Genomic DNA, 226860 nt, shown 5'->3' with positions numbered 1-226860 from the left:
GGCGCCGGCTCTGCTCGCCGGGTGGCTCTTCCAGGTCACCGGTGACCGTGGGCTCACATCCGTCAGATCGCCAGAAGGTTCACCATGACCAATAGTCATCCCCGTTCAACCGTCCTATCCTCGTCGCAGCGGCGCCCCGCCCTCGTCGCGGCAGGCGCCGCCACCTTGGCAGGCAGCCTCGTCGCCCTCGGCATCTCGTTCGCCAGCTTGGCCCATGCCGCGGCCCCGACGATCAACCTCGGCGCAGCCGAGCAGTTCGCCGTGCTGGGTGCCAGCACCGTCACCAACAGCGGCGGCACCACCACCATCCGCACTGACGACGCCGACGTGCTCGGCGATGTCGGCGTCTTCTCAGGCACCGAGATCACCGGTATCGCCGACTTCGTATGGGAGCCGCCGGCCGGCGGCTCCATCGCCACGACCCAGGAGTCGCAGGCCGCGCAGACCGCCAACCTGGCGGCCTACCTCCAAGCTGCGGCGCAGACACCTTCGGGCAGCAACCTGACCCAGCTCGACGGGGTCGACCTGTTGCCGGGCGTGTACCGGGCGTCGTCGACGCTCAACCTCGCCGGCAACGGGACCGTGACCCTGGATGCCCAGGGGGATCCCGACGCAGAGTTCGTCATCCAGGTCGGTTCGTCGCTCACGATGGAGGTTGGCAGCACTGTCGAGCTCGTCGGGGGCGCGCAGGCCTGTCACGTGTTCTGGCAGGTGGAGGAGGACGCTGACATCAAGGCGGGCTCGACGTTCGTCGGCACCGTGCTGGCCGAGAACTCCATCAGCGCCGGCACTGGTGCGACGTTTGAGGGACGGCTGCTCGCCCAAGTCGGTGCCGTGACGCTCCTCAACAACACGTTCACGATGCCGGGCTGCTCGCCGCCGGTGGTTGCCGATGATGCTGCCGACGACGACGGTACTGTCGCGGACGCGGACGCCGATGCCGACGGCTCTGACGCCGACGCGGACAGCTCTGACGCGGATGCCGGCGCGGACGCCGATGCCGACGGCGGCTCTGATGCAGACACCGACGCCGACGCCGACAGCGACGGCGACACTGTCGCGGACGGAACGGATACCGACACCGACGCTGATACAGATGGTGGCACGGTCACGAACGCCGATACGGACTCCGGCACTGACGCTGATGCGACGAGCACGTCGCAGGATCTCCCCGGTGCGGGAGGCCCGGCGGGCTTCTGGGCTCCGCTGGGTGCACTGATGGCGATGATCGGTGTCACGCTGCTCGTCATGAGCCGACGTCCGAGAGGTCTGCACCGCAGCTGATCACGCTCAGCGAGCGCAGCGCACAGAAAACTGAAGTTGACAGGAATAGACTCAACTTTTTGTACGCTGTCCTATGTAAGAGGTTTTACAAAGGAGAGCATTCATGGATCTTGCGAAGTTCACGACCCGTAGCCAGCAGGCGCTCGGTGCGGCGATGTCGGCGGCCGCTGCCGCAGGCAATCCTGCGGTGGAGCCTGCCCATGTGCTTCGTGCGCTTCTGGAGCAGGACGGCGGCACGGCCGCGCCGTTGATCCAGGCGGCCGGCGTCGATCCACAGGCGATCGACGCCGGGCTGAAGTCGGCCATTGCGGGGATCCCGAGCGCATCGGGTGCCAGTGTTCAGAACCCGGCATTCAGTCGGTCGAGCCATGAGGTGCTGCAACGGGCGCAGGATCTCGCCGACAAGCTCGGCGACGATTTTGTCTCGACCGAGCACCTCGTCGTGGGTGTGGCCACCGTGACCTCGCCGGCGCAGGCCGTGCTGGTCGAGGCCGGCGCCACCGCAGATGCGCTCGAAGCGGCTTTCGCGGCGGTGCGTGGCACCTCACGGGTCACGAGCGCGAACGCCGAAGACACCTATCAGTCACTGGAGAAGTTCGGCGTCGACCTCACGGAAGTCGCCCGAGAGGGAAAGCTCGACCCGGTCATCGGTCGCGACAGCGAGATCCGCCGGGTCGTGCAGGTGCTGAGCCGTCGAACCAAGAACAATCCGGTCCTGATCGGTGAACCCGGCGTCGGCAAGACCGCCGTGGTCGAAGGGCTCGCGCAGCGCATCGTCGCCGGCGACGTCCCGGAGTCCTTGAAGGGGCGCCGACTCATCTCGCTCGACCTCGCAGCGATGGTCGCGGGCGCGAAGTATCGCGGCGAGTTCGAGGAGCGTCTGAAGGCCGTCCTGACCGAGATCAAGGAATCGGACGGTCAGATCATCACGTTCATCGATGAGCTGCACACCGTGGTCGGCGCAGGTGCCGGCGGTGACAGTGCGATGGATGCCGGAAATATGCTCAAGCCGATGTTGGCCCGCGGCGAGCTGCGCATGATCGGCGCCACGACGCTCGACGAGTACCGCGAGCGGATTGAGAAGGATCCAGCCCTGGAGCGCCGCTTCCAGCAGGTCTTCGTGGGCGAGCCCTCGCCCGAGGACACCATCGCGATCCTGCGTGGTTTGAAGGAGCGCTACTCCGCGCACCACGGGGTCCGCATCTCAGACGCGGCGCTGGTCGCTGCTGCGACACTGTCGGACCGCTACATTCCGGGCCGCCAGCTGCCCGACAAGGCGATCGACCTGATCGACGAAGCTGGCAGTCGACTGCGCATGGAGATCGACTCCAGTCCCATCGAGATCGATGAACTGCGCCGCGCGGTCGACCGGTTGTTGATGGAGGAACTGCACCTCAGCAAGGAATCCGACGAGGCCAGCATCGAGCGGCTCGCCAAGTTGCGCGTCGAGCTGGCCGACAAGCAGGAGACCCTGCGGGCGCTCGAGACTCGGTGGGAGCGCGAGAAGGAATCGCTCAACGCGGTCGGTGAGATCACCAAGCGCATCGACGAGGTCCGTAGCGCCGCCGAGCGCGCGCAACGCGAAGGCGACATGGAACAGGCCAGTCGCCTGCTGTACTCCGAGATCCCGGCCATGGAGCGCCAGCTCGCTGACGCCCAAGCGGCAGAGGCCGACCGGCCCGAGGACGCCATGGTGCACGAGGAGGTCGGCGCCGACGACATCGCCGAGGTCGTCGCGGCCTGGACGGGCATCCCCACGGGACGTCTGCTCGAAGGTGAGACCGGCAAGTTGCTGCGTATGGAGGACGAGCTGGGCAAGCGGCTGATCGGACAGAAGGCCGCCGTCACGGCGGTGTCCGATGCGGTGCGCCGCTCGCGGGCCGGCATCTCCGACCCCGATCGACCGACCGGATCGTTCCTGTTCCTCGGTCCGACGGGCGTCGGAAAGACCGAGCTGGCCAAGACTCTGGCGGAATTCCTGTTCGACGACGAGCGGGCCATCATCCGCATCGATATGAGCGAATACTCCGAGAAGCATTCGGTCAGTCGTCTCGTGGGCGCGCCTCCCGGATATGTCGGATACGACGAGGGCGGTCAGCTGACCGAGGCGGTCCGCCGCCGTCCCTACTCGGTCGTTCTGCTCGACGAGGTCGAGAAGGCGCACCCCGAGGTCTTCGACATCTTGCTGCAAGTGCTCGATGACGGACGTCTGACCGATGGTCAGGGACGGACGGTCGACTTCCGCAATGTCATCTTGGTGTTGACGTCCAACCTGGGTTCGAGGTTCCTGACCGACGACTCGCTCGACGATGCTGCCAAGAAGGCCGCGGTCATGGATGTCGTGAAGATGTCGTTCAAGCCCGAGTTCCTCAACCGTCTTGACGAGATCGTCACCTTCGACGCCCTCGGCACCGAGGAACTCGCGCACATCGTGGACCTGCAGATCCAGGCTCTCGGCAAGCGGCTTGCATCTCGTCGCATCACGCTCGAGGTCACGCCGGCCGCTAGGGAGTGGCTCGCCTTGACCGGCTGGGACCCGGCCTACGGTGCACGTCCACTGCGCCGACTGGTGCAGCAGGCCATCGGCGATCGCCTGGCGCGGTCGCTGCTGGCCGGGGAAGTCCGTGACGGCCAGACCGTCGTGGTCGACAAGGCGGCAGACGCCGACGAGCTCTCGGTCGTCCCAGTGTGACCTGATCGGCGTCTCGCCTTTTAAGACAGAACGTCATCAAATCGTTTTCCTGAGGGCAGCCTAACTATGGTTAGGCTGCCCTCAGTCGTGGGCATTGCCTGAATGTGTGAAAGGTCCCCTGATGAGTTCTGTCCACACCGCGCCCGACGCGCGGCGGTCCTGGAGGAGGCGGGCGTCCGCACTGCTTGCCTCCTCGTCCTTGTTGCTGACCGGATTGGTCGTGGGTTCTTCCACGTCGCCGGCGTCTGCCGAGGAGGTGACGATCAGCGACGGCACAGTCACCTGGGGGGTGCGGACCAGCTGGCGGAACTACGCCGGGCCGGGTGAGTTGTCCGACGGCCTGACCGTCAACGCCAAAGGTGAGTTCCAGTGGAAGGTCGAGTCGGGCACGTACGACAACGAGACCCGACGACTCGAGTTGCAGACATCCGGCTCGGTCCACTGGAGCCTGCACGAAGGCGCGCTCGACCTCACGCTGAGCGATCTACTCCTCGTGGTCGACGGCGACGAGCCGCAGATCCTCGCCGACGTCCAGTCCAAGTCAGAGTCGACCGGCGAGATGATCGACTACGGAGTCGTCGCGCTGACAGACATCGACCTGGCCAGCGGTGACGTCGAGGTCGCCGACGGTACGTCCACGTGGTCGCCGCTCGACACGCGACTGACCCAAGAAGGCGTACGGATCTTCTCCGGCAACTACGGCAGCGGTGCGCTGTTCGACCCGGTCTCGGCGGTCTATGCCGGTCCCGGCGGGAAGCCGGAGACGACCGCAGAGTCGTTCGCGCCGCCCGGCTCACTCGGCCTCAGCCCGGACAAGGCCGTCACGAACGTCTTGGCGAGCGTGGTCACCAACGTTCCTGACGTGGCGCGTGGTGTCGTCCACCTCGGGACCAACTCGCAACTGCAGGCGTACGACGCCGAAACCCTGGCACCGATCGGATCGCCCAGCTCCCCGGCCTTCTACGGCTCGTGGAACTCCTACCCGGCCCCGGTGCTGCACGCGGGTTCAGGCGCGATCGTCGGCAACTCCGGCAACCGGGTCATCGCCCGCACCTGGAATCCCGAGGCCAAAACCTATGAGACGGATGAGCTGCTGACCGGTCTTGTCGGGCAGGTCGCGTACGACCGGTTCGCCGATCGGGTCATCGCGCTCACCGCGAACCAGCTGCACGTTTTCACGGTCGCCGACGGCGAGTGGAGCACGACCTCGTACCCGTTGTCGACGAACCTGCAGATCAGTCGTCCCGGCATCGCCGTCGACGAGCTCGGCACTGTCGTCGTTGCCGAAGCCGGACGTGCACCCAAGCTCATCAAGGTCACGGGCAGCAACGCCGTCGTCAGCGATCTGCCTGGCGACTACACCAACCCGCAGGCGCAGCAAGAGGCATTCCAGTACCCGACTGAGGCCGTCGCGGTCGCAGACGGAGGATTCCGGCTCACCAACTACCAGGGCCGGATCTATGACGTGGCCGTGAGCGACGGCGCCTACAACCGGGTCGGGCCGATTCAGGACACGGGTCTCAGCCAGGTCCTGCGTTCGTCGTACGACATCTCGACCGACACCTGGTATCTCTCGGACTGGGGCTCGTTCAAGATCGTCGCGGTGCGCGGAGCGCATCAGGGAGAGCTGACCGTCAAGGCGCTCGCGTACTCGGTGCTCGAGGCGTTGCCGGTGGCCGGTGACGGCGGCAAGCTGTACGCCGTGGCGCAGCGCATGGGCGCCGACGAGGCCGACTTCGGCTTCCTGTCATGGGACCAGAGCGGCATCTCGCCGACCATCACGAAGCAGCCGGCGACGCCCAAGGTCAGCCTCGGCGTCGGCGACGTGTCGAAGACGGCGGTCCTCACGGCAGCGGCGACAGCCGACCCGAGTCCCACGGTCCAGTGGCAGTCCCGGCCCGTCGGCAGCACATCGGCGAAGGCCTGGACCGAGATCGCGGGGGAGACCTCGCCCAGTGTGACTGTCACGCTGAGCGAGGCTGACAACGGCCGGCAGTACCGCGCGCTGTTCAGTAACGCCGCTGGCCAGATCGCCACAGAGGCAGTCGTCGCCGAAGTCCAGACAGCACCAGCGATCGTCTTCCAGCCCGAGAGCGCCGATGTGACTGAGGGCGACGATGCGCAGTTCCTGGTCATGCCCAAGGGCAATCCCTATCCGAGCATCACGTGGCAGCGGCGAGTCGGCGGCTACTGGCAGGATCTCAGCGACGATGACGACAACTTCGTGATCGACGGCGGCACGCTGACCGTCAAGGACAGCAACGCCGACCAGAGTGGCTCGGTGTTCCGGGCCCGGCTGCGCAACGACACTGCCACGATCTACTCCCGCACCGTCACGTTGTCGGTCGCCGAACCGTCCGACGCCAAGCGTGACGTAGCCTCCGGCGATCTGGCCTGGGGTGTCAAGGAGTCGTTCCGCAAGTACATCGGCGGACCGATCGCGCACGGGACGACGACTGTGGCCGGCGGTGCGAGCGTCGCCGACGACGGCACGTTCAGGTTCCCGGTCGACTCCGGCTCGTACGATCCGAAGACCGGATCCCTTGAGGTCGAGTACGACGGATCGGTCCACTTCACGGGTCACGCGGGTGCTCTCGACCTGAAGATCTCCGATCCGCGGCTCGAGATCACCGGAGACAGCGGCGTGCTCGTGGCCGATGTCGTCTCCAAGAGCCTCGACTCGACCGAGCTGACGACGTACGACGACGTCGAGCTCGCCGCGCTTGACGCGAAGGATGCGCTGACAGCTGGCACAGACACGCTGCGACTGGCGGGAGTCGGTGCGAAGCTCACCGAGGCGGGCGCCCCGGCCTTTGCCGGCTTCTATCCGGCCGGCTCCGAGCTCGACGAACTGGGCGCTCAATTGGCCCTGGGTCAGGAGAACGGCGACCCGGTTGCCTCGAAGACCCAGGTCACGATGGGGCGGTCGAGCTACACGTACGGGCGTCTGTCGTCCGCGACCGTGCAGGTCGCGGCTCCGGGTGCCCAGGTGGCCGGCAAGGTCAAGGTCGCCGTCGGTGGCAAGACCGCGTCGGGGACGCTGAGCAACGGTCGGACCACCGTGAAGCTGCCCTCGGGCCTGCGTCCCGGCACCTATGTGGTGTCCGCGACGTACCCGGGTTCTGCAGGTGTGGCGGCGTCCAGTGCGAAGGGGAGCCTGCGGGTCGTCAAGGCGTCCGCGAGGATCACGGTCCGTGCCAAGGATGCGACGATAACCCGCAAGACCCGTCCCAGGCTGATCGTGAAGGGGTCGCTGACCTCGGCGACCTCGGCGTACCGGCCGGCAGGGCAGCTCGTGATCCGTGACGGCGGGCGCATCCTCAAGACGGCGACGCTCAAGGTCGGACACCGGGGCAAGCTGACGATCAAGCTGCCCAAGCTCATGAAGGGCACGCACTATCTGCGGGTGAGCCTGGCGTCGGGTGCGCTGCACGGCTCGGCGACGAGTCCGTACATCAAGGTCAAGGTGCGGTAGCGGTTCTGTACTGAGAGGGCAGGAGGCGGCGGCGAGGCCGTCTCCTGCCCGCCCGGGTGCCGACTTGCCCTCGCATGATGGGATGGGCGCATGACTGCGACGACGCCCAAGCGTCCGCCGATGCTCACTGCGACCTGCCTGTACCTGGGTCTGTTCGCTTTGATCCAGGCGATCAGCGCGGTCGATCTGGTGACCACCTGGAACGGTGAGAACGGGGCCGACCGGGTCTCGGCGATCCTCAAAGCACTGCGTGAGAGTGGCGCGAGCGCCAGCGGCGCGGAGTCTGGATACAAGGTCTTCCTGACAGTCCTCGCGGTGCTTGCCGCGGCCGGTGTGGTCTTCGCGATCTACACCGCGCGCGGCGACCGCGCCAGCCGGATCGGCCTCACGGTCGTGATGATCCTGGTCGGTCTGAGCTTCTTCTTCGGTGCCACGGGTGGCTCGTTCTTCGACATCCTGCTCGGAGCGATGTCCGTCGCATTCACGACCCGGTTGTGGCGCGGCGAGGCCAAGACCTGGTTCCGCAGACTCAACGGCGAGGAGATCGAGCCCGAGCGCGCAGCGGTGCCCGTCGCGGCGGCGTCGAGTCCGCCGATGCCGGCGGCTCAGCAGTCGGCTGCGCCCCAGCCGCCATTTCAGCCTCAGCCGCCCTATCAACCCCAGCCACCGAGTCTCGTCGGTGGCCGTGAAGTGCTGCCCAAGCCGGTCCGCATCGCCACCTGGACGACGTTCATCGGCTCGGTCGCCGTGGCCGCGATGTCTGCGCTGGCCCTGTTGGTGCTCGGCCTGGTCGGTGCTGACGACTACCAACGTCTCCTGCGCGAGAGCTCTCTTGGTCGAAGCCTGCTCGATGACATGTCGACCGACTTCGAACAGCTGTACCGCACATCGATGGTGATCTTCGGGATGTGTCTGGCGCTGTCCCTGGGCGGTCTGACCGCCTCGACCCTGGTGCTGGTCAGGCGGCGTTCTGGCGATGTCTTCCTGTTCGTGATGGCAGCCGTCACGGTCGTGGCGTCGATCCTGTTGGTCCCGATGGGGATTCCGTTCACGGCTGCCGCGATCGTCGTTTTGATCCAGCTGCGCAAGCCTGAGGCGCGACGCTGGTTTGTCAAGACATAGATGTCCGCTGGAGGGGGGAGCGAAGTGCGCCCACTGCACGCCGCCCTCTATCATGGAGGCATGTCTGACAGTGCTGCTTCAGCCCAGAAACGCCCCCACGTCGTCGTGGTGGGAGGCGGCTTCGGAGGCATCGCCGCCGTGCGGAAACTCAAGCGCGCAGACGTCGATGTCACGTTGATCGATCGTCACAACTACAACACGTTCAATCCGCTGCTCTATCAGGTCGCGACCGCGAGCCTCAATCCCGGCGACATCACCTGGTTCCTGCGGGCGATCCGTGCCAAGCAGAAGAATGTGCGCTTCCTCAAGGGCACCGTCACCTCGATGGATCATGAGTCCAAGACGCTGCAGCTCGACGGCGGAGTCGAAGTCAAGTACGACCAGCTGATCATCGCGGTGGGCGTCACGGCCAACTTCTTCGGGATCCCGGGCGCGGAGAAGTACTCGATGCCGCTCTACCGACGTTCTCAGGCCCTGGCCGTTCGCGACCGGATGTTCGCGAACCTCGAGGATGCCGCGATCAACGGTCAGGACCGCGATCTGCGCATCGTCGTGGTCGGCGGCGGTGCGACCGGCGTCGAGACCGCGGGGGCGTTCGCCGAACTGCGCAATAACGACATGCCGACGACGTACCCCGAGCTCGACAAGAAGCGGATCCACATCACGCTGATCGAGATGCAGCCCTTCGTTCTAGCGCCGTTCCACACCAAGCTGCGCGACTACGCCAAGAAGTCCCTCGAGAAGCGCCACGTCGACCTGCGCCTGGAGACGGCGGTCAAGGAAGTCCGCGAGGACGGTGTGCTGATCGAGCGCGCCGGGGAGCAGGAGTTCCTGCCTGCCGGCATCGTCGTGTGGGCCTCCGGAATCACTGCACACGACACCGTCAAGGAATGGTCGGTGCCGCAGGGTCGCGGCGGACGTATCGAGACCGACGAGCACCTGCGGGTCAAGGGTATGACCGACGTCTACGCGATCGGCGATGTCTCGGTCAGTCCTGACAATCCGCTCCCGCAGCTCGCCCAGCCGGCGCTGCAGGGTGGAAAGCATGCCGCCAAGGTCATCGCTGCCGAGCTCAAGAACAAGAAGGCCCCCAAGCCGTTCAAGTACAAGGACAAAGGCACGATGGCGACGATCGGCCGTTCGTCGGCGGTCGCCGAGATCAAGTTCATGCCGCGGCTCAAGGGCTTTCCGGCCTGGGTCATCTGGGTCGGCCTGCACATCGCGACGTTGCTGGGCAACCGCAACCGCTTCGCCACTTTGATCAACCTGACGGCCAAATACTTCGCAGGCGGCAGTCACAATGCCATCGTGGGCGAGACCCCTCCGGTTGTCGCGCTCAAACCGGTGACTGTCGAGGCGCGATCGCCTCGTAAGGTCGCCGTCAAGAAGGCTGCCGTCAAGAAGGCCGCGGCGAAGAGCGTCCCGGCCAAGAAGGCGCCGGCGAAAAAGGCCGCCAAGGACACGCCGGCCAAGAAGTCCCCGTCCGACTGATCAGCCGATATCGCCCCCCAGCACGACGAAGGTAGGCCTCGCATGCCCGCAGTGACCCACGAGATCGTCGACGGCGTCGGCCGACTCGTCCTGAACCGTCCCGAGCAGTCCAATTCATTCGATCTCCCAGCCGCCAACGACCTGGTGCTCGCGGTCGATGCGGTATCCGGAGACGATGTCCGAGCCATCACCTTGACCGCCAACGGCAAGCGATTCTGCGCGGGCGGCGACGTCAAGTCGTTCGTCGAGGCCGACGACGCTCCGGCATATCTGCTTGAGCTCGCCAACGTGCTCGAAGGCGGATTGCGCGATCTGGCCGATCTGCCCAAGCCCGTCGTGGCCGGGGTGCGTGGAGCCGTCGCCGGAGCGGGTCTCGCAGTCATGTTGAGCTGTGATGTCATCGTGGCGTCCGCATCGACCAAGTTCGTCATGGCCTATCCGGGTATCGGGTTGACGCCCGATTGTGGCGCTTCTTATCTCGTGCCGCGCGCGATCGGGCAGCAGCGTGCGCTCGACTTCGCACTCAGCGGACGCGTCCTCAGCGCGGCCGAAGCGCTCGACTGGGGACTGGTCTCGTACGTCGTCGCCGATGATGAGGTCGAAGCCAAGGTCGAGGCCATGGCGCGTTCTTGGGCCGACACTGCACCCATGGCCTTGGGTCAGGCCAAACGCCTGATCCGCGGCTCGTGGGACACGACCGGTCCAGAGGCCGGAGCCGATGAGTCCGCGACAATCGCCTCCGCCGTGGCCGGTGACGAGGCTCAGCGCCTGGTCGAGGCATTCATCTCGCGCTGATCAGCTGTTCCAGCTCCGCGCGGGCCGTCACGAGCGAGGGGCCGTACCAGGTCAGCGCTCGGCCCGAGACGAGCACAGTGGACGTGCCCTCGAAAGCCTCCGGGCCGTCGTCTGCTGTGAAGACATATGGCTCGTCGGGCAGCAGGACGATATCGGCCTCGATATCGTCGACCTCGACATGGGGATAGCGGTCTTGGCCAGGATTCAGCACGGTGTCGCCGAATGCGTTGACGAGACCGAGGCGGGTGACCAGATCGCCCGTGAACGTCCGGGAACCGACGACCATCCACGGATCACGCCAGATCGGAATCGCGACCCGGCGGCCGTCCGCGACCGGCGGCTGCGCCCACACCGTCTCCGCCGCGATGAGCCACTCCGGCACGTCCCAGCCCAGCGCGTCGGTGAACAGGCGACGCATCGAGGTGAACGCCTCGTCGAGTGTCTCGATCACCGTGACCCACACTGGGATGCCGGCGTCGCGCAGGCGGGCGATGTCGAGTTCGCGGTTCTCCTCCCGGTTCGCGATGACCAGATCGGGTGCGAGTGCCGCAACGGCGCGACGATCGGGATTCTTGGTGCCGCGCACTCGGGCGACGTCGAGGTCCGCCGGGTGGGTGCACCAGTCAGTCGCGCCGACGAGCGCCTCGGGGCGCGTGGCGGCGATCGCCTCGGTCAGCGATGGAACCAGGGAGACGATTCGCTGGACGGGCGTGTCCAGGTTGACGGGGTGACCGAGATCATCGTTCATACCTTGCGTCGCACGCCCATCGATCCGCTGAGCGGTGCCGGCCAGGCCAGGTTGTCGGTTGTCAAAGCGATGTCGAGCAGCTCGACGACGTCAGACGGGAACGGTGTCGGGCGCCGCGGGCCCATATCGATGTGGATCAACATGGCTTCCACAACACATGCGAGGCGCTGCTGGGACTGGTTCACGATCAGGGAGACGGCGTGCAGCGCCTTATCGGTGCGTTCGATGAGCCGGACATGCACGCTGACCCGTTCGCCTTCGAGCATCTCGGAGAGATACGTCAGGTGATGTTCGGCAGTGAACGTCGAAAGTCCACGCTCCCTGAGGTGCTTGACGCCCATGCCGAGGTCCGTATGGCAGCGGCGCCAAAGCGCAGCGCCACCGAGTTCGAGATAGCGGCCGATGTTCATATGACCGTTCTCGTCGATGAACTCCGGTGGTACATCATGGTCGATCTGCGCCGGGAGCTCGGTGACCTGGTCGTAGTTGGGAATCGAAATGCTCACGATCCGACGATAGGTGACCGGGGCCGGGGCAAGGACCCCGGCCGTGGCCACTGTTCGTCCGGTCAGATCTGATCGTCTCGTCGCACGTGCGAGCCGTCGGTCACATCGGGATCGATCCGGTCCGCCTCCGCGAGCTGTTCGTCGACGGTTTCGCGCTGTCTCGTGGCGTCCCTGTCGAGGTCGGAGGCCTGACGCTGGAGCTCCTCGGCCTGGATCCGGGCGTCCTGGGCATCTGCCCGGGCGGTGGCGGCGTCGGCTTCACGGCGTTGCACCGCTGCGGCAGCCGCATCGGCTTCACGCCGCATTCTGTCTGCCTCACCACGACTGAGCTCATCCTTCTCGTGCTGCTTGACCAGACGACGCGTTGCGACCTGGCGACTCGCTACGACGAGTCCCAGGATGATCGCGATCACGATGATCGCGATGACGACCCATACCCACCAGTCGATGTCGGACATGTCATTGCCTCCCGGAGGTGCAGGACCTGACCGGACGGCCAGGCCCTGTACCACGGGAGGTACCCAGATTCCGGGAAATAACACCCTCAGACGTTGCGCCTGTACTGGCCGCCGACCTCGAAGAAGGCTTCGGTGATCTGTTGCAGTGAGCACACCCGCGCTGCGGACATCAGCACAGCGAAGACGTTTTCGTGATTGATCGCCGCGGCGCGCAGCTTTTCCAGGGCATCGGCCGCCTCGCTGGAGTGGGTCTCCTGCCACGTGCGGACTCGAGTCAGCTGAGACTCCTTCTCCGACTCGGTCGCACGCGCCAGTTCGACCGTGGCCGGTTCCTCACCCTCGACATGGGGCTTGCGGAATGTGTTGACGCCGATGATCGGCAGCGATCCGTCATGCTTCTTGTGCTCGTAGAGCATCGACTCGTCCTGGATCCGGCCGCGCTGATAGCCAGTCTCCATCGCCCCGAGCACGCCGCCGCGTTCGTTGATCGCGTCGAACTCGGCGAGCACCGCCTTTTCGACCAGATCGGTCAGCTCATCGGTGATGAACGCACCCTGGGTCGGGTTCTCGTTCATCGCCAGGCCCCACTCTTTGTTGATGATCATCTGGATCGCGAGGGCCCGGCGTACCGACTCCTGTGACGGAGTCGTGACGGCCTCGTCATAGGCGTTCGTGTGCAGGCTGCTGGCATTGTCGTAGATCGCGATGAGCGCCTGCAGCGTCGTGCGGATGTCGTTGAAGTCCATCTCCTGGGCGTGCAGCGATCGGCCCGATGTCTGCACGTGGTACTTCATCTTCTGCGAGCGTTCGTTGGCGCCGTACTTCTCCTTCATCGCGATGGCCCAGATCCGGCGGGCCACCCGACCGAGGACGGAGTACTCCGGATCCATGCCATTGCTGAAGAAGAACGACAGATTGGGCGCGAAATCGTCGATGTCCATGCCCCGGGCGAGGTACGACTCGACGTAGGTGAAGCCATTGGACAGGGTGAATGCCAGTTGGCTGATGGGGTTCGCGCCGGCCTCGGCGATGTGATAGCCCGAGATGCTGACGGAGTAGAAGTTCCGGACGCCCTCGTCGATGAAGTACTGCTGGATATCGCCCATCATGCGCAGCGAGAACTCGGTCGAGAACAGGCAGGTGTTCTGGCCCTGGTCCTCCTTGAGGATGTCGGCCTGCACCGTGCCGCGAACATTCTGCAAGGCGAAAGAGCGCAGGTCGGCGTATTCGGCCTCTGACGGCTCGCGGCCTTCTGCCTCACGGAACTTGTCGACCTGCTGTTCGATCACGGTGTTGAGGAAGAAGGCGAGCACGGTCGGCGCCGGTCCGTTGATCGTCATCGACACCGACGTCGAGGGCGCGACCAGGTCGAAGCCGTCGTAGAGCGCTTTCATGTCTTCGAGTGTTGCGATCGAGACGCCAGAGGTGCCGACCTTGCCGTACACGTCGGGGCGGGGATCGGGGTCGCGGCCGTAGAGGGTGACCGAGTCGAAGGCCGTAGACAAGCGGGTCGCTTCGCCGTCTGCCGACAACAGCTTGAAGCGCCGGTTGGTGCGGAAGGGATCGCCCTCGCCGGCGAACATGCGGGCCGGGTCTTCGCCGTCGCGCTTGAACGGGAACACTCCGGCCGTGAATGGGAAGTAGCCGGGCAGGTTCTCCTTGCGCCAGTAGCGCACCAGATCACCGTGGCTCGTGAACTTCGGCAGCGAGACGCGGGGGATCTTGTTGCCCGACAGCGACTCCCGGGTCAATTGGGTGTGGATCTCCCGATCGCGGATCTTGGTCACCATCTCGTCGCCGGAGTACGACTCGACGACCGTCGGCCAGGCCTCGATCTGATCGATGATCGCCGCAGGCAAGTCCTTGCGGGCGGTGGTCAGCAGCTGGTTCAGCTCTTCCCTAGAGCTTGTCGAGAGGTCCTCGCCCGTCACCAGCTCGAGACGCTGGGCTCGGCTCGCCGCGTCGGCCAGGGTCTCGGTCTCCGCGTGGAATCCGCGGATCGTCTCGGTGATCTCGGCGAGATAGCGGACCCGCTCGGACGGGACGACCTGGCGGATTCCGCTGGAGTAGCGAACGTCGACGTGCGGAAGGATCCCGTCCTCCACCGGCAAGCCCCGCTCGCCCAGGGTGTCTCGCAGGTGCTGGTAGAGCGCCGTGACGCCGTCATCGTTGAACGTTGCGGCAGATGTGCCGAAGATCGGCATGTCTTCGGGCCGCTTGCCGAAAGCTTCGCGGTTGCGGACCATCTGGCGTCCGACATCGCGCAGTGCGTCCTTGGCGCCACGGCGCTCGAACTTGTTGATCGCGACGGTGTCGGCGAAGTCGAGCATGTCGATCTTCTCCAGCTGCGAGGCCGCGCCGAACTCCGGTGTCATGACATACATCGACGAGTCGACGAATGGGACGATCGCCGCATCGCCTTGGCCGATACCCGGTGTCTCGACGATCACGAGGTCGAAGCCGGCGGCCTTGACGACGTCGATGACGTCGGCGAGCGATTCGGGCAGCTCATGCGAACCGCGCGTCGCGAGCGAGCGGAAGTAGGCGCGTTCGCCGTCGAGGGAGTTCATCCGGATGCGGTCACCCAGCAGCGCTCCACCACCGCGCCGGCGGGTCGGGTCGACGGCGATGACCGCGATACGCAACTTGTCCTGCTGATCGACGCGGAAACGTCGTACGAGCTCATCGGTCAGCGATGACTTGCCCGAGCCGCCCGTGCCCGTGATGCCGAGAACGGGGGAGGTGTGAGCGGCGGCAGCGATGCGGATGCGCTCTTGCTGTTCGACTGGGAGGGTTCCGCTTTCGGCCAGGGTGATGGCGCGCGCGATGCTTGCCCGGTCGCCCGCGATGAGCGCGTCGAGGTCGAGCTCACCGAGCGCCGTGAGGTCGAAATCGCAGTCGGCGACAACCGAGTTGATCATGCCGACGAGGCCGAGACGCTGGCCGTCCTCGGGGGAGAAGATCGTGACACCGCTCTCGCGCAGACGCGCGATCTCCTCGGGCACGATGACGCCGCCTCCGCCGCCGACAACGTGGATATGTCCTGCGCCCTGTTCGCGCAGGGATTCGACGAGGTACTCGAAGTATTCGACGTGTCCGCCCTGATAGGACGAGACGGCGATTCCTTGTACGTCTTCCTCGATCGCGGCGTCGACGACTTCTTTGACGGAACGGTTGTGACCGAGGTGGACGACTTCGGCGCCCTGCGCCTGGAAGATGCGGCGCATGATGTTGATCGACGCATCGTGCCCGTCGAACAGTGCCGATGCGGTGACGAAGCGCACCGGGTTCTTCGGTACGTGGAGTGCGGGGCTGGTCATGGTTCCTCTTCCGGGCAGATGCGACGGGCTCGAGCAAGTACTTGGATCTAAAATAGTTGCATGTCCAAGTAATTACCAGTCGTGGGGGTCACTCTGCGGATTGGTCCCCTACGATGGGGCGCATGCCTGCCGAGCCGAAGTTGCCCTTCGACCCCATTGAACGCGCTTCCGAGCTGTGGCTCAAGCATGTCGGTGAACCGCGGTCCATGCGTCTGGCCACCTCGATCATGCGGGTGCAACAGCTTATCGGCGCCGAGCTCGATGCTGCCGTCAAACCGTTCGGCATCACTTTCGCCCGTTACGAAGTGCTGCAGCTCATCTCGTTCAGCGCCACGGGGCGGTTGCCGCTCAGCAAGATCGGCGAGCGTCTCATGGTGCACCCGACATCGGTGACCAATGCGATGGATCGGCTCGAGACGCAAGGTCTGGTCCGTCGGGTGGCCGATCAGTCGGATCGTCGCCGCACCTTCGCCGAACTGACCGAGGAAGGTAAACGGGTTCTGGTCGATTCCACGGGGGCGATCATGGCGATCGACTTCGCGATCGTGGGGCTCGACGACGCGCAACAGGATCAGGCCTTCGATCTGCTGCGTCAGCTGCGTTCTGCGGCTGGCGACTTCGCCTGACCTGAACGGCTGGCCTGGAACAGCAGCTCCGGAACGACGAACGCCCCCGACCCGATGGGCCGGAGGCGTTCGTGAGACGTGCTGGTGTCAGATCTTCTTGCTTTGGCGGGTCTGGAAGCCGCTTGAGGTCGACGTCTTACCCGAGTAGATGCGGTAGCGGTACTTCTTGCCGGTCTTGAACTTGTACTTGCCGTTGCCGGCAGAGTTGAGCTTGATCGTCTTCTTGGTCTTCCACTTGCTGCCCTTCTTGTACTGCAGCTTGATGGACTTGAGCGTCTTGTACTGACCCGTGCTCGGGACGAAGATCTTGACGCCCTTGACCTTGACCGTGTGCGACTTGCCGCGTGCGGTGATGTGCAGCGGGTACGTGTGCTTCGAAGTGATCACGCGACGGGCGTAGAAGAAGTTGCTGACCGTCGGGCTGGCCTCGGAGGTGCCGTCGAAGTAGTGGATCACGACGCCGGTGAGACGCAGCTTGCCTGCGCCGACAGTGTTCGGGAGCTCAGCACCATTCAGGTACAGGGCGGCGGTGCCCTTGACCCGGTTGGACGAGTCGACGACATTGGCGGTGACGTTCTTGATGTTGCCGCCGGCTGCCACCAGAGTGCCGGGGAAGAAGTTGACACCCTTGCGGTGCAGGTAGCCGTCCTTGATCTTGATCGACGTGATCGCCGCATCGCCGATGGCCTGCGGCGTGACGCGCGCGGACCAGGAGGATGTTGCCGGCGAGCTGGAGGCAGGCGCGGTGGCAGTGCTGGAAGTCGTGTTCGCGGTGGCGGCAGTCGCGCCTCCTGCGATGAGCGCGGTTGACGCGACGGTGATCGTCGCGAATCGCAGCAGTGTCTTCATTCGGTGGTTCCCCCCGGATAAGAGATGGATAAGGATGAAAAGAGTGGCTTCATTCAATCAGACGCACTGTCCGACAACTAATCCAGTAGCATCTCGGCGCCGAGTGTCTCTTCCGGCACTCCGAATCCTTCGATCAGAGTCAGCGTGTGGGGACGCAGTTTGTCGAGCAGGTCGTTGACCAGCGAGGTGACGGTTTTGGCCCTTTGGTCCGACAACCTGTTGTGGCCCATGAACCAAGCGAGGTCGTCCTCAATGATCGACAAGGCGTACAGCGAACAGACATCGCGCAGCAGATCCTGAGCCTCGGGGTCATCGCATCGTGCAATGCCTGCGGTGAACGCTTCGAGAACGACCCGATCGATATGCACCCGACCACATCGGATGACGTGATCCTGGGCGGCGTTGAAGACCGCGAAGGCCTCGGCGGGATCGTCCTTTCCGGCACGACGCAGCCGCCGCGCGGCCGTCTCGATGACATGCTCTTCACGATCCTCGAACAGATTGAGCTGGGTGCCGCGGTCGAGCAGATCGTGGTCGTCGTCGCTGGACCGGGCGTCGATTAGGCGCTGGATGAGCTGGGATGCGGCCGTGCGCTCCTTGACGACATCCGCGACAGTGCTGGCCGCGAACCGGACGAGCCCAGCCGGGTCGAGGCCGCCGACCTCCTGGGCGTAGGACGTCAGCAGTTCCTTGGCGACAAGCTGGAACAGCACATGGTTGTCGCCTTCGAACGTCGTGAAGACGTCGGTATCGCCTTTGAGTGTCGTGAGCCGGTTCTCGGCGAGGTAGCCCGCGCCACCGCATGCCTCTCGGGCTTCCTGGATCGCGCGGGTCGCGTGCCAGGTCTGCGCCGCCTTGAGGCCGGCGGCGCGTCCCTCGAGTTCTCGCGACTGTTGTGGGTCGGGGGAGTCCTCGCGTTGGAGGCGGTCCATGCGCGAGACGAGTTGGTTCTGCGCGAACCGGTAGGCGTACGACCTGGCGATCAGCGGCAGCAACCGCCGCTGGTGCATGCGGTAGTCCATCAACAGCACCTCCTGGCCGGGACCCTGGGCGAATTGGCGCCGCTTGAGGGCGTATCGACCCGCGATGCTGAGCGCGACCTCTGTCGCCGCGCTCGCCGAACCGCCGACGCTGACCCGGCCACGGATCAGCGTTCCGAGCATCGTGAAGAAGCGCTTGTTGACGTTCTCGATCGGCGAGGAGTAGGTGCCTGACGCGTCGACGTCCCCGTACTTGTTGAGCAGGTTGTCCCGTGGGATGCGGACGTTGTCGAACATGATGCGACCGTTGTCGACGGCTCCGAGTCCGCCCTTGTGACCGTCGTCCGAGGTCGTAACTCCTGGCAGATCGTTGCCACTCTTGTCGCGTAGCGGCACGACGAAGCAGTGCACCCCGTGGCTCTCGCCGTTCGTGACGAGCTGGGCGAAGACCGTCGCAACTTCGGCGTGCAGCGCCGCGCCGCCGATGTAGTCCTTACGCGCTGATGGCGTCGGCGAGTGGACCACGAACTCCTGAGTGCTGGGATCGTACGTTGCGGTCGTCTCGAGACTCTGGACGTCGCTGCCGTGGCCCGTCTCGGTCATCGCGAAGCAGCCGAGCAGTTCGAGGTTGATCAGGTCGGGGATGTACTTGCGGTGGTGCTTTTCGGTGCCGAGGTTTTCGATCGCCCCTCCGAACAGTCCCCACTGCACGCCGGCCTTGACCATGAGAGACAGGTCGAACTGGGCCAGCATCTCGATGCCCGTCACGGCCATACCCGGATCACCGGTGCCGCCACTGGATTCACGGAAGCCGGCCGCTGGTATGCCGGTGGGGATCAGCTTCTTCATCTGGCCGAGGACGCGTTCGCGGGCCTCGTCGAGAGTCAGGTCGTGGTCGTACGCGAGGTCCAGGCCGGCCAGTTCGGTGCGGGACTGCTCCCGTACGTGGCGCCACTTACCGTCAAGGGCGATGCGGAGTTCGTCGCTGAGGGTCATGCTCAAACGGTACTGGTGTGGGCTTTGAGGTGCTTGTCGATCCGCGTGGGTCAGCAAGGTTGTCAGGATCTTGCGATCTGCGACATTACGAGGGTGTGGAGAACAGCGAAGTGACGGCAGCGTTCGAGGACGCCCGGTCGTTCGAGGACGTCTACGACCGCTACGCGCCAACCGTGGCCCGCTTCGCGTGGTCGGTCTCGCCAACGGGGGAGGCTGCGCAGGAACTGCTGCAGGAGACGTTCCTGACGGCATGGGCCAAACGTCGTTCGATCAGGCTCGTGGATGGATCGGCGCTGCCGTGGCTTCTGACGACCTGCCGAAACCACGCCCGGAACCACGCCCGCCGGGAGCGGCGATGGCGCGATCTGCTGGAGCTGCGCGAGGAGTCAATTGTGGCGGACCCGATAGGCGGGGAGGCCGCAGCCGACCTGCGCTGGGCATTGGACGCCGTTGCTGAGCTGCCAGACGGTGAGCGTGCGGTGACCGAGCTGTGCCTGCTTCAAGGAGCCTCCTACCGGGAGGCCGCGCAGCACCTTGGTCTGTCAGAGGCGGCGGTCGGCAAGCGACTCCAACGGGCAAGAAGCCGACTCAAAGAGGGGATGGAAGGATGACCGATCTGCGGGAGCGGCCCTCTGAGGCCCAGGTTGACGCGTGGGTGGCTGCGGCACGGCCCGTCGTGCTGGAGAATGCCGCGCGACGGCATTGGTGGCGGCGGTTGTCCCGGCCAACGGTGGTGCTCAGTGTCGTCGGAGCCGTGGCGGCAGGCGGCATTGCCTATTCAGCGGTGGAGCGGACGAGGACAGGCGCGGCGCCGGAGTTGTTCACGGGTGACTCGGTGCTCGAGATCGGCGCGCCCGGACCAGATGACAAATGGCTCAACATCTCTGTCAGGTTCCGATGCGAGAAGGGCGAGCGGATCTCGATTCGCGCCGGAGCCCGAGAACTCATGGAGAGCGGTTGTCCAAAGAACGGGACTGACTCGTACGGTTCGCGTGGGATGAGCGGCAGCGAGCCACGCGCCGACATCCACGTGACGAAGCTGATCGTGAAATCGACCATCTCGCACGACTATCGGATCACGGCTGAATGGGGGCCGAGGGCTGTCTCGCAGCGCATGATGGCGCTCCCGCCTGTGGGTGCCGATGGTCAACCGCAATGGAAGATTCCGACGTACCGAGTCAACGAGTACGGGCTCACGGTGGGCGATCACTTCTATATGGATCAGCCGGAGGAGACCTACCCGGACTTGTTGCCTACTCGCTTCAAGGGACGAGTCGCGTACTTTCGCATGAAGGACTCCCTGCAGGATGCCAACACGCTCGAGGAGATCGAGCGTCAGGCGCGAGAGCGGCGAGAACAAGGGCTGGACGTCGGTGGCAAGCGCTATCGATGGGTCTACGCCGCCGACGGGGAGACCAGGCTCGGCAAGGTGCGGGTGGACTGAGATTCGACGCGGTATTGCGAGTGTTAGATTGCTGGAGCCGTTTGGCACAACTCAATCCGCCCGCATGTCAGGGGAAGCCGGTCAAATTCCGGCGCTGACCCGCAACCGTAGGCCACCTCAAGTGGCGAGCCGGAACACCTACTGAGGGCATGACCGATCCACGCTGTCGAGGCATACACGTGACGGGCTTCGAGCCTTTCCGTGAAGCAGCGGGAAGGACCCACATGCTGAACAGAATCAACTTCCGCCGCGCTGGCGTGGCTCTTGTCGCCCCGGCCCTCGCTGCCGGCATTGTCGTGGCAGCGCCTTCCGCGCAAGCCGCACCCAACTCGTACGCCTACTCGGCTGCCCGGTGGCTGAGCGATCAGCCCGAAAACGGAATCGTCAGCACTGTCTACGACGGCACGGCGTACCCCGACTATGGCTTGTCGCTCGACGTGTTCTTCGCACTGAACGAGCTCGACACGCGCGCTGGCGACCAGGCGGAGATCATCTCCGCGTTCGAGGCCGATCCGTCGGTTTACATCGGCGGTGGCTCGGCCGGCGCTGCGGGCAAGCTTGCGACTGCGGTCGAGGCATCCGGACCTGACGCTGATGCAACGGCGTTCGGTGGACAGAACCTCATCGCCACCGTCGAGTCCCGCATCGTGGCCAGCGGCGACGAAACCGGTCGCGCGGTGGACGCGGGCGTCACCGACTACTCCAACTCGATCGGCCAGTCGTGGGTCGTCCGCTCGCTCGCCACGAGCCCGACCAGCACCGCGAAGCTCACCTCGGCGACGGACTACCTGCTCAAGCAGCAGTGCGCCACCGGCGCCTTTCGCACCAACATGTTCGCGCTGGCCGTCGCAGACGACCCGACCACGACGGAAGAGTGGGAGGACGAGACTGTCCTTCCCGTTGACCGCGCGTGCGGCGACGCCACCACCGCGGACGACGACCAGATCACGATCGACGCCACCGCATTCGGCATCCAGGCATTGCTTTCGGCCAAGGACGCCGGTGTCGCCAACCTGCAGGACGATATCGACGCCGCCGTCAGCTGGCTGCTTAAGCAGCAGGCCGCCAACGGATCGTTCGTCAATGACGACAACGCCAACACCAACACGACAGGTCTTGCCGCGGCGACCTTGAAGTCGGTGGGTCAGACCGGTGCTGCCGGAAGCGCCGCTTCCTGGATCGTGGCGCACCAGGTGACTGACGCGATCGCCGAGGACACCGCACTTGCCAGTGAGCTCGGCGCGATCGCCTTCGACCAGGACGCACTCGCCGCCGGCAAGACGGCCGGCATCCCGGACGACAAGCGTGACCAGTGGGTCCGCGCCTCTGCTCAGGCCGCGATCGGCGTCGATGCGCAGCTTCCGGCCAAGAAGCTCCTCGCCAAGGCTCCGGCCGGCTACGTTGCCAGCGGTACCTCGATCTCGGTGTCGGCAACCGGACTCGCAGCAGGCGAGAAGTTCACAGCTTCGGTCGCCGGTGGAACCACCGTTGCAGGAACCGCCACTGCAGCAGGTGTGGCTTTGGCCAAGGTCAAGACGGGCGCCAGTACGGGGACACGTACTGTCACGATCAAGGGCTCGCGTTCGAACCGCGTCGGTACCGCGTCGGTCAAGGTACTCGCCGCCAAGAAGCTGGCGCTCAAGCTCAGCAGCACGGTCAAGAAGAACAAGAAGCAGACTGTGAAGGCCTCAGGCCTGGCCTCGGGGGAGACCGTCAAGATCTACTTCGCCGGCAAGCTGGTCAAGACGTCCAAGGCCAACTCGAGCGGTAAGTACAACTACTCGTTCAAGGTCGGCAAGAAGGCGGGCAAGAAGACCGTCAAGGTCGTCGGTGCGTTCAAGAACCGCAACGGTTCGAAGAGCTTCAAGGTCAAGTGATGCGCCGTCTGACGTCCTTGTTCGCCGCGCTGCTCCTGGGCAGCGCGGCGGGCGTCGTGCTCGCCACCGGTCCGGCAACGGCCGCAGCATGTGCCAAGGGCGTCGGCGTCACAGTCGTCGTCGGCGGAAGTGTCTCGTGCGACAGCAACGGCGGCGGAGACGCGGCCGGCAACTTCGTCGACGCAGGTCATTCGTTGACGTACGTCGAAACTCAGCCGGGCATGGTGTGCCAGGTCAACAGGGCGCCCAGCACGAGCTGCGCCAAGGCACCGGGAGCCAGTAGCTATTGGGGTCTGTTCTGGTCGAATGGCACGTCGGGGGCCTGGAAGTACTCCAGCCTTGGCGTCAGATCGCTCAACGTTCCCCAGGGTGGCTGGGTCGCGTTCGTGTTTCAGACCAGCAACCGCAAGACCTACCCGAGCATGACACCTTTGGCCGCAACTGCGCCGAAGCCGACGACTCCGACCACGAAACCCAAGCCCAAGCCCAAACCAACGAGCAAACCTTCGGGTGGAGCGAGCAAGCCGTCAACCACGTCGAGCACGCCGACTCCCACTGCTTCGACGGCCACGCCGACTCCGACGCCCTCGGCGAAGTCGACCAAGACTGCCAAGCCGACGGCGACTCCGACGGCTGAGGAGCTCGATGCACTGCCGGTCACACCGGAGGAAGCCGAGCTGGCCAAGGCTTCTGCTGCCGACGACGACAGCGGGTCCGGCGGACTCGTCTGGGTCACTGTCGGCATCGGTGCCCTGTTGGTCGCCGGAATGGGCGTGACGCTGTGGCGGCGCAAGGCAGCGGGCGGTCAGTCATAGCCAAGGTCCTCCCGCGCGACCTGCACCCGGGGGCCTGGTGGATCTGGTCCCTGGGTCTGGCGGCTGCGGTCTCGCTCATGACCAACCCGATTCTGATCGTGTTGGTGGTTCTGGTGGTCTGCTTCGTCGTGGTGTCGCGTCGCACCGCTGCACCGTGGGCGTTGTCATTTCGGTTCTATCTGTATCTGGCACTGCTGATCGTCACGATCCGGGTGGTGTTCCGCATCCTGGTCGGCGGTGCGGGCAGCGGACCTGTGTTGTTCACGCTGCCGCAGATCCCGCTGCCCGATGTGGCTCGCGGGATCACGCTGCTGGGTCCGGTGCATGCGCATTCGTTGCTGGGCGGTCTCTACGACGGGATGCGGCTTGCGGCGATCGTCATATGCGTCGGCGGTGCCAACACCTTGGCGAACCCCAAGCGGTTGCTCAAGTCGATGCCGCCGGCGCTGTACGAGGTCGGCACCGCGATCGTCGTCGCATTGTCAGTGTTCCCGCAACTCGCCGAAAGCGTCCAGCGGGTACGCCGTGCCAGACGGCTGCGGGGCGATCCGGGCAAGGGGATCGGCGCCTTGCGTCGCATCATCGTGCCGGTACTCGAGGATGCTCTCGAACGGTCGATGACGCTGGCCGCCGGAATGGACGCGCGCGGATACGGGCGGTCTGGACAGGCGAGCCGCCGAGCCCGCTGGTTGACCGGGACGTTGATGTTGTCAGGGCTCACCGGCGTCTGCGTCGGCACTTACGGTTACCTCGATGCCACCGCGCCACGTTGGCTGGCCTGGCCCATGCTCCTGACGGGCATTGCCTTGGCCGCCATCGGATTCGTCGTGGCAGGACGCCGGGTGGAACGGACTCGATACCGTCCCGACCGGTGGAGGGCAGGTGAGCTGGTCGCGGTGTTCTCCGGACTGGCTGCCGCGGTAGTGACTTTCGTGATCGCCGACCGCGATGTCACGGCCATCACGCCGCCTGTGGCCGAGGTTCCGGGTGTCACCCTCGCAGCGTTGCTGGCTGTCATGGTCGGCGTCGTGCCGGCCTTCCTCACCCCTCCGCCGGTGCTCGATGTCATGTCCGAGGGACAGCTGGCTGTCGGGGCGGCGCGATGATCGAACTGCGCGGACTGTCATTCCGCTACGAAGGATCCGAGAGCCACACGCTCCGCGGCGTCGATCTGAACCTCGAGGAGGGGGAACTCGTGCTGGTCGCGGGCCGCACCGGCTCGGGCAAGTCGACGTTGTTGGGAACGTTCAACGGACTGGTCCCGCACTTCAGCGGCGGTGAGCTGAGCGGTGACGTGCTGCTGGCCGGGGAGTCGATCGTCGGCCGAGCGCCCCGAGAGCTCGCCGACCAGATCGGGTACGTCGGTCAGGATCCGCTTGCCGGTTTCGTCAGCGACACAGTGGAAGAAGAACTCGCTTACGGCATGGAACAGCTGGGGCTCGATGCGCAGACGATGCGCCGGCGGGTCGAGGAGACGCTCGACCTGCTGGGTCTCGCGGCGTTACGGTCGCGTCCGCTGCGGACGCTGTCGGGCGGCCAGCAGCAACGCGTCGCGATCGGCGCGGTGCTGACGATGCATCCGCGAATCCTGGTGCTGGACGAGCCGACGTCGGCACTCGATCCGACCGCCGCCGAAGACGTTCTGGCCACGTTGGCACGCCTCGTCGACGATCTGGGCCTCACCGTCGTGCTGGCCGAGCATCGGATGGAGCGGGTGATCCCGTTCACCGACCGGCTCGTTCTGGTCGAGGACGGTCGAGTGCGTGACGGGCCTCCGGCCGAGTTGCTGGTCGATTCCATCGTCGCGCCGCCCGTTATCGAACTGGGCCGGTTAGCCGGCTGGTCGCCATTGCCGCTCTCGGTGCGCGAAGCCCGACGTGCCAAGGCCTCGCTGGGTGTCCTGCCTACGCCCGAACCAGTCGAGCTGGACCCCGGTTCGCCTGCGCTGAAGGCCACAGGCGTCACGGTGACGTACGGCTCGCTGGTCGCGGTGCGCGATGTCGATCTGGTGGTGACGGCCGGACGGGTCGTGGCGCTGATGGGCCGCAACGGTTCGGGCAAATCGTCCTTGCTGTGGGCGCTGCAAGGCACCGGCAGGCGACACGCGGGCTCGGTATTGGTCGAAGGTCTGGACCCCAAGGAGCTTTCGAGCAGCCGTGCGCGTGAGCTGGTCGGGCTCGTTCCGCAGACCGCGACTGATCTGCTGTACCTGGAGACTGTCGATCAGGAATGCGACGCCGCTGACATGCAGGCCGGCGCCGTCGTCGGAACATGCCGCGGGATCCTCGACAGACTTGCGCCGGGCATCGGCGGGTCGGTGCATCCGCGCGATCTGTCGGAGGGGCAACGGCTCTCACTCGTCCTCGCGATCGTGCTGACCGCTCAACCTCGCGTCATCGCGCTCGATGAGCCGACTCGCGGACTCGACTACGGAGCCAAGGTCGAGTTGGGGGCGATTTTGCGTGAGATCACGGCCCAGGGCAGGGCGGTCGTGGTGGCCAGCCACGATGTGGAGTTCATCGCGCAGGTCGCGGACGAGTGTGTTGTGCTCGCCGACGGGGAGGTTGTCTCGGCCGGGCCCAAGGCCAGGGTGCTCGCCGAATCGCCCGCATTCGCCCCGCAGGTGTCCAAGATCCTCGGGTCCGGCTGGCTCACGGTCGCTCAGGTCGAGGCGGCGCGCACCAGGCAGGCGCTGGGCTGATGCGGTCGGCGATCCAGTTGCGTCCCCGATCGATTGCGGTACTCACCGTGGCGTCAGTTGCCGGGCTCATCATGTTCGTGTGGCCTCTGCTGCTCGTTCCGGCGCAGGATGCGACACGGGTCGACCAGCCGTTCCTGTTCATGCTCCTGCTGCCCCTGGTCGTCCTGGTGGTCGTGGCCGAGATCACCGAAGGAGGCATGGACTCCAAGGCGTTGGCGATGCTGGGAGTCTTGACGGCGATCAATGCGGCGATGCGCGCGCTGGGCGCCGGAACGGCCGGGCTGGAGCTGGTGTTCTTCCTGTTGATCCTGGCTGGCCGGGTCTTCGGTGCGGGATTCGGATATGTGTTGGGCTGCACCTCGCTGTTCGCCTCGGCGCTGCTGACATCGGGCGTCGGCCCGTGGCTGCCGTTCCAGATGTTGGCATCGGCGTGGATCGGGCTCGGAGCAGGACTGCTGCCCCGGAGGGTGACCGGCAAGGCCGAGATCGCGATGCTGGTGGTCTACGGGATCGTCTGTGCGTACGTCTACGGTCTGCTGATGAACCTGTCGTCGTGGCCGTTCACGCTCGGCATCGAGGTGCCTGGACACACCGGCGGTCTGTCGTACGTACCGGGAGCAGAGCTGCTCGACAACCTGCATCGGTTCGTGATCTACACGCTTTTGACGTCCACAGCGGGCTGGGACACGGGGCGCGCGATCGCCAACACAGTCGCGATCATCGTGCTGGGGCCTGCGATTCTGGCGACGTTGCGGCGAGCCTCGCGCCGTGCTCGTTACACGCCGGCGATCGTCGAAAAAGTTAAATGAGCCATTGTCGGCAAAAACCCGGTAGGGTAGTCAGTAGTTGCACGACGTTGGGCTGTACGAACGAATGATGTTCCATTACTGGTCTTGATTTCTTCTCGGTTAAATGTGTGTCGCGACGGCCATCCGCGAAAAGCGCGGAGGGCAATTCGCAAGAAGGAGCAAGACAATGGCTACAGGAACAGTCAAGTGGTTCAACGCTGACAAGGGCTTTGGATTCATCGCCCCCGACGACGGCAGCGAAGACGTTTTCGCGCACTTCTCGGCCATCGCGACGAGCGGCTACCGCTCGCTGGACGAGAACCAGAAGGTTGAGTTTGACGTCGAGCAGGGCCAGAAGGGCCTGCAGGCGACGAACATCCGTCCCCTCTGATCTACCGGATCTTCTGATCTAACAGATCTACGAAACCCCCGGCGCCTCGGCGTTCGGGGGTTTCGTGCATCCTGCCCCCTTGCCCCCGGGGGCCGGTGCGCTGGCGTCCAAGAATCTGTGCCGGGTGGACGCCAACGCACCGCCCCAAGGATGCGGTGGACGCCAGCGCACCGCCCCGGGATTAGGTGGCGGTGAGCAGGAGGACGGCGAGGCTGAGCTCGATGCTGGCGCCGAAGATATCGCCCGTCACTCCTCCTAGGCGCTTGGTGGCGCGTCGGATGACCACGGTTGTCACCGCCAGCGCCGCGCCTGCGCAGATCAGGCCGCGCCACCAGGCTTCGTCCACCAGCACGAAACCTGCGCACATCAGCGCGGTCAGGCCGATCCAGACCATGACGGCCGAGATCTGCGAGACGCTGCCGACGTACGTCTCGCCGAGCCCGTCGCGGCGAGCGGCGTGAATGCCGCGCACGCAGGTGATCGCGAGAGCCCCACGTGAGACGCAGACCAGCAGCGCGGCAAGCCAGGGTCCCTGGGGAAGGCACATGACGGACGCCAGTGCAGCGGCCTGGATCCCGAGCACCACGACCAGCGCAGCCGCCCCGGCAGGACCCGTGTCACCGGTCTTCATGACGGCAAGCGAGCGTTCCCGGTCGTACGAGGATGTCAACCCGTCAGCCGTGTCGGCCAGACCGTCGAGGTGGAACGCCCTGCTGCTGGCGGCCAGCAGCCCCACAGTCGTGACGGCCACCGCCAGCGGCGCGAGCTCGAGTTCACGACCGAGCCACAGCGTCGCGGCGACGAGCAGCGCGAGGGGGACGACGGCGAGTGGCGCGATCAGCATCGCTGTGCCGGCGATCCTGCGGTTGACGGTGCGTGGCGGCCTCACTCGGATCGCGGTCAGCGTGCCGACCGCGAGTCGCCAGGCGTCCAACATCTAGCCGAGGTCTGACAACAGTGCGACATCGGCGAGCAGCAGCGCCGCCGATCGCACGAGGGGCACGGCCGCGACGGCACCGCTGCCCTCGCCGAGACGCATTCCGAGATCGAGGATCGGTTCGAGTCCCAGCTTCTCCAGCGCGAACGCTTGCGCGGGCTCGGTCGAACGGTGCCCGGCGGCGAACCAGGCGGCTGCGCCCGGCGCCAACCGGTTAGCCATGATGGCCGCTGCCACCGAGATGACACCGTCGAGAAGCACCGGGACGCCAGCGCGGGCGGCGGCCACCATGAAGCCGGCGGTCGCGGCGATGTCGGCGCTGCCGAGTGCGGTCAGGGTGTCGATCGGGTCGTCAGTGCGGGCGCCGGCCCGGTCGAGCGCCTGCTGCACGATCTGTGTCTTGTGAGCCAGTCCGGCCTCGTCGATGCCGGTTCCGTGGCCGGTGACGTCGGCCGCCGGAAGTCCCAGCGAGGTGGCGATGAGCGCTGCGGTGGGCGTCGTGTTGCCGATACCCATGTCGCCGGAGATCAGTAGCTGGGCTCCGGCAGCGATCTCTTCGGCTGCGATCGTCTCGCCGACAGCTATCGAACGGGCCGTCTCGTCGGCGGTCAGCGCATCTTCGAGGTGGATTGCGCCGCTGCTGCGACGGACCTTGTGGGCCGTGACGGCCGGGTCGACTCCGTCGAGGTCGTCGTCGACCGCGATGTCGAGCACCCTGACGTTGACTCCGTGCTGGGCAGCCAGCACCGAGACACCTGCCTTACCTGCCAGAAAGGTACGGACCATGGCCGGGGTGATGGCCTTGGGGAACGCCGAGACGCCGTGATCGGACACCCCGTGATCCCCGGCGAAGATCACGGCGCGAACGTTCTGGAGCGGCGCGGGGGGCACCTGGCCCTGTGTCGCGGCCACCCAGACCGCGAGTTCGCCGAGGCGTCCCAGCGCTCCGGGGGGTGTCGCAAGACCGGCCAGACGTTCGGTTGCTGCGGCACGGGCGTTCTCTGACGGCGGGGTGACAGTGTTCTGCATGGGATTCTCCTCTGGGATGGGTGCGTCCCGTGGGCGGATGAGATGACCATGCCTGACGGTCTGGCTTCGCCGAGGGCGTCACAGTAGCGCTACTGCGCCGGAATCTCACCGGCTTCGTCAGGAGTGGTGCTGCCCATCGTAGGCGAGCAGGTCGCCGGGTTGGCAGTCGAGGACTTCGCAGATGCGTGTCAGCGTCGTGAAACGCATCGCGCGGGCCTTGCCGGTCTTGAGGATCGATAGATTGACCAAAGAGATATCGGTCCGCGCCGCGAGCTCGGTCAAGGTCATACCGCGCAGCTCGAGCATCTCGTCGAGCGTGATCTTGATCTGGTGATCGCTCACACGGTCCCTTCGAGGTCGGCGTGCATGACGGCCGCACGCGACATGACTCGGCCGACGGCGATGATGCCGTATGCGCCGATGATGCCGGCTATGGAGACACTGAAGGATCCACTGTGCCACGACATCGTGGACGCCATGGAGTGCTTCAGCATTCCGTCGGCGAACCATTCGAGCAATGTCGTCGCGGCGAGTCCGATCAGGAGCAGCCAACCGAAGGCCTCGATCCGCTCGGCGAGGGCCGCGGAGAACAGCCCGACTCGTCGGGCGTACTTGATCGTGTGACGGGCAAGCAGAAGAAGGCCGACGAACAGGAGGAAGCTGGGGGCCGCAGTCAGCCCGGTCCATACCTGTTGCATCGCGCTGGGGTCGTTCTGGCACATCTCAGATTGAGAGTCGCGCGATAAGAAGTTGGGAGTGCGGCAGATCGGATCTTCGCCGATGCCGAACCAGTGTCCCTCGCCTGAGGCCAGGGACATGACAGCGAGCGCAGTGAATGTCACCAGCACGCCGACCAGGATGCGGGTAGCCGCGTCGAGGGGGCCGAGTGGATCGATGGCACGGGACTCCTTCGCCACGGTCTATTGCGATCGGCGTCTACTCGCCGATGATCGAGCGGGCGCCGTCGACGAGCGCCGCGGAGATCTGCTCCTGCGCACGGCCCAGGTAACCCGAGACCATTGCGCCGTCGCGCAGCATCATGAGTTGATCTGCCTTGACGGTGGGTTCGGCCACTCGTAGTTGACTGAGCAACTCAGCGAGCTGAGATGTCAACCAGGCGCGGTGCTCGCCGATGGCCTTTCGTCCCGGGTGATCGTCGGCGGGCAACTCGGCGGCGGCGTTGATGAACGGGCAGCCACGGAAACCGGGCGAACAGCTCGCCTCGCCGATGACGTCGGCGTACCAGTGCAGGACGCCCGCTGGATCATCGGTCAGTTCGGCGCGCTTGGCCGAGATCGCGGCGCGTTCGCGTTCGGCATGCACGTGCAGGTAGGCCGCGATCAGATCGCCCTTGGTCGGGAAATGGCGGTAGAAGGTGACCTTGGAGACCCCGGCTGCGGCAAGCAGCTTGTCGGCGCTGACGGCGTGGATCCCCTCGGCGTAGTACCGCTCGACAGCCGCGTCGAGGATGCGCTCGCGCGCCGGCTTCATCTCGATGACGGACATGTGGGGCTCCTGCGGTTGTGGGGATTTGCCTACCGTGCAACCATGTAGACGTACTAGTCAGTCTACATGCCTTAGGGGTTCAGATGCCTGCTCAGATTCTTTACACCGCAGTTGCCACGTCCGACGGCGATGGCCGCAACGGCCATGTCCGTTCGAGCGACGGTCTGATCGACACCGATGTCCGCACACCCAAGGAGATGGGTGGTGCCGGCGGCGCGACCAATCCCGAGCAGCTGTTCGCCGCCGGTTACGCCGCGTGCTTCCACTCCGCTCTCAAAGCTACGAGCAAGCAGCACGGCGTCGAGATCGTCGACTCGGCTGTCACGGCCGAGGTCGGGATCGGCCCCAATGACGCCGGCGGATTCGCTCTGGCGATAACCCTCAACGTCGAACTCGGCGGCGGCGTTTCGCAGGCCGACGCCGAGAAGGCCGTCGAAGTCGCGCATCAGGTGTGCCCGTACTCGAATGCGACCCGCGGCAATATCGACGTCATCCTCAACGTCGAGACTGCCTGATTCTCAGGGTTTCTTGCCGCCGGTCGGGTTCGGGAACGCTACCGCGCCAGTCGCCACGATGGCTCGGGCGATTGCGCGCAGCCGCTCCTCGACCGTGATGCCACGAGCCGTGGCTTCGCGGTCGATCCCGGCGGCGCAGACGCGGTCGGTTGTGTCCTCGATCTGGTCGCGCGCGGCCTGACCTGTCGGGGTGATCGCACCGGATGCGTCGACCCAGCCGCGGGTCACGAGCTGATCGATCGCCGCCTGCCACTCGTCTTCGGTCCACCCGCGAAGCTGCCGCTGATCGGTTTTGACGTAGCCTGCTGCTGCGGCGAGCACATTTGACGAGACGCCGTCGAGACCGGCCGCGGTGAGGATCGCGATATGGCAGTCGCCGCGATACTCCCGGATGACGGTCGCTGCGTGCCACAGACGAGCGACGGGGTCTTCGGGAGCCGGCACGGAGAAGTGCGCCGCGGCCAGGGCTTTGCCGGCGAAGTCGAGTCCCGAAGTCATGAGGCTGAGTTCGCGCGCGAGGGCAGCGACATCCACGTCGGTCGCGTTGACGCCCGGTTCGATCGTCGAACGGGCGAGGTCGAGGCGTGCGTCGAGGATGGCTTCAGGCGTCGCGCGTTCCCACGCGGACGGTAGGGCGCGCTCGATGATCGCCGGAGCGAAGCCGTGGAACAGTGCCGTGACAACAGGAGCCGGCGGGGTGCCGAGGGCAGCGGACCGGGACGCCGTGTAACCCATCCAGTAGCCCTTGAGTCCGATCGCTTCGTACTTCTGCTTGGTGTCGGGTGCGAAGTAGACCGGAACGTGGATGGTCTCGATAGCTCGCCAGAAGGCTCTGCTCAGCGTCATGTGCCCAGTCTCACCCATGGCCTCAGAGCTTGCGCGCCTGCCCGCTACTGTCGTTCCCATGACTGCTGCGACGCTCAACACCCGGATCCTGCTGGCCTCCCGCCCCCACGGCGAGCCGACTGCGGACAATTTCCGTGTCGAGTCCGTGCCGCTGCCTGAGCCCGCCGAGGGCGAAGTGCTGCTGCGCACGATCTACCTGTCACTCGATCCCTATATGCGTGGCCGGATGAACGCCGGTCGTTCGTACGCCGCGCCGGTCGAGGTCGGGGCAGTCATGGAAGGCGGCACGGTGGCCGAGGTCATCGAGTCGCGTGACCCGTCGCTGTCAGTCGGCGACATCGTGCTCGCACATGTGGGCTGGCAGTCGTACGGGGTCGCGGCGGCGAAGCATGTTCGGCGCCTCGATCCGGCCCACGCACCGGTCTCGACGGCAGTGGGTGTGCTCGGCATGCCGGGCTTCACCGCATATGCCGGCCTGCTGGAGATCGGCAAGCCGCAGGCCGGTGAGACGGTTGTCGTGGCTGCCGCAGCGGGCCCGGTCGGCTCGGCCGTGGGACAGATCGCCCGTATCAAGGGTGCTCGGGCGGTCGGTATCGCCGGAGGACCCGAGAAGGTCGCGTACCTGAAGGAGCTGGGCTTCGACGTGGCCCTCGACCACCGTTCGCCGTCGTTCGCAGCCGATCTGAAAGCGGCTGTGCCCGATGGAATCGACGTCTACTTCGAGAACGTGGGCGGTCAGGTGTGGGATGCGGTGATGCCACTGCTCAACGATTTCGCGCGGATCCCGGTCTGCGGCCTGGTCGCGCACTACAACGACACCGAGATGCCGACGGGTCCCGACCGGTTGCCCCGGTTCATGAGCATGATCTTGACCCGTCGCATCACGATGCAGGGATTCATCCAGACCCAGTTCGTCGATTCGCACTACAAGGACTTCCAGCGCGAAGCCGCCGGCTGGATAGCGGACGGCTCGTTGCGTTACACCGAGGACGTTGTCGAGGGGCTGGAGAATGCGCCGGAGGCATTCTTCGGGATGTTGCACGGTGCCAACTTCGGCAAGCTCCTGGTTCGGGTCGGCGACGATCCGACCCTCTAGGCGTCCTGAGTCTGGGCGACCTTCGACAGGATTCGGCTGAACTTGCGGTTCAGCCCACGCATGACGAGCGCATACCCCCACGGCGCGTAGCGCTGCAGATAGTGCCCGGCGCGGATATCGGATGAGGTGAAGACCAGGTACTTGCCCTTCTCCACGCCACGGATCATCGAGGCTGCGGCGCTTTCGGGAGTCACCGCATGCCGCTCGAACTCGCCGATCGTCTTGACGAGTTTGGGGTGTTCGCGGTCGACGCCGACGATCGTGACGGTTCCCACCAACGGCGTCTTGACCGCTCCCGGGCAGACCAGCGTCACGCCGATGTCATGCTGTTCGAGGTCGAATCGCAGCACTTCGCTGACGCCGCGGAGTCCGAACTTCGCCGCGCTGTACGGTGCGTGGACAGGGAGTCCGAACAGTCCGGCCGCGGACGAGACGTTGACGACGTGGCCACCGCGACCGGCCTCGATCATGGCCGGGACGAAGGCCGACATGATGTGGATGGGTCCCATCAGATCGATCTCCACGCAGTCGCGCCAGTGCTGTGAACTGAGGTCCTGGATGCGTCCCCAAGTGGAGATGCCCGCGACATTCATGACGATATCGACGGGGCCGAGCGTCAGCGTGCGATGCGCGAACGCCATGACGGCGTCCTCATCGCTGATGTCGAACGCTTCGTGGTGCACGACGCGGTCGCCGACCTGGGCGACCGTCTCGGCCAGACCGTCAGCATTGACGTCGGTCAGGATGAGTCGGGCGCCTTTCGCGGCGGCCTGGATGGCCGTGGCACGGCCGATGCCGCTGCCAGCACCCGTGATGACGGCGGTACTGCCGGTGAATCGAGTCTTGGTCATGGGGATCCCTTGGTAGAACAACTGGGACAATCGTACCGCTTCTGTATGGGCGTGGGCTCCAGAACCTGTCCGCCGCGACCATTAGCGTTGGCCGCAGGAGGCGAAGATGAGAGTCAACAAGTACGCCGGGGAGTGCGCCGAGTGCGGTGTCGTCGTGATGATCGGGGCGGGTCGACTGATCGGCTTTCCGGGTCGCTGGCGCACGATCTGCTTCAGCTGCTCGCCGACGCCGCCTCCACGCGGTGACCACTCCGGCTGGCATCACCTGCGTCTGGCCTCGCTCGATTTCGAGACGACAGGCATCGATCCGCTGATCGATCGGGTGCTCAGCTTCGCCCTGCTCGACGATCGCGGGCGCGACTTGTCCGGGCTCATCAATCCCGGCGTCGAGATCCCCGCCGCATCAGCCGAGGTCCATGGGCTGACCGCCGAAGCGCTCGTCGGAGCTCCGGAGCCCACCGAGGCGATCACGGCCGTCGTCGCTTGGGTGCAGGATCTCATCGACCGCGGTATCGGCCTGGTCGTGTTCAATGCGGCCTACGACCTGACGATGCTGCGTGCCGAGGCGACCCGCTGGGACGTCGCCCAGCCAGACTGGGACCGGCTGCTCGTGGTCGATCCCTTTGTCATCGATTGGGGTATCGAACGCGGTGGCCTCGGACCGCGCCGATTGACCGATGTCGCCGGCTACTACGGAGTTCTGCTCGACAATGCCCACGATGCCACCGCGGACGCCCGTGCCGCGCGTGAGGTCGCCTATGAGATCGGCAAGCGGCACCCTGGCATCGCCTCAGGCAGTCTTGTCGATCTCATGACCGATCAGCGGTCCTGGTACGCGGCCCGCGCCGAAGACTGGAACTCGTACGCCCGCACGGTCGGTCGGACGCTCGACGATCCAGTTGGCTGGCCGCTGCAGAGTCCGGTATTCGCGGTCTGAACGCTCAAGAGTCAGGTAGTCTCGGCAAGACCTAGCAGGAGGTCGCCGATATGTTGTTCATCATCATCTTCGCGGTGCTGGCGGTCCTGGGTGCGGCCGCGTGGTGGAAATTGAGCGGCCGAGGGCGGAAGACTCCGCGATTCGACGAGTTGTCGCGCGAGGACCAGGTGTCGTACATGCGCAATCAGCAGGGCATCGACGGGCGTCGCGGAACTCGTGACAGCGTCAAGGGGCTGGGCGCCGGCCGAGGCAGCATCAACGGTGGCGGATGGGGCCCCTGAGACGGTTCACGGTGTGACGTGCTCGGCGTAGCCCTCGCGGTAGGTCGCAAATTCCGGTCGCCAGCCGCTGGCTCGTAGCCGGGAGTTCGAGAGCCGCTTGCCCTGACCGAGGGCCGGATCGCCGGACGCCGTGTCGTCGGACGTCAGGTACGCCGCGACGTCACCCAGCAGGGCCGGTTCGTCGTCATTGCCGATGTACACCGGCCCGGGCTGCTTATCGCGCGTCAGCAGGTGAACGGCTGCCGCAGCGGCGTCGGAGCGATGGATGCGGTTGGTCCAGCGGTTCGGATCGCCGATCTGGCCGGTGTGGGCCAATCCCAACAGGCGGGGCTCGCCACGTCCGTAAAGACCTGACAGGCGCAGCACCGTGCCGTCCGGCAGCCGTTCGGAGAAGACTTTCTCGGCCTCCAGGAGCACGCGTGCCGGACCGTCGGCTGGACCGGGCGCTGTGGTCTCGTCGACGATCGGATCGGCAGGCAGGTCGCCGTACACGCCCGTCGACGAGACCAGCACGGCGCGACGAGGTAGCTGTCCGGCCGCTTCCACGGCGTCCAGCGCCCGACACATACCGTCGACGTAGGTCGCCCGGTAGGCCTCCTCGGTGCGCGGGCGTGCGGTCAAGGCGATGACCAACAGGTTCAGGTCCATGGGCGGCAGGACCGGCTGCTCCCTGGTCAGATCGGCGGACACCCCGATGATCGGCGCGGGTACGAGATCTGCCTGTCGCCTGATCGCCACGACACCGTGGCCACGCTGGAGCAGTCGCAGGCCGATATCGGCGCCGAGGTCGCCGCAGCCGACGAGGAGGGTGTCGGGACGGGAGAGCTGTGAATTCATGGGGTCCTCAAAACGGTGGCCAGGGGATGGCCGGCATCTCGCCGTGAGGTGCCGGGAACTGTGCGGTGTCGAGCAGGTGGCGGCAGCGGGAAGCTAACGCCGCTCTTTCGTGGTCGGTGATCAGCTCGGCCAACGAGTCGCCGAGGGCACCGCTCAAAGCGGCCAGGACCACCTCGACCCCGGCCAGCTCGTCGGTGGTCAGCGATTCGCCGAGCCAACCCCACAAGACGGTGCGCAGTTTGTGCTCGACGTGGAATGTGAGTCCATGGTCGATCCCGAAGCGATGGCCCCCGGGCATCGCCAGGACGTGCCCGCCTTTGCGGTCGGCGTTGTTGACGATGACATCGAAGACCGCCATCTGCCGCAGGGCTCGGGTGTCTTCGTGGATCAGTGAGACCCGACGGTCCTGGCCGTCGTATCCGTCGAAGACATGCCGCCATCCGGTCTCGGGCATCTTGCCGGCCGGGACGAGATCGACCGCGTTCTGGTCGGGGTCGACGTCCTGCCACAACTGCATCATGCCGGGGCCCATCGGGCCGTCGCGCAACCACGTGGGCGGCACGACATCCCACCCGAGTGCCTCGGAGACCAGGTAGGCGGCCACTTCGCGGTGGGCGAGATCCCCGTCGGGAAAATCCCAGAGCGGTTGTTCACCGGCGATGGGCTTGTAGACGAGGGTGACGTCGTCGATGTGTCCGAGGAAAGTGGCATTGGACGCCGTCATGATCCGGCCGTCCAGTTCGACGTCACCCCTGACAAGATCGGCTTGCGTCGTCAACGGAATCCGTCGGGCAGTGTGCAGATGTGTTCGTCGGCGTCCATCGGCATGCGGCACAGCGGGCACAGGGGGCGACCCGCCCCGACGACTTCGCGAGTGCGTTTGGCAAAAGCCCGCGCGGTGCCGACGGGGATGCGGATGATCAGGACTTCCTCGGGCTCGACCTCCAGGTCGATCTCCAACTGCTCGATGTCTTCGATCTGCTCCATGCCGTCGACTTCGAGTTCGATCTCGAGGATGGGAAATGCCTCGATCACGAGCTGTGCGGTCGTGGGATCCCAGCCCAGTGTCATCGCGCCGGCACGGAACTGTTCCTCGACAGGTTGGTCGAGCGGCTCATTGTCGACCAGACCCTCAGGGGTGATCGCCGGAACGCTGAAGGGATTGTTGTCCACGGCCATCAGCTCGTCGAGAACCTCCTCGACCCGCTCGGCAAGCGCTGCGCATTGCTGCTTCTCGAGTGAGACGCTGATCAGTCGCGAGCCGTCGCGGGCCTGCACGAAGAATGTGCGATCTCCGGGTTGGCCTACCGTGCCGACGACGAAGCGGTCGGGCCAGTCGAACCCGTGGACGATTTGAGGCATGGGTTCATATTAGGAGCGAGTCGAAGCGGGCGCTCCGTGACCTGCTCCGCCGCCGACTGCCGCGTCGTCCGAGGCGGGTGCGGCAGCGAGCCATGACAGGTCTCCCGCATCCGTGTTGGTCGCCAGCACATGGGGCCGCGCAGCCCCGTATCGCACGATCGAGACCGACGCGGGGTTGACGTTGATGCGCTGGAACAGATCGAGATGCATGCCCAGAGCATCGGCGAGGATCGATTTGATGATGTCGCCGTGGCTGACCGCGACCCAGACGGCGCTGGGCCCGTGCTCGGCTTCGATCGCCGCGTCTTGGCGGCGTATCGACTCGACCGCTCTCGACTGCATGGCCAGCAGCGATTCGCCGCCTGGGAAGGTGGCGGCCGACGGCTGATTCTGCACGACGGCCCACAGATCTTCCTTGGCCAGCACGCTGAGTGTGCGGCCCTGCCACTCGCCATAGTCGCACTCGGTGATGCCGTCGTCGATCGGCGTCTCGGGCGAGCCGCTCTGCTGAGTCACGATGGCGTCGGCGGTCTGGCGGCAGCGCTCGAGCGGACTGGAGACGACGCTGACCGCCGGCACGACCGCGAGGCGTTCGGCGGTGCGCCGGGCCTGTTCGAGACCTACCTCGTCGAGTTCGACTCCGGCGGTGCGGCCGGCGAGCACGCCGCTAGCGTTCGCGGTCGTGCGTCCGTGTCGAACCAGGATGACTGTGGCCATACGTGCGAGCCTAGGCCTTCAGGGCAAGACTGACCGCCGGACGCACGCCAGGCGGGACGTTCGACTTGGGCGGATAGGCCGCGAGGTACTCAAAGCCCAGTTCCTGCACGACCGCCGAGATATTGGCGAAGATGGCATCGACGGACGGGAGATCGCGACCGGTCCGATCGAGCACTGCGGCAGTGGCCGCTCGCCGGTTGGCGGGACGTCCTTCGTGGTCGGCGCGCAGCAGCAGGATGTAGGCGTCGACCGCCACCGCGATCTCCTCTTCGGTCCACCGGCCAGGACGTGAGGTGGGGACCCCGGCGGGCAATGACCATGAGTCTTCGTCGACCACGAGCCGGCCCGCCGCCGACATGGCTTCGGCGGCGATGCGCATCTCGGCCTGCCACCGGTCGAGGAGCTCGTCGACTGTGGCGGCACCGCCCAGTGCGGTCAGGCCGTCGACGATCCAGGTCTGCGTGGCGTTCGGGGAGTTCACGGCACCGTTCTATCCCACTCGGGCGATGATCGCTTCGGCGAGGGCATCTGGTGACTGCTCGGGGATCCAGTGCCCGGCGTCTGCGAGTTCGACGAATCGGTAGTCGGCATCGACGAAGTCGCCGCAGGCCTCGGCGCCCGCGCGTCCGATCGCCTGGTCGAGTGCGCCCCACACGAACGTCGTGGGCACCTGGACGGGTGGTGTCTCGGCCAGCTCCGGGCCCATCGCGCGGTACCAATTGAGGGCGGCCGTGAGGGCACCGGGCTCAGCCAGGTGCGCGACGTAGCGAACGACCAGTCCGATGGGCACCGCGTCGCTGTACATCGCGGTCAGCCGCAGGCCGGCGTCCGCGAGCAGGAGATCCTCGGCCTTGCCTGCTTGCCGGAAGAGTTGGATATACGACGCCCGCTCCTGTTGATCGGGATCATCGCGCAGGGCCGCGTTGTACGCCGCCAGGTGCGGAACCGACACGGCCGTCAAGGTGCGGACGCGCTCGGGGTGCCGGCCCGCCACGACCCATGCGACTGCGCTGCCCCAGTCATGCCCCACCAGGTGGAATGAGTCGATGCCCAGTGCATCGGCGATCCCGATGACATCGCCGGCCAGGAGATCTGTGCGGTACGCCTCGACCTCGAGAGGACGCGCGCGGGGGGAGTAGCCACGTTGGTCCGGGGCGATGACCCGCAGGCCCGCGTGGTCGAGCCGGTGCGCGACGCTCGACCACGAGAGCGAGGTCTGCGGAAAGCCGTGCAGGACAATGACCGGCTCGCCGTCCTCGGGCCCGGTGGTCCGCACGTCGAATGTCAGGTCACCGACGGTGACCGGGTGGCTGGAATCGAAACTCATCGGGATCCTCCGCGCTTGTGGACGGCTCTCATTCGAATGTATCCCCGAGGCGGGCAACGGCCTCGCGGTCGAGGATTGCCGCAGCCCGAGGATCGGGGGCAGATCCGCCGCGATCGTGTGGTTGCCACCACCGGTCAGCGTCGTTGCGCGGCTTCTCGCGGTACGAGTCGATCGCATCGGCGAGTAGCTGTTCCATCACATTATGAAGGCGGGCCGAGAGCTCATCGACGGTCTCGCCGTCAGCGGCCCGCAGGGGGGCGCCGATCCTGATCGAGACCGGAATCCGTCGTCGCAGCGACCGGTGTCCGTCGACGGTGTAGATGCGGTGGCCGCCCCAGACGACCACCGGAATCAGCGGTACCCCACGGTTGACGGCGAGACCTGCGGCGCCGCGCTTGAACGGTTTGAGCAGCCACGAGCGGCTGATCGTGGCTTCGGGGAAAACGCCGACAGCTTCTCCGGCGTCCAACAGTCGGAGGCCTTGGCGGTAAGCCCGTGCCCCCGATCGCCGTTCGACCGGAATATGACGCATCGCGCTCACCAGGCGGCCGACAACGGGGATCTCGAAGACCTGGGACTTGGTCATGAATCGGATCAGCCGTCCTCGCGGACGGGCCGCGTAGCCGATGAACGTGAAGTCGAGGAAGCCGATGTGGTTGCCGGCGATGACCGCCGGTCCATCAGTAGGGATGAACTCCGCGCCGCGAACGTCGAACCGATAGCCCATGACACGGTAGATGGCCCCGAAGAGTCGTACCGCGAGGCGGTATGTCCGATCGTGTCCTGGCACATCGTCCACCCTATGTTGGGCGGGCGATGTGTGCGATTACCGCGGCAGTCGAGGCCAGCAGTCGGTGCGAACGGTCGGATCGAAGCCGGGCCCGGCCGTCACGGTCCGCTTCTCGCGAGCCACGATCGCGGTCGTCAGGAAGAAGATCGCCAGGATGTACAGCGTCATGATCGCAAGCGAGGTGCCCACGCCGTCGTCGATACGGCCGGCTTCGTTCAAGGCGATGATCCCATCGGAGATCAAGAACATCACGCCGCCGACGCCTGCACGCGTGTCAGTCGCCAGGGCGGTGGCGGCGGTGCCGAGCAACAGCAGTGCGTAGATCGGGACGAGCGGCTTGAGACCGGGTTCGAGGCCGCCCCAGGCCCAGGAGATCAGTGCGACCCCGGCGAGGACTCCGACGATGATGATCCACGGCTTGCGTTTGAGTGGCTCAAGCGCCCCGCGCTGCACGAAGAAGGTGATGAAGCAGATGTGCCCGATCGCGAACGCGGCCATGCCGACGGTGAACAGATCGTCGAACTCCAAAAACAGGTCGCCGAAGAAACAACCGACCAGGGCCGCGATGAGCAGCCGAGGGCCGCTCTGCTCGATGACCCAGGCAATCAGCAGCGGAGCCAGTAAACACTTGGAAATGCTCTGGTAAGGCTGAACATCAATGCCAATGAGGAACAGATGAACAACGGCCACGACACCGAATGCGATGAGCCAGGGACTCTTGACGGCGGACATCCGGTTACCGTACCGCTCACCCAAGATCTCGGCGGTTTTATGCCGAAACTGACCTCGGATCGACCCAGGAGCGCCGAGATCTTGACCGAAGCGATTCGAGGGGAAGGGCGGCGTCGGACGCCCCGTTAAGATAAGACAATGATGTTCCGGCTCGCCGCCCTGACCAGCCGATGGACGACAGCGATGCCGATCGGCGCGTTGATCGTTTTTGCACTTGCTTGGCAACGAGAACTCTCGTGGGCCGGGGTCACTCTCGTGGGTGTCTTTTTGTGCGGAGCGGTCCTCGCGGCCGTGCATCACGCGGAGGTCATCGCCCACAAGGTCGGTGAGCCCTACGGATCGCTGATACTCGCAGTCGCGGTCACCGTCATCGAGGTGGCGCTGATCGTCACTTTGGTCACGACCGGCGCGAAGGGCAGTGAGACTCTGGCCCGGGACACAGTGTTCGCGGCGATCATGATCACGTGCAATGGCATCGTCGGTATCTCGTTGATCGCGGCGACCCGCAGGCGTCAGATCGCCCATTTCAGTGCCGAGGGCACCGGCAGCGCTCTCGCCGCGGTGGGAACGATTGCGACGCTCTGCCTGGTCCTGCCGAGTTTCACGCAGGGCAAGCCCGGCCCGGAATTCACCCCCAGCCAATTGGCGTTCGCAGCGGTGGCCTCGCTCGCCCTGTATCTGCTGTTCGTCGGAATGCAGACCGTGCGTCATCGCGACTACTTCCTGCCACGCACGAGCACCGGTGAGATCAAGGAAGAGGAGGAGCACGCCGATCCGCCGACGACCAAACAGGCGTACATCAGCCTCGCCTTCTTGTTCGTCGCGCTCGTCGCGGTGGTCGGCAATGCCAAGAACGTGTCGAAATCGATCGAGCGTGGCGTCGATGCCGCAGGCATGCCGCAGGCCGTCGTCGGTGTCATCATCGCGCTGCTGATCCTCGCGCCGGAGACGATTGCCGCGGTCAACGCCGCCAACCGCAAGCGGGTGCAGATCAGTCTCAATCTGGCCTACGGCTCGGCGATGGCCAGTATCGGCTTGACGATCCCGGTCATCGCGGTCGCGCAGATCTGGCTCGACGGTCCGCTTCTGCTGGGCCTCGGGGAGACCGAGCTCGTGCTACTGGCCCTGACCTTGATCACGAGTGCGCTGACAGTGGTTCCGGGGCGGGCGACCCTGCTGCAAGGCGGCATTCACCTGGCGATACTCGGCGCGTTCCTGTTCCTGGCCGCCAGTCCGTAGGGCCTAGACGCGCTTGCGGGCGTGCTTGCGCTCGTACATCCGGGCATCCGCCTGCGCGAATGCCTTGACGAGATTGGTGTCACCCGGACCGGTCGAAGCGAAGCCCAATGAGGCCTGGACTCCGCTTGCGGCCAAGGAGTCCACGAACCGGCCGAAGTGCTCCGCGAGGTCGGCGACGGCGACGTTATTGGACAGGATCGCGAACTCGTCACCGCCGTATCGCGCGATGCGATCGACGGGCTCCTCGACGGCTGACAGCGCAGCTCCCGCGCGTCTCAGCAGTTCGTCACCCGCCTGGTGTCCCCAAGAGTCGTTGACTGTCTTGAGACCGTCGAGGTCGATCATCGCGACCGCGACCAGATCGCCGTAGGAGTCGACACGCTTCTGGGCGTCGCCGACCAAGAGGTCCCAGCCGCGTCGGTTGACCAGGCCGGTCAGGGCGTCGGTGTGGGCCAGGGCATCGGTGATCTCGACATTGCGGCGGTCACGGTCTGCGGCACGGGCCATCGCCAGTTGGGACGACAGCAGATCGCCCATCAGCTGGACCAGGTCTGCATCGATCGCATCGATCCCGCTGAGCGGTTTGCGACCTACTCCGCACAGGACGCCGAAGGTCGTGCCGTCATCGTCGGAGATCGGCGATCCGGCGTAGGAACGCACCTCGAGGGCGTCGGGCAGATCGGAATAGTCGGGGTCCTGTTGCGAGTCGGCGACAACACGTGCCGCGCCGAGCATCATGCGGTTGCAGAACGTCCGTGGCCACGGCACGCGAGCGCCGACGTGGAGCAGCTCGCCCGGGTGGACGTGCACATGAACCTGTTCGCCGCCGGCCACTCGCGACACCGACCAGTCGGTGATCGGAGTGTGCTGGTTCAGATAGTCGACGATGCGTTGGGCCGACGCCGTGAACAGATCGGCACCGGTGACGGCTTCACGTGTGTCCACGATGCGATGGCAGTTCGCTCAGGCGCACAGCGAGTCGCTGGCGGTGCGTGTTGTGGCCGTGACGGGCTTGGGCGTCGCAGGGGTGATGCCGTCTTGGATGCGGTCGGCGCCGATGATCAGCCAGACACCGGTCATGCCCGTGGGCTGTTCGGCGATCTCGGCCTTGAGGCCGAAGTCTTTGTTGAGCTTCTTGGCGGTCGCGAGCGCCTCAGGTGTCGGGTCGACGAAGATGCGGGTCGTCGCGGACGGCTTCTGCGCATCGGCAAGGCTCGAAACCGTGTAGTCGAGATCGGCCAGGGCCGACTGCGCCGTCGTGGCCAGGCCGGGCGTCCGCGCGGCGTTCAAGATCTTGACCGGCGCGGTCGCCTTGCTCGACGATGTGCTCGCGTCATTGCTCTTGACCGGGACAGCCTTGTCCTTGGCGATGGCTTCGAAGATCGTGTCGGCATCGGCGGTCTTGACGACCCGGTTCGGATCGGTGGGCGCGGCTCCGTTGGGCATCGTGATGAAGCGGATGTCCTTGTCCTCGACGGCCCTGGCCCGCTTGGCCAGACCGGTCAGCTTGGGGATCGAAGAGATGCCGTCATCGACCGTGATCGACGATGTCAGGGCGTTGAGGAACTTGAGCAGCCGGTCGGGCCGGGTCAGCACGTCGGCACTACGGGCGCGGCTGATGATCGACGACATCACGACCTGTTGGTGGCCGAGTCGGCCGATATCGCTGCCGTCGCCCACCGCGTGCCGGGTACGGGCGAGGGCAAGCGCGTCCTTGCCCTTGAGCTTCTGCTTGCCCGGTGGCAGATTGAGCTTCGCGTCGGCATCGACCATGGCCTCATTGAGGCAGACATTGACGCCGCCCAGGGCGTTGACCATCGAGGCGAAGCCCTCGAAATCGAGCTGCACGAAGTGATCGATGCGAACGTTGCTGAGTGCTTCGACGGCGCGCACCGAGCAGGCAGGCCCGCCTGCGAGCGCATTGTTGATCATCTGGTTCGTGCCGCCGGCGAATGAGCCGCTCCCGGTGTCCTTACAGGCGGGGAGATCGGTCAGGGTGTCGCGGGGGATCTGCACGGCGTCGACCCGGGTGTTGCCTTTGCTGAAGTGCACCAGCATGAGTGCATCGCTGCGCTGGGTGCCGGTGCCCTTGCCGTACTCCGAGGTCTTCAGATCGCGGGAGTCCGAGCCGATGAACAAGATGTTCGTGGCACCTTTGGGAGTGTCGTCCTTGACGATCGACTCCGGCAACGGCGCGGAATCGATGTTCGCGTTGAGTTTCATGTAGATCGTGCCGCCGGCGATGGCGATCACCAGCAGGAAGATGCCTGCGCCGATCCCGATGCCGCGCCACATGCGGCGAGGCTTACGACGACGCCGATGCGTGGTCGTGGGGACAGGACTGCTCAAGGTTTCTCCTGCGTCAAGTGGGCCGACGGTAACCGGCAGAACTTACAGAATACGAGTCCGACCTGAGAACGTGATGTGAACGGGACGTGACCTTGCCCGCATTCGCAGGGTATCTGTGGATTCAGACAACCAGTTGCGGACGCGTCGTGCCGAGCCAGGCAGCGAGCCACCGCGCCGTGACGACGGCCGCGACGGTCTGCGCGGCAAGCAACCCGGCCAGGACGAGCAGTTGTACCTGGGCGGCCTCGGCAGGGGACGCACCGCCGAGCAGGAGGCCCACGAATGCGCCCGGGAGTGTCACCAGGCCGGCGCTGCGTGTTTGGTCCAGGCCTGGAATTAGTGCCCGCGACGCTGCGAGGCGTCCGACATCTGCGACCGCCTGCCGCGGGCTCGCCCCGAGGGAAAGCCATGCCTCGATCTGGCCCCAGTCACGGGCGACGTCGTCGCGCATCCGGGAGCCGGTCAGCGATACCGCCGTCATCGTGCCACCGATGATCTGTGCGGTGAACGGCACAACGGTCTCTGCTCGAAGCGGGAGAGCCCCACTTGCAAGAACCGGCCCGATCGCGCATCCGGCTCCCAGCACGATGGCCAGCCCGATCATCGGTGCCAGCCGGGGTCCGCAGCCGATTCGACGTGCTGAGGTCACGGTCGCGGCGGTGACCATGACTCCGAGATACAGCATCAGGTATTCGGGATGTCGGAAGATCCAGGCGATGACCAGAGCAACGACGATCAACTGCAGTGCGGCCCGGACGGTCGCGACGACCGCATCCGCGCGGACGCGCACTCCGGCGAGACTTGCCGTGGTCAGCGTGATCGCCAGTAGCGCGACGATCGCGATACCGGTGGGGAGGGGAGCGACATTGCTCATGTGTGCAGTCTGGGCCCAACAGCTTGCGGGTGGTAATTTGGCGCGGTGAGTTCTCCCGAAGCATCCAGAGTCGGGCTACCGGCCTTCCGGTAGTCCGAGATGCTGATGCGTTGACACCGACCGGTTGAGACGACTCCACAGCAGCGCTGTAGCTGCGTGATGTGCATCCGAAGTACGGAAGTGCCGTTCGAGCGCCCTTTCCCGATTTCTCACTTCGGAGCACATTCTCATGCCCGCTTTGCTGTATCTCCTTGCCGTAGCCGTCTTCGCCCAGGGAACTTCGGAGTTCCTGCTCGCTGGACTTCTGCCAGGCATTTCATCAGACCTTGCCGTGACGATCCCGCAGGCAGGCCTGCTCACGTCGGCGTTCGCCGTCGGCATGGTGGTCGGCGCGCCTCTCATGGCCGCGCTCGGCCGCAACCTCCCACCCCGTTGGACGCTGACCGGTTTCCTGGCGTTGTTCATCGCGATGCACCTCGTCGGCGCGTTGACCGATGACTTCGCCGTATTGCTCGCAACGCGCGTGGTCTCGGCCCTGGCCAACGCCGGATTCCTCGCGGTCACCTTCTCCACTGTCACCTCGATCGTCGCCCCGGAACGGCGGACGCGAGCTCTCGCGGTCGTCCTCGGTGGGACGACCGCTGCCCTGATCGTGGGCGTCCCTGCTGGCGCATTGGTCGGGTCCCTGTGGAGTTGGCGCATCGCGTTGGCTGCCATCGTGGTGATCTCTTTGCCGGCTCTCGTCGCGGTGTCGGTCGCTACTCCCGCCACGATCGGCGAGGGTGAAGGTGCCCGTGCGCTGGGGAGTCTCGGTTCTGAGCTGCGGACTCTGCTGAATCCGCTTCTCCAGCTCGTGCTGCTGTTGGCGGTCCTGATCAATGCAGCGACGTTCTGTACGTTCACGTACCTCGCACCGATCGTGACCGACGATGCGGGACTCGAAGAATGGGCGGTTCCGGTGGTGCTGGCGCTGTTCGGTGTGGGCGCGTTCATCGGCGTGGCCGCCGCCGGACGCCTCGCCGATCGCTATGGCGATCAGCTGTTGGCGGGGGGTGCTGCTGCTCTCTTGATCGGCTGGATCGGATTGGCGTTGATAGCCACGTCTCCGGTTGCCTTGTGTGTTCTCGTGTTCGTCCAAGGTGGGTTGTCATTCGCGGTGGGCAGCACCCTGATCGGCCGAGTCATGACGATCGCCCGGGATGCGCCGACCATGGGAGGTTCCTTCACCACCGTGGCGCTGAATCTCGGTGCGATAGTCGGCCCGGTCCTCGGAGGTATCGCGTTCGGAGCCTATGGCGCGCAGGGCCCGGTCTTCGTCAGCGCGGGACTCGTCCTCGTCGTCCTCGCGATCTGGGCGCTGCACCTGATGTTGCCGCGGTCTGGCCGGATCTCGATCCGGTCAGACCGCGGGTCAACTCAGGATGCTTCGTAGCCGGCGCTGACTATCGCGGCGCGGATGGCGATGTCGTCGAAGTCTCCGGCGACGGTGACCGTCCGCGTCGCGATGTCGACGTCCGTCCCGCTGACCCCGGGGACTAGGTCGATTGCGGCGGTCACTTTTCCTGCACAACCTCCGCAGGTCATTCCCTGGATGGTGTAGCTATCGGTATTGCTCATGATCTGGTTCCTTTCAAAGCGGTGTGGGGCTTGGTCGACTAGTTGTTCGACTGAGTCGAAGAGGGGCTGCGGAGAAGAGCCGCCGCGGCGATGACGCCGATGACTGCGATGATTGCGGCGCCGAGGAACGCGGCCGAGAAGCCGTTGGTCAGGGCCTCCGGATCGCCGAGGCTGTCTGCCCCATGAGCAGCGGCAACAGCCGTCATGATGGCCAGGCCGATAGCCGAACCGATCTGGTAGCTGGTGTTGACGATGCCCGAAGCGAGTCCGCCTTCCTCAGGTCGCGCGGACGAGATCGCGGTGCCGAGCGTCGGAATGAACGCGAGGGACATTCCGAGTGCAGCGAGTAGCGACGCTGGTAGGACGTCGACGGCGAAGGATCCGTCCGGGCGGGCGAACGACAGCCAGAACATGCCGGCGGCGAGCAGAGCGAGTCCGGCGATGGTCATGTTCTTCGGTCCGAACCGGGCCATGGCACGCGGTGCGAGGACGACCATGCCGAGCATCGTGATGACCGTCATCGGTACAAGCGCCGCGCCACTGGGGAATGCCGAGTAGCCGAGGACCTGCTGCAGATACAGGTTGAGGAAGAACCACATCGGGATCCACGCTCCGCCGAGCAGGAGCTGGGCGAGGTTCGCTCCGCCCAGGTTCGGTGTGCGGAAGATGCCGAGTCGCATCAGGGGGTCGCGGCCATTGGCCTGCAAAGCGAGGAATCCGGCGAGGAGGACCGCAGCGCCGGCCAGGACGAGCCAGGTCTGCGCTGATCCCCAGCCGACCTCTGGAGCCTTGACGATCGCGTAGACGAGTGCGGCCAGACCGCCGGTGACCGTGATTGCGCCGAGGAGGTCGATCTTGCCGCGTGCGGCGCTTCGGCCGCCCGGCATCAGCGCTGGGGTGGCAGCCAAGATGATGACGGCGATCGGGACGTTGATGTAGAACACCCACTCCCAGCTGGCGTACTCCGTGATCAGGCCGCCGAAGAAGACTCCGGCAGTGCCGCCCGCAGGCGCGGCCGCGCCGTAGAGGGCAAGAGCCTTGGTGAGCTCGCGCGGATTGTGGCCGAACAGCATCATCAGCAGCGACAGCGCGGCGGGTGCGATCAGGGCCGCTCCTGCGCCCTGCACGGCTCGACCAATGAGTTCGGTCTCGACGTTGGTGGCGACGCCTGCGGCGATCGATCCGGCGATCAGGATGATCCAGCCGGTGGAGAAGATCCTGCGGGCGCCGAACAGATCCGACAGCTTGCCGCCCAGGAGCAGCAGACCGCCGAAGGCGACAACGTAGGCGTTGAAGACCCAGGACAAGTTCTCCTGGGAGAAGCCCAGTTCGGACTGCATGTCGGGCAGGGCGACCCCGATGATCGAGGTGTCCATGATGACCATGAACTGTGCGGCGGCAATGGCCGCGAGGCCGAGCCACCTACGTGAGGTGGGTGGCGAACTGGTGGTGGTCATTGTGCGGTTCTCCTGACAGATTTCGGGTCGACGGGGAATCAATCGACGCCTTGATTAATACCATGGGGGGGTATAGTATGCAAGACACTACCAGATACCCAAGGGGGGTATCTGTCACCGGTACTGCCGGTGCCGAAGTGAGAAGGACCTCATGCTCGTTCGAACTGGCTACACACTTTCCCTGTCCGATCCGGTTGCCCTCGCAGGCCAAGGCGTCCCGGTGGCCTTCACGATCGACGGTCCAGACGGCTTGCCTGTGACGACATTCGATGTTGCCCACGACAAGCAGCTGCACCTGATCGCCGTGCGGCATGACTTCCACGGCTTCCAGCACGTCCATCCCCGACTGGGAAGCGATGGGACGTGGACGATCGACCTCGATCTCGACCCTGGGCAGTGGCGGCTCTTTGCGGACTTCACCGCAACCGGCGCTGAAGCCCAGACGCTCGACGCCGATCTGTCTGTGGCAGGGACGATCACCCCCAACGAGCCGCTGGCGGAGTCGCGCATAGCCAAGATCGACGACTACGCCGTCACTCTGGACGGCGAGCTGGCTCCCGGAACTCACACGATGCTCACTCTGACGGTGTCGCGCGACGGCCAACCGGTCACCGATCTGCAGCCTTACCTGGCGACCTACGGTCACCTCGTTGCACTACGTGCCGGCGACATGGCCTATCTGCACGTCCACCCGGCAGGGGAGCCGGGCGACGGAACGACTCAGCCGGGGCCGGACATCACCTTCCACACGATGATCCCGGAGGCCGGGACGTACCACCTGTACATGGACTTCAAGCATGACGGAGTCGTCAGGACGGCCCAGTTCGCCGTTACTGCGAGGCCAGCTGACGAGTTCGTCGCAGAGTGAACCGGTAGCGACCGGGCCCCGGGAAAAGAAACAGCCCGACGCCGAGGAGAGCTGTAGCGACCATTCCGTCCAGCAGCCAATGGTTCGCGGTGACAACCACGACGAAAACCGTGATCGCCGCGTGCAGTATTCCGATCAACGCAATCGGGCGTGGTGCCGTGCGCGCGAGGACGACGGCGATCAGAATCGCCCAGCCGATGTGCAGGCTCGGCATGGCCGCGTATTGATTGGCGACGGACGCGCTGGCCCCGGCGTATGCATTCGGGCCGAAGACAGCCATCGTGTCGACGAAGCCCCACTGGGGGAACATCCGCGGCGGCGCCAGTGGGAAGGCGATGTGGATCGCGAGTGCCAGACCGGTCTGGACGATGAGCAGACTGCGGGCCCAGATGTACTCGGCGCGCGGGCGCATGAAGAACCCCCACAACAAGAACACCACGATCAGCGGGAAATGGACCGTGACGTAGTAACGGTTGGCGATCTCATAGATGTCCGGGATGTGCGACACCGCGGCCTGGATGGATGCCTCGGACGGAAGGCGCAAGTAGCGTTCGGTCTGGTGAACCAGCTCGGCGTGGGCGTGTGCGACATCCTCGCGGCCCAGACCGATGAGCCTGCCGAAACGGTAGCCGAGGTAGAGCGCCACGATGATCGCGATCTCGACCAAGGCGCGGCCGAGGTGGCGGAATCGACGCAGGTCGGGACCGGCGGGCATCGTCTGCGCCTCGCGGGTCATGCTTCACATCCTTCGCCGGGACATCCGGCACGGCAGTATGAATTTCCTGCTGAAAGTAGGCCTTGTGGGACTGGAACCCACCACCTGCGGATCAAAGTGAGCCTAACCGATCAGGGCAAATAGTGACAGGGTGGGGCATAGGGCCATCTGCGCGGGAAAGACGGGCTTTGTGCCGCCGCTCGGCGCGTCCGTGTCGCGGCTTCGCTGTCCATGTCAGAGCGAGAAGCAGTCATCATCGTCACCATCGCACTGCTCGTGCCCGCCCTCGCGCCAGGGATGCCCGGGATCCTCGGTGAGATCGCAGAAACGTACTGGCCCACCAGCGCCGGACAAACCTCGTACACGACCACAGGAACCGGACCGCTCCACCCCTTGGCCGGGCTCGCCGTGATGGCGATCTTCACACTCTGGACGACACTCGCCGGCCACCTGACCCTTAAGACGCGTGACGTCTGACGACACATCGTCGCCACGGTGGTACCGGGGAAGAACGTGGTTGCGCGGGGTGGGCCCTGTGGGACTCGAACCCACAACCCACGGATTAAAAGTCCGTTGCTCTACCAATTGAGCTAAAGGCCCGCGACACGGGGGAGTGATCCAGAGGTCTCCTCCACGTCCAGGTGTGAGTATTGCAGAAGTGCCGAACCAGCGCGTTCGGTGGCTCGGGTCGAGCCCACCGACGGACCGGGTCGGGACGGTCGTCCTGCCTCACGGCCTGTCCTGTTGACGCCGTCGTGACAAGTTGTTCTACTACTCGGCATGTCTTCCCTCTCGCCCCGGCTGAATCTACGCACCCGCACAATGGCCGCCGGTGCAGGCGTCTTGGTCGTGTTGGGCGCGCTGACAGCCTGCGGTGGGGGCGGTCCCGATCCCCAAGATGCCGCCGATGAGCTGGCCAAGGCGCTGGAGTCCGGCGATGTGTCGAAGGTGCCGACGACAGCCAGCGGCTCGGCGAACCAGGCTGACCTGGTCCGCATCGTCGAAGGGCTCGGCGACGGCGCCCAGAAGATCACGGTCAAGTCCGTCACGACCAAGGACGACACCGCGACAGTGACGTTGTCGACGAAGCGGACGATCGAGGGCGCGAACTGGGCCTACGAGACGACGGCCTCCTTGGTCAAGGACGAAGACCTGTGGAAAGTCGACTGGAAGCCGTCGGTCGTGGCCGATGTGACTGGCACGGAACGTCTCGACGCGCGTACGGAGGCCGCCGAGCGCGGGGACATCCTCGGCGCCGACGATGAGCGACTCGTGACGAAGCGGCCGGTGGTCCGGGTGGGGATCGACAAGACGCGCGTCGTGCCAGAAGCTGCGGAGTCCTCGGCTGCAGCTCTGGCGAAGCTGCTCGACATCGAGGCCGGCGCTTTCGTCAAACGGGTCAAAGCAGCCGGACCGCAGGCATTCGTCGAGGCACTAGTGCTCCGCGACGGTCCGGATGTCCCCGGTAACGAACAGCTCGACGCGATTCCGGGTGCCGTCGGTATCAACGGCGAACTGCCGCTGGCGCCGACGCGGTCATTCGGCCAACCGTTGCTCGGCGTGGTGGGCGAAGCCACGGCCGAGGCCGTCAAGAACTCGAAGGGCACGTTGAAGGCCGGCGACAAAGTCGGTCTCTCGGGTCTGCAGAAGCGTTATGACACGGCTTTGCGTGGCACCCCAGGCGTGGAGGTCAACGCCGTGGTCGATGACAAGAAGGTTGAGCCGCGGCAGCTGTTCGCGAGCAATCCCGTCGCAGGCAAGGCGCTTCGCACCACGATCGACATCAAGGCTCAAGCGGCCGCCGATGACATCCTCGCCGGGGTGAAGCCGGCGAGCGCCATCGTGGCGATTCGCCCGTCCTCCGGCGAGATACTGGCGCTGTCCAGTGGCCCCGGCGGCAAGGGCAGCGACACGGCGGCTGCTGGTCGCTATGCTCCCGGGTCGACGTTCAAAGTCGTCACGGCCCTCGCCCTGCTCCGCTCGGGAGTGACCCCGGCGACCAAGGTGCCCTGCACTCCTACCGTGACGGTCGACGGACGAACGTTCAAGAACTACTCCGACTACCCGTCGTCAGCGATTGGCAAGATCCCGTTGACTGCCGCGATGGCGAACTCTTGCAACACCGCAATGATCGCCTCGCGTGACAAGGCGCCACAGGCTGAGCTGGTCAATGCGGCTGCCGGGCTGGGGCTTGCACGCGACGTCGACCTGGGCTATCCGGCGTTCCTCGGTTCGGTCCCGGCCATGGCTGAAGGCACCGAGCACGCTGCGTCGATGATCGGGCAGGGCAAGATCGAGGCCTCCCCGCTGGCGATGGCGGTCGTGGCCGCCTCGATCCAGAACGGCAGCCTGGTCGCCCCGATGCTGCTGCCCGAAGTGCCTTTCAAGGATGCGGCATCGCTGGCCAAGCCTGTCCTCGGCGAAGAGGCCACGAGTCTGGGCAAGATGATGCGTTCCGTCGTCACCGAAGGCAGCGGGCGGTTCCTTGAGGACGTGCCGGGCGATCCGGTCGGGGCCAAGACGGGCACGGCTGAGTACGGCGACGAAGTGCCGCCCCGGACGCACGCCTGGATGATCGCGACTCAAGGCGACCTGGCCGTCGCGGTCTTCGTCGAGGACGGCGACTCGGGATCGGCGACCGCCGGTCCGTTGTTGGAGAAATTCCTGCGTGCGGTGCGGTGATCCTCTGACTGGCTCGTGATGCCATGACCTTCCCGCCCAAATGGACAACACCATGGGGGCGGAGTAGGACTTGGACATGAGGTTCACGCGGGTTCTGGGCGGGGTGGGCGTCGCTGTCGGCGCCGTGGCGGTGCGCGATCTGATGCAGAAGAAGCATGCGCTGCTGCGCAACTATCCGGTCATCGCGCATGCTCGTTACTTGCTGGAGACCATCGGGCCCGAACTGCGTCAGTACATCGTCACGAGCAATGACGAGGAACGTCCCTTCAGCCGTGACCAGCGTTCGTGGATCTACGCTTCCTCCAAACAGGAGAACAACTACTCGGGCTTCGGCACGGACAACGACATCGAGCATCTGCCTGGCTACGCGATCATCAAGCATCGGACGTTCGCGGATTCGCTGCCGCACGATCACGCCGAGCAGACCGGACTGCCCAGCGCGAAGGTCCTGGGCGGAGCGCGCGGGCGGGCCAAGGCATTCCGGCCGGAGTCGCTGGTCAACATCTCCGGGATGAGCTTCGGTTCGATGTCGGGAAATGCGATCCAGGCGCTCAACTCCGGCGCCAAGATCGCGGGCTGCATGCACAACACCGGCGAAGGCGGGCTCTCCCAGCACCATCGTCAAGGCGGCGATGTGATCCTGCAGATCGGCACGGCGTACTTCGGCTGCCGTAATCCCGATGGCACGTTCTCGCTCGACCGGCTCAAGGAAGTCGTCGACTCGGCGCCTGTCAGGGCGATTGAGATCAAACTCTCGCAGGGAGCCAAGCCCGGTCTCGGCGGCCTGCTTCCGGCGGCCAAAGTGACTCGTGAGATCAGCGAGATCCGCGGAATCCCGATGGGGGAGGACTGTGCGAGTCCTTCGCGGCACACGGCATTCACGGACGTCGACAGCCTGCTCGACTTCGTGGAGCTCATCGCCGCCGAGACAGGGCTGCCTGTCGGCATCAAGAGTGCGGTCGGCGAAATGGGCTTCTGGGACGATCTGGTCGGCCGCATGGCCAAGGAGGACAGGGGAGTCGACTTCGTGACGGTCGACGGCGGTGAGGGCGGCACCGGTGCCTCGCCGCGTATCTTCGCCGACTCGATCGCCTTGCCGTTCAGGATGGGCTTCTCGCGGGTGTACGGCACGTTCGCGGCCGCGGGCCTGACCGACGACGTCACCTTCATCGGATCGGGCAAACTCGGATTGCCCGACAACGCCGTGGTGGCCTTCGCGCTGGGCGCCGACATGATCAACGTCGCGCGAGAGGCGATGATGTCGATCGGTTGCATTCAGTCGCAGAAGTGTCACACCGACAAATGCCCGACAGGCGTTGCGACGCAGGACCCGTGGCTGGCTCACGGCCTCGACCCGACCTCGAAGTCGCTGCGGTGCGCGCAGTACATCCGTACCTTGCGCAAGGAGCTCGTGAAAGTGTCCGAGTCGGTGGGAGTGGCACACCCCGGACTGATCACGGCCGATGACATCGACATCATGTGCGGCGATTACGAGGCTCAATCGCTGCGCGCGGCCTACGGCTATCAACCTGGCTGGGGTGGCCTCGGCGCGGATCTGACTCGGACCATCACCGAACTGATGGCTCCGGGTGGCTCACGTCCCGAGACCCGCTCGATCGAGGAAGGCGAAGGCGAGAAGCCGCTCGGTCACGACACCGAAAGCATCACCTAACCTCCTTACGCTCGCGAGTCACTCAGTTACACGCGGCGAGTCACTGGATTACCTACGACGAGAAGCGCTCCGTGTTCGCACGACTCATCGGTTCTCATCGGTGGTAGCTAGGTGACTCGCGGGCGGTAATCAGGTGACTCGCGGGCGGTAACCAGGTGACTCGCGGGCGGTAACCAGGTGGCTCGCGGGCGTCAGCGGGTCAGGGAGACCTTGCCGAGCAGCTTGTCCCCACCTTTGGTCCCGCGCGAGTTCAGGGCGTAGACGTACGCGACCTTGGGCATCGAGTCGTTCGGGAAGGACTGGGCGGCCCACCAACGACCCAGGACCTTGCGCGATGTCCGTACCTGCACCGTCCCGGCGGTACCGCGCGGGCCACCGAACGAGACGAGTCCGACTGCACCCGACTTGCTGTCCGATTCGGACTGCCAGGCGTGGACGCTGACGAGTCGCCCGGCGGTCTTGGTCGTGGTGACCCGACCCACGGGGGAGCCCGAAGACTTCTTGAATCGCAAGAAGCTGGACGGCCAGAGCTTGTGCCCCTTGTAGTAGCGAGTGAAATAGAACGTGCCCCGGTAGTTGTCCTCGCTGACGAGTACCGATCCGTCCTTGTAGACACGCTCGACATATGCCACGTGGCTCTTGCGAACGCTCTTGCGGTGGTACGACCACCAGGCCACGTCCCCGACCTTCGGTTTGCTGTGACGCTTGGCGATACCAGCCTTCGGCAGGTTGATGCCCCATTCAGAGGCGCTGCCGATCTTGGGGGCCCGGTCCGTCGACCGTCCTTTGTGGGTCAGCCGGTACGCGATGTAGTTGGTGCAGTTGTGTCCGGCCACGGCACCCCAGAACTGCTTCTTGTAGACGGCTCTGTAGCCGCGGGTGGAGCGGCCCGCCTTCTCGCACGAGGAGAATCCCTTGCAGTAGACCTGGGGTGCTTTGCCCTCGGCTGCATCGGCTTTCGACGGAGCGGCCACGAGTAAGGCCGCGACCAGCGCGAGAACTATGAACACGAGTGCGGGGCGGAGCTTGGGAGATGCGAGTCTGGCATCGGAAGCGGTTGAGGGCATGACAGTTTCCTCCGTGACGGCATGGCGGAATCACCGCGGGCATTACGCCTGCGAGACCGACCGGCGGCAACTGACCGAGTGACGTTCGTGCGTCAACTCTCAGAGGTGCGTCGCACATGATCTCGATGCGCGGTCGTACCAGGGAAGACAACTTCACGGTCGAGATCTGACGCTTAGCAGGAGAAAGATTTCACTGTGCTCTCAGGGAAAACTCGAAACTGAGCGTGATCGAGGACGTAGGTCCTGGTGTTTTGATGGCGCTGGTCCTGCGCTGGGCGGGACCGTGTTGAATGGTCGCGATCGGCTGCGACGCGCAGTCGATCTGACATAGCATCGAAGTGCGGAGAACCTCCTGGTGCGAGGCTCGAGAATCCGTAGACCCGATAAGCAGACGATCATGAACGACCTGGGAGCCCCTCGAATGCCGGAGCCACTGGACAGTCGCCTGCGCGATGACGACGTCCTCGACGAGATCGAGCTGACGAGCCGGCTCATCATCGCGGCGTCGGCCCAGGAGGGGCATTTGTCGCAGCGTCAGGTCGACGAAATCCTCGGCATCGTGAAGGCCGGTTGACGCCCAGGTGACACCCGCGATTGGCACGGGTGAACATCGTGCATCTAGCATGGGCTTGCCCTACTCAGCATTGACAGGAGCTAGTCGTGCGTTTTCGCATCCGACCAGTTGAAACATCCTTCTACGAACTGTTCGCCGAGATGGCGAATCACCTGGTAGAAGGGGCGAATCTGTTGGCGCAGATGCTCGACTCGACGACCGACAAGGTCGCGCTGTCCGAGCGGATGCGAGAAGCCGAGCACCAGGCCGATGAGACGACCCACAAGATCATCAAACGGGCCAACTCGACCTTCATCACGCCGTTCGACCGCGAGGACATCTATCGCCTCGCGAGCAGCCTCGACGACGTCATGGACTTCATGGAGGAGACCGTCGATCTGGTGGGTCTCTACGAGCTCGGCGATCTGCCGGCCGACTTCGCACCCCAGGTGGAGGTCTTGCAGCGGGCGACCCAGTTGACCGCCGAGGCCATGCCACGCCTGCGGACCATGAAGGATCTCGACGAATACTGGATCGAGATCAACCGTCTCGAGAATCAGGGCGACCGTACCTACCGCCGCATTGTCGCCAACTTGTTCAGCGGCAGCTACAAGTCACTTGAGGTGCTCAAGCTCAAGGACGTCGTGGACGCCCTCGAGCATGCCATCGATGCGCTGGAGACGGTCGCTAACACGGTGGAACAGATCGCCGTCAAGGAGTCCTGAGTAGTGGACCTTGTACTGGCTTTGGTGATCGCCACTGTCATCATCGCCCTGTTCTTCGACTACACCAACGGCTTTCACGACGCCGCGAATGCGATTGCGACCTCGGTCTCGACGCGGGCTCTGACTCCTCGAGTGGCGTTGATGATGGCGGCGGTGCTGAACTTCGTCGGGGCGCTGCTCGGTGTCGGGGTGGCCAAGACGATCAAGGAGATCTTGGTCGGCTTCGACGATATGACCTCCGAGCACGCCTTGACCGTCGTGATGAGTGCCCTGGTCGGCGCCATCACCTGGAATCTGATCACGTGGTACTTCGGCATCCCGTCGTCCTCCTCTCATGCCTTGATCGGCGGCCTGATCGGCGTGGGTATCGCAGCAGGTGTGACGGTCGACTGGGACAAAGTCGTCGACAAGGTCGTCATCCCGATGATGATGAGCCCTGCGCTCGGCTTCGGCGGCGCGTTCTTGGTGATGCTCTCGATCATGTGGATCTTCCGGCGTGCCAATCCGCACACCGTCAATCGAGGATTCCGGCTGTCCCAGACGGTCTCGGCAGCGGCGTTGTCGCTGGGCCACGGCCTGCAGGACGCACAGAAGACCATGGGTGTCATCGTGCTGGCCCTGGTGGCCGGTGGGTACGGACCGGAGGTTGGCGAACGGGAGATCCCGTACTGGGTTGTCTTCGCCGCCGCCGGCGCCATCTCGTTGGGCACGCTGTCCGGCGGAATGCGGATCATGCGCACGATGGGCCGGCGCATCATCGCGCTCGACCCGCCCCGCGGTTTCGCAGCTGAATCGACGGCCGCAGTCGTGCTCTACGGCATGGCCATCGGACTGCATGCTCCGGTCTCGACGACGCACACCATGACGTCGGCGGTCATGGGCGCCGGGGCCACGAAACGCTTCAGCGCGGTCCGCTGGGGTGTCGCGCGCGGCATCGTCATGGCCTGGATCATCACGATCCCCGCCGCCGCAGCCGTGGGCGCCGTGACGTACTGGACGCTACGACTGTTCATCCCCGGGAATTAACGCTTACGTCGGTTGAGGTGCGAAGGCCGCTTGCGGCCGGAGCCTCGAAACCTCCACGCACGAAGGGCTCGGGTGACCGTTGGTCACCCGAGCCCTTCGTCTTGCGTGGTTTCGACAAGCTGGCGGCTTCGCCGCGCTACGACTCAACCTGTCTTCGCGTGAGCTCGCAGAGCTCGCTCAGCTCAGCCAAACCGGCCCTGGATGTAGGCCTCGGTGGCGGGGTCCTGCGGGTTGGAGAAGATCGCCTCGGTGCGGCCGACTTCAATCAACCGGCCGGGCTTGCCGACGCCGGACAGGTTGAAGAACGCCGTCTCGTCGGAAACCCGTGCTGCCTGCTGCATGTTGTGGGTCACGATCACGATCGTGTACTGCGTCTTGAGCTCGTGGATCAGGTCCTCGATGACGCTGGTGGAGATCGGGTCGAGCGCCGAGCACGGCTCGTCCATCAGCAGGATCTCCGGCTCGACCGAGATCGCACGGGCGATGCACAGACGCTGCTGCTGGCCGCCTGAGAGCCCGGAGCCGGGACGATCGAGCCGGTCCTTGACCTCGGCCCACAGCCCGGCGCTGCGCAGTGAACGCTCGACGATGTCATCGGCGTCGTTCTTCTTCATCCGCTTGCTGTTGAGCTTCTGCCCCGCGAGGACGTTGTCGTAGATCGACATCGTCGGGAACGGATTGGGGCGCTGGAAGACCATGCCGATCATCCGGCGCACATTGACCGGATCCATATCGGGTCCATAGAGGTCCTGCCCGTCGATCAGCACCTTGCCCTCGACACGGGCACCGCGGATGACTTCGTGCATGCGGTTGAGCGAGCGCAGGAACGTCGACTTGCCGCAGCCCGACGGCCCGATGAACGCGGTCACGGACTTGGCCGCGATCGGGATCGTCACGTCTTCGACGGCGAGGAAGTCCCCGTAGTAGATGTTGAGGTCAGAGACATCGATGCTCTTGGCCATGGTGGTGTCCTTCCGGGCTTAACGCTCGCCCTTGGGCGAGAAGAAGTAGGAGACGAGGCGGGCGATGAGGTTGAGCAGCATGACGATCAGCAGCAGCGTGAGCGCTGCGCCCCATGCGCGGTCGAGACTGAACTCGGGCGGGACGCCGGGGCTGCGCACCGAGGAGTACGCGAACACCGGCAAGGTCGCCATGCGTCCGTCGAACAGATTGAAGTTCACCGAATCGGTCGTGCCGGCGATGATCAGCAGCGGAGCCGTCTCGCCGATCACGCGGGCGATCGCGAGCGTGATGCCGGTGACGATGCCCGCCAGTGCCGTGGGCAGTACGACCTTGGCCACGGTGCGCCACTTCGGCACGCCGAGGGCGTAGGAGGCCTCGCGCAGCTCATTGGGCACGAGCTTGAGCATCTCCTCGGTCGACCGTACGAGGACCGGGATCATCAGCACCGACAAAGCGACCGAACCGCCGATGCCCATCCGGACGCCCTCGCCGAAGAACAGCACGAACAGAGCGTAGGCGAACAGACCCGCGACGATTGACGGGATGCCGGTCATGACGTCGACCAGAAACCGGATCCAGCGGGCGAGCCGATTGCCGTCGGCGTACTCGACGAGGTAGATCGCGGCGAAGATGCCGATCGGGATCGATATGACCGCGGCGGCTCCCGTGATCAGCAGCGTGCCGACCAGGGCCTGGTAGATGCCGCCGCCTTCACCGACGACATTGCGCATCGAGTACGTGAAGAACTCCGCCGACAGGACCTTGGTGCCCTTGCTGATGACGGTGTACAGGATGCTCACGAGCGGGAACATCGCCAGAACGAACGACGAGGTGACGAGCACCGTCACAAGACGGTCGGTGGCCTTGCGGCGTCCTTCGACGGCCGTGGACCAGAGCGGCAACGCCAGCGACAGTATGAATACCGCGAGCGCCGACAGGACGAGATTGGTCCCGGCCAGGTAGAGCGCGGCGCCGATGAGGAGTGCGGCGCCGAGGACGATCCGCGGCCCCCAGGTCGGGAGCTGGGCACCGTAGAGCTCCTCGTGGACGTCGACGGGCGCGGGGGCGAGAGTGGTCGTCATCAGTTGGCTCCGGAGAAATCCTTGCGTCGGTCCACGACGGACCGAGCGGCGAAGTTGACGAGGAAGGTGATCACGAACAGCACCAGGCCGGTGGCGATCAGGACGTTGACGGTCTTGCCGCTGGCCTCACCGAAGCTGAGCGCGATATTGGCCGCGATCGTGCTGGGATTGGAGCTGCTGATCAGGTTCGCGGTGACGGCACCCGCGGTCACCGAAAGGACCATCGCGACGGCAAGAGTCTCACCCAGCGCGCGGCCAAGGCCCAGCATCGCGGCGGACACGATGCCCGATCGCGCGTACGGGAAGATCGCCAGTCGGGCCATCTCCCAGCGGGTCGCGCCGAGCGCGAGGGCCGCCTCTTCGTGCAGACGCGGGGTCTGCAGGAAGATCTCGCGGCAGATCGCGGTCATGATCGGCAGGATCATGACCGCCAGGACGATGCACGCGGTCATGATGGTGCGGCCCGTGGCCGAGGCCGGACCGGCGAAGAACGGGATGAAGCCGAGATGCTTCTCGAGCCATTCATAGAACGGCACCAGATTCGGCGCGAGGAACTGGATGCCCCAGAGGCCGTAGACCACGCTGGGTACCGCGGCGAGCAGATCGACCAGGTAGCCGAGGGTCTGACCGAGTTTGCGCGGTGAGTAGTGCGAGATGAACAGGGCCACACCCACCGCGACCGGAGTCGCGATGATGAGTGCGACGGTCGCGGCGATCAGAGTGCCGTAGACGAGCGGCCAGACGTACGGCCAGAAGCTCTGACCGCTCTTGACCTCGTCGGGGCTTGCCAAGACTCCGGGGATGCCCTCGATCGTGAGGAAGGCGGCGACGCCGGCCAGCGTCAGCAGGATCAGGATTCCCGCACTGGTCGACAGACCGGAGAAGATCCGGTCGCCGGCGCGCACGACGGAGGTGCGCTTGCGTCGGGGAGCCAGCGTGCTGGTCACAGGTGCTGCCTTTCAGCTGTGGTGTTCGAGAAGTGGGATGCCTACCGCGTCGGCCCTTGGGCCTGTCGAATCAACGACAGGCCCAAGGGCCAGTGGGTCAGGCGGCGCCGATCGTGTCGATCGCGGCCTGCACCTTGGTGGCGAAGTCGCCCGAGAGCGGAGCGGAGCCGGCGCTGGAGGCGGCGACTTCCTGTCCTTCGGAGCTTGCCACGTAGGTCAGCCACGACTTGACGAGTTCACCAGTCGCCTTGTCCTTGTAGGTCTGGCACGCGACTTGGTACGACACCAGGACGATGGGGTAGACGCCGGCTTCCGTGGTCTTGCGGTCGATGTCGACGGCGATGTCGGTCGCGGAGCGTCCTTCGACCGGTGCTGCGGTGTCGAGCACCTTCGCGGCGGCCTCAGGTGTCGGCGACGTGAACTCGTCGCCGACCTTGACGTTGGCCTTGCCGAGCTCGCCGGCCTGGCTCTCGTCGGCGTAGCCGATCGTGCCCTTGCCGCCCTTGACGGCGGATACGACGCCCGAAGTGCCTTCGGCCGCCTCGCCGCTCTTGATCGGCCAGGTCTCGACGACACCCTGCGTCCAGCCGCCGTCGGAGGCCTGGTCGAGGTAGTCGGTGAAGTTCTTGGTCGTGCCCGAGTCGTCCGAACGGTGGACGGCGGTGATGTTGCTGTCCGGGAGCTTGGCGTCCGGGTTGTCGGCGACGATCGCCGGATCGTTCCACTTGGTGATCTTGCCCTCGAAGATCGCTCCGATGGTCTTCGGCGCGAGGTTCAGCTCGTCGACGCCTTCGAGGTTGTAGATCACGGCGATGGGGCTGACATAGACCGGCACCTGGACGATGTCGCTGCCGCACTTGGCGGCGGCAGCGGTCACTTCTTCGTCCTCGAGGTACGAGTCGGTGCCGGCGAATGACACGCCACCGGCGATGAACTGCTCGCGTCCGCCGCCGGAGCCGACCGGGTCGTAGTTGACCGTGGCATCGGGATTGGCGGTCTGGAAGGCAGCCTTCCAGGCGGCGACGGCCGCTTCCTGGGAGCTGGCGCCGGCGCCGTTGAGCGTTCCGGAGACGGTTTCGCCCGACTTGGGGGCGGTGTCGTCGCCGTCGGAGCTTTCATTCGCTGCACCGCAGGCACCGAGGCCGAGTGTCAGAGCGATCAGGGCCGCGGGTGCGGCGATGCGCAGGTTCTTGCGGTTCACGGGAGGTCCCTCTCTGGGATCAGTTGTTGCTTACACCGTGAACGTAAGGAGGCTAGGTGTATCGATCGCAGGCCGCGGGTGAACGCAGGGTGAACGGTGGCGTAACGGTCGGCGCAAGGCCTCGTCAGGCCAGCAGTTCTGTGGCGTGGACCGTGCCTTTGCGGTGATGGACGACAACACCCTGACCGGGTGCGAGATCGGTCATCTCGACACCGAGGGCTTCGAACACCCACGGCAGGGTCGGACGGTGCGTGCACAGGACCACGGGCTTCTTGCGATCCAGCAGCGAGGTCAGCGAGCGCCGCACCTGGATCGCACGGGTGTCCTCCGAGAGCCGGTCGTCGATCTCCAGGAAGGTGCTGATCGAGTGTGCGAATGGTTCGACCGTCTGAGCGCAGCGGATCGCGGGACTGCTGATGATCCGTCTGATGCCATAGGCGTCGAGAATCGGGACGAGCGCCTTCGCCCGGGTCGCGCCGACCTGTGTGAGTGGACGCTCCAGGTCGTCGATCTGCGCGGTGCGAGAGGCAGCTTTGCCGTGACGCAGAACGATAAGTGTTCGGGTGCGGTGTGCCTGGCGTTCACGCAGCACCTGGAAGGTCTCCAGAAGCGAGCGGTCGTGGTCGTAGGTCAGTAGTTTCCGGGCCTCGCGGATGCCCACCCAGCGGACCTCGTCGACTTCCTTGTTGGGCACGAACGGCGCCAGGTCATCGACGCCGGTCGCGCGGGCGCACCAGTAGCTGACGATCTTGGTGCCGCCGCTGACGGGGTACGACAGGTTCTGCAACGGGTGTCCGAGGCGCACTCGGACCCCGGCTTCTTCGCCGATTTCGCGCACCGCTGCAGTCTGCAACTCCTCGCCGGGATCGGTCTTGCCCTTGGGGAACGTCCAATCGTCGTAGGACGGCCGGTGCACGACCAAGACCTCGACACGTGGCTCCGGGCGGCTCGGGTTGGCGCGACTGCGCCAGACGATTCCACCTGCTGCGGTCGTGATCCGTTCACCTGTCATGGTGCGTATTGTCCTTGTGGGAAGTGACGAACTGATGAAGGAGGGGTGGACATGAGGCATCTGCGCCGCAGTGTCCGCACTGTCATGGTGCCCCTTCTGGTCGTGCTTGTCGCCTTGTGTTCCGGTTGGTGGGCCGGCGAACGGAACGGCATCGACGCGCGCTCATCGCTGGCCTCGGCACTCGACTCGTTGCCGACCTCGGTGAATGTCGCAGGCATCACCGACTGGTCGGCGATCCGCGAGACGGTGGGGGGCGAGGATGCGGGGTTGCGTGATCTGACGACCAGATCCGTGCTCGCCGGTTCGGCCGATGACATGCGCGGAGCGTACGGCTGGTCGGTCGCCGATCTGGACTGGGAGGCCTTCGGCCAGACCTCCACGGGCGGCATCCTGGTGGCTCGCTGGTCGGGTTCGCTGTCGCTCGACCGGATCGAGGAGGGGCTCGGTTCGCTCGGCTACGAACGAGAGGGCGGCGTCTGGACGCTCGATGCGCCCGGCAGGGCTCGGATCGGTCCGGAGCTGGCCGCCGTCCTGGGTGCTGTCGCGATCGTCCCGGGGAAACGTCTGCTTGTCGCCGGTGCCGACGAGGCTGTGGTGCGCCGTGGCCTGGCGCCGATCCTGCATGGTGCACGGTCACTGCTCGACCGACGGGCCGTGGCCGATCTGGCCTCTGCTCTGTCGGGCGCAGAAGCGGTGCTCGTGCAAGCCGGCAGGACGGCCTGCGCGGCCTCAGCGCTGCCAGCAGATGCCGATGTCGCAGCCCAAGCGGCGCAGGCGGTCGAGCGCGTCGGGCCACTGGCCCAGCCGGTGTTTGCGGCGCGGGGGCTGTCGGACGACGGACGGCGTCAGAGCATCGGCTTCGCCGCGGTCTTCGACTCGTCGGGGCAGGCTGTCGACCAGGCCCGCGTACGCGGCGCGCTGGCGACTGGGGCGTTCATCGGTCGCTCCGGGCTGATCGAGGACTCGCTCGAACTCAGGTCGGCGACGGCCCGTGGCGCCGTCAGCTTGCTGCGATTCGATCTCGATCCGGACCGGGGCGCCTACATGTCGGGTGAGGGCCCGCTGCTGTTCGCCGGCTGCCCCTGAGGGATCAGCGCGAACGTCGAGAACGAGCCCGTTCGATCAGCACCGACTGCAGATTCGACGTGCCGACATGGCGGGTCCAGCTCGCATCCGAACCGAGATGCCAGGAGCTGGTCTCCGGATCGACCGACTGGGCGAGCAGATCACCGAGTTGCTGGGTGTGCGCCTCGGACGGAACGCGCACCAGAACTTCGACCCGTCGGTCGAGGTTGCGGTGCATCAGATCGGCCGATCCGATCCAGGCCTGGGGTTCGCCGCCGCCCGCGAACCAGTACACACGGCTGTGTTCGAGGAAGCGGCCGAGGATGCTGTGCACCCGGATGTTCTCGCTGAGACCGGGAACGCCGGGGCGCAGGGTGCAGATGCCGCGGATGATCAGGTCGACCTCGACACCTCGTCGTGACGCCTCATAGAGCTTGTCGATGACGGTCTCGTCGACCAGCGAGTTGACCTTGATGCGGATCCCGGCGGGCCGGCCGGCGGCCTGATGGGCGATCTCGGCATCGATGCGTTCGATGATCCCGTCACGAAGTCCGGCTGGCGCGACGAGGAGTCGTTGATACGAGAACTCCTGGGCGAATCCCGACAGATTGTTGAACAGATCGGTCAGATCGTGCGTGATAGCGGGATCGGCGGTCAACAGACCGAAGTCCTCGTAGATGCGGGCCGTCTTGGGGTTGTAGTTACCGGTGCCGATATGGGCGTAGCGACGCAGCCCGTCGGGTTCATCGCGCACCACGAGCGCGAGTTTGCAATGCGTTTTGAGCCCGACGAGTCCGTAGACAACGTGGCAGCCCGCTCGTTCGAGCTTGCGGGCCCAGCGGATATTGGCCTGCTCATCGAACCGGGCCTTGATCTCGACCAGCACGAGCACCTGCTTGCCGGCCCGAGCCGCGTCGACGAGCGAGTCGATGATGGGGGAGTCGCCCGACGTCCGGTACAACGTCTGCTTGATCGCAAGGACATGCGGATCAGCTGCCGCCTGTTCGATGAAGCGCTGGACGCTCGTGGCGAATGAGTCGTAGGGATGATGCACCAGGACATCGCGCTTGCGCAGTGCGCTGAACAGATCGGCGGGTTCGGAGGTCTCGACTTCGGCCAGATGCAGGTGGGTGCCCGGTACGAACGGGTCGTACTTCAACTCGGGGCGGTCGAGGTCGGCGATCTCGTTGAGGCTGCGGAGGTCGAGCGGGCCGTGAAGGTGGATGACCTCATCGGGTTTGACCCCGAGTTCGGAGACCAACAGGTCGAGGACACCCGGATCGATCGACTCCTCGACCTCCAACCGGACGGGCGGACCGAACTTGCGGCGCAACAGCTCTTGTTCGAGTGCTTTGAGCAGATTCTCCGCATCGTCCTCCTCAACCTCGAGGTCTTCGTTGCGGGTCACCCGGAAGGCATGGTGCGCGATGACCTCCATGCCGGGGAACAGCAGGTCGAGGTGTGCGGAGATGACGTCCTCGAGCGGCACGAATCGTCCGGGTGAGGCTTCCATCCAGCGGTTGACGATCGGGGGGACTTTGACACGGGCGAAGTGGTCCTTGCCGGTGCCGGGATTGCGCATGACCAGGGCCAGATTGAGCGACAGACCCGAGATGTACGGGAACGGGTGCGCGGGGTCGACTGCCAACGGAGTCAGGATCGGGAACACCCGATCGCGGTAGAACCCGCTGAGACGGCTCTGCTCCTCCTCGGTCAGGGCATCCCACCGGACCAGTTCGATGCCTTCTTTGGCCAATGACGGGACGAGATCTTCGTGGTACGTCGCGGCGTGGCTGACCATGAGTTCCTGGCTGGCCGCGAGGCTGCGGGACAGGACATCGCGCGGGTTGAGACCGCTCGCGGCGGGCAGCGCGACACCGGCGGCGATGCGCCGTTTGAGACCGGCGATGCGGACCATGAAGAACTCATCGAGATTGCTGGCGAAGATGGCTGCGAAGCGTACGCGTTCGAGCAGTGGTAGTTCGCTGTCCTGAGCGAGTTCCAGGACGCGGGCGTTGAACGCGATCCATGACAACTCACGGTCGAGGAACCGATCGGCGGGCAGCGCGCTCTGCGCCGGATCGAAAGGTGGATCCACATCGAACTCGTCCGGTGAAGCCGGGCTTTCGAGGTCGGCGACCGCCATGTCATGAGTGTCCACCCGATCAGCGTCGCAGATCAAGATGAACGCAAATTGAACACACGGTTACCCGGCCCCCTGAGGCGATAGCGTGTGCGCATGGCTCCCAACCGTCATCTGACCGGCTCTCAGCTCATCGGTGCCGCGCGAGGCCTCTCGGCCCGTGCCTTGATGCAGCTGCCGCGGCCCGTACTGGCTCGTCTCGCGGGCAACCCGGCTGTGGTCAACGGGCGCAAGCTCGACCCTGAGATGCAGTTGTTGCTGAAGCTGCAGAACTTGGAGGGGCCGGCTGCGGAGACCGTCGCGATCAGCCGGGGACGACGGATCATCGCCTCCTCGTCGCGCCTGGTCGGCGGGAACCAGCCGATCGGAGCTGTGACGGATCGCGCGATCGACGGCCCGGGCGGACCGTTGAAGCTTCGGTTCTACACTCCGCGGGGATTGACCGGACGATCCCCGGCCCTGCTGTTCTTCCACGGCGGTGGCTGGATCTACGGCGATCTGGAGAGCCACGACGCGACGTGCCGCTTCCTGGCCGAGGAAGCGCAGGTTCGCGTCATCGCGGTCGACTACCGACTGGCGCCCGAGGCGCCGTTCCCCGCAGCCGTCGACGACGCCATGGCGGCGTGGAGCTGGATCGTCGAGCATGCGCAGGGATTGGCGATCGATCCGAACCGTATCGCGGTGGGCGGCGACAGTGCAGGCGGCAACTTGGCGGCTGTCGTGGCGCAGCAGACCGTCCTCGTCGGGGGGCCCTCACCGGCCTTTCAGCTGTTGCTCTATCCCGCGACCGATTTCGTCGAGACCCGGCCGAGCCGATTGACGTATGCCGACGGCTTCTTTCTGACCAAGGCATTCATGGACCTGGCGGAGGAGAACTACCTGGTAGGCAACGAGGACCGTTCGGATCCGCGGCTGTCACCGCTGTACGGCGAGGTGGCCGGGCTGGCCCCTGCCTACGTCGTGACGGCGGGGTTCGATCCGCTTCTCGACGAGGGCGATGCCTATGCCGACAAGCTCCGTGCTGCCGGAGTGCCGGTCGAGCACGTGACCGAGGACGGTCTGATCCATGGCTTCATCAATATGGTCGCGCTCGGACGTTCCGCGCCCAAGGCGGCCCGACGAGCCGCGGCCGCACTTCAACGCGGGCTCAGCTGAATTCGGTGTATCGTGTCCGCACGATCTAGACAGGGGACCCTATGTTGAGAACGCGATCTATGACCGGCGCTGTGGCGCTCCTCATCGTCACGCTCGCCATGACCATGCTCGTTTCCAGCCCGGCGGAGGCCAAGAAGAAGGATCCGGACGGCACCTACAAGGGCTCGCTCAGCTACCCGAGGACCATCGACAGCGGTCCGGTGAAGTTCAAGATCAGCAGCAACGGCAAACGGCTCACCAAGTGGCGGGCCACCTTCACCGCGGTCTGCAACTACGACCCTTATGTCGCACTCACGACGGTGACTCTGCCCAAGACCAAGATCAAGAAGAACGGCAAGTTCAGCCGTACCGTCACCACAACGCGCAATGGCAAGAAGCTGAGGCTGAAGGTCTCGGGTCAACTGCGCAACAGGAAAGTGACCAAAGGCAAGATCGACTACGACATCGGCGTCTGCTCCCGCAAGGCCAACTGGAAGGCCAAACGCGTCAGCCGCTAACGCCGATGAGTCACTGAATTACCTACGGCGAGTCACTGAATTGCCTACGGCGAGAGCATGTCATTCATGATCGTGCGAACGAGTGACTCGCGGGCCGTTACTCAGTGACTCATGAGCGTAGAGGGTGTCTTGCTTCCAGTCCTGGAAGCCCAGGTTTCGGTAGACCTTCAGTGCGGGGGCGTTGTCGCCTTCCACATAGAGATCCACGACCGATACACCGCGGTCGTGCATGTGGCGCAGTCCGCGGGCCGTCAGCGCGGTGCCGAGTCCTCCGCCTTGAGCATCGGGGTCGATGCCGACGACGTAGACCTCCCCGATTCCATCTTCGATCTTGGTCCAATGGAAGCCGACGACCTGCCCGTTCCGCTCGGCGATGAACAGACCTTCGGGGTCGAACCACTCCGACGACGTCCGACGGTCGAAATCGGCGCGGTCCATGGCACCCTGCTCGGGGTGATGGGCGAAGGCGCGGGCGTTGACGGCGATCACCGCGTCGGCGTCGGCGGCCGAGTACGACCGCAGGGTGATCCCGTCAATGGGCTTTTCGGACGCTGGCGCACCGTCGAACTCCAGCCGCAGTACAAGGAGCTCGCGGGAGACCGTGAGCCCCGCTGCGGCAGCGAGTGCCTGTGCGCCGGGAAGGTTGCCGTGCGCCCAGAACAGCTCCTCGCCGTCGGCGACGAGCTCGGACAGGATGCGCCTGCCGTGCCCGGCGCGCCGGTGGTCGGGATCGACCACGATCTCGACCGGGGCATCGCCCACCGCGTAGGCCGCCGCGATGAGAGCGCCGTCGGCGGCGGTCTGGATGACCTGCACCCGCGGCCGGACGCCGTCGCGCAGCGCGAAAAGGCTGGCCTCGTTGAACGGGGCGACGCCGTCGGACCGCGCGGCCTTCTCAGCCAGGTCGAGAAGGCTCATGGTGTGCCCGCCTCACGTGTTCGCAGTGCCACGAGTTGTGCTCCGATCTCGGCGGCCATCGCCCGGGCGAACGCCTCGGGGGTGTCGCCTCGGGGTTCAGGGACGATGTGATGCACGGTACCGCTGGCGAAAAGGTCGAGCGCTCCGACGCGTTGCGCCTCGGCCATCTCCTCGGCATGCTCGAGGTCGCCGTAGACGATCGCACTGGCTCCCTCGGGCGGCAAGGGGGAGAGCCAAGCGTTCTCGGCCGCGATCACGACATCGGCCGGCAACAGGGCGAGTGCGCCGCCACCGCAGCCCTGGCCGAGGAGGACCGAGACGGTGGGCACCCGCATCGTCGACATCCAGCTGATGCAGCGGGCGATCTCGCCGGCGATCGCGCCCTGTTCGGCCTCCGGCGACAGCTCGGCGCCGGGGGTGTCGATGAACGACACGAGCGGCAATCTCAGCTCATTGGCCAGACGCATGCCGCGGCGCGCCTCGCGCAGCGCCGCCGGGCCCATAGGCTTGAACCGGGTCTGCGTCGTGCGGTCCTGACCGATCACGATGCACGGCTGCCCGTCGATGCGGGCGAGGGCCACGATCATGGCGCTGTCGCGTTCGCCTTTCTCGGTACCTTGCAGCCGCAGGGTCGCATCGCTGCCGTAGCGCAGCACTTCACGTACCCCTGCGCGGTGTGCCCGGCGGGTGATCTGGATCGACTCCCAGGCCGAGCGCTGACGGTGCACCTCTGCGGTGCGGAGTTCGCGTGTCTGTCGCATGGGTCCGTCGACCAGGATGCTGAGGGCTCGATCGACCAGCAACGGCAGCTCGTCCGGCAGCACGACGGCGTCGATGATGCCGCGGTCGGCGAGGTTCTCGGCGGTCTGTACCCCTGGAGGGAACGGCTTGCCTTCCATGATCTCGTAGACCTTGGGCCCGAGGAAGCCGATCAGAGCACCGGGCTCGGCGATCGTGATGTGCGCCAGCGATCCCCAGGAGGCGAAGACGCCGCCGGTCGTGGGATGTCGCAGATAGATCAGATACGGCAGGCCCGCCGCGCGGTGGTCCATGATCGCCCGGGTGATGTCGACCATGTGGACGAAGGCGGGCGTGCCTTCCTGCATCCGGGTGCCGCCGGACGCCGTGGTCGCGAGAACCGGGATGCCCTCGGCGGTCGCACGTCGCACCGCAGCGACGATCCGCAGCGCCGCGGCCCGTCCGATCGAACCGGCGAGGAAGCGGAACTCGTTGACGACGACGGCAACGGGACGCCCGCGCATCATGCCCCGCCCGGTCAGGACCGACTCGTCGGTTCCGGCGCGTTCGGCTGCGGCTGACAGCTCCTGTCGGTAAGCGTGGTCGAGCCCTGAGAGATCGACCGGCTTGTCCCATGATTCGAACGAGCCGACATCCAGGACGAGATCGAGCAGTCCCTGTGCTGTCAGATGAGCCATGTGGCCCAGTCTGTCAGGCGTCGGCGTCGACGCTCTCGCGTACGGGCTCGGACTTGGTCGCGACGAACCGGTAGCCGACGTTGCGGACTGTGCCGATCAGCGTCTCGTTGTCGGTGCCCAACTTGGCGCGCAGGCGACGGACGTGGACGTCGACGGTGCGGGTACCGCCGAAGTAGTCATATCCCCAGACCTCTTGGAGGAGCTGCTGGCGGGTGAAGACCCGTCCCGGATGCTGCGCGAGGAACTTCAGCAGCTCGAATTCCTTGAATGTCAGGTCAAGGGTGCGGTTCTCCAGCTTGGCGGTGTACGTCGCGTCGTCGACGACCAGACCGCTGGAGGAGATGACGTGGCTTTCGTTGTCGCCGTCGTGCGAGGCGGCAATGCGGCCGATGCCGAGCCGGAGACGGGCTTCGAGCTCGGCTGGTCCCGCGGTCGTGAGGATGACGTCGTCCATGCCCCAGTCGGAGGCGGCGACGGCGAGCCCGCCCTCGGTGAGGATCAGGATCAGCGGACACTCCACGCCCGTCGTGCGGATGACCCGGGTCAGACTGCGCACCTGAGCGAGATCGTGTCGACCGTCGACGAGTACCGCATCACAGGGTGGGGCATCGAGTAGCGCGCTGGCCTCCGCGGGAAGGATCTTGACGTGGTGCGGAAGCAGCGCGAGGGCAGGGAGCACCTCGACCGAGGACTGCGTGCTCTTGGTGAGCAGGAGCAGATGGGACATGGTCGACCTCCGGTGCAGCCGGTTTCGTGCCGGCTCGTTTGTGGGTCCAGATATGACAAAAGGCCATGGTGAATCACCGTGGCCTCATTGCATGAACCAGAATACGACATATGTCCGATCAATTGCCACGAAGTGACGGGAATGAGAACGAAGTCACAGTTCGTTACTGGGCTGCGGCGCGCTCAGCGGCGGGCATCGCTCAGGAGTCGGTGGCAGCCGTGACGCTGGACGAGTTGCTGACCGAGATCAGTCGACGGCACCGTGATCGGGATCGGTTCGACGATGTCATCGATATGTGCTCGATCCTGGTCGGCGAGGTCCCGGTAGGAGCCAGGAACCCGGCCGATGTCGTGCTCCGCGCCGGCGACAGCGTCGAGTTCCTGCCGCCCTTTGCCGGCGGTTGAGATCCCGGGGATGACGATCAACTGGCATCATGCGGGGGTGTCGAGACTCGGTTCCACTCTGCTGTCCGTCGTGCTCGTCGGCGTCATCACGCTGGCGGCATACGCCGATGTCGCACTGGTGGCGGCCGCCGTCGTGCTGGTCCAGGTACTCGTCGCGGTGGCACCGGCTCTGGCGACATCGACCGGCGAGGTCATCTCATCGCCGCGGTTCGTACCGGCGGTCGTCGCGGGAGCCGTCGCGACCGCTTTGACCGTCGAGCCAGACCTGTTGTCAGGGGCAGAAGGCACATCGGAGTCGGTGATCGGTGCGACTGACACCGGATCGTTCGCCGCGATCGTTCCGGCGATCGCCGCGGCGCTCTTCGTCGCCCTGATCGCCCAGATGCTGCGTAAGGACGGTCGGACCCACCTGGTGCAGTCCGTCGGGTACGCCGTCGTGATCGCGGTCATCGCAGCCTTCGCGGCGGGCTGGATCGGCGCGGTGCAATCGCTCGGCGACGCTGAAGCGGTCGCTGTCGGGGCGGCCGGTGTGGCCGGCGGGCTGATCGCCTGGGCGATTCCGATGGATCGCTGGCTGTGTCTGAGCCTCGCGACCGTCGTCGGCGCCGGATCGGGTGCAGCGGTGGCAGCCAGTGTCGATTCGACCATGACGATCTTCTTCGGTGTCGTCGTCGGTGCGGCCGCGGCGATGTTCGCGGTGGTCGGTCAGATCGCGGCCCGCTCGATGATGCGCGGGAGTCATCACACCGGTGCCATCTGGTGGGGGTTCCCGGGCGCGGTGGCGGTCGCGTTCGCCGGTCCGATCGTCTACGTCGGAGGCCAGCTCATCACGGTGCCGAGCCTGTGACGGGTGTTGTCGTCCTCGCTGTGGCGCTCGTGGTGTCGGTGGGCGTCGCGCTCGGCATGCGATGGAAGAACGGCCGGTTCACCCAACCCAGTGGCAGGGACGTGGACGACCGCGAGAGGCTGACGCCCGAGCAGTTGGGCATGTCATTCGGCGAACGGGCGACGATGGTCCAGTTCTCCAGCGCGTTCTGCAGTCCGTGCCGGGCCACGCGGATCTTGCTGGCCGACATCGCGACGAAGCTTGATGGTGTCGTCGCGGTCGATATCGATGCTGAGGAACACCTCGAACTCGTCCGCCGTCTCGACGTCATGAGGACGCCCACGGTGTTGATCCTCGACGCCGAGGGTCTCGTGACGACGCGAGCTTCTGGCCTTCCGCGTCGGGATCAGGTGCTGAGCGCTCTGGATCGAGCGATCAATAATCACTGAAATCCCCATGCTGTAGCCAATATGTGAGACGTACGTCCGCATCATGAGACGCAATGGTGAAATGAACCCCGGGTGTCCCTACTCTGGTCTCATGTTCTTGACGACACACCTGACGCGCCGACGTGCAGTGGACAACTGCCGTACGCGCTCGTCGCTGTGTCGAATGCGCTGACTTTTCTCGTTCGTCAGTTCTCGCGTGCCCTCACCCGCTCGGGTGAGTGCGCCACGTCTTCAGCGCAGGAGCAACATGTCTACACCCACTCGAGTGGACCCACGCGGTCTGCGATTCGTGGCTGCCATCACGGCAGTCGTGCTCGCCGCCGTGCTGCTCGTCGACGTCGAGCCGGTCAGGATCGCCTTGCTGACGATTCAGCTCGCGGTGTTCGCCATCGCTGCTTTGATCGGTCTGGGCACGTCCCCGTACGCGATCTTTTACGCAAAGATCGTCCGTCCCCGGATCGGACCGCCTGCTGAGACCGAGGACGCACGCCCGCCGCGGTTCGCCCAGTTCGTCGGGCTCGCCTTCACGATCGTCGCCCTCACCGCACTGCTCGCCGGTGCCACGACGGTCGCCCTCATCGCCACGGCGTTCGCGCTCGTGGCGGCCCTGCTCAACGCTGCCGTGGGCCTGTGCCTCGGTTGCGAGATGTACCTGGTTCTGCGCCGGTTCGCGCCGGCCGGCGCCTGACGGTCCGTCACCAGCAAGTCAAGTCAAGTCCTTTCACTATCAACGCCCGCTCGGGCACAACGGAGGTAAGCATGAGCCGCGAATCCGCGCTCGTCACAGCAGACTGGGTCGAGGAGCACCTCAACGACCCCAAGGTCGTTCTGGTCGATCTCGACGAGGATGCTGAGGCATACGACAAGGGCCACATCCCCGGCGCCGTCAAGATCAACTGGCGAAAGGATCTCCAGGACGGCGTGCGTCACGACTTCGTGAGCAAGGAGCAGCTCGAAGCGCTCCTGTCGTCCAAGGGCATCGCCAATGACGACACGATCGTCTTCTACGGCGGCAACAACAACTGGTTCGCGGCCTACGGCTATTGGTACCTGGCCTACTACGGCCACGAGAACATCCGCCTGCTCGACGGTGGCCGCAAGAAGTGGGAGCTCGACTCGCGTGAGCTGACCGCTGACGTCGTCGAGCGCCCCGCCACGAATTACGTGGCCAAGGACGCCGACGAGTCGATCCGCGCCTACCGCGACGAGGTCATCTCGGCGATCGGCGTCCAGAACCTGATCGACGTCCGCAGCCCTGACGAGTTCGCGGGCCGCCTGCTGGCTCCCGCGCACCTGCCGCAGGAAGCCGCCCAGATCGGCGGTCACATCCCGACCGCCGGCAACGTCCCGTGGAGCAAGGCCGCCAACGACGACGGAACGTTCCGCAGCGACGACGAGCTCAAGGCGCTCTACGCCGACGCCGGGCTCGACGAGGGCAAGGACACCATCGCCTACTGCCGCATCGGTGAGCGCAGCTCGCACACGTGGTTCGTGCTCAACGAGATCCTGGGCTACAAGAACGTCAAGAACTACGACGGATCGTGGAGCGAGTACGGCTCGCTGCGCGGCGTGCCGGTCGCCCTGGGCGACGAGCCGGGTGTCGCCTGATGTGCGGCGCGGTCAAGGGCGGCCCTTCGCTTGAAGGCGTCGACGTGGCGAACCAGGCTGTCATCCAAGGTGTCGTGACGCGAGACGGCCAGCCGGTCGGCAATGCGTACGTGCGTCTGCTGGATCGTTCGGGCGAGTTCACCGCCGAAGTCCCGACTTCAGCGACCGGACAGTTCCGTTTCTTCGCCGGTCCCGGTGAGTGGACGTTGCGCACGCTGGCGCCGAAGTCGGTTTCGGTCGACAACGCCGTCACCGCCGCGAAGGGCGTCGTGGCAGAGGTCGCCGTAGCGGTCTGACGTACTGAGTTCCACCCCGAGGTGTGTCCTGGCAACGGCCGGGACACACCTCGGTTTCGTTGTGTGCGGCGTGACCGGAAATTCTCTGTGTTCGGTGTGATTTTTTTGCCGGACCGACCCATAACGAATCGCAGGCACCCGTCGTTAGCGATGTCGAAGCCTGGGGTCTGAGTCATATCTGTGCACGGCGAATCCGGCCTGGGCCCTCGGCATCATCACACTCGGAGCCCACTGGAGTCATCGCATGAAGAATCTTCGGCTTGCTGCCGCCGCGTCTGTCGCGGTCGCCGTTTCGGTCCTGTCCGCGCACTCGGCCCAGGCATATCCCGATTCACCCAATGTCACGATCGCGATTCCGAGTTCCGATCTCGTCGGCGGCAACACCTTCACGTTCACGGCTTCCGCGGACGTCGACTGTGACTGGACCGTCACGTATAAGGACGGCCGCGCGGCGGGAGTTCCGGCCGACCAGACCGGCAGCGGTAAGTCTGTGTCGGGTAGCTACGACACCAAGGCCGTCTCCAAGACCTTCCGCTCGCCGATCACGGCGACGTGCGCCTATGACGCGAATGCGTCGGGTTCATCGACCTCGGCGGGCAAGAACGACACCGCCTCCGCATCGGCGACCGTCACGCTGCTGCCCGTTGGATCGACCGGCGACGGAGACTCCGATGCCGGCACCGGCAATGGTGAGGGCGGATCCGAGGATGGCAACGGGATTCTGCCCGACACGGGCGGATCGAACCTGTGGATCCTCGTCGCCGGCGGTGCCCTGGTGCTCGTCGGCGGAGGCGCCGTCATCGCGTCTCGCCGCCGTCAGGTATCTCGCTGACCCCCTTTCTGACCACCACCTAGTCGTGCACCCGGGGGCGTGCAGGGCTTCGCCGACGGGAGTGACCTGATGGCATCGAAGCGCCGTGGTCGGCGCCGCCCCTGGTACAGGCGCCATGTGCGCAGGCGGCTGACGTATGTCCTTGCTGGTCTGGCGGGTGCGTTGGTCCTGCTGTTCGGCTGGCAGGCGTGGCAAGCCAGCCAGTCGCTGCGACTGGCGGCGAACCAGGCCGATCTGCTGCAGTCGCAGATCGTGGCGGGGGACGGTCCGGGCGCGCAGCGCACGCTCGGCAGCCTCCAGGAGTCGACCGATCGAGCTCGTCGGCGTACGGATGGTCCGATGTGGGACATCGGTGCGAAGGTGCCGCTGCTCGGCGATAACTTCGAAGCGGTGCAGAAGGTCGCAGAAGTCGTCGACCAGGTCGCCACCGAGGCACTGCCACCGGTGGTGGCGCTGTCGAAGCAGCTCAATCTTGACACCTTCTCGCCGCGGGACGGGCGGGTCGATATTGCCGCGATAGCCCAGACGGGGCCATCGATCGAAGCCGCGGACAAGGCGCTGGGGCGGGCCAGTGACCGTCTGGCCGGCGTCGATCCAAGTTCGCTGTTCGTTCCGTTGAGGGGGCCGGTCGCCACAGTCAAGAACAAGATCGCCAGTGCGAGGACCGCGGCGGTCAACACCTCGCTGGCTGCCAAACTGTTGCCGTCGATGCTGGGCGGCCAAGGCAGCAGGACGTACCTGTTGATGGTGCAGAACAATGCCGAAGTGCGCTCGACCGGCGGGATCGCAGGATCGATCGCGATCCTCAAAACCAAGAACGGCAAGATCTCGATGGGCTTTCAGGGCTCATTGCAAGATCTCGTGCAGTTCCCCGAGCCGGTCCTCGCGATGACCAAGGAGGAATCGCGGGTCTTCGCGCCGTCGATGGTGACGAATCTGCTCGACACGAACTTCACGCCCGATTTCCCGCGCACGGGTGAGATCGTCCGCGCGATGGTCAAGAAGGGCCTGGGAGTCGACGTCGACGGCGTCATCTCGGTTGATCCGGTCGCCTTGAGTTTCGTGCTGGCCGGCACCGGCCCGGTCGAGCTGAAGGACACTCCGGGTGTCACGCTGGATCAGCTCAACGCCGTGGGCGTGTTGCTCAATTCGACGTACATGCTGTTGCCGGACCGCGAGGCCCAGGACAAGATCTTCAAACAGGCCGCGCGCGCGATCTTCGACGTCTTGGCCAAGGGCGGCGGTGACACGAGCCTGGTCGTCAAGGGCCTGGTCCGCGGAGTGGCCGAGAACCGGGTCATGGTGTGGTCGAGGCATGAGGACGAGCAGACCCGGATCTTGCCGTCCGGGCTGTCGGGGGAGTTGACCGGTGACGATGGTGCGACACCTCACGTGGGCGTGTATCTGGGTGATGCCGCATCGACCAAGATGGAGTACTACCTCGAGCACGTGAGCAGTCTTGCCGCGTCGCGCTGTCTGCCCGGGCAGATCCAGGAACTGACCTCGAAGACCGAGTTGCGGTCGCGGACTCCGGTCAAGGTCGACAAGTTGCCCGAAGCCGTCACCGGGGACGGCAAGTTCACGCCGAAGGGGACCATGCGCCTGATCGTGCGGCTCTATTCGCCGTATCGGGGTGGGTTCACGTCGGTCAGTCTCGACGGCAGGCCGCAGACGGTCTACGCCGACACGCACCAGGGCCGCAATGTCACGAAGGTCGTGTTGACTCTCAAAGCCGGCTCGACGCACACCATCACGACCCGGATGATCACCGGGAAGGGGCAAGGCGGCGACGCGATCTTGTCGACGACACCCGGCGTCCAGCCCGCCCGCAATGACCGGGTGGCGCCGTCGGCCTGCGGTTGACGCAGGTCAGCTGACCTCCTCCTCGAGAACGTCATCGGGGTACTTCTTGAGGTATCCGCGCAGATTGTCCTTGCGATACGCCTCGAACAGTTCGGCGGTCTTGGCCTCGTCGAGACGCACGACACTCCCGTAGGGATCGATGGTCTCGGTGCCCGCAACAGGAGCTGTCAGGAAGATGACGTCCTCGGTGCTGATGCCGCGCAGGCCGAGCGCGAGCCCTCGCATGTCCCCGCTCGACCAGTCGCCGTCGACCGTCAGATTCTCGGTCAGTGCCGAGACCGACTTCACAAGCTTGACCGGATTGCTCATGATGCCTTGCGCGAGAAGCTTCTTCATCAGTGCACGCAGGAAGTTCTGTTGGCGCGCGATCCGGTCGAAGTCGCCCCGCAGCAAGCCGTAGCGGGTGCGGACGTACGACAGCGCCTTTTCGCCCTTCAGCAGTTGCTCTCCGGCCTCCCACTGGATCTTCTGCTGAGGATCGTAGAACGAGCGCGGGATCGTGACCGGGACGCCGCCGACAGCCGTCGACAGATCCTTGAATCCGGCCCAGTCGATGATCGCGAAATGGCGCATCCGGACGCCGGTGAGCTGTTCGACGGTGGCTTGGGCGCCGAGTGGGCCGAATCGGGAGAAGGCGTCATTGATCTTGGCCATGCCCTGCGGCTCGCCCTGCTCGTCGTACAGGGTCGTGAGGGTGTCGCGCGGGATCGACGTCAAAAACGCGTACTTCCGATTCGACGTGATGTGTACGACCATCAACGTGTCGGACCGGTACTTGCCGACCGGCCAGGTCTTGGCCTGGGCGTCTTCGGCGATCGAGGTCTTGGCGGCCTTGCCGGGGGTCTTCTTGCCCTTGTCGGAGCCGATCAGCAAGATGTTGATCGCCTTTCCCTTGTCGGGATCGGGGCGGTCCGTATCCGGAAGCGATTTGTCGACTTTGTCGATATTGCCCAGCTTGCTGTTGAGGATGTAGGCGTAGCTCGCGATTCCGATCGCCGGGATCAGGACCAAGCACGCCAAGGCGATGAGCAGGAGCTTGCGGCGCCGACTCCTCGGCGTCCGGGTCGCCCTGCGCTTGCCGGCGGCACCGTAGGACGCCGAACCGTCGTCGGTCATACGTCGATCACGAGTGTCGTAGGGCCGTCGTTGGTCAGGGTTATCGCCATATCGGCACCGAACACGCCTTCGGCCACAGTCGCGCCGAGATCGCGCAACGCCGTGCAGAACTCGTCGTACAGCGGCTCGGCGACCGGACCGGGCGCTGCGGCGGTCCATGTGGGCCTCCGGCCCTTGCGGGTGTCGCCGTAGAGCGTGAACTGGCTGACCACGAGCATCTCGGCGCCGGTGTCGGCCGCGGACATCTCCTCGCGCAGGATGCGCAGGTTCCAGATCTTGCCGGCGAGGCGTCCGGCCAGTTCGGGGGTGTCGTCGTGCGTCACCCCCAAGAGCACCATGAGTCCGGTCCCGATCTTGCCGACAGTCTCACCGTCCACGTCGACCCGCGCCTGCGTGACTCTCTGCACCACCGCTCTCATGTCATGAGCGTACTTGCGGCCGTGGAAGCAGGTGGTGCCAAGTAGACTGAAATCCATGCCGTTCGAGATTCCTTCAGACCTTCACCCAGACCTCATGCCCGTCGTGTGGCTGCTGGGCAATTGGCATGGCAACGGCCAGGGCGAATATCCCTCGATCGAGCCGTTCACGTACGAGCAGGACGTCGTGTTCGCGCACGACACCCGACCTTTCCTGCACTACTTCAGTCGTACCTGGATCACCGACGAATCCGGCGAACGGGTGCGTCCCGGTGCACTTGAGACCGGCTTCCTGCGTCCGGCCGGCGAGGGGCAGCTCGAGCTCGTGCTCGCACATCCGACCGGATACGCCGAAGTCTGGTACGGCGATGTCGAAGGTGCGCGGGTCAGGCTCGCGACCGATTTGGTCGCCCGCACGTCCACGGCCAAGGAGTACACCGCAGGACAGCGCATGTACGGCTTGGTCGACGGCGATCTGATGTACGCCTACGACATGGCCGCCGAAGGACACGAGATGCAATCCCACCTCTGGGGGCGACTCCAGCGTGTCTGACGTCCCTGTGGGTGGCAGCCCCCTGCTGGCTCTGCCTGGCGCGGTGTTCGGCGATGCTCCCGACAACACCGTCGCCGCGCACTACGGTTCGATCTCGGCCGAGCAGCGACGCCTAGGCGAAGGCGGCACGTTCGTCGACCTGTCGCACCGCGACGTCCTGACGATCTCGGGCCCCGACCGCCTGACATATCTGCATTCGCTCACAACCCAGTTCCTCGAAGGACTCGCGCCCGGCGTGCCGACCGACGTCCTGCTGCTGTCGCCGCAGGGACGTATCGAGCACGGCTTCGCCGGCGTCGATGACGGCGAGACGTTCTGGGCGCACACCGAAGGCGGCGCGGGCGCGGCATTGGTGGAATTCCTCGACCGGATGCGGTTCATGATGCGGGTCGAGGTGGCCGACGTGTCTGCGCACTATGCGGTCATCGGGCTGCCCGGTCTCGCCTGGGAACTGCGGCCGCGGGCCACGCTGGCGGATCTTCCGGCCGAGCTGGGCGATCCGGTCGGCATGTGGGCCTGGGAGGCGCTACGGATCGAGGCCGGGATCGTCCGGGTCGGCGTCGACACCGATGACAAGACGATCCCCAATGAGGTCGGTCTGCTCGGTCGTTCGGTGCATCTCGACAAGGGGTGCTACCGCGGTCAGGAGACCGTCGCCCGCGTGCACACCCTCGGCCGCCCACCACGCCGGCTCGTCTTGCTGCACCTCGACGGCTCGGTCGATCATCTGCCGGCCCACGGCTCCGACGTGACTCTCGACGGCGTGCGCGTCGGCTTCGTCGGTTCTGCGGCCCGGCATCACGAGCTCGGCCCGATCGCGTTGGCCTTGGTCAAACGCAAGATCGACGTCGATGCGACGTTGTTGGCCGATGGTGTGGCTGCGGCTCAGGAGGTGCTGGTGGACCCCGAGGCAGGCCTGCACGTCCGGCCGGTTCTGTCCTGATGACTGGTCACCGGTTCGCTGTCCTCGCGGTGTGCACCGCCAATATCTGCCGTTCTCCCCTCATGGAGATCCTGCTGAAGGCCCAGTTGGACGAGACCCGGTTCGAGGTCGCAAGCGCCGGGGTCCGTGGCTGGGACCGCGAGCCCATGGATTCCATGGCCGCGATGGAGGCGATGCGATTGGGCCATTCGGCCGAGGCGTTCCGCTCGCACGCGATCGACGCCTATCTCGTCGATTCGGCCGATCTGATCCTGACCGCGACCCGGGCCCACCGCTCCGACGTCCTGTCGATGACCCCGCAGGCCTTGCGGCGCAGCTTCACGCTGATCGAGTTCGCGGCGCTCACCAAGCTCGTCGACGGTGCCGATCCGCACGATCTTGTCGCCCAGGCGGCGCTGCGGCGCAGTCTGGCGCCGGCGAAAGCCGATATCGGCGATCCCTTCCGGCGCGGACCCGAAGTGCACCGGGCGACGGCCGATCAGATCGCCGCGGCGGTCGACACCATCGCTGCCAAGCTCAACGCATTGGTCCCGGCCGGTTAAGAGCTTCCAACATGTCGGCGCTTCTGGGTCGTTGGGGTCGATTTTCGACGCAGTACCGCCGAGAACTTGGGTGATGTCCCGGCAGGGGATCAGCCCTTGCGGGCACCGCCGCGACGCTTGTCGCCGGCGGTCTTGGCGAAGTACTCGGGCCCGTAGCCATAGCCGTACCCGTAGCCGTACTTCGACAGCTCTTTGGCCGGTGACATGCTCAGCACTGTGCCGAGGAGGCGGGCGCCCACCGAGTTGAGTCGACCGGTCGCCGAACGGATCGCCTCACGACCGGTCTTGCCGTGGCGGACGACCAGGATCGCGCCGTCGGAGATCGAGGCGAGCAGGGAAGCATCTGTTACCGGCAGCAACGGGGGAGCGTCGATCAACACGACGTCGAACCGTTGCCGCAGCTGGGCTATCAGTGCCTTCATCGCGTCGGTCTGCAGGATCTCTGACGGATTCGGCGGCAGTGCGCCGCTCGCCAGGACGTCGAGTCCGGGGGTGCTGGCCGGCTGCAGTGCTGCGTCGATACTGACCCGGCCCACGAGAACCGTGGTGAGTCCGACGTTCTTCTCGATGCCGAGGTATTCGCTGACCCGGGGTCGGCGCAGATCGCCCTCGACCAGAACGACTTGCGAGCCGGTCTGAGCCAATGCGATGGCCAGATTCGTCGCCGTCGTGGTCTTGCCCTCACCGGCGACCGAACTGGTGATCGTGATGACCTTGTTGTCGCGGTCGATGTCGAGGAACTGCAGATTGGTGCGCAGGATCCGCACCGCCTCGTACCGTGGGTGGTGGGTGCCGAGTGCCGTGATGAGCGGAGTCTGCGTCGCCGTGCGGTCGTAGGCGACGGCACCGAGCACGGGAGCGCCGGAGATCTCCTCCAGCTCCGCGGGTGTGCGAACGCTGGTGTCGGAGACGGCTCGTCGGATCGCGATCAGCACGCCGATCAGCAGGCCGATGAGCCCGCCGAGCACGAGCCAGGGCAGGCGCTGCGGACCGGATGGGTCGGCGGGTGCGCCGGCCTTCGCGACGATCGTGGCTTCGAGTTGGGTGTCGTGCTTGCCGAGCCAGGCCACAAATGATTCAGCGGCCGATTGACTGATGCGCGCTGCCTGATCGGCGGACTCATCGGTGGTCACGACCCGCAGAACCGACGTCCCGTCGAGGACTTCGGCCGAGATACGCCCGTCGAGCGATGCGAGACTGCCGGACAGGCCGAGCTCCTTCGCGACGGCGGCGACCGTCGTGCGTCCACCCAGCACTTGGGCATATGACTCGACGGTGCGCGCAGCAGGTGCGGACGTGCTCTTTTCGACCGGCGGCGAGATCAGGACGTCGGCGTGGGCCTGATATTCGGGTGTCGTCTGGGACACGCCCACGGCGGCCAGACCGATGCCCAGCAGGGTCAGGACGGTGATCGACGGCCAACGCCGCAGCACGACACCAATGGGTAGGGACGCTCGCACGACTACTCCTCTCGAGCACTTCCCCCCGGCCGGAACTCTACGGCACATGGAGCAGGTGCGGATCAACTCTGACGGGGGTGTTACGCGCAATACGTAACTCCAGTCGGTCCGGGTCGTTCTCAAGACAAGAGGGTCCCACTCTCCCGTGGGCCCAGCCTTTGGAGTGAATGTTATGGATTACACACCGATCAGCGCTCACCGGGTGCTGCTGGGGTTCTCCTTCACTGGCGCCCTTGCCCTGTTCCCGCTACTTTACGTGCTACTTCTGACGTGAAGGCGCAGATCGGCGCCCCTGCGGCGCCGGACCGGGTGCCGTTGGCTGAATCCCCGAACGCTGCCCCCGCGCGGTCCTCGCGCTGGGAATGGCGTCGCCGTTACGGACGCCGGCTCATCGTGTCGGATGCTGTGGTGCTGGCGTGGGTCTTCGTGATGAACCATCTCGTCTGGCTGGCCGTCCCACAGTGGCAGCAGGCCGAGTCGGCGACTGCGTGGTTCTGGGTGCTGATCTCAGCACTGCTCGCCGTCCTGTGGCACCTCGTACTGACCTTGGCCGGCACCCGCGATCCCCGGGTTCTGGGTGCCGGGCCGGACGAATACAAGCGGATCATCAACTCCACGATCGTGATCTTCTCGCTGATCGCGTTTGTGGGCTATCTGTTCAACCTCACGGTTCCCCGTAGCTATGTCCTGGTGTCGCTGCCCTTCGGAATAGGCCTGTTGCTGGCGAGCAGGTGGTCCTGGCGGCAGTGGTTGCTGGTGCAGCGCCAGCGCGGTCAGATGACCCAGAAGGCGATCGTGATCGGAAATCTCGATTCGGTCGAGGACCTGACCTCGGTGATCGCTCGCAATCTCTCGTACGGCTATCAGGTCGTGGGCGCCTGCATCACCGGACGGCTCGTGCCCGACCAGGTCGGCGGACTCAAGGTGCTCGGCGGCGCCGATGACCTGATGGCGACAATCCTTGAGTCCGGGGCCGATGCGGTCATCGTGACATCGTCGGATGCGACCCATCCGCAGATGGTCCGGCGCCTGGGCTGGGACCTCGAGGGATATGACATCGAGATCATCGTCGCGCCGTCTCTGGCCAATATTGCCGGCCCGAGGGTCCACATACGTCCCGTTGCCGGACTGCCGCTGTTGCACGTCGAACAGCCGTCGTACCGGGGCGCCTCGCGCTGGGCCAAGGGATTCCTCGATCGCACGGGCGGGAGCCTGTTGTTGATCGCGTCCTTGCCGGTCTTCGTGCTGGTCGCGGTCGCCATCAAACTGACGAGTCCGGGCAAGGTCTTCTTCATCCAGGAACGGGTGGGTCGTGACGGTCAGTCGTTCGGGATGATCAAATTCCGCACGATGGTCGACGGCGCACACCTGATGGTTGGCGATCTGACGGCCGACACCGGCAACTCGTTCATGTTCAAGATGCGTGACGACCCGCGCGTGACCCGCCCGGGACGGTTCCTTCGTCGCTACTCCCTCGACGAGCTGCCGCAGTTGATCAACGTCGTCAAGGGCGATATGAGCCTGGTGGGCCCGCGTCCCCCGCTGGTCGAGGAAGTTTCCGGATACGCCCCCGAGGCCCGGCGCCGGCTTCTCGTCCGTCCGGGAATGACAGGTCCGTGGCAGATCTCGGGGCGTTCGGAACTCGATTGGGAGGAGACGATGCGCCTGGATCTGTACTACGTCGAGAACTGGTCGATCGTCGGTGATCTGCTGATCTTGTGGAAGACGTTCAAGGCCGTGCGGTCCTCGTCCGGGGCGTACTGAAACCAAGGCCACACCGTTTGAGTTTCGCGGTTGGGGGCGTGGACCGATACCGTGGAGTGGCGCGCTCGTTCCTTCACGACCACGACCAGCATGGGGCTGTCGGCAGGTTGCACGGGATTCGGCCACTTTGGTCCCGCGCCAACTCACCAGGAGCACTCATGAATACAGATCTGTCCACCGCGCCCTCGGGCACCGAGACGGTCGCCGCGGAGCCCAACTTCGCCGATCTCGGCCTCGTCGACGTCCTCGTGGAGCGCCTGGCGTCCCTCGGTTACGAGACCCCGACGCCGATCCAGGCCCGCGCGATCCCGACCCTGCTCGAGGGCAAGGACGTCGTCGGCCTCGCGCAGACCGGCACCGGAAAGACTGCCGCCTTCGCGCTGCCGATCCTGCAGAAGATCGATCCCAAGAGCAACAAGACACAAGCCATCGTGCTCGCGCCGACCCGTGAGCTCGCGCTCCAGGTGTGCGAGGCCATCACGACGTACGCCGTCAACATCCCCGGTATCCGGGTGCTGCCGGTCTACGGCGGGCAGAGCTATGGCTTCCAGCTGTCCGGCCTGCAGCGGGGCGCGCACATCGTCGTCGGCACGCCCGGCCGCATGATCGACCATCTCGAGCGGGGTAGCCTCGACCTGAGTTCGCTGGAGTTCCTGGTCCTCGACGAGGCCGACGAGATGCTCAACATGGGCTTCGCCGAAGACGTCGAGCGCATCCTCGCCGACACGCCTGAGTACAAGCAGGTGGCACTGTTCTCGGCCACGATGCCCAAGATGATCCGCAGCCTGGCCAAGAAGTATCTGCACGATCCCGTCGACATCGCGACGCCCAAGGCCACGACCTCGACCGCGACGGTGCGCCAGCGCTGGATCCAGGTCTCGCATCACCACAAACTGGACGCCCTGACGCGCCTGCTCGAGGTCGAGACCGGCGACGGCATGATCGTGTTCGTCCGGACCAAGTCCGCGACCGAAGAGCTCGCCGACAAGCTGCGCGCGCGTGGCTACACCGCAGCTGCCCTCAACGGCGACCTGGCACAGGCCCAGCGCGAGCGCACCGTGTCGCAGCTCAAGTCAGGCGCGATCGACATCATCGTCGCGACGGATGTGGCCGCCCGTGGCCTCGACGTCGAGCGCATCACGCACGTCATCAACTACGACATCCCGCACGACACCGAGGCCTACGTCCACCGCATCGGTCGTACAGGTCGCGCGGGCCGCACGGGCGAGGCGATCTTGTTCGTCACCCCGCGCGAGCGTCGGATGCTCTCGGCGATCGAGAAGGTCTCGGGACGTCCGGTCGAGGAGATGAGCGTCCCGTCGGCCGAAGAGGTCAACGAGCGCCGCACGGGTCGTTTCGCCCAGGCCATCACGTCGAGCATGGGATCGGCGCAGTTCCACGCCTTCCGCACACTCGTCGAGGAGTACGCCGCCGAGAACGATGTCGCGATGACCGATGTCGCGGCAGCCCTGGCGGTCATGAGCCAGGCCGACAAGGAGTTCTTCCTGCGGCCCGATCCGCCGAAGGCGCCGCCGCGTGCACGCGACTTCGAGCCGCGGCCCAAACCGGCCGGTTACGACCGTTCCGACCGGTTGCCGACCGAGGGTGCGGCCGTCTACCGGGTCGCGGTGGGAAAGCGTCACAAGATCGGACCGTCGGCCATCGTGGGTGCGCTGGCCAACGAGGGCAGCCTCAAACGTTCCGACTTCGGCAAGATCACGATCGGTCAGGACCACACGCTCGTCGAGCTGCCGGCCGATCTGCCCGACGCGGTCTTCGAAGCGCTGGCCAACACCCGTATCTCGGGCAAGCTGATCGATCTGCAGCCCGACACCGGACCGCCGATCCGCCGCACCCGTGAGGATCGCAAGGGTAAGCCGTTCGAGAAGAAGAAGTTCGAGAAGCGGCCCTATCCCTCGAAAGCAGCCGACAAGAAGCCGTCGCGCTCGTCGGGACCCAGCGTCAGCACGTGGGAGAAGAAGAGCTCAGACCGTGACGGCGCCCCCACGGGCGGCAATCCGGCCCGAAAGCCGCGTCACAAGTAGTCTCACGCCCTTAGGATGGTCACGAGGGTCTTACAGACGAAGGTTGCAGATGTTCCTGCTCGACAACGCCGCCCGTGACTATGACTGGGGATCGACCTCAGACATCCCGCGATTCCTGGGCCAGACGCCCGACGGCGACCGGATCGCCGAGGTCTGGATGGGGACCCATCCCTTGGGGGAGTCCTCTGTCGAGGTCGGCAGCGAACTCGTCCCACTGTCACAGGTGGCCGGCGAGCTGCCGTTCTTGTTCAAGATCTTGGCCGCGGACCGTCCCCTTTCGTTGCAGGTGCATCCCAACGCCGCGATGGCGCGGGCAGGATTCGAGGCCGAGAACGCGGCCGGGGTGCCGATCGACGCGCCGGAGCGCACATATCGCGATCCATCACACAAGCCGGAGATGGCCTACGCGCTGACCACATTCGACACACTCGTCGGATTTCGGCCGACTGCCGAGATCCTGAGGGTGCTCAACGGCATCGACACGCCGCTGACACATCGCCTGGCCGAAGGGCTGCGCGAGAAGCCGGGCTTCCGGGGCATCGTGCGCATCGTCGAGCACCTGTTGACCAGTGACGTCCCGGTCGACGAGATCGCCCAGGTCGTCGATGCATGCCGGGAGCTGGTCGAGGTCGGAGTCGACATCAAGCGGGCGTACGTCACCGCAGTGGAGATCTCCGAGTTCTATCCCGGTGACATCGGGGTCATCATTTCGTTGACCCTCAACCGATTGACGTTACAGCCGGGTGAGGCGGCTTTCCTCGGAGCGGGAATCATCCATGCGCACCTTAAAGGAATGTGCCTGGAGATCATGGCCGCCTCCGACAACGTTCTCCGGGCGGGGCTGACGTCGAAGCCGGTGAATCCTGCAGGCTTGGTCCAGTGTCTCGAAAAGGGCATGTCTCGGCTCGCACGGGTCACTCCTGAGCCGTTCGGCTTCTCGACCGAGGTGTTCAACCCCAATGTCGAGGAGTTCGCGCTCGCGGTCGGTCAGAGTTCCAGCGCCGAGCCGGAGGGAATGTTGTTGCCGCCGGGGACCCAGCGCATCATCGTGTGCACCGGCGGCGAGGTCGAACTCGTCAACGCCGCCGGCGATCACATCAAGCTGGGCCGTGGACAGTCGGTCTTCGCCGGAGCCTCTGACGGGCAGATCCGGGTCATCGGTACCGGCGAGGTCGCGCAGGCCTACACGCCCGGTCCGGAGGCGCCCGTCGGCGAACTCATCGACCTGGTCTTCCCGCTCAGACTAGATCGGTCCGGCCACGCTCCTTGAGCGTGGCGACGACATCCTTGACCTGTTGGGCGTGAGCCCGGGAGGTGACGAGCAGGGCGTCGCTGGTGCGGATGACGACGACATCCTGCAGACCGACGACTGCGATCGTGGTGCCGTCCTCGGCGATCGCGAGTCCGTTGGCGTCGATCCATATGGTCTCCGGCGATGAAGCAGCGCCGACGTCCTGCAGTGCGGCGTAGTCGCCCACATCGTCCCAGGTGAAAGCGCCGGGCACGACCGCCATACCGCCCTCCAGCGACACCGGCTCGGCAACTGCGTGGTCGATCGCGATCTTGGTCAGCGCCGGCCAGGTCTCGGCGAGCACCTCCTCGCGCCGGTCGGTGGGCCAGGCATCGGCGATCTTGGACAGGCCGGCGTGCAGGCCGGGCTGGAGACGTGCCAGGTGGTTCAGCAGGACGTCGGCCCGGGTCACGAACATCCCGGCATTCCAGCTGTAGTCGCCGCTGGTCACATAATCGTCCGCCGTTGCGGCATCGGGCTTCTCGACGAATTGACAGATCGCGTGCGCCGAGGAAGCGCCGTCGACGTCGAGGCGGGCGCCTGACTGGATATACCCGAACGCCGTCGAAGGTCCGCTCGGGGTGATCCCGATCGTGGTGACTAGCCCCGTTCCGGCCACCGCGATCGCCTGCTCGATGGCCTCGGCGAATGACACCTGGTCATCGATGATGTGATCGGCGGCAAAGGACCCGATGACGGCGTCGGGATCGGTGCTCGCGATGACAGCAGCGGCCAGCCCGATCGCCGGCATCGAGTCACGCGGCGACGGCTCGACCAACAGGTTGGTCAGTTCGGGCAGTTGCCGGCTGATGGCTGCAGCGTGCGCCGGGCCGGTGACGACGTGGATACGCTCTGCAGGAATCAGGTCGTTGAGGCGGTCCCAGGTCTGTTGCAGCAGGGAGCGACCGGACCCGTCGAGATCGAGCAGGAACTTGGGCCGGTCGGCCCGTGACAGCGGCCAGAGCCGGGTCCCGGCACCCCCTGCGGGGATCACCGCGTGGAAGGTGGCCAAGCTCGCTGGCGTTGTCATGGGGTCCTCCCGGGACTGGGCTCTGCCGCCTGTGGGGCGACAACACCGATGCTGGTCGTGGGCGTGGGTTCGCCGAGCGGCTTCTGGGTCGCGTCGAGCGCGACGACGGCTGTCAGCAGGTTGTGGTCCGAGACGACGGGACGCGCATAGCGTCCGCCGGCGAGACGTACCAGCTGGGCCCATGACTCGACGTCGAATTCCTTCGACACCCAGATGTGGTCGACGTGCGCGGTTGAGGCCAAGACATTGGTGCTGAACGTGTGGCTCGTGTTGATCTGACCGTTGAGCGTCTCCTTGGTCATCACGAAGGTGTCGCCGAATCCGGCCGCACGCATCTTGACGCCGGGGGAGTCCGCCCCTCGGTGGACTCCGGAGTTGAAGTCGCCGGCATAGATCATGGGCTTGCCGGTGTCGTTGATCTGCGCCATCTGGCCGAGCATCCGGTCCATCTCGCGCGAACGCATCGCGTCATTGCCCTTGCCGTTCTCCAGGTGCACGCTCACGTAGTAGAAGATGCGCCCGGTCTCCTTGACCTTGAAGCTTGCCCACGTCGTGTCTCGTCCGTCACCGATCGAGAAGCTGCCGCCGTTCAGTTGCTCGAAGATGGCCGGCCGGTAGAAGATATAGCGGGCCCGTGCGCCTCCCGTGGCTCTGACGTACTGCTGGGAATGGCCGCTGAAGATTGCGTTGGTGACCTTCCCGACACGCTCGCCGCCGGATTCCTGCAGCGCGAACATGTCGAGTTTGTTGGCGTTGATGTAGTCGGCCATGATGCGTGCCCGCGAGGCGTAGCCGGAGCACTTCTCGGAACAGACGTTCCAGGTGCCCACCCGAAATGACGTCTCGCGAACGGCGGTCTTCAGCTTCAGAGGCTTGGTGAAGGTGCCGATCTGTTCGCCGTTGATCGGCCTGACCTTGATCCAGTAGTCCGTCGCCGACTTGAGCCCAGCGGTCACGAAAGTGGTGTCCGCAGTGAGGGTGCGTACTGTCGAAGCCTGCCGGGTGAATCCCTTGTCGCGGGCGATCGTGACGTCGAACTGCCGGGCGTTGGCGACTTTCTTCCACGTCGCCTTGAAGCCGCTGGCCGTGGCCCGGCGCACCTTTAACGTGCGGACTTCGCCCGGCTTCAGCGTGAATCGGGTGGTACGCGACGACATGACCAGATCGTCTTTGATCGCGTCGATGCGGTAGAACTGGTCGACGCCGGGCGTCGTGGCCTTGATGTCGGACAGAGAGATCTTGGTGCGCCCGGCCGAGACCTTTGTGACGACCGGCTTCGTGAGGGCGCGATCAGGGCCGACCACCACGTTGTAGGAGTCTGCGTTCTCTGACGCCTTCCAGCGCAGCTCGACGCTGGTGGGACTCAACGGCGTCGCGGCCAGAGCAGTCGGGGGTTCGAGCCGTTGCTGCTCCTGGTAGGTCATGAACAGCCCGACGCCCAAAGCCGCCAGCAACAGCACGCCGAGACCGCCGACCAGGATCCGCCACAGGTTGCGTCGTTTGCGGCGCCCCGTGGTTCGGCCTGCAGCTGTTGATCGCTCCGCGGGGCCAGCGCGCCGACGTGGTGGCGCGATCTTTCTTCGGGTGACTACGGCACAACTCCCAGAGCGGTCGGACAGGGTCTGATGAATTCTACGACGAGATGGCGATCTGTCCGTGCGAGCTGGAGAACCTTCAGTTGATTCTCACGTCGGCAATGATCGGGCTGTGATCGGAAGGTATCGGGGTGACCATCTTCCCGTTCTTGATGAGCGCGCCGTTGTTCCACTTCACGACGCGGCCAAGGTCTGGTCGGATCCAGACCTTGTCGACGTGATCGCCCCATTTATAACTGATTTTGGGAGTGGTCCTGTAGTCGTTGTAGCTGTTGTTGTGCTGCTGACGCAGGCTCATCGCGAGATCGTAGGCGTCGTAGTAGCCGAATTTCTGGAATTCCCTGGCGGGGTAGTCGTTGCTGCGGTTCTTGTGCGAGTTGAAGTCACCCGCGTAGATGACCGGAAGACCTTCGGGGTTCTGAGTCTGGATCTGGGCGAGCAGTTCACGGATCTCGTACTTGCGATACATCGCATCGGTCGAGTTGTCGCCCGATACCGTGTGGACGTCGACGAACATCGTACGAGCGCCGGAGACTGTGTCGGTCAGTTTGGCCCACACCGCATAACGGCAACCGCCGCCGTGATATCCCAAGGAGACCTCGCCATACGTTTCCCAGGTTCGCGTCGGCGTGCATCTGTTCCTGGTGTCCACCGACGGCAGCACCTCGGGTGCCTCTGTACCCGGATCCAGGGTGAAGCGGCCGGACCTGAACAGCAGCCGCTTTCCACTCTTGTAGTGGGCTTGTGAGTATCCCGCCGGGATGGCGAGATTGTCGGCTTCCTGAGCGGCAAGCACATCGGGACGGTAGGCGCGGACGCGCTCCTGTGCGCCGGGTTGACGGCTTTCCCACTTGGAGCAGACCCTGGAGCAGACGTTGTAGCTCATGACCCGGTAGGTGTCACCGCGCGCGAGATCCAGCAACCGGATCGTGGTGTGGCCCACCCGGGTCGAGTAGCTGCCCCGTTTGGAACCATTGACACCGCGGACCCTGACGAAGTAGTCGGCCCCCCTCGTGAGGCCCTTCATGGTCTTGGTCCGATTGCTGGTGGTGTACTTCCTGGGTTTGGACATCGAATAGTGCCGGGAGAGGTAGATCTCGTACTTCTTGGCGCGCGACGCCCTCGGCCAATAGATCGTCAGCGAGGCAGTTTTCGAACTGCGGTCGTATCCCTTGGCCGTGAACGACACCAGGCCGACCTTGCCGGGCTTGGAAGCTGCGGCGGCGGGCTGCAGCCCGGTGCCGATCAGAGCTATGAGGGCAGCGGTGAGCGCGCTGATGCGCACCCATCGAGCGCCGCGTCGCATGCGAGCGCTATCGGTCCGAGAGGTCATGGGTTCAGCCTTGCTGGTGGGAAGTGGCGTGACAGAGACGACCAGCCTTCATGAGGATAGGCGCGAATTGACCAAAAATAAAGGTGAATGTGTGTCGCGGCCTAGGGTGGAGGCGTGGAGATCCTTGCCGAAGTTGTCCGGTCCGGGCTGGTCGAAAGCCGCCACCGAGGGGTCGCGGTGCGTGTCGACCCGACGGGGAATGTCACGTGGTCGATGGGAGATCCCGGCACTGTGGTCTTTCCGAGATCGTCCAATAAGCCGATCCAGGCGCTTGGGATGTTGCGGGCCGGCCTGCCGCTCGACGGCCGGCTCTTGGCGCTGGCCTCGGCAAGTCACTCCGGCGAGCCATTCCACCTCGAGGGGGTGCGGGAGATCCTCACTCTCGCGGGACTCGACGAATCCGCCTTGCAGACTCCCGCCTCCTATCCGCTCGATCCACATGTGCATGCCGATGTGCTACGTGCCGGCGGCAGCCGCGCTCCTATCTATATGGACTGCTCGGGCAAACATGCCGCGATGCTGCTGACGTGTGTTGTCAATGACTGGCCCACCAGTTCGTATCTGGAGCCGTCGCACCCGTTGCAGGAGATCATCACCGCGACGTTCACCGAGCTGACAGATGGGCCACCGTCCGTCGTGGGAGTGGACGGCTGCGGGGCGCCGTTGCTGGCGACCGAGCTCAAGCAACTGGCTCGCGCGGTCGGGCAGATCATGCAGGAGCCGCAGGGGGCGGCCGGCGCGCGACTCGTTGCGGCGATGACGGCGCACCCTGAGTATGTCAGCGGGACACGTCGCGCGGAGCTGGAGCTGATGCGGGCGTTTCCGGGCTTGCTGGCCAAGTCGGGTGCCGAGAGCGTCTATGTCGTCGGCCTGCCGGACGGTTCGGCGTTCGCGCTCAAGATCGAGGACGGCGCGGAACGGCCGCTCTATGCCGTGATGAATCGGGCGCTCGAACTGGCCGGTCTCGATGCGCCGCTGTTGCACGCAAGACCGTCCGTCCTGGGTGGCGGCAAGCAGGTCGGTGAGGTTCGTCCGACGTTCTGACCTGCAGGTTCACCGCTGTTGTGATGCGGATCGCAAACCGCCCTGCTTGCATTTGCTAACTTTTGCAAGCACTATGGGGATATGGCCAAGTTGAGCATGCACAGGACAGTCGAGGGACTCGGCGAGTACTTGCGTGAGCAGCGAGGTCAGGCGCAGATGTCGCTTCGACAGCTGGCCGAGCTGACGGATGTTTCCAATCCGTATCTCAGCCAGATCGAACGCGGATTGCGTCGTCCTTCGGCGGAAGTCCTGCAACAGATCGCGAAAGCGCTCCGGATCTCCGCCGAGTCGCTCTACGTTCGCGCCGGCATCCTCGATGCCGACGAGAGCGGGGCCCGCATGGTCGAGGACGCCATCGCTCTCGACCAGCGACTCACCGAGCGGCAGAAGACAGCGTTGCTCGACATCTATCGCTCCTTCGTCGGAACCGATGAGGTGGCCGATACCGAGCTCGCCGCAACCGTGACTGAAGCCAACCAGGAGAAAATATGACCATCACCGACACCATCACGACTCAGGTCAAGGCCATCGTCGACGACGTCAAGGGCCTGCCCGAGACGTTCAAGAAGATCGACATCGCCGATCTGCAGAAGCAGGCCCAGGGGCTCGCGCAGGTCGCTCTGACGACCGCGACGGCCACCTACGCCGATCTGGCCAAGAAGGGCGAGGGATTCGTCGCCAAGGCCAAGGGCATCAAGGTCGACGACGTCAAGAAGTCGGCTGACGACTTCTTCGACAAGGCCGAGGACAAGGTCGAAGACGTCGCCGAAGACGTCGCCAAGCAGGCCAAGGGCTTCGCCACCGAAGCGCAGAAGGTCGCCGCCGACTACGTCTCGGTCGCCAAGGCGCAGGTCACCAAGGTGACCGGCAAGACCGCCCCGGCCGCTAAGGCCACGCCGGCCGCTAAGACCACGCCGGCTGCCAAGGCCGCTCCTGTCGCCACGACGGCTCCGGCTGCGAAGAAGGCACCCGCTGCGAAGAAGGCTCCCGCTGCGAAGAAGGCTCCCGCTGCGAAGAAGGCTCCCGCGGCAAAGACGGCCAGCACTACGCCGGTCGCCAAGAAGGCACCCGCGAAGACGGCTCCTGCGAAGACGGCTCCGGCCGCCAAGAAGGCGCCGTCCGCCGACGCCTGATCACAGCTGAACAGAGGAAGGCGGGTCCCCACAGGGCCCGCCTTTTTCGCTGTGCCGATAGCCTTCGCACATGTTAGACGTCCAAGGTGGCCTGTTCCTGGTCCTGTCACTCGGCTTGTTCGCGGTCAAGGGCTTCGCGATGGCCGATTGTGTGGGCCGGCGTGCCTCGGATTTCAGCAACTACGAGACGCTGTCCAAGAACGGTTGGCTGGTGATCCTGGGCCTCGCCCTCGGTGCCCACATCCTCCAGTGGGACCCTCTGGCGGTCCTCAATCTGGTCGGTTCTGTCGCCGCGTTGGTCTATTTGGCTCAGGTGCGCGGCTCGTCACACTGAGTGACACTGAGTCGCTTTGGCTCACTGACTCGACTAAGGTCGCACGGTCTGAAGTAGCAACCGATCGACCGGGGAATTAAATCAGTGAGTCAGCAGCAAACGTCGTGGCGTGACCGAATAGATCCTGTCGTCTTCGGTGTCACCGGAGCAATCGCGATCGGCTTCGTCGCCTGGGGCCTGATCAGCACGCCGAGCCTTGGCAAGGCGTCCGACACGGCCCAGGACTGGGTCATCACCAACACAGGCTGGCTGTTCGTCCTGGCGTCGACATTCTTCGTGATCTTCGTGATCTGGCTCGCCGCGAGCAAGTATGGCCGTATTCCGCTCGGCACCGATGACGAGAAGCCCGAGTTCCGCACTGTGTCATGGATCGCCATGATGTTCAGCGCCGGCATGGGCATCGGGCTGATGTTCTGGGGCGTGGCCGAGCCGCTCTCGCACTACGCGAAGCCACCGCCGGGAACGGCCGATCCGCAGACCGACGAGGCCTTCCAGACTGCGATGGCGACCACGATGTTCCACTGGGCGCTACATCCGTGGGCGATCTACGCTGTCGTCGGTATCGCGATCGCCTATGGGACGTTCCGTAAGGGCCGCAGGCAGCTCATCTCTTCCGCGTTCATCCCCTTGATCGGCAAGAAGCGTGCCGAAGGGCCGGCCGGGCGAGTCATCGACATCCTCGCGATCTTCGCGACGCTCTTCGGTTCGGCGGCGTCCCTGGGACTTGGTGCTCTGCAGATCGGCAGCGGATTCAAATTCAACGGCTGGGTCGACTCGGTCGACAAGGCCGTGCTGGTCGTCGTGATCGTGATCCTGACGATCGCCTTCATTGCTTCGGCTGTCTCGGGTATCGCCAAGGGGATCCAGTGGTTGTCGAACATCAACATGGTGCTCGCCCTCGTGCTGGCGGTCTTCGTGTTTGTCGCCGGCCCGACCCTCCTGATCCTCAATCTGCTGCCGACTGCGCTGGGTGACTACGCCTCGCAGATGACGGAAATGGCCTCACGTACCGCGGCCAGCGGCGATGACGCGATGAAGGACTGGCTCGCCGGTTGGACGATCTTCTACTGGGCCTGGTGGGTTTCGTGGACGCCGTTCGTCGGCATGTTCATCGCCCGCATCAGCCGGGGGCGCACGATCCGGCAGTTCGTCACTGGTGTGCTGATCGTTCCCTCACTCGTGAGCCTGGTCTGGTTCGCCGTCTTCGGCGGCGCGGCGATCGATGGACAGCGCAAAACCGGCGACCTCGTCGGCAAGGGTGGAGCGGTCGACACCGACTCGGCGCTGTTCGCGATGCTCGACCAGCTGCCGCTGGCGTCGATCACGACGGTATTGGTCATGGTGCTCGTCGGCATCTTCTTCGTTTCCGGCGCAGATGCCGCCTCGATCGTCATGGGCTCATTGAGCGAGAAGGGCTCCGACGAACCCTCGAAGCGCACGGTCGTGTTCTGGGGATCGGTGACCGGTGCGGTGGCAGCGATCATGCTGGTGATCGGCGGTGACAAGGCTTTGACGGGACTGCAACAGATCACGATCGTGGCGGCGGTGCCGTTTGTCCTGGTCATGGTCGCGCTGTGCGTATCGCTCTATAAGGATCTGCAGACCGATCCGATCGTCGTCAATGAGCGGTTGGGTGTCGTGATGGTCGAGGAGGCCGTAGCGACCGGCGTCGAGGAACACGACGGAGACTTCGTGCTCGTGGTCGAGGCGTCCGAACCCGACAGCGACAAGCCCGCTTAGTTCAGCGGGGCCTGGCCGGGTGGAGCCAGCGGGTCGCGATGACCAGCAACGGTCCTAGATCGTCGTCCTGACCGGCTCGGGCGTGCTGGCGGTGCACCTCGCGGTGCGCGACCGCCAGCCCGCACAGCCAGCGGGCGATGTCCGGTACATGCAGTTCACGGTCGATGGTTCCCTCCGCCATCGCCTGCTCCGCCAATGTCGAGAAGTTCTGCTCGACGTCGGCGGTGATCGGGCGGGCAGGGTCGGAGGCGAGTTGCTCGAGCTGTTCGAGCAGTGAGTCCCAGGCCGGTTGCATGAGTCGGAGCCTACGTCCCTCTCCGCGAGCGGTGCGGATTGGTCTTCCCGAGACGGCGTGTCTGTCCAGACCGCACCGCTCGCGGTCGGGTTTGCACCACTCGGGGCGAAGTAATACTAGAACGTCTGTTCGAATCGGCGTACGCTGATCAGGTGACCGACTACTACCAGGGTTCGCTGCTCGATGTCGGCCTGACCCCAGAGATCAGCCCGCTGGCGATGCGGCGCACCGCGCTCGCCGACGGTGCCTGGGTCGACGTCATGCCCGGTTGGATCACCGGTTCCGACGAAGTGTTCCTGCGCTTGCAGTCAGAGGTCGCGTGGCAGGCCGAAAGACGGCAGATGTACGACCGGGTCGTCGACGTACCGAGGCTGGTCGCCCACTACGGAGTGCGCGATGAGCTCCCCGACCGGTTGCTGCTGGATGCGCGCGAGGCGATTTCGGACCACTACGAGGACGAGCTCGGTGAACGGTTCGCGACGGCCGGGCTGTGCTACTACCGTGACGGCCACGACAGCGTCGCCTGGCACGGCGATCGAATCGGTCGAGGTCGCACCGACGACACGATGGTTGCGATCGTCTCGTTCGGCGCCGCCAGACGGCTGTCACTGCGACCACGCGCAGGAGGTCCGCAGATCGGCTTCGCGCTGGGGCACGGCGACCTGGTCGTGATGGGCGGATCATGCCAGCGCACCTGGGATCACGCAGTCCTCAAGACCGCGCGAGCGGTCGGACCACGCATCAGCGTCCAGTTCCGTCCCCGCGGTGTGCTGTAGCGCCCGATCAGGCGCGGGCCAACCGCCCGGCCACGACAGCACAGGTCATGAGCTGCAGCTGGTGATACAGCATCAGCGGCAGCACGATCAGTGCGACGTCCTTCGGCGCGAACAGCACTGAGGCGATCGGCAGGCCGCTCGCGAGAGACTTGTTGCAGCCGCAGAACAGGATCGCGATGCGGTCTGACCGGTCGAAGTGCAATGCTCGACCGATCGCGACGCACCACCCCATCACGATGCTGAGCAGTGCCGCGCACACCAGCGCGACTGCCAGGACCGACCCGACCGACAGCGATGACCAGATGTCGGCTTGGGCCCCCTCGCTGAACGCGACGAAGACCACCAGGACGATGCTGCTGCGGTCGTACTGCTTGAGCACCGCGTCACTGCGGGTCACGAAGCCGCCGACGAGGGGCCGGAGCAACTGACCCAGCACGAACGGGGCGAGGATCTGCAAGAAGATACGGACGATCGAGCCGCCGTCGACTGCGGCGTCTGACGCCATCAGCAAGGCCACAAGTGCGGGGGTCAGGAAGACTCCGATGAGATTCGACATCGACGCATTCACGACGGCGCCTGCCACATTGCCGCCGGCGATGCGGGTGAACACGACACACGACTGCACGGTCGACGGCACAAGACACAGCAGGAGGACGCCGCTGGCGAGCGAAGAACGCAGCAGGTTGCCGTCGAAGATCTGGATGGCCAGGCCGAGCAGCGGGAAAAGCACGAACGTCGTCGACAAGATCACGATGTGCAGGCGCCAGTGGCGAAGACCGGTCACGGTCTCTGCTGTCGAGAGTCGCGCGCCGTAGAGGAAGAACAGCAGACCGATCGCGACTTTGGACGCGGTCTTCAACACGTCGAGGACATCACCTGTCGCCGGCACGAACGAGGCCACGACCGCAGCCGCGAGCAGGGCCAGGATGAATGGGTCGGGACGCAAGCGCACACCCAGACCCTAGTGTGGACCGCATGACTCAGCGGATTGCCATCCTCGGCGCCGGCGTGATGGGGGAGACCCTGCTGTCGGCCATTCTCAGTTCGGGCCATGGCCCTGATGCCCTCGTGATCAGCGAAAAACGCGAAGAAAGAGCCGCGGAGCTTCGCGCGGAGTACGGCGTCGAGGTCACCGGGAACGCCGAAGCCGTGGCCGGCGCGGACGTCATCTTGCTCGTCGTCAAGCCCCAGGACGTTCCTGGGCTGCTCGACGAGATCAGCGGCGCGGTGGAGCCGGCTGCGATCGTCGTCTCCCTGGCTGCGGGTATCCGTACTGAGCGAATCGAGGCTGCCCTTGCGAGAGGTGTGGCCGTGGTGCGCGCGATGCCCAACACCCCCGCATTGGTCGGCGAGGGGATGTTCGGGATCTCCCCGGGCAGCTCTTGTTCGAACGAGCAGGTCGAGTCCGTCGCCAGACTGTTGGACGCCGGTGGCGAGGTCGTGGTGGTGGATGAGAGCGTCCAGGATGCTGTGACAGCGGTATCCGGTTCGGGACCGGCCTACGTCTTCTATCTCGCCGAGGCGATGATCGCCGGGGGCGTCGCCCAAGGTCTCGACGAGACAACCGCCCGCAAGCTGGCGACGCAGACGATCGTCGGGTCGGCCAAACTCCTGGCCGAGTCCGACGAGACCGCGCAAGAACTGCGCCGTCGGGTCACGTCACCGAACGGCACGACGCACGCTGCGATCACGACCTTCGACGACCGCGGAGTCAAGGACGGGATCGTGGCCGGAGTCGCCGCAGCGGCAGCCAGGTCCGCTGAGCTGTCGGGACCGGCATAGGCTCGAAGCGTGAGTGAGATCCAGCACACGGCCAGTGACCGCGCCTGCGTCGTCTTCGACAAGCAGCTGACCGAGTACAACTTCGGCCAGTCGCACCCCATGGCGCCGGTGCGTATCGAACTCACGATGGACCTCGCGACCGAGCTCGGCATCGTCGACGGACTCGACGTCGTGGGCGCGGTGCCTGCCACCGAGGACGAGCTGCACCTGATCCACACCGAGAACTACATCGAACGGGTCCGCAAGCTCAGCGATCATCCGACCCACGCTGACCTGACGGTCGGACTCGGCAGCGAAGACAATCCGGTCTTCGCCCACATGCACGAGGCCAGCTCGCTGATCGCCGGCGCGAGCGTCGAGGCAGCGCGCCGGGTCTGGACGGGCGCGGCTCCCCGCGCCATCAACATCAGCGGCGGCTTGCATCATGCGATGCCGGGCAATGCGAGCGGCTTCTGCATCTACAACGATGTCGCCCTCGCGATCAGGTGGCTGCTCGACAACGGTGCGAAACGGGTCGCCTACATCGATGTCGATGCCCATCACGGCGACGGTGTGCAGAAGATGTTCTGGAATGACCCCCGCGTCATGACGATCTCGATCCACGAAGGTCCGCAGACGCTGTTCCCGGGCACCGGCTTCTCGACCGAGACCGGCGGTGAAGGAGCAGAGGGAACCGCCGTCAACGTCCCGCTGCCACCTGGGACGTCGGACGCCGGTTGGCTGCGAGCCTTCCACGCCGTGGTGCCCCCGCTGGTGCGCGAGTTCGCCCCCGACATCTTGGTGACGCAGCACGGTTGTGACTCACACATGGACGATCCGCTGACCAATCTGATGCTGAGTGTCGACGGCCAGCGGGCGTCCTACCTGGCAGTCAAGGACCTGGCCGAAGAGGTGTGCGGCGGCAAATGGGTCGCAACCGGCGGTGGCGGCTATGCCGTGCTCGACGTCGTTCCGCGCGCCTGGGCGCATCTGCTGGCCATCGTGTCGGGTGCCCCGCTCGATCCGGCGACCCTGACACCGGACAAATGGCGTGACCGCATCTCGGAGTTGCGCGGTATGTCGGGACCCCAGCGCATGACCGACGGACGCGCGGTGACCTACCGTGCGTGGGAGCAGGGATATGACCCGGCCAGCTGGCTGGATCGCTCGATTCATGCGACCCGGGCAGCGGTTTTCCCGCTCAACGGGATGGACCCGCAGCCCTGATGGCTGTTCGGATCTCTCGGTCCGCCTGAATTTTTCTGCAACTACTGTCGCCGAGGTGCCGCGAGGCACTACGCTCGACCAAGGCACGCGCGCAGTTTCTCTGGTGGGGAAGCCAGAGAGCGCGCGTGCCCCTCAGGAAGCAGGTGGTCAGATGGCAACCGGACCCAAGTTCTTGACTGTTGCCGAAGTGGCCAGTCAGATGCGCGTCTCCAAGATGACGGTCTACCGGCTGGTGCACTCCGGTGAGCTCGAGGCGGTCCGTGTGGGACGCTCATTCCGCGTTCCCGAACCTGCCGTCCAGGAGTTCCTGGGCAAGTCATACTTTCAAGCAGGCTGATCTGCGACCACCGCCGGCCGGGCCCCAAGGACGTACCTCCAGTCGGCCAGAATGCCGACCACTCGGCACGTGTAGGCTGAGGGGCAGTCGTGACCGAGGGTAGAGGCCATTCGTTGCCTCGCTCGAAGTCGCGGCCAAGAGTCTCGAGAGCACACCAGCCACCCATGTGTGGCCAACAAGAATGAGAAGTGACCCGTGGGTTCAGTCATCAAGAAGCGTCGTAAGCGGATGTCGAAGAAGAAGCACCGCAAGATGCTCAAGCGCACTCGAGTGCAGCGTCGTCGTCTGGGCAAGTAGAAAACAACGCGAATGAGCCGAGTCATCCTCGTTACGGGCGTGGCCGGTTCATTCGCGTCGACATTTGCCCGCGCCCTCGCCGATCTAGGTGAGGACGCCGGCATCGACAAGGTCGTCGGGATCGACACGATCTTGCCCAATGTCGACCTCGGTGGCGTCAAGTTCGTCCGTGCCGATATCCGGACCGCTGTCATCGGCAAGGTCATCGCGGTCGACGACGTCGACACTGTCGTGCACCTCGACGTCAATCCGCCCCAGCGTGGACGCGGTGGCGGTGCCAAGGAACTCAACGTCATCGGCACGATGCAGCTCCTTGCTGCCTGCCAGCGTTCGGCGAAGGTCAGCAAGTTCGTCCTGGGCTCGTCGACCGCCGTCTACGGGACGTCGCCTCGTGATCCGGCGATGTTCACCGAATCGCTGTTGCCTCGGGCCGGCGTCCGGACCGGGTTCCCCAAGGACATCGTCGAGGTCGAGTCGTACGTCCGTGGATTCGCCCGCCGCCGTCCCGAGATCATCATCACGACGATCCGCGCGGCGCAGGTGCTGCACCCCTCGATCGACACGCCGTTGAGCAACTATCTGCGTAATCCGGTGCTCCCGGCCGTCCTCGGCTTCGACCCTCGGTTGCAGTTCCTATCACTCCAAGACGCTCTGGAGATCTTGACCCAGGCTGTCGTACACGACCGGCCGGGAACGTTCAACGCGGCCGGTGAGGGTGTCGTGCTGCTGAGCCAGGCCGCCCGCAGACTTGGTCGCCCGGTGATCCCGTTGGTGCCGATCGGCTTCGCGGCGGCCGCCCGACGAGTCATCCGCACGATGGGCTCGGATATCCCGCCCGATCTGCACCGGCTGTTGACGTACGGCCGTGCGGTGGACACTTCGGCGCTGCGTGACATCTTCGGCTACGAGCTCCAGCGGACGTCGGCCGAGACGCTCGACGATTTCGGCCATGCGATCCGACCCGGACTCCTGGCATCGCTGGGAGGCCGCGCATGAACGACGAGCGCAAGACGATCGGTTCGGCAGGCAAGGCCGGCCGAGGCAATCGGTCGACCTCGCCGTCGACGGCCGCGCGCTCATTGGCCGGCGGCTCGGTCAAGCCGAAGGCCGTCGCCAAGGCCAAGTCGGTCGCCGAACCGGCGGCGGCCAAGAAACCGGCCGTCAAGAAGCCGGTCGCAAAGAAGGCGCCGGTCAAGAAGCCCACAGCCAAGAAGGTCTCCGCGCCGGCTCCCGATCCGGTCGAGCCCGTCACACCACCACGCCTACGGGCCGTGACGGATGAGGATGCCGCAGCAGCTGCGGCCGCAGCGGCCGAGGAGGCGGTCAAACGAACCCGCACTGCGGGCGCTGCACCTGTCGCGGCGGGCATCCCACTCGACGACATCGTCGTCGCCCTGATCCAGGGTGCACAACGGGTTCTCGGTTCCGACTGGGAAACGCGCATCGCTGTTCTGCTCGCCACGATGCGCAAGCGCCTGAGCGGGAACTACGAAGTCGACGAGTTCGGCTTCGATCCGCAGATCGCCGAAGTCCTCGCTGCGGCGATCGAGCCGCTGGCCGAGAAGTGGTTCCGGCTCGAGGTCCGCGGTATCGAGAACATCCCTGATGACGGTGGCGCGCTGCTGGTCGCCAATCACTCGGGCACTGTGCCGATCGACGGACTGATGACCGGATACGCGGTCAAGAAGTACGCCGGACGCAATCTACGCCCCCTGGGGGCGGATCTGGTGTTCTCGCTGCCTCTCGTGGGACAGGTGGCCCGCAAGATCGGCGCGACGCTTGCCTGCACGCAGGACGCCGAACGGCTGTTGACCAATGGGGAGCTGGCCGGGGTGTGGCCAGAAGGTTTCAAGGGCATCGGAAAGCCGTTCGCCGAGCGCTACAAACTCCAACGCTTCGGTCGCGGCGGCTTCGTGTCGTCGGCGATGCGTGCCGGTGTCCCCATCGTGCCGGTCTCGATTGTCGGCGCCGAGGAGATCTACCCGCTGGTCGGCAATGTGCCGTCCCTCGCGCGACTGCTCGGATTGCCGTATCTGCCGATCACACCGTTCTTCCCGCTGCTCGGCCCGTTGGGGATGATCCCGTTGCCGAGCAAGTGGATCATCGAATTCGGCGAGCCGGTGCGTACCGATGCGTACGAGCCCGAGGCCGCTGACGATCCGATGCTGCTGTTCAACGTCACCGACCAGGTGCGCGAAACGATCCAGCAGACGCTCTACAAGCTCCTGGTAGACCGAGGCAACGCCTTCTTCTAAGGCAGGCAAGTCATGAGACCTGGCCCTACGTGGTGGCCATAGGGCCGAGCGAAGCGAAGGCCAAGAAGGTCGGGCAAAGCCCGACAGGACGACGTAGTCGTCCAGCGGCGAAGCCGCTTACTTCTTACCGCCGAGCAATCCGTTCAACAGGCCGGGGACCAGGCCTTCTTGATCGTCATCGCCGAGCAGGCCGCCCAGCAGCGGATCGGTGATATCGGTCAAAGACGGTGGTTTCGTGGTTGCGGCCGGCGCAGGCTTGGTCGGAGCAGCGGTTGTCGGCGCCGGCTGGGTCGTCTTGGCGGGAGAGCCGCCCGTCGGATTGGCTGTCGGGGCAGGCGGGGACGCTTTTGCGCCGTTGTCGGTGTTGGAGGCAGGCTCGGCCGACGTCGGCTTGTCGTCCTTCTTGGTCAGGTTCGTCACGGAGTTGACGAGGGCTCGGACGTCGGGCGACACGCAACTGAGGCACAGCGAACTCGCCTCGGAGGCCAGCATGCTGACCGCATCGCTAGCTGCTGCCAATGCGCCCGTTGCCTCATCGGGCAGCCGGTTGGAGAGCATATTCAGATCTGCGCCCGCCGTGGCGGCGAAGTCGTTGACCTTGCGGACCGACTTCTCCTGGCCGCTGGAGCTGAAGTCCTTGAACAGTCGAGAGGATCCCTCGGTGGCCGATTCGGAGAATGAATCGAGAGCCTTGGTGATCAACGCCGGGGATGCGTCCTCGGCGCTGAGCTTGCGAGCCTCGGCAAGACGTTCGGATGCTTGGGCGAGTTGGAATGCGCCTCGGTTGGAGTCGCCGCGATGCAGTGTGAGCTCTACCGACTCGACAGTGCGTTTGACTGGATAGAGCATCTCGCCGGGCAGAGCAGACGCACTGGATGCCACCAGGCTCACGGCTCCGGCAGAGGCGATCAGAGTTGCGGCCAATCCGGCGATCCGGCGGCGTGCCGGACGGGAGCTGCGGGTTACGCGGGGTTCTGTCGTCGGCCGTGACGATCCTGGCATCGGCACCAGCGCGGTCGCAGCCTCTGTCATCAGACGGCCGCGAAGGTCGCTGCGGAACGCGAGAGAAGGCTCGACAGCAGCAGCTTCGCACAGACCTTCGGCGAATTGCACGAGGTCGGCGATGGTCTCGTCCCGGGGTGCGCGTCCGTTCCAGGCGTCCTCGAAGGCCTGGGCGTCGTCGTGCGGGCGACGGCCGCTCATGACACGCTCCTCACTGACGATGTCCTCACTGCTGTGGTGATGTCAGGACGAACAACGAATCGCAGGGCGTATGAGTTACGGGCATGTGATGAGGGACCCATCCAGGTGCGGCCGGTCATCGGACATCTCCCGGCACGGATTTGGCCAGACTTCTGACCGCGCGAAGCTGCAGCTGCTTGATGGCACCCTCGCTGCGTCCGAGGGCCGCGGCTGTCTGGGCGATCGAAAGACCCTGGATGAATCGCATCAAGATGCAGTCGCGCTGTTCATTGGGCAAGGCGTTGACCGCCTCGAACAAGATCTCGTTGGAGATGAGTGCCAGGACTTCCTGCTCGGGGCTGGCCGCGTGCGTCTTGCCTTCCGGGATCGTCTCGGAGACGATCTCGAGACGCGAGCGACTCGACTTGAAGTGATCGGCCACGAGGTTGCGAGCGATCGTGGTCAGCCAGGCACCGAAGTCCTTGCCCTGCCAGTTGAACCGCTGAATCGCGCGCAGTCCCCGTACGAACGTCTCGCTCGTGAGGTCTTCGGCCAACTGCTGAGAACCGACCCGGTAGTAGATGAATCTGAAGACGCCGGTCACGTAGTGGTCGTAGAGCTGTCCGAACGCTTCGGCATCGCCCTCTTTGGCCAGATCGACCAGTGCCCGTAGCCGCGAAGCCTCAGGATCGTTGTCATCGTGTGGGATCGGGCTGCCGTTCGACGGCGCATAGGCCGGGGAGTCCGCGAGTGCCAGGGCGACCTGGAGTGACCGGTCGTCGGGCATCGCGAAGGCCAGCGACAGCGCGATGCGCAGTGCTCGGCTCGATTCCCTCACAGGCCCTCCCTGATCATCGGAGAGTCTAGCCCGAATGCAATTGGGGTGTCAGCGATTTTGTTTATTCCGCCGCCGCAGCAAATGCCAGCTCAATGCGCCGCCCATCGCGGCCACTGCGCCCTTACTTCCTGCCATGGCGACCTTGCGACCTGTGCGGTAGTCACGGATACGCCAGCCCTTGGCCTTGGCGTGTGCGCGGAGTGCCGAATCGGGGTTGACGGCGCAGGGATGACCCACCAGCGAGAGCATCGGCAGGTCGTTGCTCGAATCGGAGTAGGCCGAGCAGTCGCCGAGGCTGAGACCCTCGCGCGCCACGATCTCCAGAATCGCGGCAGCCTTGCCTTCCCCGTGGAGCATGTCGCCGACGAGTCGTCCGGTGTAGACGCCGTCGACGTGCTCGGCGACCGTGCCGAGTGCGCCGGTCAGACCGAGGCGCCGAGCAATGACAGAGGCGATCTCGACGGGGGCCGCCGTGACGAGCCAGACCTGTTGCCCCCGGTCGAGATGCCATTGGGCGATCGCCCGGGTGCCCGGCCAGATCTTGTCGGCCATGTGCTGGTCGAAGATCTCCTCGCCGAGTTCTTCCAGTTCGGTGACGTGGTGCCCGGCAATGAACGCCAGGGCGGCTGAACGGGCTTTCTCGATGTGCTCGGGATCCTCGCTGCCGACGACGCGGAAATACAGTTGCTGCCACGCGGCCGAGACGATGTCACGGGTCGTGAAGAATTTGCGCTGATGCAGTCCGCGGGCGAAATGGAAGATCGAGGCGCCCTGCATGATCGTGTTGTCGACGTCGAAGAACGCCGCAGCGGTGGGGTCGGGGCCGACCGACAGCGCGGTTTCCATCTCAGGGGCGGATGCTGAGGCCTGGCCCGCAAGAACTGAGCGTGACTGCAGGTTGCGCCGCCGGTCCGCATCCTGTGCCATGAGTGCGAGCCTAACGCCCCTGCCTGGCTCCGACCTGTGGTTGACTCGGAGTGTGACGATCAATGTCAGCGAATACCTGCATGCGTCGGCCGTGAAGGATCCCGACGGCGTCGCACTGGTCGAGCATCGAGGCGTTCGTCGCGAGATGTCCTGGCGCGAGTTCGATGCGGCCGCAGACGCGGTGGCCCGTGCGTTGTCTGCACGCGGGCTCGTCGCCGGTCAACGCGTTGCGATCGTCATGGGAAACCGGATCGACCTGCCGATCGCCTACTACGGCATCCTGCGCGGTGGGATGGTCGCGGTGCCGGTCAATCCGCGTTCGACGACCCGCGAGATCAGCCGGACCCTGGCCGACTCGGTGGCTCGCATCGTCCTGTGTGACGAGGCCGGGGTCGCACAGGTTCGCGAGGCTCGAAGCGGGGAGCACGAGTTCAGTGTCGTGGTCAACGGGGCAGAGGCGCTGACCGGCGAGACCTCATTCGAGTCGTTCCTCGCCGACGCCTCGGGTGCCGCCCCGGCCGCACCCGTCGACATCGAGACCTTGGCCGTCATCCTCTACACGTCGGGCACCAGCGGGAAGCCACGAGGAGCGATGCTGACGCATCGGGCGCTGATCGCGAATATCGAGCAGATCGCCCAGCTAGACCCGCCGGTTGTGGCACCCGACGACATATGTCTGGGGCTGCTGCCGATGTTCCACATCTATGGCCTCAACTGCGTCCTCGGACAAGCGGTCCGGCAGGGTGCGGCGGTATTGATGGTCGACGGATTCGACCCGACGGGTCTTCTGGAACAGATTCGCACCGAAGGGGTCACGAATCTTCCGCTGGCGCCGCCTGTCATAGCGGCCTGGGCGGGCCGTGACCGGCTACGCGAACAGTTGGGTGGTGTCTCGCTGGTGTTGTCGGGTGCCGCGGCGCTCGATCCGGAACTTGCCGAGTCATTCCACGAATCGTCCGGCAAATACGTCGAGCAGGGCTACGGCCTGACCGAGACCGCGCCGGTCATCGCGACGACCATGGGTCTGGGACGCGAGCCGGGCACGGCACCCAAGTCCGGTTCGGTCGGACGTCCGCTGCCCGGTATCGACATCCGCATTGTCGAATCCAGCGGCGTCGACGCCGCGCCCGGCGATCCAGCCGAGATCTGGGTCAAGGGCGACAATCTCTTCTCCGGCTACTGGCCAGATGGAGTCGACGGGCCTCGCGATGATGGCTGGTATCCGACCGGCGACGTCGGCTTCCTCGACGAGGATGGCGATCTGACGCTGGTCGACCGGCTTCGCGAACTCGTCATCGTCTCGGGATTCAATGTCTATCCTTTCGAGGTCGAAGAGGCCATCGCCGAGGTGCCGGGTGTCTCGGAGGTCGCCGTCGTGGGGTTGCCCGATGCGGAGACGGGTGAGGCCGTGGTCGCTTTCGTCGTGCCGGATCAGGGCACCGATGAGAGCACTCTGGTCGACGAAGTCGATGCGCACTGCCGCACCCGATTGGCCCGGTTCAAGGTCCCGAGCCGCGCGATCGTCGTGTCCGGCCTGCCGCACTCGGCCACCGGCAAGGTGGCCAAGGGGCGCCTGCGTGCACTCGCCCGGAGCGAGACACTGGGTCTTACGACTCAGTCCGCGGACGAGCGGTGAGACTGCCGGGTCGCCGTAGCGATCCACGACCCGTGCCGCCGGTCGCCCACGCAGACGATGCCCGGGTGGTCGTCTACTCGCGCGCCGGCTGCCATTTGTGCGAGGAAGCCGAAGCGCAGGTGGCCCAGATCTGCGGCGAGTCAGGTGACACCTGGGTCAGAATCGACATCGATACCGATCCTGATCTTCGCCAGCGTTTCACCGAGCAAGTGCCTGTGACATTCGTCGACGGCGCCCAACACGACTTCTGGCGGGTCGACCCCAAACGCCTGCGAACGGCGCTGTCGAGGCCTCGCTGAAGTGTGACGTGGGCCACCGACCAGCGTCTCGATTTTGTTAACGCGTTCACAAACTCTTAAACTGTTGGTGCACCGCGTGCCCGTCCCGCAAGGGATAATCCCCAGCACAGCAGTGCAGGAGCACTGTGACAATACTTCGCAACCCGCGGCTCGCCGACGGAAGCGCCCGTGACATCCCTGATGCCACCGTGGCGCGCTTGCCCATCTACCTGCGCGCACTCAACGCGCTGGGAGAGCAGGGCGTGGCGACCTGTTCGTCCAATGAGCTTGCCGACGCGGCCGGCGTCAATCCGGCCAAGCTCCGCAAAGACCTGTCGTATCTCGGTTCGTACGGAACCCGTGGGGTCGGCTACGACGTGGAGTACCTGCGCTACCAGATAGCTCTTGAGATCGGCCAGACCCAAGATTGGGACGTTGTCATCGTCGGCGTCGGAAATCTCGGCTCGGCCCTCTCGGCCTATCAGGGGTTCAGCACTCGTGGAATCCGTGTCGCCGCATTGGTCGATGCCGACCCCGAGCGCGTGGGCACCGTGATCTCCGACATCGTCGTGAGCCCTATGAGCGACCTCGATGCGATCGTGGCCGAACGGTCGATCTCGATCGGCATCATCGCGACACCGGGTTCGGCGGCCCAAGAAGTCGCGGACCGACTGGTCGCCGCAGGCATCACCAGCATTCTCAACTTCGCGCCGGCCTTGGTCCAGGTCCCCGACGGCGTCGACGTCCGCAAGGTCGATCTGTCGATCGAGCTACAGATCCTCGCCTATCACGAACAGCGCAAGTCAAGTACGGAAACACCGGAGGTGTCGGCATGAGCGTGTTGGTGGTGGGCATGTCCCACAAGTCCGCGCCGATCGATCTGCTCGAGCGCGCCTCGCTCGATGCCGAGGCCGGGGTCAAACTGTCGCGGCTCGTGCTGGAGACACCGTTCGTCACCGAGTCGGTTGTCGTGTCGACCTGCAACCGGGTCGAGATCTACGTTGAGGCGGAGCGCTTCCACGGAGCGGTCGAAGAGGTTTCGCGCATCCTGGCCGAGCACTCGGGTCTTGACCGCGACGAGTTCGTCCGGCACGTGTACGTCCACTTCGACGAGGCAGCCGTGGCCCACCTGTTCGGTGTGGCGGCGGGCATGGACTCGATGATCCTCGGTGAGAGCCAGATCCTGGGCCAGGTCCGCGATGCGCTGCACAGCGCCCAGGCCGAATCGACGGTCGGCTCAGCACTCAACGCGCTGTTCCAGCAGGCACTGCGAATCGGGAAGCGCGGCCATGCCGAGACGGGTATCGACCGCCTCGCACCGTCCGTTGTGACGGCGGGCCTCGACGCTGCCGGTGCGGTCGTCGACGCTCCAGACACCCGATTCCTGGTTGCCGGTGCCGGCACGATGGCGAGCCTCGCGGTACGGACGCTGGTCGAGCGCGGCGTTGCCCCGACGCGGATCATGGTGGCCAACCGCACCTTCCAGCGCGCGTACGCGCTCGTCGAGACCTTCGGCGTCAGCGCGGTGCGCTGGCAGGCCATGGACGTCGAGCTGTCCGGAGCCGATGTCGTGATCAGCTGCACGGGAGCCAGCGGCGTCGTGTTCGACCGCGACCGCGTCAGCAAGGCCAGCGCGGGGCGTCCGATGTCGTTGATCGACCTCGCATTGCCCCGAGACATCGATCCGGCCGTCGGCGAGCTCGATGGCATCACACTGATCGATCTCATCGTGATGTCGGGTATGTCGGCCAATGCCGAGATCGCCGCAGACGTGGCTGAAGTGCGTTCGATCGTCGACAGCGAGGTCCGCACGTTCCTGGCCGCCAAGGCCGCCTCGCACATCACGCCGACCGTCGTAGCGCTCCGCACCATGGCGACCGAGGTTGTCGCTGCGGAGCAGGCCCGTATCGAGGCGCGGCTGCCGGGTCTGACCGATGACCAGCGCGATGACGTTCGCAAGGCGCTGCACCGCGTCGCCGAGAAGCTCATCCACGCCCCCACGGTGCGGGTGCAGCAACTCGTCGACGGTCCGGCGGGGCTCACGTACGCCAATGCGCTGGCAGATCTGTTCGCGCTTGATCCGTCCGCCGTTGAGGCAGTGACTCGAGTGGGGGACCAGGTATGACCGCAGTTGAACAGAAGACTTTGCGACTCGGCACACGTGCCAGCGCTCTGGCCACGACTCAGTCGGGCATCATCGCCGACCGGCTGCGCGCCGAGTGGGGTGTCGAGATCGAGCTGATCGAGATCTCGACCGAGGGCGACCGCAGCAGCGAGCCCTTGGCCCAGATAGGTGGCACGGGAGTTTTCGTCGCGGCCCTGCGCGAAGCCCTGATTCGCGGCGAGATCGACCTCGCAGTCCATTCGCTCAAGGATCTGCCGACGGCAGTCCACTCGGGCCTGGTCGTCGCCGCGATTCCGCCACGCGTCGATCCGCGGGATGTCTTGATCGCCCGCGACGGACTCACCCTCGGCGAACTGCCGCAGGGTGCCAAGATCGGCACGGGTTCGCCGCGTCGCCAGGCTCAGCTCAATGCGCTCGGCCTCGGCGTCGAGATCACCGGGCTGCGTGGCAATGTCGACACCCGGATCGGCAAGGTGACCTCCGGTGACCTGGACGGTGTCCTACTGGCCCGCGCTGGACTGCTGCGACTCGGACGCGCTGATGAGGCCACCGAGATCATTGACCCCCTGCAGATGCTTCCCGCCCCCGGGCAGGGAGCACTTGCCTGCGAATGTCGCGCCGATGATGACGCGACGATTCGTCTGCTCGAGCGGATCGACGACAGCGACACGCGTGCTGCCGTCACCGCCGAGCGAAGCCTCCTCGCCACCCTCGAGGCAGGTTGCAGTGCACCAGTGGGTGCCCTGGCCGAAATCGTCGAAGGCGATGACGGACTGGAGCTATGGCTTCGTGCCGTGGTCGGAGATGTTTCCGGCTCACCCGCAATCCGACTGTCCGCGACCGGTAAACCCTCTGAAGCCGCCGCGGTCGGTGAACGTCTTGCTGTCGAGATGCTCGCCGAAGGTGCGGCCGATCTGATGATCGATCCCACCTCCTGACCCCCTGACAGACCGAGAAAAGGAACACCGTGACAATCACCCCGATGCGAGACGCACCGACCACGCCGGGCCCCGGCGTGCGCAAGGTCATTCGCGGCCATGTGAGCTTCGTGGGCACCGGACCCGGAGACGCGAGTCTTCTGACGGTGCGCGCCGCTGAGCTCCTTGGACAGGCCGACGTCGTCATCACGGAGCTGCCCGAGCAGGCCGAGCTCGTCACGAATGGCGCTGAGATCATCGATGGAGGCGCGGGTGAGGACGGCGAGAAGCTGACCCACGCCGCGCGAGCCCGACTCGTGGTCAAGCACGCCAAGACCGGCGCACACGTCGTACGCCTGATCGCCGGTGACCCGTTCACGTACGCGACGGGTCCTGAAGAAGCCGCTGCCTGCAGCAAGGCCGGAATCGGCTTCGAGATCGTGCCCGGTATCTCGTCGATCACGGCGGTCCCTGCTTACGCGGGTGTGCCGTTGACCAACAAGACGCACCGCGAGTACTCGGTTGTCAGTGTCGGCGACGCTTCGATCAACTGGTCAGAGCACGCCAGCGAGGACACCCTCGTCCTGCTGTCGGCCGTCGCCCGAATCGCCGAAGTCGCCAGCGGACTCATGACAGCCGGACGCAAGCCCGAGACGCCTGTCGCGATGACCCGTGTCGGTACGACGACCGAGCAGACCACGGTTGTCTCGACGCTGGCCGATATCGCTGCCGACGCGAAGGCCGCCGGTATGACCGCGCCGGCCATCACGGTCGTCGGTGAGGTCGTCACGATGCGCGAGGCGTTGTCGTGGTTCGAGACCAAGCCGCTGTACGGCTGGCGCATCCTGGTGCCCCGCACCAAGGAGCAGTCGGCCGGTCTGGCCTCGCGCCTGCGTGGATTCGGCGCGATCTCCGAGGAAGTTCCGACGATCTCGGTTGAGCCGCCGCGCAATCCGCAGCAGATGGACAAGGCCGTGCGCGGTCTTGTCGAGGGCCGCTACGAGTGGATCGCCTTCACCAGCGTCAACGCCGTCAAGGCTGTGCGTGAGAAGTTCGAGGAGTACGGGCTCGACGCTCGTGCGTTCTCCGGCCTGAAGATCGCCGCTGTCGGCGAGAAGACGGCCGAGGCCATTGCGACGTGGGGCATCCGCGCCGATCTCATCCCGTCGGGTGAGCAGTCGGCTCGCGGGCTGCTTGAAGACTGGCCGCCGTACGACGAGCTGCTCGACCCGATCAACCGGGTCTTCTTGCCGCGCGCCGACATCGCGACCGAGACTCTTGTCGCAGGCCTGATCGAGCTGGGTTGGGAAGTCGACGACGTCACGGCTTACCGGACCGTCCGGGCAGCGCCGCCGCCGGCGCCGACCCGCGAGGCGATCAAGACCGGCAAGTTCGATGCGGTGATGTTCACCTCGTCGTCCACGGTCCGCAACCTCGTGGGTATCGCCGGCAAGCCGCACACGTCGACGATCATCGCGTGTATCGGCCCGGCCACGGCCAAGACTGCTGAAGAGCACGGCCTGCGGGTCGACGTGATGGCCGAGTCGCCGTCGGTCGACGTGCTCGCCGATGCGCTGGCTGAGTTCGGCGCGGCCCGTCGTCTGGGCTTCGTCGAGGCGGGCGAGCCGGTGACCAAGCCGTCGCAGAAGCGTCCGTCCTCACGCCGCAAGGCATAAGTCACCCAAGGAAAATCATGAGCTTCCCCGCCGACCGTCCTCGTCGTCTGCGTTCATCGCCTGCGATGAGGCGGTTGGTGGCGGAGACTCATGTGCAACCGTCCCAGCTGATCCTGCCGATGTTCGTGGCAGAGGGACGCACCGAGCCGCGGCCGATCTCGAGCATGCCGGGCGTCGTGCAGCACACCCGCGACAGCGCCCGCAAGGTCTATGCCGAGGCGGCTGAGCTGGGGCTTGGCGGTGTCATGCTTTTCGGGCTGCCTGAGCGCAAGGACGCTCTGGGTTCGGGCGCGCTCGATCCCGATGGCATCCTCAACGTTGCGTTAGCCGACGCGCGCGCGGAAGTTGGCGACGATCTGCTGATCATGGCCGACCTTTGCCTCGACGAGTTCACCGATCATGGCCACTGCGGTGTGCTCGATGACCGTGGTCGGGTCGACAACGACCGAACGGTCGAGATCTACGCCCAGATGGGCATCGTCCAGGCTGAGTCCGGCGCCCATGTGGTGGCTCCGAGCGGGATGATGGACGGTCAGGTGGGCGCCATCCGTTCGGCCCTCGACTCCGCCGGTCATGACGACACCGTGATCCTGGCCTACGCCGCGAAGTACGCTTCGGCGTTCTATGGTCCGTTCCGCGAGGCGGTCGATTCGTCCTTGCAGGGCGATCGCAAGTCGTATCAGCAGGATCCGGCCAATGGCCGCGAGGCGATCCGCGAGACCCTGCTCGACATCGAGGAGGGAGCCGACATCGTCATGGTCAAGCCGGCGCTGTCCTACCTCGACCTGATCGCCGACGTGCGTGCTGCGGTCGACGTGCCCGTCGCTGCCTACAACATCTCCGGTGAACTCGCGATGGTCGAGGCCGCCGCCGCGAACGGTTGGATCGACCGCGAACGGGCGATCGACGAGATCATCATCTCGATCTGCCGCGCCGGCGCCGACATCGTCCTGACCTACTGGGCGCAGGAACTCGCCACCCGCCTCCCACGCTGACCCCTGCCCCGCGCGAGATGTCGGCGGTTTTGGGTCCATAGCGGTACCGCAACGACCTAAAACCGCCGACATCTGGCGCGGGAGTTGACGGACCTGCATACCCGGTATACGGTCATATCCGAACAGTGCATACCGGGTATAGGGAGTGTGGGCATGTCGATCCGTCACAGTCTGATGGCGTTGCTGAAGCAGGGGCCGCGACATGGCTACCAACTTCGCGCGGAGTTCGAGGCGCGCACCGGAGGTACGTGGCCGCTCAATGTCGGACAGGTCTACACGACCCTGCAACGTCTGCAGCGTGATGGTCTGGTCGATGTGGTGGGCGAGGCAGATGCCGATGGCCGCATCGCCTACCAGCTGACTGCGGCCGGACAGCTCGATGTGGATGCTTGGTTCGTCAGTCCGGTCGACAAGTCCGGCGACCCCAGGGACGAACTCTCGATCAAGCTGGCCCTGAGCGTCGGGATGGAAGGCGTCGACGTCCCGGCGATTATTCAGACTCAGCGGGCCGCGACTCTGCGCCAGCTGCAGGACTACACCCGACTCAAGCGTCAAGCCGACGACACGCATGATCTCGCGTGGGAACTGGTGCTCGAACGCCTGATCTTCTCGGCCGAATCGCAGGTCCGCTGGCTGGATCATGTCGAGTCTCGGGTGCGTCGCGCGTTGCCGCGAGCTGCGGCCGACTCGGGCACCGCGAGCTCCGCTCACACCGACCCCACGCAGGTCAACGCATGAGCGAGGTCGTGCTGGAACTGCGCGCAGTCAGCCGCGTCCACGGCGAAGGTGCCGCCGAAGTGCATGCGTTGCGCGACGTTGATCTGCAATTGGTCGAGGGCGAGCTGGTAGCGATCATGGGACCGTCCGGCTCGGGCAAGTCGACTCTCTTGACGTTGGCCGGCGGACTCGACCGGCCAACCCAGGGTGAGGTAGTCGTCGAGGGCAAGAGCCTGGCTCATGCGACGGCCAAGCAGCTCGCGGCGATGCGCCGGCGCAGCGTGGGCTACGTCTTCCAGGACCTCAATCTGATCCCTACCCTCACGGCTGCGGAAAATGTTGCACTGCCGCTCGAGCTCGACGGAATGTCGCGGCGCGCGGCTCGACGAAGCGCGTCGAAGTCGCTTGAGGATGTCGAGATGGACGGTCTCGCCGAACGGTTCCCCGATGAGATGTCCGGTGGCCAGCAGCAGCGCGTGGCGATCGCCCGCGCATTGGTTGGTCCGCGTCGCATGCTGCTTGCCGATGAGCCGACCGGGGCGCTCGATTCGCAGACTGGAGAGTCCGTGCTCAAGGTGTTGCGCAAGCGCATAGACCGAGGAGCAGCGGGATTGATCGTCACCCATGACGCGCGGCATGCAGCCTGGGCCGATCGGATCATCTTCCTGCGGGATGGCCGGATCACCGACACGACCGAAGCCGAGCTGTCTGCCGAGGCGCTGTTGGCCCCCGGGCGGCATGTGTGAGCCAGTTTTCCGCCTCGTGGCGTGTGGCGCTGCGCGCCGGTCGACGCGACGTCCTGCGGTCGAAGGGGCGCAGCGCGCTGGTCATGACGATGGTCGGCACGCCGGTGCTGCTCACCGTGATGCTGACGTCGATCGTCGCGTCCAGTGAGGTCAGCCCAGCAGAAGGCCTCCGCGATGACCTCGGTTTCGCCGAGGCCTCAGCCGCCTATTTCGGCGGGACGGTCGAACAGCTGCCTGACGGCCGGGACACGACGCTGAGTGACGACTCGCCCCAAGATCAGCTCAAGACTCCTGACGAGCAAGCCGACGCGTTGGCGAAATTGGTCGACGGACGTGTGGACGTCGTCGAGCGTGGATGGGGCACGACTGTCGTGATCGACGGCAAGGGATTCAACAGCGAGTCTCTCGGTGTCGATGGTTCGAGCCCTGCTGCCAAGGGACTTTTCCGATTGGCTTCGGGGCGCGTGCCTCGCGCTGAAGACGAAGTTGTCGTATCTCAGCGCCTGGCCGACAAGGGAGCCGTCATCGGTTCGACGGTCCAGGCCGGCCGGAACGATGCCCTGAAAGTTGTGGGCATAGGGCGAATCGGCACGGTGACCCGTGGTGGTGACCCACAGTCAGTCATCGCGCTGCCGGGAGTTCTACCTTCGTCAGACGGTGCCTCCTTCCTGATTGATCGCCCCGCGCCAGTGACGTGGGATGACGTCAAGCAGCTCAATGCCGCCGGTTTCGGTGTCACCTCGAAGTACGTGCTCGCCCACCCGCCTGCCGCGGCCGACCTCTATCCCGGTGCAGAAGAGGTGTTCTCGTCGGGGGACGACTCATCGAGTGCTGTCCTGGCGGTCGTCGTGACCGCGATCGTGCTCGAGGTTGTGCTGCTGGCTGGGCCCGCATTTGCCGTCGGTGTGCGCCGACAACGGCGCGATCTGGCATTGCTGGCCGCCACAGGGGCATCGCCGAAGCAGATTCGCCGGGTCGTCCTGGGCCAGGCGCTCGTCCTCGGGGTGCTGGCGTGTCTCATCGCCGCGGCGCTCGGCACCGCGCTCTCCGCGCTGGTCGTGTGGCTCGGGCCGTCGGTCGTCCCCAAGGTGGAATTCGGCCCGTTCGAAATGCAGTGGTCGTACGTCGTTGCCGCGATCATCCTCGGTTCGCTGGCCGCGATGGGAGCAGCCTTCGTGCCGGCCCGTCAAGCCTCCACACAGGAAGTGGCTGCCGTGCTGGCGGGGCGCCGGGGGACTGTCAGGTCGAGCCGAGGGTGGCCCATCGTCGGAATCGCCCTCGTGTTGGTGGGATTGGCCACGTGCTTCACCCTCGGCACCCGGCAGGGGGGAGAGCTGGCGGTGGCCGCGTCGACCATCGCGATAGTTTTCGGCGCGGTGTTCCTCACGCCGCTCGTCATCGGTGCGGTGGCCCGAGCGGGCGGCTGGCTGCCGCTGTCGTTGCGACTGGCCCTGCGCGACACCGCGCGTCAGCGCGCTCGAAGTGCGCCGGCGATTGCCGCTGTGATGGCGTCGGTGGCGGGCATCACGACACTCGCGATCGGATCGTCGAGCGATTTCGAGCAGAGCCGCCGGGACTATCAGTACCAGCAGCAGCCCGGACGTATGACGGTCAACGCCCAACCGGACGTTCTCGAGTCCGCCATGGCGGCTGCCACACAGGCATCTGGTGGAGTGAGGTTCACCTCGCTCGGTTCGGCCGGTCGCGAATCTTCCTTGCCCGGTGAAGAGACGTGGGTCTATGCCAGGACCGAGGAGATGTATTCAGGTACGACCGAGGTGGTGGTCGCCAATGCGGCCGCGGCGCGCGATTGGGGTGTCCGACTCGATGCCGACAGCGAGGCTGCGCTGGACTCGGGCGTCGCAGTGGTCGGCGACCGGAAGTCGATCAAGGGCGGCAAGGTCGTACTCGAGATCGAATCGGGTGAGAAGTCGAGACGAGTCGACGTCCCTGCTGTACTGGGTGATCTCGGCACTGGTGAGGTCCCCAGCGGCCCCGAGCCGGAACTCGGTCTCGTCCTCATCTCGCCTCAAGCCATGAAGTCCATCGGTGTTCCGTGGGAGTCGCGGCGGGCTATCTCCGTAGTCGGTGCGCCGAGCCAGAGCAAGGCGGTCGAGGCCCGGGTGGAGCAAGCGGTGTCTGGCCTTGATCCACAGGGTGGTGGCGCGTACGTCGAGCGAGGCTTCCAGGAGTCATTCGCCCTGCCGTTCCTCGCGCTGCTCGGCTTCGGCGTAGTCGCGGTTCTGGTCGGGACGATGACCGCAACGGGTCTGGCTCTGAGCGATGCCCGACCAGACTTCTCGACGCTCGCCGCGGTGGGAGCTGCGCCACGCACGAGACGCCTGGTGGCCGGGGCCCAGGCGATCGTGCTGGCGACACTGGGCACGTTGCTCGGCATCGCCGTCGGATTCGCGCCGGGGATCGCGGTGACGTGGCCGTTGACCAGCGAGAGCTATGCCTCGGGTGTGACCGAGCAGGTTGCTCCGATCATTCAGGTGCCGTGGCTATTGCTCGGAGCGATCGTGGTGGTCGTCCCGCTGATCGCGGCGCTGGCGGCCATGATGTTCACCCGAAGCAGGCTGCCCATCGTGCGGAGGCTGGCCCAGTGAGCCGCGGACCGTCGGCCCAGCGACGTCGGCTCATTGCGAAGCGGCGCCTGGCCCGGCTCATAGCAATCCGCCGAACAGCTCAAGTCATGCCGGAACCAGAACAGATGTCGGCGGTTTTGGGTCAATAGCGGGATGCCATCGACGTAAAACCGCCGACATCTTGGGGGTCTGGGGTCAGGACAGCAGGTCCGTAACGCATTTGAGGATGCCGGCCACGTCGAGCGCCGAGATTCCGCTGAGCAGGCACTTGGTCTTGGCCTCGGCCCAGGTCAGTGTCGCCGATCCGGTCGAGCCGCCCTCTTCGCCGGTCGTGGTGCCGGTTCCGTCAGTGACGACTCCGCCGACCAGACCGGACAGGCCGCCGCTGGAACCATGGCCACCGCCGCTGCCGCCCGAGGTGCCACCGCCGGTACCACCACCGGTGCCTCCGCCGCCCGTACCGCCGCCGGTGCCTCCGCCGCCGGTGCCTCCGCCGGTGCCACCGCCAGTCGAGCCGCCGCCGGTCGAGCCGCCGGTGCCCTTGGAAGGTTTGGGCTTGTTGACCTTCTTCTCGGCCTTCGCCGCGGCCTTGCGCTGGGCCGACGTCAGGGTCTGATCATTGGCCGATGCCGTCAGGACCGGCGCCGTCGAGAATCCATTGGGCGACTGGGTGAAGTCACCTTGCGCGTAGGCCGCCGAGATCTTCAGAACCAGGTCGACATAGGAGTCGGAGTGGTTGTAACGCTTGACCGCGGTCGCCGCACCGGTCGGTGTCGAGAGGTCGCCTTCCCCGGCGCACAGGTAGATACCTGCCGAGGTGGCGGCATCGTCGATGTCCTGGGGGTTCTTCTTGTCGTCGTTGTCCGAATCGACGCCGACGGTCTCCCATGTGCCGGGGATGAACTGCATCGGACCGACGGCGCGGTCGAGGACCGAGTTCTTGTCGAGCGTTCCGTTGTCGGTGTCGGTGATCTTGGCGCGACCGTCGCGGCCATCGAGCAGCGGGCCGTAGATGCCGGGCTTCGCGACTCCGTTGGAGTCCAGGGCATTTCCGCCGGTGCGTCCGTGATTGGATTCGACCCGGCCGATCGCCGCAACCAGATTCCAAGGCAGCTTGCACGACTCATCGGCCTTGCCCAGGAGGCTCTCGGCCCGGCGGTAGGCCGACAGCGCCGACGATGGGATGCCGTTGGTCGACAGAGTCGAGACTGTTCCGACGGCGCCGGCACGCTGATCGATGCCCTGGGGGGTCTTCTGCACACTGGCCGGCTGTTCGAAGGCCGTGGCCGGCACGGTCGGGACGTCGGCATCCGACGGTCCCCCGGATGCGGTGGCGAGTTCGGAGTTGGTGAGCAATGCGCCCCACACCCCGACCAACAGCGTCATCGGGATCAGAGCGCTGGCCTTCTGCCAACGCGTGAGCTTGCGAACTCCCATGTGTCGTACCCTCCCAGGCGACGCGATCCCGCGCCACAGTGTTGAATCAGTGCCGGGTAAATCGATGTTACTGCAGCCCGGACGAGATGCCACTCCAACCAATCAACCGACTAACGACACTCAGGTCGCAAAGTTACGCCGCAGATGCGGTGGTCGACAGGTTTTCGGTGCGGGAGACAATGGCTCGGTGACGCCAAACCCCGCATCCCAGGAACTATTCGATCGTGCTCGCGCTGTCTCGCCGGGGGGCGTCAACTCTCCGGTCCGAGCATTTCGCGCTGTCGGCGGTACGCCGATCTTCATGGCCTCAGGTGCCGGCGCGTGGCTGACGGACGTTGACGGTCGCCGCTATGTCGATCTGGTCGGCTCGTGGGGTCCCATGTTGTTGGGTCACGCCCATCCCGAGGTTCTGGCCGCAGTCGCTGAGGCGGTGGGCCGGGGGACGTCATTCGGCACGCCCAGCGCCCCGGAGGTGTTGTTGGCCGAGGAGATCGTCGCACGTACGTCGGCCGAGAGCGTCCGGATGGTCTCGTCCGGAACAGAGGCGACGATGTCGGCGATCCGCCTCGCTCGTGGCTTCACCGGTCGCGACAAGATCATCAAGTTCGCCGGCTGCTATCACGGCCACGTCGATGCTCTGTTGGCCCAGGCCGGCTCGGGCGTCGTGACGCTCGGCCTGCCCGAGACGCCTGGTGTCCCGGCGCACGTCACGGCCGACACGATCGTGCTGCCCTTCAACGACCGGGCGGCGGTGGAGGCCGCCTTCGCCGAATACGGCGACCAGATCGCGTGCCTGATCACGGAGGCGGCGGCCGGCAATATGGGCGTGGTTCCGCCGCTGCCGGGCTTCAACGAGTTCCTGTCGCAGATCTGCGGACGCAATGGTGCATTGTTCATCAGCGATGAGGTCATGACGGGCTTCCGGGTCACCCGCTCGGGTCACTGGGGGCTCGATGGCCAACGCGAGGGTTGGGCGCCGGACCTCGTGACATTCGGCAAGGTCATGGGCGGCGGCTTCCCGGCGGCGGCCTTCGGCGGACGCCGCGAGGTCATGGAGCAGCTCGCACCGGTGGGCCCGGTCTATCAAGCCGGAACATTGGCGGGCAATCCGATCGCGACGACGGCCGGTCTTGCGACGTTGCAACTTGCCGACGCGGATGCGTACACGCGGCTCGACGCGGCTTCTGCGCAGCTGCAATCGCTCGTGCGTGATGCGCTCGACGCGGCAGGTCTCGCGTACACGATGCAGAACGCCGGCAATATGTTCAGCGTCTTCTGGGGCACGACCGGCCCGGTCGACGGCTTCGCCGCTGCGCAGAAGCAGGAGGCATGGCGGTACACGGCGTTCTTCCACGCGATGCTCGACGCCGGGGTGTACCTGCCGCCGAGTGCATTCGAGTGCTGGTTCGTCTCCGCGGCACACGATGAGGAAGCACTCTCTAGAATTGCAGCGGCACTCCCAGGTGCCGCGCTCGCTGCTGCCCAGGCCAAGGAAGTTTCATGACGCGAACAATCATTCACCTGATGAGGCACGGCGAGGTCCACAACCCGCTGGGCGTCCTCTACGGACGGATCGCCGGCTACAACCTCTCCGACCTGGGCCACGAGATGGCCGCCAAGGTGGCCGAGTCGCTCAAGGACAATGACATCACGCACTTGGTGGCGTCACCGCTTGAACGTGCGCAGCAGACGGCTCAGCCGCTCTCCGACATTCTCAAGCTCGATATCCAGACCGATGAGCGGGTCATCGAGGCCGGAAACAAGTTCGAGGGCGTCACGTTCGGCACCGGCGCGGGTTCGCTGTGGCGTCCCAAGAACTGGTGGCTTGTGCGCAATCCTTTGCGTCCCTCCTGGGGAGAGCCTTATGTCGAGATCGCTGCCCGCATGCGATCGGCGATCCGCGATGCGCTCGAGGTCGCGCGCGGTCACGAGGCCGTCATCGTCTCGCACCAACTGCCGGTCTGGACCGCGCGGCGAGCCTACGAGAAGGCGCGATTCGCGCACGACCCCCGCAACCGTCAGTGCTCGCTCGCGAGTCTGACGAGTCTGACGTTCGAAGACGATGTCTTCACTGGGCTCACTTATAGCGAGCCTGCGGGGGATCTGATCCCCGATGCGCTGAAGAAGAAGTTCGTGGGCGGGGCTTGAGTTTCCATGTTGCTCTCCATGCGTGGACGAACGCTGCGCCTTGCCGTCGCGGCGACAGCAGTGGCTCTGCTGGCCGGTTGTAGCGGCGGTACCGGTACAGGTGGTTCGACCGGTGGCTATGTCGAGGCAGTCGGCTCCGGAATCACCAAGGTCGACCAGGCCGATCGCAAGGCCGCGCCTGAGATCAAGGGTGTCGATCTGGAAGGGGACGATCTGACCTCGGCCTCGTACGCAGGCAAGGTGCTGGTCGTCAATGTGTGGGGCTCCTGGTGCCCGCCGTGCCGCAAGGAAGCCCCTGCCCTGCAGGAGGTCGCCGAGCAGTACGCCGACAAGAATGTGCAGTTCTTGGGCGTCAACGTCCGCGACAATTCGTCGGCCGCGCGTGCCTATGAGAAGAAGTTCGGCATCACGTTCCCGAGCCTCGACGACTACAGCCAAAAGAGCCTGTTGGGCTTCAAGGACAGTCTCCCCGCGCAGGGCATCCCGACGACCTGGATCATCGACTCTGACGGCAAGGTCGCCGTTCGCATCTTCGTCGACAATCTGACGGCGTCGACCCTTGCGGGTCTGATCGACGACGTCATCTCAGGAACAGCGTGAATATGAGAACAGTGTGATCGACTGGATGACCGAGACTGTCGGCTCCGGCAGTCTCATCCTGGCAGCGCCCATCGCGGTGCTCGCGGGTCTGGTCTCGTTCTTCTCTCCCTGTGTGCTCCCGCTCCTGCCGGGCTACTTCTCCTACATGACCGGTGTCGGCGTGCAGGATCTGGAGTCGACGGGTCGTGGCCGGATGCTGCTGGGGTCGGGGCTGTTCGTGCTGGGCTTCAGTGTCGTGTTCGTCTCCGGCGGGATGCTGTTCGGCTCGATCGGTCAGGAGCTGTTCCAGTACCAGCGTCAGATCTCGATCGTCATGGGCATCCTGGTGATCCTGATGGGTCTGGCCTTCATGGGTTTCATCCCATTGATGCAGCGTGAGGTCAAAGTGCATGCCGTGCCGGCGGTGGGACTTGGCATGGCCCCGCTGCTCGGCGCGTTGTTCGGTCTCGGCTGGATCCCGTGCGTCAGCCCGACGCTGGGCACGGTCCTGACACTCGCCAACAGCGAGGGCACCGCAGGACGTGGTGCGTTGTTGTCGTTCGTCTACTGCCTCGGGCTCGGTATCCCGTTCATCGTGGCCGCACTGGCGTTCGGACGTTTCATGCGAGCCATGACCTGGGTCAAACAACATCAGCGGGCGATCTCGGTAGGCGGCGGGCTGATGCTCGTCGCGGTAGGACTCCTGCTCGTCACGGGTTTGTACGACTCGATGGTCGACAGCCTGCGCAGTTCTTTCGGCACCGGGTCGGTGGCCATATGAGTGAGGTAGTCAGATGAGCCAGAATGCGGTCAGCGAGCTAGGACGTCGCGAGTTCACCCGGTGGTTCTGGCGCCAGCTGACCTCGATGCGGACCGCGCTGTTCCTGCTCCTGCTGCTGGCGATTGCTGCGGTTCCGGGATCGATCGTCCCGCAGCGTGGCGTCGACGCCCGCGCGGTCGAGGCATATTTCCTGGAGCATCCTGACAGGGCGCCGTTCCTCGACAAGCTCGGCTTCTTCGCGGTCTACAGTTCGCCGTGGTTCAGCGCTGTCTATCTGCTGCTGATGATCTCGTTGATCGGCTGCATCCTGCCGCGGACCTTCGTGTACCTGCGTGCTTTGAGGGCACGGCCGCCCAAGGCGCCCAAGAACCTCCTGCGGATGCCGGCATCATCGTCCTTCGAAACCTCGGCCTCGGCCGAGGAGGTCATGGCTGCGGCCCGGCGCGCGCTACCCCTCGCGCGTGTCGACGTCGTCGACCGCGATGACGCGCAAGAGCTCAGCGCGGAGAAGGGATATCTGCGCGAAGCCGGCAATCTGCTGTTCCACGTCAGCATCGTCGTGGTGCTGATCGGTGTGGCCGTGGGCACGTTGTTCGGCTACCGCGGCTCCGTCATCGTGACGGAGGGAGATGGCTTCTCCAATGCGTTGAGCCAGTACGACGATTTCTCGTCGGGGGCGATGTTCTCGGCCGACGAGCTGCAGCCATTCGCCATGACGCTCGACAACATGACGGCCAAGTTCCAGCCGTTCGGCAGCCAGCAGGCCGGTGCGCCGCGTGAGTTCAGGGCACGAGGAACGTACATCACCGGCCCCGGCGCCGAGGAGAAAAAGTACGACATCACGGTCAATCACCCGCTCAGCGTCGGCAATGCGTCGATGCACCTGCTCGGCCAGGGCTATGCGCCCGTCCTGAAGATCACCGATGCGAAGGGCAATGTCGTCCTCAACGACGCCGTGCCGTTCCTGCCAACTGATTCGACCTATACCTCCAACGGCGTGCTCAAACTGCCCGATGCCCAGCCCGAGCAGTTGGGCCTCCAGGGTTTCTTCCTGCCGACCGCAGCCGAGCAGAACGGGATTTCGATCTCGGTGCATCCGGCCGCCGCCAACCCGGTGGTGTCGTTCAATATCTGGCACGGCGACCTGGGCCTCGATGACGGGCGTTCGCAGTCGGTCTTCATCCTCGACAAGTCGAAGATGAAGCAGTACAAGGACGCCGACGGCAAGAACACCCGGATCAGCTTGAGCCCCGGTCAAGTAGCCGACCTCCCCGGCGGCGGCACGATCGAATATCTGGAGACATCGCAGTTCGCGCGGTTCCAGATCAGCTCCTCGCCCCTGATCTGGGTGCCCCTGGTCGGGATCAGTGCGGGACTCCTCGGTCTGATCTTGTCGCTGTTCATCAATCCCCGTCGAACGTGGGTGCGAGCCCGCAGAGACGGTTCACGTACCGTAGTAGAGGTTGCAGCCCTCAATCGCAACCCGCGTGACGACCTGCCGGCCGAGCTTGATCAATTCCTCGAGCGGCTGCGCGCCACGCTGAACGATCCTAAGGAGACATCATGAGCCTTGCCGATCTTGCGCAGGTCTCCAACTACTCGGTTGCCTCGGCGACGGGCGTCGTCGCTCTCGCGTTCTTGGCGCACCTGGCGGAATGGGGCTTCGCCAAGAAGCCCGTGTTGAACGCGGTCCGCGCGGGTGGTGGCGAATCGGTTCCGCCGCAGGAATCGGACCGTCCCGAACTCAGTGCGGTGTTCTCCTCGATCGCGGTCTCACTCGTCTCGCTTGCGACGATCTTGCTGTTCATCGGTTCCCTGACCCGCGGCCTCGCAGCGGAGCGGGTGCCGTGGAGCAATATGTACGAGTTCGCGCTGACCGGATCGTTCATCGCGCTTGTGGTCTTCCTCGTGCTGGTCAAGGTGTGGGACGCGACCTGGATCGGCGTCTTTGTCACGGGCTTCTCGCTGGTGCTGCTCGGCATCGGTTTCAGCGTCTATGTGCCGGCCGGGCCGGTCGTTCCGGCGCTGCACTCGTACTGGCTCGTGATCCACGTGGCGGCGGTCATGATCGCCGGTTCGCTGTTCCTGGTCGGTGCAGCCGCCTCGGTGCTGTTCCTGCTGAAGCTGCGCGCCGAGGAACGTGGCACCGAAGGTGCCTTCCTGGCCCGCGTGCCCGGATCGGCGATCCTCGACCGGGTGGCCTTCCGGGTCAACGCCGTAGCGTTCCCGATCTGGACGTTCGGTGCACTGATCGCCGGACCGATCTGGGCCTACGACGCCTGGAGCCGGTACTGGGGCTGGGATCCGAAGGAGGTCTGGGCGCTCATCACCTGGGTCGTCTACGCCGGCTATCTGCACGCCCGGGTCACCGCAGGCTGGAAGGGTCGCCGGGTCGCGATCTTGTGCCTGATCGGCTTCGCCACGTTCGTGTTCAGCTTCTACGGCGTCAACCTGCTCTTCGGCAACAGCCAGCACGCGTACGCCAAATAAGGCGCGCTGCTCGTACCTCGCAGCACCACCGGCTCGTACCTCACCGGTGCCGGGCTGCGCCCGGGCGCCTGCCTTCGCTCGTTGCACTCGCTCGGCCCATGGTGAGGACTTCGGTGCGCAGCCGGTGCGACCGCTCGAGGTCGGAACCGACTCGGGCGGCGGTTCGTGTGCCCCGTTTTTTTGCCGTCGATATCGAGCCAACCCCACCGACTCATGCCCAACTGTTGTGACCGCATGGCGTCCTCGCGTCGCTTCTCGTCGTACGCGATCTGTTGGGGCGTGCGTGGCTCGTTCGGAATTCCACCGTATTTGACCTTCCCGTCGAATTCGCCGAGATGGCAGTACTCGAGCGGGTCACATGGATCTTGCCGAGATTGACGCCGTACATCGCGATTCCGTGGAGCGCCAGGCCGGGCGCGTCGCCTGTGGACGCCGCACGCATCAAGCGTCCTCGCCACGTACCCAGCGCTGTGACACGAGGTGCGTGCCAAAGACCCTACGTCTCATGGGAAACCGGCAGGGGAGGTTAGGGTCGGAGCATGGGGGATGCGATCAGGGTCGAAGGGCTCGTGATGACGTACGGGGACGTTCGGGCGGTCGACGGGGTGAGTTTCACGGTTGCGCCGGGGGAGTTCTTCGGGCTTCTTGGGCCCAACGGTGCCGGCAAGACCACGACGTTGGAGATGATCGAAGGGCTGCGCAAACCGATGGCCGGTACCGTCCGGATCGGCGAGCATGAGCCCTGGAAACGGGCACCGGAACTGCAGCGCCGCATGGGCGTCCAACTGCAGTCGTCGTCATTCTTCGAGCGGTTGACGGCGCGTGAACAGCTCGACACATTCGGCGCGCTGTACGGGGTCGCGTCCGGGCGCACCGATGAGATGCTCGAACAGGTCGGTCTCGTCGACAAGGCCGACGTCCGCACCGAGGACCTGTCAGGTGGCCAGAAACAACGGCTCTCGATCGCGTGCGCGTTGATCCACGACCCGGAAGTCGTGTTCTTGGACGAGCCGACGGCCGCACTCGACCCGCAGGCCCGCCGCAATCTCTGGGACGTCCTGCGCACGATCAACGAATCAGGCCGCACCGTCGTGCTGACGACGCACTACATGGACGAGGCCGAGGTGCTGTGCGACCGGGTCGCGATCATGGACTCGGGCAAGATCTTAGAGATCGACACTCCGGCAGCACTCGTGCGCGGACTCGACGCCCCGGTACGGATCAGCCTCGCGCCAGGCACCTTGTCGGTCGAGGATGCGCGCTCGGTGGCTGGCGCCGACGTCGTCGAAGCCGAAGAATCGGCCCTGACGATCACGACCCGCGAACCGTCTCGCGTCCTGACGGAGCTGGCGACCCGCAACGCCCTGGACGGACTCAGCGTCAAAGGCGCATCGCTCGAAGACGTGTTCTTGGAGCTGACCGGCCGGGAGTATCGGGCATGAACGGGGTTCGCGCATGAGAGCGTTCATCAGCCTGGCCCGAGCCATGCTCAAGGGCTTCTTCCGCGACAAGATGGCGTTCTTCTTCGCCGTGATCTTCCCGCTGATGTTCCTGGTGCTGTTCGGCGGGATCTTCACGAACCAGGGGGCGTCCAAGTCCGAGATCATCCAGGTCGGTGCTGTCTCGATCCTCGACGAGGCGCCGAAAGACATGCGCGCCTATCTCGCCAAGAGCCTCGACATCACCAAGTCGAAGGACCAGAAGGCTGCCATCGAGAAGGTCCGCAAGGGTGACGCGGACGCGATGATCTCCCAAGACGGGGATCGGCTGATCGTGCGGTACTCGCAGGCCGATCAGGTCAAGGCCGCGACGGTCCAGGGGACGTTCCAGGCGATAGTCCAGTCAGCCAATATCCAGGTGACGGGTCAGCCGCCGCGGTTCAGCCTGGAAACCGATCAGGTTGAGGACGATTCGCTGTCGGCGATCCAGTACTACACACCGGGTCTGATGGGCTGGGCCATCGCTTCGGGGGCGACATTCGGCGCCGCGACGAACCTGGTTGTGTGGCGGCGCAATGGGCTGTTGCGGCGGCTGCGGTTGGCGCCGATTCCGACCCGCTCGGTGGTCGTGGCGCGGATCGCGGTCTCGATCGCGATCGCGATCGTGCAGGCGGCGATCTTCCTGGGTGTCGGAGTGGCCTTGTTCGACCTCAAGCTCACGGGTTCGTGGCCCATGATCATCCCGCTGTTGGTGTGCGGCACCTTGGCGTTCATGGCGATCGGTCTGCTCGCCGGAGCCGTGGCCAAGAGCGAGGAAGCCGCCGTCGGTATCGCCAACTTCGTCGTCCTGCCGATGGCGTTCTTGTCAGGATCGTTCTTCCCGCTCGACGGGGCACCGGGCTACGTCACGGCGATCAGCAAGGTCCTGCCGCTCAAACACCTGAATGACGGAATGCTCGACACCATGGTCCGCGGGGAGGGCCCGGTCGCGGCCCTTGTGCCGATGGGGATCCTGCTGGGATTCGCCGTCGTCGTGACGGCCATCGCCAGCAAGATGTTCCGCTGGGACGACTGACAGGTCTTACAGGCCCCGGAGGTAGTCGGGGTCGTCGTCGGGACCGCGCGGTCCGGGCGGCGGCGTCCAGCCGGTGTTGCGGGGCTTGGGCGGAATGTCCTTGATGTGGCCCCAGAAGAGCCAGGCCAGCGGGCCCGCGAAGGGGACGAACAGCAGGATCAGCAGCCACACCGGCTTGGGAAGCAGCTTGACCTGCGATTTCGGCGTGCCCACAAGATCGAAGATCGCAAAGATCAGCATCACGACGCCGAGTGCGATCAGAACTGCCTTACCCATGCCACCACCGTATCCGGCCTGGCACAACCGGCAGCACGAACATCGGGGCGCACCGATTAGGCTGGCTGCATGAAGGCTTTTTGGACCTACACGCTGGCCCGCTTCGCGATTTTGCTGGTGTGTCTTGTCGTGGTGTGGTTCGTCGGGCAGATCTGGTTCGAACGGACGGAGATCTTCAACATCTTCGTGTTGCTTGTTTCGCTCGTCATCTCCTCTGTCATCTCGATCTTCGCGCTGGCGGGACTGCGCAACAAGCTCGCACTCAACGTCCATCAGCGGGCCGAGCGGATGACCGCGCGGATCGAGGAGTCCCGCAGTGCCGAAGACATCGACTGAGAGTCGGGCCTGGATCGCCGAGGCGATCAGGCGTGTCGACGCCGACGCCAATCGCAGCGCTGACACGCACTTGCACGTCCTGCCGATCCCGGTCGACGGAATCGATCTGTACCTGAAGGACGAATCGGTCCACCCGACCGGCAGCCTCAAGCACCGACTTGCCAGGTCGTTGTTCCTCTACGCGCTGTGCAATGGCTGGATCGGGCCAGAGTCGACGGTCATCGAGGCTTCCAGCGGTTCGACCGCTGTGAGCGAGGCCTACTTCGCCCGCCTGATCGGGCTGCCGTTCGTCGCGGTGATGCCGGCCTCGACCAGCCCGGAGAAGATCGACTTGATCGAGTTCTACGGCGGCCGCTGTCATCTGGTCGACGATCCGGGGACGGTCTACGACGTGGCCCGCGAGCTCGCGTCGAAATGCGGCGGTCACTACATGGACCAATTCACGTACGCCGAACGGGCCACCGACTGGCGGGGTAATAACAACATCGCGGAGTCGATCTTCGACCAGTTGTCGGCCGAACCCCACCCGTGCCCCACGTGGATCGTGGTCAGCGCAGGCACTGGGGGCACGTCCGCGACGATCGGACGATTCGTGCGTTACCGACGATTCGACACTCGGATCGCGGTCGCCGACCCGGAGAATTCGGCATTCTACGGCGGCTGGGAGTCCGACAGCTCCGACGTCACGACGGACCGGCCGTCCAGGATCGAGGGGATCGGACGTATGCGGGTCGAGCCCTCGTTCGTCGGCGGCGTGGTCGACGAGATGGTCAGGGTTCCGGACGCTGCGTCGATCGCGACGATGCGCTGGGTTTCGGGCATCCTCGGCCGTCCCGTGGGCGGATCGACCGGCACGAATGTGTGGGCCTCGCTCGACATCATCGGCGATATGCGATCCGCGGGCCAAGTGGGCAGCGTCGTCACGTTGCTGTGCGACGGCGGCGAGCGCTATGCCCACACGTACTACGACGATGCCTGGTTGGCCGAGAAGGGAATCGACATCGCCCCGTACGCCGCGGCACTCGAAGAGTTCGCCGTCACCGGCGCCCTGCCGGATGTGCCGGCCTAGGTCACCCGCACGATCTGCACCGACACGATCCGCCCGGCATCGATGACGACCTGCGCCATGGTGCCGTGAGGCTGGCGGCGCTTGTCGGTCGGCGATCCGGGGTTCAGCAGACGTTGACCGTTCTCCTCGGTGTCCCACGGGATGTGCGAGTGGCCGAACACGACCAGATCGGCTTCGGGGAAGCGTCGCCGCATCCGCGCTGCCCGGCCCTGCTTCTGGCCCGAGTCGTGGATCATCGCGACGCGGACTCCGTCCAGCTCGATTTCGAGGGTCTCGGGGGCACCCCATGCCTCGACCTCGGGACCGTCGTTGTTGCCGGCGACGACGTGCACCGGCGCGTACGCCGCGAGCTCGTCGAGGACCGAGGGCAGGCAGACATCTCCGGCGTGCAGGATCACATCGACACCGTCGAGCTGAGAGGCCACCGCCGGGGGCATGGCCTTCCAGAAACGCGGGGCGTGGGTGTCGGAGACAACCGCGACGCGCAGCACGTCAGGCCCCGATCGCCAGCCCGACCGCGAGACCCACGGCGTAGACGAGTTCAGCCAGGCCCGCGTCGCGCAGCACCGGAATCAGCGCCATGCCTCGGGCCCCCGAGGCGATGGCGTTCGCGGCCCGGCCGATCAGAGGCAGAGAAATAAGTGCCAGCAGCGCCCACGGCGTGGAGAACGCCGCCCACACGACCATGGCTATCGCCAGAAGCATCAACAGGCCGAACAGCCGACGGGTTCCGGCGTCGCCGAGGACGACGGCGAGCGTCTTCTTGCCGGTGACCGAATCTGTCGGGATATCGCGCAGATTGTTGGCCACCAGGATCGTGCACGCGATCGCGCCGATGCCGATCGAGGCTGCGACTGACGGTGCCGTGATGCTCCCGATCTGCACATAGGCCGTACCGAGGACGGCGACGAGGCCGAAGAACACGAAAACGCTGACCTCGCCGAGCGCGCGGTAGCCGTACGGCGACGGACCTCCGGTGTACGTCCACGCGGCGCCCAGAGCGGCGACGCCGACCAGCAACAGCCACCAACTGGACGTCGCGGCGAGGGCGAAGCCGAGGACAGCGCCGAGACCCAGGAACAGCACTGCCGCGGCTTTGACCCGTTTCGCGGGCACGAGACCCGAACCGACGAGGCGCAGCGGACCGACCCGGTCGTCGTCGGTGCCCTTGATGCCGTCGGAGTAGTCATTCGCGTAGTTGACGCCGATCTGCAGCGCGAGCGAGACCCCGAGCGCGAGCAATGCCTTCCACCACACGACGGAATCGGCGAATGCCGCAGCGCCGGTCCCGGCCACCACGGGAGCCACGGCAGCCGGGAGGGTGCGTGGTCGAGCGCCGGCAATCCAGAGCTGGGTGGGCGAGAGTGAGGCAGTCATGGCTGTCCAGTCTGCCACCCTGGCCACTGTCAATGAATGGTTGACGCATTTTGGGGTGTCAAGTTAGCCTTGACACCATGACCGTCGATGATGCGCAGTTCGCAGATCTCATCGCCCGCGCGGTCGCTCGCGTCGACCCCACGCTGGAACGCCGCCTGGAGCGCGAACCGGAAGCGCACCTCGAACTGGTGTTGCTGACGCGCCGGGCGCATGAAGTCACAAATCAGTTGCTGCACGACGCCGTCGCGTCCGCCCGCGCCTCGGGATCGAGTTGGGAAGCCATCGGATCCGCCCTCGGCATGTCACGGCAGGCTGCCCAGCAACGTTTCGGCCGTCGTCCGCAGCCGATCCCGGGCACGGCAGAGCACCGCCAACTGGTCGGACTGACCGCCTTCAACGAGATGGATCAGCTCAACGCCTGGGGGCGCCACGGCTGGCACTCGGTTCGCTTCGGACCGTTGTTCCACGACGTCGAACAGTCCGATCAGAGATGGGAGCACGCTCGCGCCGTGATCGGTGGTCGCAAGGCCAAGGAGCTCGAAGGTCAAGGCTGGGAGCGGATCGGTTCGCACTGGTTCCCGTGGGTGTACTTCAAGCGGCCGCTCGACCAGTCGGCCGAGCCGGGAGAGCCGGGGCGGACGCCGTGACGACATCGCTTCGCCCCGTGGCCGGCGAACCACGTGAGGTTTTCGCACTCGTCGAGCATTGGGTGCGTGACGGTGGGGATCCGCTCGTCGTCCGCACGTCGGGCAGCACGGGGTCGCCCAAGGAGGTCGTGCTGTCGCACGGGGCGATGCTCGCGTCCGCACGGGCGACTCTCGACCGGTTGGGTGGTCCCGGCGGTTGGTTGCAGGCGATGCCGGTCACGGGGGTCGGTGGGCTCCAGGTGCTGGTGCGGTCGGCCCTGGCGCGTCTCGAACCTGTCTTCGCGGCCGATCACCTGAGCCTGGCCGATGCGATCGCCGCGATTCCGGGGGAGCGGCGATATGCCTCACTCGTCCCGACCCAGGTCCATCGGGTGCTCGAAAGCGATGGCGTCGAGGTGTTCGAGCAGCTCGACGCGTTGTTGATCGGCGGTGCCGGGACGCCCCCGGATCTGCTCGATCGACTCAGTGGTGTCAACGTCGTGCGTACCTATGGCATGAGCGAGACGTGCGGCGGATGCGTCTACGACGGCCTCCCGCTCGACGGGGTCGAGTTGCGGCTCGACGATCACGGTCAGGTGCTGATCGCGGGGCCGATGCTGTTCGACGGTTACACCGATCCCGATGCCACGTCCGCCGTGATGCATGACGGCTGGTTCATGACCGCCGACCTCGGCGAGATCGTCGACGGTCGGCTACGGATCACCGGACGGTCCGACGATGTGGTGATCAGTGGTGGGGTCAACATCGCTCTCCCTGCGGTGACGGCCGCGCTGCGGCAGCTCGACAGCGTCCGCGATGCGGTGGCGGTGGCAGTCGACGATGAGGAGTGGGGTGCGCGGGTCGTGGCCTATCTCGTTCCGGCCGACGCGGTCTGCCTCGACGGGCTGCGGCTCGATGAGGTCCGCGATGCCGTTGAGGAGTCCGGTCTGCCCCGTACTTGGGCCCCCCGGGAGGTCCGGCTGCTCGATGAGTTGCCGTTGCTGCCCGGCGGGAAGATCGACCGGCAGTCCCTGATCCACTGACCCAGCCCTTCTCCGTCCGAGGGGGCGGTGCACTGGCGTCCAAGAATGTGGCGGACGTGGACGCTGGCGCACCGCCCACGGGGCAGGCGGGGTAGGTGGGATCAGGTCGCGGCGGTGATGGCGTCGGCGATCGGCGTCGGCCCGCTGATGACTTCCCACTGCTTTCGGTGCGTCGCGGTATTCGGGATCACGGCCGCGACGAGCGCGGCGACGTCGGCGCGAGGGATATGCGCCCGTTCGACCTGCTCGGCCAGTGTGATGTGGCCGGTCGGGGGACCGTCGGTGAGTCCGCCGGGACGGATGATGGTCCAGTCGAGATCGCTGTCGCGCAGGGCGATATCGGCGTCGCGCTTGGCCTCGACATAGGCGATCCAGGTGGGATCGGCGCCCTCGTCGATGGGCTTGTCGACGCTGATCGCCGAAATCTGCACGAACCGCCGGACACCTGCGGCAGTCGCACCCGCGATCGACTTGAGAGATCCGCCCAGGTCGACGGTCTTCTTGCGGGCTGCGTTCCCGTCAGGACCGCCGCCAGCGGCGAACACCACGGCATCGGCGCCGGCGAACGCGGCAGCGAACTCCTGCGCCTCGGATGCCTCGATGTCGAGAAGAGTGACGTCGGCGCCGAGGGCTTCCAAGCGCGGCGCTTGATCGGGGTTTCGGATCAGGCAGACCGGGATGTGCCCGTCTGCGACAAGCAATGGGACCAGGAGGCGGGCGATCTTGCCATGGCCTCCGACGATGGCGATACGGCTCATGACACCAACGTACGGACCTCCCGGTAAGTTGCCACTTGTGCAGCCGCGTACCTTCTCCATCCCGATGCCGACGAAGTTCCGTGGCATCACCCGGCGCGAGGGGATGATCTTCGAGGGGCCGGCCGGTTGGGCCGAATTCAGTCCGTTCCTCGACTACGACGCACGAGAGAGCGCGCCGTGGCTGGCTGCGGCGGTCGCCTCGGCGGAGGTGGAGTGGCCGACGGCATTGCGGAGCCGGATCCCGGTCAACTGCACCGTGCCCGCGGTCGGGCCCGAGCAGGCGGCGCAGATCGTCGCGAGCAGCGGCTGCAGCACCGCAAAGGTCAAGGTCGCCGAGAAGGGGCAGACGCTCGCCGACGACGTCGCCCGCGTCGCGTCGGTGCGAGATGCCATCGGCCCCCAGGGCAAGGTGCGGGTCGACGCCAACGGCGGCTGGACGGTCGACGAGGCAGTCGCCGCGATCCGGACGCTCGATACCGCCGCGAACGGTCTGGAGTACGTCGAGCAGCCCTGTGCATCGGTCGAGGATCTCGCGACCGTCCGCCGCCGGGTCGACGTCCCGATCGCCGCCGACGAGTCGATCCGGCGGGCCGATGATCCGTTCCGGGTGGTCGCGCTCGATGCCGCCGACATCGCGGTGCTCAAGGTCGCGCCGCTCGGCGGGGTGCATGCGTGTCTGCGGATCGCGGAACAGATCGGCCTGCCCGTCGTGGTGTCGAGTGCCGTCGACACGTCGATCGGTCTGGCGGCGGGACTCGCGCTGGCCGCCGCGTTGCCGGAGCTGCCCTATGCGTGCGGCCTCGCGACGACATCCTTGCTCGACGGCGACGTCGTCGCGAGGCCACTCGTGCCAATCGACGGTTTCCTCCCGGTCGGACGCCAGTTCTTCGACCTCGCCGCCTATGACGCCGTGGCCGCCGACGGTGAGACCGATGCCCGCTGGCAGGCCCGGTTCTCGGCGGTGCGGGCGGTGCTGGGATGACTCAGCAACGAGCAGTCGGAGTAGCCCGGAGGTTGGTCGGGGCCTTGCTGGGTGCCCATGTCACCGACGTCGTGCTCGCGCCGGGCTCCCGTTCGGGCCCGATCGCGCTGGCGTTCGCCGCAGCTGATGCGCAGGGGCTCTTGCGCCTGCACGTCCGCGTCGACGAGAGGGAGGCCGGCTTCCTGGCGCTCGGCCTCGCAAAGGCTTCGCATCGCCTGGTCCCGGTCGTGACGACGTCGGGCACAGCTGTGGCCAATCTGCACCCGGCCATGCTCGAAGCGATGCACTCGCAGGTGCCTGTTCTGGCAATCACGGCAGACAGGCCGGGACGGCTTCGGGGCACCGGCGCCAATCAGACGACGGATCAGCGCGAGATCTTCCCGGGGGTGCCGTTCATCGAACGGGTCAAACAACTGTCGTGGGGTCCGGCCCACCTGAATCTCGAGCTCGAAGAACCATTGATCGAACAGGTCGAATGGGACTTCCCGACCGGCGGAAGCCTGGGCTGGGCCTGGCACCCGCAGGCTCCGGTGAGGCTGGAGCCCGGCCCTCGCACCGTGGTCGTGGCCGGCGACGATGCTCGACAGGCCGCCCGGATCCTGGCCCGCGACGCAGGCTGGCCGCTGTTGGCCGAACCGTCGTCGGGATCGCGCAATGGTGAGGCGCTGGTGTCGTACCGCCTGGTGCTGGAGCATTCCCCGCTGACCGAGCAGATCGAGCGGGTTGTGAGCTTCGGCCACGCGACGCTGACCCGTCCCGTCAGCCGGCTGTTGTCTCGCACCGACATCGAGATCGTCCACGTCGGCACACAGGCGACGTTCCCGGTTCCGGCGGGCGCGAACGTCCGGTTCATCGACCAGACACATATGTCGACCTTGCAGACCGGAGGATCCCCGGTCGTACTGGGTGGCGTCGATGTCGAAGGCCCGGATGACCCGGCTTGGTTGCAGGCCTGGCACGATGCCGACGCCGCCGTCACGGCTGCGGTCGACGCCGAACTCGACGGCACGACACCGTACGACCTGGCCAAGGCGGTCAGCGCGGCGGTCCCGGCCGGCGGGATGCTGTTCGTCGGCGCGTCGAGCCCGATCCGTGACCTTGATCTGGTCGCCCGGCCGTACCCCGTGGGCGAGAGACGGTTGATCATCGCCAACCGGGGACTGGCAGGCATCGACGGGACGCTGTCGTCCGCGATCGGCGCGGCGCTGGCACGAGAGTCGACCCGGGCGATCGCCTATGTCGGCGACCTGACGTTCCTGCACGGCAGCAACGGTCTGCTGATCGGCCCCGGCGAGCCGCGCCCTGACCTCACGATCGTGATCGCCTCCGATGACGGCGGCAGCATCTTCACGACGCTCGAGCAGGGGGCGCCGGAATACACCGATTCGTTCGAGCGGATCTATGCGACCCCGACGGGCGCCGACATCGGGCAACTGTGCGCCGGCTTCGGGGTGTCGCACCGGCTTGTCGAGGTGGCAGATCTCGCCGACGTGTTGGCGCAGGAGGTCGAAGGCATCCGGGTCATCGAGGTTCCGATCGACCGAACCGGGCGCCGCCAACTGGATGCACGGCTGAGCGCGGCAGCGAGGAGCGAAGTCGGACGGTGACAGCGGTTGTGTCACCGACATACTCCCAGTAGGTTTGTGGTCTGGGTCACGCATGTGCGGCGTGGCTCCGATCATCGGTCGAGAGGATGTCATGGCAGAGATGCGTTTCGACTACATCGTGATCGGGTCAGGCAGTGCCGGCGGCGTCATCGCGACACGCCTGAGTGAAGATCCCCTCGTCAACGTCCTGCTGCTGGAAGCGGGCCCCGCCGATGACGACGACATGATCCACATGCCGCTGGGTTTCTCGACGCTGTTCAAGACCAAATGGGACTGGAACTACGAGACGACCCCGCAGAAACACCTCGCCGGACGACGCGCTTACTGGCCACGGATGAAGGCGCTCGGCGGCTGCTCGTCAATGAACGCCATGATCTACATCCGGGGCAATCACGCCGACTACGACGAATGGCGCGATGCCTACGGCGCGACCGGCTGGGGATTCGACGACGTCCTGCCGTACTTCAAGAAGGCCGAGGGAAACACTCGACTCGGCGATCCCTTCCACGGCCAGGACGGTCCGCTGCACGTGGAGGACCGGGTCTACAACCATGAACTGAGCACGGCGTTCATCGAGGCCGGGGTCGCTGCGGGGCACAAGCGCAATGACGACTTCAACGGTGCCAAGCAGGAAGGCATCGGTCGCTACCAGGTCACGTGCAAGAAGGGGCGACGCTGGTCGGTCGCCGACGGCTACATCCACCCGGCTGCCGATCGGCCGAACCTGACGGTGCTCACCGAGGCGTTCGTGACCAAGATCGTGCTCGACGGCACCCGCGCGACCGGTGTCGCCTACATCCGCGAGGGCCAGTCGCACGTCGTACGCGCCGAGGCCGAGATCATCTTGAGCGGCGGCGCGATCAACAGCCCGCAGTTGCTGATGCTGTCGGGGATCGGACCCGGAGCCCACCTGCGCGAGATCGGCATCGACGTCGCGGTCGAATCGCCGGGAGTCGGTCAGAATCTGCAAGATCATCCGGTCTCCGGCATCTTGAGCTACACCAAGGACACGACTGATATCGCCGAAATGTTGGGTGTGGGCAATCTGCTCAAGTGGAAGGCCACCGGCAAGGGCCCGTTGAGCTCCAACGTCGCCGAGACCGGCGCGTTCTTCGCCTCCCGCGACGATCTCGAACTGCCCGACATCCAACTGCACGTTGCACCGACCGGGTTCTACGACAACGGCATGCACGAACCGGTCCGCCGCGCGCTCACAACCGCAGTCACTTTGGTCAACGTCCAGAGCAAGGGATATGTGAAGCTGCGTTCGACCGATCCGACCTGGCAGCCCGAGATCGATCCGGGCTACTTCGACGACCGGGCCGACCTCGATGCCATGATCGCGGGATTCCGCCGGGCCAATGACGTGCTCCGTCAGGGGCCGATCGCCAGATTCATCGACGAGCCGTGGATTCCGGCGTCCGCCGATCCGACCGACGACGAGATCATCGAAGGAATCGGCAAGCTCGCCCAGACGCTCTACCACCCCGTCGCGACGTGCGCGATGGGCACGGTCGAGGGCAGCGTCGTCGATCCCGAGCTCAAAGTCCACGGCGTCGAAGGCCTGCGGGTCGCCGATGCGTCCGTCATGCCGCGCGTGCCCCGCGGCAACACCAATGCCCCCACCGTCATGATCGGCGAGAAGTGCGCCGACCTCATCAAGGAGTCACGATGACTGCAACGCTGGATCCGACTGCTGCGGCCGAGACCGCCGAGACCTTCGACTCGCTCAATCCCGCCAATGGCGATGTCGTCGGCACGCACCCCGTCCACGGCAAGGCTCACGTCGATGCGGCGGTCGCCCGTGCGCGCGAAGCGGCTGACTGGTGGGGCGACCTGACGTTCGCCGAGCGCGCCGAGTACCTGCTGACCTGGCGCAGCGTCATCACCCGCCGCATCGCCCAGCTCGCCGATCTGTCGCACCGCGAGACCGGCAAGCCGCACGGCGATGCCCAGCTCGAGATCATCTTGGCGATCGACCACATCGCCTGGGCGGCCAAGAACGCCAAGAAGGTACTCGGCCCCCGCAAGGTCAGCTCAGGTCTGCTGATGGCCAACCAGGCATCGAGCGTCGAGTACAAGGCGCTCGGTGTCGTCGGGGTCATCGGCCCCTGGAACTACCCCGTGTTCACGCCGATGGGTTCGCTCGCCTACGCCCTGGCCGCTGGCAACGCCGTCGTGTTCAAGCCCAGCGAGTACACGCCGGGAGTCGGCACCTGGCTCGTCGACACGTTCACCGAGGTCGTGCACGGTCGCGCCGTCCTGCAGGTTGTCACGGGATTCGGACCGACCGGCAACGCGCTGTGCACAGCGGATATCGACAAGCTCGCATTCACCGGGTCGGGTGCGACGGGCAAGAAGGTCATGGCAGCCTGTGCCGAGAACCTCACGCCTGTCGTGATCGAGGCCGGTGGCAAGGACTCCCTGATCGTCGACCAGGACGCCGACATCGCCAAGGCCGCCGAAGCCGCACTGTGGGGTGGCATGTCGAACGCCGGGCAGACGTGCGTCGGCACCGAGCGGGTCTACGTGCATGAGTTGGTCTTCGACTCGTTCATGACCGAGATCCTGGAGCAGGCCAAGGATCTCAAGGCCGAACAGGGCGGCAAGATCGGTCCCATCACGATGCCGTCGCAGCTCAAGGTCATCAAGAGCCATATCGACGATGCGATCGCCAAGGGTGCCAATGTCGCCCTCGGCGGTGCAGATGCCGTGGGGGAGCGGTTCGTCCAGCCGACGATCTTGACCCATGTGCCAGAGAACTCCACCGAGATAACCGATGAGACATTCGGTCCAACGCTCGCGATCAACCCGGTCAGGAGCATGGACGAGGCCGTAGCGCTGACGAATGCGACCGAGTACGGTCTCGCCGGTGCAGTGTTCTCCAAGAAGAACGGCGTCGACATCGCCCGCCGCATCCGTTCGGGTATGACGTCGGTCAACGCCGTCATCGCTTTCGCTGGTGTGCCGAGCCTGCCGTTCGGCGGCGTGGGTCAGTCCGGTTTCGGACGCATCCACGGCCCCGACGGGCTCAAGGAGTTCACGTACGCCAAGTCGATCACCCGGCAGAAGTTCAAGCCGGTCATGATGCTGACGTCGTTCGCGCGTGATGCCAAGACCGACGGCAAGGCGCTGCAGCTCATCACGCTGCTGCATGGAGGTAAGAAGACGCTCAAATAGGGCGCGCTGCTCGTTCCTCGCAGCCACTGTGGCTCCTTCGTCGCCTCAGCCGGGCTTCGCCCGGGCGCCTGCCTTCGGTCGCTAGCGCTCCCTCGGCCCATGGTGACGTTGCTGAGGTAGTGGCTGTTCGAAGTTAGGGATCTTGTCTGATGTGGGCGGCTACCTCAGGCGGCGACGCTGGACTCATGATCATCGACCCGCAGTCCTTCATCGCCCTGGAAATCGATCGGCATCTGGCCCTCGCCCAGGCGGCGCAGCAGGCGCGGCAGCACCGCACGGTCCGGCCGCGCCGGAGCATCCGTCTGCGTCTCGCCGCCTGGGCGACCGGCCGCGCCGTCCACGCTTGAGCGTCGCGACACCGCTGATGTCCGAGGCATCGGCCATGATGGAGACCATGGCGAACGATCGCGTGCCCTCGATGCCGTTGGTCGGCCGTCGGCGCGAGCTCGACCAGTTGTTGGCCGATGCCGGCGTGACCGAACCTGGTGTCCACGACATCGTGCTGCTCGGCGGCGATGCCGGGATCGGCAAGACCCGACTCCTGCGTGAGTTGGGCGTCCGCGCCAGGGAGGCCGGACATCGGGTTTTGGCCGGTCACTGCCTCGACCTCGGCGACAGTGCATTGCCGTATCAGCCGTTTGCCGATGCGTTCTCCCATCTCGACGACGCCGAGCGCGACCTGATCGCCGAGCGTTTTCCGGCCCTCGGCCCCTTGCTGCCGTGGCCCTCGCCAGCGCCCGGCGCCGGAGTCGAGCGGGCCGAATTGTTCGCCTCGGTCGTAGCCGGGCTGGATTCGCTGGCCACCGAGCGGCCGGTATTGCTGGTGCTCGAAGACGTCCACTGGGCAGATGCCTCCACACGTCACCTGATCCGCTATGTCCTGGCGCAGGGATTCCGCGGCCCCGTCCACGTCGTGATCAGTTTCCGGTCCGATGATCTGCACCGCCGTCATCCCTTGCGCCAGGCGATCGCCGAGTGGGTTCGGCTGGCCGGCGTGCGCCGGATGGAACTCGAACCGCTGGGGGACCACGACGTCGTCGATCTCGTGCGGTCCCGCGTGTCCGGGGCACTGGCAGACGTCGAGGTGAGTGCACTGGTGCAACGCGCCGCCGGCAATGCGTTCTATGTCGAAGAGTTGCTCGACGCCGGCTTGGGTGAGCACCGGGCGGCCTTGCCGGAGACGTTGAGCGATCTGTTGCTGGTCAGGCTCGAACACCTCGACGATTCCTCCCGCCGACTCGTCAGGGCAGCATCGGTCACCGACGGTCGCGAGGGTTTCCCGGCGCTCGCGGCGGCTGCCGGACTGACCGATATCGAACTCGACGCGGCACTCGGCGATGCGGTCGATCATAAAGTGCTTCGCCGGACCGACGGCGACAGCTATGTGTTCCGCCATGCGCTCCTCGGCGAGGCGGTACGAGATGACCTGCTGCCGGGGGAGCGGCGCCGCATACATGCCGCTTTCCTGAGCGCCTTGGACAGCACGGCTCCCGCGGCCACTGTCGCGCGTCACGCCTTCGCAGCCGGGGAGCGCGCGGTCGCGTTCGAGGCCACGGTGCGTGCGGCCGAGGATGCGCTCCGAGTGGCCGGATACGACGAGGCCGCCGGACACTATGAGAACGCACTCGAACTGATCGACGTTGCCCCTGAGGGAACCGATGAGGTCGACCTGGTCATCGAGGCAGCCAACGCGCTGGTCGCATCCGGGCGTCTGATGCGCGCGCTCGAGCTCTTACGCGATCGAGACCGCGAACTCGATGCCAAACGCTCCGCGCAGTCCCACGGGCGCTTGCTGGTGGCCATCGGCGACACCGCGTACTTCGCGAGCCTCGACTCCGAAGCCGATGCGGCCAGCAGCGAAGCCGTGCAGGTCGTCGCCGATGAGCCGACTGTGCTGCGTGGACAGGCCGCGGCACTGCGTTCTCGGGTCTTGGCCAATGTCAGACGCGATGAAGAAGCGGTCGGTTGGGGCGAGCGCGCGCTGGCCATCGGCGAACAGATCGGAGCTGAGAATGTCATCGCCGACGCCAAAGCGACGTTGACCCGACTCACGATGCGATCGGGTGCCGACCCGGAAAAAGCCAGAATCGCCTTTCGCGAGGTCATCGCCGACTCGCGTGCGTCCGGACATGTCCTGGGCGAGCTGCGCGGTCTGCACCAGCTCGGATTCGTCCACATCAATGCCGGGGAGCTCGACGACGCGGGGCGGGTCTTCGCCGAGGGGATGCGCCGAGCCGACGAGACCGGCTGGTCATGGGGGCCGTACGGGTTCGACGGGCGGTTCTTCGGTGCGCTCGTCGCGTATATCCGCGGTGACTGGGACCGAACGCTCGAATTGTGCACAGTCGGCCCTACAGCGCCCATGGATGCGCGCGCCGGGCTGGCCGCGATCGCGCTGCTGGTTGCGGCGGCGCGCGGAGAGGCGGAGCAGATCGAGCAGACCTTGCCGATGCGTTCGTTGTGGAGCCATGACGAGGCAGCAGCGGTTCACAGCAGTGCCGGGCTGATCGAGTTGCACGGCTTGCGCGGCGACCTGGCCGAGGCCCGGCGCTCCTACGACACCGTGGCAGGCCTGCACCAGGCGATGTGGGACGACCCCGACTTCCCGGCCCGCATACGCCTCGCTGCGCTGCTGGTCGGCCAGTATGCCGCCGCTGCGGCACGCCTCGAACGGGTCGAGCAGGCTCAACTGCTGGAACAAGTGCCCGCCTTGACGACCGAGCTGGAACGCGCCGTCACTGCCACCGATCCATTCGGTCCCGAGGGCGAGGCCTGGCGGCTTCGGTACCACGCCGAAGTCGCAAGGCTGCGATGGCATTGCGGTGAGGATGTCGGGTCGGCCGACGAGCTGGCGGCAGGCTGGCAGGCGGCCTATGAGGCGTTCAGCGTGCTGGGGGAGCCGTATGAGATCGCCCGGTCGGCGGCCCGGTGGGCAGAAGTGCTGCTCTCGACGGGGCATGAAGCCGACGCGGCGACACTGGTGGAGCAGGCCCGAGCAATCGCACGGCGACTCCAGGCCGAGCCCCTCCTGGCCGAACTCGATCGTCTGACCCCTTCCCCGGCCGTCGTGGCGCTGACACCGCGTGAACATGAGGTGTTGCGCCATGTTGCCGAAGGCTTGTCCAATGGCGAGATCGGTACGCGGCTGTTCATCAGCACCAAGACGGTTTCGGTGCACGTGTCGAACATCTTGGCCAAACTCGACGCATCGAGCCGAACCGAGGCAGCTGCGATTGCTCGGCGTCGGGGCTTGATCGACGGTTGAGGGTGGATCTGACCGGTAATCTGGGCAGGTGACTTTTCAACGCTTCGTCGCCCTCGGCGACTCCTTCACCGAGGGCGTCGGCGATCCCGACGCCGATCTGCCCAATGGCGTCCGTGGTTGGGCCGACCGAGTCGCCGAGGTCATGGCTTCCGACGACTTCACCTATGCGAATCTGGCTATCCGCGGGCGCAAGATGCTGGGAATCCTCGACGAGCAGGTCGGCCCCGCCCTGGAGCTGAAGCCCGACCTGGTCAGCATCTACGGTGGTGCCAACGACATTCTGCGACCGCGCATCGATATCGACGCGCTGATCGCGGAGTACGACGTGGCAATGGGACGCATCGTCGATGCCGGCGCGCACGTGCTGACGTTCACGGCGTTCGATCCAGGTGGCCTGCCGGTCTTCGGCGCGCTGCGCGGCCGGTTCGCGGTCTACAACGAACTCGTGCGCCAGATCGCCGAGAAGCACGGTGCGACCCTGGTCGACTTCTGGCGACTGCGCGACTACCGCGATAACCGTCTCTGGGACATCGATCGCATGCACATGTCGAGTGCAGGTCACCAGCGGATGGCGATCGCGGTGCTCGACGCCTTGGGTGTTGTTCACGATCTCCAACCGGTAGATCTCGGTGAACGGGTCGAATTGTCGTCGAAGGAGCGCCGCTCGGCCAACGCCGACTGGGCCAAGAGCTACGTCGCGCCGTGGATCAAACGCCGGGTCACCGGGAAGTCCTCAGGCGACAGCCTCAGCCCGCGGTGGCCGTCGCTGACCTCGATCGCCATGATCTGACTCTGACGCGGATACCATCACCCCATGGTCGAGAGAGTGCTGCGAGTTCTATCGGGCTTGGAGATCATGGCGATCGCTGCAGTACTTGTGCTCTTCGTGACTGGGCGCTTCGGCCAGTTCTGGTGGCTGTCTACCGTGATGATCGTGTTGCGCCTCGCGCAGCTCGCGATCAGGGCGTGGGGGGAGCGCCCTCCGCGCAAGCGTGAGTTCCAGAAACCGCGATCGGCATATCCGAATGGCGACAACGGCTATAACCGGCACGTTCAGCAGTAGTCACCGCTCAGGTGCTGGGAGTCAGCGCATCCCGCACCGGGATGAGCTTGGCATTGGACTCGGCGAGCTCATCGGCCGGAACCGAGTCGGCGACGATGCCGCAGCCCGCGAAGAGTCGGACCGTCCGGCCATCGTCCTGGATCTGCGCCGAGCGCAGCCCGATGCCCCATTCACCGTCGCCACGGGCATCGATCCAACCCACTGGACCGGCGTAGCGAGCCCGGTCGAGCATCTCGATCTCGGCGATGAGCCGGACCGCGGCGTCGGTCGGCGTGCCACCGACTGCGGCCGACGGATGCAGTGAGGCGGCCAGTGTCAGGGCACTTGCGCCGTTCTTCATGACACCTGTGACATCAGTGGCCAAGTGCATGACATTGGGCAGGTGCAGCACGAACGGGGTCTCGGGCACGAACATGTTGGTGCAGTGTGGCGCCAGGGCGTCGGCGACCGAACGGACGGCGTACTCGTGCTCCTCCAAGTCTTTCGAGGAGCGGGCCAGCGATCCGGCCAGTGCCAGGTCGTGGGTGTCGTCGCCGGTGCGCCGGATCGTTCCGGCCAGGACCCGTGAGGTGACGAGACCGCGTTCGAGCCGCACGAGCATCTCGGGCGTGGAGCCGAAGAAGCCGTCGACGTGGAATGTCCAACAACTGGGGTACTCGGCGGCGAGACGGGTCAACGGGGCCCGGACGTCGAGCGGCTCATCCAACGTGGCCACCAGATCACGGGCCAGGACGACCTTGTCGAGTGCGCCGCCGGCGATTCGACTGACCGCGTCGGCGACCAGGCCCTGCCAAGCGAGGCTGTCGACGGGACCGTCGGCGAACCTCGTCCCTGCCGGATCGGCCGGGGTGCTCGAGGGGCCGACCTCGGGCAGTGCGGTGATCCCGGTACCGATGACCGTGATCCACGTCGTCCCGTCGCGGCGCCCGACGACGACCTCCGGAACGACCAGTGCGCTGCCCTCGGCATCGTCGGTGAACGTGAAGGAGCCGAATGCGACCAGTCCTGATCCGGGGATGTCGACGTCATCGCGCACGACGGCATGGCTTGCCAGTTCGCGCCACCACGTGGCGGCGTCGGCGAAGCGTTCGCTGCCTGCGGTGCGGAACGTCGCGGCGCGACCCCAGCCGACCAGGCCGTCCTCGCCGTGAACCCAGGCGAGCGCGTCACGCTCGGGAAGCAGACTGAGCAATGCGCCGGGATCGTCGATGGGGGCCGACCGCACCAGGAGAGGTTCGACCAGATCGGCTGGAACGGGGTTGCTCACAATCCTTGAGCCTACTCGTGGGATGGTTGAATCGTGAGCCGAGCCGGTCTGGACAAGGAGCCCCGAGACGTCGCGAAGATGTTCGACGGGGTCGCGGAGAAGTACGACCTGACCAATGACGTGCTGTCGATGGGGCAGGATCGTCGCTGGCGCAAACGGGTCGTCGACCTCGTCGCGCCGAAGCCCGGCGAATACATCCTCGACCTGGCGGCCGGTACCGGTACGTCGAGTCAGCCGTTCGCCGATGCCGGGGCCGTCGTGGTTCCGTGCGACTTCTCGATCGGGATGCTTGAGGTCGGCAAGCGCGAACGGCCGGCCCTCGCCTTCACAGCGGGCGATGGCATGAAGCTGCCGTTCGCCGACGAGACGTTCGACGCTGTCACGATCTCGTTCGGTCTGCGCAATATCGTCGACCCCATCCAGGGCCTCCGAGAACTGCTTCGGGTGACCAAACAGGGTGGACGCATTGTGGTGTGCGAGTTCAGCACGCCGACCTGGGGTCCGTTCGAGGCGGTCTACTCCAACTATTTGATGCGGGCGCTGCCGCCGATCGCTCGCAAGGTGTCGTCCAATCCCGAGTCGTACGTCTACCTGGCCGAATCGATCCGTGATTGGCCGGACCAGAAGGGGCTGGCCCTCCGTATGGTCGAGGCCGGTTGGGGCAAGGTCGATTGGCACAACCTGTCGGGTGGCATCGTGGCGTTGCACCACTCCTTCAAGGCCTGACGCAACCCGTCAGGAAGCGTGTTTGCCTGCGGCGCGCCCCTCAGCGGCATCCCAGACCCGGTCGGCGCGAGACCACCACGCTCGCGTGAGGTGCGCGAATCGTCCGGTGTGGGGTGAATGGGGGTGTGGGCGGGTCGGCGAACCCGGCTCCACCTGGGCGAGCTGTGCTGCGAGCCGTTCACCTTCGGTCGGGTCGAGGTGAGCCGTCAGGTCCTCCACGATCGACGTCTCAAGACGCGTGAGCGCATCGATGTCGGCAGTGAGACGATCCCAGATCTGGGACCAGGACCTGCCTCGTGCCTGTGCGGCCCCGTAGAGACGCGCCTTCGCCAGCGCTGCCGTCTGCTCGACACGACGTACTTGATGGACGTACTCTCCGACCCGCGTGTCGCCGGGGCTGAGATGTCGGCGTGCGAGAGGGATCAGTACGTGGCAGATCGCCGACTGGTGCTGACATGTGCTGATGATGGCGGCATCGACCTTGCGGACGATCTCCTGGCGTTCGGCATGTGTGTGCACGGCACCGGCTGCGGCCTCGATCGAGGCGGCAAGAGCAGCGTGCGTCGCAGCGATGCTCTGCTGCAATGAATCCTTCATGATGTTCTCCTTCCCACACGCTCTACCTCCAGTGTGACCCCAGTCACAAAGAATGGGAATGCGGGCAAGCGTCCGCACTCAACGCCGACTTAGTGTGACCTAAGTTACAACCGGATCCTGGCGGGCGTATCGTGAGACCGTGATCACGTTGTGAAGTAATTCACAAGGGAACGATCATGAAGGTCCCACTCTGTCGGTCGAGTCCCGGGAGGTGCCGTGACGGCTTACACGCCGATTCTTGTGCTGGGGGGTATTGCTGCCCTCTTTGCGATAGGCAGCATCGCGATCGCCCCGCTGACCGGGCCCAAGCGCTACAACCGCGCCAAGCTCGACCGCTACGAGTCGGGCATCGAGCCCAGCCCGCTGCCCGAAGGCGGCGGACGCATCCCGGTCAAGTACTTCTTCACCGCGATGATGTTCATCGTCTTCGACATCGAGATCGTGTTCCTCTACCCGTTCGCGGTGGCATTCGATCAGATGTCGTGGTTCGCGCTGTTCGCGATGATGCTGTTCCTCGTCAACGTCACGATCGCCTACGCCTATGAATGGCGCCGCGGCGGAATGGAGTGGACTTAATGGGTATTGAGGAAAAACTTCCCAGCGGAGTTCTGCTCTCGACGGTCGAAGGCCTGGCCGGGTACATGCGCAAGGCCTCGTTCTGGCCGGCGACATTCGGCCTGGCGTGCTGTGCGATCGAGATGATGACGTTCGGCGCGCCGCGCTTCGACTCCTCGCGCTTCGGCATGGAGGTCTTCCGCCCCTCGCCACGTCAGGCGGATCTGATGATCGTCGCCGGCCGGGTCAGCAACAAGATGGCCCCGGTCCTGCGCCAGATCTACGATCAAATGGCCGGCCCCAAATACGTCCTCGCGATGGGCGTCTGTGCGAGCTCGGGCGGCATGTTCAACAACTACGCGATCGTCCAGGGCGTCGACCACGTCGTGCCGGTCGACATGTATCTGCCAGGGTGCCCGCCGCGGCCAGAGATGCTGATCGACGCTGTCCTCAAGCTGCATGATCAGATTCAGCACGCCAAGCTCGGCGCCAATCGCTTAGAGCAGATCAAGGAGCAGGAGAAGGTGGCGTTGCTCGCGACTCCCACCTCCGCGATGAAGGGGCTCATGCGATGAGCGACCCGACCCAGGACGGTTCGCACGAGACCCGCGACGAGCTGGTCAAGGCAGGCGTGACCGAGCTCGAGATCGTCGAAGTCCGTGAAGGCGCCTTCGGTGCTCACGGGACGGGCGACACCAGCGGTTTCGGCGGCCTGACCCGGCCGGTCATCATGCCCGGCGCGAGCCTGCCACCCTATGGCGGATGGTTCGACGAGGTCGCCGAGCGGTTCGCTGCGGGATCCGGGTTGGCCAATGCGATCGAGAAGGTTGTTGTCGACCGCGGCGAGATCACGTTCTACGTCCGCCGACAGTTGCTCCTCGAGGCCGTGACGCACCTGCGCAACGACCCGGTGCTGCGCTTCGAATTCTGCTCCAGCGTCAGCGGCGTGCACTTCCCGCACGAGACGGGCCGCGAACTGCACGTCGTCCTGCACCTGCTGTCGATGACCCACAACCGGCGTATCCGGGTCGAGGTCACCGCCCCCGACGACGATCCGCACGTGCCCAGCGTCGTCTCGATCTACCCGACTGCCGACTGGCAGGAACGGGAGGCCTGGGACATGTTCGGCATCATCTTCGACGGTCACCCCGCGCTGACCCGCATCCTGATGCCCGACGACTGGCCGGGTCACCCGCAGCGAAAAGACTATCCACTCGGCGGAATCCCGGTCGAATACAAGGGCGGAACGATCGCCCCTCCGGATCAGCGCAGGAGCTACTCATGACTCAAACGCACCATGATGGGCACACCGATCCGTACGCCGGCACGACCGAATCGACCGAAGGTCCGGTCTTCACCGTCACAGGTCAAGACTGGGACACGATCGACGCCTCGGCTGTCAAAGGCGACCGGCTCGTCATCAACATGGGTCCGCAGCACCCGTCGACGCACGGCGTGCTGCGTCTGATCCTGGAGATCGACGGCGAGACGGTCCGCGATGCGCGTGCCGGGATCGGCTATCTGCACACCGGTATCGAGAAGAATATGGAATACCGGACCTGGACCCAGGGGGTGACGTTCTGCACCCGCATGGACTACGTCGCCCCGTTCTCCAATGAGGCCGCCTACGTCATGGCGGTCGAGAGCCTGCTCGGCATCGAAGCGCCCGAGAAGGCACAGGCGATCCGGGTTCTGCTGCTGGAGCTCAACCGGATCTCCTCCCACCTGGTCTGCATCGCGACCGGCGGCATGGAGCTCGGTGCCCTGACGGTCATGACCTGCGGCTTCCGCGATCGCGAAGAGATCCTCAACGTCTTCGAGATGATCACGGGCCTGCGGATGAACCACGCCTACTTCCGTCCCGGCGGCGTCGCGCAGGATCTGCCTGAAGGCGTGTTCGAGAAACTGCGCTCGACCGTCGCGCTGCTCAAGAAGCGGCTCCCTGAGTACGCCGCGTTGTGCAATGCCAACCCGATCTTCAAAGGCCGTCTCAAGGGTGTCGGTCACCTCGATCTGGCCGGATGCCTCGCGCTCGGTCTGACCGGTCCGGTGTTGCGTTCGACCGGCTACGACTGGGACCTGCGCAAGAAGCAGCCCTATTGGGGTTATGAGACCTACGACTTCGATGTCGTGACCCGAGACGAGCCAGATGCGTACGGGCGGTTCCGGGTCCGCCTCGACGAGATGTGGGAGTCGCTGAAGATCGTCGAGCAGGCCATCGAGCGACTGGAAGGCATGGACGGGCAGCCCGTCATGGTGGCCGATAAGAAGATCGCCTGGCCTTCGCAGCTGAGTGTCGGTGCGGACGGCCAGGGCAACTCAGCCGAACACATCAAGCACATCATGGGCGAGTCGATGGAAGCGTTGATCCACCACTTCAAGATCGTGACCGAGGGCTTCCGGGTCCCGGCCGGCCAGGCCTACGGAGCAATCGAGGCGCCTCGCGGTGAGATCGGCTGCCATCTCGTCTCCGACGGCGGCACGCGGCCATATCGGGCGCACTTCCGCGATCCGTCGTTCGTCAATCTGCAAGGCACCTCGGTCATGAGCGAGGGCGGCATGATCTCCGACGTCATCGTGGCCGTCGCGAGCATTGATCCCGTAATGGGAGGGGTTGACCGCTAATGACGCTTTCAGATCTCACCAAGGACGAGCTTCGTGAGCTGGCTTCGCGGTATCCGCAGGCTCGCAGTGCTTTGCTGCCGATGCTGCACCTCGTGCAATCTGCCGAGGGCAATGTGACGAATGAGGGCATCGAGGTGTGCGCCGACATCCTCGGCATCTCGGCCGCCGAAGTGTCGGGTGTCGCGACGTTCTACACGATGTACAAGCGCCGCCCTATGGGCGAGCACCATGTCGGTGTCTGCACCAACACGCTGTGCGCCGTCATGGGCGGCGATCTGATCTTCGAACGGCTCAAGGGCCACCTCGACGTCGGCAATGACGAGACGACCGAGGATGGCAAAGTCACGCTCGAGCACATCGAGTGCAATGCCGCGTGCGACTTCGCGCCGGTCATGATGGTCAATTGGGAGTTCTTCGACAACCAGACGCCCGAGTCGGCGGTCGAGGTCGTCGACAAGCTGCGCGCAGGTGAGCCGGTACAGGCGACTCGCGGCGCGACGATCACCTCGTGGCGGGCCGCCGAGCGGGTGCTCGCCGGTTTCGAGGACGGACTCGTCGATGAGGGGCCGGCGGCAGCCGGTGCCTCGTTGGTCGGACTGCAGATAGCGGCCGACAAGGGCTGGACGGCACCCTCGGCGGTTGAGGTGCGGAGCGAAGCGCAGCCTCGAAACCAGGAGGCGAAGCCGGAGTCCAAGGTGGCGGCCGCCGAACAGGCCGATACCTCGCGTGCGGAGTCCGAGACCAAACTCGAGGAGTCACCCGCCGACACGGCGAAGGAGGGTAGCGATGACTGACACTCTGACCCCCGTGCTCAGCGCGGACTGGGGCAATGACCGTGCCTGGACGCTCGAGGCATACGAGAAGACCGGCGGCTATGCGGCGCTGAAGAGCGCGCTCGCGATGGCGCCCGACGATGTCATCACGCTGGTCAAGGATTCGGGCCTGCGCGGTCGCGGCGGTGCGGGATTCCCGACCGGGATGAAGTGGAGCTTCATCCCGCAGGACAACCCCAAGCCCAAGTACCTCGTCGTCAACGCCGATGAGTCGGAGCCGGGAACCTGCAAGGACATCCCGCTCATGATGGCCACGCCGCACACGCTGATCGAGGGCGTCATCATCGCCTCACACGCGATCCGGGCCAACACGGCATTCATCTACGTCCGCGGTGAGGTGCTGCACGTCGTCCGGCGCCTGCGCGCCGCGGTCCGAGAGGCCTATGCAGCCGGCCACCTCGGCAAGAACGTCCACGGATCGGGCTTCGACATCGACCTGGTGATCCATGCCGGTGCCGGTGCCTATATCTGCGGCGAGGAGACCGCGCTGCTCGATTCGCTCGAAGGACGCCGTGGGCAACCGCGTCTGCGTCCGCCGTTCCCGGCCGTCGAGGGTCTCTATGCGAGCCCGACCGTCGTCAACAACGTCGAGTCGATCGCCTCAGTGCCGTCGATCGTCAAGAACGGCGTCGATTGGTTCACCTCGATGGGCACCGAGAAGTCCAAGGGTTACGTCATCTACTCCCTGTCCGGGCACGTCAAGACACCCGGCCAGTACGAGGCTCCGCTCGGTATCACCCTGCGCGAGCTGATCGATCTCGGCGGAGGCATGCGCGAGGGTAGCGAGCTCAAGTTCTGGACGCCCGGTGGTTCGTCGACACCGCTGTTGACCGCCGAGCACCTCGACATGCCGCTCGACTACGAATCGGTCGGCGCTGCCGGATCGATGCTCGGCACCAGGGCACTGCAGATCTTCGACCAGACGACCTCGGTCGTGCGGTGCGTGTTGCGGTGGACCGAGTTCTACAAGCACGAATCATGCGGCAAGTGCACGCCGTGCCGTGAAGGCACCTGGTGGCTCGTGCAGACCCTCCAGCGTCTCGACGAGGGGCTGGGCAAGGACGGCGACATCGAACTGCTCGTCGATCTGTGCGAGAACATCCTCGGACGGTCTTTCTGTGCCCTGGGCGATGGTGCGACGAGCCCCATCACATCGGCGGTCCAGTATTTCCGCAGCGAATTCGAGGCCGGTATGCACACCCCGTCGAGCGAGCTGTTCCCGCCCGCCGCGTCAACGCTGTTCAAGCAGGAGGTCAGCGCATGACCGTCCAAGAGGTTTCGACAGGCTCAACCGGCGAGGCCCCCGTCGAACTCGTCACGCTGACGATCGACGACGTCGAGGTCAGCGTGCCCAAGGGCACGCTCGTGATCCGCGCCGCCGAACTCATCGGCACCGAGATCCCGCGCTTCTGCGATCACCCGCTGCTCGACCCCGTGGGCGCGTGCCGCCAGTGCCTGGTCGACATCACCGACGCCGGCAACGGCCGGGGATTTCCCAAACCGCAGGCCTCCTGCACGATCGAGGTCGCGGCCGGAATGGTCGTCAAGACTCAGGTCACCTCGCCGGTCGCCGAGAAGGCGCAGCGCGGGAACCTGGAGTTCCTGCTGATCAACCACCCGCTCGACTGCCCGGTCTGCGACAAGGGCGGCGAGTGCCCCCTGCAGAACCAGTCGATGACGCACGGTGCGGGGGAGTCGCGGTTCATCGAAACCAAGCGCACATTCCCCAAGCCGGTCAAGGTCTCCGAGCAGGTGCTGCTCGACCGCGAGCGCTGCGTGCTCTGTGCCCGCTGCACCCGGTTCTCCGAGCAGATCGCCGGTGATCCGTTCATTGCGCTGGTCGAACGGGGTGCGAACCAGCAGGTCGGCATCTACGAAGAAGAGCCGTTCAACTCCTACTTCTCGGGTAACACGATCCAGATCTGCCCCGTCGGTGCGCTCACGAGCGCCGACTACCGTTTTCGGTCACGCCCGTTCGATCTTGTCTCGACCCCGTCGATCGCAGAACACGACTCAAGCGGTTCGGCGATCCGAATCGACCACCGCCGTGGCAAGGTCATGCGCCGTCTGGCCGGCGACGATCCCGAGGTCAACGAGGAGTGGATCACCGACAAGGACCGGTTCGCGTTCACTTATGCGACGCAGGGCGACCGGATCACGACTCCGCTCGTGCGCGATCGTGAAAGCGGCGAGCTGGTGCCCGCATCCTGGCCGGCCGCGCTCGCGACCGCGGCACAGGGACTCGCCGCGGCCGACGGCAAGGTCGGGGTTCTGCCCGGCGGCCGCCTGACTGCCGAGGACGCCTTCGCCTACAGCAAGTTCGCTCGCGCGGTACTGCGCACCAATGACATCGACTTCCGCTCACGGGCGCACTCGGCCGAGGAAGCGGCGTTCCTGGCCGCGCATGTGGCCGCGACCCAGCTGACGGTGTCGTTCGCCGACCTGGAACGTGCGTCGACCGTCGTCCTGGTGGGCCTGGAGCCCGAGGACGAGAACGGGGCCGTCTTCCTGAGGCTCCGCAAGGGGGCCAAAGACCATGGGGTCAAGGTCATCGCGATCGCCAGCCACGCGAGCCGCGGACTCGCCAAGATGTCCGGCGAACTCGTCCAGACCATTCCCGGTCATGAGCCGCAGGCGCTGGCCGGACTCGCGCTGCCGGCCGGTTCGGTCATCCTGGCCGGGGAACGCCTCGCCTCGGTGCCTGGCGGATTCACCGCCGCAGCAGCCTTGGCCGAGAAGTCGGGCGCCCGGCTCGCCTGGATCCCGCGTCGGGCCGGCGAACGGGGAGCCGTCGAGACTGGCTGCCTGCCCAATCTGTTGCCCGGTGGTCGTCCGCTCGACGACGCCGAGGCACGTGCCGATCTTGCCGCAGCCTGGGGCCTGCGCACGATTCTGGCCAAAGTCGGTCGCGACACCTCCTCGATCTTCACCGACGCCAAACACGGTGTGGTCAAAGCGTTGCTGATCGGCGGGGTCGAGATCGCCGACCTGCCAGATCCGGCCATCGCCCGGGCTGCTTTGGCCAAAGCAGATTTCGTGGTGAGCCTCGAAGTCCGGCACAGTGAAGTCACGGCGTCCGCCGATGTCGTCCTGCCGGTCGCGCCGACGGTCGAGAAACCCGGCATGTTCGTCAACTGGGAGGGCCGGATCCGTACCTTCGACGCGGTCCTGAACGAGCCCAATTCGCTGACCGACATCCGAGTTCTGGCCGGTATCGCCGAGGAGCTGGGTAAGCCGCTGGGCTTCCGTACTGTCTCCGGTGCGCGCCAGGCCATGACCGAACTCGGTCCGTGGGACGGCAACCGGGCCTCGCTGGGGGAGTTCGGCGAAGACTCGAAGCCCACAGCGGGGAGTTCGACGGGCCATTCGCCGATCGTCCTCGACACCTGGCGGTTGCTGATCGACGACGGCCGGGGCCAGGACGGTCAGCCGCAGTTCAAGGCCACGGCCCGTCCGGCAGTCCTGCGAGCCAGCGGCACGACGCTGAAGGCTTTCGGCATCGAGCCGGGCGAGCTCGCCACGATCTCGACCGAGACCGGCAGCGCGTCGTTCCCGGCCGAAGTCGCCGAGCTGCCCGATGGAGTCGTGTGGGCGCCGAGCAACTCCGGTGTCAGCCTGCGTGATGCTCTCGGTGCAGGCTTCGGGGATCGGGTCACGCTGAAGGGTGGACTCGCATGAGTAACAACTCGGTGGTTGAGGTGCCCTCGGTGGTTGAGGTGCGTAGCGCAGCGGAGCCTCGAAACCACGTTGGTTTCGAGACGCCCTCCTTCGTCGGGCTCCTCAACCAACGATGGGCGGTGGCGTCATGAGTGATCTCTTCGGCAATGAGCCGTTCTGGGTCATCGCGCTCAAATCGCTGCTGATCTTCGTCTTCCTCGTGGTCTACACGCTGTTCAACATCTGGTTCGAGCGCCGCGTCGTCGCCAAGATGCAGCACCGCATCGGTCCGAACGTCCACGGACCGTTCGGCCTGTTGCAGAGCCTGGCCGATGGCGTCAAGCTCGCGCTCAAAGAGGACATCGTCGTCAAGGCAGCCGACAAGTTCGTCTACATCCTGGCGCCGATCCTGGCCACGATCCCGGCCTTCCTGGCTTGGGCGGTCATCCCCTTCGGTCCCGAGGTGCGGATTCCGTTCACCGACCAGGTCACCCCGCTGCAGCTGACCGACATGCCGGTCGCAGTGCTGTACGTCCTCGCAGTGACCTCGATCGGCGTGTACGGCATCGTGCTGGCGGGTTGGGCCTCCGGCTCGATCTACGCCCTGCTCGGCGGTCTGCGTTCCAGCGCCCAGGTCATCTCGTACGAAGTGGCGATGGGCCTGTCATTCGTGTCGGTCTTCATGTACGCCGGGTCGATGTCGACCTCGGAGATCGTCGAAGCGCAGAGCGATCTGTGGTTCTTCCTGCCGCTGTTCCCGTCGTTCATCATCTACTGCATCGCGATGGTCGGCGAGACCAACCGAGCACCGTTCGACCTGCCGGAGGCCGAGGGCGAACTCGTCGGTGGATTCCACACTGAGTACTCCTCGCTGAAGTTCGCGCTGTTCTTCCTGGCCGAATACATCAACATGGTCACGGTGTCGGCGTTGGCTACGACGCTGTTCCTCGGCGGATGGCGTGCGCCGTTCGGCATCGGACAGATCAACGACGGCTACTTCAACACCGGTTACTGGCCGGTGCTGTGGTTCTTTGGCAAGACGCTGTTCTTCATCTTCATCTTCGTCTGGCTGCGCGGAACGCTGCCGCGCATGCGCTACGACCAGTTCATGAACTTCGGCTGGAGGATCCTGATCCCGATCTCTCTGGTCTGGATCATCGCGGTCGCCTTCATCCGCAAGCTCAAGAACGAGGACATGCTCGACCAGGGCGTCATCTTGCCGGTGGCGATCGTGGTTGGCGTCCTGGCGCTCCTGACCTTCTTGATCCCTGAGAAGAAGGAACCCGAGCCCGAGCCGGAGCCCGAAGAGTTCGACGCCTTCGCGGGCGGATACCCGGTGCCGCCCATGCCCGGACAGCAGACGACCGATACACCTGCGAGTGAGAGGACGAAGTCATGAGCTCGCCCATCCGCGAAACTCTGTGGGACCCGATCGCCGGCTTCGGCGTGACGTTCCGGACGATGTTCAAGAAGCCCGTCACAGAGCAGTACCCGTTCACGAAGGTGCCGACGGCGCCGCGTTTCCACGGACGTCATCAGCTCAACCGCTGGCCCGACGGCCTGGAGAAGTGCATCGGTTGCGAGCTGTGTGCCTGGGCGTGCCCGGCTGACGCTATCTACGTCGAGGGTGCTTCGAACGTCGACGGCGACCGGCACAGCCCGGGTGAGCGTTACGGACGCGTCTACCAGATCAACTACCTGCGCTGCATTCTGTGCGGTCTGTGCATCGAGGCGTGCCCCACGCGGGCGTTGACCATGACCAATGAGTACGAGCTGGCCGACAACAACCGCGAGGCGCTGATCTACGAGAAGAACGATCTGCTCGCGCCGTTGCTGCCTGGCATGGTCGAACCGCCGCACGAGATGATGATCAGCGACGACCACCAGGACTACTACCGCGGCAAGCAACTGCCCATCGTGAATGTGACGGGAGGCGAGCAGTGAGCGAGTATTCGGTGGTTGAGGCGCGAGCTTGCGAGCCTCGAAACCACGGAGATTTCGAGGCTGCGCTGCGCTTCGCACCTCAATCACCGTGGCAGCGGGAGGTTCAGGCATGACGACGTTCTGGATCCTCGCGCCGATCATGGTGATTGCCGCGCTCGGTCTGCTGTTCGCGAGGAAGGCCGTGCACGCGGCGCTGTCGCTCGCGGTCGTCATGATCAGCCTCGCGGTGCTGTACGCCGCACAGGGCGCACCATTCCTGTTCGCGGTGCAGATCATCGTCTACACCGGCGCGATCATGATGCTGTTCTTGTTCGTGCTGATGTTGGTCGGCGTGGACAACAAGGAGTCGCTGCGCGAGACCATCAGCGGTCAGCGGCTCGCGGCCACGCTCGTCGGACTGCTGTTCGGCATCGTGGCGGTGACTTTGATCGGTCAGACCGTCGCATCACCGGTCGTCGGGCTCGACAAGGCCAATGCCGGCGGGAACGTCGAGGGCCTGGCGGCCCTGATGTTCGGCCCTTACACCTTGGCCGTCCAGTTCACCGCGGCATTGCTCATCACCGCGGTGCTGGGAGCCATGGTCATGGCCCATCACGAGAACCTGACGCCGCGACGTTCGCAGGCCGATCTGTCGCGCCAGCGGATGCGCGACTACGCCGAGAGTGGAGTGCATCCCGGCAATGCGCCGACACCCGGTGTCTTCGCCCGGCACAATGCCGTCGACACTCCCGCGCTGCTGCCAGACGGCAGCCCGCTCGACGAGTCGCTCTCGCCGAGCATTGCCGAACGCGGCCAGGTCAGGTCGGGCTTCGACTCCGATATCGACAAGGTCGTCGAACAACTCAAGCCCGAGGAAGAGGAGGGCAAGTGAACGAGTACATCACCTTGTCGCTGATCCTCTTCACGATCGGTGCCGTCGGCGTCGTGGTCCGCCGCAACGCGATCATCATCTTCATGTGCATCGAGCTGATGCTCAACGCGACGAACCTCGCCTTCGTGAGCTTCTCGCGGCAGCACGGCAATCTCGACGGTCAGATCGCGGCGTTCTTCGTCATGGTCGTGGCCGCCGCAGAGGTCGTCATCGGCTTGTCGATCATCGTGTCCATCTATCGCACGCGTCAGACGACTTCGGTCGATGACGTGAGCATGCTGAAGTCGTAGGGGGCGCGTGATGTTCGATCTTCAATGGCTGCTGATTGCCATCCCACTGGCAAGCGGTGCTCTGCTGCTGATCTGGGGCAAGGAGGCCGACCGCTTCGGCCACCTGATCGGGACCGCGGCATCGGCCGCCTCCTTCATCTTCGGTGCTGTGCTGTTCGCCTCGCTGCTCGGCAAGGACGGCGGTGACCGCTCGCATGCGGTCAGTCTGTTCACCTGGATCGACACCGGGACGTTCCACGTCGAGATGAACTTCGTCTACGACCAGCTGTCGGCGTTGTTCGTCCTGCTGATCACCGGCGTCGGCACGCTGATCCACATCTACTCGATCGGCTACATGGAGCACGACGCCAACCGTCGGCGCTTCTTCGCCTACCTCAACATCTTCGTCGCCGCGATGCTCACATTGGTGCTGGCCGGTGACTACCTCGTGCTGTTCCTCGGCTGGGAAGGTGTGGGCCTCGCGTCCTATCTGCTGATCGGTTTCTGGCAACACAAGCCGTCGGCGGCCGCAGCGGCCAAGAAGGCGTTCGTCGTCAACCGGGTCGGCGACATCGGCATGGCCCTGGCGATCATGCTGATGTTCGCGCAGTTCGGCACGACCGCGATCGCTGCGGTCAACGCTGCAGCTCCCGGCGCGGGCGACAACGTCACCACGGCACTGGGTCTGCTGCTCCTGCTGGGTGCCTGCGGCAAGTCTGCCCAGGTGCCGCTTCAGAGCTGGCTTCTTGACGCGATGGAGGGCCCGACTCCTGTCTCGGCCCTGATCCACGCCGCGACGATGGTCACCGCCGGCGTCTACCTGGTGGTGCGTTCCAATGCGATCTTCGACGCTTCGGAGGCCGCCCGCACCGCAGTCATCATCGTCGGTCTGGTCACGCTGCTGGCAGGTGCCTGGATCGGTTGCGCCAAGGACGACATCAAGAAGGCACTGGCCGGTTCGACGATGAGCCAGATCGGCTACATGATGCTGGCTGCAGGATTGGGGCCGGCCGGATATGCATTTGCTATTTTCCACCTCATCACGCACGGCTTCTTCAAGGCCAATATGTTCCTCGGCGCCGGATCCGTCATGCACGGTATGGGCGATGACGTCAACATGCGCCACTACGGCGGCCTGTCCAAGCTCATGCCGGTCACGTTCGCGACCTTCGGGCTGGGTTATCTGGCCATCATCGGCGTCCCGCCGTTCGCAGGCTTCTGGTCCAAGGACAAGATCATCGAGGCGGCGTTCGGCCAGAACCTGTGGGTCGGCCTGGCCGCGCTGCTCGGTGCGGGTGTCACGGCGTTCTACATGACCCGGTTGATGATCATGACGTTTGTGTCGGAGAAGAGATGGCGCGAAGAGGTGCATCCACACGAATCGCCCAAGGTCATGACCTGGCCGTTGATCGCCCTGGCTGCGCTCTCGGCCGTCGGCGGTGCGCTGTTGATCGGCGACTGGATCAACGAATGGCTCGAACCTGTCGTCGGCCACACCGAGCACCATGAACTCGCAGTCCCGGCCATCGTGCTCACGCTGATCATCACGGCAGTCGTCGCACTAGGTGTCGCTGGAGCGGTGTGGTTCTACCGTCGCGAGCCGATCGCCGCAGAGACTCCGGCCGACAGTTCGGTGTCGTTCTTCGCCCGCGCCGGACGCCACGAGCTGTACGGCAATGAGCTCAACGACACGGTCGTCGTACGGCCCACCCGTCACCTGACCCGGTTCCTGGTCTGGCTCGACGTCAAGGGCATCGACGGCTTCGTGACCGGACTGGCCGATCGACTCGGTGACACCTCACAGTTCCTGCGCAAACCGCAGACCGGATTCGTCCGTTCCTATGCCCTCACGATGTTCGGTGGCGTCGCCATCGTCGTCCTGTGCCTCCTGGCGGTGACCCTCGCATGATCCTGACGATCCTCACTGCGACTCCGATCGCAGGTGCGCTGATCCTCGCGCTGATGCCGCGCCAGAAGTCCGGACATCTGCCGGCCAAGGTCGTTGCTCTCGCCGTCGCGCTCATCACGCTCGCGCTGTCGCTCGTGGCTTTGGCCAAGTTCGACACCTCGAGCGGCGGCTACCAGCTCACCAAGACCCACGAGTGGATCGCCGCCTTCGGCGCGCATTATGCGGTCGGCGTCAATGGCATCGGCATCGTGCTGATCCTGTTGACCACGATCCTGACGCCGATCGTGATCCTGGCGTCCTTCGAGGACCGGCTGCCGGATCCGCAGGGCACGAATGCGTACTTCGCCTGGATGCTCGCGGTCGAAGGTCTCGCAATCGGTGCTTTCGCAGCTACCGACGCCTTCCTCTTCTACGTCCTGTTCGAAGCGACGCTGATCCCGTTGTACTTCCTGATCGGGACGTTCGGCGGGGCCAACCGCTCGTACGCCGCGGTCAAGTTCTTGATCTACAACCTGGTCGGCGGCCTGCTGATGCTCGCCTCGATTGTGGGTCTGTACGTCGTGAGCTCCCGCCAGGGTGATGCGTCGTACCTGTTGAGCGATCTGCAGAACCTCGACTTCAGTCAGAACACCGAGCGGTTGCTGTTCCTGGGATTCATGGCGGCGTTCGCGATCAAGGCACCGCTGTGGCCGCTGCACACCTGGCTGCCCGATGCGGCGGGTCAGGCGACTCCCGGTACGTCGGTGCTGATGGTCAGTGTGGTCGACAAGATCGGCACCTTCGGCATGATCATCTGGTGTGTCGGGCTGTTTCCCGAGGCAGCCGATTGGGCCAGCCCCGTCATCATCACCCTGGCGGTCATCAGCATCGTCTACGGCGCCTTGCTCGCAATCGGCCAGGACGACATCCGCAGGCTCATCGCGTTCACGTCGGTCTCGCACTTCGGCTTCATCATTTTGGGCATCTTCGCGTTCACGACGACCTCGATGGCCGGCTCGACGCTGTACATGTTCAACCACGGCCTGTCGACCGCGGCGCTGTTCATCGTCACCGGCATCATGATCTCGCGCCGTGGTTCGGCCAAGATCTCCGACTTCGGCGGTGTGCAGAAGATCGCCCCGATCCTTTCGGGTGTGCTGCTGATTGCAGGTCTGTCGAGCCTGTCGCTGCCCGGATTGGCACCATTCATCTCCGAATTCCTTGTACTGGCCGGAACGTTCACCCGCTCGATCCCCGCCGCCGCTGTGGCCACGCTCGGCATCGTCCTGGCGGCGCTCTACATCCTGATCATGTACCAACGCACCATGACCGGACCGCTCAAGGAAGGCAATGAGGGAGTCACCGACCTCGAGCCCCGAGAGATTGCGGCGCTGACGCCGGCGTTGATCCTGATCGTCGCGCTCGGCTTCTTCCCGCAGCCGATGCTCAATGCGATCAACCCGGCGATCGACACCGTCATGAGTCATGTCGGCAAGGGAGACCCGGAGCCGAAGACACCGACCAATATCCAAGCACCGGCCGATGAGTCCGCACACACCGAAGAAGGGGGGCACTGATGAGCTTGTTCACCAAGGCTGATCTGCCGCCCATCCCGGCGCCGGATATCGAGTTCTCGCTGATCGCCCCGATGCTGATCATCTCGGGAGTCGCGATCGTCGGCGTCATCATCGAAGCGTTCTGGCCGCGAGCCAGCCGGTTCCGAGCCCAGGTCGTCCTCGCGGTCGTGGGTATCGTCGCGGCCTTCGCCGACACGGTGTGGGTCTACAACGATCTCGACCGGGTCGACGCCGATCTGGTCGCCCGCGGCAAGGTCGCGGGTGAGGGAGCGCTGTCACTCGACGGACCGGGCGTCTTCACCTGGGGAATCCTGCTGATCTTCGCGCTGCTCAGCATGTTGCTGTTCGCCGAACGCAAACTCGAAGGCGGGCTGAGCCAGTTCACCGGCCGAGCTGCAGATGCGCCGGGATCGCCGGCCGAAGCCGAAGCGGTCAAGGCTCGTTTGGAGCACAGCGAGGTCTTCCCGCTGGCGCTGTTCGCGCTGGTCGGCATGATGCTGTTCGCGACGTCGAATGATCTGCTGACGATGTTCGTCGCCCTGGAAGTCCTGTCGCTGCCGCTGTACATCCTGTGCGGATTGGCCCGTCGACGTCGGCTCCTGAGCCAGGAAGCCTCACTCAAGTACTTCCTGCTCGGCGCATTCTCCTCGGTGTTCTTCCTGTACGGCGTCGCTCTGGCGTACGGCTATGCGGGCAGCTTTGAACTGTCGGCAATCGATCTGGCCGTCACGAACCGCGCCGGCAGCGAGAACATGTTGCTCGCGGCGACTGCACTGATGGCCGTGGGTCTGCTGTTCAAGATCGGTGCCGCGCCGTTCCACACCTGGACGCCGGACGTCTATCAAGGTGCCCCGACGCCTGTCACGGCATTCATGGCCGCAGGCACCAAGGCAGCGGCCTTCTTGGCTCTGTTGCGCGTCTTCTATGTCGGCTTTGGCGGTTCGCAATGGGATTGGCGCCCGACCATCGTCGCGATCGCGATCATCACGATGTTCCTGGGCGCGGTCGTCTCGATCTCGCAGACCGACGTCAAGCGCATGTTGGCCTACTCCTCGATCGCGCACGCGGGCTTCCTGCTGGTCGGCTTCACCGGCGTCTACATCGGTGTCGCCTCGTCCGACCGGGTCACCTCGTTGTCGGGCATCTTGTTCTACCTGACGGTCTACGGGCTCTCGTCGATCGGTGCATTCGCGATCGTGACGCTGGTGCGCGACTCCGGCGGCGAGACGACGCACCTGTCGAAGTGGGCCGGACTCGGCAAGAAGTCGCCGTGGCTCGCAGGCGCGTTCGCGCTGTTCATGCTGTCGTTCGCCGGTATCCCGCTGACAGGTGGATTCGTCGGCAAATGGGCGGTCTTCAGCGCGGCGTATTCAGGCGGTTTCTGGTGGCTTGTGGTCATCGGCGTCCTGATCAGCGCCTTGGCGGCGTACTTCTACGTGCGTGTCATCGTGCTGATGTTCTTCACCGAACCGGTGGGGGATGGGCCGACTGTTGCGGTCCCGAGCGTCCTGACTACCGTGGTGATAGTCGTCGCTGCGGTTGCCACGATCGGACTCGGTATCATTCCGGGACCGGTGCTTGAGCTCGCGCAACATGCGGGTGCCTTCGTGCGCTGATCGTCTTGTTGGACTGTTCTAGGAGCTTTGCGTGTCCACTCTGGGTGTCCCGTTCAACGACGCTGCGCTCGAACAGCGCGTGCAAGACGGCGTCGAAGAGGTGGAGCGTCAGCTAGCGGCCGCTGTCGACAGCCCCGATCAGCTCGTCGCGGAGGCCGCGGCGCACCTGTTGAACGCGGGCGGCAAGCGGTTCCGCCCCCTGCTGACGATGTTGTGTGCCGAGTTCGGTGACGCGACGAGCCCCGATGTCGCGCGCTCGGCGGTCGTCGTCGAGCTGACTCACCTGGCGACGCTGTATCACGATGACGTCATGGACGAGGCCGATGTACGACGCGGGGCTCCGAGCGCCAACTCGCGCTGGGGCAATTCAGTCGCGATCCTGGTCGGCGACTACCTGTTCGCGCAGGCGTCCGACCTGGTCGCCGACCTCGGTACCGACGCGGTACGCATCCAGGCACGCACGTTCTCGCGGCTCGTGCAGGGGCAGATTCGCGAGACGATCGGTCCGGCCGGCGATGAAGACGCGCTGGCGCACTACCTGGCGGTTGTCGCCGACAAGACCGGCTCGCTGATCGCGACCGCCGCGTTGTTCGGAGCCAAGATGGCTGGTGCCACGGCCGAGATCCAGGCGACGTTGACCGAGTTCGGCGAACGGATCGGTGCCGCCTTCCAGCTGGCTGACGACATCATCGACATCGCCAGCGAGACCGGAGATTCGGGCAAGACACCCGGAACTGATCTGCGTGAAGGCGTACCGACGCTGCCGACTCTGATCGCTTTACGCTCGACCCGTCCCGAGGACGAGCGATTGCGTGATCTGTTGTCGCGCCCGCTGACCGACGACGCCGAACATGCCGAAGCCATGGCGCTTCTACGCGTGCATCCCGCTCTCGATGAAGCCCGGTCGTATGTTCAGGCCGAGGCCGACGCCGCGAGCGTCCTGCTGGCCAAGCTGCCGGACTCGCCGGCACGCGAAGCGCTGCAGATGCTCTGCGATACCGTCGCCACCCGCCTCGGCTAAGGGCGCACGGCTCCTTCGTCGCCGCTCCAGCGGCTCGTACCTCACCGCTGCCGGGCTTCGCCCGGGCGCCTGCCTCGCTTCGCTCGGCCCATGGTCACCTTTAGATTGGTGCGGGTTCCAGTGCCGCGTTGCGGCGGTGGTTGCGGAGGGCGTCGACGGTGAAGATCACGAGGGCTGTCCAGACCAGGACGAAGCCGACCCATCGGGCCGATGTCATGGACTCGTCGAAGATCGTCAGACCTGTGATGAACTGGATCACCGGGCCGAGATACTGCAGCACGCCGATCGAGGTGAGCGAAAGCCTCGTCGCCGCGGCGCTGAACAGCAGTAGCGGAATCGCGGTGACGATGCCGGTGCCGATCAGCAAGGTGGCATTGGCCGGTCCGTGATGACCGAACACCAAATCGTCGTGTACCTGCAGGAATATCAGGAACGCCACCGCGAGGGGGAACAGGATCGCGGTCTCCATTCCCAAGCCCTCGAAGGCGCCCAGGTCCGCGGTCTTCTTGAGGAATCCATAGGCCGCGAAGCTGAATGCCACAAGCAGTGCGATCCAGGGCAGCCGGCCGTAGTCGACGGTCAGGACGACGACGGCGACCGTGCCGATCACGACCGCGCTCCACTGGGCCGGTCGGAGCTTCTCCTTGAGCACGAACACCGCGAGCAGGACTGTGACAAGCGGATTGATGAAGTAGCCCAGCGAGGTCTCGATGACATGCCCGGTCGTCACCCCGTAGATGAATCCACCCCAGTTGAGCGCCATCACAACTGACGCTGCGGACAGGATCAGCATGAGCCGGCGATCGACCGCTATCGCAGCCATGGCGCCCCACTTGCCTGCCACGGTGACCAGGACCAGGACCAGGATCATCGACCACACGACCCGGTGGGCCAAGATCTCCAACGGCCCCGCCGGGTCGAGCAGCGGCCAGTACAACGGGAAGAAGCCCCAGCACAGATACGCGCCGATGCCATAGGCAACGCCTCGCCTGGAGTTGTCCATTCGCCGAGCGTACGTCAGCGTGAGGGGCCATGGGGGACGATGGGCGTATGCCCGATCGCCCACGCTGGTTCACCGACACCAAGGACGACCACTCGAACTGGTACGTCGAACGTTTCCGCACCCTCGCTGCCGAGGGCGCCGACCTGGCCGGTGAGGCCCGACTGATCGATGCGATCGCGTCTCCCGCCTCGCGCATCCTCGACGCCGGATGCGGTCCGGGCCGGATCGGTGCGGTCCTGCACCATCGTGGCCACACCGTTGTCGGCGTCGACGTCGACCCGGTGCTGATTGAGGCCGCCGAGGCGGATCATCCCGGACCGCGGTGGGTCGTGAGTGACCTGACTGCGCTGGACCTCGACGCCATCGGCGAGGAGCCCTTCGACCTTGCGGTCATGGCCGGCAACGTGTTGCTGTTCGTCGCGCCCGGCACGGAGCAGGACGTACTCGGCTCGCTGCGACGGGTCGTCAAGCCCGGTGGCCGGATTGTCACGGGATTCGCAACGGATCGCGAGTATGCGCTGGAGGCGTTCGATGCCGACGTCGCCGGGGCCGGGCTGGTGCTGGAACAGCGCTTCGCGACCTGGGACCTGGAGCCGTGGAGCGAGGACGCCGACTTCGCGGTGTCGTTCCTGCGCGTGCCGTAGACGTTGGGTTCAGCGCGCGTACTGAGCGGGTACTTCGTCTTCCCACGGCAGCGCCATTGCCGCGAGTTCCAGCATGTCTTCGTCGGCATCCTCCTCGGCAAGGCGTGCTGCCTTGACCGAGAGTCGCGCAAACCTAATGCGCTCGTCGAGTGACAACAGGTATTTACGTTCTGCCATTCGGTCACCTCGTGTTCTTGGCTGTTCGTCATCGTAGCTCTAGGTGAGAGACGCTGCGAGCAATTTGCCTGACGAATGACCGGTCTTCTCGCTGCAGGATCTCTGACACCAAAAGTGCTTCGAGCACGACCAGTCCGGTCTCTCGTTTGGGGCTGTCTCGGGAATGAGAATGGTCGACTGCCCCCACGCATCATTCGCATCGTCTCCTCGCGTCGACGCCAGCGATCAAGCCGGTCATCTGACTGCCTCGCACGTCGGTGGCCGAGATACGCGCCCGCGAACACCAAGAGCGGCGAGGCAAGCGCGATGGCAAGGATCATGCTTTGACGATAGGGACAAACAAGCCCCAGTTCGAGATCGATCCGCGATCTGTGGACAACACAGACTGTGTGCCGGAAGCCGGTTCATCCGCGAAGCCATTCAGCGCCCTAGAGTGGGTCCATGCGCCCCTACCTGGATGACTACGCCGCTGTCGGCGTCATCATCCTCGTCGGCGGACTTCTCGCGTTCGCGATGCTGGGCGTCAACCGGCTGCTGCGCCCCCGGGTCCCGTCGCGCGAGAAGGGGTTGACCTACGAGTCCGGCGTCGATCCCGTCGGTGAAGGTTGGTCGCAGTCGCATGTGCGCTATTACGTGTACGCGTTCTTGTACGTCATCTTCGCGGTCGACGCGGTGTTCCTGTTCCCGTGGGCCGTGGTGCTTGAGGAGATCGGCCGGGCCGCGGCGGTCGAGATGGGCATCTTCGTCGGTGTGCTGGTCGTCGGGCTCGCCTACGCCTGGCGCAAAGGGGTGCTGTCATGGACGTCGTAGGTACCGGACCGGTCAATCTGCCGATGCCGGCCTTCGCGCCGCCGGAACTGGGCGTGGCCTCGCAGATTGCGCCGAAACCGGCTCGCTATCTGCTCAACTGGGGTCGCAAATACTCGCTGTGGGTCTTCAACTTCGGGCTCGCCTGCTGCGCGATCGAGTTCATCGCGACCTCGATGTCACGCCATGACTTCATCCGCCTGGGCGTCATCCCGTTTGCTCCGGGTCCGCGGCAGGCGGATCTGATGGTCGTTTCGGGCACTGTGACCGACAAGATGGCTCCGGCCATCAAGCGGCTGTACGACCAGATGCCCGAGCCCAAATACGTCATCAGTTTCGGCTCGTGCGCCAACTCCGGCGGTCCCTACTGGGATTCGTACTCGGTCACGAAGGGCGTCGATCAGATCATTCCGGTCGATGTCTACGTGCCGGGCTGCCCACCGCGTCCAGAGGCTCTGCTCAACGGCATCGTGACGCTGCAGGACAAGATCGCCGGTGAGAACCTGGCCGAGCGCTACAACCGTTCGACGACCTCGCTGCTGTCGCCGCGCATCCCGCCTCCGGCGGTCGACGAGTGAGCATCGAGCAGAACCCGTTCGGTCCGCCGCATCGGGTTGTCGATGCTGCCGACTGGCACGATGCCGTTGTAGGGCTGAAGGCCGACGGATACACGTACTTCGATTGGCTCTCGGCCGTCGACGAACACCCTGAAGGATTCCGGCTAGTGCTGCATGTGGCTCGGCTGGCACCGCTGGATCACTTGCTGTTGGTGACGTATGTCGACCGACAGGCGGCGAATGTCGCCTCGATCGCCGACATCTTCGCCGGTGCCGCCTGGCACGAGCGCGAGACGCACGAGATGTTCGGAATCAGCTTCACGGCGGACTCGACTGCGATCGAGCTGGAACCCCTGTTGCTGCCGGACGGATTCGAAGGGCACCCGCTGCGCAAGGAGTTCGTCCTCGCGTCGCGGGTCGCCAAGCCATGGCCGGGCGGTAAGGAACCGGGCGAGAGCGATGCCGATTCGACGCATTCGCCGAGCCGTCGTCGGATCAAGCCGCCCGGGGTACCCGACGACTGGTTGCAGCCGCGCCCTCCGCCGGTTGAGGAGCGAGGTACGAGCGTCTCGAAACCAGCGGATTCCCAGGGTGGTTTCCAGGCTGCGCTTCGCTCCGCACCTCAATCACCGGAGGTGCAGGATGAGTGAGTTCGTGGACGCGCTACTGCGCTGCCTGGTCGTGCTCGTCGCGTTCTTGACCCTGCCCTTGCTGGTCGGGCAGATGGAGCACAAGACCATGGCCCACATGCAGGGACGGGTCGGGCCCATGGCCGCCGGTGGCTTCCACGGCTGGGCCCAGCTCGTCGCCGACGGGGTCAAGTTCATGCAGAAGGAGAGCATCACGCCGGTCGCTGCCGATCGTCGCGTCTTCGAGCTCGCGCCGGCTGTCGCGCTGGTGCCCTATCTCGTGGCGATGCTCGCGATCCCGCTCGGGCCCTTCTTCGGTCAGGGCAATCTGATCGGCCAAGACCTCGACCTCGGTCTGTTCTTCGTCCTCGCTGCGATGAGCGTCGGGGTGCTGGGCACTCTGATGGGCGGTCTCGGAAGCGGCAACAAGTACTCCTATCTCGGCGGTATGCGAGTCGCCGCGCAGCTCATGTCATATGAACTGCCCATGGTGCTCGCCGCCGCCAGTGTCGCGATGGCGGCCGGCACCTTGTCTTTGGTCGGCATCGCCGATGCCTGGGAACCGTGGTGGCTGCTCGTGCAGCTTCCGGGACTCATCGTGTTCTTCGTCGCTGGACTGGCGGAGCTGCAACGTCCGCCATTCGATGCGCCGCTGGCCGATGCCGAGCTGGTGATGGGGCCGTTGACCGAGTACGGCGGGATGCGGTTCGCGATGTTCCTGTTGGCCGAGTACGCCGGGATCGTCGTGCTCGCGGCGCTGACCGCGGTGCTCTTCCTCGGCGGCTGGTCCGGCCCATGGTCGGATCAGTTCGGTTGGGCCTGGACGCTGCTCAAGATCGTGGGAATCTCGTTCCTGGTCATCTGGGCGCGGGTCGCCTACCCGCGACTGCGTGAAGACCAAGTCAACGCACTGGCCTGGAAAGTGCTCGTGCCGATCGGTCTCGCCCAACTCGTCCTGACGACATGTGTGGTTGTGGCATGAACATATTCGGATCCGGCCTCCTCCAAGGTCTTCGCGTCACGTGGAAGAACCTGACGCGCCGCACCGTGACGGCGCACTATCCCGACGTCGAACCGGTGCTGCCGCCGCGCAGCCGGGGAGTCATCGCCTTGCAGGAGGAGAACTGCACCTCGTGCATGCTGTGCGCGCGGGAGTGCCCCTCATGGTGTATCACGATCGATTCGCACAAGGAGATCATCCCCGCGACGACAGAGGGCGGCCGCGACCGCAGTCAGAACGTCCTCGATCGATTCGATATCGACTACTCGATCTGCATGTACTGCTCGATCTGCATCGAGGTGTGCCCGTTCGATGCGCTGCACTGGTCGCCGGAGTTCGCATACGCCGAAGGAGACCTCAAAGACCTCACGCACGATATGAACCGGTTGCGCGAGTGGATGGACACTGTGCCGCCGCCGCAGGCTCTGGATCCGGGAGCTGATCAGGGCAAGGAGCTGGATGCCTTCCGGCAGGCCCAGCAGCTGGAGGACGGCACATGAGCCTCACTGAATTCGTGTTTCTCGTCTTCGCCGTGATCGCGGCCGGTTCGGCATTGCTGTCGATGACGGCAGGCCAGCTCGTGCATTCCGCGCTGTGGCTCGTCGTGACGCTGGGCGCTGTCGCGGGCTGCTTCGTGCTGATGACCGCCGAGTTCGTCGCCTGGGTTCAGGTGCTGGTCTATGTCGGTTCGATCGTCGTGCTCGTGATCTTCGCGCTGATGCTGACCCGACAGCCGTCGAGCGGTAGGTCGGCCGAGGTGACTGGCAATCGCTGGCTCGCTGCGGGGTTGGGCCTCGTCGCAGCGATCGGTCTGGGCGCCACGATGATCGCCGGATTCCGCGGCGAGCGTATCGAAGGCCATCGGTTCGGCACCGCCGGATCGATCGGCGAAGCACTGTTCAACGACTGGGTGCTGCCGTTCGAGATCCTCAGCGGCGTGCTGCTTGCGGCTCTGGTCGGCGCGATCGTCATCTCCCGGTCAGGATCCGACCGCTGATGCCACTGCTCTACCCGCTGTTGCTCGCCGCTGCCCTGTTCGGCATCGGCCTCTATGGAGTGCTGGCTCGACGTAATGCCGTGCTGATGCTGCTGGGCGTCGAATTGATGCTGAACGCGGTCAACCTCAACCTGGTCGCCTTCGATGCGTGGTTCGCCGATGAACTGCATTCGGGGCAGGTGCTGACGCTGTTCACGATCGCGTTGGCCGCTGCCGAGATCGGCCTCGGATTGGCGATCATCCTGGCGTTGTTCCGGGCCTTCCGGACCGTCGACGTCGACGAGGTGGGCGCCGAATGACCAAGCGCTGGATATACGTCGCGTTGACTGCCGCGCTGGCCCTGGCCGCGGCGATCTGGGCGATTCCAACTGCATTCGAAGGTGACGGCTACTCCGGTTCCTATGTGAGTATCGGGCAGCCCGATGCTGCTCCGCCGTTCCCGTCGCTGTCACCAGATCTCTCGCTGCTGCCGTTCTCGGCCCAGATCGTCCTGCTCGCGGTCGGCGTCGGTCTTCTGGTGCAGATCTACTCGACGGCCTACCTCGGCCACCATCCGCGCTATCGCTCGTACGCGCTGATCATCATCGTGTTCCTGGTCGCGATGATCGCGGTCGTCGGCACGACCAATCTGTGGGTTCTCCTGGTCGGCTGGGAGGTCATGGGCCTGTGCTCGTACCTCCTGATCGGCCACGAGTGGGAGACCGGCGAAGCACGAGCCGGGGCCGCGAAGGCGTTCCTGATCACCCGTATCGCCGATCTCGGGCTGCTGCTCGCGATTCTGGTCATCGGCCAGACCTACGGCACGTACGACATCGTGGGCGCCCAGCTCGCGATGCTGGACGATCCTCAGAGCTCGACCGTCATCGGTCTGCTGATCCTGGTCGCGGTGGTGGGCAAGTCCGCGCAGTTCCCGCTGCACACCTGGCTGCCTGACGCGATGCCCGGGCCGACCCCGATCACGGCGCTGATCCACGCTGCCACGATGGTTGCAGCAGGCGTCTACCTGGCCGCACGACTGTTCCAGTTCTACGCCGACTCGGCAGTCGTGATGACCGCGATGGCGGTCATCGCCGCGATCACGATGTTGCTGGGTGCGCTGTTCGCGCTCGTGCAGACCGACCTGAAACGGGCACTGGCCTGGTCGACGGTCAGCCAGCTGGCGTTGATGTTCGCCGCGATCGCGGCCAGCGATCCAGGATCGGGCCTCGACCACCTGATCTCGCACGGCGTCTTCAAGGCGTTGCTGTTCCTGGGCTGTGGCTGTCTGATGCATGCGGTCGGCTCGAGCGCCTTGTCGGCGATGGGCGGGCTGCGCAGTTCGATGCCGGCAACGTTCTGGAGCATGACGATCGGCTTCGCGGCGTTGGCCGGAGTGGTTCCGACCGTCGGCTTCTTCACGAAGGATTCGGTACTCCACGGCATCCATGCCGCGACGGACGGCGAGAGTGTGCTTGCGGCCGGAACAGCCTGGGCGTTGCTGCTCATCGCGCTCGTGACCTCCTTCGTCACGGCGGCATATGCGACCCGATTGTGGCTGAAGGCATTCTTCGGCCAAACTCCTGAGGCGGCTGCAGGACACGAGGCGCCGCGCGCCATGATCGGCCCGGTCGTGCTGCTGGCCGCGGCGACGTTCGCGCTGTCGATCGGCCAGCCCTTCCACCTCGGAATCGGTCTGCTCAGCACCGCGATCGCGCTGGCCGGTGCCGGTCTCGTCGTGGCCGCCTGGCGCAAGGGATCGCAGCTTGACTGGTCCACGCGTCCGTTGGCGGCCGAACTCGAACTCGACCGCCCGTTCAGCAATTGGATGCCGCGGTCGGCCGGGGCTATCGCGCGGCTCGTCGTCGAGCTCGATCGAGATGCCGTAGCGGTCTACCCGCGTTCGTCAGGTGCTGCGGCCGGGCTCGGCTCGCAGGCCCTCGAACTCGTCCAGTCGCGCAATGTGCAGCGGTACGCCACGATCATCGCGGTCGGCGTCATCGTGCTCGTCGGTGCCGGGGTGATCTGGTCATGATCGTCGCGGCTCTCACAGTTCCCTTCGTGGTCGGCGTCTTGTTGATGGCGTTGCGGACCAAGATCCCCGGGCGAAGCGCTGCCTGGATCGGCGCAGCAGCGATGACTGTCTCGTTGGGGTTGTATGCGTTGGTGTGGGAGGGACGCGCTGGATCCACCGGTGAAGGCATCTCCGGCGAGGTCGACACCACCTGGATAGAACCGATCGGCGCCCGCCTGCACCTCGGCGTCACGGCGATCTCGTGGCCGTTCCTGCTGATGACCGCCGTGGTCGGGCTGCTGTGCTGTTTGTGGCTCGTCGCCGATGACACGACGCCGACCCTGGTCGGTCTGGTGCTGGTCATCAGCGCAGCGTCGCTCGGCGTGTTCAGTTCACTCGACCTGCTGGTGTTCTTCCTGTTCTTCGAGCTCGCGCTGATCCCGATGTGGTTCGTCATTGCGTCGGGAGCCGAGGCCAGACGGGCGGCCACGACGTTCTTGCTGTTCACGGTCGGTGGTTCGGCATTGTTGCTGGTAGGCATCGTGATCATCGGGCTCGACGGCGGTTCGTTGCAGGTCGCCGACGCAACCACCGGTTCGCTCGCCGCCGCGGTGCTGGTGTGCCTCGGTTTCGCGGTCAAGACCCCGCTCGTCCCGCTGCACACCTGGCTACCCGACGCCCACAGCAAGGCGCCGACCGTGGGTTCGGTGCTGCTCGCGGCGGTTTTCCTCAAGCTGGGCACATACGGCCTGATCTACTTCGCCCCGCTGCTAGGCCGATTTGACGACGTCGCACCGTACCTGGCGATCGCGGGCGGCATCGGCATCATCTGGTCGGGCTTCGCCTGCTATGCGCAAGACGATCTCAAACGACTCATCGCGTACTCCAGCATCGGCCACATGGGATTTGTCGCGATCGCGATCTCGACCCAGTCACCGGTCGGCATCGCGGCCGCGGTGTTCGGTTCGATCGCCCACGGACTCGTGACCGGGATGTTGTTCTTCGTCGCGGGTTCGCTCAAGGATCGGTTCGGCACGGCGTCGATGGCGCATATCGGGCGGGGACTCTACGGACGTACTCCGTGGCTGGCCGTGACCTTCGTGTTCGCCGCCGTCGCGAGTCTCGGACTGCCGGGGCTTGCGGGCTTCTGGGGTGAGGTGCTGTCGCTGCGCGCTGCCTACGAGATCGGCGATGTGTTGACCAAACCGGTCGCGTGGACCGCCCTCGGTCTGGCCGTGGTCGGCATCGCGTTGACGACGGCGTACTGCATCCGGGCGATCCGGTTGATCGCGCAGGGGGAGCCGGCGCCCCAGGAAGTGGATCGCGATCTCGGACGGCGTGAGGTGCTGGTGCTGGCTGCGTTGGCGATCGGCGTGCTGGTCCTGGGCCTCGTTCCGGGTCTGCTGCTCGACCTCTACCTGCCCTCCGAGTTCGTGGAGATCGCGCGATGAACATCCCCATCGACTGGAGCACCGTCGCGCCTGCGGTCATCGTGCTCGCCGGCGCGCTGATCGGACTTCTGGTCGACGCGTTCTACCCACGGCGTACGTGGAACGGTTCGGCGATCCCGTCCTGTGCCGCGCTCGCGGCCGCCGGGGCAGTCGCGCTGCACTATCGAGACGATCTCGGTCGTTTCTCGTTCGCTCTCACGGCGATCGTGATCGTCGGGACATCGTTCGTCCTGGTCGCGTCGATCGTGATGAACTTCGAGACCGCCATGCCGCCGGGGGAGTATCACTTCCTGGTCATGAGTGCTGCTGCCGGAGCTCTCATGATGGTCGTCGCCCGCGATCTGGCGACGCTGGTGGTCGCGCTGGAGTTGCTGAGCCTGCCGTCGATCGCGCTGGTCGGCCTGCGGCAGGGCGACAAACGCGCGATCCGGTCGGCCTGGACCTTCTTCCTCGCGTCGGTCGTCTCGACCGCGATCACCCTGATGGGCATCTCGCTGTTGTACGGCGTGACCGGCTCGATGGACTATGCCGAGATTCGCGATGCCCTGGCTCGTCCCGAAGTACCGCAGAGCGTGGTTTCCGTCGCGGTGCTGCTGACCTTGATCGGACTGCTGTTCAAACTCGGCGCGGTGCCCTTCCACGTGTGGATCCCCGACGCCTACACGGGCGCCTCGGTCATGGTGGCCGCATTCTTGTCGACGATCTCCAAGGCCGCGGCGCTCGGGGCGATGTTGATACTGGTGGCCGTCGCATTCCCCTTCGCCCACGAGACGTGGCAACCGATGTTCGCGGTGGTGGCTGCGGTGACGATGACGATCGGCAATCTGGGGGCACTGCGGCAAGCCGACGCGATCGGCATGCTGGCCTGGTCGTCCGTCGCCCAGGCCGGATTCCTCCTGGCACCGGCGACCGCGCTGCTGACGCTCGAAGGTCTGACGGCTCCGGTGCAGTATCTCGCGGTGTACGCCGTGGCCAATCTGGTCGCATTCGCGGCGCTGTCGGTCATGCTACGGCTGCGCGGCAGCACTCGGTTCGATGAACTCAAGGGCATGGTCCGCACAGATCCGTGGATGGGCATCCCACTGGCTTTCGCGACATTGACGTTGGCCGGTTTCCCTCCGGCGGTGATCGGTCTGGTGACCAAGTACGTCGTGATCCGCCCGGTCATTGACGCCGGTTACACCTGGCTCGCGGTCGTCATGGGCGTCAACATCATGTTGGGCCTGGCGTACTACGTGAAGTTCATCGTCGTCTTGTGCGACCGCCCTGACGGCGAGCCGTATTTCAGTCCTTCTCCGCCGGTCTCGGTCAGGATCGCCAAGACGACGGTGCTGCTCGGCACGGCCGCGCTCATCGCGTTCAGCGTTTGGCCCGAGCTGGTCCTCACGAACCTGCCTTAGCCCAGCGGAAGGTCTCTTACAAGCCGGCGCAGTGCCGGGTGTGTCATCGAGTGCATAGTCGGCCGATCAGAGTTACGTCGTTCTACCGATACCGGTGTTCCGGGGTGCTGTCTAGCGTCTGAGACGGACCGGCTTCCCTCGCCGGAGACCGACGAACCCCGAGGAGACACGATGCGTAGCAAAGCTCTGTTCCGAAGCGTGGTGGTGGCCGGCTTGGCCGCTTCCAGTGGCCTGCTCGCTGCCTGCAGCCAGGACGATACGGCCTCCGCAGGCTGCGAGGAGAACTACACGATCGGTTTCAGCCACCCGGTGGGCGAAGCAGCCGCGCCCAAGGCGATCAAGCGGATGGCCGCCGACTATGCCAAGGAGAAGGGCTGCATCACCTTCCTCCTCGACAACACCACTGCGAGCAATCTGGAGAGTCAGCGGGCCACGGTCGAGGGCTGGATCACCCAGAAGGTCGACGCAATCTTGCTCTTCCCGGTCGATCCCGCAGCATTTACGAACCTTCAGTCGCAGGCACAGGACCAAGGCATCAAGTGGCTCACCTACGCGTCGCCCATGGGTGGCGAGGACGGCGGTGTCGGCTTCGACAGCGAACAGGCCGGCACCTTGATCGCCGACGATATGTCGGCCTGGGTCGCCAAGCGGTATCCGGATGGTGATGTCTCCGCGGCGGTCACGACGTTTAAGGCGCTGACCACGATCACGGGTCGATGGGAGAAGCCCCAGGCCGTGCTGAAGGAGCTCGGTGTCCCGGTCGTCTCCACCCAGGACTGCGCCGACCAGACCTGTGGTCTGCAGATAGCCGAAGACGCGCTTCGGGAGAATCAGGATCTGCGGATTTTCATCGGCCTCAACGACGACGCGGCACTCGGTGCCCAGAAAGCCTTCGAGAATGCCGGGCTGAGCGCCGAAGATGTCTACATCTCAGGTTCAGACGGCGCGCCCGAGGCGCTCGAGAACGTCAAGAGCCCTGGCAAGGGCGCTTTCCGGACCACCGCTGCGCTCGAAGTGCAGTCCTTGTCCCAGGACGTCGTCAACGTGTCACTGGCCGCGATCACCGGCGAAGGTGAGACCAGCACGTTGACTCCGGCGGTGCTGGCCAAGACCGGCGACGATGCGACGATCGACAAGCTGCTCGCACAGATCAACGGCGGCTGACGTGACCGCGGTGGACGGTGCCGACGGGCTGGCGATCGCGGGACTGCACAAGTCCTTCGATGCCAATCACGTACTCAAAGGCATCGACGTGACGTTCGCCTTCGGGGAGGTGCACGCGCTCCTGGGTGCTAACGGTGCGGGCAAGTCGACTCTGCTCGGCTGCCTCAGCGGTGCGGTCCACCCCGATCGGGTCGACATCCGCCTGGGCGGGCAGTCGTATCACGGCTTCACGCCGAGGAAGGCATTCGAGGCCGGGATCGCGATCATCTACCAGCACTTCCAGCTGATCGGTCCGCTCACGGTGGCCGACAACATCTTTCTCGGCCGTGAGCTGCGGTCCGCCGGCGGACGGGTCGACCGTTCCCGGCAGGAAGCTGAAGCAGGAGCCGTGCTCGCCGAGCTCGGACTCGCCCTGGACCCTCGGACGACCGTCGAGACCTTGAGCGTCGGGGCCCAGCAGATGGTCGAGATCGCCCGAGCGGTTCGGCTCGACACGCGTGTGCTGATCCTCGATGAACCGACGGCTGCGCTGGGGGCCTACGAGGTCGAGGCCCTCCTCGTCCTCGTGCGACGGTTGGCAGCGCGCGGGATCGCGGTCGTCTACGTCACTCATCTGTTGGCCGAGGTGCTTCAAATCGCGGACAAGGCGACCGTGCTTCGCGACGGTCGGGTGCTCTGGACCAGGCCACGGCCCGAACTGACGGTGCCCGACCTGGTCCAGGCGATCTCGCCGGACGCGGTCACCGGCCGACGCAGGAGCCAGCGGGAGGCCTCCGGGACCGTCGCGGCGGTTCTCGACTCCGTGGCCACGGGGTTCACCGGTCCGCTGGACCTGAGCATCGAGGCAGGTGAAGTGGTCGGGTTGTTCGGTCTTCTCGGCTCGGGACGGACCGACCTGCTCGAGGCGCTGGCCGGCGTCCGGACCCTGCAGGACGGTTCGGTTCGCATCCGAGACGCGCAGGTACACCCCGGGTCACCCCGGGCGGCGCAACGATCCGGCATCGCTCTGGCCGCCTCGGACCGCAAGGCCCAGTCGCTCTTCGGCACCATGACCGCTCTGGAGAACATGCTGATGCCGCATCTGAGCCGGCTCGCCCGGACAGATCGCGGTGGTGCGCGTGACCGGCGTCGCGAGACCGAGGTCTTCAGCACGATGGCCGAGAGCGTCGGCCTGGTGCCGGCCCTGCCTGGCCAGCCGGCCGACGGATTCTCGGGTGGGAACGCGCAGAAGATCGCGGTGGCCCGTTGGACCTGCGGGCTCGGTGACACCACATTTCTGCTGTTGGACGAGCCGACGCAAGGAGTCGATATCGGTGCCCGTCACGACCTTTATGCGTTGATTCGCTCGTGGGCCGCTCGCGCCGGGGCGGCCGTGCTTTTCGCGACCAGCGATCCCGAGGAAGTGCTCGCCCTCGCAGACCGTGTCGTGGTCCTGGTCGAGGGACGGGTCACGTACCTCGGCCCCGCCGATCTGGACGAGGCAGAGCTCGTCGCACATGCCCAGCCCCGCACGACTGAGAGGAGCGCTTGACATGAGCGTCGAAACCCCTGAACTCCTGACTCCCGCCCCGTCGAGACAGCGACGCGGTCGCTCCCGGACCGGGGGCATCCTCGAATGGGTCATGCCCGCCGCGACGGTCTTGCTGATGGGCTACTTCTCGCTGGTCACCTCCAACTTCTTGACGTTCGACAATCTGGCTGCGGTGCTGACTCAGAACGCGGCCGTCTTCATCGTCGCGGCCGCTGCGGGGATGCTGTTGATGGCCGGATATGCCGACCTGTCCGTCGGCTCGATGCTCGCTCTCGCCGGAGTCTCGGCGGGACTCGCGTTCACCCATCGCGGTGTCATTGCCGGCATCGTCGTCGGACTTCTGGTCGGTGTCGTGGTCGGCCTGGTCAACGGGGTGCTGATCGGTGTCTTCGAGATGTCACCGATCGTGGTGACCCTCGGTGGATTGGCCGCATGGCGGGCGCTCGCGCAGTACCTCGCGCCGGATTCGGTCTTCGGCTTCCCGGCTGCTGTCGGCGATTTCGCAATCGGCAAGTTCCTCGGGCTTACCTGGATCGCCTGGATCGCGATCGTCATCTGCTTCGTGACGGTCCTGGTGATGGCGCTGCTGCCGATCGGTCGACATATCCAGGCGATCGGGGTCAACCCTCGAGCTGCGTTCCTGGTCGGCATCCGGGTCAAGGGTGCTGTGCTCGCGTTGTACGCCGTCGTCGGTGCTGCTGTGGGAGTGGCTGCGCTGCTTCAGATCGCCCGGCTCGACAGTGCCCCATCGGGCACCCTCGGGGTCGGATTCGAGGTCACGGTGCTGACTGCGGTCCTCCTCGGCGGGGTCCCGTTCACCGGAGGGCGCGGCAATATCTGGCGTGTTCTCGTGGGGGTCTGGCTGATCGCCATCTTGAAGAACGGGCTGACCCTCCTCAACTACGGACCCGAGGTGGCCGGAATGGTCACCGGCGCGGTCCTCGTGCTTGCCGCCGCGCTGGAAGCGATCGCGGTCGCCTCCCGTCGTCGGTCCTGAATCCCACTTCGCCACACCCACATGAAGGAGTTCTCTGTCTGGCCATGGGCAGCCAACTCCTATATATTGGTCTAAAGACTCAGCCAAAAGATCTTGGCTGTGAACAAGAACGTAGAGGAGCGCCTCATGCCTATGCACCCTGTGGCCCAACAGCTGATGGACGATGCTGTAGCAAGCGATCAGCCGAACTGTCATCTTCTGCCTCTCGACGTTGCCCGAGCGAACTTCGAGACCAACTTCGCGGCGCTGCCCGTCGAAGAGGTCCACAAGGTGTTCGACCTCGTGGCTGAGGCATCTGACATCGGAGTCCCCCTTCGGGTCTATCGCCCGAGTGATGCAGGCGTGCTCCCGGTCGTGGTTTACATCCACGGGGGCGGATGGCAGATGGGCAGTATCGACTCGCATGAGGGGATCTGTCGCGCTCTGGCCAACTCGACCGGAGCGGCAGTCGTCAGCATCGGGTATCGCAGGCCGCCCGAGAGTCCGTTCCCCGCTGCGCCGATGGACTGCTTCGCGGCCCTGCTCTGGGTGGCCGAGAACGCCAGTCGGCTGGGCATGGACCCGGAGCGCATCGCATTGGCCGGTGACAGCGCCGGAGGCAACCTCGCCGCCGCGGTCACGCTCCTCTCTCGCGATGGAGAGGGCCCGAAGATCGCCTGCCAGATCTTGATCTATCCCGCGACGACCTTCGACCTCGACCTTGGTTTCGACACGGAGTTCGAGGGCGTGGTGCTGATGCGCGATGAGATTGAGTGGCACCGCGGTGCCTACTTCGACGATCCCGCCGACGCAGAGTCCCCCCTGGCCTCACCGCTGGGTGCAACCTTGCACAACCTGCCCCCGGCACTGGTGATCACGGCCGAATATGACCCTTTGCACCGTCAGGGGGAGCTCTATCACGAAGCTCTTATCGCAGCCCGCGTCAATTCGACGTTGCGGCCGTTCGACGGAATGATCCATGGTTTCGCGCAATTCCCGACGCTCTTCGAAGACGCTGGAGTCGCGATCTCCGAGATCAGCAGCTTCGTCGCCAAGCACCTAGGGTCAGCGAAATGAGCCATTTCGGTGGACGGACGGCGATCGTAACCGGGGCCGGGGGAGGAATCGGTCTGCGAATTGCCAACGACCTCATGCACCAGGGCGCCCGAGTAATCGCGACTGACATCCGCCTGCAGCGGCCAGATGGCCTGGAGGCTCAGGACTACGTGTCCGGTGACGTGACTGATGAGGGCGTCGTTGCGGCAGTGGTCGACCACGCCGTCGACCAGTCCGTCGACGGCAACATCGACATGCTCGTCAATGCGGCCGGGGTAGCGTGGTTCGCCGAGGATGGACTCGCCACCCCTCCCATGCTCGACGGCTCGATCGTGGAGATCGATCCCGCAGCGTGGCGCCGTGTGTTGGACATCAACCTCACCGGCCCGATGCTCATGGCCCGCGCGACTCTTCCGGTGATGAAGCGACACGGTCGAGGGTCGATGGTCCACATCGCGAGCATCGCCGGCCTCCGGACGGCCGACGGCGCGCTCGACGCCTATCAGGTGTCAAAAGCCGGACTGATCAGCCTGTCTCGCGCGATCGCCGCGCAGCACGGCCCCTCCGGTATCCGATCGAACACCGTATGCCCGGGCGCGGTCCTGACACCCATGATCGCAGGGATCTACGAGCGTGATCCCGAGCGAGCGACATCCATGGCGAGCCGCGTGCCGCTCAAGCGCATCGGATCTCCCGGCGACATCGCTGCAGCAGCAACCTACCTGCTGTCCGACGAGGCGTCGTTCGTGACAGGCATCGACCTAGTCATAGACGGCGGCTGGTTGACCAATATGGGCTGACTGAACCTTCGGGATCAGCGCCTGAGCCAAGACTCGATCGTCTGCCGGGTCGAGCTGATGTGGGCGGTCATGGTGTCGGCAGCGCGGTCGCCGTCCTTGTCTCTGATGGCCGCGAGGATCTCGCCGTGATGGTCGTTGGCGTTCTCCTCGATGTGGCCGAAGATCGCCCCTACTGGCAACCACATCTTGCGACGCCCGTCATCGACCGCTCGCGCAAGCTCCTCATTGCCAGAAGCTTGCGCGATGCCCAGGTGGAAGGCTGAGTCGAGCAGTCTGAACTCTGTGATGAGTTCGGTTGATGGCTCGGCACGCGCGGTCTCGATCGTCTCAGTCATTCGGCTGACCAATTCGGACAGCTTCGGTAGGTCCGCGGCGCGCCGACGCTCCGCCGCGAGCTTCGCCGCACCCGACTCCACGATCATGCGGAAGTCAAAGGCGTGACGAACCGCCACGCGATCCTTGCGAAGTTGGCGGCGCGCCTCGACGGGGTCGTATTTCGGTTCCAGCACGAGAAATCCACCGCCTCGCCCACGACGGACCGACAGGCGTCCCTCATGTTCGAGGATCGCAACAGCCGCACGCACAGTGGTGCGCGAGACATCGAGCATCTCAGCCAGGTCTCGCTCGGGTGGCAAGCGATCTCCCGGCCGAAACTGACCGTGATCAAGCGAGCGACGGATCTGGTCGAGGACGAGCTCATGCGCGGCGATCTGCTTGATCGGCTCGAGTCCTGCGGATTTCGGCACGGTTGTCTCCTTAATGCCGTAAAGGCTACTGCAATGTACCGATTGTGGGTGTGGTGCCGCTCCGGTGCGCCGTGAGCCAATAAGGACTACAGGTCTTGTTTTTAGACCTTATCGCGTTTAGGCTCGTCGGACGAGCACGATGACGCCACGTCACACGGAGAAGCCATGAGATACCCGCTTACGATCAAGGACTACTTGTACCGGGCCGAGGAGGTATTTGCGGAGCGCACGGGGATTGTTGACGAGCCCGATCAGCCGGCCGAGCCCTGGAAGCCTGTTTCGTACGCAGAGCTTGGACGTCTGGCCCGCTCCCAGGCGGCGACGCTTGACGAGTTGAATGTCCCGGTAGGTGGGCGTGTAGCGGTGGTGTCACAGAACTCGGCTCGGTTGCTCGCATCCTTCTACGGCGTCAGCGGATACGGGCGGGTGTTGGTGCCCATCAACTTTCGGCTGACTGCCGACGAGATCAAGTACATCGTCGAGCACAGCGGGGCCGAGGTGCTCCTTGTCGATCCGTCGGTCCGTGGTGTGCTCGACACGATCGATGTCCCCCATGCGTTCGTCATCGGTGAGGACGACGGACGGATGTGGTCGAACCCGAATACACCGGTCGAGTGGACTGGCGACGAGGACGCAACGGCGACCATCAATTACACGTCGGGCACCACTGCTCGTCCCAAGGGAGTCCAACTGACGCACCGGAACCTGTGGCTCAACGCCACTGTGTTCGGCTGGCACGCTCAGGTCAACGAAGACGATGTCTACCTGCACACCCTGCCGATGTTCCATGCGAACGGATGGGGCATGCCCTACGCGATCACCGGCATGGGTGGGAAGCATGTAGTGCTTCGGCAGGTTGACGGAGCGGAAATTCTTCGCCGAGTCAACGAACATGGGGTCACGTTCATGTGCGCCGCGCCAGCCGTCTTGGCGGCAGTGTTGGAGGCCGCGCCGAACTGGGTGGGACAGATTCCCGGTCGAGATCGCGTTCGCGTCGTCGTTGCTGGGGCGCCTCCGCCCACTCGGATGATCGAACGCATTCGTTCGGAGCTGGGATGGGAGTTCATTCAGATCTACGGACTTACCGAGACGTCCCCGTTTCTCACGATGTCGCGGATGCGTCGCGAATGGCGTGATCTGTCATCAGAGGAGCAGGCCGGACTCCTGGCTCAGGCCGGGGCACCGGCGATCGGCGTTCGGATCGAGACCGACAAGACGGGGGAGGTTGTGGTCGCCAGCAACCACAACCTCAAGGGCTATTGGAGGAACGAAGAGGAGACCGCGCGTGCGCAGGCCGGCGACCGGTTCCATACCGGTGACGGTGGCCTGATTCGCGACGGCTATCTGACGATTCTTGACCGCAAGAAGGACGTCATTGTGAGTGGTGGCGAGAACGTGTCCTCCATCGAGGTCGAGGACGCGCTGTCGAGTCATGCCGCGGTGAAGGAGGCCGCCGTCATTGGCGTTCCCGATGAGAAGTGGGGCGAACTGGTCATCGCGCTCGTTGTGAAGGACGGTGATGTCTCGGAGCAGGAGTTGATCGAGCACTGTCGCGGGCGCCTCGCGGGATACAAGTGCCCCAAGCGGATCGAGTTCCGCGATTCGCTTGCCAGAACGGCGACCGGGAAGCTCCAAAAGTTCAAGCTCCGCGAGTCGTACTGGGGTGCGGGTCAACGGCAGGTGAACTGACCGGAGGCCGGTCCTCTGGGAGCTGTCGCGCTCCGCACATTGGTCCTTAGAACCAGTCAATCAATCTTTAAACAACCATCAAAGGTGGAAAAAGTGAGCGGAAAAGTCATCGTGACCGGCGGCGTCGGGGTTATTGGACGAGCGATTTGCGACCGACTCGCGGCCAGCGGCTACGAGCCCGTCGCGGCGGATTTGCGCGGAGCGGCGGAAGCAGGTGAGCCGCTCAAGCACGAGTTCGTCCCGTTGGACGTCAGCGATGCTTCGTCGGTGAGGACCGTCGTCGAGGGGATCGTCGGCAGTGGCTCTCTTGCTGGACTCGTCAACTGCGCGGGGGTTCTGAGAGATTCATTCCTGGGCGAGCTCGACGAGGCGAAGCTCGAGATCATGTTCCAGGTCAATATCGCTGGAATGGCCCGCATGGTCGACGCGGCGGCGCCGCATATCGTAGACAACGGGTCGATCGTCAACATCGGCTCGTTGACCGGGCACTTCGGCAGATTTACCGGCGCATCGGTCTACGGGGCGACCAAGGCCGGCATCGCGGCGTATACCCGCTATCTCGCTTCGGAGCTCGCGCCTCGGGGCATACGCGTCAACAACGTCGCACCGGGCGTGATCCGTGCTCCGATGGGTCCGTCGATGGCACGGGTGTCCGGCGGCGAAGAGATCTCGGCCCAGTACGCCATGCTCAAGCGCATCGGCGAGCCGGATGAGGTTGCCGAGGTGGTCGAGTTCTTCATCTCCGGCCGATCGTCCTTCGTCACAGGCCAGACGCTCCTCGTCGACGGCGGTGTCGTCGCATGGTGACCTCCACCGAGGTGCGGCCCGACGACCGGGTCTCCGCAGCCAACGAGGAGTCGTTCGCGCGACTCAATGCGGCAGACCCATGGGTCGTGGACGTGCGTACGGCGCGTGAGGTCATCCCCGGGTACGAGGACAACCTCGTCCTGACGTCAGGTGCTCCGATGGATTGGCCGGACTATGTCGGCGGACAGCGCGAGGCGCTCATCGGCGGAGCGCTGTTCGAGGGGCTGGCCGTGACCCGCGAGGAGGCGATCGCCGGCTTCGAGAGTGGCGCGATCCGGATCGGCGCCTGCCACGACTACGGCGCCGTGGGATCGTTGGCGGGCATCTACACCGCGTCGATGCCGGTCTTCGTGGTCGAGAACCGCGAGCACGGCAACGTCGGCTTCTGCAACTTCTACGAGGGCAAGGAGCCCCGACGCCTCAACTACGGATGCTACGACCAGGGCGTCCACGACCGACTGTTGCACGTCAACACGGTGCTGGCGCCGGTCGTCGGCGAAGCCATTCGACGTTCCGGCGGCATCGCCCTCAAGCCTCTCATCGCGCGAGCCCTTCGCATGGGCGACGAGGTCCACAGCCGCAATGCGGCAGCCTCGCTGTTGTTCAACCGGGAGATCCTTCCGGCGGTCCTCGCGATGGTGCAGGAAGGGCATCCGGGCGTCGCGGACGCGATGGTGCACCTCTCGGAGAACGACTATTTCTTCCTGCGACTCTCGATGGCTGCGGCGAAGGCCTCGGCTGATGCGATGGTCGTGCCGGGGTCGACCCTCGTGTCGGCGATGGCCTTCAGCTGTCGCGGGTTCGCGATCAAGGTGGCGGGCCTCGGCGATCAGTGGTTCGAGGGTCCGCCTCCGATCCACGAGGGCAAGCTGTTCGCGGGGCACACCGAGGACGAGATCACCTGGATGGGTGGGGAGTCTCCCATCACCGAGACGGTCGGACTCGGTGGGTTCGCGCAAGCGTGCGCCTTGTCGCTGCAGGACTACCAGGGCGGCTCTGCAGACATCATGATCGAGCGCAACCGCCAGATGTACCAGATCACGCACGGCGACAGCACGACGTATCGGATTCCGCTCTTCGACTTCCGGGGCACGCCTACTGCGGTCGATGTCCGCAAGGTCCTGGAAACCGGTGTCCTGCCCGTCATGGACGTGGGGCTGGCCGGTCGAGATGGCGGACAGATCGGCGCCGGCATCATCCGGGCGCCGCGTGAGTGCTTCGAGCTGGCGCTTGAGGCCTTCACGACGGGGGAGTCGTCGTGAGCTCGGATGCCGGTCTCCTGACCCGGGACGAGTACGAGCAACTCGTCGCCGAGGGGCAGATCGACACGGTCATCTGCGCGACGCCCGACATGCACGGTCGCCTGATGGGGAAGCGTTTGACGACCGCGGGGTTTTCGAGTCTGGGCCTATCGGGGGAGGGCATCGCTGCCAGCAGCTATCTGTTCACCTCGGACATCGACATGACGCCGATGAACCTGCCGATCGCCAACGAGGACAACGGATGGCCGGACTTTCACTTGGTTCCTGACCTGGCGACGTTCCGGCGGGTGCCGTGGGAGTCGAACGCGGCCTTGGTGCTGTGTGACGCACGATCGGTCCAGACCGGCGCCCTCATGGAGGTTGCTCCTCGTTCGATTCTGCGCAGACAGCTAGCGCGTGCCCGCGAGCTGGACCTGGCGTTCAAGTTCGCGTCGGAGCTCGAGTTCTACCTCGCCACCGTCGAACCGGCCGCGGCTCATGCTTCGGGCTATCGGGACCTGCCGATGTCCTCCCAGTACCGCGGCGACTACCAGATCCTGCAGAGCAGCCGCGACGAGTGGTTCATCCACCAGATCCGCACGCTGATGCCGCAGTTCGGCATCCCGATCGAGTCGTCCAAGGTCGAGTGGGGTCTCGGCCAGCAGGAGATCACTCTCGACTACTGCGATGCCCTCCAGATGGCCGATCGCCACGTGCTGTTCAAGCACGGGATCAAGGAGCTGGCGCAGAGGAACTCCTTGACGGCGACCTTCATGGCCAAGCCGTCGATGGACGATGCCGGTTCCTCCTGTCACCTGCACACCAGCTTGTGGTCCGCAGACGGGAGCACCCCGCTGGACTGGTCGGATGGCGGCATGTCGGACGTCTTCGGATCGTACGTCTCTGGTCAACTGGCGCACACGCTCGATGTCGGGCTCATGTATGCACCGACGATCAACTCGTACAAGAGATACGTGCCCGACCAGTTTGCCGGCACGGCGCTCGTCGTAGGACACGACAACCGCACCTGTGCGTTCAGGTTGGTTGGCGAGGGGGACTCCTATCGGTTAGAGAACCGGATCCCCGGCGCCGACACCAACCCCTATCTGGCGTACGCGGGCACCATCGCCGCGGGGCTGGCGGGCATCACCGCCGGTGTCGGCGAACCGCGGATCTACACGGGCAATGCCTACCGCGACGGCTCGTTGCCGTTGATGCCGTCGAGCCTGCACGAGTCGCTGGCCCATTTCGCCGATAGCAAGATCGCCCTGGACGCATTCGGGCCCGAAGTGCACGAGCACCTCCGCGGATTCTATGCCAACGAGCTGCGCAGCTTCGATTCCGAGACGGTGACGGACTGGGAACGACAGCGCTACTACGACCGGATCTGATGCGAACCTCATGGATCTCTTGACAGACGCCTTAAAGGTCGAAAGACTGGACCTAATAACCACAACGGATGGAAGATCAATGAAGTCATCGAGTACCCCCGTCGCGGCAGGCCCGCACGACGTCGCTGTCATTGGTGCCGGATTCAGTGGCATCGCGGCCGCGACCGAACTCGTCAGGCAGGGCATCAACGACTTCGTCATCTTCGAGCGTTCTGAGGACATCGGCGGTACCTGGATGGTGAACCGCTACCCCGGCGCAGAGGTCGACCTCGAGTCACACATCTATTCCTTCTCGTTCGAGCCTCACGACTGGACTCGCACTCACGCCGATTGGCGCGAGTTGCTGGCCTATCTCCAGGGTGTGGCCAAGAAGTGGGATCTCTACGAGCGCACTCGTCTGAGCACGAAGGTCGAATCGGTCACGTGGTCGGACGAGACGCAGACGTACACGATCGTCACGGGCGACGGCGAGGTGTGGGGGCCCTTCAAGGCCGTCATCTCCGCAGTGGGATTCCTCAACACCCCGCTCATCCCGCCGTTCGCTCGCGGTGAAACGCCCTTCGAAGGCGACATCTGCCACACATCCACGTGGCGCGACGGACTGACGCTGGAGGGCAAGAACATCGGTGTTCTCGGTACCGGTTCCTCGGCCGTTCAGGTTGTCACGGAGGCCGAGCGCCAAGGAAAGTCGGTCAAGGTCTTCCAGATCGAGCCGAACTGGATCCTGCCGAAGGAGGCTCGTGACTTCACACCGGCCGAGCGTCGGTGGAACAAGCTGAAGCCTGTGTACTTCTTCAGGCGCTACCGCCTTTATGTCAACTATGACGTGCGGCAATGGAGGGCAAGTCACGCCAGAGTAGGCGGTTACGTCAACCGCAAGCGCCAAAAGCGCGTCGAGGCGTTCCTGGAGCAGTCGGTTATCTCGCGGCCAGATCTGAAGGCGCTGCTGACCCCGAAGTTCTCGGTTGAGGCACGACGCACCGTCGTGAGTGATACCTATTACCCCAGCATCTTGAGTCCGAAGGTCGAGTTGGTGCCCCACGCTGTGGCCGATGTGACGCCGACCGGAGTTGTCGACGCACAGGGGGTGAAGCATGATCTCGACATGATCGTCCTCGCGACAGGCTTCGATGCTGCGAACTTCATCAGCACGTACACAGTTCGCGGAGAGCGTGGCGCTGACCTACGCGACCAGTGGACAGACGGCGCCGAGGCGCTCTACGGGCTGATGACCCCGAACTTCCCGAACTTCTTCATGATGTTTGGCCCCAACACCAGCGGTCTTCCGCTCGTGACGTACTACGAAGCGCAGGCGAAGTTCGCGGCGAAGCTAGCCAAGAAGCTTGTCAGGGGGCAGGCGCGCCGGGTCAGCGTTCGACGGTCGGTGCACGACCTCTACAACCGGCGTCTTCAGGCTCGCTTGGCCAAGACGGTGTGGACCGAAGTGCCGAGCTACTTCCACGCTGACAGCGGCAAGATCATCAGCCAGTGGGCCTTCAGCCCGACCGCCTACCTGCTCGGCGTGAAGTTCGCGCGTCGCTTCGGCGTGAAGGTCGACTGACGATGGGGACGATGGACGGCAAGGTCGTCGTGGTCACTGGCGCGGCTGGTGCGATCGGCGGTGCGACAGTCGAGGTGCTGAACCGTGAGGGTGCGCGCGTGGTCGGCGTGGACCTCGTGGCGCCGGACGACCTCTCTGTCGACCTGTTCGCGACCTGCGACCTCACGGACGAGTCGCAGGTCGAGCGTCTGTACCAGGACGTGGCGGCCAGGTTCGGCCGGATCGACGGCCTCTTCAACAATGCGGGCGTCGCGCTCTCCGATGACGGCTCGTTCCTCGAGGTGAATCGTGCAGTGTTCAGCCGGACTCTGACTATCAACGTTGAGAGCGTGCTGTTGTGCTGCAAGTACGGGGTTCCCCACCTGCTGGCGGGCGGGGGCGGCAGCGTCGTCAACACCTCCTCGCTCGTCGCGTCGATGGGCTCGGCGGTGTCACAGATCGGCTACACGGCCTCCAAGGGCGCTGTGCTCGCCATGTCGCGTGAGCTTGCCGTCGAACTCGCCCGCACGGGGGTGCGCGTCAACTCTCTGAGTCCAGGTCCGGTTCAGTCACCGATGCTTGACACCCTCTTCTCCGGCGAAGAGATTGCGCGGCGGATGGTCCACGTGCCAACGGGACGGTTCTCCCTGGCCAGCGAGATCGCACAGGCGGCCGTGTTCCTCCTGAGCGACGCGTCGTCAAACATCACCGGCACGGACCTGAAGGTCGACGGCGGAATCACTGCGGCTTACGTGACGCCCGAGGACTGATCTGAACCGGGCTCATGACGCTCCATCCGGTGGCGCCGCTCCCACATCGGTCCAGGCGTGCGCGGGGATCTTTGTCGGGTCCTTGTAGATCGACCAGGTGCAGACGTTTCGTCCGGGACGGTCGGCCGTGGCTCGGACGGGGGGTTCGATGACCCGCAGCGGGATCCCGATCCGTTCGATCGGTGCCCGTTGCTGCAGCTGGCAGCAGTGGACGCAGTAGAGGCATACCCCCTTGGTGCGCCAGGCCCAGTCATGCTCGCTCGACGTGAATTGGTCCGGGTCGCGGTCAGGTACCTCGACGCCGGGATACGTCCGCCCGCCTGAACCGCACGGAGCGAACTGCAGGACCCACCGGTCCTCCTCCTCGCGGACGTCGAAGCTCCCGTCGCGACCAGGACCGCTCAGGTGACCGCGCACGGCTTCGAAGATGTCCATGCCGAGCCGGTCCACCGATGCGGGCCATGGTTGCTTGGCGGGATCGTACTTGTCGGCGATGCCATCGTAGTAGTGACAAAGTAGTGCGTCCCAGAGACCGCCGATGCTTGTCTCACCGAGGTGGGTCGCAGCGATCGCCAGCAGCGAGGCCAGCTCATCGGTTGCCGGGTCGTGCACGGTCAGCCAGCTGGTCCGCATCGATTCGAGGATCTCGGCAGCCGAGACGACGCTGGACGACCTCGCGACTGTTGCGAACAGGTCGACGCCGACGAGGTAGGCGGCCCAGCCGGCTTCGAGCTGATCTTTGGTCCTGGCTGCATGTCGACGGGCCGGCGCGAGCACGACGTCCGGTACACCGTGCTCGGCCAACAGATTCGGCAGCTGGACTAACCAGAGCGCGTAGAGATCGAAGGCCTCTTGGGCCTCCTGGACCGTCATGCGGGCCAAGGCGATGGCATGCTCCGCGCGACCTGCTCCGAGAGCCTCGACGGCCAGGTCGTACGACGACCGGCCCTGCTCGACCCAGGGGTCGGACCGGACGTCATGACCGAGCGCCTGGTGAAAGCGGGTGGGCTCCTGAGCCATGCTCACGCTCGTTCGAAGAAGCGGCGCTTTTCCCAATCGGTCACGGTCTCGGTGAGGAACGCTTCCTGCTCGGCGCGACCCAGGGCCAGAAGATGCGCGTGTACCTCGGCGCCGAGTCCGCCGCGGAGCGCGACGCTCTGGTCGAACCGCTCGATCGCCGTCTGCAGGGACGTCGCCAGGCGGGGTGCCTCAGTGCTGGAGTACATGTCGCCGGTCTCCAGGCGTGGCATCGACAGGCCCGACTCGATGCCGTTCGCGCCGCATGCCGCCATGGCGCCGAGTGCCACGTACGGGTTGACGTCGGCGCCGGGGACTCGATTCTCCACTCGCCGGGTCTTTCCGGAGCCGACGAGACGCAGAGAACAGGTCCTGTTCTCGTCGCCGACAGCAATAACTGTAGGAGCAAACGAGTGGGGCATAAATCGTCGGTAGGAGTTCACGGTCGGCGCGTAGAGAAGCGTGGAGTCTGCCATGCCTTGGGCGAGTCCCGCGACATAGCCGCCGAACTGGTCCTGGTCTCCGATCGCGGTCGTGCCGGTGAGATCCCACAGGCTGGTGTGGATGTGGCACGAGCTGCCGTCGCCGTCGATCGCCCACTTGGCCATGAACGTGGCCGAGACGCCTGAGTGTGCCGCGATGCTCTTGACACCGAACTTGTAGAGGAAGTGACGGTCTGCCATCTCCAAGGCACCGGTGTGAGCCAAGTTGATCTCCTGCTGGCCGAAGCCGTACTCCTGTGAATAGCCCTCGGTCAACACCCCGGCCATATCCATCTGTCGGATGACCTCGTTGATGAAGGGCTCGGCTTTGATCGCGGCGATCGCGTCGTACGCAGCGTGGTGGCGCGTCGAGGCGGTCAGACCGCGGTGGCCGGCGTCCCACGCCGCCTCGTACGACTCGTCGAACAAGTAGAACTCCAGCTCGGTGGCTGCCTGGATCGTCACCCCGAGGGACTCCAAGCGCTCGAGCTGAGTCTTGAGGATCTGCCGCGGCGCGAACGCGAGCGGAGACCCGTCGGTGAGTGTCGGATCACAGATGACTGTCGGGGTGTTTGGGAGCCATGGCAGGCGCCGGATGGTCGTCATGTCGGGCACCAGCGGAACATCGGCTGCACCCGAGCTCATGCCGCCGACGTGCTCTAGGTCGCCTCGGTAGTTCTGCTCGATATCGAGCCCCCACAGCATCAGGGGCACCTTGAACGCCCCGAGCTTCTCGTAGTCGCGGAGGAAACGGTCCGTCGGTACTCGCTCCGACAAGCACCGCCCGTGGTTGTCGGGGGTGATGAGCATGACCGCGTCGACGGTCCCGGCGGCGGCCTCGGCCCGGAGCTGCTCGAGCGACATCGGGCCGAAGGCCCCGTGGCCAGCCACCGGTGCCATGGGCATGCCACCGAGTGACGTAGGCGTGAGTGTCATGGGTGCTCCTGAGGTTCGACGAACCGTTTTGGTCCAGTATCTAGTCCTAAACGGTAAGTTGTGCACATCACGCTGTCAAGCGACCTGTCCATGCTCGTCCAAGTCTTTACAAGGACGAAACTCGGTGAGTATTGACACAATGGACTAAAGGTCGGAAGATCAAGCCAATCAAACGTAGGCGAGCGACTCGCGGTCGATCGGCTCCGTCCAGGAGCAGGAGCAAGGAGATTCCATGTCCACAACGAGAGATCCACAGGTAGGTGCTGGCGCCGACGGCTCGGATGCGTTGCACCGAGGTCTTGGAGTTGGATCGATTGTCTTCATGGTCGTCGCCGCGGTAGCGCCGCTGGGTGCTGCGTGCGCGGTTGTCCCGCTCGTGTTCGCCCTAGGTGGCAATGCTGTCGCACCGTTGTACTTCATCGGCGCAGCGATCGTCCTTTCAGTCTTCGCAGTCGGGTTCACTTTGATGAGCCGTCACGTGCAGAACGCCGGGGCGTTCTACTCCTACGTGCAGGCAGGCCTCGGCAAGGTGCCGGGCGCGGGCACCGCGTCGCTCGCGTTGGGCTCCTACGCGATCCTGTTGATCGCTCTGTATGCACTGCTAGGAGTGTCGGCTTCCGCCGCGCTCGACCAGTACCTCGGCCTCGACGTGAGCTGGTGGGTGTCGGCGTTCGCATTTCTCGTCGTCATTGCGCTCCTGGGCTACCGCGACATCGAGGTCAGCGCGAAGGTGCTAGGCGTGGCGCTTGTGCTGGAGGGCCTGGTCGTCCTCGTCGTTGACTTCGCCATTATCTTCCAGGGTGGCGACTCGGGTCTCTCGGCCGAGCCGCTGAATGTCACGAAGGTCTTCGACGGGGCCCCCGGGCTCGGGCTCATGTTCGCCTTCTTCGCTTTCGTCGGCTTCGAGGCGACTGCTGTCTTCCGCAGCGAGGCGAAGGATCCGGCGCGCACGATACCAAAGGCCACGTACATTGCGATCGCCGTCATCGGCAGTCTGTACGCACTCACGTCCTTCGCGATCGCCAACGGCCTGGGCGTCGGGCAGGCGGCTGAGCTGACCGGTGCCGACCCGTCCAACACAATGCAGGGTCTGGCCAACCGATACGCCGGCACGCTGGTCGAGGACGCCGTCATCCTCCTGCTCGTGACGAGCTTGTTTGCGTGCTGCCTCTCGTTCCACAACGTCATCACCCGCTACCAGTACAACCTGGCCAGAGGGCGGGTCCTGCCGGCGTTCCTGGCCGAGACCCACCGCACGCATCGTGCTCCGTCGCGATCGTCCGTGGTCGTCACGGTTGGTTCCGTCCTGATCCTGGGCGCTCTTACGATCGCGGGGCTGGAGCCTGTCCTGGAGATTTACACCTGGCTGTCGGGTGCGGCGACGCTCGGCCTCATGGTGTTGATGCTGCTGACCAGCGCCGCGGTCGTCGCGTTCCACCAGCGCGGCAGTGGCGACGACCCGGCATGGAACTCGGTGGTGGCCCCGATCCTGTCGTTCCTGGGGCTCGCGTTCGTGGTCTACATGATGCTCGACAATCTAGACCTGCTCGTTGGGGGGCGCACCGCCGCCAACTGGGTATGCATCGGCCTGCTCCTCGCCTTCGCTGTGGGTGCGGTCATCGCGGCGGTCGCCAAGACGACCTCGCCCGGCACGTACGCGCGCATCCTCGAGGACTGACGGCGGGCGTCCATCGCAACTTCACGGCAGGCCCGGGGGATCCGTTCGCCCGGGTCTGCCTTCATCGCTGAGCACAGGAGGACCCGTGAACCCATACCTCGATCGTCCCGTCATCGGAATCACCTACTCCATCCGTGAGCTGGAGCAGTTCGCGCTGTGGAGGCATATCTTCCACGCCTTCGTGGCCGCTGGAGCAACACTGGTGACGATCGACTGCACGTACGAGCAACAGGCCATCGAGGCACTGGTCGGCCCCCTCGACGGGATCGTGATCAGCGGCGGGGGTGATGTCGACCCCGCACTCTACGGCGGCGATCGCGGTGACCCGGTCATCCGAGGGGTCAACTCGGCGCGCGACGCGAACGAGAGGCGTGCACTCAATGTCGCTCTGGAGCGGAAGACGCCGATCCTCGCGATCTGTCGCGGCATGCAGTTCGTCAACGTCGCCCTGGGTGGCACCCTGTACGCCGACCTCGCGCGAGACCGGCCGGGCAGTGTCACACACGAGGCGTCTGACGATGCGCTGGCCCGCCCCCTCCACGATGTCGACGTACGGGCAGGGACGCTCCTGTCCCAGTGGATCGGGACGGACGGGATAGTCCCGGTCAACAGCCAGCATCACCAAGGAATCAACGTGCTGGCGCCCGGCCTCAGGCCGGTCGCCCACTCTGCGGACGGTCTAGTGGAAGCTGCGGAGTCACGCGAACAACGGTTGGTGGCGGTGCAGTGGCACCCCGAGGTCCTGTGGCCGAACGAGCCGAGTTCGGCCGCGCTCCTCGACGGGTTCGTCTCTGCGTGTGGCGTGCGCGAGGCGGCACCGGCCCCGCGTCTCTAGAACAAGGACCAGTGGGTCGACCGTGCCAGCGCCTCGATGGCCGCGACGGCCCCGATCGAGTTGCCGAGCTCGTCGAGAGGTGGGCTCCAGGCGCAGATCGTGCCGACGTTCGGCAGTACGGCGACGACGCCGCCGCCGATGCCGCTCTTGGCGGGCAGCCCGATGCGGTGTGCCATGTCGCCCGCTGCGGAGTACATGCCCGCGGTCATGAGGACGGCATTGATCCGTCGCACGTTGTCCCGGTCGATGCCGACCTCGCAGCGGCGGTCTACCAGCAGACGTGATGCTCGGGCCACCGTCAGCGACGAGGCTGCGATCGCGCACTGCCGGTGGTAGGTCGCCAGGACGTCCTCGACGGGATTCTGCAGGCGTCCGTGGCCAGCGAGCAGGTGAGCGATCGCGCGATTGCGGTGATCTGTCAACGACTCCGAGTCAGAAACCGCGGTGTCGACCACCACCTTGGTCCCGGCGACCTCCGTGATGAGGTCACCCACTGCTTGGTCGGCCGATCCCGTCAGGCTCAGGAGTCGGTCGGAGACGATCAGGGCGCCGGCATTGACAAACGGGTTGCGCGGTCGCCCGTCGTGGCGCTCCAGATCGGTCAGGGAGTCGTAGCCCAGGTCGCTGATGTCCCAGCCCACGTGCTCCCAGGCGAGCGGATCAAGTCGAAGCAGCGCGCAGAGCGCGAAGAGCTTGGCGATGCTCTGCAGTGAGAAGGGCACACCGGCATCGCCTGCGACCACCTCGACTCCATCAGTTGTCGTGAGCGCGATCCCGAACAGGCCGGTGTCGACGCAGGTCAGCTGAGCGATCCTGGTCGTGACCTGCCCGGCCGAAGCGACGGTCCGACCGGCCAGCGCGGCAGATTCGATGAGGGGTGAGAGGGCCTGCTCGCGGGTCTCTCGGGGATGGGGATCCTGCACGGGGGGCGTGGAGAGGTGAGCTGAGATGTTAACGACGGATCCTCTCGTGAATCGAGTGATGACTCGATAGGGTTCGTTTTCTAGTCCATTTATCGTGACACAGTCCGCCGAGAAAACAAAGGCTCAATCAATAGTCCTTAGGCTAGTATGAGTCCATGTCTGACTACACGAACCGACGTATGCACTTGACCCGCCGCCCCACCTGGACTGCCACCAAGGAGGACTTCACCCTCGAAGAGGTGCCGGTGCCAGCACCGGGTCCTGGGGAGGTCCTCGTACGCGTGGTGTGGCTCGCCTTCGACCCGGCAATGCGGGGCTGGATGAACGACGGACCCTCCTACGCGCCGCCGGTACCCGTGGGGGAGGTCATGCGAGGGCACGGTGTCGGTGAGGTCGTCGAGTCGGCCGAGGACGGGTTCCCCGTCGGCACATTGGTCACCGGCAACTTCGGCTGGCAGGACTATGTCCTGGCGCGGGCGGAGCACAACCCGGCCGTGCAGCTCGCCCATATCGGCGACGAGAGCGTCGGAGTGCCGAGCGCCACCAGGATCCCCGACGGCGTCCCGCCGACTGCGATGCTGGGCGTGCTGGGCACGACTGGTCTGACGGCGTACTTCGGCATGTTGGAACTCGGTGCGCCGCGACCGGGCGATGTCGTGCTCGTCTCTGGCGCGGCGGGGGCAACTGGCTCGGTGGCCGGCCAGCTCGCCAAGCTCGCGGGCGCGCGGGTCATCGGCACGGCGGGTGGGCCTGACAAGGCGAGGTGGTTGACCGAGATTGCAGGCTTCGACGATGCGATCGACTACCGCAACGAGGATGTGGAACAGCGGATCGCAGAGCTCGCACCCGAGGGTGTGAACATTTTCTACGACAACGTCGCAGGTCCCATGCTGCAGGCCGGCATCGCCAATATTGCGCAGCGCGGCACAGTGGTCCTGTGCGGTGGTGTCTCAAGTGGATACTCGGACGAAGCGACTACGGTGGGCCCGACCAACTTATCGACCATCACTGTGCGCAGCTGTCAGGTGAAGGGATTCATCGTCACCGACTATGCCGATCGGTTCGACGAGGCGACCAAGCGTCTGGCCGCGTGGGTCCGGTCGGGCGACGTGGTCTGGGTCGATGACATCCAGCGGGGCGGTGTAGAAGACGCGGTCGACACGATGAACCGCCTGTTCGACGGCAAGAACCTCGGCAAGCAGCTGCTGCAGATTGCTGATCCGACCTCCTGAGATTCAAGGTCCAGGACTACTTCACCGCGTCTCGGCTCAGGCCGGGACGCGGTGTTGGTGGTCCACGCGCTCGAGGCCGAATCGTTCGGCCAGCACGGCCGCCTCGGTGCGGTTGCTAGCTCCGAGCTTGCGCAGGATGTGCTCGACATGTGTGGTGACGGTCCGGGGCGAGAGCACCAGTGAAGCGGCGATCTCGACGTTGGAGAGTCCATCACGAATCATCGTGAGCACCTCGGTCTCGCGAGTGCTGAGCTTTGCCAGCTCGAACCTGCCCATCGTGGCGGCCCACTCCGCCAGCAAGGGCTGCACCGCCTCCACGAGGTTCTTGGTCTCGGGGTCCACGGTCTCCAGTCGAGTGCTGATGTGGAGCATCGCAACAGGCAGTCCGGCCGCCGTCGCGAGGACGACGGACATCCCGTTGTTGAATCCGGCGGGACCATAGACCGTCGTCGCCTCGAAGCTTCCGCGGAACCCGGGGATGTCTTCCCAGCAGTGGATGACACCCGGACGACGGAGGATCTGCCGTACCCCTGGCTGCCCTTTGATATAACGTGCCGACGCGTGGTGCTGAAAGGTCTCAGGCGCATAGTTGGTGTTGAGCATCGGGAACTGTGCGCCGTCAATCGGCGAGATGCCCATCAGCCCGACGGCATCCGCCTGTGATCGCAGCAGGATGATCTCGGCTATGTGGCGACACCGCTCCGCAGCGCGTGTCTCGGAGGCGATGGTGAGGGGATAGTTCTGGTCAAGGTGATCCACGTCACTAATGCTATAGGACTAATGTTTCGACCGTAAGTCCTTTGAGTGAGTTTCATGTGACTCGGGCGCTCGAAGGTACGCATTCCGACCGATGGCCACGCAGCCGCGGCACTTCTACGCTCGACGCAAGGAACGGGCCTACGAGACTGGCATGTAGGTCGGCCGAGCTGGAAGGACGCGGCATGAGGAACATCGACCTGCGCGGCAAACGGGCTCTCGTCGTCGGCGGCGCCACGGGCATCGGACGTGCCTCGGCCTATGCATTGGCGGAGGCCGGTGCCGAGGTCGTCACCGTGTCGCGACGTGAGCACGCACCACCTTTTGAAGGACCAGCCGAGGTGTCGTCACGGATCACGCACCGTGCGCTCGACATCTCCTCGCACGACGACGTCGTGCGAGTGTTCGGCGAGCTGGCCACAGAAGACCGGCTGGACATCACCGTGGTCAGCGCGGCCGTCATTGAGGGAGCCTCGGTCGAGGACAGTGATGAGGCGCACTGGCGACGGCACATGGAGGTCAACGTCGACGGGGTCTTCTATTGCGTCCGCGAGTCGATCCGGCACATGTCGGCTGACGGCAAGGGAGGCAAGGTGGTCATCATCGGATCGGTCTCCGGTGCAGTTGGCAACCCCGGCTTCTCGGCGTACTGCGCATCCAAAGGCCTGTGGATCAACCTGACCCGTCAGCTGGCCCTTGACAACGCAGCCCGCGGCATCAACGTCAACTCGGTGCTGCCCGGATTCACCAACACCGAGCTGACGGATATCTACGATGCCGAGACCAAGGCGGTCATCGCAGCTGCTGTGCCGGCCAAGGTGTGGGCCAGTCCGGAGCAGATTGCAGATGCCGTCCTGTTCCTGTCCTCGCCACTCGCTGCCTACGTGCACGGCGTCAACTTGCCGGTCGACGGCGGATACCTCGCAGCCGGACCCATCTGAGCATCGCTCCACGACGCAACTAGGAGAATCCATGTCATCCCTACCCGTTCGCGCCTACACCGATCGCTTCTCGTACGAACGCGGTGACCGCCTTAGTCTGCACGTCGATGCTGCTGCCGCCGTGGATGTACGCCTCGTGCGCATGCGGAGCTCCAGCTCGACGAACACGTCGCTCGACGAGGATGTTGCGTGGGAGGCGAGCGGCACATACGACGTCACGCAGCAGTCCACCTGCGTCGGATCGTTCCTGTACGGCGCCCCTCGAACGGATGCCCCCACATCGGCCGAGAGTGCGTCGTTCGGGGTCTTCGTGTGGTCCGGAAACGTGGCTGCGGCGCCTATGCAGACCCTTGTCTCGTCGGGGCGTCTGGCCCTGCAGCTGCATGACGGCCGACCGGCACTCGTCGACACAGTCGACGGCGACACGCTTGTGGTGGGTGGACGGCGGATCGTCGACCACGAATGGCACCTGGTGGTCGCCAGGATCGACGGTGCCGAGGCAACGATGACTCTGGTGCCGCTGTCGGACCTGCGCGGAGCTCGATCGCACGACCAGACGTCGATCGACGCGCGCTCGATCGACCTCAGCGGGCCGGTCACGGTCGGCGCGCGGGACGCCAACCGTGTCGAGACAGACGGCGGGTGTACGCGCGGGACTGCGGTGGAGCACTTCACGGGTAAGCTCGAACGCCCCTTCGTCCTTTCGTCCGGCCTGGACCCCGACCAGATTCAGGCCGTTGCGGACGCCCGGCTCGACGTCGCCGATCTCGGTCTCGAGCTGGTGGCGGGGTGGGATCTGGCCTTCCGTCACGGTGACGATCCGACCATCGCGGTGCCGCTTGCGGTAGGGCAGGGGCCCGGTCGGCTGGCGAACGGTCCCGCCCGCGGCGTCACCGGACGACTCTTCTCAGGTCGCGCGCTGGAGTTCAACAGCGCTCCCGCCGAGTACGCTGCGACGCACTTCCACTCCACCGACCTGGTCGATGCAGGCTGGCAGCAAGTGCTAGACGCCGTCCTGCCCGACGTCCTTGAGAGCGGCGTCTACGGCGTGGTCGTCGAAACTCCGGACGGGTCTGACACCGTGCCGATCACGGTAGTCCCTCGCGTGGGAGACGAGCGGCGCAAGGTCGTCGTCGTGCTGCCAACGTTTACCTACTTGGCCTATGCCAATGAAGCGCTATTCAACGGCCTGGACTCCAGTGCGATGACGGACCAAGAAGTCTCGATCTCGGCAGAAGACCTGGCACACGTCGGGGACGTCTCATTTGGGCTGTCGATGTACGACCATCACCCTGACGGCAGCGGTGTGATGTTGTCGGCGGGGCGTCGTCACATCGTCAACATGCGGCGCGGCTACCGGATGTGGTTGCTGGACGCCGGTCGGGCGTTCTCGGCGGATATGTATCTCATCGAGTGGTGTGCCCGTCGCGGGATCGACATCGACGTGATCACCGATCAGGAGCTCCACACGAGGGGATCGGACTACTTGACCGACTACGCAGCGGTGATCTCGGGATCACATCCGGAGTACACATCCGAGGAGATGTTGGACGCCCTGACGGAGTATCGCGACAACGGTGGCGGACTGCTCTACTTGGGTGGCAACGGCTGGTACTGGGTCACTGGAGTGCTGAGCGAAGACCCCCTGGTCGTGGAGATCCGCCGCGGGATGTCCGGCGTCCGGTGCTGGGAGTCTTACCCGGGGGAGGTGTCCTTGATGTCGACGGGTCTGTCGGGCGGGCTGTGGCGTCATCGCGGGCGAGCCCCGCAGGCCCTCGCCGGTGTCGGCTTCGCCGCGCAGGGATGGGGACGGTCGGAGCCGTACGACTTGACCGAGGCTGCAGCCGATCCGTCCCACGCGTGGATTTTCGAGGGGATCGATGAAGACCCGATCGGCGACTACGGTGCGGTCATGGGCGCCGCCGCCGGCGATGAGGTCGACCGGGCGGACCAGGCCCTCGGGACTCCCCACCACGCCGCCTTGCTGGCGACGTCGAGCGGACGACACTCTAACTTCTACCAGCGGGTCGTTGAGGAGATCGCGATGAACCTCGCAGATCACGGTGGCGGTCAGCAGGATCCTGAGGTGCGTGCCGACATCGTCTACTTCGCCACACCCGGTGGCGGCGAGGTCTTCTCGACCGGCTCGATCGCATGGTCGGGCTCGTTGCTGCACCGCGACACCCGCAACGGCGTCTCACAGATGACTGAGAACGTCATCAGGGCGTTCGTAGCGCGACGGGAGTCCTGAGCCGTGGGTGGTTCAGGACGTGACCGCTGAACACTGCGCTGCCGTCGGTCCGGCGGACTGGCTGCGGACCGGCGAAGGGCCTAAGCCGTGTGACTTGCGGAAACTCCAGCAGTCAGCGGTAGTTGGTGAACTGGACCGCGAAGTCGAGGTCGGCGCCCTTGAGGAGCGCGATGACCTCTTGCAGGTCGTCGCGCTTCTTGCTTGTCACGCGAAGCTCGTCGCCCTGGATCTGGACCTTGACGCCCTTGGGTCCCTCGTCGCGGATGAGCTTGGAGACCTTCTTGGCCTGCTCCTGACTGATGCCCTCGGTGAACGTCGAATTAATCTTGACGTCCTTGCCCGACTGGCGCGGTTCGCCCTCTTCGAGGCATTTCAGCGAGATACCCCGCTTGATCAGCTTGTCCTTGAAGACGTCGAGGATCGCCAGCGCGCGTTCATCGGCGTTCGCCGAGATCTCGACACCCCACTCGCCGCTCCACTTGATCTCCGCGCCGGTGTTCTTGAAGTCGTAGCGGGTCTGGATCTCCTTGACCGCCTGGTTGAGCGCGTTGTCGGCCTCCTGACGATCGATCTTGCTCACGATGTCGAACGAGGAATCAGCCATTTTGAGTGCTCCTGAAGTATTGCGGTGGATCTGGTTTCACACAGCCTAATCGGCTGCGATAGAGTTTCTTCTCGTTGCCCCGGCAACAACCCGGCAGGTTGCCCGAGTGGCCAAAGGGATCTGACTGTAAATCAGACGGCTCAGCCTACGCAGGTTCGAACCCTGCACCTGCCACAGAACGAAAACAAGGCCCTGACCAGCGGAAGTACGCGGTCAGGGCCTTGTTCGTGTCTCCACCGGGTGATGTCGGTCGCGTTGGGACGGAAACGGGTGGCTGTGGGCCCATGTGAGTTCGCGACTACGGCTTGGTAGCCGACCACGACAGCGGCGTGAGCGGCGGTGGGCTCGCGCTCGAACTCATCGGCCTAGGCATGCGTCGTGGGACGGCGCTGGCTAGGGATGAGGGCAGCGGCCGCCAGTGCAGGCACCATGGCCATGGCCAGCACGATGAAGCCCGCCACGTAGCCCGCTTCGTCGGGGCCGGCGGCGTCGTCGGTCCAGGCGGTGATCAAGCCGGCCATGACCGCGACCCCTATGCAGCCTCCGATGGATCGGATGTTGGCGTTCATCCCCGTTGCGACGCCCGTCTGGGTGGCAGGCACCGAGTCGATGACGAGACCCGCCAGACTGGCGAAGACGAGTCCGGTGCCCACGCCCTGCAGGGCCATGCTTGCCATGAGTTGCCATATCTCCTCGTGCCAGACGGCGACACAGGCGTAGGACGCGGCCACTGCGGTTGTTCCTGTGGAGACGACGAACCGAAGACTCGTCCGGGAGACGAGCCGAGTGCAGGCAAGGGCGACGAAGAAACTGCTGATCGCTGCGGGCAGCAGCAGGATGCCGGACTCCGTCACGGTCAGCCCGAGTCCGTAGCCGGAGCTGACGGGAGACTGCACCATCTGCGGAAGGAAGGTAAAGGAAGCGAACAGGCCGAATCCCGCGCAGGCGCCGATCAGGTTCGCGACCCAGACCCCCCGCACCTTCAGCATCGCGAGGTCGACCATGGGCGCGTGGGCCGCAGACTCGGCCAGGACCCAGGCCGTGAACGCAGCGACACACGTGACGGCCAGCACCAGCACACGAGGAGACGTCCACCCCCAGCTCCCGCCGCGACTGATCGCGATCAGGGCGCACACGAGCCATCCCGCCAGCAACAGTCCCGGCCAGAACAGGAGACGGCCGCCGGCGCGGAGTGCAGGACCCGCAGGACGGCGTGCTCGTCTTCCAGGCCAGTTGATCGCTAGGCGGACGGTGGATCTTGCATCCGTCAGGAGTCGCTGTTTCCGCACTAGTCGCCGTCATCACTGCAGCGGCGGATGGTCGAGAAAGGTGAGTCGACGGCATTCGGCGCAGATATCCAGCGAGCGCTCGCCGTGCATGTCGACGTCGAAGAAGATCGGCCAGGTCAGGCAGGCGACTCCGCAAGCTGTCCGGGCGGCGCCGMGGCGCCGCCCGTGCACGGTGCCCCACGGCACGAGGGCACCGTGTCGGGGATGCCCGCTCTTTGCTCGAACCTTCTGGGCCGCGGTGGCGAACCACGCTGGGTTCGTGTGTGGATAGGCGGTGCGGTTCGGTGATGGCATCTGTTCAGATCCTGAAGGTGTGCTCGACTTTGTAGACGTCGACGATCCGGTTGAGGAATTTGCCGATGCGCTCCAGATCGTCGTGGTCCGGCAGCGACAAGACGATCGTCATCCGCAGCACGTCTCCGCCGATGCCTTCGAGTCCTCTGATCGTGCGGTGGTCGAAGCCGCTGAAGTCGGCGATGAACCGCTCAACCGCGAAGCGCCGGACGGTGAACCCTTGGAGCACCCGGCCGCACACAGCGGAGTCTCCACGGGCGTAGACCGTCAGGACGACGAGTCCGGAGGTCTCCTCGTCCCGGCGGATCAGCCCCACTGCCGCCGTCATGACAGCACGAACGCTTGACTGGGATCCTCCAACAGCCGGCCCAGCGTCGCCAGCACGTTCGAGCCCAGCTCGCCGTCGACCAATCGATGGTCGAACGACAGCGCGAGCTGGGTGACCCTTCGGACCTGGAGTTCCCCGTCGACGACCCAGGGTGTGTCCCGGACGTTGCCGAAGGCGAGGATCGCCGCCTCACCGGGGTTCAGAATGGGCGTGCCTGCGTCGACGCCGAGAGCACCGATGTTGGTGATCGTGATGGTGCCCCTCGACATCTCCTCGGGCGAGGTCTTGCCGGCGCGGGCCGTGGCAACCAGCTCAGCCACGGCGTCGGCGAGGCCGCGCAGGTCGACGGCGTCGGCGTCCTTGATGTTCGGGACGATGAGGCCACGCGGGGTCGCTGCCGCCAGCCCGAGGTTGACGTAGTGCGGCTCGACGATCTCCTGCGCGGCTTCGTCCCAGCGCGCGTTGATGCCCGGATAGCGGCGGATCGTCATCAGAAGAGCGCGTGCCACGAGGACCAGGGGTGTGAGGCGGACGCCTGACCAGTTGCGGTCCGCCTTGAGCTCGGCGAGCAGATCCATCGTCCGCGTGACGTCGACGGTGAGGAAAAGCGTCACGTGCGGTGCCGTGAAAGCCGAGCTCGTCATGGCAGCGGCGATGGCTTTGCGCACTCCCTTGATAGGCGTCCTCGTCTCGCGCTCTCCGGACGTCGCGTTGAGCGTCGGCGACACCTGTGGGGTCGCTGAAGCGGTGGCGGCTGCGGCCTCGACGTCCCGGCGGGAAATGACGTCGCCATTCGACGCGATGACCGAGGTCAGGTCCACGCCGAGCTGCTTGGCCAGGAGACGGACGGGCGGCTTGGCGCGGACTGCGCTCCGCCCCTGGCTCACGACCGTCTCGGGCGGGGAGAGCGTTGCCACGGCCCCCGGCGTTTCGGAGTCGGCCCTGCGCGTCAGCCGGCGGGTCCGGGGAACTGCGGCCGTGGGGCCCGTCCCGACGAGCACCAGCGGCTTCTCCTCGTTCGCATCTTCTGGTTCCGGCTGATCCTCCGGGGCGACGTCGAGGTCGCCGGCCGCAGCCGACGAAGCGCTACCGTCGTCGATCGTGATGATGACGGTGCCGACCGGGACGGTCTGCCCGGGCTCGACGTGCAGGACCGAGACGGTTCCGGCCACGGGGGACGGGAGCTCGACGACGGACTTGGCCGTCTCGATCTCCAGGATGGTCTGATTCACTTCGACCGCATCGCCTGCGGCGACCTGCCAGTCGAGGATCTCGGCCTCGGTGAGGCCCTCGCCGACGTCGGGGAGCTTGAACTCGAACACGTGGATCTCCTAGAAGTTCAGGCTGGCGTCGACGGCCTCGAGGATCCGGTCGACGTCGGGGAGGAAACGGTCCTCCATGTGGGCGGGCGGGTATGGGAGGTTGTATGCGCCGACCCGCAGGACGGGCGCCTCCAGGTCGTAGAAGCACTCCTGGGCGATGGTCGCGGCGATCTCCGCGCCGATCCCGAGGAACGTCGATGCTTCATGGACCACGACGACGCGGTGCGACTCAGCGGCGACCTTGCGCAGCGCCGGGACGTCGAGCGGCGAGATCGTGCGCAGATCGACCACGCCGACCGAGAACCCGTCTTCCCCGGCGGCCTCCGCCGCAGCCAACGCCGTGGCCACGGTGGGACCGTGTGCGACGAGGGTGCAATCCGTGCCTTCACGGAGGACTGCCGCCTCGTGCAGGGACCGGGTGGGGTCGTCGAGGACATCTCCCTTGTCCCAGTAGCGTCTTTTGGGCTCATAGAAGATGACGGGATCGTCGGACTCGATGGCCTGCTGGATCATGTGGAACGCGTCATCGGGGTTGGAGCAGGACACGACCCGCAGGCCCGCGGTGTGGGCGAAGTAGGCCTCATTGGACTCCGAGTGGTGCTCGACAGCGCCGATACCGCCGCCGACGGGGATCCGGATGACGATCGGCAAAGACAGGCGTCCCTGTGAGCGGGCGCGCATCTTGGCGAGCTGGCTGACGATCTGGTCGAACGCGGGGTACACGAATCCGTCGAACTGGATCTCGCAGACCGGTCGGTATCCGCGTAGCGCCAGACCGATCGCAGTGCCGACGATGCCGGATTCCGCCAGGGGAGTGTCGACGACGCGCTCGGTGCCGAACTCTTCGGCCAGCCCATCGGTGACCCGGAAGACGCCACCCAGGGTGGCAATGTCCTCACCCATCACGAGGACTTTGTCGTCACGGGCCATCGCGGCGCGCAGGCCCGCGTTGATCGCGGCACCGAGGGAGTATCGGGTGCTCATGTCAGGCCACCGTTCTGTTGTGGCGCGCGAGGTACTGCGCGAGTTCGGACTGCATGACCGGATGGGGCTCGGCGTAGGTCTGTTCGAAGACGACCGCAAGGTCGTCACCGTGCAGGGCCTTGCACTGCTCGCGAACCTCGACTGCGAAGGCGTCCTCGCGGGCCTGCAACTCGCTGAAGTGACTGTCGGCGACGCCGGAGTTGCGCAGGAGCCGTTCGAGCCGGGTGATGGGGTCCTTCGCCTGCCAGCCGGCCAGCTCCTCGTCGGTGCGGTAGCGCTTCGGGTCGTCAGAGCTCGAGTGTCCGGCCAGTCGGTAGGTCTGGGCCTCGATCAGTGCCGGACCCTCGCCGGCGCGGACCCGCCCGGCCGCGTGCTGGGTCACGGCGTGCACGGCGAGGGCGTCATTGCCGTCGACGTGGTAGCCCGCCACTCCGAATCCGGCGGCGCGAACGTGCAGCGGCGTCCGCATCTGTGTGCTCGTCGGGGTGGAGATCGCCCATTGGTTGTTTTGGCAGAAGAACACGACCGGGAGGGACCCCGCCGCTGCCCAGTTCAGCGCCTCGTTGACGTCGCCCTGGCTGGCCGCGCCGTCACCGAAGTAGGTCATGACGATCTCGTCGGAACGGTCGAGCCGGACGCCTGCGGCGTAGCCCGTGGCGTGCAGGGTCTGGGTGCCGAGGACGAGCGAGTAGATGTGCACGTTCGAGTCCGCCGGGTCCCAGCCCGAGTGGGCCGCGCCGCGCCACTGCCGCATGATGTCTGCCGGCGAGATGCCGCGGCACAATGCGACAGCATGCTCGCGGTAGCTCGGGAACACTCGGTCGGAGTCTTGGAGAGCACGAACCGACCCGACCTGCGCGGCCTCCTGTCCCCAGCTCATGAGCCACAGGTGCAGTTCGCCTTGTCGCTGGAGTGCCAGGGCCTCATGGTCCAGGCGGCGGGCCAGCACCATGTCCGTGTGGAGGTCCTTCGCCAGCTCGATGTCGACGCCGAGGTCCAGACCGGCAGGGGTGAGTTCGCCGTTCTCGTCGACGAGCTGGAACGGTGCAGTCGAGGTCGGATCGCTTTGACGGGCCGCGAGGAGCGTCCCGAGAGCCGAGGTCGTGGTCACAGGTGGATTCCCTTCGGTGGTGCTGGTCGTGGGATCGGCGGTGAGCGTCATCTCAAGCCGTCCGGCCAGCTGCGAGCCGCTGGTCCACGATGCTGCGGGCAGCCTCCGAGGTGGTGACGTCATGGTCGAGCGCGGTGCGGAGCACCTCTCCGACCGTGTGCTCGATGCGCCTCACCTGCGCAAGGACGTCCTCGCGGCGCTGGTTCGTGAGCTCGCCGCCGACCTGGATGAGCCCACCGGCGTTGGCCATGTAGTCCGGAACCCAGAGAATCGACTTGTCCTTGAGCGTCTGGGCGACGCTGCCGTCGACGAGCTGATTGTTCGCGCCACCGCAGACGACGCTGGCGGTCAATCGGCCGACCGTGGAGGGCGTCAAGCTCGCACCGAGCGCGCAGGGTGCGTAGACGTCCAGATCCTCGGTCAGCACTGACTCCGAGGTTCGTACCTGTGAGGCGGACTCGCCCAAATCGGTCAGAGCGGAGGGCCGGGGGTCGGAGACCACGACGCGGGCTCCGACGGCCAGGAGGAAGTTCACGAGGTGCCGCCCGACCTTGCCGACACCCTCCACGCCGACGACCTTGTCGGCGAGTCCGTTGCCACCCCATGACGCAGCCGCGGCGGCCTGCATCGCCGAGAAGACGCCGAGGGCCGTCGCGTAGCCACTGTCGCCGGAGCCGCCGGCAGCCGTGGTGCGTCCCACGACGTGGGTGCTAGTCCGCCCGATGACGTCGAGGTCATCGGATGTGGTTCCGACATCGGCGGCGGTGTAGTACCGGCCGCCCAGGGACTCGACGAACCTGCCATAGGCCTCGAGCAGACCCTCGGTCCGCTGGGTCGCCGGATCGCCGATGATCACGGCCTTCGCGCCACCGAGGGGCATGCCCGCGGCTGCGGCCTTGTATGTCATTCCCTCGGACAACCGAAGTGCATCGGTCAGAGCCAGCGACTCGTGCGCGTACGGATAGAACCGCGTACCGCCGAGCCCCGGGCCGAGAGTCGTGTCGTGGATCGCGATGATCGCCCGCAGGCCCGTCTGCTCGTCGCGGCAGAAGACGATCTGCTCGTGGGCGGCGTCGCGCAACTCGTCGGCGCGCTCGAAGACGGCGAAGGGGGCGGAAGGGTGGTCAAGGACGCTCGTGCTCATGGCAGCGCAACTTTCTTCGAGTGACCGTTCGGGCTTGTGGCTCGTCGGGTCACGGGTTGATTGTCCTGTGGATCACACTGGACATTTCGTTGATCAATAGTGAATAGTCAGGACCGGAGCGTCAACAGGCTCGCCCTCAACTAGGCATAAAGCTCAGCTACAGAATTTTTTGGCTCTCGGAGGTTGTCACATGGCAATGATCGACCGGCTCGATGCGGAGATCATCCGGCTCCTGACCTTCGACGCCCGAGCCGGTGTCGCCGAGATGGCAGAGACTCTGAGCGTCAGCCGCAACACGGTCCAGTTGCGTATGAACCGGCTGTTCGACACCGGGGTCCTCGAGGGCTTTCGTCCGGTCATCAACTTCGCCGCCATCGGGACGCCGCTGCAGGCCCTCATCAGCGTCGAGCTCGACCAGCGTCTGCTTTCCGACATCATCCGGGGTCTGGCCGCACTCCCGGAAGTCATCGAGGTGCGGATCCAGGCCGGACGAGAAGACATCCTGGTCCAGGTCGCGATCGCCTCCCTCGAGGCACTCCAGGAGCTGACGGCCTCGATCGTCGGAATCGAAGGTGTCCGCAAGACGACGTCCACGTTCTCGGTCTCGGCTCCCGTGCCGTTTCGGGTGCAACCGCTCCTGCACAAGCTCACCGAGGATGCCGGCTGGGGGCGTTCGACTCCAGCGGTCTTGGACTCCTGAACGCCGAGCAACCCCGGGCCGGCAAGGACGCTGCGCTTCGTCTGTCGCGGTCGGCCGGGTACATCCGCGACACGTGACTATTACGTCGGAGCTTCAGCGCGGCTGACCATGGTGGGGTGAATCTCAGTGCGGACGCCATCGTTGTCGGTGCCGGTGTTATCGGCTCCTCGACTGCCCTCGAACTCGCTCGCGCCGGCCTCCGGGTCGTCGTCGTCGACCGTCTCCACGGCCCCGGCCAGGGGTCGACGAGCGCCTCCAGCGCCGTGGTCCGGTTCAATTATTCGATCTTTCCCAGCGTCGCGGCGGCGTGGGAGTCCAAACACTGCTGGGAGGACTGGGCCGGCCACCTCGGCTTGGTCGATCCCGCGGGGATGGCCGGCTTCCGCCGCACCGGCATGGTCTTCCTGGACGTCGAGGCGGCCCCGACCGAGAAGGTCATGCCGCTGTTCGACCGAGCCGGCGTGCCGTACGAGCTGTGGGACGCATCGACCCTCGCTGCGCGCGTGCCCGGCCTCGATCCGGGCCGCTTCTGGCCCCCCAAACGACTCGACGACGAAGCCTTCTGGGCCGACCCGACGGGCCGGCTCGGTGCACTGTGGACGCCCGACGGCGGCTATGTGGACGATCCGATGCTGGCAGCGGCCAATCTCGCCACCGCGGCTCGCGAGGCCGGCGCGCAGTTCCTCTTCCGGAGTCAGGTCACGGCGGTGCGACGGTCCGATAGCGGCGTCGCGGGCGTCGATCTGGCCGACGGCAGCCAGGTGTCGGCGCCTGTCGTCGTCAACGTCGCCGGTCCCTGGTCGTCGGCGTTCAACCTGATGGCGGGGGTGGGCGACGACTTCACGATCACGACCCGGCCGATGCGACAGGAAGTGCACCATGTGACGGCACCTCCGGGCTTCAACGACGGAGACCGGATCGGTCCGGTCATCGCGGACCTCGACCTCGGGACGTACATGCGCGGCGCGCCCGGCGACGGGTTCTACGTGGGCGGCACCGAACCCGAGTGCGATCCTCTGCCGTGGATCGACGATCCGGACGCGGCCGACCTCAACCCGACTCGCACGGCGTACGAGGCGCAGGTGACACGCGCAGCGCGCCGCTTCGGCGAACTGGGCGTGCCGCCTCGCCCGCGGGGCATCGCCGGCGTCTACGACGTCACCACGGACTGGACGCCCATTTACGACCGGACCTCCCTCGACGGCTTCTACGTCGCGATCGGCACGAGCGGCAACCAGTTCAAGAACGCACCGGTCGCCGGTCAGTTCATGCGCGACATCATCCTGGCCGTCGAGGACGGGCACGATCACGACGCAGATCCTGTTCAGTACCGCGGCGAACGGACCGGACTCACGGTCGACCTCGGGTCGTACTCGCGCCGACGCCCGGTCAACGCCGAGTCCAGCGGAACCGTGATGGGGTAGTAGATCACCGAAATGGCCCCGACCCCGCATTCGCGTGGGTCGGGGCCATTGCTTTGCCGCCGCATGGCTCGACGGCTCTATCCGGAAGTGGGGATGACCTTGCCGGGGTTGAGGATGCCGTGCGGGTCGAGCGCGGCTTTGACCGCGTAGTGCAGATCCATGACCGCTGGGGGCAGCTCGGCGGCGAGTCCGTCCATTTTGAGCAGGCCGACACCGTGCTCGCCGGTCACCGTGCCGCCCAGCGCGAGCGCTTCTTCGATGATGTCCTCGAAGGCCCGCTGCGCCCGTTCCCGGGCCGCGTCATCGTCGCGCGGCGTGACCAGGAGAGGGTGCAGATTGCCGTCGCCTGCGTGCGCGATGTTGGCGATCAGGGTGTCGTGCTTCTTTCCGATGGCCTCGATCCGGGCGAGCATCTCCGGAACCGCCGCCTTGGGCACGCAGACGTCCTCGGTCAGCACCGGCCCCAGACGTTCGAGGGCCGGATATGCCAGCCGCCGCGCTTCGAACAGGGCATCGGCCTCCGACTGATCGGTCGAACGAGCCGCCCACGTGGCGCCCGCCTGCTCGAAGCATTCGCGGATCGCCTCTGCCTCGTCGTCGCCGGCCGCGCCCGGGACGTCGCACCGCGCCAGCAGGACGACATCGGCCTCAACCGCGAGGCCCATCTTCTTCCACTGGTCGACCGCCTCGAGGCAGTGCCGGTCGATGAGCTCCAGTGCGGACGGAACGATGCCCGCCGCGCCCACGGCCGTGACTGCACGCCCGGCATCCACGATCGACGAGAAGTAGCCGGCGACGGTGCGCTCGGGCGCCCGTTGAGGGCGCAATCTGACTGTGACCTCGGTGATGACGCCCAGCGTCCCCTCGGAGCCGACGAGCAGCCCGGCGAGGTCGTATCCTGCGACGCCCTTCGCGGTACGTCGGCCGAGCCGGACCAGCTCACCGGTTCCGGTGACGATCTGCAGTTCGAGCACGTAGTCGGCCGTGACCCCGTACTTCACGCAGCAGAGTCCGCCTGCGTTCGTCGCGACGTTGCCGCCGATCGTCGACCACGGTGCTGAGGCGGGATCCGGCGGGTACCAGAGACCGTGCTCGGCGACTGTGTTGCGAAGGTGGTCGTTGACGACGCCTGGCTGCACTACGGCCAGCCGTTCCACCGGGTCGATCTCGGTGATGGCCGTCATCGCCTCGGTCGACAGGATGACACACCCGTCGATGGCGTTCGCCCCGCCGGACAGGCCCGTGCCTGCCCCGCGGGCAACGACGGGCACGCCGAACTCGATGCACGCGCGCACGACCTCCTGGACCTCCTCGGCGGTGCGCGGCCTGACCAGGACGAGTGGTGTCCCGTAGGGCGCCCATTCGGCCTCGTCGTTGGCGTAGCTCGCCGTCACGGCGGGATCGAGCTGAATGCGATCAGCGGGAATCCGCTCTTGCAGGCGTTCGATCAGCATCACGCAGGACTCGTCCAGCAGGTGCGCATGAAGCTGAGGAACGAAGGCTGGAGACCCGTGACGTGGGTTTCGCCCAGCACCTGCGTCGTCAGCGCGAGCCCCGAGTCGCCGGAGCGCAGCGACTCGACGAAGAGGGTGAATCCACGTCCGAGCTGGCGGTAGATGGGCATCTCGCCGGTCATCTCCGGCCCGTTGATCGTGAGGTGGAGCCGTTTGCCGCTGAGGTCGAGAGGCTTCTCGGCAAGCGTGAGCGCGAGGCTCTCCGAGGATCCGATGCCTGGGCTCCCCGCGCCGTATGCGGCGAACAGGGAACATCCGGTGAGCAGGGCGTACAGGGTGAACAGGCCACCGTAGGAGTAGCCGAACAAACCGTGACCCTCCGGCGCGACCCGGTAACGACGGCTGATCTCCTGGTGGAGCTCATCGGTGATGAAGGACAAGAATGCGTCGGCCCGCGTGTTCGAGAGCTCGTCGAGATAGGCGTCTGCCTCCGCCTGGGTCATCAGCTGGTTCTCCACCGCCGCCTCCAACGAGCCCCGCATCGCGGGCGGGATCGGCTCGCCCGGCGGCACGAGATCACGGTTGCGCACCCGTCCCCAGTCCTGGGCATCGGCGCCGGCGTAGCCGATCGTCACCTGGAGGTACGGAGTGATCGGGAGCAGAAGATCGCTCTGCATCACGGCCAGCGGCGCCGTCTGACCGAGACTGAAATTGCCGTCGGTCACGTACAGGACCGGGTAGGTCACCTGCTCGTCCTGGGCATAGGTCGGCGATGTGGTCACCCAGATCGCGAAACGGGCGCCCACCGACGTCGAGTCCATCTCGAAGTACTGCGTCGATCCGAACACCTGGTCGACGGGCATGGTGGCGATGTTCGTGCTCTCGTGCTGATCGCCGTTCTTGACTTCCTCGGTCATGCGTTCCTCCTGGGTTGTTGCTGGGGGCGTGGGTCGTCCGCCCTAGTTCAGCCGGTTCTTGACGATCTCGCCGCCGCGCATGATGAGGTCCAGATTCTGGCCGTCCGCCGCGAGGAGACCGATGTCCTTGAGTGGATCGCCGTCGACGACGATCAGATCGGCGTGCGCCTCGGGCTGGACGCAGCCCAGCTTGCCCTCCTGCATCAGGATCTCCGCGCCGACTGAAGTCGCCTGGCGCAAGAGCTCGACCGACGAGAAGATCTCGCGCCGTAGTTCGAACTCCCGGGTCTGCTGCGGGTAGAAGCCGGCGAGCAGGTCCGTGCCGAAAGCGAGCTTGACGCCGGCGCTGCGCATCACGTCGAGTCCGGCCATCGAGTCGTCGTAGACAGCGCGCAGATTGTCCATGCGGTCGCCGGGCAGTCCCATCTCCAAGCCCTGCTCGACCAGAGAGAAGAGGCAGACCATCGTGGGCACGACGTACGCGCCACGCTCTGCGACGAATGCCGCCGTTTCGGCGTCGATCTGAGCCGCATGCTCGATGCAGCGCACTCCGAAGTCGACCGCCCTGCGGGTCGACTCGCTCGACAGACAGTGTGCGGCCACATAGGTGCGCCGCTCGACACACTCCTGGACGATCGCGCGGATCTCGTCCTCGCGGAACTGGTTCATCCAGATCGGATCACTCGGTGACATCACGCCACCGGAGGCCACGATCTTGATGCAGTGGGCACCGCGGCGCAGCTCTTCACGCGTTGCCTTGATGCACTCGTCGACACCGTCGGCGATCACGCCGGCCCAGTTCATCGCATCGCACGAGCAGTACCCGTGCGTGTGGTGCTTCTCATTCGGCGTGCGGTAGTCGACGTGGCCGCCGGTCATCGACAAGATCTTGCCGGCATAGAAGAAACGCGGGGCCCTGATCAACCCGTCCGCGATCGCGGACGCCAGCGGATAGTCGCCGCCGCCGATATCGCGCACCGTGGTGAAGCCACTGTCGAGCGCATGTCCGAGCTTCTTGATCGCGTAGGCGGTCCGATAGGGCGCATCACGATCGTTGAGAACTCGTGGATCGAGATCGGAGAAGTAGGAGTGCACGTGCATGTCGATCAGACCTGGCATCAGGGTCTTGCCGGCGAGGTCGATCCTGCGAGCCTCACCCGACCGGATCGGACGATCGGAGACCTCGCGGATGGTTCCGTCCTCGATGAGCACTGTCATGCCCTCTGGGCACTCTTCTGAGACACCGTCAAAGATTCGTGCGTTCTCCAAGATGATCTGCGTCATCGTCACTGCCTTCCAACTTCGGTTGATGCCAGATCAGCCTCTGGCTCGCGGTACCACACCAACACCACAGAGAGCGCCAGTATCGTCATCGATGCGACAAAGACCGGGAAGGCCAGATGGGAGCCCGTGGCGATGACGGTGAGATTGTAGGCCGCAACACCAGCCGGGACCCGAACCTTGGCCGGCGTCCCGGACCGCTACAGGAGGTCGCCGGTCAGGAACCGGCGGCGGCGCTGCCCTCGTACCTTGTGCCCACCACCACTGCTGCGACAACACAGGGCTTGGTGCCCCGGTTGACCCACCGGTGAACATTGCCGACCTGGACGATCACGTCACCGGTCTGGAGCTCCTTGGCCTGCGAGTCGCTGAGTTCTAGAGTGATGGGGCCGTCCACGACCACGACCAGATCGATCGTCTCCGAGGTGTGCATGCCATCGGTGCCGGGCTCGACGGTGGTCAGGAGACCGGGGAACGCCTCCTCCAGCTCCTCGAGCTGACTCTCCGTCGGATCGTCGATAGGGGCAGCTGCCTGTCCAGGCTGCAGGGTGAGGAGCACGAAACGCCAGCCGTCGGTCGGCGGGAAGTGACTGTGCCAGGAGGGCTGTGAGCCGTCCCGCGGCAGAACTCGTTCGTCAGCGCCCCAGATGTGATGCATCGCCACACCGGGCAGCGCCTCGGCCGATCGAGCTTGGATCGTGGAGTCATCGGTAAAGACCGGATTGCCGTTCTCGTCGTTCGCTGAGATCACTCTTCGGAGCATCGTCGTCCCCTTCGTCTAGTTATGGGTTGGGTGGCCATCCGCAGGTGAGTGGTGGCCACCACCACGAATCCGTTCTCTCATCCACTGCTTTCGTACATCCTGTTTCCTCGAGATGGCGGCCAGCAATGGAGGCATGTCACGACTTCGGTCGGGATTTCTCGACAACTGTCGGGATCAGCATGCCGGATCTCAGCCGGTCGGACTGGGGATGGAGGCGAGAAGTTCGCGTGTGTAGGCGTGGGCAGGACTCTCGAAGACCTCAGCAGTCGGTCCCTGCTCGACGATGCGCCCGCCCGCCATGACCGCGACGTGGGTCGCCACGTAGCGCACCACGGCGAGGTTGTGAGAGATGAAGAGCACCGTGAGCCCGGTCTCTCGCTGCATCTCCCTGACGAGGTTCAAGATCGCGCCCTGGACGGAGACGTCCAGAGCCGACGTGATCTCGTCGGCCAGGATCACCGAAGGTCGTCCGGCCAGAGCCCTGGCGATGGCAACCCGCTGTCGCTGCCCGCCGGAGAGCCGGCTCGGCGCGTCGTTCGCCCGGTCTGGATCCAGGTGGACGAGCTGGAGGAGCCGGGCGATCTCGGCGGTTCGCGAGGCTCCCCGAAGCCGCTCGGGAAGGGCCTCGGCGATGCTCTTGCCGATGCTCATCCGCGGGTCGAGCGAAGAGAACGGGTCCTGGAAGACCATCTGGAGCGGCCGTCGACGTCCTCGGTGTCGGACCGGCTGCCCGTCCAGCAGGATCCGTCCGCCACCTAGCGGCGCGAGCCCGACAGCGGCTCTGGCGAGGGTGGACTTTCCCGATCCCGACTCGCCCACCAAGCCCATGATCTGCCCCTCGGGCACGGTCAGGTTGACACCGTCCAAGACGGTGTGGTGTCCGTAGCGGACCGTGACGTCCTCGAACTCCAGTCTGCTCATCTGACCATCTCCTTCGTCCCGGCGTGCAGAGGTTGACCGGCGTGCCAGCACGCCACAGAGCCGGTTGCGTCGGTCTCCAGCGCGGGGTCCTCGTCCCGGCAGCGTTCTGTCGCCAAGGGGCAGCGAGCGGCGTACGCGCAGCCGTCCGGCACGTGCCGGGGATCCACGGGTTGTCCCGGAATCGTGGCGAGCGGGGCATCGAGATCGGTTGTCATGTCCGGAACCGCGCCGATCAGGGCCCGGGTGTACGGATGGCGCGCCTTGGTGCGCAGATCCGCGGACGGCAGGTCCTCCACGATGCGTCCGGCGTACATGACGAGCACGCGGTCGCAGACGCTCGAGACGACCGAGACATCGTGGCTGATGAGCAAGACGGCGGTGCCGTGATCGCGGCGGGTCTCCTGCAGCAGGTCGAGCACCTGTCGCTGGACCGTCATGTCGAGCGCGGTGGTCGGCTCGTCGGCGACGATCAGTCGGGGGGTGCCCATGAGTCCCATCCCGATCATGGTGCGCTGCCGCATGCCGCCGGAGAACTCGTGCGGATGCTGGCGGGCGCGACGCTCCGGATCGTCCAGGTGCACGGCACGGAGCCGGTCGACCGCACGGGCGGACGCCTCCTGCCGGGTAAGACCCTGGTGACGGCGTGCGCCCTCGGCAAGCTGGCTCCCGACCCGCATGACGGGGTTGAGTGAAGTCATCGGGTCCTGGAACACGACGGCGAGTGACGTCCCGAGGAGGGCGTCGTGGCTGGAGCGCGAGCCGGACTGCAGATCGGTCTCGCAGAAGGTGAGCCGTTCGGCGGTGACTCGTCCGGGCTCCTCGAGCAGCTGCGCGATGGCCAGCGCTGTCATCGACTTGCCCGAGCCGGACTCCCCGACGATCCCGACAGCCTCGCCGGTCCGCAGAGTGATCGAGACCCCGCGCACAGGTGAGATCGGAGCGCTTGGTCCCGGGAAGGAGACGTGCAGGTCGCGGACGTCGAGCACGTCGGCGTCGCGGGCGTTCCCCTCATCAGCATGTCCTACCGGTCGCACCGTGGCCCGTGCCGTGCTCGCCGAGGACCACTTCGCCCTGATGCGGGACTTCGCGCCGAAGGTGCCGGCGGCGGCCTCGCCCGTCAGATTGAATGCGAGCCCTGTGAGGACGAAAGCGATCCCGGGAAGGAGCGCGGCGAGCGGATTGGTGTAGATGCTCGACAGGCCGTCCTGCATGAGGCGGCCCCAGTCGTACTGCGGTGGTTGTACACCGATGCCGAGGAAAGACAGGCCACCAAAGGCCAGGAGGACGCTGCTCGCGGTGACCGTGGCGTTGACCACCAGCGGCTCGGCGACGTTGGGCAGGACATGGCGCACGATGATGCGCACAGGGTGGACGCCGGAGATGCGTGCCGCCGCGACGTAGTCCCGCTCGGCGATGCCGGCACCCAGGGTGTGGACGAGCCGCGCGAAGGGCGGCGCGATCGCGACCCCGATGGCCAGCACGGCGCTTGACGTGCTGACCCCGAGGATGACCGCCAGGAACAGCACCATCAGCAGGCTCGGGAAGCCCAACAGCACGTTGAAGAACGCCACCATGAGCCGGCCCAGCCGCCGTGGGAGGAGGAGTGGAGTCAGGCCCAGCAGCAGCCCGAGCCCGACGCCGAGTGCGGTGGCCAGCAACGTCAGGACGATCGAGAGACGGGTCGCGACGAGGGTCCGGAAGAAGATGTCGCGTCCGAGCTCGTCGGTTCCTGCCCAGTGCTGCGACGACGGCCCCGAGAGGATGTCACGTGTGTTGGTCACTGTCGCGCGGTCGCCCCACAGGATGGGCGCGAGCAGGGCGAGCACCACGAGAATCGTCAGCAGGGCGACCCCGACGATGCCGACGGGGGTGCGCAGCACCTGGGGCCAGTTGCGTCGCATCATGAATCTCCTATCGTCGAGCGCGGATCGAGGGCCGCTACAGCCACGTCGACGAGGGTGTTGGCGAGGAGCGCGATCGCGCCGTAGACGAGGACGGCGCCCTGCACCAGCGGGTAGTCCCTGCTCCGGATCGAGGAGACGATGGTGCTCCCCAACCCCGGCCAGGCGAAGACGTTCTCCACCAGCACCGTGCCCGCGACCATGGCCGCGAACATGATGCCGCTCAGCGTGAGGGTGGCCGTCACGGCGTTGGGCAGGGCATGGCGCAGGTTGATCCGCAGAGAACTCAGTCTCTTGGACCGGGCGGTGCGGACGTAGTCGGCGTCCAAGACAGACAGCATCTCGACGCGGACGATGCGTGACATCACGGCGGCCGGTCCGATGGACAGCGCCAGCACCGGTAGCACGAAGGAATCGATACCGTCCCGGCCGGCCGTCGGGAGGACTCCCAGGTTCACCGCGACCACCGCGACCAGCGCGACGGAGACAACGAACTCCGGGATCGAGCTGAGCACGATGCTGGTGCTCACGAAGGTGAGCTCAGCCCGCCGCCGCCGACCCCGCCGGGTGGCCACGGCCATGGCCACGCCGACGGGGATCGCGATCGCGAACGTGAGAAGGAACGCCGGCAGCGCCAGCGACAGCGTCCCGAGCAGTCGTTGCACGATCGTGTCCGCCACGGGGAGCTGGGTGAGGATGGACTCGCCCAGATCTCCCGTGAACAGGTTCTTCAGATAGCGCAGGTATTGGCTCAGCAGTGGATCGTCGAGGCCCAGCTGTGCGCGTCTGCTTGCGACGAGCTCAGGGGGAGCGTTGGTGCCGAGCGCGGCACGCACCGGATCGCCCGGCACGAGCTGGATCATCAGGAAAGACGCCGTCACCAGCACCCACAGCGAAATGAGCAGTCGCCTCACCCGCCGCCCGGCGAACGTCCACCAACGTCCGCGTGACCGATTCACCGCTTGCTGGACCTCCACAGGGGAAACCACTTGCTGAACCTCCACCGGTAGATCAGCCCAGCATTCTGATGCTCGTCGGCACCGTGAGGACGCCGGTACGCTTGAGCTCCGCGTTCTTGTGGAACGTCAGGATGGTGATGTTGGCGAACGGGACGATGTCGTTGTCGCGCAGGAGCGCCGTCTCGGCAGCCTTCCAGTCGGGGCAGCTGTCGCTGCCGATCTTGGTCATCGCCGACTTCACGCCGGCGTCGTATTCGGCGTTGTCGATCGACGCGAGGTTGTTGCCGCCCTTGGCCGGCGAGGGCCCGGAGAAGAAGGGCACGAGCACCAACGGGGTCGGTGTCTTCGGCGACGACCAGGTGACGTCCCAGTCACCGGTCTGGAACAGGGCCGCCGTCTGCTCGGTGATGTCGAGGGGCGTGGCGTCGACCTTCACGCCGAGCTTCTTCCACGACGCGACCGTCAGTTCGGCGGCCGCGGTCTGGCCGGGGCCCTGGCTGCTGTAGATGAACTTGATGGCCAGCTTCTTGCCGTCCTTGGCGAGGATGCCGTCGCCGTCCTTGACCCAGCCGTCCTCGGCCAGAGCCTTCGCGGCGGCCGCCGGATCGGCGGCCGGCAGGTTGCCCTTGACCGAGTTGTAGCCGCACACGCCGGGGTCGTAGACGGCCACGGCGGTGGGGGCCGAGCCCCGACCCGGGGCGATCACGGTGCGCAGCTCGTTCAGGTCGAGCGCCTGGGTGAGCGCCTTGCGGACGACGGGGTCGCTGCCGAGGCGGCCGGGGGCCTGGTTGTACCACTGGTGCGCGTAGGCGCTCTGGGTCTTGACCGCGTCGATGCCCGCCTTCGCGAGCCGGTCGCCATCGGGGCCGAAGAACGAAGCCGCGTTGGCCTGACCGCCGAGGATCAGGTTGGCGCCCGTGGTCTCGTTGGCGACGATCTTGAGCACGACCTTCGCGGGCGTGCCCGGCTCGGACGTCGCGGCACCGCCCGGTCCCCAGTTGTAACCCTTGCGCACGGCGAGGGTGTAGTGATCGCCCGGCACCGATTCGGTCACGGTGAACGGGCCGGTCCCGGCGCTGCCGGTCTTGAGCAGGTCCCTGTCCTTCATCCCCGCTTGGCACACCATCGGCAGGCGTCCGAAGCCCGCGACGACGAACGGTGCCGGCGTGGGGAGCGTGACGGTGACCGTCGACCCGGAGGCGCTGGCGGTCGCGTCGGCCGGCACGTACACGCCGCGGAACGGGCTGGCGTTCTTGATGTCGGCGACGTGCGCGATGTTGTCGACGACGGTCTGGGCGTCGAACGTCGAGCCGTCCGAGCAGGTGACGTCGTCACGGATCTCGAAGGTGACGGCCTTCTCGGTGACCTTCCACGACGAGGCGAGCTGCGGCTTGACCTCTCCCTTGTCGTCGGTCGCCACGAGGGTGTCGTAGGCGAAGGGGGCGAACTCGGCCGCGAGGAACGAGGCCTGGGGGTCGAGGTTGCCCGGATCACTCATGGTGGCCATCGTGAACGTCCCTCCGTCCACGTAGTCACCGCTCCTGGCCGAATCGCTCGAGCCGCCACAAGCAGCGAGGCCGGTGGCGGTGAGGAGCAAGGCGGCGGTCACGGCGACTCGGCCGCGCCGGCGTCGGCGGGCTACCTGGCCGTCCATCGCCCGGTTCTCGGTTATACGCATGAGTACACCTCTTCGTCCGTGGGATCGCGGGCCGGCGGCGCGCGACATGAGACGTGAGACCTGCCTGCCGTGAATCGGGGCTGGTCGAACGTTCCCCGAATCGTCGCCCAGCTCGACGATCGGCAACCAGATACATCCGTCGCGAGTTCCGGCCCATTGACACGACAATTGGTAGATCACAGGCCACGTCCGTGGCACATAACGTGAATCGACTCGACCGACGACCGACCGGCCGCCAGGTGCATGCCTTATAGAAAGGACTGATCTGACGTATGACGGCGCGGCGTAGACCCGAGCAGGCCAGCGGTACCGTGGGATATCGCACCGGAGAGGACCTCGCCGGACCCGATCGACGTTACGGGTCGGCGGTATTGACGACCATGGACTTCGACACCCTGCAGGCCATCGTGGATGACCTGGCCAACCGCCTTCAGCGGTCGGTCGCCGTCGACGACACGGCCATCCGGCTCATGGCCTCGAGCCGGCACTTCGGTGAGGAGGACGAGCTGCGGTCCAGTTCGATCCTCAATCGCGAAGTCCCCGGCCCGGTGGTCGAGCGCATCCTCGGCTTGGGAATCGCGGACTGGACCGAACCCGGCTGGGTTGAAGACGCCGAGCTGGGCGTGACCCGCAGGTTGTGCGTGCCGATCCGGTATCACGGTCTGCTGCTGGGGTACATGTGGCTCATCGAGTGGTCGGATCACCGCATCGCTACCGAGGACGTCGAACGCGCCGTCGTCGCGGCTGCCCAGGCCGGTGTCCTGCTCTATCGTGGCCGGCTCTCACGTGAGCGGTTGAGAAACCGTCACGAGGCGGTTCTGCGCGAGCTGGTCTCCTCGGACGAAGCTGCGCGGGCGCAGGCGGTCGAGGACCTGCGGGCCGAGCAGGTCTTTCCCGAACATGCTCAGCCGTATCAGGTGCTCGCGGTACGGACGACGACCCTGGCCAGCACGACAACCGGCGACCCCGAGCTGCAACTGGCGGTTCAGGAGGCCGCGGGACGGCTGCCGTCCGGAACGGTCATGGCGGTCGCGGGCCCGGCCCGGGCCTGGCTCGTGCTCGCCGGGGCGGAGCCGTGGTCCGATCTACGCGTCGAGTCGCTGCGCGGCCAGATCTCCGAACGGCTGACCAGCGGGACGTCGAGCGAGCCTGACGTGACCTTCGGGCTGGGTGGAGTTGTCACTGAGCTCGACGATCTGCACCTTTCCTATCGTCAGGCCTTGATGGCGGCCCGCGCCGCCGACCTCGTGCCGTCCTTCTCGCCGTTCGCCAAATGGGCCGACCTCGGCCCCTACCAGTTGCTCCTGCGGATGAACAGCAGCGACATCGCCGCGGTGTCGTCCGTCCCGGCGCTCAAAGCACTCGAGGCTGCCGACAATCACGGCATCCTGCTGGAGTCCCTCGAGTGCTATCTCGACCACGCCGGCGACGTGCGCCGCGCGGCCAGCGTCGCATTCGTGCACCGTGCCACCTTCTACCAACGTCTCCGGCGCATCGAGGAGGTGACGGGCTGCGACCTCGGGTCCGGGTCAGACCGGCTCATGTTGCACCTCGCGCTGAAGATCCGCACCTTGGCGTCGGGGTCTGGAACGCCTGGGCGGTGAGTCCCGGGCGGCTCATGACGCCCCTGACAGCTCGTCCTTGTGGAATCGACCGGCCTTCATGATCACGGGGAGCGTTGTGCCGCGGCGGCCCAGCACGGTGATGTCGGTCAACGGGTCGCCGTCCACGACGAGCAGGTCGGCGTGCGCGCCCGGAGCGATGACGCCGAGGCGACCCTCCTCCTGCAGGATCTCCGCGGCCATGCTGGTGGCGGAGACGAGGATCTCGTAGCCGCTCAGCACCTGGGCACGTAACGCGAACTCGTCACCCTGGCGCTCGTGACTCGCGCCGAGCAGATCGGTGCCGAACCCGACCTTCACACCCGCTTCCTTGAGCCGGCCCAGCCCGTTGAGCATCGCGTCGAGGGTGCCCTCGAGCTTGCGCCGACTCACCTCCGGCAGCCCTAACGCCGCGCCGTCGTCTTGCAGCGCCTTCACGACCGCCAGCGTCGGCACGACGTACGTTCGGTTGTCGGCCAGCACCGCAGCGGTCTCCGGGCTCACGAACGTGCCGTGCTCGATGCAGCGCACCCCGAGGTCCGAAGCCCTACGGATGGCCGCGTCCGGATGGCAGTGCGCGAAGATATAGCTGCCGCGCATGTCGGCCTCCTCCACTGCCGCAAGGATCTCGGCGTCGGTGAACTGCAGCGCGTCGATCGGATCACTCGGCGACGCCACGCCACCGGACGCCATGATCTTGATCGCGCGAGCACCCCGGCGAAACTCCTCACGCACGGCACGTCGCACGGCGTCCGGCCCGTCGGCGATGGCAGTGAACCGCTCGTGACGAGGCGGACAGCACTCGCAGCCCGAAAGGTCCTGCTGCGAACCGGCCCGGAAATCACCGTGCCCGCCGGTCTGCGAGATGTAGCGGCCCGAATGGTAGAAGCGCGGGGAGGCGATCCAGTCCTGCTCGATCGCGCGAGCGAAGCCCGCATCGGTCCCTCCGGCATCGCGCAGCGTCGTGAACCCGTGGTCCAGGCTGGTCTGCAGGAATCGCGCCGCGAACATCGCGTAGTACTCGGTGGGTTGTTGCGCCAGCCGGGCGACATCGAGGTCCGCCGCCCAGATATGCACGTGCAGGTCGATGAGGCCAGGCATCAGCGTGCGCCCGCCCACCGGGACGACGGTGTCGACCGGCAGCTCGATCCGCGCGTCCGAGACCTCACGGATCACTCCGTCCTCGACCAGGACGTCTCCGGGTCGGCGACCGCGATTCACACCGTCGAAGATCTGGGCGTCGCGGAACAATGTCGTGGTCATGCGGTCACAGTCTCATTCGGTCGAGCGACGTCAAGGGTGCGAGGGGGATTGACGGACGGCCAGCATGCCCTCAGATAGCTGTAGTAGGAGGGCACGGAGCCCGTGGCGTGGGACTCGTGGGCCATGACATGACTGGACGACCGCAACCCATTCAAAGGTCGTTGCGCGAGTCGCCCGAGCAACTGCAGGGTGCCGGCGCCGACGAGTCGCTGATAGTAGGGCGACACTGTCAACTCAGACTCGCAGACCGTGACGTGCAGCTCGCGACCAGTGTGGTCGGCATTGCTGTCGAACTCTTCGTCGTAGCAGCGCAGCACCTGGGACATGTCCGGCAACATGCCGGGGCTGCCTGCGCCGATGCGCGTGAAGATCGTCCGCTGCACGGCGGCCCAGGCGGCGAAAAGACCGCCATAGGAATACCCGTGCAGTCCCAGACGGGTCTCGTCGACGCGGAACTCGGCGGCGATCAGGGGGTGCAGCTCCGTGGTGAGGAAGGACAGGAATCGGTCGCCTGCCGGATTGCGCAGATTCTGCAGGTAGTACTCCGCATCCGGCTCCGTCAGCAGATTCGCGGCCACGAGGCTCGCCATGGCTTCCTCGCTCGCGTTGGCGGGGTCCAGTGGCTCGCCTGGGGGCACGAGGTCGCGCGCCCGCACGGCGAGCATGCGCGCGGCGTCCTGGCCGGTGTATCCGACCTGCACTTGGATGAGGGGTTCGATGGGATTGATGGGGTCGTCGCTGAGAAGGGCATTGACGGTGGTGGGAGCGCTCTTGTTGCCATCCGGCTGGTACACGACCGGGTACCGACGTTCCGGCTGTGTCGCGTACAGGTTGGGCAGGGTCACCCACACCGCGAACCGGGCGCCCACGGCCTGCGATTCCACTTCGTAGTACCGGGTGCTGGGCAGCACGCTCTTCAAGCTCGCCTCGATCGGCTCCAGGCCCGTCATGCGGCCGCTCCGTCCTGAGCGGCGTCGTTCACGAACTCGGCTCTCTGCTTCTGGATGTCATCAGTCATGGTCACGCACCTTTGCTGTGGGGAGTTGCTCCCGTGGACAGGGGGATGGTCGATTGCTGGATCACTTCGATCAGCTGCGCGACGCCTTGGCGCGTACGTTCGCCATGGCGTCGGAGAGGTCCTGGCCGAAGAACGAGTGCCCTTTTCCGGGCAGCTCGTGGAGAGTCGCGTGCGGCAGGAGGTCTGCCACTGTGCGTGCCGCGCTGATCGAACAGTTCTGATCGTTGGTGCCGTGCCACAGGTCTGTCGGGGCCTGGATGCTCTCCAGCGCGAAGCCCCAGGGACGCCCGATGGTGCGGAACTCGTCGCAGACCGCTGACCAGCTGCCAAAAGCCTCCTCCATCCCCTCCAAGAGGAATCTGGAGTGCGGATCGTTCATGGCCTCACGGTCCTCAGGGGTCGTCTTCGCGGCGGCGCGCTGCATCAGGCGTTCCGCGCGGGCCGCATTGCCCAAAAGGGCTTTCATCGGACCTACGGTCGCGCCCAACAGCCATGGTGCATCGCGCGCCAGCCACAGCGTCGATCGCATGATCGGGTTGAGATCGCGCCGAACCCACGGCTCCGCGGCCGGCCCGAAACCGGAGATCAGCGTCAACGTCGAAACTCTCGGGCCGAGAACGTGGGCGGCAGCAAGCGCGTGGGGGCCCCCGCCCGACTGACCGGCCAGCGCGACCTGCTTCAGTCCCAACGCATTTGCCAGCTCGGTCACGTCATTGCCGTATCCCACCAGCGAACGGTGGCGATCGCGCGTGGATCGGCCGTATCCCGGCTTGTCGATCGAGATGAGCTTCACCCCATTCTCGGCAGCGGCATCGGCGAACGCGAGGCCACCGGTTGCGGTCGAGGGCGACCCGATCGTGAACAGGAGGGGCACCCCGTCTGGGTCTCCCGCCTCGATGTAGGACAGTTCGCGTCCATCGCTGAGGGTCGTGGTTCGTCGGTCGGGGACGGTGAGCATGGTGCCTCCTGGAGGTGTGGTGTTCACGGGGTGACCGTGTTCTGTGACGGTGCGCTCTGGGTGCCGAAGTAGCTGCTCGCGACGGTGTCAGGATCGTCCCTGACGTCGGCCGCAGACCCCGCGTATGCGACGCGCCCCTGCTGGAGGATCACACACCGATCCGCGACGGCGAGGGCCGCGTGGACGTGCTGCTCCACGAGCAGGACGGCGACTCCGGTGCCGGCGACGTGTCGAAGTACGGGGAGGATGTCGTTGACCACGATAGGTGCCAACCCGAGGGTCAGCTCGTCGATGACCAGGACTTTCGGGCGTTGTGTCAAGGCGCAGGCCAGAGCGAGCATCTGCTGCTCCCCGCCGGAAAGCAGACCGGCCCGACGGTCGAGTACGGCCTCGAGAGCCGGAAACGTGGCCAGCGCCTCGGCCATCGCCGCCCGGTCACCCCTGGCACGCAGGCGAAGGTTCTCGCGTCCGGTCATCTGGCTGAACAGGCCACGGTGCTCCGGCACCATGGCCAGACCCCGGGAGATCTGGCGGCGGGGCGATCCGCCACGGACTGGTCGTCCGAAGATTTTCGCGGATCCTCCCATGGCCGAGAGGACGCCCGCGATGGTCAGGAGGGTCGTGGTCTTGCCGGAACCGTTCGGACCCAGCAGGAGGGTGATCTCGCCCTCCTCGACGTCCAGGTCGATGCCGTGTACCGCCTCCACTCCGTGCCACCCGGCACGAAGGTCTCGCAGCTCGATGGCCGTCATCGTGCAGCTCCTTCGAAGAGGGCCTCTGTCGTGGGCGCCCCGAGGTAGGCCGCGATCACCGCAGGGTCCGAGCGGACCTCCTCCGGGCTGCCCTCGGCGATGACCCGGCCGAGGTCCATCACGATGACCCGATCACACGTGCGCATGACCAGCTCCAGGTCGTGCTCGATCAGGACGATTCCGATTCCGCGAGCGGCGATGGACCGCAGGCTTTCGCTGAGAGCGGTGCGCTCGGTCGGCTCCAGACCTGCGGCCGGCTCGTCGGCCAACAGGGCACTCGGCCGACTGGCGAGTGCCCGCCCGAGTCCGACGATGCGCTGCTGTCCGGTCGACAGTTCCTCGGGCATGTGATGCTGCAACGGCCAGGACCCGGACTCGACGAGCGCTCGGTCAACGGAATCCCGAACGAATTGCACCGCATCCGTGCGGGTACGTCGTGACGGTTTGACCGTTGCCGCGCCGATGTTCTCCCGAACCGACAGGTCGAGGAACAGCGCTGTCGACTGCCACGTGCGCGCCAGTCCGGCGCGGTATCGGTCTCGCGGACCCTGGCCGCTGATGTCGCGATCGCGCAATCGTATGGTGCCGGTGCTGCGGGTGAAGCCAGTCAGTGCGTCGACGACGCTGCTCTTGCCCGCTCCGTTGGCGCCGATGAGCCCGAGAATCTCACCGGATCGGATCTGGAAGGAGACCGAGTCGACTGCCAGGACACCTCCGTAGCGCACCGTCAGATTGTCGACGCTGAGCAGAAGCTCGCCTGGCCCGCTCACGACATCGTCAGCATCACCATGTGCAGCTGGCGGTGGCCCGACAGATACCGGGCCGATTCCGCGTCGCTTGTTGAGTCGGGCGGAAGCCTTCGCCATCGCCCCCGCGTTCCCCTGCGGGTACGCCACGATGACGACCAGCAGGGCCACGCCCGAGATGAACGAGAACCATTCGCCGAGGTCCACGACGCCGTCCAGGAGCAGGAAGGCCAGCCCGCCCGGTGCAAAGGAAGCGGCGATCACCGCGCCGGTGACGGAGGTGATCCCTCCGATGTAGGCGAACAGGATGAAGGTGATGCCCACCATGACGCCGAACGGTTCGGCCGAGACCTGCCCATAGCTGTACGCCATGAACACGCCGCCGAAGCTTGCGAGAGCCGACGAGAGTGCGAAGGCTGAGAGCTTTGTCCGTGCCACGCCGATGCCGGACGCGGCTGCCGCTCGCTCGTCACCGCGAACCGCGAGGAACCGCCGACCGAGGGCTCCGCGACTCAGGACGGCGACTCCGATGCATGCCACGATCACGACGGTCAGCACGAGGAGGCCGAAGGGCCAACGTGCAAGGTCGCCACCTCGCCGCACCGAGAAGTCCATGCCCCACAGCTGGGGGGCAGGCAGCGCGCCCTGGCCGACCGCGTTCAGTGCTGAGTTGCGGAACACGAACGCATCGACCGCGACGGCGGCGGCGAGGGTGACCACAGCGAGCTGTCCGTGACGGATGCGGAGAGCCGGCACGCCGATGACTGTTCCGACTGCCGTGCCGACGAGGACGCCCACCACCAGGTTCAGCGGGAACGGCATGTCCGGTGTCACTCTCGCCATCGTGAAGGCGGCAACCCCTGCCACGGCGGCCTGCGCCAACGACACCTGCCCGACCAGACCGGTGACCACGACGATGGACAGCGTGAACAACACGAAGATCATCGAGGTGATGACACCGAAGCGCATCGTGCCTGAGGTGAGCAGCAGGAGTGCCCCGGCACCGGTGATCGCCAACGTCACCATGGGCCACGACAAGGGTCCTCGTGGCGCGGGCGGGAGCCGGTCGGTGACGATCGCACCGCGCTCGGGGAGCGAGCGGCCCATCACCATGAGGACGAGGACGACAACCAGGAACGGGAACGCGTCCCCGAGTCCGGTGCGAGCCCAGTCCGGCCAGCTGGGTTGAGAAGTGAGGAAGACGACGATGGACTGGAGTGCTCCCAGAGTCAGCCCCGCGACGGCGGCGACACCGATCGACGACAGCCGTCCGACCAGCGCGCACGCCAGGCCGGGCACCAACAGGGCGGGGAATGTCGTGGGTGAGAGTCCCAGACTGGGAGCGGCCAGAATCGCCAAGACGGCAGATACCGCGCCGCCGATGCCCCACCCAAGGGCGGCAAGTGCGTTCGGCGACCAACCCGCCAGTGCCACGGACGTTTCGTCCTCCGCCGTGGCACGGAGTGCAAGACCGACGAGCGTCCATCTTTGCACCATGACGAGAGTCGCCGCGATCGCCAAAGTCAGACTGGCCAGGACGAACCGGTCTGCCGGGACATCGAGTCCCTGCACGCTCCACAGACCCGCCGGAAGCAGCGCTTCGGGTCGGCGGGCGCCGGTGCCGAACTGCAATCCGATCAGGGCCTGCAACGTCAGCAACAGACCTACCGTCGCGACGATCTTGGCCAGCTGGGGCGCGCTACGGAGAGGACGGAAGATCAGAAGGTGCGCGATCGCGCCGAGGACGGCTGCGCTGATCACGCCGGCCACCACAGCACCCCACACCGACCACGGACCCGCGAACTCGACAACCGAGGCGGGGCCGACCCAGGGCAGCACGAGTCGGCCGGTGGAGGCCAGCTCGTCGGCGGTGAAGGCTCCCCACATGCCCAGACCTACCTGAGCGATGTTCACGACTCCGGTCGTGCGGAAGGTCACCACGATGCCCATGCCGAGACCGGCGTAGAGCGATCCGACCGCGAGCCCCAAGAGCGCGAAGAGCGTCAGCTCGGTCATGAGACGCTCGCTACCAGGCGAGACGAGGCGGTCATGCGCTCGGAGGCGCGGTGAATCCGTCGCCCACCGTTTCGAGCTTCCCGTCCTCAGTCACCTCGAGGACGAGCAGCGAAGTGTCACAGGCTGATCCCTGCGCGGCCGGCCGGTCGAGGCAGGTGAGGGTGTTGCCCGCGAACGACGCGAAGTCGGTCAATCCGGCGAAGGCGGCCCCCACGGTGTCCGAGGTGATCTCACCCTCGATCGTGGCGAGGACCCTGGCCGTATCGATGACCGACGCGTACCCGTAGAGCGAGAACACGTCGGACTCGTCCCCGGTGACATCTTCGTGGTACTGCTCCAGATCCTCCTGGATGGCCTTCGGGGCATCGTCGGCAGCCTCCGGTGGATACAGGAAACCGAGCGTGAGGAGGCCGGCAGCATCGTTGCCGAGCTCGTCGATGAACTCGGTGCACGTACCCATCACCATGGTCCCTTCGTAGCCGAGCGACGTGGCCGAGCGGGCGAAGGCGGTGCACTGCTCCTCGGAACCGCTGAAGATTGCCGCCGTGCTCCCGTTCGCCTTCAGGGTCGATACGACCGACGTGAAGTCGACGGCGGCCGGGTCGTAGGTGACCAAACTGGTCTCCATGTCCACCGACCCCGCGAGCGGACCGATCACGTTGTTGTAGGCCTGCTTGACGGCCGGCGTGTCGAGCGCGACGAAGCCGACATCCTTGACCCCGAGCTCGCTCAACGCGCTGAAAGGCACCGCGAGTGCGGCGAGAGGCGAGGTCTTCTGGAAGAAGGTGGGTTCGGCCGCGGCCGCCGGCCCCGGGAAGGCCGCTGCGAACGCCGGAATCCCGGATCCCGTGAGGACCGGAACCGCGCCGTCGAATCCGGCGTCGAGCCCGTTCAGGACCATGACGACGCCGGACTCGACGAAGCCGTTGGCGCAGGCGATCGACGACGTCGGGCTGCCGTCGGTGAGGCACTTCTCCACCACCACGGGGCGGCCGTCGATGCCACCGTCCTTGTTGACCCGCTCGACGGCGCGATCGACTCCCTCGGTGTAGGTCGGGAACGACAGCGCGCCCTTGCCCTCGGTGTTGACGTATCCGATCGTGAGGGGATCGCCGGTCAATCCCGCGTTGGAGTCGGAGCCACCGTCGTCGGAAGAGCTGCACCCGGCCAGCACGGCTGATCCGAGGACGACGGACAGGGCGCAACCGACGACCGTCCTGGAGGAACGAGATCTGCGCATGGGGACTCCTGTGGTGGGCAGTGGATGTACACGTGAAGGCTGTCGCACCGGCGGCGCTCGCGGTGGTGGATGTCACACCAAATTCAGCGAGCGGTCATTGTTCTGCGCGACAACGTCCCGCGGACGCGGCGCCGGGTCGCTCGTCAGCTCCAGAAGGTCGCAAGGGGATGCCGAGCTGGGGTCCGCGTATCGTGTCTGTCTGCGCCGCCCTCAGCGGCGCGATAGCGCCGAGGCGCATCAGGGACCAGGAAGGCGGCCGATGGCGAATCCGACCGTGGCAGAGATCGTCGATCGGATCGGACCGACCATCGTGGTGGGTACCAGCGGCCTGCTGGGTGCAGAAGTGCACGACATCCTGGTGACAGATCCTGCGTTTCCGCTGACTCCCCGCGAGAATGCCTTGGTCGTGGCACCCGGGTTCGAATGGGGGAGCGCACCGTGCGAGGAGCTGCTGGCAACGGCAGCTGCGGCCAACGTCGCCGCCGTGGTGCTGAAGG

General features: G+C 65.6%; 217 protein-coding genes, 2 tRNA genes, 1 pseudogene and 1 riboswitch (1 of these 221 only partly in view). Of the genes and pseudogenes, 135 read left to right on the top strand and 85 right to left on the bottom strand.

Annotated elements, in window-relative coordinates:
• The first annotated feature begins 84 nt into the window (after nt 1-84).
• The 6 genes from ACXJKC_RS06435 (at nt 85) to ACXJKC_RS06410 (ending at nt 10859) form a co-directional block, all read left to right on the top strand.
• Nucleotides 85-1284, top strand: coding sequence for an ice-binding family protein (locus ACXJKC_RS06435; protein WP_456695858.1), 1200 nt, complete (start codon nt 85-87; stop codon nt 1282-1284).
• 103 nt (nt 1285-1387) lie between these two features.
• Entirely contained in the window at nt 1388-3976 is a 2589-nt protein-coding gene (gene clpB / locus ACXJKC_RS06430) for an ATP-dependent chaperone ClpB (RefSeq protein ID WP_456695857.1), read from the top strand.
• A 121-nt stretch (nt 3977-4097) separates the two neighbouring features.
• Nucleotides 4098-7451, top strand: a complete 3354-nt coding sequence (locus ACXJKC_RS06425) for an HtaA domain-containing protein (RefSeq protein WP_456695856.1) — start codon at nt 4098-4100, stop codon at nt 7449-7451.
• Nucleotides 7452-7541: 90 nt separating this feature from the next.
• Nucleotides 7542-8573, top strand: a complete 1032-nt coding sequence (locus ACXJKC_RS06420; protein WP_456695855.1) for a hypothetical protein — start codon at nt 7542-7544, stop codon at nt 8571-8573.
• A 60-nt stretch (nt 8574-8633) separates the two neighbouring features.
• Nucleotides 8634-10064 (top strand): NAD(P)/FAD-dependent oxidoreductase, encoded by a 1431-nt coding sequence (locus ACXJKC_RS06415; protein ID WP_456695854.1) that lies wholly within the window; start codon nt 8634-8636, stop codon nt 10062-10064.
• A gap of 42 nt (nt 10065-10106) precedes the next feature.
• Nucleotides 10107-10859, top strand: coding sequence for an enoyl-CoA hydratase/isomerase family protein (locus ACXJKC_RS06410; RefSeq protein WP_456695853.1), 753 nt, complete (start codon nt 10107-10109; stop codon nt 10857-10859).
• Here ACXJKC_RS06410 and ACXJKC_RS06405 read toward each other — a convergent pair.
• The 4 genes from ACXJKC_RS06405 to icmF form a co-directional block, all read right to left on the bottom strand.
• Nucleotides 10846-11607: a helical backbone metal receptor gene (locus ACXJKC_RS06405; protein ID WP_456695852.1), complete on the bottom strand. Its 762-nt coding sequence runs from the start codon at nt 11605-11607 to the stop codon at nt 10846-10848. The two genes, ACXJKC_RS06410 and ACXJKC_RS06405, sit on opposite strands and share 14 nt — an antisense overlap.
• The gene (locus ACXJKC_RS06400; protein WP_456695851.1) at nt 11604-12113 is read right to left on the bottom strand and encodes a thioesterase family protein; all 510 of its coding nucleotides are present in this window, start codon (nt 12111-12113) and stop codon (nt 11604-11606) included. Before ACXJKC_RS06400 ends, ACXJKC_RS06405 begins: the two co-directional genes overlap by 4 nt.
• A gap of 62 nt (nt 12114-12175) precedes the next feature.
• Nucleotides 12176-12571: a hypothetical protein gene (locus ACXJKC_RS06395; RefSeq protein ID WP_456695850.1), complete on the bottom strand. Its 396-nt coding sequence runs from the start codon at nt 12569-12571 to the stop codon at nt 12176-12178.
• 86 nt (nt 12572-12657) lie between these two features.
• Nucleotides 12658-15891 (bottom strand): fused isobutyryl-CoA mutase/GTPase IcmF, encoded by a 3234-nt coding sequence (icmF, locus tag ACXJKC_RS06390; protein WP_456695849.1) that lies wholly within the window; start codon nt 15889-15891, stop codon nt 12658-12660.
• 122 nt (nt 15892-16013) lie between these two features.
• Between icmF and ACXJKC_RS06385 the strand changes: the two genes are divergently transcribed.
• Nucleotides 16014-16517, top strand: a complete 504-nt coding sequence (locus tag ACXJKC_RS06385; protein ID WP_456695848.1) for a MarR family winged helix-turn-helix transcriptional regulator — start codon at nt 16014-16016, stop codon at nt 16515-16517.
• 87 nt (nt 16518-16604) lie between these two features.
• On the opposite strand, the gene ACXJKC_RS06380 is transcribed toward ACXJKC_RS06385, so the two are convergent.
• Both ACXJKC_RS06380 and ACXJKC_RS06375 read right to left on the bottom strand, forming a co-directional pair.
• A complete protein-coding gene (locus ACXJKC_RS06380; RefSeq protein WP_456695847.1) occupies nt 16605-17366 on the bottom strand; it encodes a hypothetical protein in 762 nt (253 codons plus the stop codon).
• Nucleotides 17367-17443: 77 nt separating this feature from the next.
• Nucleotides 17444-19342 (bottom strand): acyl-CoA dehydrogenase family protein, encoded by a 1899-nt coding sequence (locus ACXJKC_RS06375; RefSeq protein WP_456695846.1) that lies wholly within the window; start codon nt 19340-19342, stop codon nt 17444-17446.
• Nucleotides 19343-19437: 95 nt separating this feature from the next.
• On the opposite strand from ACXJKC_RS06375, the gene ACXJKC_RS06370 reads away from it, so the two are divergent.
• From ACXJKC_RS06370 to ACXJKC_RS06335, 8 genes are all read left to right on the top strand, one after another.
• Complete coding sequence (locus ACXJKC_RS06370) at nt 19438-19953, top strand: RNA polymerase sigma factor (protein ID WP_456695845.1); 516 nt, start codon at nt 19438-19440, stop codon at nt 19951-19953.
• On the top strand, nt 19950-20786 hold the full coding sequence (locus ACXJKC_RS06365) for a hypothetical protein (protein ID WP_456695844.1): 837 nt from the start codon (nt 19950-19952) through the stop codon (nt 20784-20786). The genes ACXJKC_RS06370 and ACXJKC_RS06365 overlap by 4 nt, the downstream gene beginning before the upstream one ends.
• Before the next feature lie 71 nt (nt 20787-20857).
• Nucleotides 20858-20925, top strand: a riboswitch (cobalamin riboswitch).
• An 85-nt stretch (nt 20926-21010) separates the two neighbouring features.
• Nucleotides 21011-22663, top strand: a complete 1653-nt coding sequence (locus ACXJKC_RS06360) for a prenyltransferase/squalene oxidase repeat-containing protein (RefSeq protein WP_456695843.1) — start codon at nt 21011-21013, stop codon at nt 22661-22663.
• Nucleotides 22663-23478 carry a hypothetical protein gene (locus tag ACXJKC_RS06355; protein ID WP_456695842.1) on the top strand — a complete coding sequence of 272 codons (816 nt, stop codon included), beginning with the start codon at nt 22663-22665 and terminating at the stop codon, nt 23476-23478. The genes ACXJKC_RS06360 and ACXJKC_RS06355 overlap by 1 nt, the downstream gene beginning before the upstream one ends.
• The gene (locus ACXJKC_RS06350) at nt 23445-24584 is read left to right on the top strand and encodes a CbiQ family ECF transporter T component (protein WP_456695841.1); all 1140 of its coding nucleotides are present in this window, start codon (nt 23445-23447) and stop codon (nt 24582-24584) included. The genes ACXJKC_RS06355 and ACXJKC_RS06350 overlap by 34 nt, the downstream gene beginning before the upstream one ends.
• Nucleotides 24581-26179: an ABC transporter ATP-binding protein gene (locus tag ACXJKC_RS06345; protein ID WP_456695840.1), complete on the top strand. Its 1599-nt coding sequence runs from the start codon at nt 24581-24583 to the stop codon at nt 26177-26179. The genes ACXJKC_RS06350 and ACXJKC_RS06345 overlap by 4 nt, the downstream gene beginning before the upstream one ends.
• Complete coding sequence (locus ACXJKC_RS06340; RefSeq protein WP_456695839.1) at nt 26179-26988, top strand: ECF transporter S component; 810 nt, start codon at nt 26179-26181, stop codon at nt 26986-26988. The genes ACXJKC_RS06345 and ACXJKC_RS06340 overlap by 1 nt, the downstream gene beginning before the upstream one ends.
• A 166-nt stretch (nt 26989-27154) precedes the next feature.
• Entirely contained in the window at nt 27155-27358 is a 204-nt protein-coding gene (locus tag ACXJKC_RS06335) for a cold-shock protein (protein WP_056208020.1), read from the top strand.
• A gap of 181 nt (nt 27359-27539) precedes the next feature.
• Here the strand turns inward: ACXJKC_RS06335 and ACXJKC_RS06330 are convergent, their stop codons facing one another.
• The 5 genes from ACXJKC_RS06330 to ACXJKC_RS06310 form a co-directional block, all read right to left on the bottom strand.
• Nucleotides 27540-28295, bottom strand: coding sequence for an adenosylcobinamide-GDP ribazoletransferase (locus tag ACXJKC_RS06330; protein ID WP_456695838.1), 756 nt, complete (start codon nt 28293-28295; stop codon nt 27540-27542).
• Nucleotides 28296-29324 (bottom strand): nicotinate-nucleotide--dimethylbenzimidazole phosphoribosyltransferase, encoded by a 1029-nt coding sequence (gene cobT / locus ACXJKC_RS06325; RefSeq protein WP_456695837.1) that lies wholly within the window; start codon nt 29322-29324, stop codon nt 28296-28298.
• 117 nt (nt 29325-29441) lie between these two features.
• Nucleotides 29442-29666, bottom strand: a complete 225-nt coding sequence (locus tag ACXJKC_RS06320) for a helix-turn-helix domain-containing protein (RefSeq protein WP_456695836.1) — start codon at nt 29664-29666, stop codon at nt 29442-29444.
• Entirely contained in the window at nt 29663-30241 is a 579-nt protein-coding gene (locus tag ACXJKC_RS06315) for a hypothetical protein (RefSeq protein WP_456695835.1), read from the bottom strand. The genes ACXJKC_RS06320 and ACXJKC_RS06315 overlap by 4 nt, the downstream gene beginning before the upstream one ends.
• A gap of 19 nt (nt 30242-30260) precedes the next feature.
• Complete coding sequence (locus ACXJKC_RS06310) at nt 30261-30830, bottom strand: TetR/AcrR family transcriptional regulator (RefSeq protein ID WP_456695834.1); 570 nt, start codon at nt 30828-30830, stop codon at nt 30261-30263.
• Between the two features lie 83 nt (nt 30831-30913).
• On the opposite strand from ACXJKC_RS06310, the gene ACXJKC_RS06305 reads away from it, so the two are divergent.
• Nucleotides 30914-31345, top strand: a complete 432-nt coding sequence (locus ACXJKC_RS06305) for an organic hydroperoxide resistance protein (RefSeq protein WP_456695833.1) — start codon at nt 30914-30916, stop codon at nt 31343-31345.
• Between the two features lie 3 nt (nt 31346-31348).
• Here the strand turns inward: ACXJKC_RS06305 and ACXJKC_RS06300 are convergent, their stop codons facing one another.
• Nucleotides 31349-32191, bottom strand: a complete 843-nt coding sequence (locus tag ACXJKC_RS06300) for an SCO6745 family protein (protein ID WP_456695832.1) — start codon at nt 32189-32191, stop codon at nt 31349-31351.
• Nucleotides 32192-32249: 58 nt separating this feature from the next.
• Here ACXJKC_RS06300 and ACXJKC_RS06295 point away from each other — a divergent pair, with 58 nt between their 5' ends.
• A complete protein-coding gene (locus tag ACXJKC_RS06295) occupies nt 32250-33287 on the top strand; it encodes an NADP-dependent oxidoreductase (protein ID WP_456695831.1) in 1038 nt (345 codons plus the stop codon).
• On the opposite strand, the gene ACXJKC_RS06290 is transcribed toward ACXJKC_RS06295, so the two are convergent.
• Nucleotides 33284-34138, bottom strand: a complete 855-nt coding sequence (locus ACXJKC_RS06290) for an SDR family oxidoreductase (protein ID WP_456695830.1) — start codon at nt 34136-34138, stop codon at nt 33284-33286. The two genes, ACXJKC_RS06295 and ACXJKC_RS06290, sit on opposite strands and share 4 nt — an antisense overlap.
• 106 nt (nt 34139-34244) lie before the next feature.
• Between ACXJKC_RS06290 and ACXJKC_RS06285 the strand changes: the two genes are divergently transcribed.
• On the top strand, nt 34245-35075 hold the full coding sequence (locus ACXJKC_RS06285; RefSeq protein ID WP_456695829.1) for an exonuclease domain-containing protein: 831 nt from the start codon (nt 34245-34247) through the stop codon (nt 35073-35075).
• A 50-nt stretch (nt 35076-35125) separates the two neighbouring features.
• Nucleotides 35126-35356, top strand: coding sequence for a hypothetical protein (locus ACXJKC_RS06280; protein ID WP_456695828.1), 231 nt, complete (start codon nt 35126-35128; stop codon nt 35354-35356).
• A gap of 6 nt (nt 35357-35362) precedes the next feature.
• Here the strand turns inward: ACXJKC_RS06280 and ACXJKC_RS06275 are convergent, their stop codons facing one another.
• Genes ACXJKC_RS06275 through ACXJKC_RS06240 form a run of 8 tightly spaced genes read right to left on the bottom strand, consistent with a single transcriptional unit; the run spans nt 35363 to nt 41121 of the window.
• Entirely contained in the window at nt 35363-36193 is an 831-nt protein-coding gene (locus ACXJKC_RS06275) for an NAD-dependent epimerase/dehydratase family protein (protein ID WP_456695827.1), read from the bottom strand.
• A 7-nt stretch (nt 36194-36200) separates the two neighbouring features.
• Nucleotides 36201-36971: an SCO1664 family protein gene (locus ACXJKC_RS06270; RefSeq protein ID WP_456695826.1), complete on the bottom strand. Its 771-nt coding sequence runs from the start codon at nt 36969-36971 to the stop codon at nt 36201-36203.
• Nucleotides 36968-37555 carry a DUF3090 domain-containing protein gene (locus ACXJKC_RS06265; RefSeq protein ID WP_456695825.1) on the bottom strand — a complete coding sequence of 196 codons (588 nt, stop codon included), beginning with the start codon at nt 37553-37555 and terminating at the stop codon, nt 36968-36970. The genes ACXJKC_RS06270 and ACXJKC_RS06265 overlap by 4 nt, the downstream gene beginning before the upstream one ends.
• A 9-nt stretch (nt 37556-37564) precedes the next feature.
• Nucleotides 37565-38272: an MSMEG_4193 family putative phosphomutase gene (locus tag ACXJKC_RS06260; protein WP_456695824.1), complete on the bottom strand. Its 708-nt coding sequence runs from the start codon at nt 38270-38272 to the stop codon at nt 37565-37567.
• 10 nt (nt 38273-38282) lie between these two features.
• A complete protein-coding gene (locus tag ACXJKC_RS06255) occupies nt 38283-38753 on the bottom strand; it encodes a hypothetical protein (RefSeq protein ID WP_456695823.1) in 471 nt (156 codons plus the stop codon).
• 9 nt (nt 38754-38762) lie between these two features.
• Nucleotides 38763-39599 (bottom strand): alpha/beta fold hydrolase, encoded by an 837-nt coding sequence (locus tag ACXJKC_RS06250; RefSeq protein WP_456695822.1) that lies wholly within the window; start codon nt 39597-39599, stop codon nt 38763-38765.
• A 28-nt stretch (nt 39600-39627) separates the two neighbouring features.
• Nucleotides 39628-40389: a lysophospholipid acyltransferase family protein gene (locus ACXJKC_RS06245; protein ID WP_456695821.1), complete on the bottom strand. Its 762-nt coding sequence runs from the start codon at nt 40387-40389 to the stop codon at nt 39628-39630.
• Nucleotides 40390-40425: 36 nt separating this feature from the next.
• Nucleotides 40426-41121, bottom strand: a complete 696-nt coding sequence (locus ACXJKC_RS06240) for a lysoplasmalogenase (RefSeq protein ID WP_456695820.1) — start codon at nt 41119-41121, stop codon at nt 40426-40428.
• Nucleotides 41122-41259: 138 nt separating this feature from the next.
• Between ACXJKC_RS06240 and ACXJKC_RS06235 the strand changes: the two genes are divergently transcribed.
• On the top strand, nt 41260-42360 hold the full coding sequence (locus tag ACXJKC_RS06235) for a calcium:proton antiporter (RefSeq protein WP_456695819.1): 1101 nt from the start codon (nt 41260-41262) through the stop codon (nt 42358-42360).
• A gap of 3 nt (nt 42361-42363) precedes the next feature.
• Here the strand turns inward: ACXJKC_RS06235 and ACXJKC_RS06230 are convergent, their stop codons facing one another.
• The 3 genes from ACXJKC_RS06230 to ACXJKC_RS06220 all read right to left on the bottom strand — a co-directional run bounded on the left by ACXJKC_RS06230 (nt 42364) and on the right by ACXJKC_RS06220 (nt 45583).
• On the bottom strand, nt 42364-43305 hold the full coding sequence (locus tag ACXJKC_RS06230; RefSeq protein ID WP_456695818.1) for a diguanylate cyclase domain-containing protein: 942 nt from the start codon (nt 43303-43305) through the stop codon (nt 42364-42366).
• 18 nt (nt 43306-43323) lie between these two features.
• Entirely contained in the window at nt 43324-44709 is a 1386-nt protein-coding gene (locus ACXJKC_RS06225) for an LCP family protein (RefSeq protein WP_456695817.1), read from the bottom strand.
• A gap of 121 nt (nt 44710-44830) precedes the next feature.
• On the bottom strand, nt 44831-45583 hold the full coding sequence (locus tag ACXJKC_RS06220; protein WP_456695816.1) for an ABC transporter permease: 753 nt from the start codon (nt 45581-45583) through the stop codon (nt 44831-44833).
• Nucleotides 45584-45812: 229 nt separating this feature from the next.
• Here ACXJKC_RS06220 and ACXJKC_RS06215 point away from each other — a divergent pair, with 229 nt between their 5' ends.
• On the top strand, nt 45813-47015 hold the full coding sequence (locus ACXJKC_RS06215; protein WP_456695815.1) for a Cmx/CmrA family chloramphenicol efflux MFS transporter: 1203 nt from the start codon (nt 45813-45815) through the stop codon (nt 47013-47015).
• Here the strand turns inward: ACXJKC_RS06215 and ACXJKC_RS06210 are convergent.
• Both ACXJKC_RS06210 and ACXJKC_RS06205 read right to left on the bottom strand, forming a co-directional pair.
• Nucleotides 47000-47200, bottom strand: a complete 201-nt coding sequence (locus ACXJKC_RS06210) for a heavy-metal-associated domain-containing protein (RefSeq protein WP_456695814.1) — start codon at nt 47198-47200, stop codon at nt 47000-47002. The two genes, ACXJKC_RS06215 and ACXJKC_RS06210, sit on opposite strands and share 16 nt — an antisense overlap.
• 38 nt (nt 47201-47238) lie before the next feature.
• Nucleotides 47239-48657, bottom strand: coding sequence for an MFS transporter (locus ACXJKC_RS06205; protein WP_456695813.1), 1419 nt, complete (start codon nt 48655-48657; stop codon nt 47239-47241).
• Between the two features lie 151 nt (nt 48658-48808).
• Between ACXJKC_RS06205 and ACXJKC_RS06200 the strand changes: the two genes are divergently transcribed.
• Entirely contained in the window at nt 48809-49525 is a 717-nt protein-coding gene (locus ACXJKC_RS06200; protein WP_456695812.1) for a hypothetical protein, read from the top strand.
• Here the strand turns inward: ACXJKC_RS06200 and ACXJKC_RS06195 are convergent.
• Nucleotides 49488-50261, bottom strand: a complete 774-nt coding sequence (locus ACXJKC_RS06195; protein WP_456695811.1) for a phosphatase PAP2 family protein — start codon at nt 50259-50261, stop codon at nt 49488-49490. The two genes, ACXJKC_RS06200 and ACXJKC_RS06195, sit on opposite strands and share 38 nt — an antisense overlap.
• A 210-nt stretch (nt 50262-50471) precedes the next feature.
• On the opposite strand from ACXJKC_RS06195, the gene ACXJKC_RS06190 reads away from it, so the two are divergent.
• Complete coding sequence (locus ACXJKC_RS06190; protein WP_456695810.1) at nt 50472-50717, top strand: hypothetical protein; 246 nt, start codon at nt 50472-50474, stop codon at nt 50715-50717.
• A 50-nt stretch (nt 50718-50767) separates the two neighbouring features.
• On the opposite strand, the gene ACXJKC_RS06185 is transcribed toward ACXJKC_RS06190, so the two are convergent.
• Nucleotides 50768-50840, bottom strand: a tRNA-Lys gene (locus ACXJKC_RS06185).
• A 180-nt stretch (nt 50841-51020) separates the two neighbouring features.
• Between ACXJKC_RS06185 and ACXJKC_RS06180 the strand changes: the two genes are divergently transcribed.
• On the top strand, nt 51021-52922 hold the full coding sequence (locus ACXJKC_RS06180) for a penicillin-binding transpeptidase domain-containing protein (RefSeq protein ID WP_456695809.1): 1902 nt from the start codon (nt 51021-51023) through the stop codon (nt 52920-52922).
• Between the two features lie 76 nt (nt 52923-52998).
• Entirely contained in the window at nt 52999-54594 is a 1596-nt protein-coding gene (locus ACXJKC_RS06175) for an FMN-binding glutamate synthase family protein (protein ID WP_456695808.1), read from the top strand.
• 191 nt (nt 54595-54785) lie between these two features.
• On the opposite strand, the gene ACXJKC_RS06170 is transcribed toward ACXJKC_RS06175, so the two are convergent.
• Nucleotides 54786-55661, bottom strand: a complete 876-nt coding sequence (locus ACXJKC_RS06170) for a CHAP domain-containing protein (RefSeq protein WP_456695807.1) — start codon at nt 55659-55661, stop codon at nt 54786-54788.
• 397 nt (nt 55662-56058) lie between these two features.
• Here ACXJKC_RS06170 and ACXJKC_RS06165 point away from each other — a divergent pair, with 397 nt between their 5' ends.
• The 3 genes from ACXJKC_RS06165 to ACXJKC_RS06155 all read left to right on the top strand — a co-directional run bounded on the left by ACXJKC_RS06165 (nt 56059) and on the right by ACXJKC_RS06155 (nt 57965).
• On the top strand, nt 56059-56235 hold the full coding sequence (locus tag ACXJKC_RS06165) for a hypothetical protein (protein WP_456695806.1): 177 nt from the start codon (nt 56059-56061) through the stop codon (nt 56233-56235).
• An 86-nt stretch (nt 56236-56321) separates the two neighbouring features.
• Nucleotides 56322-56939 carry a DUF47 domain-containing protein gene (locus ACXJKC_RS06160; RefSeq protein ID WP_456695805.1) on the top strand — a complete coding sequence of 206 codons (618 nt, stop codon included), beginning with the start codon at nt 56322-56324 and terminating at the stop codon, nt 56937-56939.
• Between the two features lie 3 nt (nt 56940-56942).
• Nucleotides 56943-57965, top strand: coding sequence for an anion permease (locus ACXJKC_RS06155; RefSeq protein ID WP_456695804.1), 1023 nt, complete (start codon nt 56943-56945; stop codon nt 57963-57965).
• A gap of 182 nt (nt 57966-58147) precedes the next feature.
• On the opposite strand, the gene pstB is transcribed toward ACXJKC_RS06155, so the two are convergent.
• From pstB to ACXJKC_RS06130, 5 genes are all read right to left on the bottom strand, one after another.
• Entirely contained in the window at nt 58148-58927 is a 780-nt protein-coding gene (gene pstB, locus ACXJKC_RS06150) for a phosphate ABC transporter ATP-binding protein PstB (protein WP_456695803.1), read from the bottom strand.
• A gap of 18 nt (nt 58928-58945) precedes the next feature.
• On the bottom strand, nt 58946-60010 hold the full coding sequence (gene pstA / locus ACXJKC_RS06145; RefSeq protein WP_456695802.1) for a phosphate ABC transporter permease PstA: 1065 nt from the start codon (nt 60008-60010) through the stop codon (nt 58946-58948).
• Nucleotides 60010-60957, bottom strand: a complete 948-nt coding sequence (gene pstC, locus ACXJKC_RS06140) for a phosphate ABC transporter permease subunit PstC (protein WP_456695801.1) — start codon at nt 60955-60957, stop codon at nt 60010-60012. Before pstC ends, pstA begins: the two co-directional genes overlap by 1 nt.
• 97 nt (nt 60958-61054) lie before the next feature.
• Nucleotides 61055-62158: a phosphate ABC transporter substrate-binding protein PstS gene (pstS, locus tag ACXJKC_RS06135; protein ID WP_456695800.1), complete on the bottom strand. Its 1104-nt coding sequence runs from the start codon at nt 62156-62158 to the stop codon at nt 61055-61057.
• Nucleotides 62159-62282: 124 nt separating this feature from the next.
• Nucleotides 62283-63170 carry an NUDIX hydrolase gene (locus ACXJKC_RS06130; RefSeq protein ID WP_456695799.1) on the bottom strand — a complete coding sequence of 296 codons (888 nt, stop codon included), beginning with the start codon at nt 63168-63170 and terminating at the stop codon, nt 62283-62285.
• A gap of 51 nt (nt 63171-63221) precedes the next feature.
• On the opposite strand from ACXJKC_RS06130, the gene ACXJKC_RS06125 reads away from it, so the two are divergent.
• On the top strand, nt 63222-64256 hold the full coding sequence (locus ACXJKC_RS06125) for a hypothetical protein (RefSeq protein WP_456695798.1): 1035 nt from the start codon (nt 63222-63224) through the stop codon (nt 64254-64256).
• A gap of 4 nt (nt 64257-64260) precedes the next feature.
• Here the strand turns inward: ACXJKC_RS06125 and ACXJKC_RS06120 are convergent, their stop codons facing one another.
• Nucleotides 64261-66381: an RNA degradosome polyphosphate kinase gene (locus tag ACXJKC_RS06120; RefSeq protein WP_456696146.1), complete on the bottom strand. Its 2121-nt coding sequence runs from the start codon at nt 66379-66381 to the stop codon at nt 64261-64263.
• A 93-nt stretch (nt 66382-66474) separates the two neighbouring features.
• Between ACXJKC_RS06120 and ACXJKC_RS06115 the strand changes: the two genes are divergently transcribed.
• Nucleotides 66475-67533: an alpha/beta hydrolase gene (locus ACXJKC_RS06115; RefSeq protein WP_456695797.1), complete on the top strand. Its 1059-nt coding sequence runs from the start codon at nt 66475-66477 to the stop codon at nt 67531-67533.
• A 59-nt stretch (nt 67534-67592) separates the two neighbouring features.
• The gene (locus tag ACXJKC_RS06110; protein WP_456695796.1) at nt 67593-68030 is read left to right on the top strand and encodes a hypothetical protein; all 438 of its coding nucleotides are present in this window, start codon (nt 67593-67595) and stop codon (nt 68028-68030) included.
• Nucleotides 68031-68090: 60 nt separating this feature from the next.
• On the opposite strand, the gene mshD is transcribed toward ACXJKC_RS06110, so the two are convergent.
• From mshD to ACXJKC_RS06095, 3 genes are read right to left on the bottom strand one after another with little or no spacing between them, the layout of a single operon-like run.
• On the bottom strand, nt 68091-68948 hold the full coding sequence (mshD, locus tag ACXJKC_RS06105) for a mycothiol synthase (protein WP_456695795.1): 858 nt from the start codon (nt 68946-68948) through the stop codon (nt 68091-68093).
• A complete protein-coding gene (locus tag ACXJKC_RS06100) occupies nt 68945-70384 on the bottom strand; it encodes a carboxyl transferase domain-containing protein (protein ID WP_456695794.1) in 1440 nt (479 codons plus the stop codon). Before ACXJKC_RS06100 ends, mshD begins: the two co-directional genes overlap by 4 nt.
• 13 nt (nt 70385-70397) lie before the next feature.
• A complete protein-coding gene (locus tag ACXJKC_RS06095) occupies nt 70398-71111 on the bottom strand; it encodes a winged helix-turn-helix transcriptional regulator (RefSeq protein ID WP_456695793.1) in 714 nt (237 codons plus the stop codon).
• A 110-nt stretch (nt 71112-71221) separates the two neighbouring features.
• Here ACXJKC_RS06095 and ACXJKC_RS06090 point away from each other — a divergent pair, with 110 nt between their 5' ends.
• The 8 genes from ACXJKC_RS06090 to ACXJKC_RS06055 all read left to right on the top strand — a co-directional run bounded on the left by ACXJKC_RS06090 (nt 71222) and on the right by ACXJKC_RS06055 (nt 77389).
• Complete coding sequence (locus ACXJKC_RS06090) at nt 71222-71515, top strand: MoaD/ThiS family protein (protein WP_456695792.1); 294 nt, start codon at nt 71222-71224, stop codon at nt 71513-71515.
• A 10-nt stretch (nt 71516-71525) separates the two neighbouring features.
• Nucleotides 71526-72362, top strand: a complete 837-nt coding sequence (locus tag ACXJKC_RS06085; protein WP_456695791.1) for a hypothetical protein — start codon at nt 71526-71528, stop codon at nt 72360-72362.
• On the top strand, nt 72359-72790 hold the full coding sequence (locus ACXJKC_RS06080; protein WP_456695790.1) for a thioredoxin family protein: 432 nt from the start codon (nt 72359-72361) through the stop codon (nt 72788-72790). The genes ACXJKC_RS06085 and ACXJKC_RS06080 overlap by 4 nt, the downstream gene beginning before the upstream one ends.
• Nucleotides 72791-73037: 247 nt before the next feature.
• Nucleotides 73038-73478 carry a DUF4395 domain-containing protein gene (locus tag ACXJKC_RS06075; RefSeq protein WP_456695789.1) on the top strand — a complete coding sequence of 147 codons (441 nt, stop codon included), beginning with the start codon at nt 73038-73040 and terminating at the stop codon, nt 73476-73478.
• A 71-nt stretch (nt 73479-73549) separates the two neighbouring features.
• Complete coding sequence (locus ACXJKC_RS06070) at nt 73550-74398, top strand: sulfurtransferase (protein ID WP_456695788.1); 849 nt, start codon at nt 73550-73552, stop codon at nt 74396-74398.
• Nucleotides 74398-74694 (top strand): DUF1416 domain-containing protein, encoded by a 297-nt coding sequence (locus tag ACXJKC_RS06065; protein WP_456695787.1) that lies wholly within the window; start codon nt 74398-74400, stop codon nt 74692-74694. The genes ACXJKC_RS06070 and ACXJKC_RS06065 overlap by 1 nt, the downstream gene beginning before the upstream one ends.
• A 244-nt stretch (nt 74695-74938) precedes the next feature.
• On the top strand, nt 74939-75526 hold the full coding sequence (locus tag ACXJKC_RS06060) for an LPXTG cell wall anchor domain-containing protein (RefSeq protein WP_456695786.1): 588 nt from the start codon (nt 74939-74941) through the stop codon (nt 75524-75526).
• A 69-nt stretch (nt 75527-75595) separates the two neighbouring features.
• Complete coding sequence (locus ACXJKC_RS06055) at nt 75596-77389, top strand: DUF4012 domain-containing protein (RefSeq protein ID WP_456695785.1); 1794 nt, start codon at nt 75596-75598, stop codon at nt 77387-77389.
• 6 nt (nt 77390-77395) lie between these two features.
• Here the strand turns inward: ACXJKC_RS06055 and ACXJKC_RS06050 are convergent, their stop codons facing one another.
• Both ACXJKC_RS06050 and dtd read right to left on the bottom strand, forming a co-directional pair.
• The gene (locus tag ACXJKC_RS06050; RefSeq protein ID WP_456695784.1) at nt 77396-78505 is read right to left on the bottom strand and encodes an LCP family protein; all 1110 of its coding nucleotides are present in this window, start codon (nt 78503-78505) and stop codon (nt 77396-77398) included.
• On the bottom strand, nt 78502-78924 hold the full coding sequence (gene dtd, locus ACXJKC_RS06045; RefSeq protein WP_456695783.1) for a D-aminoacyl-tRNA deacylase: 423 nt from the start codon (nt 78922-78924) through the stop codon (nt 78502-78504). Before dtd ends, ACXJKC_RS06050 begins: the two co-directional genes overlap by 4 nt.
• 55 nt (nt 78925-78979) lie before the next feature.
• On the opposite strand from dtd, the gene ACXJKC_RS06040 reads away from it, so the two are divergent.
• Genes ACXJKC_RS06040 through ACXJKC_RS06030 form a run of 3 tightly spaced genes read left to right on the top strand, consistent with a single transcriptional unit; the run spans nt 78980 to nt 80959 of the window.
• On the top strand, nt 78980-79474 hold the full coding sequence (locus ACXJKC_RS06040) for an FABP family protein (RefSeq protein ID WP_456695782.1): 495 nt from the start codon (nt 78980-78982) through the stop codon (nt 79472-79474).
• Nucleotides 79467-80417, top strand: a complete 951-nt coding sequence (ygfZ, locus tag ACXJKC_RS06035) for a CAF17-like 4Fe-4S cluster assembly/insertion protein YgfZ (protein WP_456695781.1) — start codon at nt 79467-79469, stop codon at nt 80415-80417. Before ACXJKC_RS06040 ends, ygfZ begins: the two co-directional genes overlap by 8 nt.
• The gene (locus tag ACXJKC_RS06030; protein WP_456695780.1) at nt 80417-80959 is read left to right on the top strand and encodes an arsenate reductase/protein-tyrosine-phosphatase family protein; all 543 of its coding nucleotides are present in this window, start codon (nt 80417-80419) and stop codon (nt 80957-80959) included. Before ygfZ ends, ACXJKC_RS06030 begins: the two co-directional genes overlap by 1 nt.
• A gap of 89 nt (nt 80960-81048) precedes the next feature.
• On the opposite strand, the gene ACXJKC_RS06025 is transcribed toward ACXJKC_RS06030, so the two are convergent.
• The gene (locus tag ACXJKC_RS06025) at nt 81049-82419 is read right to left on the bottom strand and encodes a polysaccharide biosynthesis tyrosine autokinase (RefSeq protein ID WP_456695779.1); all 1371 of its coding nucleotides are present in this window, start codon (nt 82417-82419) and stop codon (nt 81049-81051) included.
• 270 nt (nt 82420-82689) lie between these two features.
• Between ACXJKC_RS06025 and ACXJKC_RS06020 the strand changes: the two genes are divergently transcribed.
• The 3 genes from ACXJKC_RS06020 to manA all read left to right on the top strand — a co-directional run bounded on the left by ACXJKC_RS06020 (nt 82690) and on the right by manA (nt 87498).
• On the top strand, nt 82690-84183 hold the full coding sequence (locus tag ACXJKC_RS06020; RefSeq protein WP_456695778.1) for a sugar transferase: 1494 nt from the start codon (nt 82690-82692) through the stop codon (nt 84181-84183).
• Nucleotides 84184-84341: 158 nt separating this feature from the next.
• Nucleotides 84342-86228 (top strand): DEAD/DEAH box helicase, encoded by a 1887-nt coding sequence (locus tag ACXJKC_RS06015; protein ID WP_456695777.1) that lies wholly within the window; start codon nt 84342-84344, stop codon nt 86226-86228.
• Nucleotides 86229-86277: 49 nt separating this feature from the next.
• Complete coding sequence (gene manA / locus ACXJKC_RS06010; RefSeq protein WP_456695776.1) at nt 86278-87498, top strand: mannose-6-phosphate isomerase, class I; 1221 nt, start codon at nt 86278-86280, stop codon at nt 87496-87498.
• On the opposite strand, the gene ACXJKC_RS06005 is transcribed toward manA, so the two are convergent.
• The 3 genes from ACXJKC_RS06005 to ACXJKC_RS05995 all read right to left on the bottom strand — a co-directional run bounded on the left by ACXJKC_RS06005 (nt 87467) and on the right by ACXJKC_RS05995 (nt 91477).
• The gene (locus ACXJKC_RS06005) at nt 87467-88549 is read right to left on the bottom strand and encodes a mannose-1-phosphate guanylyltransferase (RefSeq protein WP_456695775.1); all 1083 of its coding nucleotides are present in this window, start codon (nt 88547-88549) and stop codon (nt 87467-87469) included. The genes manA and ACXJKC_RS06005 overlap by 32 nt on opposite strands.
• A complete protein-coding gene (locus ACXJKC_RS06000) occupies nt 88546-90009 on the bottom strand; it encodes an endonuclease/exonuclease/phosphatase family protein (protein WP_456695774.1) in 1464 nt (487 codons plus the stop codon). Before ACXJKC_RS06000 ends, ACXJKC_RS06005 begins: the two co-directional genes overlap by 4 nt.
• A gap of 214 nt (nt 90010-90223) precedes the next feature.
• On the bottom strand, nt 90224-91477 hold the full coding sequence (locus tag ACXJKC_RS05995; RefSeq protein ID WP_456695773.1) for an endonuclease/exonuclease/phosphatase family protein: 1254 nt from the start codon (nt 91475-91477) through the stop codon (nt 90224-90226).
• 114 nt (nt 91478-91591) lie between these two features.
• On the opposite strand from ACXJKC_RS05995, the gene ACXJKC_RS05990 reads away from it, so the two are divergent.
• The 5 genes from ACXJKC_RS05990 (at nt 91592) to ACXJKC_RS05970 (ending at nt 95728) form a co-directional block, all read left to right on the top strand.
• Complete coding sequence (locus ACXJKC_RS05990; RefSeq protein WP_456695772.1) at nt 91592-92521, top strand: asparaginase; 930 nt, start codon at nt 91592-91594, stop codon at nt 92519-92521.
• A gap of 81 nt (nt 92522-92602) precedes the next feature.
• The gene (locus ACXJKC_RS05985) at nt 92603-93013 is read left to right on the top strand and encodes a helix-turn-helix domain-containing protein (RefSeq protein WP_456695771.1); all 411 of its coding nucleotides are present in this window, start codon (nt 92603-92605) and stop codon (nt 93011-93013) included.
• Nucleotides 93010-93654 carry a hypothetical protein gene (locus ACXJKC_RS05980; RefSeq protein WP_456695770.1) on the top strand — a complete coding sequence of 215 codons (645 nt, stop codon included), beginning with the start codon at nt 93010-93012 and terminating at the stop codon, nt 93652-93654. The genes ACXJKC_RS05985 and ACXJKC_RS05980 overlap by 4 nt, the downstream gene beginning before the upstream one ends.
• A gap of 70 nt (nt 93655-93724) precedes the next feature.
• Nucleotides 93725-93988, top strand: a complete 264-nt coding sequence (locus ACXJKC_RS05975; protein WP_456695769.1) for a DUF2516 family protein — start codon at nt 93725-93727, stop codon at nt 93986-93988.
• 84 nt (nt 93989-94072) lie between these two features.
• A complete protein-coding gene (locus ACXJKC_RS05970; RefSeq protein ID WP_456695768.1) occupies nt 94073-95728 on the top strand; it encodes a BCCT family transporter in 1656 nt (551 codons plus the stop codon).
• A 1-nt stretch (nt 95729) separates the two neighbouring features.
• Here ACXJKC_RS05970 and ACXJKC_RS05965 read toward each other — a convergent pair whose 3' ends face one another.
• Nucleotides 95730-96023 (bottom strand): hypothetical protein, encoded by a 294-nt coding sequence (locus ACXJKC_RS05965; protein ID WP_456695767.1) that lies wholly within the window; start codon nt 96021-96023, stop codon nt 95730-95732.
• A gap of 152 nt (nt 96024-96175) precedes the next feature.
• Here ACXJKC_RS05965 and ACXJKC_RS05960 point away from each other — a divergent pair, with 152 nt between their 5' ends.
• A complete protein-coding gene (locus ACXJKC_RS05960) occupies nt 96176-96799 on the top strand; it encodes an alpha-ketoglutarate-dependent dioxygenase AlkB (protein WP_456695766.1) in 624 nt (207 codons plus the stop codon).
• Between the two features lie 7 nt (nt 96800-96806).
• Here ACXJKC_RS05960 and ACXJKC_RS05955 read toward each other — a convergent pair whose 3' ends face one another.
• Nucleotides 96807-97751: a bile acid:sodium symporter family protein gene (locus tag ACXJKC_RS05955; protein ID WP_456695765.1), complete on the bottom strand. Its 945-nt coding sequence runs from the start codon at nt 97749-97751 to the stop codon at nt 96807-96809.
• Between the two features lie 23 nt (nt 97752-97774).
• Between ACXJKC_RS05955 and proC the strand changes: the two genes are divergently transcribed.
• The 6 genes from proC to ACXJKC_RS05925 all read left to right on the top strand — a co-directional run bounded on the left by proC (nt 97775) and on the right by ACXJKC_RS05925 (nt 102676).
• The gene (gene proC / locus ACXJKC_RS05950) at nt 97775-98581 is read left to right on the top strand and encodes a pyrroline-5-carboxylate reductase (protein ID WP_456695764.1); all 807 of its coding nucleotides are present in this window, start codon (nt 97775-97777) and stop codon (nt 98579-98581) included.
• Between the two features lie 9 nt (nt 98582-98590).
• A complete protein-coding gene (locus ACXJKC_RS05945; protein WP_456695763.1) occupies nt 98591-99787 on the top strand; it encodes an acetoin utilization protein AcuC in 1197 nt (398 codons plus the stop codon).
• A 151-nt stretch (nt 99788-99938) separates the two neighbouring features.
• Entirely contained in the window at nt 99939-100124 is a 186-nt protein-coding gene (locus ACXJKC_RS05940; RefSeq protein ID WP_456695762.1) for a helix-turn-helix domain-containing protein, read from the top strand.
• A 195-nt stretch (nt 100125-100319) separates the two neighbouring features.
• Nucleotides 100320-100421 (top strand): 30S ribosomal protein bS22, encoded by a 102-nt coding sequence (locus tag ACXJKC_RS05935; RefSeq protein ID WP_019143756.1) that lies wholly within the window; start codon nt 100320-100322, stop codon nt 100419-100421.
• Nucleotides 100422-100433: 12 nt separating this feature from the next.
• Nucleotides 100434-101417 carry an NAD-dependent epimerase/dehydratase family protein gene (locus tag ACXJKC_RS05930; protein ID WP_456695761.1) on the top strand — a complete coding sequence of 328 codons (984 nt, stop codon included), beginning with the start codon at nt 100434-100436 and terminating at the stop codon, nt 101415-101417.
• Complete coding sequence (locus tag ACXJKC_RS05925; RefSeq protein WP_456695760.1) at nt 101414-102676, top strand: lysophospholipid acyltransferase family protein; 1263 nt, start codon at nt 101414-101416, stop codon at nt 102674-102676. Before ACXJKC_RS05930 ends, ACXJKC_RS05925 begins: the two co-directional genes overlap by 4 nt.
• Nucleotides 102677-102793: 117 nt before the next feature.
• Here ACXJKC_RS05925 and ACXJKC_RS05920 read toward each other — a convergent pair whose 3' ends face one another.
• The 3 genes from ACXJKC_RS05920 to ACXJKC_RS05910 all read right to left on the bottom strand — a co-directional run bounded on the left by ACXJKC_RS05920 (nt 102794) and on the right by ACXJKC_RS05910 (nt 105623).
• Entirely contained in the window at nt 102794-103879 is a 1086-nt protein-coding gene (locus tag ACXJKC_RS05920) for a DUF5667 domain-containing protein (protein WP_456695759.1), read from the bottom strand.
• Nucleotides 103880-103994: 115 nt separating this feature from the next.
• Nucleotides 103995-104696, bottom strand: a complete 702-nt coding sequence (locus tag ACXJKC_RS05915; RefSeq protein WP_456695758.1) for a sigma-70 family RNA polymerase sigma factor — start codon at nt 104694-104696, stop codon at nt 103995-103997.
• 48 nt (nt 104697-104744) lie between these two features.
• Complete coding sequence (locus ACXJKC_RS05910) at nt 104745-105623, bottom strand: HAD family hydrolase (RefSeq protein ID WP_456695757.1); 879 nt, start codon at nt 105621-105623, stop codon at nt 104745-104747.
• A gap of 52 nt (nt 105624-105675) precedes the next feature.
• On the opposite strand from ACXJKC_RS05910, the gene ACXJKC_RS05905 reads away from it, so the two are divergent.
• The 10 genes from ACXJKC_RS05905 (at nt 105676) to ACXJKC_RS05860 (ending at nt 117322) form a co-directional block, all read left to right on the top strand.
• Complete coding sequence (locus tag ACXJKC_RS05905) at nt 105676-107259, top strand: AMP-binding protein (protein WP_456695756.1); 1584 nt, start codon at nt 105676-105678, stop codon at nt 107257-107259.
• Nucleotides 107256-107558, top strand: coding sequence for a glutaredoxin family protein (locus tag ACXJKC_RS05900; protein ID WP_456695755.1), 303 nt, complete (start codon nt 107256-107258; stop codon nt 107556-107558). Before ACXJKC_RS05905 ends, ACXJKC_RS05900 begins: the two co-directional genes overlap by 4 nt.
• A 125-nt stretch (nt 107559-107683) precedes the next feature.
• Complete coding sequence (locus ACXJKC_RS05895; RefSeq protein ID WP_456695754.1) at nt 107684-108373, top strand: redox-sensing transcriptional repressor Rex; 690 nt, start codon at nt 107684-107686, stop codon at nt 108371-108373.
• Complete coding sequence (locus tag ACXJKC_RS05890) at nt 108370-109662, top strand: glutamyl-tRNA reductase (RefSeq protein WP_456695753.1); 1293 nt, start codon at nt 108370-108372, stop codon at nt 109660-109662. Before ACXJKC_RS05895 ends, ACXJKC_RS05890 begins: the two co-directional genes overlap by 4 nt.
• Entirely contained in the window at nt 109659-110600 is a 942-nt protein-coding gene (gene hemC, locus ACXJKC_RS05885; protein WP_456695752.1) for a hydroxymethylbilane synthase, read from the top strand. Before ACXJKC_RS05890 ends, hemC begins: the two co-directional genes overlap by 4 nt.
• A 44-nt stretch (nt 110601-110644) precedes the next feature.
• Entirely contained in the window at nt 110645-112255 is a 1611-nt protein-coding gene (locus ACXJKC_RS05880; protein ID WP_456695751.1) for a uroporphyrinogen-III synthase, read from the top strand.
• A gap of 17 nt (nt 112256-112272) precedes the next feature.
• Nucleotides 112273-113250 carry a porphobilinogen synthase gene (gene hemB, locus ACXJKC_RS05875; RefSeq protein WP_456695750.1) on the top strand — a complete coding sequence of 326 codons (978 nt, stop codon included), beginning with the start codon at nt 112273-112275 and terminating at the stop codon, nt 113248-113250.
• A 153-nt stretch (nt 113251-113403) separates the two neighbouring features.
• Nucleotides 113404-113988 carry a PadR family transcriptional regulator gene (locus ACXJKC_RS05870; protein WP_456695749.1) on the top strand — a complete coding sequence of 195 codons (585 nt, stop codon included), beginning with the start codon at nt 113404-113406 and terminating at the stop codon, nt 113986-113988.
• On the top strand, nt 113985-114713 hold the full coding sequence (locus ACXJKC_RS05865) for an ABC transporter ATP-binding protein (RefSeq protein ID WP_456695748.1): 729 nt from the start codon (nt 113985-113987) through the stop codon (nt 114711-114713). The genes ACXJKC_RS05870 and ACXJKC_RS05865 overlap by 4 nt, the downstream gene beginning before the upstream one ends.
• Entirely contained in the window at nt 114710-117322 is a 2613-nt protein-coding gene (locus tag ACXJKC_RS05860) for an FtsX-like permease family protein (protein WP_456695747.1), read from the top strand. Before ACXJKC_RS05865 ends, ACXJKC_RS05860 begins: the two co-directional genes overlap by 4 nt.
• Before the next feature lie 174 nt (nt 117323-117496).
• On the opposite strand, the gene ACXJKC_RS05855 is transcribed toward ACXJKC_RS05860, so the two are convergent.
• Nucleotides 117497-118738 carry a lytic transglycosylase domain-containing protein gene (locus ACXJKC_RS05855; protein WP_456695746.1) on the bottom strand — a complete coding sequence of 414 codons (1242 nt, stop codon included), beginning with the start codon at nt 118736-118738 and terminating at the stop codon, nt 117497-117499.
• A 187-nt stretch (nt 118739-118925) separates the two neighbouring features.
• Between ACXJKC_RS05855 and hemL the strand changes: the two genes are divergently transcribed.
• The 8 genes from hemL to ACXJKC_RS05815 all read left to right on the top strand — a co-directional run bounded on the left by hemL (nt 118926) and on the right by ACXJKC_RS05815 (nt 127250).
• Entirely contained in the window at nt 118926-120242 is a 1317-nt protein-coding gene (hemL, locus tag ACXJKC_RS05850; RefSeq protein ID WP_456695745.1) for a glutamate-1-semialdehyde 2,1-aminomutase, read from the top strand.
• Nucleotides 120239-120886 (top strand): histidine phosphatase family protein, encoded by a 648-nt coding sequence (locus tag ACXJKC_RS05845; RefSeq protein WP_456695744.1) that lies wholly within the window; start codon nt 120239-120241, stop codon nt 120884-120886. Before hemL ends, ACXJKC_RS05845 begins: the two co-directional genes overlap by 4 nt.
• A gap of 18 nt (nt 120887-120904) precedes the next feature.
• Nucleotides 120905-121486 (top strand): TlpA family protein disulfide reductase, encoded by a 582-nt coding sequence (locus tag ACXJKC_RS05840; protein ID WP_456695743.1) that lies wholly within the window; start codon nt 120905-120907, stop codon nt 121484-121486.
• A gap of 25 nt (nt 121487-121511) precedes the next feature.
• Nucleotides 121512-122246: a cytochrome c biogenesis CcdA family protein gene (locus ACXJKC_RS05835; protein ID WP_456695742.1), complete on the top strand. Its 735-nt coding sequence runs from the start codon at nt 121512-121514 to the stop codon at nt 122244-122246.
• 13 nt (nt 122247-122259) lie between these two features.
• Entirely contained in the window at nt 122260-123813 is a 1554-nt protein-coding gene (gene resB / locus ACXJKC_RS05830; RefSeq protein ID WP_456695741.1) for a cytochrome c biogenesis protein ResB, read from the top strand.
• A complete protein-coding gene (gene ccsB / locus ACXJKC_RS05825) occupies nt 123810-124736 on the top strand; it encodes a c-type cytochrome biogenesis protein CcsB (protein WP_456695740.1) in 927 nt (308 codons plus the stop codon). The genes resB and ccsB overlap by 4 nt, the downstream gene beginning before the upstream one ends.
• Nucleotides 124737-125275: 539 nt before the next feature.
• Nucleotides 125276-126178, top strand: a complete 903-nt coding sequence (locus ACXJKC_RS05820) for an ABC transporter ATP-binding protein (protein ID WP_456695739.1) — start codon at nt 125276-125278, stop codon at nt 126176-126178.
• A 13-nt stretch (nt 126179-126191) separates the two neighbouring features.
• Nucleotides 126192-127250: an ABC transporter permease gene (locus ACXJKC_RS05815; protein ID WP_456695738.1), complete on the top strand. Its 1059-nt coding sequence runs from the start codon at nt 126192-126194 to the stop codon at nt 127248-127250.
• Between the two features lie 6 nt (nt 127251-127256).
• Here ACXJKC_RS05815 and ACXJKC_RS05810 read toward each other — a convergent pair whose 3' ends face one another.
• Entirely contained in the window at nt 127257-127526 is a 270-nt protein-coding gene (locus ACXJKC_RS05810) for a PLD nuclease N-terminal domain-containing protein (RefSeq protein WP_456695737.1), read from the bottom strand.
• Nucleotides 127527-127595: 69 nt separating this feature from the next.
• Here ACXJKC_RS05810 and ACXJKC_RS05805 point away from each other — a divergent pair, with 69 nt between their 5' ends.
• Nucleotides 127596-127862, top strand: a complete 267-nt coding sequence (locus tag ACXJKC_RS05805) for a DUF4229 domain-containing protein (protein WP_456695736.1) — start codon at nt 127596-127598, stop codon at nt 127860-127862.
• Nucleotides 127843-128931 carry an L-cysteine desulfhydrase Cds1 gene (gene cds1, locus ACXJKC_RS05800; RefSeq protein ID WP_456695735.1) on the top strand — a complete coding sequence of 363 codons (1089 nt, stop codon included), beginning with the start codon at nt 127843-127845 and terminating at the stop codon, nt 128929-128931. Before ACXJKC_RS05805 ends, cds1 begins: the two co-directional genes overlap by 20 nt.
• Here cds1 and ACXJKC_RS05795 read toward each other — a convergent pair.
• Together ACXJKC_RS05795 and ACXJKC_RS05790 are read right to left on the bottom strand one after the other, a co-directional pair.
• Complete coding sequence (locus tag ACXJKC_RS05795; protein WP_456695734.1) at nt 128928-129422, bottom strand: metallophosphoesterase family protein; 495 nt, start codon at nt 129420-129422, stop codon at nt 128928-128930. The two genes, cds1 and ACXJKC_RS05795, sit on opposite strands and share 4 nt — an antisense overlap.
• 1 nt (nt 129423) lies before the next feature.
• Nucleotides 129424-130308 (bottom strand): 1,4-dihydroxy-2-naphthoate polyprenyltransferase, encoded by an 885-nt coding sequence (locus tag ACXJKC_RS05790; protein ID WP_456695733.1) that lies wholly within the window; start codon nt 130306-130308, stop codon nt 129424-129426.
• 77 nt (nt 130309-130385) lie between these two features.
• On the opposite strand from ACXJKC_RS05790, the gene ACXJKC_RS05785 reads away from it, so the two are divergent.
• Together ACXJKC_RS05785 and ACXJKC_RS05780 are read left to right on the top strand one after the other, a co-directional pair.
• Complete coding sequence (locus ACXJKC_RS05785; protein WP_456695732.1) at nt 130386-130955, top strand: hypothetical protein; 570 nt, start codon at nt 130386-130388, stop codon at nt 130953-130955.
• Nucleotides 130952-131977: an AMP-binding protein gene (locus ACXJKC_RS05780; RefSeq protein WP_456695731.1), complete on the top strand. Its 1026-nt coding sequence runs from the start codon at nt 130952-130954 to the stop codon at nt 131975-131977. Before ACXJKC_RS05785 ends, ACXJKC_RS05780 begins: the two co-directional genes overlap by 4 nt.
• A 101-nt stretch (nt 131978-132078) precedes the next feature.
• Here ACXJKC_RS05780 and ACXJKC_RS05775 read toward each other — a convergent pair whose 3' ends face one another.
• A complete protein-coding gene (locus ACXJKC_RS05775; RefSeq protein WP_456695730.1) occupies nt 132079-132735 on the bottom strand; it encodes an NAD(P)H-binding protein in 657 nt (218 codons plus the stop codon).
• Between the two features lie 64 nt (nt 132736-132799).
• Here ACXJKC_RS05775 and ACXJKC_RS05770 point away from each other — a divergent pair, with 64 nt between their 5' ends.
• The 8 genes from ACXJKC_RS05770 (at nt 132800) to ACXJKC_RS05735 (ending at nt 142832) form a co-directional block, all read left to right on the top strand.
• Entirely contained in the window at nt 132800-133717 is a 918-nt protein-coding gene (locus tag ACXJKC_RS05770) for an o-succinylbenzoate synthase (protein ID WP_456695729.1), read from the top strand.
• Complete coding sequence (gene menD, locus ACXJKC_RS05765; protein ID WP_456695728.1) at nt 133714-135324, top strand: 2-succinyl-5-enolpyruvyl-6-hydroxy-3-cyclohexene-1-carboxylate synthase; 1611 nt, start codon at nt 133714-133716, stop codon at nt 135322-135324. Before ACXJKC_RS05770 ends, menD begins: the two co-directional genes overlap by 4 nt.
• 91 nt (nt 135325-135415) lie before the next feature.
• Nucleotides 135416-136999 (top strand): GMC family oxidoreductase, encoded by a 1584-nt coding sequence (locus ACXJKC_RS05760; protein WP_456695727.1) that lies wholly within the window; start codon nt 135416-135418, stop codon nt 136997-136999.
• Entirely contained in the window at nt 136996-138504 is a 1509-nt protein-coding gene (locus tag ACXJKC_RS05755) for an aldehyde dehydrogenase family protein (protein ID WP_456695726.1), read from the top strand. Before ACXJKC_RS05760 ends, ACXJKC_RS05755 begins: the two co-directional genes overlap by 4 nt.
• Nucleotides 138505-138689: 185 nt before the next feature.
• Nucleotides 138690-138851 (top strand): hypothetical protein, encoded by a 162-nt coding sequence (locus tag ACXJKC_RS05750; protein WP_456695725.1) that lies wholly within the window; start codon nt 138690-138692, stop codon nt 138849-138851.
• 47 nt (nt 138852-138898) lie between these two features.
• On the top strand, nt 138899-141769 hold the full coding sequence (locus ACXJKC_RS05745; RefSeq protein WP_456695724.1) for a helix-turn-helix transcriptional regulator: 2871 nt from the start codon (nt 138899-138901) through the stop codon (nt 141767-141769).
• Nucleotides 141770-141797: 28 nt separating this feature from the next.
• Nucleotides 141798-142559 (top strand): SGNH/GDSL hydrolase family protein, encoded by a 762-nt coding sequence (locus ACXJKC_RS05740; protein ID WP_456695723.1) that lies wholly within the window; start codon nt 141798-141800, stop codon nt 142557-142559.
• 24 nt (nt 142560-142583) lie between these two features.
• Nucleotides 142584-142832, top strand: a complete 249-nt coding sequence (locus tag ACXJKC_RS05735) for a hypothetical protein (protein ID WP_456695722.1) — start codon at nt 142584-142586, stop codon at nt 142830-142832.
• 7 nt (nt 142833-142839) lie between these two features.
• On the opposite strand, the gene ACXJKC_RS05730 is transcribed toward ACXJKC_RS05735, so the two are convergent.
• On the bottom strand, nt 142840-144099 hold the full coding sequence (locus ACXJKC_RS05730; RefSeq protein ID WP_456695721.1) for an isochorismate synthase: 1260 nt from the start codon (nt 144097-144099) through the stop codon (nt 142840-142842).
• A 33-nt stretch (nt 144100-144132) separates the two neighbouring features.
• Here ACXJKC_RS05730 and ACXJKC_RS05725 point away from each other — a divergent pair, with 33 nt between their 5' ends.
• Nucleotides 144133-144825: a demethylmenaquinone methyltransferase gene (locus ACXJKC_RS05725; protein ID WP_456695720.1), complete on the top strand. Its 693-nt coding sequence runs from the start codon at nt 144133-144135 to the stop codon at nt 144823-144825.
• A 9-nt stretch (nt 144826-144834) separates the two neighbouring features.
• Here ACXJKC_RS05725 and ACXJKC_RS05720 read toward each other — a convergent pair whose 3' ends face one another.
• Entirely contained in the window at nt 144835-145422 is a 588-nt protein-coding gene (locus ACXJKC_RS05720) for a hypothetical protein (RefSeq protein ID WP_456695719.1), read from the bottom strand.
• Between the two features lie 216 nt (nt 145423-145638).
• Between ACXJKC_RS05720 and ACXJKC_RS05715 the strand changes: the two genes are divergently transcribed.
• The 15 genes from ACXJKC_RS05715 to ACXJKC_RS05645 all read left to right on the top strand — a co-directional run bounded on the left by ACXJKC_RS05715 (nt 145639) and on the right by ACXJKC_RS05645 (nt 162278).
• Nucleotides 145639-145998: an NADH-quinone oxidoreductase subunit A gene (locus ACXJKC_RS05715; RefSeq protein ID WP_456695718.1), complete on the top strand. Its 360-nt coding sequence runs from the start codon at nt 145639-145641 to the stop codon at nt 145996-145998.
• The gene (locus ACXJKC_RS05710; RefSeq protein ID WP_456695717.1) at nt 145998-146552 is read left to right on the top strand and encodes a NuoB/complex I 20 kDa subunit family protein; all 555 of its coding nucleotides are present in this window, start codon (nt 145998-146000) and stop codon (nt 146550-146552) included. Before ACXJKC_RS05715 ends, ACXJKC_RS05710 begins: the two co-directional genes overlap by 1 nt.
• Complete coding sequence (locus ACXJKC_RS05705; protein WP_456695716.1) at nt 146549-147262, top strand: NADH-quinone oxidoreductase subunit C; 714 nt, start codon at nt 146549-146551, stop codon at nt 147260-147262. Before ACXJKC_RS05710 ends, ACXJKC_RS05705 begins: the two co-directional genes overlap by 4 nt.
• Entirely contained in the window at nt 147259-148602 is a 1344-nt protein-coding gene (locus tag ACXJKC_RS05700; protein WP_456695715.1) for an NADH-quinone oxidoreductase subunit D, read from the top strand. The genes ACXJKC_RS05705 and ACXJKC_RS05700 overlap by 4 nt, the downstream gene beginning before the upstream one ends.
• Nucleotides 148602-149396: an NADH-quinone oxidoreductase subunit NuoE gene (gene nuoE / locus ACXJKC_RS05695; RefSeq protein ID WP_456695714.1), complete on the top strand. Its 795-nt coding sequence runs from the start codon at nt 148602-148604 to the stop codon at nt 149394-149396. The genes ACXJKC_RS05700 and nuoE overlap by 1 nt, the downstream gene beginning before the upstream one ends.
• Entirely contained in the window at nt 149389-150699 is a 1311-nt protein-coding gene (gene nuoF / locus ACXJKC_RS05690) for an NADH-quinone oxidoreductase subunit NuoF (protein ID WP_456695713.1), read from the top strand. Before nuoE ends, nuoF begins: the two co-directional genes overlap by 8 nt.
• Nucleotides 150696-153113, top strand: a complete 2418-nt coding sequence (locus tag ACXJKC_RS05685; protein WP_456695712.1) for an NADH-quinone oxidoreductase subunit G — start codon at nt 150696-150698, stop codon at nt 153111-153113. Before nuoF ends, ACXJKC_RS05685 begins: the two co-directional genes overlap by 4 nt.
• Nucleotides 153114-153240: 127 nt before the next feature.
• On the top strand, nt 153241-154491 hold the full coding sequence (nuoH, locus tag ACXJKC_RS05680) for an NADH-quinone oxidoreductase subunit NuoH (protein WP_456695711.1): 1251 nt from the start codon (nt 153241-153243) through the stop codon (nt 154489-154491).
• On the top strand, nt 154488-155036 hold the full coding sequence (nuoI, locus tag ACXJKC_RS05675) for an NADH-quinone oxidoreductase subunit NuoI (RefSeq protein WP_456695710.1): 549 nt from the start codon (nt 154488-154490) through the stop codon (nt 155034-155036). Before nuoH ends, nuoI begins: the two co-directional genes overlap by 4 nt.
• Nucleotides 155037-155124: 88 nt before the next feature.
• Nucleotides 155125-155907 (top strand): NADH-quinone oxidoreductase subunit J, encoded by a 783-nt coding sequence (locus ACXJKC_RS05670; protein WP_456695709.1) that lies wholly within the window; start codon nt 155125-155127, stop codon nt 155905-155907.
• Complete coding sequence (gene nuoK / locus ACXJKC_RS05665) at nt 155904-156197, top strand: NADH-quinone oxidoreductase subunit NuoK (protein ID WP_456695708.1); 294 nt, start codon at nt 155904-155906, stop codon at nt 156195-156197. Before ACXJKC_RS05670 ends, nuoK (ACXJKC_RS05665) begins: the two co-directional genes overlap by 4 nt.
• A 10-nt stretch (nt 156198-156207) precedes the next feature.
• On the top strand, nt 156208-158085 hold the full coding sequence (gene nuoL, locus ACXJKC_RS05660) for an NADH-quinone oxidoreductase subunit L (protein ID WP_456695707.1): 1878 nt from the start codon (nt 156208-156210) through the stop codon (nt 158083-158085).
• The gene (locus tag ACXJKC_RS05655) at nt 158082-159641 is read left to right on the top strand and encodes an NADH-quinone oxidoreductase subunit M (RefSeq protein ID WP_456695706.1); all 1560 of its coding nucleotides are present in this window, start codon (nt 158082-158084) and stop codon (nt 159639-159641) included. Before nuoL ends, ACXJKC_RS05655 begins: the two co-directional genes overlap by 4 nt.
• On the top strand, nt 159641-161257 hold the full coding sequence (gene nuoN / locus ACXJKC_RS05650) for an NADH-quinone oxidoreductase subunit NuoN (protein WP_456695705.1): 1617 nt from the start codon (nt 159641-159643) through the stop codon (nt 161255-161257). Before ACXJKC_RS05655 ends, nuoN begins: the two co-directional genes overlap by 1 nt.
• A gap of 40 nt (nt 161258-161297) precedes the next feature.
• The gene (locus tag ACXJKC_RS05645) at nt 161298-162278 is read left to right on the top strand and encodes a polyprenyl synthetase family protein (RefSeq protein ID WP_456696145.1); all 981 of its coding nucleotides are present in this window, start codon (nt 161298-161300) and stop codon (nt 162276-162278) included.
• 100 nt (nt 162279-162378) lie between these two features.
• Here ACXJKC_RS05645 and rarD read toward each other — a convergent pair whose 3' ends face one another.
• Entirely contained in the window at nt 162379-163281 is a 903-nt protein-coding gene (gene rarD / locus ACXJKC_RS05640) for an EamA family transporter RarD (protein ID WP_456695704.1), read from the bottom strand.
• Nucleotides 163282-163328: 47 nt separating this feature from the next.
• On the opposite strand from rarD, the gene ACXJKC_RS05635 reads away from it, so the two are divergent.
• Entirely contained in the window at nt 163329-163925 is a 597-nt protein-coding gene (locus ACXJKC_RS05635; RefSeq protein WP_456695703.1) for a class I SAM-dependent methyltransferase, read from the top strand.
• A 9-nt stretch (nt 163926-163934) separates the two neighbouring features.
• Here ACXJKC_RS05635 and ACXJKC_RS05630 read toward each other — a convergent pair whose 3' ends face one another.
• Entirely contained in the window at nt 163935-164102 is a 168-nt protein-coding gene (locus ACXJKC_RS05630) for a hypothetical protein (RefSeq protein WP_456695702.1), read from the bottom strand.
• A 441-nt stretch (nt 164103-164543) separates the two neighbouring features.
• Here ACXJKC_RS05630 and ACXJKC_RS05625 point away from each other — a divergent pair, with 441 nt between their 5' ends.
• The 15 genes and pseudogenes from ACXJKC_RS05625 (at nt 164544) to ACXJKC_RS05555 (ending at nt 178460) form a co-directional block, all read left to right on the top strand.
• Nucleotides 164544-164912 (top strand): NADH-quinone oxidoreductase subunit A, encoded by a 369-nt coding sequence (locus ACXJKC_RS05625; RefSeq protein WP_456695701.1) that lies wholly within the window; start codon nt 164544-164546, stop codon nt 164910-164912.
• Nucleotides 164900-165487, top strand: coding sequence for an NADH-quinone oxidoreductase subunit B (locus ACXJKC_RS05620; RefSeq protein ID WP_456695700.1), 588 nt, complete (start codon nt 164900-164902; stop codon nt 165485-165487). Before ACXJKC_RS05625 ends, ACXJKC_RS05620 begins: the two co-directional genes overlap by 13 nt.
• Nucleotides 165484-166116, top strand: coding sequence for an NADH-quinone oxidoreductase subunit C (locus ACXJKC_RS05615; protein WP_456695699.1), 633 nt, complete (start codon nt 165484-165486; stop codon nt 166114-166116). Before ACXJKC_RS05620 ends, ACXJKC_RS05615 begins: the two co-directional genes overlap by 4 nt.
• Nucleotides 166109-167077, top strand: a complete 969-nt coding sequence (locus tag ACXJKC_RS05610) for a complex I subunit 1/NuoH family protein (RefSeq protein ID WP_456695698.1) — start codon at nt 166109-166111, stop codon at nt 167075-167077. Before ACXJKC_RS05615 ends, ACXJKC_RS05610 begins: the two co-directional genes overlap by 8 nt.
• 122 nt (nt 167078-167199) lie before the next feature.
• Nucleotides 167200-167424, top strand: a pseudogene (locus ACXJKC_RS05605) (4Fe-4S binding protein); the annotation flags it as partial.
• A gap of 167 nt (nt 167425-167591) precedes the next feature.
• Nucleotides 167592-168092 carry an NADH-quinone oxidoreductase subunit J family protein gene (locus tag ACXJKC_RS05600; protein WP_456695697.1) on the top strand — a complete coding sequence of 167 codons (501 nt, stop codon included), beginning with the start codon at nt 167592-167594 and terminating at the stop codon, nt 168090-168092.
• Nucleotides 168092-168391, top strand: coding sequence for an NADH-quinone oxidoreductase subunit NuoK (nuoK, locus tag ACXJKC_RS05595; RefSeq protein WP_456695696.1), 300 nt, complete (start codon nt 168092-168094; stop codon nt 168389-168391). The genes ACXJKC_RS05600 and nuoK (ACXJKC_RS05595) overlap by 1 nt, the downstream gene beginning before the upstream one ends.
• Nucleotides 168388-170103, top strand: coding sequence for an NADH-quinone oxidoreductase subunit 5 family protein (locus ACXJKC_RS05590; RefSeq protein WP_456695695.1), 1716 nt, complete (start codon nt 168388-168390; stop codon nt 170101-170103). Before nuoK (ACXJKC_RS05595) ends, ACXJKC_RS05590 begins: the two co-directional genes overlap by 4 nt.
• The gene (locus tag ACXJKC_RS05585; RefSeq protein WP_456695694.1) at nt 170100-171533 is read left to right on the top strand and encodes a complex I subunit 4 family protein; all 1434 of its coding nucleotides are present in this window, start codon (nt 170100-170102) and stop codon (nt 171531-171533) included. Before ACXJKC_RS05590 ends, ACXJKC_RS05585 begins: the two co-directional genes overlap by 4 nt.
• The gene (locus tag ACXJKC_RS05580; protein ID WP_456695693.1) at nt 171530-172933 is read left to right on the top strand and encodes an NADH-quinone oxidoreductase subunit N; all 1404 of its coding nucleotides are present in this window, start codon (nt 171530-171532) and stop codon (nt 172931-172933) included. Before ACXJKC_RS05585 ends, ACXJKC_RS05580 begins: the two co-directional genes overlap by 4 nt.
• A gap of 171 nt (nt 172934-173104) precedes the next feature.
• Nucleotides 173105-174097: a sugar ABC transporter substrate-binding protein gene (locus ACXJKC_RS05575; RefSeq protein WP_456695692.1), complete on the top strand. Its 993-nt coding sequence runs from the start codon at nt 173105-173107 to the stop codon at nt 174095-174097.
• 1 nt (nt 174098) lies between these two features.
• Nucleotides 174099-175628, top strand: a complete 1530-nt coding sequence (locus tag ACXJKC_RS05570; protein WP_456695691.1) for a sugar ABC transporter ATP-binding protein — start codon at nt 174099-174101, stop codon at nt 175626-175628.
• A gap of 1 nt (nt 175629) precedes the next feature.
• A complete protein-coding gene (locus ACXJKC_RS05565) occupies nt 175630-176625 on the top strand; it encodes an ABC transporter permease (protein WP_456695690.1) in 996 nt (331 codons plus the stop codon).
• A gap of 126 nt (nt 176626-176751) precedes the next feature.
• Nucleotides 176752-177681 (top strand): alpha/beta hydrolase, encoded by a 930-nt coding sequence (locus ACXJKC_RS05560; RefSeq protein WP_456695689.1) that lies wholly within the window; start codon nt 176752-176754, stop codon nt 177679-177681.
• The gene (locus tag ACXJKC_RS05555; protein ID WP_456695688.1) at nt 177678-178460 is read left to right on the top strand and encodes an SDR family NAD(P)-dependent oxidoreductase; all 783 of its coding nucleotides are present in this window, start codon (nt 177678-177680) and stop codon (nt 178458-178460) included. Before ACXJKC_RS05560 ends, ACXJKC_RS05555 begins: the two co-directional genes overlap by 4 nt.
• A 14-nt stretch (nt 178461-178474) precedes the next feature.
• Here the strand turns inward: ACXJKC_RS05555 and ACXJKC_RS05550 are convergent, their stop codons facing one another.
• Nucleotides 178475-179206 carry a FadR/GntR family transcriptional regulator gene (locus ACXJKC_RS05550; RefSeq protein ID WP_456695687.1) on the bottom strand — a complete coding sequence of 244 codons (732 nt, stop codon included), beginning with the start codon at nt 179204-179206 and terminating at the stop codon, nt 178475-178477.
• A gap of 165 nt (nt 179207-179371) precedes the next feature.
• Here ACXJKC_RS05550 and ACXJKC_RS05545 point away from each other — a divergent pair, with 165 nt between their 5' ends.
• The 6 genes from ACXJKC_RS05545 (at nt 179372) to ACXJKC_RS05520 (ending at nt 186644) form a co-directional block, all read left to right on the top strand.
• Nucleotides 179372-180895 carry an AMP-binding protein gene (locus ACXJKC_RS05545; RefSeq protein WP_456695686.1) on the top strand — a complete coding sequence of 508 codons (1524 nt, stop codon included), beginning with the start codon at nt 179372-179374 and terminating at the stop codon, nt 180893-180895.
• A 93-nt stretch (nt 180896-180988) separates the two neighbouring features.
• On the top strand, nt 180989-181702 hold the full coding sequence (locus ACXJKC_RS05540) for an SDR family NAD(P)-dependent oxidoreductase (RefSeq protein WP_456695685.1): 714 nt from the start codon (nt 180989-180991) through the stop codon (nt 181700-181702).
• Nucleotides 181696-182964 carry a DUF1116 domain-containing protein gene (locus ACXJKC_RS05535; RefSeq protein ID WP_456695684.1) on the top strand — a complete coding sequence of 423 codons (1269 nt, stop codon included), beginning with the start codon at nt 181696-181698 and terminating at the stop codon, nt 182962-182964. Before ACXJKC_RS05540 ends, ACXJKC_RS05535 begins: the two co-directional genes overlap by 7 nt.
• Complete coding sequence (locus tag ACXJKC_RS05530) at nt 182961-184334, top strand: glutamine synthetase family protein (RefSeq protein WP_456695683.1); 1374 nt, start codon at nt 182961-182963, stop codon at nt 184332-184334. Before ACXJKC_RS05535 ends, ACXJKC_RS05530 begins: the two co-directional genes overlap by 4 nt.
• Nucleotides 184335-184413: 79 nt before the next feature.
• Nucleotides 184414-185895: a flavin-containing monooxygenase gene (locus tag ACXJKC_RS05525; protein ID WP_456695682.1), complete on the top strand. Its 1482-nt coding sequence runs from the start codon at nt 184414-184416 to the stop codon at nt 185893-185895.
• Nucleotides 185896-185906: 11 nt separating this feature from the next.
• The gene (locus ACXJKC_RS05520) at nt 185907-186644 is read left to right on the top strand and encodes an SDR family oxidoreductase (RefSeq protein WP_456695681.1); all 738 of its coding nucleotides are present in this window, start codon (nt 185907-185909) and stop codon (nt 186642-186644) included.
• Nucleotides 186645-186656: 12 nt separating this feature from the next.
• Here the strand turns inward: ACXJKC_RS05520 and ACXJKC_RS05515 are convergent, their stop codons facing one another.
• On the bottom strand, nt 186657-187664 hold the full coding sequence (locus ACXJKC_RS05515; protein ID WP_456695680.1) for a hypothetical protein: 1008 nt from the start codon (nt 187662-187664) through the stop codon (nt 186657-186659).
• Between the two features lie 2 nt (nt 187665-187666).
• Nucleotides 187667-189079, bottom strand: coding sequence for a glutamine synthetase family protein (locus ACXJKC_RS05510; protein WP_456695679.1), 1413 nt, complete (start codon nt 189077-189079; stop codon nt 187667-187669).
• Nucleotides 189080-189311: 232 nt separating this feature from the next.
• Here ACXJKC_RS05510 and ACXJKC_RS05505 point away from each other — a divergent pair, with 232 nt between their 5' ends.
• The gene (locus tag ACXJKC_RS05505; RefSeq protein ID WP_456695678.1) at nt 189312-190757 is read left to right on the top strand and encodes an APC family permease; all 1446 of its coding nucleotides are present in this window, start codon (nt 189312-189314) and stop codon (nt 190755-190757) included.
• Between the two features lie 85 nt (nt 190758-190842).
• Nucleotides 190843-191592: a gamma-glutamyl-gamma-aminobutyrate hydrolase family protein gene (locus ACXJKC_RS05500; RefSeq protein WP_456695677.1), complete on the top strand. Its 750-nt coding sequence runs from the start codon at nt 190843-190845 to the stop codon at nt 191590-191592.
• Here the strand turns inward: ACXJKC_RS05500 and glsA are convergent.
• Nucleotides 191589-192515 carry a glutaminase A gene (glsA, locus tag ACXJKC_RS05495; protein ID WP_456695676.1) on the bottom strand — a complete coding sequence of 309 codons (927 nt, stop codon included), beginning with the start codon at nt 192513-192515 and terminating at the stop codon, nt 191589-191591. The genes ACXJKC_RS05500 and glsA overlap by 4 nt on opposite strands.
• A 155-nt stretch (nt 192516-192670) precedes the next feature.
• Between glsA and ACXJKC_RS05490 the strand changes: the two genes are divergently transcribed.
• Complete coding sequence (locus tag ACXJKC_RS05490) at nt 192671-193747, top strand: NADP-dependent oxidoreductase (protein WP_456695675.1); 1077 nt, start codon at nt 192671-192673, stop codon at nt 193745-193747.
• Between the two features lie 36 nt (nt 193748-193783).
• Here ACXJKC_RS05490 and ACXJKC_RS05485 read toward each other — a convergent pair whose 3' ends face one another.
• Nucleotides 193784-194506, bottom strand: a complete 723-nt coding sequence (locus tag ACXJKC_RS05485) for a response regulator transcription factor (RefSeq protein WP_456695674.1) — start codon at nt 194504-194506, stop codon at nt 193784-193786.
• Nucleotides 194507-194688: 182 nt separating this feature from the next.
• On the opposite strand from ACXJKC_RS05485, the gene ACXJKC_RS05480 reads away from it, so the two are divergent.
• Both ACXJKC_RS05480 and ACXJKC_RS05475 read left to right on the top strand, forming a co-directional pair.
• Nucleotides 194689-195444 (top strand): SDR family NAD(P)-dependent oxidoreductase, encoded by a 756-nt coding sequence (locus ACXJKC_RS05480; RefSeq protein WP_456695673.1) that lies wholly within the window; start codon nt 194689-194691, stop codon nt 195442-195444.
• 31 nt (nt 195445-195475) lie between these two features.
• Nucleotides 195476-197695, top strand: coding sequence for a N,N-dimethylformamidase beta subunit family domain-containing protein (locus tag ACXJKC_RS05475; RefSeq protein WP_456695672.1), 2220 nt, complete (start codon nt 195476-195478; stop codon nt 197693-197695).
• Nucleotides 197696-197807: 112 nt separating this feature from the next.
• Here the strand turns inward: ACXJKC_RS05475 and ACXJKC_RS05470 are convergent, their stop codons facing one another.
• On the bottom strand, nt 197808-198299 hold the full coding sequence (locus tag ACXJKC_RS05470; RefSeq protein ID WP_456695671.1) for a YajQ family cyclic di-GMP-binding protein: 492 nt from the start codon (nt 198297-198299) through the stop codon (nt 197808-197810).
• A gap of 92 nt (nt 198300-198391) precedes the next feature.
• On the opposite strand from ACXJKC_RS05470, the gene ACXJKC_RS05465 reads away from it, so the two are divergent.
• A tRNA-Tyr gene (locus ACXJKC_RS05465) sits at nt 198392-198473 on the top strand.
• A gap of 191 nt (nt 198474-198664) precedes the next feature.
• Here ACXJKC_RS05465 and ACXJKC_RS05460 read toward each other — a convergent pair.
• From ACXJKC_RS05460 to ACXJKC_RS05430, 7 genes are read right to left on the bottom strand one after another with little or no spacing between them, the layout of a single operon-like run.
• Nucleotides 198665-199588 carry an MFS transporter gene (locus ACXJKC_RS05460; RefSeq protein WP_456695670.1) on the bottom strand — a complete coding sequence of 308 codons (924 nt, stop codon included), beginning with the start codon at nt 199586-199588 and terminating at the stop codon, nt 198665-198667.
• Between the two features lie 12 nt (nt 199589-199600).
• Nucleotides 199601-199882, bottom strand: a complete 282-nt coding sequence (locus ACXJKC_RS05455; RefSeq protein WP_456695669.1) for a hypothetical protein — start codon at nt 199880-199882, stop codon at nt 199601-199603.
• A gap of 4 nt (nt 199883-199886) precedes the next feature.
• Nucleotides 199887-200210, bottom strand: a complete 324-nt coding sequence (locus ACXJKC_RS05450; protein WP_456695668.1) for a hypothetical protein — start codon at nt 200208-200210, stop codon at nt 199887-199889.
• Nucleotides 200207-201532: a dihydrolipoamide acetyltransferase family protein gene (locus ACXJKC_RS05445; RefSeq protein ID WP_456695667.1), complete on the bottom strand. Its 1326-nt coding sequence runs from the start codon at nt 201530-201532 to the stop codon at nt 200207-200209. Before ACXJKC_RS05445 ends, ACXJKC_RS05450 begins: the two co-directional genes overlap by 4 nt.
• 9 nt (nt 201533-201541) lie before the next feature.
• Entirely contained in the window at nt 201542-202516 is a 975-nt protein-coding gene (locus ACXJKC_RS05440) for an alpha-ketoacid dehydrogenase subunit beta (RefSeq protein WP_456695666.1), read from the bottom strand.
• Between the two features lies 1 nt (nt 202517).
• Nucleotides 202518-203750 (bottom strand): thiamine pyrophosphate-dependent enzyme, encoded by a 1233-nt coding sequence (locus ACXJKC_RS05435; RefSeq protein WP_456695665.1) that lies wholly within the window; start codon nt 203748-203750, stop codon nt 202518-202520.
• Entirely contained in the window at nt 203680-204771 is a 1092-nt protein-coding gene (locus ACXJKC_RS05430) for a Glu/Leu/Phe/Val dehydrogenase dimerization domain-containing protein (RefSeq protein ID WP_456695664.1), read from the bottom strand. Before ACXJKC_RS05430 ends, ACXJKC_RS05435 begins: the two co-directional genes overlap by 71 nt.
• 190 nt (nt 204772-204961) lie before the next feature.
• On the opposite strand from ACXJKC_RS05430, the gene ACXJKC_RS05425 reads away from it, so the two are divergent.
• Nucleotides 204962-205471, top strand: coding sequence for an Lrp/AsnC family transcriptional regulator (locus ACXJKC_RS05425; protein ID WP_456695663.1), 510 nt, complete (start codon nt 204962-204964; stop codon nt 205469-205471).
• Nucleotides 205472-205587: 116 nt separating this feature from the next.
• Entirely contained in the window at nt 205588-206895 is a 1308-nt protein-coding gene (locus tag ACXJKC_RS05420; RefSeq protein WP_456695662.1) for an NAD(P)/FAD-dependent oxidoreductase, read from the top strand.
• A gap of 77 nt (nt 206896-206972) precedes the next feature.
• Here the strand turns inward: ACXJKC_RS05420 and ACXJKC_RS05415 are convergent, their stop codons facing one another.
• From ACXJKC_RS05415 to ACXJKC_RS05380, 8 genes are all read right to left on the bottom strand, one after another.
• Nucleotides 206973-208349, bottom strand: coding sequence for an FAD-binding oxidoreductase (locus ACXJKC_RS05415; RefSeq protein WP_456696144.1), 1377 nt, complete (start codon nt 208347-208349; stop codon nt 206973-206975).
• Entirely contained in the window at nt 208349-209266 is a 918-nt protein-coding gene (locus ACXJKC_RS05410) for an alpha/beta hydrolase (RefSeq protein WP_456695661.1), read from the bottom strand. The genes ACXJKC_RS05415 and ACXJKC_RS05410 overlap by 1 nt, the downstream gene beginning before the upstream one ends.
• A 42-nt stretch (nt 209267-209308) precedes the next feature.
• Complete coding sequence (locus ACXJKC_RS05405; protein ID WP_456695660.1) at nt 209309-210550, bottom strand: amidohydrolase family protein; 1242 nt, start codon at nt 210548-210550, stop codon at nt 209309-209311.
• Between the two features lie 214 nt (nt 210551-210764).
• Nucleotides 210765-211298, bottom strand: a complete 534-nt coding sequence (locus ACXJKC_RS05400) for a cupin domain-containing protein (RefSeq protein WP_456695659.1) — start codon at nt 211296-211298, stop codon at nt 210765-210767.
• Between the two features lie 201 nt (nt 211299-211499).
• On the bottom strand, nt 211500-212231 hold the full coding sequence (locus ACXJKC_RS05395) for an ABC transporter ATP-binding protein (RefSeq protein ID WP_456695658.1): 732 nt from the start codon (nt 212229-212231) through the stop codon (nt 211500-211502).
• Nucleotides 212228-214135, bottom strand: coding sequence for a dipeptide/oligopeptide/nickel ABC transporter permease/ATP-binding protein (locus tag ACXJKC_RS05390; RefSeq protein WP_456695657.1), 1908 nt, complete (start codon nt 214133-214135; stop codon nt 212228-212230). The genes ACXJKC_RS05395 and ACXJKC_RS05390 overlap by 4 nt, the downstream gene beginning before the upstream one ends.
• Nucleotides 214132-215091: an ABC transporter permease gene (locus ACXJKC_RS05385; RefSeq protein ID WP_456695656.1), complete on the bottom strand. Its 960-nt coding sequence runs from the start codon at nt 215089-215091 to the stop codon at nt 214132-214134. The genes ACXJKC_RS05390 and ACXJKC_RS05385 overlap by 4 nt, the downstream gene beginning before the upstream one ends.
• A 52-nt stretch (nt 215092-215143) precedes the next feature.
• Complete coding sequence (locus ACXJKC_RS05380) at nt 215144-216769, bottom strand: ABC transporter substrate-binding protein (RefSeq protein ID WP_456695655.1); 1626 nt, start codon at nt 216767-216769, stop codon at nt 215144-215146.
• A 272-nt stretch (nt 216770-217041) separates the two neighbouring features.
• Between ACXJKC_RS05380 and ACXJKC_RS05375 the strand changes: the two genes are divergently transcribed.
• Nucleotides 217042-218373 carry a PucR family transcriptional regulator gene (locus ACXJKC_RS05375; RefSeq protein ID WP_456695654.1) on the top strand — a complete coding sequence of 444 codons (1332 nt, stop codon included), beginning with the start codon at nt 217042-217044 and terminating at the stop codon, nt 218371-218373.
• A 12-nt stretch (nt 218374-218385) separates the two neighbouring features.
• Here the strand turns inward: ACXJKC_RS05375 and ACXJKC_RS05370 are convergent, their stop codons facing one another.
• From ACXJKC_RS05370 to ACXJKC_RS05345, 6 genes are all read right to left on the bottom strand, one after another.
• On the bottom strand, nt 218386-219633 hold the full coding sequence (locus tag ACXJKC_RS05370) for an amidohydrolase family protein (protein ID WP_456695653.1): 1248 nt from the start codon (nt 219631-219633) through the stop codon (nt 218386-218388).
• Nucleotides 219630-220583, bottom strand: a complete 954-nt coding sequence (locus ACXJKC_RS05365) for an alpha/beta hydrolase (protein WP_456695652.1) — start codon at nt 220581-220583, stop codon at nt 219630-219632. Before ACXJKC_RS05365 ends, ACXJKC_RS05370 begins: the two co-directional genes overlap by 4 nt.
• A gap of 138 nt (nt 220584-220721) precedes the next feature.
• Nucleotides 220722-221636 carry an alpha/beta fold hydrolase gene (locus ACXJKC_RS05360; RefSeq protein ID WP_456695651.1) on the bottom strand — a complete coding sequence of 305 codons (915 nt, stop codon included), beginning with the start codon at nt 221634-221636 and terminating at the stop codon, nt 220722-220724.
• Nucleotides 221633-222361, bottom strand: a complete 729-nt coding sequence (locus ACXJKC_RS05355; RefSeq protein ID WP_456695650.1) for an ABC transporter ATP-binding protein — start codon at nt 222359-222361, stop codon at nt 221633-221635. The genes ACXJKC_RS05360 and ACXJKC_RS05355 overlap by 4 nt, the downstream gene beginning before the upstream one ends.
• A complete protein-coding gene (locus ACXJKC_RS05350) occupies nt 222358-225123 on the bottom strand; it encodes an ABC transporter permease subunit (RefSeq protein ID WP_456695649.1) in 2766 nt (921 codons plus the stop codon). The genes ACXJKC_RS05355 and ACXJKC_RS05350 overlap by 4 nt, the downstream gene beginning before the upstream one ends.
• Nucleotides 225124-225154: 31 nt before the next feature.
• Complete coding sequence (locus tag ACXJKC_RS05345; protein ID WP_456695648.1) at nt 225155-226363, bottom strand: ABC transporter substrate-binding protein; 1209 nt, start codon at nt 226361-226363, stop codon at nt 225155-225157.
• Between the two features lie 259 nt (nt 226364-226622).
• Here ACXJKC_RS05345 and ACXJKC_RS05340 point away from each other — a divergent pair, with 259 nt between their 5' ends.
• Nucleotides 226623-226860: the beginning of a PucR family transcriptional regulator gene (locus ACXJKC_RS05340; RefSeq protein WP_456695647.1), read on the top strand. The gene runs 1301 nt beyond the window's last position; the window shows 238 of its 1539 coding nt (coding positions 1-238); the start codon lies at nt 226623-226625; its stop codon lies off the right edge, out of view.

The sequence above is a fragment of the Aeromicrobium sp. P5_D10 genome, assembly GCF_054049535.1.
Note: the sequence above shows the minus strand (reverse complement) of the source record. Positions and strands in the feature narration are given on the sequence as shown.

Bases quoted from the DNA above. Each gene is read 5' to 3' on its own strand.
- ACXJKC_RS05545 (WP_456695686.1), top strand. From the start codon at position 179,372: ATGAGATACCCGCTTACGATCAAGGACTACTTGTACCGGGCCGAGGAG.
- ACXJKC_RS05845 (WP_456695744.1), top strand. From the start codon at position 120,239: ATGACGCGAACAATCATTCACCTGATGAGGCACGGCGAGGTCCACAAC.
- ACXJKC_RS05775 (WP_456695730.1), bottom strand. From the start codon at position 132,735: ATGAGCCGTATCGCCATCGTCGGAGGCCATGGCAAGATCGCCCGCCTC.
- ACXJKC_RS05580 (WP_456695693.1), top strand. From the start codon at position 171,530: ATGAACATCCCCATCGACTGGAGCACCGTCGCGCCTGCGGTCATCGTG.
- ACXJKC_RS05975 (WP_456695769.1), top strand. From the start codon at position 93,725: ATGTTAGACGTCCAAGGTGGCCTGTTCCTGGTCCTGTCACTCGGCTTG.
- ACXJKC_RS05535 (WP_456695684.1), top strand. From the start codon at position 181,696: ATGGTGACCTCCACCGAGGTGCGGCCCGACGACCGGGTCTCCGCAGCC.
- ACXJKC_RS06355 (WP_456695842.1), top strand. From the start codon at position 22,663: ATGCGCCGTCTGACGTCCTTGTTCGCCGCGCTGCTCCTGGGCAGCGCG.
- ACXJKC_RS06215 (WP_456695815.1), top strand. From the start codon at position 45,813: ATGCCCGCTTTGCTGTATCTCCTTGCCGTAGCCGTCTTCGCCCAGGGA.
- ACXJKC_RS06040 (WP_456695782.1), top strand. From the start codon at position 78,980: ATGCCGTTCGAGATTCCTTCAGACCTTCACCCAGACCTCATGCCCGTC.
- ACXJKC_RS05930 (WP_456695761.1), top strand. From the start codon at position 100,434: ATGAGCCGAGTCATCCTCGTTACGGGCGTGGCCGGTTCATTCGCGTCG.
- ACXJKC_RS06365 (WP_456695844.1), top strand. From the start codon at position 19,950: ATGACCGATCTGCGGGAGCGGCCCTCTGAGGCCCAGGTTGACGCGTGG.
- ACXJKC_RS05790 (WP_456695733.1), bottom strand. From the start codon at position 130,308: ATGACTGCCTCACTCTCGCCCACCCAGCTCTGGATTGCCGGCGCTCGA.
- ACXJKC_RS05625 (WP_456695701.1), top strand. From the start codon at position 164,544: ATGCGCCCCTACCTGGATGACTACGCCGCTGTCGGCGTCATCATCCTC.
- ACXJKC_RS05760 (WP_456695727.1), top strand. From the start codon at position 135,416: ATGGCAGAGATGCGTTTCGACTACATCGTGATCGGGTCAGGCAGTGCC.
- ACXJKC_RS06395 (WP_456695850.1), bottom strand. From the start codon at position 12,571: ATGTCCGACATCGACTGGTGGGTATGGGTCGTCATCGCGATCATCGTG.
- icmF (WP_456695849.1), bottom strand. From the start codon at position 15,891: ATGACCAGCCCCGCACTCCACGTACCGAAGAACCCGGTGCGCTTCGTC.
- ACXJKC_RS06305 (WP_456695833.1), top strand. From the start codon at position 30,914: ATGCCTGCTCAGATTCTTTACACCGCAGTTGCCACGTCCGACGGCGAT.
- ACXJKC_RS05450 (WP_456695668.1), bottom strand. From the start codon at position 200,210: ATGACGGCGGCAGTGGGGCTGATCCGCCGGGACGAGGAGACCTCCGGA.
- ACXJKC_RS05980 (WP_456695770.1), top strand. From the start codon at position 93,010: ATGACCATCACCGACACCATCACGACTCAGGTCAAGGCCATCGTCGAC.
- ACXJKC_RS05770 (WP_456695729.1), top strand. From the start codon at position 132,800: ATGCCGACGAAGTTCCGTGGCATCACCCGGCGCGAGGGGATGATCTTC.
- ACXJKC_RS06360 (WP_456695843.1), top strand. From the start codon at position 21,011: ATGCTGAACAGAATCAACTTCCGCCGCGCTGGCGTGGCTCTTGTCGCC.
- ACXJKC_RS06435 (WP_456695858.1), top strand. From the start codon at position 85: ATGACCAATAGTCATCCCCGTTCAACCGTCCTATCCTCGTCGCAGCGG.
- ACXJKC_RS06115 (WP_456695797.1), top strand. From the start codon at position 66,475: ATGGCTCCCAACCGTCATCTGACCGGCTCTCAGCTCATCGGTGCCGCG.
- resB (WP_456695741.1), top strand. From the start codon at position 122,260: ATGAGCCAGAATGCGGTCAGCGAGCTAGGACGTCGCGAGTTCACCCGG.
- ACXJKC_RS06125 (WP_456695798.1), top strand. From the start codon at position 63,222: ATGAGGCATCTGCGCCGCAGTGTCCGCACTGTCATGGTGCCCCTTCTG.
- nuoL (WP_456695707.1), top strand. From the start codon at position 156,208: ATGTTCGATCTTCAATGGCTGCTGATTGCCATCCCACTGGCAAGCGGT.
- ACXJKC_RS05815 (WP_456695738.1), top strand. From the start codon at position 126,192: ATGAGAGCGTTCATCAGCCTGGCCCGAGCCATGCTCAAGGGCTTCTTC.
- ACXJKC_RS05865 (WP_456695748.1), top strand. From the start codon at position 113,985: ATGAGCGAGGTCGTGCTGGAACTGCGCGCAGTCAGCCGCGTCCACGGC.
- pstB (WP_456695803.1), bottom strand. From the start codon at position 58,927: ATGGCCAAGAGCATCGATGTCTCTGACCTCAACATCTACTACGGGGAC.
- ACXJKC_RS05370 (WP_456695653.1), bottom strand. From the start codon at position 219,633: ATGACCACGACATTGTTCCGCGACGCCCAGATCTTCGACGGTGTGAAT.
- ACXJKC_RS06095 (WP_456695793.1), bottom strand. From the start codon at position 71,111: ATGTCCCATCTGCTCCTGCTCACCAAGAGCACGCAGTCCTCGGTCGAG.
- ACXJKC_RS05890 (WP_456695753.1), top strand. From the start codon at position 108,370: ATGAGCGTGTTGGTGGTGGGCATGTCCCACAAGTCCGCGCCGATCGAT.
- ACXJKC_RS05585 (WP_456695694.1), top strand. From the start codon at position 170,100: ATGATCGTCGCGGCTCTCACAGTTCCCTTCGTGGTCGGCGTCTTGTTG.
- clpB (WP_456695857.1), top strand. From the start codon at position 1,388: ATGGATCTTGCGAAGTTCACGACCCGTAGCCAGCAGGCGCTCGGTGCG.
- mshD (WP_456695795.1), bottom strand. From the start codon at position 68,948: ATGAGCCTTCTCGACCTGGCTGAGAAGGCCGCGCGGTCCGACGGCGTC.
- hemB (WP_456695750.1), top strand. From the start codon at position 112,273: ATGAGCTTCCCCGCCGACCGTCCTCGTCGTCTGCGTTCATCGCCTGCG.
- nuoE (WP_456695714.1), top strand. From the start codon at position 148,602: ATGACGCTTTCAGATCTCACCAAGGACGAGCTTCGTGAGCTGGCTTCG.
- ACXJKC_RS06300 (WP_456695832.1), bottom strand. From the start codon at position 32,191: ATGACGCTGAGCAGAGCCTTCTGGCGAGCTATCGAGACCATCCACGTT.
- ACXJKC_RS06335 (WP_056208020.1), top strand. From the start codon at position 27,155: ATGGCTACAGGAACAGTCAAGTGGTTCAACGCTGACAAGGGCTTTGGA.
- ACXJKC_RS05925 (WP_456695760.1), top strand. From the start codon at position 101,414: ATGAACGACGAGCGCAAGACGATCGGTTCGGCAGGCAAGGCCGGCCGA.
- ACXJKC_RS06240 (WP_456695820.1), bottom strand. From the start codon at position 41,121: ATGTCCGCCGTCAAGAGTCCCTGGCTCATCGCATTCGGTGTCGTGGCC.
- ACXJKC_RS05630 (WP_456695702.1), bottom strand. From the start codon at position 164,102: ATGGCAGAACGTAAATACCTGTTGTCACTCGACGAGCGCATTAGGTTT.
- nuoI (WP_456695710.1), top strand. From the start codon at position 154,488: ATGAGCTCGCCCATCCGCGAAACTCTGTGGGACCCGATCGCCGGCTTC.
- ACXJKC_RS06175 (WP_456695808.1), top strand. From the start codon at position 52,999: ATGAGGTTCACGCGGGTTCTGGGCGGGGTGGGCGTCGCTGTCGGCGCC.
- ACXJKC_RS05820 (WP_456695739.1), top strand. From the start codon at position 125,276: ATGGGGGATGCGATCAGGGTCGAAGGGCTCGTGATGACGTACGGGGAC.
- nuoH (WP_456695711.1), top strand. From the start codon at position 153,241: ATGAGTGATCTCTTCGGCAATGAGCCGTTCTGGGTCATCGCGCTCAAA.
- ACXJKC_RS06110 (WP_456695796.1), top strand. From the start codon at position 67,593: ATGACCGGCGCTGTGGCGCTCCTCATCGTCACGCTCGCCATGACCATG.
- ACXJKC_RS06050 (WP_456695784.1), bottom strand. From the start codon at position 78,505: ATGACCGACGACGGTTCGGCGTCCTACGGTGCCGCCGGCAAGCGCAGG.
- ACXJKC_RS05490 (WP_456695675.1), top strand. From the start codon at position 192,671: ATGTCTGACTACACGAACCGACGTATGCACTTGACCCGCCGCCCCACC.
- ACXJKC_RS05560 (WP_456695689.1), top strand. From the start codon at position 176,752: ATGCCTATGCACCCTGTGGCCCAACAGCTGATGGACGATGCTGTAGCA.
- ACXJKC_RS05565 (WP_456695690.1), top strand. From the start codon at position 175,630: ATGAGCGTCGAAACCCCTGAACTCCTGACTCCCGCCCCGTCGAGACAG.
- ACXJKC_RS05510 (WP_456695679.1), bottom strand. From the start codon at position 189,079: ATGACACTCACGCCTACGTCACTCGGTGGCATGCCCATGGCACCGGTG.
- nuoF (WP_456695713.1), top strand. From the start codon at position 149,389: ATGACTGACACTCTGACCCCCGTGCTCAGCGCGGACTGGGGCAATGAC.
- ACXJKC_RS06210 (WP_456695814.1), bottom strand. From the start codon at position 47,200: ATGAGCAATACCGATAGCTACACCATCCAGGGAATGACCTGCGGAGGT.
- nuoN (WP_456695705.1), top strand. From the start codon at position 159,641: ATGAGCTTGTTCACCAAGGCTGATCTGCCGCCCATCCCGGCGCCGGAT.
- ACXJKC_RS05600 (WP_456695697.1), top strand. From the start codon at position 167,592: ATGAGCCTCACTGAATTCGTGTTTCTCGTCTTCGCCGTGATCGCGGCC.
- ACXJKC_RS05390 (WP_456695657.1), bottom strand. From the start codon at position 214,135: ATGATGCGACGCAACTGGCCCCAGGTGCTGCGCACCCCCGTCGGCATC.
- ACXJKC_RS06165 (WP_456695806.1), top strand. From the start codon at position 56,059: ATGAACGACCTGGGAGCCCCTCGAATGCCGGAGCCACTGGACAGTCGC.
- ACXJKC_RS06005 (WP_456695775.1), bottom strand. From the start codon at position 88,549: ATGACAACGCCAGCGAGCTTGGCCACCTTCCACGCGGTGATCCCCGCA.
- ACXJKC_RS06260 (WP_456695824.1), bottom strand. From the start codon at position 38,272: ATGGCCACAGTCATCCTGGTTCGACACGGACGCACGACCGCGAACGCT.
- ACXJKC_RS05840 (WP_456695743.1), top strand. From the start codon at position 120,905: ATGCGTGGACGAACGCTGCGCCTTGCCGTCGCGGCGACAGCAGTGGCT.
- ACXJKC_RS05750 (WP_456695725.1), top strand. From the start codon at position 138,690: ATGATCATCGACCCGCAGTCCTTCATCGCCCTGGAAATCGATCGGCAT.
- ACXJKC_RS05430 (WP_456695664.1), bottom strand. From the start codon at position 204,771: ATGAGCACGAGCGTCCTTGACCACCCTTCCGCCCCCTTCGCCGTCTTC.
- ccsB (WP_456695740.1), top strand. From the start codon at position 123,810: ATGAGCCTTGCCGATCTTGCGCAGGTCTCCAACTACTCGGTTGCCTCG.
- ACXJKC_RS06380 (WP_456695847.1), bottom strand. From the start codon at position 17,366: ATGAAGACACTGCTGCGATTCGCGACGATCACCGTCGCGTCAACCGCG.
- ACXJKC_RS06120 (WP_456696146.1), bottom strand. From the start codon at position 66,381: ATGGCGGTCGCCGACCTCGAAAGCCCGGCTTCACCGGACGAGTTCGAT.
- ACXJKC_RS05475 (WP_456695672.1), top strand. From the start codon at position 195,476: ATGTCATCCCTACCCGTTCGCGCCTACACCGATCGCTTCTCGTACGAA.
- ACXJKC_RS06405 (WP_456695852.1), bottom strand. From the start codon at position 11,607: ATGAACGATGATCTCGGTCACCCCGTCAACCTGGACACGCCCGTCCAG.
- ACXJKC_RS06060 (WP_456695786.1), top strand. From the start codon at position 74,939: ATGAAGAATCTTCGGCTTGCTGCCGCCGCGTCTGTCGCGGTCGCCGTT.
- ACXJKC_RS06290 (WP_456695830.1), bottom strand. From the start codon at position 34,138: ATGACCAAGACTCGATTCACCGGCAGTACCGCCGTCATCACGGGTGCT.
- ACXJKC_RS05515 (WP_456695680.1), bottom strand. From the start codon at position 187,664: ATGGCTCAGGAGCCCACCCGCTTTCACCAGGCGCTCGGTCATGACGTC.
- ACXJKC_RS06340 (WP_456695839.1), top strand. From the start codon at position 26,179: ATGCGGTCGGCGATCCAGTTGCGTCCCCGATCGATTGCGGTACTCACC.
- ACXJKC_RS05380 (WP_456695655.1), bottom strand. From the start codon at position 216,769: ATGCGTATAACCGAGAACCGGGCGATGGACGGCCAGGTAGCCCGCCGA.
- ACXJKC_RS05880 (WP_456695751.1), top strand. From the start codon at position 110,645: ATGCGAGACGCACCGACCACGCCGGGCCCCGGCGTGCGCAAGGTCATT.
- ACXJKC_RS05705 (WP_456695716.1), top strand. From the start codon at position 146,549: ATGAGCGACCCGACCCAGGACGGTTCGCACGAGACCCGCGACGAGCTG.
- ACXJKC_RS05480 (WP_456695673.1), top strand. From the start codon at position 194,689: ATGAGGAACATCGACCTGCGCGGCAAACGGGCTCTCGTCGTCGGCGGC.
- ACXJKC_RS05635 (WP_456695703.1), top strand. From the start codon at position 163,329: ATGCCCGATCGCCCACGCTGGTTCACCGACACCAAGGACGACCACTCG.
- ACXJKC_RS06070 (WP_456695788.1), top strand. From the start codon at position 73,550: ATGAGCCGCGAATCCGCGCTCGTCACAGCAGACTGGGTCGAGGAGCAC.
- ACXJKC_RS06130 (WP_456695799.1), bottom strand. From the start codon at position 63,170: ATGACAGGTGAACGGATCACGACCGCAGCAGGTGGAATCGTCTGGCGC.
- ACXJKC_RS06275 (WP_456695827.1), bottom strand. From the start codon at position 36,193: ATGAATTCACAGCTCTCCCGTCCCGACACCCTCCTCGTCGGCTGCGGC.
- ACXJKC_RS06055 (WP_456695785.1), top strand. From the start codon at position 75,596: ATGGCATCGAAGCGCCGTGGTCGGCGCCGCCCCTGGTACAGGCGCCAT.
- ACXJKC_RS05470 (WP_456695671.1), bottom strand. From the start codon at position 198,299: ATGGCTGATTCCTCGTTCGACATCGTGAGCAAGATCGATCGTCAGGAG.
- ACXJKC_RS06200 (WP_456695812.1), top strand. From the start codon at position 48,809: ATGCTCGTTCGAACTGGCTACACACTTTCCCTGTCCGATCCGGTTGCC.
- ACXJKC_RS05425 (WP_456695663.1), top strand. From the start codon at position 204,962: ATGGCAATGATCGACCGGCTCGATGCGGAGATCATCCGGCTCCTGACC.
- ACXJKC_RS05350 (WP_456695649.1), bottom strand. From the start codon at position 225,123: ATGACCGAGCTGACGCTCTTCGCGCTCTTGGGGCTCGCGGTCGGATCG.
- ACXJKC_RS05965 (WP_456695767.1), bottom strand. From the start codon at position 96,023: ATGCAACCGGCCTGGGACTCACTGCTCGAACAGCTCGAGCAACTCGCC.
- ACXJKC_RS05785 (WP_456695732.1), top strand. From the start codon at position 130,386: ATGACCGTCGATGATGCGCAGTTCGCAGATCTCATCGCCCGCGCGGTC.
- ACXJKC_RS05525 (WP_456695682.1), top strand. From the start codon at position 184,414: ATGAAGTCATCGAGTACCCCCGTCGCGGCAGGCCCGCACGACGTCGCT.
- ACXJKC_RS05855 (WP_456695746.1), bottom strand. From the start codon at position 118,738: ATGGGAGTTCGCAAGCTCACGCGTTGGCAGAAGGCCAGCGCTCTGATC.
- ACXJKC_RS06090 (WP_456695792.1), top strand. From the start codon at position 71,222: ATGTCCGATCAATTGCCACGAAGTGACGGGAATGAGAACGAAGTCACA.
- ACXJKC_RS06425 (WP_456695856.1), top strand. From the start codon at position 4,098: ATGAGTTCTGTCCACACCGCGCCCGACGCGCGGCGGTCCTGGAGGAGG.
- ACXJKC_RS06180 (WP_456695809.1), top strand. From the start codon at position 51,021: ATGTCTTCCCTCTCGCCCCGGCTGAATCTACGCACCCGCACAATGGCC.
- ACXJKC_RS05870 (WP_456695749.1), top strand. From the start codon at position 113,404: ATGTCGATCCGTCACAGTCTGATGGCGTTGCTGAAGCAGGGGCCGCGA.
- ACXJKC_RS05590 (WP_456695695.1), top strand. From the start codon at position 168,388: ATGACCAAGCGCTGGATATACGTCGCGTTGACTGCCGCGCTGGCCCTG.
- ACXJKC_RS06075 (WP_456695789.1), top strand. From the start codon at position 73,038: ATGTCTACACCCACTCGAGTGGACCCACGCGGTCTGCGATTCGTGGCT.
- ACXJKC_RS05610 (WP_456695698.1), top strand. From the start codon at position 166,109: ATGAGTGAGTTCGTGGACGCGCTACTGCGCTGCCTGGTCGTGCTCGTC.
- ACXJKC_RS05735 (WP_456695722.1), top strand. From the start codon at position 142,584: ATGGTCGAGAGAGTGCTGCGAGTTCTATCGGGCTTGGAGATCATGGCG.
- ACXJKC_RS05835 (WP_456695742.1), top strand. From the start codon at position 121,512: ATGACCGAGACTGTCGGCTCCGGCAGTCTCATCCTGGCAGCGCCCATC.
- manA (WP_456695776.1), top strand. From the start codon at position 86,278: ATGTTCCTGCTCGACAACGCCGCCCGTGACTATGACTGGGGATCGACC.
- ACXJKC_RS05440 (WP_456695666.1), bottom strand. From the start codon at position 202,516: ATGAGCACCCGATACTCCCTCGGTGCCGCGATCAACGCGGGCCTGCGC.
- ACXJKC_RS06420 (WP_456695855.1), top strand. From the start codon at position 7,542: ATGACTGCGACGACGCCCAAGCGTCCGCCGATGCTCACTGCGACCTGC.
- ACXJKC_RS05405 (WP_456695660.1), bottom strand. From the start codon at position 210,550: ATGACGCAGATCATCTTGGAGAACGCACGAATCTTTGACGGTGTCTCA.
- ACXJKC_RS06280 (WP_456695828.1), top strand. From the start codon at position 35,126: ATGTTGTTCATCATCATCTTCGCGGTGCTGGCGGTCCTGGGTGCGGCC.
- nuoK (WP_456695696.1), top strand. From the start codon at position 168,092: ATGCCACTGCTCTACCCGCTGTTGCTCGCCGCTGCCCTGTTCGGCATC.
- ACXJKC_RS05745 (WP_456695724.1), top strand. From the start codon at position 138,899: ATGGCGAACGATCGCGTGCCCTCGATGCCGTTGGTCGGCCGTCGGCGC.
- ACXJKC_RS05505 (WP_456695678.1), top strand. From the start codon at position 189,312: ATGTCCACAACGAGAGATCCACAGGTAGGTGCTGGCGCCGACGGCTCG.
- ACXJKC_RS05365 (WP_456695652.1), bottom strand. From the start codon at position 220,583: ATGACGGGCCTGGAGCCGATCGAGGCGAGCTTGAAGAGCGTGCTGCCC.
- ACXJKC_RS06415 (WP_456695854.1), top strand. From the start codon at position 8,634: ATGTCTGACAGTGCTGCTTCAGCCCAGAAACGCCCCCACGTCGTCGTG.
- ACXJKC_RS06085 (WP_456695791.1), top strand. From the start codon at position 71,526: ATGACGATCAACTGGCATCATGCGGGGGTGTCGAGACTCGGTTCCACT.
- ACXJKC_RS05555 (WP_456695688.1), top strand. From the start codon at position 177,678: ATGAGCCATTTCGGTGGACGGACGGCGATCGTAACCGGGGCCGGGGGA.
- ACXJKC_RS06205 (WP_456695813.1), bottom strand. From the start codon at position 48,657: ATGACCACCACCAGTTCGCCACCCACCTCACGTAGGTGGCTCGGCCTC.
- ACXJKC_RS05375 (WP_456695654.1), top strand. From the start codon at position 217,042: ATGACGGCGCGGCGTAGACCCGAGCAGGCCAGCGGTACCGTGGGATAT.
- ACXJKC_RS05755 (WP_456695726.1), top strand. From the start codon at position 136,996: ATGACTGCAACGCTGGATCCGACTGCTGCGGCCGAGACCGCCGAGACC.
- ACXJKC_RS06285 (WP_456695829.1), top strand. From the start codon at position 34,245: ATGAGAGTCAACAAGTACGCCGGGGAGTGCGCCGAGTGCGGTGTCGTC.
- dtd (WP_456695783.1), bottom strand. From the start codon at position 78,924: ATGAGAGCGGTGGTGCAGAGAGTCACGCAGGCGCGGGTCGACGTGGAC.
- ACXJKC_RS05435 (WP_456695665.1), bottom strand. From the start codon at position 203,750: ATGACGTCACCACCTCGGAGGCTGCCCGCAGCATCGTGGACCAGCGGC.
- ACXJKC_RS06250 (WP_456695822.1), bottom strand. From the start codon at position 39,599: ATGAGTTTCGATTCCAGCCACCCGGTCACCGTCGGTGACCTGACATTC.
- ACXJKC_RS05700 (WP_456695715.1), top strand. From the start codon at position 147,259: ATGACTCAAACGCACCATGATGGGCACACCGATCCGTACGCCGGCACG.
- ACXJKC_RS05910 (WP_456695757.1), bottom strand. From the start codon at position 105,623: ATGGCACAGGATGCGGACCGGCGGCGCAACCTGCAGTCACGCTCAGTT.
- ACXJKC_RS06345 (WP_456695840.1), top strand. From the start codon at position 24,581: ATGATCGAACTGCGCGGACTGTCATTCCGCTACGAAGGATCCGAGAGC.
- ACXJKC_RS05710 (WP_456695717.1), top strand. From the start codon at position 145,998: ATGGGTATTGAGGAAAAACTTCCCAGCGGAGTTCTGCTCTCGACGGTC.
- ACXJKC_RS06410 (WP_456695853.1), top strand. From the start codon at position 10,107: ATGCCCGCAGTGACCCACGAGATCGTCGACGGCGTCGGCCGACTCGTC.
- ACXJKC_RS06265 (WP_456695825.1), bottom strand. From the start codon at position 37,555: ATGCCTCAAATCGTCCACGGGTTCGACTGGCCCGACCGCTTCGTCGTC.
- rarD (WP_456695704.1), bottom strand. From the start codon at position 163,281: ATGGACAACTCCAGGCGAGGCGTTGCCTATGGCATCGGCGCGTATCTG.
- ACXJKC_RS06195 (WP_456695811.1), bottom strand. From the start codon at position 50,261: ATGACCCGCGAGGCGCAGACGATGCCCGCCGGTCCCGACCTGCGTCGA.
- ACXJKC_RS05395 (WP_456695658.1), bottom strand. From the start codon at position 212,231: ATGAGCAGACTGGAGTTCGAGGACGTCACGGTCCGCTACGGACACCAC.
- ACXJKC_RS06100 (WP_456695794.1), bottom strand. From the start codon at position 70,384: ATGGCTCATCTGACAGCACAGGGACTGCTCGATCTCGTCCTGGATGTC.
- ACXJKC_RS05995 (WP_456695773.1), bottom strand. From the start codon at position 91,477: ATGACCTCTCGGACCGATAGCGCTCGCATGCGACGCGGCGCTCGATGG.
- ACXJKC_RS05355 (WP_456695650.1), bottom strand. From the start codon at position 222,361: ATGACGGCCATCGAGCTGCGAGACCTTCGTGCCGGGTGGCACGGAGTG.
- pstA (WP_456695802.1), bottom strand. From the start codon at position 60,010: ATGACGACCACTCTCGCCCCCGCGCCCGTCGACGTCCACGAGGAGCTC.
- ACXJKC_RS06310 (WP_456695834.1), bottom strand. From the start codon at position 30,830: ATGTCCGTCATCGAGATGAAGCCGGCGCGCGAGCGCATCCTCGACGCG.
- proC (WP_456695764.1), top strand. From the start codon at position 97,775: ATGACTCAGCGGATTGCCATCCTCGGCGCCGGCGTGATGGGGGAGACC.
- cobT (WP_456695837.1), bottom strand. From the start codon at position 29,324: ATGCAGAACACTGTCACCCCGCCGTCAGAGAACGCCCGTGCCGCAGCA.
- ACXJKC_RS06220 (WP_456695816.1), bottom strand. From the start codon at position 45,583: ATGAGCAATGTCGCTCCCCTCCCCACCGGTATCGCGATCGTCGCGCTA.
- ACXJKC_RS05575 (WP_456695692.1), top strand. From the start codon at position 173,105: ATGCGTAGCAAAGCTCTGTTCCGAAGCGTGGTGGTGGCCGGCTTGGCC.
- ACXJKC_RS05805 (WP_456695736.1), top strand. From the start codon at position 127,596: ATGAAGGCTTTTTGGACCTACACGCTGGCCCGCTTCGCGATTTTGCTG.
- ACXJKC_RS05685 (WP_456695712.1), top strand. From the start codon at position 150,696: ATGACCGTCCAAGAGGTTTCGACAGGCTCAACCGGCGAGGCCCCCGTC.
- ACXJKC_RS05720 (WP_456695719.1), bottom strand. From the start codon at position 145,422: ATGAAGGATTCATTGCAGCAGAGCATCGCTGCGACGCACGCTGCTCTT.
- ACXJKC_RS05345 (WP_456695648.1), bottom strand. From the start codon at position 226,363: ATGCGCAGATCTCGTTCCTCCAGGACGGTCGTCGGTTGCGCCCTGTCC.
- ACXJKC_RS05655 (WP_456695706.1), top strand. From the start codon at position 158,082: ATGATCCTGACGATCCTCACTGCGACTCCGATCGCAGGTGCGCTGATC.
- ACXJKC_RS05415 (WP_456696144.1), bottom strand. From the start codon at position 208,349: ATGCTGATCGAACGCCTGCAAGAGCGGATTCCCGCTGATCGCATTCAG.
- ACXJKC_RS05985 (WP_456695771.1), top strand. From the start codon at position 92,603: ATGGCCAAGTTGAGCATGCACAGGACAGTCGAGGGACTCGGCGAGTAC.
- ACXJKC_RS06065 (WP_456695787.1), top strand. From the start codon at position 74,398: ATGTGCGGCGCGGTCAAGGGCGGCCCTTCGCTTGAAGGCGTCGACGTG.
- ACXJKC_RS06295 (WP_456695831.1), top strand. From the start codon at position 32,250: ATGACTGCTGCGACGCTCAACACCCGGATCCTGCTGGCCTCCCGCCCC.
- ACXJKC_RS06030 (WP_456695780.1), top strand. From the start codon at position 80,417: ATGACTGGTCACCGGTTCGCTGTCCTCGCGGTGTGCACCGCCAATATC.
- ACXJKC_RS06170 (WP_456695807.1), bottom strand. From the start codon at position 55,661: ATGCCCTCAACCGCTTCCGATGCCAGACTCGCATCTCCCAAGCTCCGC.
- ACXJKC_RS06375 (WP_456695846.1), bottom strand. From the start codon at position 19,342: ATGACCCTCAGCGACGAACTCCGCATCGCCCTTGACGGTAAGTGGCGC.
- ACXJKC_RS05810 (WP_456695737.1), bottom strand. From the start codon at position 127,526: ATGGGTAAGGCAGTTCTGATCGCACTCGGCGTCGTGATGCTGATCTTT.
- ACXJKC_RS05620 (WP_456695700.1), top strand. From the start codon at position 164,900: ATGGACGTCGTAGGTACCGGACCGGTCAATCTGCCGATGCCGGCCTTC.
- ACXJKC_RS05410 (WP_456695661.1), bottom strand. From the start codon at position 209,266: ATGACCGAGGAAGTCAAGAACGGCGATCAGCACGAGAGCACGAACATC.
- ACXJKC_RS06385 (WP_456695848.1), top strand. From the start codon at position 16,014: ATGCCTGCCGAGCCGAAGTTGCCCTTCGACCCCATTGAACGCGCTTCC.
- ACXJKC_RS06190 (WP_456695810.1), top strand. From the start codon at position 50,472: ATGTCAGAGCGAGAAGCAGTCATCATCGTCACCATCGCACTGCTCGTG.
- ACXJKC_RS05920 (WP_456695759.1), bottom strand. From the start codon at position 103,879: ATGAGCGGCCGTCGCCCGCACGACGACGCCCAGGCCTTCGAGGACGCC.
- hemC (WP_456695752.1), top strand. From the start codon at position 109,659: ATGACCGCAGTTGAACAGAAGACTTTGCGACTCGGCACACGTGCCAGC.
- ACXJKC_RS06235 (WP_456695819.1), top strand. From the start codon at position 41,260: ATGATGTTCCGGCTCGCCGCCCTGACCAGCCGATGGACGACAGCGATG.
- ACXJKC_RS06015 (WP_456695777.1), top strand. From the start codon at position 84,342: ATGAATACAGATCTGTCCACCGCGCCCTCGGGCACCGAGACGGTCGCC.
- menD (WP_456695728.1), top strand. From the start codon at position 133,714: ATGACTCAGCAACGAGCAGTCGGAGTAGCCCGGAGGTTGGTCGGGGCC.
- ACXJKC_RS05940 (WP_456695762.1), top strand. From the start codon at position 99,939: ATGGCAACCGGACCCAAGTTCTTGACTGTTGCCGAAGTGGCCAGTCAG.
- ACXJKC_RS05520 (WP_456695681.1), top strand. From the start codon at position 185,907: ATGGACGGCAAGGTCGTCGTGGTCACTGGCGCGGCTGGTGCGATCGGC.
- ACXJKC_RS06330 (WP_456695838.1), bottom strand. From the start codon at position 28,295: ATGTTGGACGCCTGGCGACTCGCGGTCGGCACGCTGACCGCGATCCGA.